The 225268-nt window shown below is 72.0% G+C and carries 215 protein-coding genes, 3 tRNA genes, 1 pseudogene and 1 riboswitch (2 of these 220 cut by a window edge); of the genes and pseudogenes, 132 read left to right on the top strand and 87 right to left on the bottom strand.

Features of this window, described 5'->3' with window-relative positions:
- The 4 genes in view from ACVW2K_RS03415 to ACVW2K_RS03400 are tightly spaced (at most 48 nt apart) and all read right to left on the bottom strand, a layout consistent with a single transcriptional unit that may run on beyond the window.
- Positions 1-446, bottom strand: the 5' portion of a protein-coding gene (locus ACVW2K_RS03415) for a TIGR03086 family metal-binding protein (protein WP_028637794.1). It extends 118 nt beyond the left edge of the window; 446 of the gene's 564 nt are visible here — the first part of the coding sequence; it begins with the start codon at positions 444-446; its stop codon lies beyond the left edge, outside the window.
- Positions 443-1417, bottom strand: a complete 975-nt coding sequence (locus tag ACVW2K_RS03410) for a sigma-70 family RNA polymerase sigma factor (protein WP_051549289.1) — start codon at positions 1415-1417, stop codon at positions 443-445. The genes ACVW2K_RS03415 and ACVW2K_RS03410 overlap by 4 nt, the downstream gene beginning before the upstream one ends.
- Positions 1418-1465: 48 nt before the next feature.
- Complete coding sequence (locus ACVW2K_RS03405; RefSeq protein ID WP_457201541.1) at positions 1466-3022, bottom strand: glycerol-3-phosphate dehydrogenase/oxidase; 1557 nt, start codon at positions 3020-3022, stop codon at positions 1466-1468.
- Positions 3019-3609 (bottom strand): TetR/AcrR family transcriptional regulator, encoded by a 591-nt coding sequence (locus ACVW2K_RS03400; RefSeq protein WP_457201540.1) that lies wholly within the window; start codon positions 3607-3609, stop codon positions 3019-3021. Before ACVW2K_RS03400 ends, ACVW2K_RS03405 begins: the two co-directional genes overlap by 4 nt.
- 17 nt (positions 3610-3626) lie before the next feature.
- On the opposite strand from ACVW2K_RS03400, the gene ACVW2K_RS03395 reads away from it, so the two are divergent.
- Both ACVW2K_RS03395 and ACVW2K_RS03390 read left to right on the top strand, forming a co-directional pair.
- Positions 3627-5198: an FAD-binding oxidoreductase gene (locus ACVW2K_RS03395; RefSeq protein WP_457201539.1), complete on the top strand. Its 1572-nt coding sequence runs from the start codon at positions 3627-3629 to the stop codon at positions 5196-5198.
- Positions 5195-6115: a diacylglycerol/lipid kinase family protein gene (locus ACVW2K_RS03390; RefSeq protein WP_028637791.1), complete on the top strand. Its 921-nt coding sequence runs from the start codon at positions 5195-5197 to the stop codon at positions 6113-6115. Before ACVW2K_RS03395 ends, ACVW2K_RS03390 begins: the two co-directional genes overlap by 4 nt.
- Here ACVW2K_RS03390 and ACVW2K_RS03385 read toward each other — a convergent pair.
- Together ACVW2K_RS03385 and ACVW2K_RS03380 are read right to left on the bottom strand one after the other, a co-directional pair.
- Positions 6105-6626, bottom strand: coding sequence for a hypothetical protein (locus ACVW2K_RS03385; RefSeq protein WP_457201538.1), 522 nt, complete (start codon positions 6624-6626; stop codon positions 6105-6107). The two genes, ACVW2K_RS03390 and ACVW2K_RS03385, sit on opposite strands and share 11 nt — an antisense overlap.
- Positions 6623-7288, bottom strand: a complete 666-nt coding sequence (locus tag ACVW2K_RS03380; protein WP_457201537.1) for a pirin family protein — start codon at positions 7286-7288, stop codon at positions 6623-6625. The genes ACVW2K_RS03385 and ACVW2K_RS03380 overlap by 4 nt, the downstream gene beginning before the upstream one ends.
- Positions 7289-7304: 16 nt before the next feature.
- Here ACVW2K_RS03380 and ACVW2K_RS03375 point away from each other — a divergent pair, with 16 nt between their 5' ends.
- The 3 genes from ACVW2K_RS03375 to ACVW2K_RS03365 all read left to right on the top strand — a co-directional run bounded on the left by ACVW2K_RS03375 (position 7305) and on the right by ACVW2K_RS03365 (position 10890).
- The gene (locus tag ACVW2K_RS03375; RefSeq protein WP_457201536.1) at positions 7305-8666 is read left to right on the top strand and encodes a GH1 family beta-glucosidase; all 1362 of its coding nucleotides are present in this window, start codon (positions 7305-7307) and stop codon (positions 8664-8666) included.
- Between the two features lie 248 nt (positions 8667-8914).
- Positions 8915-9973, top strand: a complete 1059-nt coding sequence (locus ACVW2K_RS03370) for a sulfotransferase family protein (protein WP_457201535.1) — start codon at positions 8915-8917, stop codon at positions 9971-9973.
- Between the two features lie 2 nt (positions 9974-9975).
- On the top strand, positions 9976-10890 hold the full coding sequence (locus ACVW2K_RS03365) for a glycosyltransferase family protein (RefSeq protein ID WP_231496221.1): 915 nt from the start codon (positions 9976-9978) through the stop codon (positions 10888-10890).
- Positions 10891-10974: 84 nt separating this feature from the next.
- Here the strand turns inward: ACVW2K_RS03365 and ACVW2K_RS03360 are convergent, their stop codons facing one another.
- Entirely contained in the window at positions 10975-12108 is a 1134-nt protein-coding gene (locus tag ACVW2K_RS03360) for a MalY/PatB family protein (RefSeq protein WP_457201534.1), read from the bottom strand.
- Between the two features lie 71 nt (positions 12109-12179).
- On the opposite strand from ACVW2K_RS03360, the gene ACVW2K_RS03355 reads away from it, so the two are divergent.
- From ACVW2K_RS03355 to ACVW2K_RS03345, 3 genes are read left to right on the top strand one after another with little or no spacing between them, the layout of a single operon-like run.
- Positions 12180-13058, top strand: coding sequence for an ABC transporter substrate-binding protein (locus tag ACVW2K_RS03355; RefSeq protein ID WP_457201533.1), 879 nt, complete (start codon positions 12180-12182; stop codon positions 13056-13058).
- On the top strand, positions 13055-13903 hold the full coding sequence (locus ACVW2K_RS03350) for an amino acid ABC transporter permease (RefSeq protein WP_028637784.1): 849 nt from the start codon (positions 13055-13057) through the stop codon (positions 13901-13903). The genes ACVW2K_RS03355 and ACVW2K_RS03350 overlap by 4 nt, the downstream gene beginning before the upstream one ends.
- The gene (locus tag ACVW2K_RS03345) at positions 13900-14628 is read left to right on the top strand and encodes an amino acid ABC transporter ATP-binding protein (protein WP_028637783.1); all 729 of its coding nucleotides are present in this window, start codon (positions 13900-13902) and stop codon (positions 14626-14628) included. The genes ACVW2K_RS03350 and ACVW2K_RS03345 overlap by 4 nt, the downstream gene beginning before the upstream one ends.
- 265 nt (positions 14629-14893) lie before the next feature.
- Here the strand turns inward: ACVW2K_RS03345 and ACVW2K_RS03340 are convergent, their stop codons facing one another.
- Positions 14894-15856, bottom strand: a complete 963-nt coding sequence (locus ACVW2K_RS03340) for a hypothetical protein (protein ID WP_457201532.1) — start codon at positions 15854-15856, stop codon at positions 14894-14896.
- Positions 15857-15939: 83 nt separating this feature from the next.
- Here ACVW2K_RS03340 and ACVW2K_RS03335 point away from each other — a divergent pair, with 83 nt between their 5' ends.
- From ACVW2K_RS03335 to ACVW2K_RS03310, 6 genes are all read left to right on the top strand, one after another.
- Positions 15940-17109: a CaiB/BaiF CoA transferase family protein gene (locus ACVW2K_RS03335; protein ID WP_457201531.1), complete on the top strand. Its 1170-nt coding sequence runs from the start codon at positions 15940-15942 to the stop codon at positions 17107-17109.
- Positions 17106-17840, top strand: coding sequence for a glutamine amidotransferase (locus ACVW2K_RS03330; protein WP_457201530.1), 735 nt, complete (start codon positions 17106-17108; stop codon positions 17838-17840). Before ACVW2K_RS03335 ends, ACVW2K_RS03330 begins: the two co-directional genes overlap by 4 nt.
- A gap of 24 nt (positions 17841-17864) precedes the next feature.
- A complete protein-coding gene (locus ACVW2K_RS03325) occupies positions 17865-19304 on the top strand; it encodes a flavin-containing monooxygenase (protein WP_457201529.1) in 1440 nt (479 codons plus the stop codon).
- A 189-nt stretch (positions 19305-19493) separates the two neighbouring features.
- Complete coding sequence (locus tag ACVW2K_RS03320) at positions 19494-20765, top strand: DEAD/DEAH box helicase (protein WP_457201528.1); 1272 nt, start codon at positions 19494-19496, stop codon at positions 20763-20765.
- A 36-nt stretch (positions 20766-20801) separates the two neighbouring features.
- Positions 20802-20996, top strand: a complete 195-nt coding sequence (locus ACVW2K_RS03315) for a CsbD family protein (RefSeq protein ID WP_028637779.1) — start codon at positions 20802-20804, stop codon at positions 20994-20996.
- A gap of 22 nt (positions 20997-21018) precedes the next feature.
- Positions 21019-21618, top strand: a complete 600-nt coding sequence (locus ACVW2K_RS03310; protein WP_051549287.1) for a CPBP family intramembrane glutamic endopeptidase — start codon at positions 21019-21021, stop codon at positions 21616-21618.
- On the opposite strand, the gene ACVW2K_RS03305 is transcribed toward ACVW2K_RS03310, so the two are convergent.
- Together ACVW2K_RS03305 and ACVW2K_RS03300 are read right to left on the bottom strand one after the other, a co-directional pair.
- Positions 21574-22479, bottom strand: coding sequence for an NAD(P)H-binding protein (locus tag ACVW2K_RS03305; RefSeq protein WP_457201527.1), 906 nt, complete (start codon positions 22477-22479; stop codon positions 21574-21576). The two genes, ACVW2K_RS03310 and ACVW2K_RS03305, sit on opposite strands and share 45 nt — an antisense overlap.
- 55 nt (positions 22480-22534) lie before the next feature.
- Complete coding sequence (locus ACVW2K_RS03300) at positions 22535-23239, bottom strand: MerR family transcriptional regulator (protein ID WP_457201526.1); 705 nt, start codon at positions 23237-23239, stop codon at positions 22535-22537.
- A 71-nt stretch (positions 23240-23310) separates the two neighbouring features.
- Between ACVW2K_RS03300 and ACVW2K_RS03295 the strand changes: the two genes are divergently transcribed.
- Complete coding sequence (locus ACVW2K_RS03295; RefSeq protein ID WP_028637776.1) at positions 23311-24522, top strand: acetyl-CoA C-acetyltransferase; 1212 nt, start codon at positions 23311-23313, stop codon at positions 24520-24522.
- Between the two features lie 160 nt (positions 24523-24682).
- Positions 24683-26884: a 3-hydroxyacyl-CoA dehydrogenase NAD-binding domain-containing protein gene (locus ACVW2K_RS03290; RefSeq protein ID WP_457201525.1), complete on the top strand. Its 2202-nt coding sequence runs from the start codon at positions 24683-24685 to the stop codon at positions 26882-26884.
- A 57-nt stretch (positions 26885-26941) separates the two neighbouring features.
- On the opposite strand, the gene ACVW2K_RS03285 is transcribed toward ACVW2K_RS03290, so the two are convergent.
- A complete protein-coding gene (locus ACVW2K_RS03285; RefSeq protein ID WP_457201524.1) occupies positions 26942-27535 on the bottom strand; it encodes a hypothetical protein in 594 nt (197 codons plus the stop codon).
- A 70-nt stretch (positions 27536-27605) separates the two neighbouring features.
- Between ACVW2K_RS03285 and ACVW2K_RS03280 the strand changes: the two genes are divergently transcribed.
- Together ACVW2K_RS03280 and ACVW2K_RS03275 are read left to right on the top strand one after the other, a co-directional pair.
- The gene (locus ACVW2K_RS03280; protein ID WP_457201523.1) at positions 27606-28259 is read left to right on the top strand and encodes a histidine phosphatase family protein; all 654 of its coding nucleotides are present in this window, start codon (positions 27606-27608) and stop codon (positions 28257-28259) included.
- A 38-nt stretch (positions 28260-28297) separates the two neighbouring features.
- Entirely contained in the window at positions 28298-28855 is a 558-nt protein-coding gene (locus ACVW2K_RS03275) for a DUF6529 family protein (protein ID WP_457201522.1), read from the top strand.
- On the opposite strand, the gene ACVW2K_RS03270 is transcribed toward ACVW2K_RS03275, so the two are convergent.
- Positions 28846-30117, bottom strand: coding sequence for an alpha/beta fold hydrolase (locus tag ACVW2K_RS03270; RefSeq protein ID WP_457201521.1), 1272 nt, complete (start codon positions 30115-30117; stop codon positions 28846-28848). The two genes, ACVW2K_RS03275 and ACVW2K_RS03270, sit on opposite strands and share 10 nt — an antisense overlap.
- Before the next feature lie 66 nt (positions 30118-30183).
- On the opposite strand from ACVW2K_RS03270, the gene ACVW2K_RS03265 reads away from it, so the two are divergent.
- The 17 genes from ACVW2K_RS03265 to ACVW2K_RS03185 all read left to right on the top strand — a co-directional run bounded on the left by ACVW2K_RS03265 (position 30184) and on the right by ACVW2K_RS03185 (position 49018).
- The gene (locus ACVW2K_RS03265) at positions 30184-30744 is read left to right on the top strand and encodes a PadR family transcriptional regulator (protein WP_028637770.1); all 561 of its coding nucleotides are present in this window, start codon (positions 30184-30186) and stop codon (positions 30742-30744) included.
- Positions 30741-31463 (top strand): ABC transporter ATP-binding protein, encoded by a 723-nt coding sequence (locus tag ACVW2K_RS03260; protein WP_028637769.1) that lies wholly within the window; start codon positions 30741-30743, stop codon positions 31461-31463. Before ACVW2K_RS03265 ends, ACVW2K_RS03260 begins: the two co-directional genes overlap by 4 nt.
- Positions 31460-33427, top strand: a complete 1968-nt coding sequence (locus ACVW2K_RS03255; protein ID WP_457201520.1) for an FtsX-like permease family protein — start codon at positions 31460-31462, stop codon at positions 33425-33427. The genes ACVW2K_RS03260 and ACVW2K_RS03255 overlap by 4 nt, the downstream gene beginning before the upstream one ends.
- On the top strand, positions 33361-34053 hold the full coding sequence (locus ACVW2K_RS03250; protein ID WP_457201519.1) for an FtsX-like permease family protein: 693 nt from the start codon (positions 33361-33363) through the stop codon (positions 34051-34053). The genes ACVW2K_RS03255 and ACVW2K_RS03250 overlap by 67 nt, the downstream gene beginning before the upstream one ends.
- A 49-nt stretch (positions 34054-34102) precedes the next feature.
- Positions 34103-34708, top strand: coding sequence for a TetR/AcrR family transcriptional regulator (locus ACVW2K_RS03245; protein WP_028637767.1), 606 nt, complete (start codon positions 34103-34105; stop codon positions 34706-34708).
- Positions 34705-35487 carry a TIGR03084 family metal-binding protein gene (locus tag ACVW2K_RS03240; protein ID WP_457201518.1) on the top strand — a complete coding sequence of 261 codons (783 nt, stop codon included), beginning with the start codon at positions 34705-34707 and terminating at the stop codon, positions 35485-35487. Before ACVW2K_RS03245 ends, ACVW2K_RS03240 begins: the two co-directional genes overlap by 4 nt.
- Positions 35484-37202 carry an acyclic terpene utilization AtuA family protein gene (locus ACVW2K_RS03235; RefSeq protein WP_457201517.1) on the top strand — a complete coding sequence of 573 codons (1719 nt, stop codon included), beginning with the start codon at positions 35484-35486 and terminating at the stop codon, positions 37200-37202. Before ACVW2K_RS03240 ends, ACVW2K_RS03235 begins: the two co-directional genes overlap by 4 nt.
- Positions 37199-38314 carry an acyl-CoA dehydrogenase family protein gene (locus ACVW2K_RS03230; RefSeq protein WP_457201516.1) on the top strand — a complete coding sequence of 372 codons (1116 nt, stop codon included), beginning with the start codon at positions 37199-37201 and terminating at the stop codon, positions 38312-38314. The genes ACVW2K_RS03235 and ACVW2K_RS03230 overlap by 4 nt, the downstream gene beginning before the upstream one ends.
- A 67-nt stretch (positions 38315-38381) precedes the next feature.
- Positions 38382-38846, top strand: coding sequence for an SRPBCC family protein (locus ACVW2K_RS03225; RefSeq protein ID WP_197025345.1), 465 nt, complete (start codon positions 38382-38384; stop codon positions 38844-38846).
- The gene (locus ACVW2K_RS03220) at positions 38843-40429 is read left to right on the top strand and encodes an acyl-CoA carboxylase subunit beta (protein WP_457201515.1); all 1587 of its coding nucleotides are present in this window, start codon (positions 38843-38845) and stop codon (positions 40427-40429) included. The genes ACVW2K_RS03225 and ACVW2K_RS03220 overlap by 4 nt, the downstream gene beginning before the upstream one ends.
- A 121-nt stretch (positions 40430-40550) precedes the next feature.
- On the top strand, positions 40551-42425 hold the full coding sequence (locus tag ACVW2K_RS03215) for an ATP-binding protein (protein WP_457201514.1): 1875 nt from the start codon (positions 40551-40553) through the stop codon (positions 42423-42425).
- Complete coding sequence (locus ACVW2K_RS03210) at positions 42422-43582, top strand: acyl-CoA dehydrogenase family protein (protein WP_028637760.1); 1161 nt, start codon at positions 42422-42424, stop codon at positions 43580-43582. The genes ACVW2K_RS03215 and ACVW2K_RS03210 overlap by 4 nt, the downstream gene beginning before the upstream one ends.
- Before the next feature lie 19 nt (positions 43583-43601).
- Complete coding sequence (locus ACVW2K_RS03205; protein ID WP_028637759.1) at positions 43602-44207, top strand: hypothetical protein; 606 nt, start codon at positions 43602-43604, stop codon at positions 44205-44207.
- Positions 44208-44267: 60 nt separating this feature from the next.
- Positions 44268-45479 (top strand): DNA polymerase IV, encoded by a 1212-nt coding sequence (dinB, locus tag ACVW2K_RS03200; protein ID WP_457201513.1) that lies wholly within the window; start codon positions 44268-44270, stop codon positions 45477-45479.
- 4 nt (positions 45480-45483) lie between these two features.
- Positions 45484-46224 (top strand): carboxymuconolactone decarboxylase family protein, encoded by a 741-nt coding sequence (locus ACVW2K_RS03195; RefSeq protein ID WP_457201512.1) that lies wholly within the window; start codon positions 45484-45486, stop codon positions 46222-46224.
- Between the two features lie 9 nt (positions 46225-46233).
- Entirely contained in the window at positions 46234-47256 is a 1023-nt protein-coding gene (locus tag ACVW2K_RS03190; RefSeq protein ID WP_028637757.1) for a YihY/virulence factor BrkB family protein, read from the top strand.
- 31 nt (positions 47257-47287) lie between these two features.
- The gene (locus ACVW2K_RS03185) at positions 47288-49018 is read left to right on the top strand and encodes an MOSC domain-containing protein (protein WP_457201511.1); all 1731 of its coding nucleotides are present in this window, start codon (positions 47288-47290) and stop codon (positions 49016-49018) included.
- A 7-nt stretch (positions 49019-49025) separates the two neighbouring features.
- Here the strand turns inward: ACVW2K_RS03185 and ACVW2K_RS03180 are convergent, their stop codons facing one another.
- Positions 49026-50486: a glycosyltransferase family 39 protein gene (locus tag ACVW2K_RS03180; RefSeq protein ID WP_457201510.1), complete on the bottom strand. Its 1461-nt coding sequence runs from the start codon at positions 50484-50486 to the stop codon at positions 49026-49028.
- Entirely contained in the window at positions 50483-51250 is a 768-nt protein-coding gene (locus ACVW2K_RS03175) for a tyrosine-protein phosphatase (RefSeq protein WP_457201509.1), read from the bottom strand. The genes ACVW2K_RS03180 and ACVW2K_RS03175 overlap by 4 nt, the downstream gene beginning before the upstream one ends.
- Positions 51251-51398: 148 nt before the next feature.
- Here ACVW2K_RS03175 and ACVW2K_RS03170 point away from each other — a divergent pair, with 148 nt between their 5' ends.
- Both ACVW2K_RS03170 and ACVW2K_RS03165 read left to right on the top strand, forming a co-directional pair.
- Positions 51399-51788 carry a hypothetical protein gene (locus ACVW2K_RS03170; RefSeq protein ID WP_457201508.1) on the top strand — a complete coding sequence of 130 codons (390 nt, stop codon included), beginning with the start codon at positions 51399-51401 and terminating at the stop codon, positions 51786-51788.
- Positions 51788-52471, top strand: coding sequence for a hypothetical protein (locus tag ACVW2K_RS03165; RefSeq protein WP_457201507.1), 684 nt, complete (start codon positions 51788-51790; stop codon positions 52469-52471). The genes ACVW2K_RS03170 and ACVW2K_RS03165 overlap by 1 nt, the downstream gene beginning before the upstream one ends.
- A 3-nt stretch (positions 52472-52474) precedes the next feature.
- Here the strand turns inward: ACVW2K_RS03165 and ACVW2K_RS03160 are convergent, their stop codons facing one another.
- Positions 52475-53038, bottom strand: a complete 564-nt coding sequence (locus ACVW2K_RS03160) for a protein-L-isoaspartate O-methyltransferase family protein (RefSeq protein ID WP_028637753.1) — start codon at positions 53036-53038, stop codon at positions 52475-52477.
- Positions 53039-53100: 62 nt separating this feature from the next.
- On the opposite strand from ACVW2K_RS03160, the gene ACVW2K_RS03155 reads away from it, so the two are divergent.
- A complete protein-coding gene (locus ACVW2K_RS03155) occupies positions 53101-53496 on the top strand; it encodes a PLD nuclease N-terminal domain-containing protein (protein WP_457201506.1) in 396 nt (131 codons plus the stop codon).
- A gap of 101 nt (positions 53497-53597) precedes the next feature.
- Positions 53598-53827 (top strand): annotated as a pseudogene (locus ACVW2K_RS03150) (IS481 family transposase); the annotation flags it as partial.
- 111 nt (positions 53828-53938) lie between these two features.
- Here the strand turns inward: ACVW2K_RS03150 and ACVW2K_RS03145 are convergent.
- The 8 genes from ACVW2K_RS03145 to ACVW2K_RS03110 form a co-directional block, all read right to left on the bottom strand.
- Positions 53939-55126, bottom strand: coding sequence for an HNH endonuclease signature motif containing protein (locus ACVW2K_RS03145; RefSeq protein WP_457201505.1), 1188 nt, complete (start codon positions 55124-55126; stop codon positions 53939-53941).
- Positions 55127-55669: 543 nt separating this feature from the next.
- Positions 55670-56464, bottom strand: coding sequence for a DUF1295 domain-containing protein (locus ACVW2K_RS03140; RefSeq protein ID WP_457201504.1), 795 nt, complete (start codon positions 56462-56464; stop codon positions 55670-55672).
- Between the two features lie 12 nt (positions 56465-56476).
- A complete protein-coding gene (locus ACVW2K_RS03135) occupies positions 56477-57661 on the bottom strand; it encodes a class I SAM-dependent methyltransferase (protein ID WP_457201503.1) in 1185 nt (394 codons plus the stop codon).
- Positions 57658-59598: a DUF1365 family protein gene (locus tag ACVW2K_RS03130; protein ID WP_457201502.1), complete on the bottom strand. Its 1941-nt coding sequence runs from the start codon at positions 59596-59598 to the stop codon at positions 57658-57660. The genes ACVW2K_RS03135 and ACVW2K_RS03130 overlap by 4 nt, the downstream gene beginning before the upstream one ends.
- The gene (locus ACVW2K_RS03125; RefSeq protein ID WP_457201501.1) at positions 59591-60307 is read right to left on the bottom strand and encodes an anti-sigma factor; all 717 of its coding nucleotides are present in this window, start codon (positions 60305-60307) and stop codon (positions 59591-59593) included. The genes ACVW2K_RS03130 and ACVW2K_RS03125 overlap by 8 nt, the downstream gene beginning before the upstream one ends.
- Before the next feature lie 76 nt (positions 60308-60383).
- A complete protein-coding gene (sigK, locus tag ACVW2K_RS03120) occupies positions 60384-60986 on the bottom strand; it encodes an ECF RNA polymerase sigma factor SigK (protein ID WP_028638469.1) in 603 nt (200 codons plus the stop codon).
- Between the two features lie 19 nt (positions 60987-61005).
- On the bottom strand, positions 61006-61653 hold the full coding sequence (locus tag ACVW2K_RS03115; protein ID WP_457201500.1) for a fasciclin domain-containing protein: 648 nt from the start codon (positions 61651-61653) through the stop codon (positions 61006-61008).
- A 73-nt stretch (positions 61654-61726) separates the two neighbouring features.
- Positions 61727-63223 (bottom strand): molybdopterin-dependent oxidoreductase, encoded by a 1497-nt coding sequence (locus ACVW2K_RS03110; RefSeq protein WP_457201499.1) that lies wholly within the window; start codon positions 63221-63223, stop codon positions 61727-61729.
- A gap of 231 nt (positions 63224-63454) precedes the next feature.
- On the opposite strand from ACVW2K_RS03110, the gene ACVW2K_RS03105 reads away from it, so the two are divergent.
- From ACVW2K_RS03105 to zwf, 8 genes are all read left to right on the top strand, one after another.
- On the top strand, positions 63455-68860 hold the full coding sequence (locus ACVW2K_RS03105; RefSeq protein WP_457201498.1) for a DUF7507 domain-containing protein: 5406 nt from the start codon (positions 63455-63457) through the stop codon (positions 68858-68860).
- 61 nt (positions 68861-68921) lie between these two features.
- Positions 68922-69668 carry an enoyl-CoA hydratase-related protein gene (locus ACVW2K_RS03100; protein WP_457201497.1) on the top strand — a complete coding sequence of 249 codons (747 nt, stop codon included), beginning with the start codon at positions 68922-68924 and terminating at the stop codon, positions 69666-69668.
- Positions 69669-69726: 58 nt separating this feature from the next.
- A complete protein-coding gene (locus tag ACVW2K_RS03095; RefSeq protein ID WP_457201496.1) occupies positions 69727-71916 on the top strand; it encodes a HelD family protein in 2190 nt (729 codons plus the stop codon).
- Between the two features lie 28 nt (positions 71917-71944).
- Positions 71945-73429, top strand: coding sequence for a glycoside hydrolase family 5 protein (locus ACVW2K_RS03090; RefSeq protein WP_457201495.1), 1485 nt, complete (start codon positions 71945-71947; stop codon positions 73427-73429).
- 16 nt (positions 73430-73445) lie between these two features.
- Positions 73446-75368: an anthranilate synthase family protein gene (locus ACVW2K_RS03085; RefSeq protein WP_457201494.1), complete on the top strand. Its 1923-nt coding sequence runs from the start codon at positions 73446-73448 to the stop codon at positions 75366-75368.
- A gap of 270 nt (positions 75369-75638) precedes the next feature.
- Positions 75639-76202, top strand: coding sequence for an anthranilate synthase component II (locus ACVW2K_RS03080; protein WP_457201493.1), 564 nt, complete (start codon positions 75639-75641; stop codon positions 76200-76202).
- On the top strand, positions 76199-77512 hold the full coding sequence (locus ACVW2K_RS03075; protein ID WP_457201492.1) for an anthranilate synthase component I family protein: 1314 nt from the start codon (positions 76199-76201) through the stop codon (positions 77510-77512). Before ACVW2K_RS03080 ends, ACVW2K_RS03075 begins: the two co-directional genes overlap by 4 nt.
- A gap of 57 nt (positions 77513-77569) precedes the next feature.
- A complete protein-coding gene (gene zwf, locus ACVW2K_RS03070; RefSeq protein ID WP_457201491.1) occupies positions 77570-79012 on the top strand; it encodes a glucose-6-phosphate dehydrogenase in 1443 nt (480 codons plus the stop codon).
- Here zwf and ACVW2K_RS03065 read toward each other — a convergent pair.
- Genes ACVW2K_RS03065 through ACVW2K_RS03030 form a run of 8 tightly spaced genes read right to left on the bottom strand, consistent with a single transcriptional unit; the run spans position 79009 to position 85026 of the window.
- Entirely contained in the window at positions 79009-79860 is an 852-nt protein-coding gene (locus tag ACVW2K_RS03065; RefSeq protein ID WP_051549424.1) for an acyl-CoA thioesterase domain-containing protein, read from the bottom strand. The genes zwf and ACVW2K_RS03065 overlap by 4 nt on opposite strands.
- 4 nt (positions 79861-79864) lie before the next feature.
- On the bottom strand, positions 79865-80401 hold the full coding sequence (locus tag ACVW2K_RS03060) for a hypothetical protein (RefSeq protein ID WP_457201490.1): 537 nt from the start codon (positions 80399-80401) through the stop codon (positions 79865-79867).
- On the bottom strand, positions 80398-81831 hold the full coding sequence (locus ACVW2K_RS03055; RefSeq protein ID WP_457201489.1) for a sensor histidine kinase: 1434 nt from the start codon (positions 81829-81831) through the stop codon (positions 80398-80400). The genes ACVW2K_RS03060 and ACVW2K_RS03055 overlap by 4 nt, the downstream gene beginning before the upstream one ends.
- Positions 81828-82535 carry a response regulator transcription factor gene (locus tag ACVW2K_RS03050; protein WP_028638480.1) on the bottom strand — a complete coding sequence of 236 codons (708 nt, stop codon included), beginning with the start codon at positions 82533-82535 and terminating at the stop codon, positions 81828-81830. The genes ACVW2K_RS03055 and ACVW2K_RS03050 overlap by 4 nt, the downstream gene beginning before the upstream one ends.
- Positions 82536-82581: 46 nt before the next feature.
- Positions 82582-83460, bottom strand: a complete 879-nt coding sequence (locus ACVW2K_RS03045; protein WP_457201488.1) for a fructosamine kinase family protein — start codon at positions 83458-83460, stop codon at positions 82582-82584.
- Positions 83457-83954, bottom strand: a complete 498-nt coding sequence (locus tag ACVW2K_RS03040; protein WP_457201487.1) for a low molecular weight protein-tyrosine-phosphatase — start codon at positions 83952-83954, stop codon at positions 83457-83459. The genes ACVW2K_RS03045 and ACVW2K_RS03040 overlap by 4 nt, the downstream gene beginning before the upstream one ends.
- Positions 83935-84336, bottom strand: coding sequence for a phage holin family protein (locus ACVW2K_RS03035; protein ID WP_028638483.1), 402 nt, complete (start codon positions 84334-84336; stop codon positions 83935-83937). The genes ACVW2K_RS03040 and ACVW2K_RS03035 overlap by 20 nt, the downstream gene beginning before the upstream one ends.
- A 9-nt stretch (positions 84337-84345) precedes the next feature.
- Positions 84346-85026, bottom strand: coding sequence for a GntR family transcriptional regulator (locus tag ACVW2K_RS03030; protein WP_457201486.1), 681 nt, complete (start codon positions 85024-85026; stop codon positions 84346-84348).
- Between the two features lie 88 nt (positions 85027-85114).
- Between ACVW2K_RS03030 and ACVW2K_RS03025 the strand changes: the two genes are divergently transcribed.
- The 3 genes from ACVW2K_RS03025 to hisC all read left to right on the top strand — a co-directional run bounded on the left by ACVW2K_RS03025 (position 85115) and on the right by hisC (position 87824).
- Positions 85115-85999 (top strand): dimethylarginine dimethylaminohydrolase family protein, encoded by an 885-nt coding sequence (locus ACVW2K_RS03025; RefSeq protein ID WP_457201485.1) that lies wholly within the window; start codon positions 85115-85117, stop codon positions 85997-85999.
- A 192-nt stretch (positions 86000-86191) separates the two neighbouring features.
- Complete coding sequence (locus ACVW2K_RS03020; protein WP_457201484.1) at positions 86192-86743, top strand: VanZ family protein; 552 nt, start codon at positions 86192-86194, stop codon at positions 86741-86743.
- 10 nt (positions 86744-86753) lie between these two features.
- Positions 86754-87824, top strand: coding sequence for a histidinol-phosphate transaminase (gene hisC / locus ACVW2K_RS03015; RefSeq protein WP_028638487.1), 1071 nt, complete (start codon positions 86754-86756; stop codon positions 87822-87824).
- Between the two features lie 14 nt (positions 87825-87838).
- On the opposite strand, the gene ACVW2K_RS03010 is transcribed toward hisC, so the two are convergent.
- Both ACVW2K_RS03010 and ACVW2K_RS03005 read right to left on the bottom strand, forming a co-directional pair.
- Entirely contained in the window at positions 87839-89098 is a 1260-nt protein-coding gene (locus tag ACVW2K_RS03010) for an MFS transporter (RefSeq protein WP_457201483.1), read from the bottom strand.
- A complete protein-coding gene (locus tag ACVW2K_RS03005; protein ID WP_051549426.1) occupies positions 89095-89670 on the bottom strand; it encodes a winged helix-turn-helix domain-containing protein in 576 nt (191 codons plus the stop codon). Before ACVW2K_RS03005 ends, ACVW2K_RS03010 begins: the two co-directional genes overlap by 4 nt.
- 72 nt (positions 89671-89742) lie before the next feature.
- Here ACVW2K_RS03005 and ACVW2K_RS03000 point away from each other — a divergent pair, with 72 nt between their 5' ends.
- Both ACVW2K_RS03000 and ACVW2K_RS02995 read left to right on the top strand, forming a co-directional pair.
- Positions 89743-90864, top strand: coding sequence for a glycoside hydrolase family 3 N-terminal domain-containing protein (locus tag ACVW2K_RS03000; RefSeq protein WP_457201482.1), 1122 nt, complete (start codon positions 89743-89745; stop codon positions 90862-90864).
- Positions 90861-91802, top strand: coding sequence for a glutathione S-transferase family protein (locus ACVW2K_RS02995; RefSeq protein ID WP_457201481.1), 942 nt, complete (start codon positions 90861-90863; stop codon positions 91800-91802). Before ACVW2K_RS03000 ends, ACVW2K_RS02995 begins: the two co-directional genes overlap by 4 nt.
- A gap of 640 nt (positions 91803-92442) precedes the next feature.
- Here ACVW2K_RS02995 and ACVW2K_RS02990 read toward each other — a convergent pair.
- Both ACVW2K_RS02990 and ACVW2K_RS02985 read right to left on the bottom strand, forming a co-directional pair.
- Positions 92443-92730, bottom strand: coding sequence for a DUF1905 domain-containing protein (locus ACVW2K_RS02990; protein ID WP_457201480.1), 288 nt, complete (start codon positions 92728-92730; stop codon positions 92443-92445).
- Positions 92731-92759: 29 nt separating this feature from the next.
- Positions 92760-93704 (bottom strand): family 43 glycosylhydrolase, encoded by a 945-nt coding sequence (locus tag ACVW2K_RS02985; protein WP_231496291.1) that lies wholly within the window; start codon positions 93702-93704, stop codon positions 92760-92762.
- Between the two features lie 141 nt (positions 93705-93845).
- Here ACVW2K_RS02985 and ACVW2K_RS02980 point away from each other — a divergent pair, with 141 nt between their 5' ends.
- The 4 genes from ACVW2K_RS02980 to ACVW2K_RS02965 all read left to right on the top strand — a co-directional run bounded on the left by ACVW2K_RS02980 (position 93846) and on the right by ACVW2K_RS02965 (position 98481).
- Positions 93846-94766 carry a cation diffusion facilitator family transporter gene (locus ACVW2K_RS02980; protein ID WP_457201479.1) on the top strand — a complete coding sequence of 307 codons (921 nt, stop codon included), beginning with the start codon at positions 93846-93848 and terminating at the stop codon, positions 94764-94766.
- Positions 94767-94929: 163 nt separating this feature from the next.
- Positions 94930-96099, top strand: a complete 1170-nt coding sequence (pdhA, locus tag ACVW2K_RS02975) for a pyruvate dehydrogenase (acetyl-transferring) E1 component subunit alpha (RefSeq protein ID WP_457201478.1) — start codon at positions 94930-94932, stop codon at positions 96097-96099.
- Complete coding sequence (locus ACVW2K_RS02970) at positions 96099-97091, top strand: alpha-ketoacid dehydrogenase subunit beta (protein WP_457201477.1); 993 nt, start codon at positions 96099-96101, stop codon at positions 97089-97091. The genes pdhA and ACVW2K_RS02970 overlap by 1 nt, the downstream gene beginning before the upstream one ends.
- Positions 97092-97107: 16 nt before the next feature.
- Positions 97108-98481 carry a dihydrolipoamide acetyltransferase family protein gene (locus tag ACVW2K_RS02965; RefSeq protein ID WP_028638496.1) on the top strand — a complete coding sequence of 458 codons (1374 nt, stop codon included), beginning with the start codon at positions 97108-97110 and terminating at the stop codon, positions 98479-98481.
- Here ACVW2K_RS02965 and ACVW2K_RS02960 read toward each other — a convergent pair.
- Both ACVW2K_RS02960 and ACVW2K_RS02955 read right to left on the bottom strand, forming a co-directional pair.
- A complete protein-coding gene (locus ACVW2K_RS02960) occupies positions 98478-99026 on the bottom strand; it encodes an AAA family ATPase (RefSeq protein ID WP_457201476.1) in 549 nt (182 codons plus the stop codon). The genes ACVW2K_RS02965 and ACVW2K_RS02960 overlap by 4 nt on opposite strands.
- Positions 99026-99910, bottom strand: coding sequence for a patatin-like phospholipase family protein (locus ACVW2K_RS02955; RefSeq protein WP_036571269.1), 885 nt, complete (start codon positions 99908-99910; stop codon positions 99026-99028). The genes ACVW2K_RS02960 and ACVW2K_RS02955 overlap by 1 nt, the downstream gene beginning before the upstream one ends.
- A 36-nt stretch (positions 99911-99946) precedes the next feature.
- Here ACVW2K_RS02955 and ACVW2K_RS02950 point away from each other — a divergent pair, with 36 nt between their 5' ends.
- Entirely contained in the window at positions 99947-101050 is a 1104-nt protein-coding gene (locus ACVW2K_RS02950) for a serine/threonine-protein kinase (protein WP_457201475.1), read from the top strand.
- 4 nt (positions 101051-101054) lie between these two features.
- Here the strand turns inward: ACVW2K_RS02950 and ACVW2K_RS02945 are convergent, their stop codons facing one another.
- The 7 genes from ACVW2K_RS02945 to ACVW2K_RS02915 all read right to left on the bottom strand — a co-directional run bounded on the left by ACVW2K_RS02945 (position 101055) and on the right by ACVW2K_RS02915 (position 108296).
- Positions 101055-101876 carry an SDR family oxidoreductase gene (locus tag ACVW2K_RS02945; protein ID WP_457201474.1) on the bottom strand — a complete coding sequence of 274 codons (822 nt, stop codon included), beginning with the start codon at positions 101874-101876 and terminating at the stop codon, positions 101055-101057.
- Positions 101877-101915: 39 nt separating this feature from the next.
- Positions 101916-103391, bottom strand: a complete 1476-nt coding sequence (locus ACVW2K_RS02940) for a carboxyl transferase domain-containing protein (protein ID WP_028638499.1) — start codon at positions 103389-103391, stop codon at positions 101916-101918.
- Positions 103388-104374 (bottom strand): NAD-dependent epimerase/dehydratase family protein, encoded by a 987-nt coding sequence (locus tag ACVW2K_RS02935; protein WP_457201473.1) that lies wholly within the window; start codon positions 104372-104374, stop codon positions 103388-103390. The genes ACVW2K_RS02940 and ACVW2K_RS02935 overlap by 4 nt, the downstream gene beginning before the upstream one ends.
- Positions 104375-104542: 168 nt before the next feature.
- Positions 104543-105721, bottom strand: coding sequence for a M1 family metallopeptidase (locus ACVW2K_RS02930; RefSeq protein ID WP_457204040.1), 1179 nt, complete (start codon positions 105719-105721; stop codon positions 104543-104545).
- A gap of 240 nt (positions 105722-105961) precedes the next feature.
- The gene (locus ACVW2K_RS02925; RefSeq protein WP_028638501.1) at positions 105962-106522 is read right to left on the bottom strand and encodes an RNA polymerase sigma factor; all 561 of its coding nucleotides are present in this window, start codon (positions 106520-106522) and stop codon (positions 105962-105964) included.
- Positions 106523-106587: 65 nt separating this feature from the next.
- Positions 106588-107403, bottom strand: a complete 816-nt coding sequence (locus ACVW2K_RS02920) for an ABC transporter permease (RefSeq protein ID WP_457201472.1) — start codon at positions 107401-107403, stop codon at positions 106588-106590.
- Positions 107400-108296 (bottom strand): ABC transporter ATP-binding protein, encoded by an 897-nt coding sequence (locus ACVW2K_RS02915; RefSeq protein WP_457201471.1) that lies wholly within the window; start codon positions 108294-108296, stop codon positions 107400-107402. The genes ACVW2K_RS02920 and ACVW2K_RS02915 overlap by 4 nt, the downstream gene beginning before the upstream one ends.
- A gap of 135 nt (positions 108297-108431) precedes the next feature.
- On the opposite strand from ACVW2K_RS02915, the gene ACVW2K_RS02910 reads away from it, so the two are divergent.
- Positions 108432-109901, top strand: a complete 1470-nt coding sequence (locus ACVW2K_RS02910) for a serine/threonine-protein kinase (RefSeq protein WP_457204039.1) — start codon at positions 108432-108434, stop codon at positions 109899-109901.
- A 10-nt stretch (positions 109902-109911) separates the two neighbouring features.
- Here ACVW2K_RS02910 and ACVW2K_RS02905 read toward each other — a convergent pair whose 3' ends face one another.
- On the bottom strand, positions 109912-110556 hold the full coding sequence (locus ACVW2K_RS02905) for a hypothetical protein (RefSeq protein WP_155992228.1): 645 nt from the start codon (positions 110554-110556) through the stop codon (positions 109912-109914).
- 82 nt (positions 110557-110638) lie between these two features.
- Here ACVW2K_RS02905 and paaN point away from each other — a divergent pair, with 82 nt between their 5' ends.
- Both paaN and ACVW2K_RS02895 read left to right on the top strand, forming a co-directional pair.
- Entirely contained in the window at positions 110639-112300 is a 1662-nt protein-coding gene (gene paaN / locus ACVW2K_RS02900) for a phenylacetic acid degradation protein PaaN (protein ID WP_457201470.1), read from the top strand.
- 102 nt (positions 112301-112402) lie between these two features.
- Positions 112403-113824, top strand: a complete 1422-nt coding sequence (locus ACVW2K_RS02895) for a DHA2 family efflux MFS transporter permease subunit (RefSeq protein ID WP_457201469.1) — start codon at positions 112403-112405, stop codon at positions 113822-113824.
- A 71-nt stretch (positions 113825-113895) separates the two neighbouring features.
- Here the strand turns inward: ACVW2K_RS02895 and ACVW2K_RS02890 are convergent, their stop codons facing one another.
- Genes ACVW2K_RS02890 through larB form a run of 4 tightly spaced genes read right to left on the bottom strand, consistent with a single transcriptional unit; the run spans position 113896 to position 117551 of the window.
- Positions 113896-115116 carry an arginine deiminase gene (locus ACVW2K_RS02890; RefSeq protein ID WP_028638507.1) on the bottom strand — a complete coding sequence of 407 codons (1221 nt, stop codon included), beginning with the start codon at positions 115114-115116 and terminating at the stop codon, positions 113896-113898.
- Positions 115117-115137: 21 nt separating this feature from the next.
- The gene (locus ACVW2K_RS02885) at positions 115138-115722 is read right to left on the bottom strand and encodes a TMEM165/GDT1 family protein (RefSeq protein WP_457201468.1); all 585 of its coding nucleotides are present in this window, start codon (positions 115720-115722) and stop codon (positions 115138-115140) included.
- Complete coding sequence (gene larC, locus ACVW2K_RS02880) at positions 115723-116868, bottom strand: nickel pincer cofactor biosynthesis protein LarC (protein WP_457201467.1); 1146 nt, start codon at positions 116866-116868, stop codon at positions 115723-115725.
- Positions 116865-117551, bottom strand: coding sequence for a nickel pincer cofactor biosynthesis protein LarB (gene larB, locus ACVW2K_RS02875; RefSeq protein WP_457201466.1), 687 nt, complete (start codon positions 117549-117551; stop codon positions 116865-116867). Before larB ends, larC begins: the two co-directional genes overlap by 4 nt.
- 122 nt (positions 117552-117673) lie before the next feature.
- Here larB and ACVW2K_RS02870 point away from each other — a divergent pair, with 122 nt between their 5' ends.
- The gene (locus ACVW2K_RS02870) at positions 117674-118447 is read left to right on the top strand and encodes a VOC family protein (RefSeq protein ID WP_457201465.1); all 774 of its coding nucleotides are present in this window, start codon (positions 117674-117676) and stop codon (positions 118445-118447) included.
- On the opposite strand, the gene ACVW2K_RS02865 is transcribed toward ACVW2K_RS02870, so the two are convergent.
- The gene (locus ACVW2K_RS02865) at positions 118444-119289 is read right to left on the bottom strand and encodes a prephenate dehydratase (protein WP_457201464.1); all 846 of its coding nucleotides are present in this window, start codon (positions 119287-119289) and stop codon (positions 118444-118446) included. The genes ACVW2K_RS02870 and ACVW2K_RS02865 overlap by 4 nt on opposite strands.
- 70 nt (positions 119290-119359) lie before the next feature.
- On the opposite strand from ACVW2K_RS02865, the gene ACVW2K_RS02860 reads away from it, so the two are divergent.
- Positions 119360-119749, top strand: coding sequence for a DUF4446 family protein (locus ACVW2K_RS02860; RefSeq protein ID WP_457201463.1), 390 nt, complete (start codon positions 119360-119362; stop codon positions 119747-119749).
- Positions 119750-119765: 16 nt separating this feature from the next.
- On the top strand, positions 119766-120233 hold the full coding sequence (locus tag ACVW2K_RS02855) for a nitroreductase family deazaflavin-dependent oxidoreductase (RefSeq protein ID WP_028638514.1): 468 nt from the start codon (positions 119766-119768) through the stop codon (positions 120231-120233).
- Between the two features lie 3 nt (positions 120234-120236).
- Here ACVW2K_RS02855 and ACVW2K_RS02850 read toward each other — a convergent pair whose 3' ends face one another.
- The gene (locus tag ACVW2K_RS02850; RefSeq protein WP_457201462.1) at positions 120237-121811 is read right to left on the bottom strand and encodes a diacylglycerol kinase family protein; all 1575 of its coding nucleotides are present in this window, start codon (positions 121809-121811) and stop codon (positions 120237-120239) included.
- A gap of 66 nt (positions 121812-121877) precedes the next feature.
- Between ACVW2K_RS02850 and serS the strand changes: the two genes are divergently transcribed.
- From serS to ACVW2K_RS02825, 5 genes are read left to right on the top strand one after another with little or no spacing between them, the layout of a single operon-like run.
- Positions 121878-123155 (top strand): serine--tRNA ligase, encoded by a 1278-nt coding sequence (gene serS / locus ACVW2K_RS02845; RefSeq protein WP_457201461.1) that lies wholly within the window; start codon positions 121878-121880, stop codon positions 123153-123155.
- Positions 123152-123988 carry an HAD family hydrolase gene (locus ACVW2K_RS02840; RefSeq protein ID WP_457201460.1) on the top strand — a complete coding sequence of 279 codons (837 nt, stop codon included), beginning with the start codon at positions 123152-123154 and terminating at the stop codon, positions 123986-123988. The genes serS and ACVW2K_RS02840 overlap by 4 nt, the downstream gene beginning before the upstream one ends.
- Positions 123985-124473 carry a GNAT family N-acetyltransferase gene (locus tag ACVW2K_RS02835; RefSeq protein ID WP_457201459.1) on the top strand — a complete coding sequence of 163 codons (489 nt, stop codon included), beginning with the start codon at positions 123985-123987 and terminating at the stop codon, positions 124471-124473. The genes ACVW2K_RS02840 and ACVW2K_RS02835 overlap by 4 nt, the downstream gene beginning before the upstream one ends.
- Entirely contained in the window at positions 124470-125264 is a 795-nt protein-coding gene (locus ACVW2K_RS02830) for a Cof-type HAD-IIB family hydrolase (protein WP_457201458.1), read from the top strand. The genes ACVW2K_RS02835 and ACVW2K_RS02830 overlap by 4 nt, the downstream gene beginning before the upstream one ends.
- A 9-nt stretch (positions 125265-125273) precedes the next feature.
- Positions 125274-125843 carry a hypothetical protein gene (locus tag ACVW2K_RS02825; protein WP_028638520.1) on the top strand — a complete coding sequence of 190 codons (570 nt, stop codon included), beginning with the start codon at positions 125274-125276 and terminating at the stop codon, positions 125841-125843.
- On the opposite strand, the gene ACVW2K_RS02820 is transcribed toward ACVW2K_RS02825, so the two are convergent.
- From ACVW2K_RS02820 to mobA, 4 genes are read right to left on the bottom strand one after another with little or no spacing between them, the layout of a single operon-like run.
- The gene (locus ACVW2K_RS02820) at positions 125840-126367 is read right to left on the bottom strand and encodes a bacterial proteasome activator family protein (RefSeq protein WP_457201457.1); all 528 of its coding nucleotides are present in this window, start codon (positions 126365-126367) and stop codon (positions 125840-125842) included. The genes ACVW2K_RS02825 and ACVW2K_RS02820 overlap by 4 nt on opposite strands.
- Before the next feature lie 27 nt (positions 126368-126394).
- The gene (locus ACVW2K_RS02815; protein ID WP_028638522.1) at positions 126395-127372 is read right to left on the bottom strand and encodes an NAD(P)H-quinone oxidoreductase; all 978 of its coding nucleotides are present in this window, start codon (positions 127370-127372) and stop codon (positions 126395-126397) included.
- A gap of 16 nt (positions 127373-127388) precedes the next feature.
- The gene (locus tag ACVW2K_RS02810; protein ID WP_028638523.1) at positions 127389-127715 is read right to left on the bottom strand and encodes a DUF6457 domain-containing protein; all 327 of its coding nucleotides are present in this window, start codon (positions 127713-127715) and stop codon (positions 127389-127391) included.
- A gap of 41 nt (positions 127716-127756) precedes the next feature.
- Positions 127757-128305 carry a molybdenum cofactor guanylyltransferase gene (gene mobA / locus ACVW2K_RS02805; RefSeq protein WP_457201456.1) on the bottom strand — a complete coding sequence of 183 codons (549 nt, stop codon included), beginning with the start codon at positions 128303-128305 and terminating at the stop codon, positions 127757-127759.
- Positions 128306-128323: 18 nt separating this feature from the next.
- On the opposite strand from mobA, the gene ACVW2K_RS02800 reads away from it, so the two are divergent.
- The 4 genes from ACVW2K_RS02800 to ACVW2K_RS02785 all read left to right on the top strand — a co-directional run bounded on the left by ACVW2K_RS02800 (position 128324) and on the right by ACVW2K_RS02785 (position 130640).
- Positions 128324-129088 (top strand): carbon-nitrogen hydrolase family protein, encoded by a 765-nt coding sequence (locus tag ACVW2K_RS02800; protein ID WP_457201455.1) that lies wholly within the window; start codon positions 128324-128326, stop codon positions 129086-129088.
- Positions 129089-129099: 11 nt separating this feature from the next.
- Positions 129100-130161 carry a hypothetical protein gene (locus ACVW2K_RS02795; RefSeq protein WP_457201454.1) on the top strand — a complete coding sequence of 354 codons (1062 nt, stop codon included), beginning with the start codon at positions 129100-129102 and terminating at the stop codon, positions 130159-130161.
- 29 nt (positions 130162-130190) lie between these two features.
- Complete coding sequence (locus ACVW2K_RS02790; RefSeq protein WP_028638527.1) at positions 130191-130424, top strand: biotin/lipoyl-binding carrier protein; 234 nt, start codon at positions 130191-130193, stop codon at positions 130422-130424.
- Between the two features lie 131 nt (positions 130425-130555).
- A tRNA-Ser gene (locus ACVW2K_RS02785) sits at positions 130556-130640 on the top strand.
- A 14-nt stretch (positions 130641-130654) separates the two neighbouring features.
- Here the strand turns inward: ACVW2K_RS02785 and ACVW2K_RS02780 are convergent.
- Positions 130655-131038, bottom strand: coding sequence for a hypothetical protein (locus ACVW2K_RS02780; protein WP_457201453.1), 384 nt, complete (start codon positions 131036-131038; stop codon positions 130655-130657).
- Between the two features lie 110 nt (positions 131039-131148).
- On the opposite strand from ACVW2K_RS02780, the gene ACVW2K_RS02775 reads away from it, so the two are divergent.
- The 3 genes from ACVW2K_RS02775 (at position 131149) to ACVW2K_RS02765 (ending at position 132084) form a co-directional block, all read left to right on the top strand.
- On the top strand, positions 131149-131601 hold the full coding sequence (locus ACVW2K_RS02775; protein ID WP_457201452.1) for a hypothetical protein: 453 nt from the start codon (positions 131149-131151) through the stop codon (positions 131599-131601).
- 54 nt (positions 131602-131655) lie between these two features.
- A tRNA-Ser gene (locus ACVW2K_RS02770) sits at positions 131656-131749 on the top strand.
- Positions 131750-131931: 182 nt separating this feature from the next.
- Complete coding sequence (locus ACVW2K_RS02765) at positions 131932-132084, top strand: hypothetical protein (RefSeq protein ID WP_155992230.1); 153 nt, start codon at positions 131932-131934, stop codon at positions 132082-132084.
- A 149-nt stretch (positions 132085-132233) separates the two neighbouring features.
- Here ACVW2K_RS02765 and ACVW2K_RS02760 read toward each other — a convergent pair whose 3' ends face one another.
- Together ACVW2K_RS02760 and ACVW2K_RS02755 are read right to left on the bottom strand one after the other, a co-directional pair.
- The gene (locus tag ACVW2K_RS02760) at positions 132234-133247 is read right to left on the bottom strand and encodes a helix-turn-helix domain-containing protein (protein WP_028638530.1); all 1014 of its coding nucleotides are present in this window, start codon (positions 133245-133247) and stop codon (positions 132234-132236) included.
- 132 nt (positions 133248-133379) lie between these two features.
- On the bottom strand, positions 133380-135188 hold the full coding sequence (locus ACVW2K_RS02755; protein WP_457201451.1) for a phosphoenolpyruvate carboxykinase (GTP): 1809 nt from the start codon (positions 135186-135188) through the stop codon (positions 133380-133382).
- A gap of 371 nt (positions 135189-135559) precedes the next feature.
- Here ACVW2K_RS02755 and ACVW2K_RS02750 point away from each other — a divergent pair.
- The 3 genes from ACVW2K_RS02750 (at position 135560) to ACVW2K_RS02740 (ending at position 141787) form a co-directional block, all read left to right on the top strand.
- Positions 135560-135632 (top strand) — tRNA-Arg (locus ACVW2K_RS02750).
- Between the two features lie 128 nt (positions 135633-135760).
- On the top strand, positions 135761-136807 hold the full coding sequence (locus tag ACVW2K_RS02745) for a helix-turn-helix transcriptional regulator (protein WP_457201450.1): 1047 nt from the start codon (positions 135761-135763) through the stop codon (positions 136805-136807).
- A gap of 135 nt (positions 136808-136942) precedes the next feature.
- Entirely contained in the window at positions 136943-141787 is a 4845-nt protein-coding gene (locus ACVW2K_RS02740; protein WP_457201449.1) for a S8 family serine peptidase, read from the top strand.
- A gap of 187 nt (positions 141788-141974) precedes the next feature.
- Here ACVW2K_RS02740 and ACVW2K_RS02735 read toward each other — a convergent pair whose 3' ends face one another.
- Positions 141975-142619: a TetR/AcrR family transcriptional regulator gene (locus ACVW2K_RS02735; RefSeq protein ID WP_457201448.1), complete on the bottom strand. Its 645-nt coding sequence runs from the start codon at positions 142617-142619 to the stop codon at positions 141975-141977.
- A gap of 110 nt (positions 142620-142729) precedes the next feature.
- Between ACVW2K_RS02735 and ACVW2K_RS02730 the strand changes: the two genes are divergently transcribed.
- On the top strand, positions 142730-143947 hold the full coding sequence (locus tag ACVW2K_RS02730) for an MFS transporter (protein WP_457201447.1): 1218 nt from the start codon (positions 142730-142732) through the stop codon (positions 143945-143947).
- Positions 143948-144074: 127 nt separating this feature from the next.
- Here ACVW2K_RS02730 and ACVW2K_RS02725 read toward each other — a convergent pair whose 3' ends face one another.
- Together ACVW2K_RS02725 and ACVW2K_RS02720 are read right to left on the bottom strand one after the other, a co-directional pair.
- Complete coding sequence (locus ACVW2K_RS02725) at positions 144075-144932, bottom strand: alpha/beta fold hydrolase (RefSeq protein ID WP_457201446.1); 858 nt, start codon at positions 144930-144932, stop codon at positions 144075-144077.
- A gap of 276 nt (positions 144933-145208) precedes the next feature.
- Positions 145209-146255 (bottom strand): LysR family transcriptional regulator, encoded by a 1047-nt coding sequence (locus ACVW2K_RS02720; RefSeq protein WP_457201445.1) that lies wholly within the window; start codon positions 146253-146255, stop codon positions 145209-145211.
- A gap of 419 nt (positions 146256-146674) precedes the next feature.
- Here ACVW2K_RS02720 and ACVW2K_RS02715 point away from each other — a divergent pair, with 419 nt between their 5' ends.
- On the top strand, positions 146675-147679 hold the full coding sequence (locus tag ACVW2K_RS02715; RefSeq protein ID WP_457201444.1) for an MBL fold metallo-hydrolase: 1005 nt from the start codon (positions 146675-146677) through the stop codon (positions 147677-147679).
- A 125-nt stretch (positions 147680-147804) separates the two neighbouring features.
- Positions 147805-148020 (top strand): hypothetical protein, encoded by a 216-nt coding sequence (locus ACVW2K_RS02710; protein WP_457201443.1) that lies wholly within the window; start codon positions 147805-147807, stop codon positions 148018-148020.
- Between the two features lie 96 nt (positions 148021-148116).
- Here ACVW2K_RS02710 and ACVW2K_RS02705 read toward each other — a convergent pair whose 3' ends face one another.
- From ACVW2K_RS02705 to ACVW2K_RS02685, 5 genes are all read right to left on the bottom strand, one after another.
- Positions 148117-150885: an AAA family ATPase gene (locus tag ACVW2K_RS02705; RefSeq protein WP_457201442.1), complete on the bottom strand. Its 2769-nt coding sequence runs from the start codon at positions 150883-150885 to the stop codon at positions 148117-148119.
- 495 nt (positions 150886-151380) lie between these two features.
- Entirely contained in the window at positions 151381-152196 is an 816-nt protein-coding gene (locus ACVW2K_RS02700) for an alpha/beta fold hydrolase (RefSeq protein ID WP_457201441.1), read from the bottom strand.
- 157 nt (positions 152197-152353) lie between these two features.
- Positions 152354-152947 carry a peroxiredoxin family protein gene (locus tag ACVW2K_RS02695; protein WP_457201440.1) on the bottom strand — a complete coding sequence of 198 codons (594 nt, stop codon included), beginning with the start codon at positions 152945-152947 and terminating at the stop codon, positions 152354-152356.
- Between the two features lie 251 nt (positions 152948-153198).
- Positions 153199-153774, bottom strand: a complete 576-nt coding sequence (locus ACVW2K_RS02690) for an NADPH-dependent F420 reductase (protein ID WP_457201439.1) — start codon at positions 153772-153774, stop codon at positions 153199-153201.
- A gap of 168 nt (positions 153775-153942) precedes the next feature.
- The gene (locus ACVW2K_RS02685; RefSeq protein WP_457201438.1) at positions 153943-154350 is read right to left on the bottom strand and encodes a hypothetical protein; all 408 of its coding nucleotides are present in this window, start codon (positions 154348-154350) and stop codon (positions 153943-153945) included.
- Between the two features lie 752 nt (positions 154351-155102).
- Here ACVW2K_RS02685 and ACVW2K_RS02680 point away from each other — a divergent pair.
- From ACVW2K_RS02680 to ACVW2K_RS02650, 7 genes are all read left to right on the top strand, one after another.
- The gene (locus tag ACVW2K_RS02680; RefSeq protein WP_457201437.1) at positions 155103-155774 is read left to right on the top strand and encodes a hypothetical protein; all 672 of its coding nucleotides are present in this window, start codon (positions 155103-155105) and stop codon (positions 155772-155774) included.
- A gap of 221 nt (positions 155775-155995) precedes the next feature.
- Positions 155996-156409 carry a VOC family protein gene (locus tag ACVW2K_RS02675; protein ID WP_457201436.1) on the top strand — a complete coding sequence of 138 codons (414 nt, stop codon included), beginning with the start codon at positions 155996-155998 and terminating at the stop codon, positions 156407-156409.
- A 379-nt stretch (positions 156410-156788) separates the two neighbouring features.
- Positions 156789-159554: an ATP-binding protein gene (locus ACVW2K_RS02670; RefSeq protein ID WP_457201435.1), complete on the top strand. Its 2766-nt coding sequence runs from the start codon at positions 156789-156791 to the stop codon at positions 159552-159554.
- A gap of 273 nt (positions 159555-159827) precedes the next feature.
- Positions 159828-160748, top strand: coding sequence for a DUF3068 domain-containing protein (locus ACVW2K_RS02665; protein WP_457201434.1), 921 nt, complete (start codon positions 159828-159830; stop codon positions 160746-160748).
- 147 nt (positions 160749-160895) lie between these two features.
- Positions 160896-161050, top strand: a riboswitch (cyclic di-AMP (ydaO/yuaA leader).
- Between the two features lie 2 nt (positions 161051-161052).
- A complete protein-coding gene (locus ACVW2K_RS02660) occupies positions 161053-161391 on the top strand; it encodes a transglycosylase family protein (protein WP_028638534.1) in 339 nt (112 codons plus the stop codon).
- Between the two features lie 192 nt (positions 161392-161583).
- The gene (locus ACVW2K_RS02655) at positions 161584-163425 is read left to right on the top strand and encodes a phosphoenolpyruvate carboxykinase (GTP) (RefSeq protein ID WP_457201433.1); all 1842 of its coding nucleotides are present in this window, start codon (positions 161584-161586) and stop codon (positions 163423-163425) included.
- Between the two features lie 21 nt (positions 163426-163446).
- Positions 163447-163593, top strand: coding sequence for a DUF1059 domain-containing protein (locus tag ACVW2K_RS02650; RefSeq protein WP_081790576.1), 147 nt, complete (start codon positions 163447-163449; stop codon positions 163591-163593).
- 1 nt (position 163594) lies between these two features.
- Here ACVW2K_RS02650 and ACVW2K_RS02645 read toward each other — a convergent pair whose 3' ends face one another.
- Positions 163595-164605, bottom strand: coding sequence for a LacI family DNA-binding transcriptional regulator (locus ACVW2K_RS02645; protein ID WP_457201432.1), 1011 nt, complete (start codon positions 164603-164605; stop codon positions 163595-163597).
- 23 nt (positions 164606-164628) lie between these two features.
- A complete protein-coding gene (locus ACVW2K_RS02640; protein WP_028638537.1) occupies positions 164629-164835 on the bottom strand; it encodes a hypothetical protein in 207 nt (68 codons plus the stop codon).
- A 151-nt stretch (positions 164836-164986) separates the two neighbouring features.
- Here ACVW2K_RS02640 and ACVW2K_RS02635 point away from each other — a divergent pair, with 151 nt between their 5' ends.
- Together ACVW2K_RS02635 and ACVW2K_RS02630 are read left to right on the top strand one after the other, a co-directional pair.
- A complete protein-coding gene (locus ACVW2K_RS02635; RefSeq protein ID WP_457201431.1) occupies positions 164987-165259 on the top strand; it encodes a hypothetical protein in 273 nt (90 codons plus the stop codon).
- A 162-nt stretch (positions 165260-165421) separates the two neighbouring features.
- Entirely contained in the window at positions 165422-166057 is a 636-nt protein-coding gene (locus ACVW2K_RS02630; protein WP_457201430.1) for a cation transporter, read from the top strand.
- Here the strand turns inward: ACVW2K_RS02630 and ACVW2K_RS02625 are convergent.
- Positions 166023-166625, bottom strand: coding sequence for a TetR family transcriptional regulator (locus ACVW2K_RS02625; protein ID WP_457201429.1), 603 nt, complete (start codon positions 166623-166625; stop codon positions 166023-166025). The two genes, ACVW2K_RS02630 and ACVW2K_RS02625, sit on opposite strands and share 35 nt — an antisense overlap.
- Positions 166626-166705: 80 nt before the next feature.
- Between ACVW2K_RS02625 and ACVW2K_RS02620 the strand changes: the two genes are divergently transcribed.
- A complete protein-coding gene (locus ACVW2K_RS02620) occupies positions 166706-168100 on the top strand; it encodes a serine hydrolase domain-containing protein (RefSeq protein ID WP_457201428.1) in 1395 nt (464 codons plus the stop codon).
- A gap of 10 nt (positions 168101-168110) precedes the next feature.
- On the opposite strand, the gene mftR is transcribed toward ACVW2K_RS02620, so the two are convergent.
- Positions 168111-168698 (bottom strand): mycofactocin system transcriptional regulator, encoded by a 588-nt coding sequence (mftR, locus tag ACVW2K_RS02615; RefSeq protein ID WP_457201427.1) that lies wholly within the window; start codon positions 168696-168698, stop codon positions 168111-168113.
- Between the two features lie 74 nt (positions 168699-168772).
- Between mftR and mftA the strand changes: the two genes are divergently transcribed.
- Genes mftA through mftF form a run of 7 tightly spaced genes read left to right on the top strand, consistent with a single transcriptional unit; the run spans position 168773 to position 174268 of the window.
- Entirely contained in the window at positions 168773-168865 is a 93-nt protein-coding gene (mftA, locus tag ACVW2K_RS02610) for a mycofactocin precursor MftA (RefSeq protein WP_081790577.1), read from the top strand.
- Complete coding sequence (gene mftB / locus ACVW2K_RS02605) at positions 168850-169140, top strand: mycofactocin biosynthesis chaperone MftB (RefSeq protein ID WP_457201426.1); 291 nt, start codon at positions 168850-168852, stop codon at positions 169138-169140. Before mftA ends, mftB begins: the two co-directional genes overlap by 16 nt.
- A complete protein-coding gene (mftC, locus tag ACVW2K_RS02600; protein ID WP_457201425.1) occupies positions 169140-170321 on the top strand; it encodes a mycofactocin radical SAM maturase in 1182 nt (393 codons plus the stop codon). The genes mftB and mftC overlap by 1 nt, the downstream gene beginning before the upstream one ends.
- Positions 170318-171526: a pre-mycofactocin synthase MftD gene (mftD, locus tag ACVW2K_RS02595; protein WP_457201424.1), complete on the top strand. Its 1209-nt coding sequence runs from the start codon at positions 170318-170320 to the stop codon at positions 171524-171526. Before mftC ends, mftD begins: the two co-directional genes overlap by 4 nt.
- Complete coding sequence (gene mftE / locus ACVW2K_RS02590) at positions 171523-172155, top strand: mycofactocin biosynthesis peptidyl-dipeptidase MftE (RefSeq protein WP_051549435.1); 633 nt, start codon at positions 171523-171525, stop codon at positions 172153-172155. The genes mftD and mftE overlap by 4 nt, the downstream gene beginning before the upstream one ends.
- Positions 172152-172886: a mycofactocin-coupled SDR family oxidoreductase gene (locus ACVW2K_RS02585; protein ID WP_457201423.1), complete on the top strand. Its 735-nt coding sequence runs from the start codon at positions 172152-172154 to the stop codon at positions 172884-172886. The genes mftE and ACVW2K_RS02585 overlap by 4 nt, the downstream gene beginning before the upstream one ends.
- The gene (gene mftF / locus ACVW2K_RS02580; RefSeq protein WP_457201422.1) at positions 172883-174268 is read left to right on the top strand and encodes a mycofactocin biosynthesis glycosyltransferase MftF; all 1386 of its coding nucleotides are present in this window, start codon (positions 172883-172885) and stop codon (positions 174266-174268) included. The genes ACVW2K_RS02585 and mftF overlap by 4 nt, the downstream gene beginning before the upstream one ends.
- Here the strand turns inward: mftF and ACVW2K_RS02575 are convergent.
- Positions 174153-175322 carry an acyl-CoA dehydrogenase family protein gene (locus tag ACVW2K_RS02575; protein WP_028638546.1) on the bottom strand — a complete coding sequence of 390 codons (1170 nt, stop codon included), beginning with the start codon at positions 175320-175322 and terminating at the stop codon, positions 174153-174155. The two genes, mftF and ACVW2K_RS02575, sit on opposite strands and share 116 nt — an antisense overlap.
- Before the next feature lie 42 nt (positions 175323-175364).
- Between ACVW2K_RS02575 and ACVW2K_RS02570 the strand changes: the two genes are divergently transcribed.
- From ACVW2K_RS02570 to ACVW2K_RS02555, 4 genes are all read left to right on the top strand, one after another.
- The gene (locus tag ACVW2K_RS02570) at positions 175365-175931 is read left to right on the top strand and encodes a TetR/AcrR family transcriptional regulator (protein WP_457201421.1); all 567 of its coding nucleotides are present in this window, start codon (positions 175365-175367) and stop codon (positions 175929-175931) included.
- Positions 175932-175973: 42 nt separating this feature from the next.
- A complete protein-coding gene (npdG, locus tag ACVW2K_RS02565; RefSeq protein ID WP_457201420.1) occupies positions 175974-176651 on the top strand; it encodes an NADPH-dependent F420 reductase in 678 nt (225 codons plus the stop codon).
- Positions 176652-176843: 192 nt separating this feature from the next.
- Positions 176844-177506, top strand: coding sequence for a hypothetical protein (locus tag ACVW2K_RS02560; RefSeq protein ID WP_457201419.1), 663 nt, complete (start codon positions 176844-176846; stop codon positions 177504-177506).
- Between the two features lie 253 nt (positions 177507-177759).
- Positions 177760-178212 carry a PGPGW domain-containing protein gene (locus tag ACVW2K_RS02555; protein ID WP_457201418.1) on the top strand — a complete coding sequence of 151 codons (453 nt, stop codon included), beginning with the start codon at positions 177760-177762 and terminating at the stop codon, positions 178210-178212.
- Positions 178213-178282: 70 nt separating this feature from the next.
- Here ACVW2K_RS02555 and ACVW2K_RS02550 read toward each other — a convergent pair whose 3' ends face one another.
- Entirely contained in the window at positions 178283-178978 is a 696-nt protein-coding gene (locus ACVW2K_RS02550) for a hypothetical protein (RefSeq protein WP_457201417.1), read from the bottom strand.
- A gap of 168 nt (positions 178979-179146) precedes the next feature.
- Between ACVW2K_RS02550 and ACVW2K_RS02545 the strand changes: the two genes are divergently transcribed.
- Positions 179147-180658: a metallophosphoesterase family protein gene (locus ACVW2K_RS02545; RefSeq protein WP_457201416.1), complete on the top strand. Its 1512-nt coding sequence runs from the start codon at positions 179147-179149 to the stop codon at positions 180656-180658.
- 15 nt (positions 180659-180673) lie between these two features.
- On the opposite strand, the gene ACVW2K_RS02540 is transcribed toward ACVW2K_RS02545, so the two are convergent.
- Both ACVW2K_RS02540 and ACVW2K_RS02535 read right to left on the bottom strand, forming a co-directional pair.
- Complete coding sequence (locus ACVW2K_RS02540; protein ID WP_457201415.1) at positions 180674-181846, bottom strand: 4-hydroxybenzoate 3-monooxygenase; 1173 nt, start codon at positions 181844-181846, stop codon at positions 180674-180676.
- Positions 181847-181882: 36 nt separating this feature from the next.
- Entirely contained in the window at positions 181883-182641 is a 759-nt protein-coding gene (locus ACVW2K_RS02535) for an IclR family transcriptional regulator (RefSeq protein ID WP_457201414.1), read from the bottom strand.
- Between the two features lie 69 nt (positions 182642-182710).
- Between ACVW2K_RS02535 and pcaH the strand changes: the two genes are divergently transcribed.
- From pcaH to ACVW2K_RS02505, 6 genes are all read left to right on the top strand, one after another.
- Positions 182711-183481 (top strand): protocatechuate 3,4-dioxygenase subunit beta, encoded by a 771-nt coding sequence (pcaH, locus tag ACVW2K_RS02530; protein ID WP_457201413.1) that lies wholly within the window; start codon positions 182711-182713, stop codon positions 183479-183481.
- On the top strand, positions 183478-183978 hold the full coding sequence (gene pcaG, locus ACVW2K_RS02525; protein WP_457201412.1) for a protocatechuate 3,4-dioxygenase subunit alpha: 501 nt from the start codon (positions 183478-183480) through the stop codon (positions 183976-183978). Before pcaH ends, pcaG begins: the two co-directional genes overlap by 4 nt.
- A gap of 4 nt (positions 183979-183982) precedes the next feature.
- Positions 183983-185056: a lyase family protein gene (locus ACVW2K_RS02520; RefSeq protein ID WP_457201411.1), complete on the top strand. Its 1074-nt coding sequence runs from the start codon at positions 183983-183985 to the stop codon at positions 185054-185056.
- Positions 185053-185781, top strand: coding sequence for an alpha/beta fold hydrolase (locus ACVW2K_RS02515; RefSeq protein ID WP_457201410.1), 729 nt, complete (start codon positions 185053-185055; stop codon positions 185779-185781). Before ACVW2K_RS02520 ends, ACVW2K_RS02515 begins: the two co-directional genes overlap by 4 nt.
- Positions 185778-186149: a 4-carboxymuconolactone decarboxylase gene (gene pcaC / locus ACVW2K_RS02510; protein ID WP_457201409.1), complete on the top strand. Its 372-nt coding sequence runs from the start codon at positions 185778-185780 to the stop codon at positions 186147-186149. The genes ACVW2K_RS02515 and pcaC overlap by 4 nt, the downstream gene beginning before the upstream one ends.
- A gap of 70 nt (positions 186150-186219) precedes the next feature.
- A complete protein-coding gene (locus ACVW2K_RS02505) occupies positions 186220-186417 on the top strand; it encodes a hypothetical protein (RefSeq protein ID WP_028638558.1) in 198 nt (65 codons plus the stop codon).
- Here the strand turns inward: ACVW2K_RS02505 and ACVW2K_RS02500 are convergent.
- Entirely contained in the window at positions 186414-187283 is an 870-nt protein-coding gene (locus ACVW2K_RS02500; protein WP_457201408.1) for a LysR substrate-binding domain-containing protein, read from the bottom strand. The genes ACVW2K_RS02505 and ACVW2K_RS02500 overlap by 4 nt on opposite strands.
- Positions 187284-187353: 70 nt before the next feature.
- On the opposite strand from ACVW2K_RS02500, the gene ACVW2K_RS02495 reads away from it, so the two are divergent.
- The 5 genes from ACVW2K_RS02495 (at position 187354) to ACVW2K_RS02475 (ending at position 190523) form a co-directional block, all read left to right on the top strand.
- On the top strand, positions 187354-188535 hold the full coding sequence (locus ACVW2K_RS02495; protein ID WP_457201407.1) for a thiolase family protein: 1182 nt from the start codon (positions 187354-187356) through the stop codon (positions 188533-188535).
- The gene (locus ACVW2K_RS02490; protein ID WP_457201406.1) at positions 188532-189200 is read left to right on the top strand and encodes a 3-oxoacid CoA-transferase subunit A; all 669 of its coding nucleotides are present in this window, start codon (positions 188532-188534) and stop codon (positions 189198-189200) included. The genes ACVW2K_RS02495 and ACVW2K_RS02490 overlap by 4 nt, the downstream gene beginning before the upstream one ends.
- On the top strand, positions 189197-189835 hold the full coding sequence (locus ACVW2K_RS02485) for a 3-oxoacid CoA-transferase subunit B (RefSeq protein WP_457201405.1): 639 nt from the start codon (positions 189197-189199) through the stop codon (positions 189833-189835). The genes ACVW2K_RS02490 and ACVW2K_RS02485 overlap by 4 nt, the downstream gene beginning before the upstream one ends.
- Before the next feature lie 158 nt (positions 189836-189993).
- A complete protein-coding gene (locus ACVW2K_RS02480) occupies positions 189994-190164 on the top strand; it encodes a hypothetical protein (RefSeq protein WP_457201404.1) in 171 nt (56 codons plus the stop codon).
- Positions 190165-190196: 32 nt separating this feature from the next.
- Entirely contained in the window at positions 190197-190523 is a 327-nt protein-coding gene (locus tag ACVW2K_RS02475) for a hypothetical protein (RefSeq protein ID WP_457201403.1), read from the top strand.
- 43 nt (positions 190524-190566) lie between these two features.
- Here ACVW2K_RS02475 and ACVW2K_RS02470 read toward each other — a convergent pair whose 3' ends face one another.
- A complete protein-coding gene (locus ACVW2K_RS02470) occupies positions 190567-191574 on the bottom strand; it encodes a GlxA family transcriptional regulator (RefSeq protein ID WP_457201402.1) in 1008 nt (335 codons plus the stop codon).
- 108 nt (positions 191575-191682) lie between these two features.
- Here ACVW2K_RS02470 and ACVW2K_RS02465 point away from each other — a divergent pair, with 108 nt between their 5' ends.
- The 3 genes from ACVW2K_RS02465 to ACVW2K_RS02455 all read left to right on the top strand — a co-directional run bounded on the left by ACVW2K_RS02465 (position 191683) and on the right by ACVW2K_RS02455 (position 194367).
- Positions 191683-192312 (top strand): HD domain-containing protein, encoded by a 630-nt coding sequence (locus tag ACVW2K_RS02465; protein ID WP_457201401.1) that lies wholly within the window; start codon positions 191683-191685, stop codon positions 192310-192312.
- Positions 192313-192317: 5 nt separating this feature from the next.
- On the top strand, positions 192318-192746 hold the full coding sequence (locus ACVW2K_RS02460) for a carboxymuconolactone decarboxylase family protein (RefSeq protein ID WP_457201400.1): 429 nt from the start codon (positions 192318-192320) through the stop codon (positions 192744-192746).
- A gap of 376 nt (positions 192747-193122) precedes the next feature.
- A complete protein-coding gene (locus tag ACVW2K_RS02455; protein WP_457201399.1) occupies positions 193123-194367 on the top strand; it encodes a DUF222 domain-containing protein in 1245 nt (414 codons plus the stop codon).
- A 109-nt stretch (positions 194368-194476) separates the two neighbouring features.
- Here the strand turns inward: ACVW2K_RS02455 and ACVW2K_RS02450 are convergent, their stop codons facing one another.
- The 3 genes from ACVW2K_RS02450 to ACVW2K_RS02440 form a co-directional block, all read right to left on the bottom strand.
- Positions 194477-194860 (bottom strand): VOC family protein, encoded by a 384-nt coding sequence (locus ACVW2K_RS02450; RefSeq protein ID WP_457201398.1) that lies wholly within the window; start codon positions 194858-194860, stop codon positions 194477-194479.
- Between the two features lie 285 nt (positions 194861-195145).
- Positions 195146-196030, bottom strand: coding sequence for a hypothetical protein (locus ACVW2K_RS02445; protein WP_457201397.1), 885 nt, complete (start codon positions 196028-196030; stop codon positions 195146-195148).
- Positions 196031-196463: 433 nt separating this feature from the next.
- A complete protein-coding gene (locus ACVW2K_RS02440) occupies positions 196464-196760 on the bottom strand; it encodes an antibiotic biosynthesis monooxygenase family protein (protein ID WP_028638585.1) in 297 nt (98 codons plus the stop codon).
- A 236-nt stretch (positions 196761-196996) separates the two neighbouring features.
- Between ACVW2K_RS02440 and ACVW2K_RS02435 the strand changes: the two genes are divergently transcribed.
- The 3 genes from ACVW2K_RS02435 (at position 196997) to ACVW2K_RS02425 (ending at position 199107) form a co-directional block, all read left to right on the top strand.
- Positions 196997-197221, top strand: coding sequence for a matrixin family metalloprotease (locus tag ACVW2K_RS02435; protein ID WP_457204038.1), 225 nt, complete (start codon positions 196997-196999; stop codon positions 197219-197221).
- A gap of 301 nt (positions 197222-197522) precedes the next feature.
- Positions 197523-198443 carry a slipin family protein gene (locus tag ACVW2K_RS02430; RefSeq protein WP_081790581.1) on the top strand — a complete coding sequence of 307 codons (921 nt, stop codon included), beginning with the start codon at positions 197523-197525 and terminating at the stop codon, positions 198441-198443.
- Between the two features lie 439 nt (positions 198444-198882).
- Positions 198883-199107: a hypothetical protein gene (locus ACVW2K_RS02425; RefSeq protein WP_457201396.1), complete on the top strand. Its 225-nt coding sequence runs from the start codon at positions 198883-198885 to the stop codon at positions 199105-199107.
- A gap of 543 nt (positions 199108-199650) precedes the next feature.
- Here ACVW2K_RS02425 and ACVW2K_RS02420 read toward each other — a convergent pair.
- Positions 199651-200469: a GNAT family N-acetyltransferase gene (locus ACVW2K_RS02420; protein WP_457201395.1), complete on the bottom strand. Its 819-nt coding sequence runs from the start codon at positions 200467-200469 to the stop codon at positions 199651-199653.
- Between the two features lie 94 nt (positions 200470-200563).
- The gene (locus ACVW2K_RS02415) at positions 200564-201340 is read right to left on the bottom strand and encodes a hypothetical protein (RefSeq protein WP_457201394.1); all 777 of its coding nucleotides are present in this window, start codon (positions 201338-201340) and stop codon (positions 200564-200566) included.
- Between the two features lie 621 nt (positions 201341-201961).
- Between ACVW2K_RS02415 and ACVW2K_RS02410 the strand changes: the two genes are divergently transcribed.
- The 7 genes from ACVW2K_RS02410 to fabG all read left to right on the top strand — a co-directional run bounded on the left by ACVW2K_RS02410 (position 201962) and on the right by fabG (position 209327).
- Positions 201962-203884 (top strand): AAA family ATPase, encoded by a 1923-nt coding sequence (locus ACVW2K_RS02410; protein ID WP_457201393.1) that lies wholly within the window; start codon positions 201962-201964, stop codon positions 203882-203884.
- A 271-nt stretch (positions 203885-204155) separates the two neighbouring features.
- Positions 204156-204356 (top strand): PH domain-containing protein, encoded by a 201-nt coding sequence (locus tag ACVW2K_RS02405; RefSeq protein ID WP_457204037.1) that lies wholly within the window; start codon positions 204156-204158, stop codon positions 204354-204356.
- A gap of 134 nt (positions 204357-204490) precedes the next feature.
- Complete coding sequence (locus ACVW2K_RS02400; RefSeq protein ID WP_051549439.1) at positions 204491-204829, top strand: hypothetical protein; 339 nt, start codon at positions 204491-204493, stop codon at positions 204827-204829.
- A gap of 552 nt (positions 204830-205381) precedes the next feature.
- Positions 205382-205846, top strand: coding sequence for a pyridoxamine 5'-phosphate oxidase family protein (locus tag ACVW2K_RS02395; protein WP_028638589.1), 465 nt, complete (start codon positions 205382-205384; stop codon positions 205844-205846).
- Between the two features lie 575 nt (positions 205847-206421).
- A complete protein-coding gene (locus ACVW2K_RS02390) occupies positions 206422-207987 on the top strand; it encodes a peptide chain release factor 3 (RefSeq protein WP_457201392.1) in 1566 nt (521 codons plus the stop codon).
- Positions 207988-208263: 276 nt separating this feature from the next.
- Positions 208264-208596, top strand: a complete 333-nt coding sequence (locus tag ACVW2K_RS02385) for a hypothetical protein (RefSeq protein ID WP_457201391.1) — start codon at positions 208264-208266, stop codon at positions 208594-208596.
- Positions 208593-209327 carry a 3-oxoacyl-ACP reductase FabG gene (gene fabG, locus ACVW2K_RS02380; protein ID WP_457201390.1) on the top strand — a complete coding sequence of 245 codons (735 nt, stop codon included), beginning with the start codon at positions 208593-208595 and terminating at the stop codon, positions 209325-209327. Before ACVW2K_RS02385 ends, fabG begins: the two co-directional genes overlap by 4 nt.
- A gap of 39 nt (positions 209328-209366) precedes the next feature.
- On the opposite strand, the gene ACVW2K_RS02375 is transcribed toward fabG, so the two are convergent.
- Positions 209367-209669 (bottom strand): lipopolysaccharide assembly protein LapA domain-containing protein, encoded by a 303-nt coding sequence (locus ACVW2K_RS02375; protein ID WP_457201389.1) that lies wholly within the window; start codon positions 209667-209669, stop codon positions 209367-209369.
- 210 nt (positions 209670-209879) lie between these two features.
- On the opposite strand from ACVW2K_RS02375, the gene ACVW2K_RS02370 reads away from it, so the two are divergent.
- Positions 209880-211250: an FAD-binding oxidoreductase gene (locus ACVW2K_RS02370; RefSeq protein WP_028638600.1), complete on the top strand. Its 1371-nt coding sequence runs from the start codon at positions 209880-209882 to the stop codon at positions 211248-211250.
- Here the strand turns inward: ACVW2K_RS02370 and ACVW2K_RS02365 are convergent.
- Together ACVW2K_RS02365 and ACVW2K_RS02360 are read right to left on the bottom strand one after the other, a co-directional pair.
- Positions 211247-212614 carry an NAD(P)-binding protein gene (locus ACVW2K_RS02365; protein WP_457201388.1) on the bottom strand — a complete coding sequence of 456 codons (1368 nt, stop codon included), beginning with the start codon at positions 212612-212614 and terminating at the stop codon, positions 211247-211249. The two genes, ACVW2K_RS02370 and ACVW2K_RS02365, sit on opposite strands and share 4 nt — an antisense overlap.
- 75 nt (positions 212615-212689) lie before the next feature.
- Entirely contained in the window at positions 212690-213181 is a 492-nt protein-coding gene (locus tag ACVW2K_RS02360; protein ID WP_036571303.1) for a cupin domain-containing protein, read from the bottom strand.
- Positions 213182-213240: 59 nt separating this feature from the next.
- Here ACVW2K_RS02360 and recC point away from each other — a divergent pair, with 59 nt between their 5' ends.
- Genes recC through ACVW2K_RS02340 form a run of 4 tightly spaced genes read left to right on the top strand, consistent with a single transcriptional unit; the run spans position 213241 to position 222289 of the window.
- Positions 213241-216519 (top strand): exodeoxyribonuclease V subunit gamma, encoded by a 3279-nt coding sequence (recC, locus tag ACVW2K_RS02355; protein ID WP_457201387.1) that lies wholly within the window; start codon positions 213241-213243, stop codon positions 216517-216519.
- On the top strand, positions 216516-219860 hold the full coding sequence (locus tag ACVW2K_RS02350) for a UvrD-helicase domain-containing protein (RefSeq protein WP_457201386.1): 3345 nt from the start codon (positions 216516-216518) through the stop codon (positions 219858-219860). The genes recC and ACVW2K_RS02350 overlap by 4 nt, the downstream gene beginning before the upstream one ends.
- The gene (gene recD, locus ACVW2K_RS02345) at positions 219857-221617 is read left to right on the top strand and encodes an exodeoxyribonuclease V subunit alpha (protein WP_457201385.1); all 1761 of its coding nucleotides are present in this window, start codon (positions 219857-219859) and stop codon (positions 221615-221617) included. Before ACVW2K_RS02350 ends, recD begins: the two co-directional genes overlap by 4 nt.
- Before the next feature lie 45 nt (positions 221618-221662).
- Positions 221663-222289 carry an ACT domain-containing protein gene (locus tag ACVW2K_RS02340; RefSeq protein ID WP_036571307.1) on the top strand — a complete coding sequence of 209 codons (627 nt, stop codon included), beginning with the start codon at positions 221663-221665 and terminating at the stop codon, positions 222287-222289.
- Here ACVW2K_RS02340 and ACVW2K_RS02335 read toward each other — a convergent pair.
- The 3 genes from ACVW2K_RS02335 to ACVW2K_RS02325 form a co-directional block, all read right to left on the bottom strand.
- Positions 222264-223568, bottom strand: a complete 1305-nt coding sequence (locus tag ACVW2K_RS02335) for an MFS transporter (RefSeq protein WP_457201384.1) — start codon at positions 223566-223568, stop codon at positions 222264-222266. The two genes, ACVW2K_RS02340 and ACVW2K_RS02335, sit on opposite strands and share 26 nt — an antisense overlap.
- Before the next feature lie 92 nt (positions 223569-223660).
- Positions 223661-225034, bottom strand: coding sequence for an alpha/beta hydrolase (locus ACVW2K_RS02330; protein WP_457201383.1), 1374 nt, complete (start codon positions 225032-225034; stop codon positions 223661-223663).
- Positions 225035-225064: 30 nt separating this feature from the next.
- Positions 225065-225268: the end of a nitroreductase family deazaflavin-dependent oxidoreductase gene (locus ACVW2K_RS02325; protein ID WP_457201382.1), read on the bottom strand. The gene runs 240 nt beyond the window's last position; 204 of the gene's 444 nt are visible here — the last part of the coding sequence; its start codon lies off the right edge, out of view — the gene reads right to left on this strand; the stop codon is at positions 225065-225067.

The raw sequence follows: 225268 nt of genomic DNA, 5'->3' as shown, positions 1-225268 counted from the left end.
GGCAGCAGCTCCCGCGCCAGCTCCGCGGGGATCGCCACGCACTCGCCGGTCGCTCGGCCGACGTCCCAGCCGTGCACGGTGACCTCGAGAGCGGCGGTGGCGACGAGCAGGGTGCTCATCAGGTCGAGCCCACCGGCGGACGTCGCGATCACCACGTCCCCCGGAGCGGGCCGGCCCCACGCGCCGAGCAGCGCACACGCCTTGTCCTGGATCGCGGCGATCCGGCCGGCCGCGCGGCTGCCACCGCGCACGACGACCTCACCTCCGGCGGCCTCGGTGAACGCGTCGAGCGCATCCTCCATGTGCGCGAGCAGGTCGCCCAGCGTCCAGCCCTCGCAGGGCGTGGGCCGGTCGAGCAGGTCGTCGTGGACGCGGCCGAGCCGGGCGCGGGTGTAGCCGAGTGCCCGTTCCAGCAGCTCGACGGAACCGCCGAGCGTGGCCGTCACCGCGGGCTCGGCGCCGGAAGGTGGTCGGCGGGCAGCCGCATGGGCAGCCCGAAGGTCTCGAAGAGGCGATGGTCGAAGAACGCGGTGACGTGCCGCACGTGGTCACCGTCGAGCTCGAGCACCTGGAGCTGGAACGGGATGAAGTCGCCGCTCGGCGTACGCATGTAGAGGCCGTACGCCGGCTGGCCGTTCGCCTGCGTCGGCAGCATCGGCATGTCGTGCGCGCCGCCGGGACACTCGTTGGCGATCAGCCAGTGGATGCTCTCGGTGCCCTTGAACCAGCTGGTGAAGGGCGGCATGTCCCAGGTCGCCTCGGCGGTGAGCATGCCGACGATCGAGTCGACGTCCTTGCGCCAGAACGCGTCGACGTAGCGCTCCAGCATCCGCTGCTGCTCGGGCGTCAGGTCGGGCTCGACCGTGTCCTCGGTGAGGCCGCGCTCGGCGAGCTGGGCGTGGGCGCGCTGGAGGGCGGAGTTCACGGCCGCACTCGTGGTGTCGAGGGCCTCGGCCACCTCGGCGGCCGACCAGCGCAGCACGTCGCGCAGGATCAGCACCGCACGTTGACGTGCGGGAAGGTGCTGGAGCGCCGCGACGAACGCGAGCCGGATCGAGTCCCGCTCGGCGACCACGACGGCGGCGTCGGGCACCGGCTCGAGCCAGGCGATCTCGTGGTCGGCCTCGAGGGCGTCGCCGGCCATCGCGTCGGGCGTGCCGAGCCCGGCGGGCAGCGGACGGCGCGGGCGGCCCTCCAGGTTGGTCAGGCACACGTTCGTGGCGATCCGGTACAGCCAGGTCCGCACCGACGATCGTCCCTCGAAGTCAGCCGAGGCCTTCCAGGCGCGCAGGAACGTCTCCTGCACCAGGTCCTCCGCCTCGTGGACGGATCCGGACATCCGGTAGCAGTGCGCGAGCAGCTCCCGCTGGTAGCGCTGCGTCAGCGTGGGAAAGTCGTCGAGCTCGGTGGTCGTCATCGGTCCTCCAGTCTGCCTGCAGGTACCGACCGGCGTCGACGCACAAAATCATCGCTCTGGGGCATCGCCCTGGATCATCGCGATGCGCAGTGCGCGTTCCGCGGCGGGCACGGCGAGCTCCCGGTCGGCGGGCACCAGACCAACGCGGGTACGCCGGTCCAGGAGGTCGGCCACGTCCAGGGCGCCCTCGTGGGTCACGCCGAAGATCAGCTCGGCCAGCGTCACGGGGACACCGTCCGCGACCGGGGCGAGCAGCTCCTCGTCCGGCAGCCCGCTCACCGTCCGGGCGTTCTCGAGGACGAGCGCGGCGTCGGTACCGAACCTGCGCACCAGCCGCGGCGGCAGCTCGAGCCGGGCGAGCTCCGCCCGCGACGCGGCGCCGAGCAGGGGCAGGGTCCTGGTCCGGCACGCGCCCGCGTCCAAGCGGCCCTGGGTGACCGCCGCGTCGACGGCGTCCTCGGCCATCCGGCGGTACGTCGTCAGCTTGCCGCCCACGATCGTGACGACGCCGTCGGGGCTGGTGAGCACCGCGTGCCGCCGGGACAGGTCGGCCGTCGAGCCGTCGGCGCTGTCGAGCAGCGGGCGGAGCCCGGCGTACGCCCCGACGACATCGGTGCGGTGCAGCTGCCGGGAGAACGCCGCGGAGACGACGTCGAGGAGGAAGCCGATCTCCGGCTCCGAGGGCTCCGGCACGTCGGGGATCTCGCCGTCGACCGGCTCGTCGGTGAGGCCGACGTACACGGTGCCGTCGGGTTGGGGCAGGACCATCACGAACCGGTTCGTCTCGCCGGGCACGGGGCAGAACACCGACACGGTGAGCCCGGGCAGGGTCTCCTGGCGCAGCACCAGGTGGGTGCCGCGGCTGGGGCGCAGCGTGATGCCGTCGACCAGGGTGTCGGCCCAGACGCCGGTCGCGTTGACGACGGCTCTCGCGGTGACGGTGGCGGTCGCGCCGGCCCCCGATGACAGGGTCTCGTCGCGGAGCTCGACGCTGGTGCCCGTGGCCTGCAGCACCCGGGCGCGGGTGCGGACGTGGGCGCCGTACGCCGCGGCCGTCCGGGCGACCGTGGTGACCAGCCGGGCATCGTCCTCGAGCTGCCCGTCCCAGCCCAGCATGGCGCCGCGCAGCCCGTCAGGCCGCAGTGCGGGGACCAGCCGGAGCGCCTCGGTCACGGAGAGGTGCCGCGGGCGGGGGAGGGTCGCGGCGTCGGTCCGGGCGCCGCGCCGCAGCAGGTCGCCGGCCCAGAGCCCGCCGCGGGTGAACGCGGTCTGGAGGCGGCTCACACTGGCGGACAGCGGGACGAGCATCGGCATCGGCCGGGTCAGGTGGGGCGCGGTGACCTCCATCAGGATGCCGCGCTCGACGGCGCTCTCGTGGGCGACGCCGATCTGCCCCTTGGCGAGGTAGCGCAGGCCGCCGTGCACCATCTTCGAGGACCAGCGCGACGTGCCGAACGCGAGGTCGTGGGCGTCCACCGCGAGCACCGACAGACCGCGGGTCACCGCGTCGAGGGCCACACCGGCGCCGGTGATGCCCAGGCCGATCACCACGACGTCGACGTCCGTCGGGACGTCCGTCAGGCCTCCGGAGATGCGGGCGGTCATGGCCGGAGGCTCCGGCTCAGGGTGAGCACGAGCTCGGCGTCGAGCTCCTCCTCGGTGACGTCGTCGTCCACCATCGTGTGGGAGGAGAGCACGTGGCCGTGGGCGGCGAGCAGCAGCCCACGGGCGATGGCGAGCGGGTTGCCGGCGCGGATCGTGCCCTCCGCCTGGCCGTCTGCGATCGCCCGGGCGGTGAGGTCGAGGATCGCGTCCTGCGACCGGCCGCGGCGCGAGAGCAGGTAGGGGAGCAGCAGCTCGGGGTCGAGCTCGACGATGCGGAGGAACAGCTCGTTCTCCCGGAGCCGCTGCACGGTGCCGACGATGTCGCCGACGAGCCGGTCGACCGTCGGGGCCGCCGGGTCCTCCGCGGCGAGCGACTCGGCGACCACGCCGCCCCACTCCCGGGTCATCAGGTCCGCGAGCAGCTGGGGCATGTCGGCCCAGGTGCGGTAGATGGTCATCCGGGAGACGCCGGCCCGCCGGGCGACCTCGGTCAGGGTCGTACGCCGCCAGCCGACGTCGAGGATGCAGTCCCGGGCGGCGTCGAGATAGGCGTCGCGCGGCTCCTGCTTGTGACGAAGTGACGTCATATGTCACAGTGTAACGCATGGACCAGAGCGAGATGCACCCGTCCCGCTGGGGAGACCCGGCCCGAGCGCGGGCGCTGCCCGAGGACGCCCGCGGGATGGTCGAGCTGGTCTTCGGGACCGACGACCGGCCCGCCGTCGAGCCGGTGCCGCTCGCGCCACCGGCGCTCGACGCCGCGGTGCTGGCCGAGCTGGAGAAGGTGGTCGGCGCCGGCCACGTCCGCACCGACGACGAGACCCGCCGGCTGCGCACCCGCGGCAAGTCCACGCCCGACCTCCTGCGCGCCCGCTCCGGTGACCTGTCCGACGCGCCCGACGCCGTCGTACGCCCGGCCGACCACGACGAGGTCGCCGCCGTCCTCGCGCTCGCGGTCGAGCACCACCTGGCGGTGGTGCCGTTCGGAGGGGGTACGTCGGTGACCGGTGGCCTGGTCGCCCGCCGGGAGGGCTTCGCGGGCGTGCTCAGCCTCGACCTGGTGCGGATGAAGCGGCTGATCTCGGTCGACCACACCTCGATGACGGCGGTGCTCGAGCCCGGCCTTCGCGGCCCGGAGGCCGAGGAGCTGCTGGCGGCCGAGGGCGTGACCATCGGGCACTACCCGCAGTCGTGGGAGTACGCCTCCATCGGCGGCTTCGCCGCCACCCGCTCCAGCGGCCAGTCCAGCGCGGGCTACGGCCGGTTCGACGCGCTGGTCGTCGGCCTCACCGTCGCGACCCCTCGGGGCCGGCTCGACCTCGGGACCGCCCCGGCCAACGCCGCCGGCCCCGACCTGCGCCAGCTGTTCCTCGGCTCCGAGGGCGCCTTCGGCGTGATCACCGCCGTGACCGTCCGGGTGCGGAGGCGGCCCGAGGTCACGGCGTACGAGGGGTGGCGCTGGCCGTCCTTCGCGGACGGCGCGGCCGCCTTGCGCACCCTCGCCCAGTCCGGGCTGATGCCGACCGTCCTGCGCCTCTCCGACGAGGCCGAGACCGCGCTCAACCTCGCCGACCCGGGCGCGATCGGCGGCGCGGCCGCCACCGGCTGCCTGATGATCACCGGCTACGAGGGCGAGCCGGCCGCGGTCGAGGCGAAGCGCGCCGCGGTCACCGCGGTGCTGTCCGGGCTGGGCGGCACCGCTGCGGGGACCGCCCCGGGCGAGAAGTGGTCGAGCGGTCGCTTCGACGCGCCGTACCTCCGCGACTCGATGCTGGACGCCGGGGTGCTGGTCGAGACGCTGGAGACGGCGACGTTCTGGTCGAACGTCGAGCGGCTGTATGCCGACGTGAAGGCGGCGCTGACCGGCGCACTCGGCGACCCCGCGATCGTGCTCTGCCACATCTCGCACGTCTACGAGACCGGCTGCTCGCTGTACTTCACGGTCGCCGCGAAGGAGGCGGACGACCCGCTCGCGCAGTGGCAGGTCGCGAAGGCGGCCGCGAGCGACGCGATGATCGCCGCCGGTGCGACGATCACCCACCACCACGCGGTCGGCACCGACCACAAGCCGTGGTTCGCGCGCGAGATCGGGCCGCTCGGCGTCTCGGTGCTGCGCGCGGTCAAGGCCGACCTCGACCCGACGGGCATCCTCAACCCGGGGGTGCTGGTCCCGTGAGCTTGCCGAGGAACGGCAGGGCGTTCACCTTCCTGGTCAACCCGACGTCGGGCGGCGGCGCCGCACCCGGCGCCGTCGTACCGGTCGCGCGGCTGCTGCGCGAGGCGGGCGCGACCGTCGACGTCACGTACTCGCCGGGCCCGCACGCGATGGTCGAGCTCGTCGACCAGGCGGTCGGCCGCGGCGACGTGGTGGTGTCCGTGGGGGGCGACGGCATGCTCTCCTCGCTCGCCGGCCTGGTCTCCGCCCGTGGCGGCACCCTCGGCGTGCTGCCGGCCGGTCGCGGCAACGACTTCGCCCGGATGCTCGGGGTGCCCGAGGAGCCGGACGCGCAGGCCACGCTGCTGCTCTCCGGTGAGGTGCGGCAGGTCGACCTGCTCGCGGCGACGCTCGGCGGGCAGCGCCGGGTCGTGGCCGGGTCCGTCTACGCCGGCGTCGACGCCCGCGCCGCCGAGATCGTGGACCGGGCGAGGTGGCTGCCCCGCGCGCTGCAGTACCCGTACGCCGCGCTGCGCGCGCTCGCGACGTACCAGCCCGGGCGCTACCGGGTCGCGGTCGACGGGATCGAGCACGAGTACGCCGCCGCCACGGTGGTGGTCGCGAACTCGGCGTACTACGGCAAGGGCATGCGGATCGCGCCGCCCGCGTCGGTCGAGGACGGCGTCCTGGATGTCGTCGTGATCGAGGCCGCCGGCCGGATCGCGCTGATGCGCTCGCTGCCGAAGGTGTACGACGGCGCACACGTCGACCTCGCCGAGGTCACCGTGCTGTCGGGCAAGCGGGTCGAGATCCGCGGCACCGCGCGCGCCCCGATCCCGGTCGGCGCGGACGGCGAGCCGCTCGGCCCGCTGCCGACCCTCGGCTCCCCACCCGCCACCGTCGAGATCGTCCCGGGCGCCCTCCCCGTCATCTGCTGACGGTCGAGTCCCGACTCAATGTGGTGAGGAAGGAGTCCACGGCGGTGGCGACCTGGTCGTGCAGGCCCAGCATCGCGTGGTCGGCGCCCTCGACCTCGACGACGTCCGCACCGGTCGCGGCCGACGCGGCAGACGACCAGAACGGGTCGGCCGTGCCGCCGACGAGCAGGACCGGACGTCCGTCCCGCACGAGGGACGCGATCGCCGAGGTGGCGGCCGGGTCGGCCGTCAGCGGGGTGAGCAGCACGTAGGCCGCGGCCCGGACGGGCGACTGGGTGACGCGGGTGCCGAGCGACTTCGCGGCGAACAGCCACGGTCCGGGGTCCTCGCCCATCGCGGCTGCCGCCTGCTGGCCGACCCAGGCGCCGTCGGTCGGCACCGGTTCGGGTGCCGCCCAGCTGACGGGGTGCACCGCCCAGCCGTGCCGAGACAGTACGGCGCCGGTGGCGGCGAGCAGCGGCATCGAGACCGGGTAGGCCCGGCCGGGCAGCAGCAGTGCCCGGCGGGTCATCGGTCGAAGGCCCAGACCATCAGCTCGGTCGGGACCGCCGCGGTCACCGTCAGCCCCGGGGTGTCGGTGATGCGGAACGCGTCGCCGTCGGCGAGCGGCTCGGCCAGCGAGGAGCGGATGAGTGCGCCGCCGGCGACGAAGACGTGCTGCAGCCGCTCGTCGGGGAGCGTGACCGTCTGCCCGGCGGCCAGCCGGGCGACGAGCAGGCGGGACGACCCGATCGCCGTCACCGGGCTCAGCTCGCCGGGGGTCAGCTCCACCGGCGTGAGCGAGTACGACGGCGGCGTACCGGCCTCGTCCGGCGTCAGCCATGCCTGGACGAACCGCACCTGGCCCTCAGGCCCGGCGATCTCGGAGTGGGTCACGCCGGAACCGGCCGAGAGCACCTGCACCTGACCCGGGCGCACGACCGCGTCGTTCCCCGAGGAGTCGGTGTGCAGGAGCGACCCGGAGAGCACCCAGGTGACGATCTCGACGTCGCGGTGCTCGTGCTCGGGGAAGCCGGCCCCCGCCTTCAGCCGGTGGTCGTCGTGGCAGACGAGCGGGCCGAAGGAGACGTTGTCCGGGTCGTAGTGGGACCCGAAGGAGAATGAGTGCCGGGTGAAATGTCCCTCACTCCGGGTGAGGAAGCGCTCGGTTCCCCGGCGGATCTCGACAGTCATCTGCATCATTGTGCCCGTGCCCGACCATGCGCCCCCAGCGCCCCTTCCCCAGCTCCCACCCGGCTTCCGCTTCGGCACGAGCACGGCGTCGTACCAGATCGAGGGGGCGGCGACCGAGGACGGCAAGGGCCCGAGCATCTGGGACACCTTCACCGCGCAGGAGGGTCGGATCGTCGACGGGTCGAGCGGGGCGGTCGCGTGCGACCACTACCACCGGTACGCCGAGGACGTCGCGCTGATGGAGCGCCTCGGGGTCGGCGGCTACCGGCTGTCGGTCTCCTGGCCGCGGATCCAGCCGACCGGCTCCGGGCCGGCGAACGCTGCCGGGCTCGCGTTCTACGACCGGCTGATCGACGAGCTCCTCACCAACGACGTGCAGCCGATGGTGACGCTCTACCACTGGGACCTGCCGCAGGCGCTCGAGGACGACGGTGGCTGGCTCAACCGGGACACCGTCGAGCGGTTCGCCGACTACGCCGCGATCCTCGGCGAGAGGTTCGCCGACCGGGTCGAGCACTGGATCCCGGTGAACGAGCCGAACGTCGTGATGATGATGGGCTACGCGATCGGCAGGCATGCGCCGGGCAAGACGCTGATGTTCGACGCGATGCCGGTGGCGCACCACCTGCTGCTCGGCCACGGCCGCGCGGCCATCGCGCTGCGCGCCGCGGGCGCCACGAGCGTCGGCTGCGCGAACAACCACGCGCCGATGTGGCCGGCCTCCGACGACGTGGCCGACGTGGGTGCGTCCAAGCTGTTCGACGCGCTCTGGAACGGCATGTTCACCGAGCCGATGCTGCTGGGCCGCTACCCGCAGGACCTCCAGCCGCTGCTGGAGGGGATCCTGCAGGACGGCGACCTGGCCGTGATCCGGCAGCCGCTCGACTTCTACGGGGTCAACTACTACAACCCGTTCAAGATCGGCGCCGCCCGCGAGGACGCGGAGCTGCCGTTCGAGTTCCGCGAGCTGGTCGGCTACCCCACCACCGACTTCGGGTGGCCGGTCGTGCCGGACGCGCTCCGCGAGTGGCTGATCATCCTGCGCGCCCGGTACCGCGCCGCGCTCCCGCCGATCTTCGTCACGGAGTCCGGTTGCGCCTACAACATGGGACCCGACGAGAACGGCGTCGTCGACGACCAGCCGCGCATCGACTACCTCGACGCGCACCTGCGCGCGGTCGCGACCGCCGTGCAGCGCGGCGTCGACGTACGCGGCTACTACACGTGGTCGCTCATGGACAACTTCGAGTGGTCCGAAGGCTTCACGCAGCGGTTCGGGCTCGTGCACGTCGACTACGACACGCTGGTGCGGACGCCGAAGCGGTCGTTCCAGTGGTACGCCGACGTCATCGCCGCGCAGACGAAGTCGCTCGGTTGAGGCCGAGTCGGCGCCATCTCAGCTGAGACTGCGCCGACTCGGCGCCATCTCAGCTGAGACTGCGCCGAGTCGGCGTCAGATGACGCGCGGCTCCGCGGGCGCCGCCCGGGACCTGGCCGACCCCTGGCGGGAGCTCGGGAGGACAGCGGCGCCGCGGCCGGAGCGGAGGCAGCCTCCGGCGGAGCAGCCCGCGAAGCGCCGCGCGATCGGTTCGCTCCTGCGCCGCCGCGGTCAATAGAGTGCAGGCCATGTCGACGCCGACCCCGCTGTCCGAGGCCGTCCCGGTCAAGCACCGGGTGGTGTTCGTCGTCGGTTCGGGTCGCAGCGGCACCAGCACCATGGCGGGGGCGCTGCAGACGCTCGGGATGCGCGTGCCGCAGCCCGAGGTCGTCGCCGACGAGACCAACCCGAAGGGCTTCGGCGAGCCGCAGTGGGTGGTCGACCTCCACGAGGAGCTGCTCAACCGCTGCAACGTGCACGTCTCCGACGCGCGCCCGTCGGCGTGGTTCGAGGCCGGGAAGCTCGCGGCGTTCGAGCCGCTGCGCGGGCGCCTGCACGACTGGCTGGCGCAGCAGTTCTCCGAGGCCGGCCCCGAGCTCGTCGTCAAGGACCCGCGGCTCGCGTGGTTCCTCGGCCTCTGGCGCTCCGCCGCGCTGCGCTGCGACGCGGCGCCGGCGTACGTGACGATGCTCCGGCCGGTCACCGAGGTGGTCGGCAGCAAGCAGAAGGACTACGCGCCCGAGGCGGGGGACGTGCAGCGCACCGCGGCCTGGGTGAACATGATGCTGCACACGGAGCGCTCCACGCGCGGGTCCGCGCGCCGGTTCGTGCGCTACCAGGACATGCTCCGGGACTGGACGGTCCCGGTGTTCGCGATCGGGCAGGCCTTCGACATCGACGCGGTGAAGTCCGCGACCGCGAACGACGTGCGCCGGGTGCACCAGTTCATCGACCCGACCCTGCGCCGGGTCCAGCTGACGTGGGAGGACGTCGCGGTCCCCGCGCGGCTGCGGGAGATCGCGGAGGAGAGCTGGCAGCACCTCGACCGGCTCGCCGAGGAGGACGGTGACACCCCCGAGGTGCACGAGGTGCTCGACCAGCTGCGCACGGCGTACGCCGACCTCTACGACGAGGCCGAGGCGATCGCCCAGTCGACCGCGCTGGCCGCGCGCCGCGAGGGCCTCGCCCAGCAGCCGGCACCCGCCATCGTCCGACGCGGCGCCGACAGGCTCCCGCACGGCGTGCGTGCGCTGGTGCCGCCGACGATGCGCCGCGGGCTGCGCAAGGCGTTCGGCCGGGAGCGCTGACCGTGGTCGACATCGCCAACCTCGAGGGCGAGACGGCGTACGACGTCACCTGGCCGTGGACGCGGGGGCCGCTGGCGCCCGGGCTCACCTGCGTGTTCCGGGTGAAGAACGAGGCGCGCAACCTGCCCTGGGTGCTGCCGCCGATGTTCGAGGCGGTGCAGCACGTGGTGCTGGTCGACAACGGCTCGGACGACGGCACGCCCGAGGTCGCGCAGCGGGTGGCCGAGGAGTGCGGGGCGACCGGGCGCTTCACGCTGACGTCGTACCCGTTCAGGGTCAGCCGCGCGGGTCACGAGCACCTCGCGACCCCGCCGGACTCCGTGCACTCGCTGACCCACTTCTACAACTGGTCGTTCGCGCACGTGCGCACGTCGTACTCGATGAAGTGGGACGGCGACATGGTGCTGACCCGCGAGGGCGTGGCCGCACTGTCGGACCTGTCGTGGCAGCTCGAGGGCTCGGATGCCGTCGTGCTGGTGCCGCGGCACCCGGTCTCGATCGAGAGCGAGTCGGTGGCGTGGATCGACCTCGGGTTCCGGTTCCTGGAGCCGTGGATCTACCCGATGGGGCCGGAGTTCACGTTCGTGAAGGCGTTCGAGTGGGAGGTGCGCGAGTTCCCGAGCACGTCGGAGCGGCTGATCATGCCCGAGGGGCTGTGCGTCGAGCTGAAGTGGCTGGACGCCGACGAGTTCGCGCACTGGAGCCACACCTCGTTCGACGAGTCGTCCCGCGCACCGCGCAAGCGCCGCGAGTGGGAGGTCTACAGCGCGCTGATGGAGGGCCGCGGGGAGCAGGTCGAGGGGCTCCAGCGGGTCGAGGCACCGGCCGGCGTGCACGTCGTCGACCACATCACCCGTACCTGGCTGCCGCAGGCGCCGCGGCCGCTCGTCCAGCGTCGCGGCCGGCTGGATGTCTGAGCGCTTCGCGAGGTCGGCGGCTTCCGGTCGGTGCGGAAGCACGTCGACGCCACACCCGATGACGGTGAGTCCAGGCGCGTCACCCTAGGTGTCGGTCCCCGTCCCCGCCGTGGTGAGCCCGGTGACCAGCCGGTGAAGGATCTCCGCCAGCCGGTCGGGACTGGTCGCGAGGTTGAGCCGGACGTGGCCCGGCAGGCCGGGCTGGTAGTCGCCACCGGGCGCGAGTCGAACGCCGTGCCGCAGCGCGACCGCGCAGGGGTCGGCGGCGTAGGCGCGCAGGTCGAGCCATGCGAGGTACGTCGCCTCCAGCGGCCGCATCCGTGCCTTCGGTGGCAGCTCGTCGGCGAGCAGCGCCCGGTTCCGGTCCAGGCGCTCGACCAGCGCGGCCAGCCACTCGTCGCAGTCCCGCCACGCGACCTCGCCGGCGACGACGCCGAGCGAGGACCAGGTGTTCTGCGCCGGGACCGGGAGCGCGCGGACGCGCTCGCGGTCGGCCGGGTCGAGCAGCACGAGCTGGGCGCCGTGCACGGCCGGCATGTTGAACGACTTCGAGGCACTGGTGACCATGACGGCTGACTCGTCCACGGTGGGGTACGGCGTGAACGTCGCGTCCGGCAGCACCAGCGGCGCGTGGATCTCGTCGGAGACCACGCGTACGCCGTACCGCCCGGTCAGCTCCGCGAGCGCCTCCAGCTCGGACCGGGTCCAGGCTCGGCCGAGCGGGTTGTGCGGGTTGCAGAGGAGGAAGGTGCGGCCGCCCGCGGCGAACGCCGCCTCGATCGCGGCCAGGTCCAGGGTCGCGACGTCGGCGTCCGGGTCGAGGTCGACGGTCACCAGCTCGCGACCGGTGACCGCCACGACATCGCGGAACGGCGGGTAGCAGGGCTGGGGCACCACGACGGGTCCCGGCGGGCAGAGCGCCTCGAGGGCGAGCCGGATGCCGCTCATCACCCCGCCGGTCGCGATCGAGGCGTCGTCGGGAACGCGCCAGGACCAGTGCCGCTGCGCGAACCCCGCGAACGCCGTACCGAGCCCGTCCGCGGGCGGCGGGTAGCCGAGGGCGCTGCCGCGGATGGCGCGCACGAGTGCGTCCTCGATCGGCTCCGCCAGCCGGAAGTCCATCTCGGCGACCCAGGCCGGCAGCACCCCGGGCTCGGTCGCGCCCCACTTCAACGGGAGCGCGGTCCGGGCCTGGTCGTCGGTGAGGTCGCGGAGCACCGGTCCATCTCACCACGTCCACAAATCTGCGGAATGCGTCGTCGCGGGCCCCGTGGTCCTACGCTTTCGCCATGCGCCTGCGTGGATCCCTGGCGGTTGCCGCCGTACCCCTGCTTCTCGCCGCCGTCGCGTGCGCGCCCGAGTCCGACGGGGGTGCCACCGCGACCGACACCGGGAACCCGTCGGCCACCGCGAACCAGTGTGCGACCGACTCGCTGCCGCTGCGGACCCCCGGCCAGCTGATGGTCGGCACCGACTCCCCGGCGTACGACCCGTGGTTCGTCGACAACGACCCGAGCAACGGCAAGGGCTTCGAGTCCGCGGTGGCGTACGCCGTCGCGGAGCAGCTCGGCTTCAGCAAGGACCAGGTCACGTGGGTCAAGGTGCCGTTCAACAAGTCCTACGCCCCGGGTGAGAAGGACTTCGACTTCGACATCAACCAGATCTCGATCACCCCGCAGCGTGCCGAGGTCGTGGACTTCTCCGACGGCTACTACCAGGCCGCGCAGGCGGTCATCGCGCTGAACGGCACGCCGGGTGCCGCGGCCACCAGCATCGCGGACCTCAAGGACCTCAAGCTCGGTGCCCAGACCGGCACCACGTCGCTCACCGCCATCCGGGACGTGATCCAGCCGACCGAGGACCCGGCGGTGTTCGACGACACCAACGCCGCGAAGCAGGCGCTGCAGAACGGCCAGGTCGACGCGATCCTCTCCGACCTCCCGACCGCGTTCTACATCAGTGCCGTCGAGATCCCGGACAGCACGATCGTGGGCCAGTTCCAACCGGAGACCGGACAGCAGGAGGAGTTCGGCATGCTGTTCCAGAAGGGCAACCTCCTGGTCCCGTGCGTGGACGCCGCTCTCGCGAAGCTCAAGGAGGACGGCACCCTCGCGCAGATCGAGAAGCAGTGGCTCTCCGACGTCGTGAACGTGCCCACGCTTCAGTGAGTGACTGGTCACCGAGCCGGCACGAGCTCGATCGTCGGGTCGTACGGCGGCGCCTGCGTACCCGCTCGATCCTGATCGCGACGGTGTCCACGGTCGTCGTGTTCGTGCTGATCGGCGTCGGCCTGGTCAGCTCCCCGGGCTGGGCGACCGTGAAGGAGACGTTCTTCAACGGCCACCACGCACGCGCCGTGCTGCCGGACGTCTGGGACGCGATCTGGCTGAACATCAAGATGTTCCTGGTCGCCGAGGTCTTCATCCTGGTCCTCGGCATGCTGATCGCGATCGCCCGGGTCAGCAGGTCGCCCTGGCTGATGCCGCTGCGGATCACGGCGATCGTCTACACGGACGTCGTCCGGGGGATCCCGACCATCCTGCTGGTGCTGCTGCTCGGCTTCGGCATGCCGAGCCTGCAGCTGCAGGGCCTGCCGATCAGCCCGTTCTTCTGGGCGACGGTCGCGCTGATCATCTCCTACAGCGCCTACGTCGCGGAGGTGTTCCGCTCGGGCATCGAGTCCGTCCACCCGTCGCAGTGGGCGAGTGCGCAGTCGCTGGGACTCTCGCGCGGTCAGGCGCTCCGGCACGTCGTCGTACCCCAAGCCGTGCGCCGGGTGATTCCGCCGCTGCTCAACGACTTCGTGTCGCTGCAGAAGGACACGGCGCTCGCCTCCGCGATCGGCGTCTTCGACGCGGTCTTCGTCGCTCGCGACTACGGGAACTACAACTTCAACTACACGCCGTACGTCGTGGTCGCCTGCTTCTTCATCGCGATGACCGTGCCGCTCGCCCGGCTGTGCGACTGGCTGACCGCTCGGATGCGGCGCCGCGAGCTCGCGGGGGCGCTGTGAGCCTGCTGACCGTGTCCGGGGTGCGGAAGTCGTACGGCGACCGCGTGGTGCTGGACGACGTCTCGATGACCGTGGAGCAGCACGACGTGATCTGCCTGATCGGGTCGTCCGGGTCGGGGAAGTCCACGCTGCTGCGCTGCCTGAACCTGCTCGAGGAGATCGACGACGGGGTGATCTCCTTCGACGGCGCCGAGATCTCCGACCCGCGCGTCGATGCCCGCTCGGTGCGGTCGCAGATCGGGCTGGTGTTCCAGGCGTACAACCTGTTCCCGCACCTGACCGTCCTGGACAACTGCACGCTCGCGCCGCGGCTCGTGCACGGCCTGTCGCGGGCCGAGGCCTCCCAACGAGCGATGTCCCTGCTGTCCCGCTTCGGACTCGAGGACCAGGCGGCCAAGCACCCGGACCGCCTGTCCGGCGGCCAGCAGCAACGCGCCGCCCTGGTCCGCGCGCTCTGCACCTCGCCCCGGCTGCTGCTGCTCGACGAGATCACCGCAGCGCTGGACCCCGAGCTGGTCGGTGAGGTGCTCTCGATCGTCCGGGCCGAGGCCGAGGCCGGCATGACCATGGTGCTCGCCACCCACGAGATGGCGTTCGCCCGCGACATCGCCACGTCGGTGTGCTTCCTCGACGAGGGCCGGATCCTCGAGCAGGGACCGCCGTCCGAGATCTTCACCTCCCCCCGCGAGGAGCGGACCCGGCAGTTCCTGCGGCGGGTGCTCTGACTGGACGCCGTGGCGCTGGCGGGCGGCGCTGGCGGGTGCGGGCGGGCGGGTGCGGGCGTTGGCGGGCGGTGGGTTGGCCACCGAATCCGAGTCGAAAAGGGTGGCTGAGGCACCGCTGGCCCGGGCGGGCGCCGGTGAGCGGTGGGCTGGCCACCGAATCCGGGTCGAAAAGGGTGGCTGAGGCACCGCTGGCCCGGCCCGGGCCGAGAGGGTGAACGCCGGGCCGCCGGTGACCCAGCCACCGAATCCACCGCGCAGAAGGTGGCTAACCCACCGCTCGCCCGGTGATGCGGGCCCAGCGTGGCCCCACCGCCGTCGACAGCGGCAGGAAGAGCAACCGCCACCGATCGTCGAAGCGCGGGGCCGGCCCTGTGTAGCCGGCGGCCAGGAGACCGCGGTACACCTCGCCCACCAGCGTCTTCGGCCGCCCCAGCTTCTCGTTCGTGACCTGCACGTACGGCACGTTCGCGGTCCGCAGCAGGGCGTAGCGGTCGACGTCGCAGAGGTCCTGCGAGCGGTCGGTCTGGTGGTGGGCGCCTTCGTACTCCACGACGAGCCCGAGGTCCCGGTACACCAGGTCCCCGATGACCTCGACGTTCTCCCGGACGTCGACAGCGACGTTGGTCTCGGGAGGCGGGAGGCCGGCGAACGACAGGACCGCCCGGGTCTCGCTCTCCTTCAGCGACCTCGAGCCAGCGACCAGGTGGTCGAGGACCCACACCGCCTCGTGGGCTCCGTCGCGCCAGGGTGCTGACAGGGCGACGTCGCGGATCGCCTCCGGCGTCGTGTGCTGGTGGCGGAGCAGCCAGTCGCCGACCTTGATCGCGTCGATCACCCGGGCCCGCGCGCAGTAGGCGAGGTAGGCGCCGGCGGGGACGACTCCGTCCTCGTCGGTCGGCGGCAACCGCCTGGTCCGGTGCAGGAAGATCTCGTCGAGGGCGAGGTGGAGGTCGCGGTCGACGACGAACCGCATCGGCCGCCGGGGACCGAAGTCGAGCCCGAGCTGCTGGATCCGCGTGATCCCGGTCAGCTGGGCGTCGTCGGGCAGTGAGAGCCGGGCGGCATGCACCCAGTCGCTCTCGGTCATCGTGTGGTCCGACCACCGGTGCACCCGGGGGAAGACGCGGACGAAGCGCGCGCCCTCGAGCTGGCGGCTCGTCACCCCGAGCTCCGCCGCACGCGACCGCGTGAACGGTCCGCGCAGCAGCTCGGGCGGGATCGGACGCATGCCGCGATCCCAGCGCGGAGCGCCGACGAGCGCGACCGCCCATCCACAGGGACGCTGACAGCGCCTCTGTCATGATGCCGGGCATGAGCATCGAACTCGGCCGGGGCACCGGTCCGCTCAAGGGCGTGAAGGTGGTCGAGATCGCCGGGATCGGGCCCGGGCCGCACGCGTGCATGATCCTGGCCGACCTCGGTGCCGACGTGATCCGGATCGAGCGGCCCGGCGGGCAGGCGCTGGCGGGCGGCGGGCCGCACATGCTGCTCAACCGCGGCCGTCCCAGCGTGGCGCTCGACCTCAAGAACCCCGACGCCGTCGAGACCGTGCTGACACTGGTCGAGAACGCCGACGTGCTGGTCGAGGGCATGCGGCCGGGCGTGGCGGAGCGGCTGGGCTTCGGACCGGAGGCCTGCCACGAGCGCAACGAGCGCCTCGTCTACGGGCGGATGACCGGGTGGGGCCAGGACGGGCCTTTCGCGCAGGTGGCCGGCCACGACATGAACTACATCGCGATCACCGGCGCGCTGCACGGCCTCGGCCAGGACCGGAGCCGGCCGCACTTCCCGGGCAACCTGGTCGGCGACTTCGGCGGTGGATCGACGTACCTCGTGATCGGCATCCTCGCCGCGCTCATCGAAGCCCGGGTCAGCAACCGGGGCCAGGTGGTCGACGCCGCGATCGTCGACGGCACCACGCACCTCAACACCATGACCGCGGCGTTCCTCGCGTCCGGCGGCTTCAAGGAGGAGCGGGCCTCGAACCTCCTCGACGGCGGCGTGCCCTACTACGACCTCTACGAGACCGCCGACGGCAGGCACATGTCGGTCGGCGCGCTCGAGCCCCAGTTCTACGCCGAGTTCGTGCGCCTGCTCGGCATCGAGCACACGGCTCCGGACCGGTACGACGCCGACCGGGCCGACGCGCTGCGCACGCTGATCGCGGAGACGTTCCGGCAGCGGACCCAGGCCGAGTGGGTCGCGGTCTTCGAGGGCACGGACGCCTGCGTCGCCGGGATCATCCCGCTGACCGAGGCGGCGGAGCACCCGCACATCAGGGCCCGCGGCACCCTCGTCCACCACGACGGCTACCTTCAGCCCGCCCCTGCCCCGCGGTTCTCCCGCACGGGGGCGACGATCGGCCGCCTCGCCGAGTCCGCCGGCGACAGCACCCGGGAAGCGCTGGCCGCCTGGGGCGTCACGAACGCCGACGAGCTGATCGCGACCGGCGCCGCCGTCCAGGCACCCCCGGGTCAGTGAAGCCGTTCCTGTTCCTGGGCACCCGCGCCGAGGACGCCGCCGCGGACAGCGAGTACGCCGCCGTCCTCGCCTGCTCCGGGCTCGACGAGCGCGACGTACGCCGCATCCGCCTCGAGGCGCGCGAGCTCGGGCCGGTCGAGCTCGCGGACTGGTCCGGGATCATCCTCGGTGGCGGCCCGTACAACGCGAGCGACCCCGAGGAGGCCAAGAGCGCGGCGCAGCGGCGCGCGGAGGCCGAGCTCCGCGGCCTCGCCGAGCGGGTCCTCGAGCAGGACTTCCCGTTCCTCGGCGCCTGCTACGGCATCGGGGTGCTGGGCGGGCTGCGCGGCGGCCTGGTCGACCGGAGGTACGGCGAGCCGATCTCGGCCGTCCGCGTCACGCTGACCGACGCGGGCGCGGCCGACCCGCTGCTGGGGGAGATGCCGCGCGAGTTCGACGCGTTCCTCGGCCACAAGGAGGCCGTCAGCAGGCTCCCCGCGGGCGCGACCAGGCTCGCGGGGAGCGCCACCTGCCCGGTCCAGGCGTTCCGGATGGGCAGCAACGTCTACGCGACGCAGTTCCACCCCGAGCTCGACGTCGAGGGCATCTGCCTGCGCATCGACATCTACCGCCACCACGGCTACTTCGACCCGCCCGAGGAGGCCGAGCGGGTCCAGGCGCTGGCCCGGCGGAGCCACGTCGAGCACCCGCCGCGGCTGCTGGGCCGGTTCGTCGAGCTCTATGCCTGTTGACAGATATTCAGTAAGGTGGGTGCCATGAGCGAGCACGTCGACGTCCTCATCATCGGCGCCGGGCTGTCCGGCATCGGAGCCGCCTGCCGGCTGAGCACGGAGCACCCCGGGAAGTCCGTCGCGGTCCTCGAGGCGCGCGATGCCCTGGGCGGCACCTGGGACCTGTTCCGCTACCCGGGGATCCGCTCGGACTCGGACATGTTCACGTTCGGCTTCAAGTGGCGGCACTGGGAGGGCGACGTCGCGCTCGCCGACGGCCCGTCGATCCTGGAGTACCTCCGCACGGTCGCCCGGGAGTACGACGTCGAGCGGCTGATCCGCTACCGGCACCGGGTCGTCGGTGCCGCGTGGGACTCCGGGACGTCCCTGTGGACGGTCCAGGTCGAGCACGACGGCGAGACCCGCACGATCACGACCGGCTTCCTCTGGGCCTGCGGCGGCTACTACGACTACGACAAGGGCTTCACGCCCGACTTCCCCGGCCAGCAGGACTTCCGCGGCACGATCGTGCACCCGCAGCACTGGCCGGAGGACCTCGACTACACCGGCAAGAAGGTCGTGGTCATCGGGTCGGGTGCGACGGCGGTCACCCTGGTGCCCGCGATGGCGCAGGCCGGCGCCGCCCACGTCACCATGCTCCAGCGCTCCCCGACGTACGTCCTGTCGCTGCCCGGGCGCGACCCGATCGCCACCCGCCTGCACCGGCTGCCGTCGGCCCTCCGCTACCGGATCGTGCGCGCCAAGGCCATCCTCGCCTCGACGCTGTTCTTCCAGCTCTCCCGCCGCCGGCCGGAGATGGTGAAGGGGTTCATCCGCAAGGAGGCGGCCAAGCAGCTGCCGCCCGACGTCGACGTGGACGAGCACTTCAGGCCCGCCTACAACCCGTGGGACCAGCGGGTCTGCTTCGTGCCGGACGGCGACCTGTTCGAGGCGCTGCGCAGCGGCTCGGCGTCCGTCGTGACCGACCACATCGAGCGGTTCACCGAGCGCGGCATCCTGCTCCGCTCGGGCGAGGAGCTCGAGGCCGACGTCATCGTCAGCGCGACCGGGCTCACCCTCAAGGCGATGGGCGGCGTGGAGCTCACCGTGGACGGCGCCGAGGTCAAGATGCAGGACACGATGACCTACAAGGCGCTGATGCTCAGCGACGTGCCGAACTTCGTCTTCACGATCGGTTACACCAACGCCTCCTGGACGCTCAAGGCCGACCTGGTCGCCGACTTCGTCTGCCGGCTGCTCCGCCACCTGGACGAGCACGGCGTACGCCGCGTGGTGGCGCCCCGCGACCCGTCCGTCGGGGAGGAGCGCCTGATCGACTTCAGCTCCGGCTACATCCTCCGCGCCCTCGACGAGCTGCCGAAGCAGGGCGACCGGGAGCCCTGGAAGTTGCGGCAGAACTACCTCAAGGACGTCCGGTCCATCAACCGGGACCGGATCGACGACGGGGTGCTGACGTTCCGGTGAGCCGCTGAATCGTCGGATCCGGCACCTTCTGCGTAGACTTACGGACGGAGCCCGTTCTGTCTTGCCTCGGGCCCGCGCGAGCCCCGGCTCCTGCGCCATCTCGGAACCCATGCTGGCGAGACACCCCCAGCAGTGAGTGACTCTCTCTTGTCTTCTGCAGTTCACACTGCGGGCTTCGCCGATCTCGGCGTGCCCGCTGACCTTGCCGCCGTCCTCGCGACCCGCGGCATCACCTCCCCGACTCCCATCCAGGCCGCCACGCTCCCCGACTCGCTCGCGGGCCGCGACGTCCTGGGCCGGGGCCGCACCGGCTCCGGCAAGACCTACGCCTTCCTGCTGCCGCTGGTCGCGCGACTGTCGGCCTCCGGCCGCAAGGTCCGCTCCGGCCGGCCGCGCGCCCTGATCCTGGCCCCGACCCGCGAGCTGGTCGGCCAGATCAAGGAGGCGCTCGACCCGCTGGCGAGGGCCGCCGGCCTCACCACCCAGACCGTGTTCGGCGGTGTCGGCCAGGGCCCGCAGGTCCAGGGCCTGCGCCGGGGCGCGGACATCGTGCTCGCCTGCCCCGGTCGTCTCGAGGACCTGATCGGCCAGGGTCACTGCGACCTCGGCGCGGTCGAGATCACCGTGCTGGACGAGGCCGACCACATGGCCGACCTGGGCTTCCTGCCCGTCGTCCGCCGGATCCTCGACCGGACGCCGCGCGACGGGCAGCGGCTGCTGTTCTCGGCGACGCTGGACAAGGCGATCGACGTGATCGTGAAGCGCTTCCTGACCGACCCGGTCACCCACGAGGCCGACTCGGCGCAGTCTCCCGTCTCGACCATGGACCACCACGTCCTGCACCTGTCCCGGGAGCACCGCGTCTCGGTGCTGACCGACCTGACCAGCGCGCCCGGCCGGACCGTGGTGTTCACCCGCACCAAGCACGGCGCGAAGGCCCTCACCCGCCAGCTCAACCGCAACGGCGTCCCGACGGTCGAGCTGCACGGCAACCTCAGCCAGGGCGCGCGGACCCGCAACATGGACGCGTTCCACGCGGGCCGGGCGACCACGCTGGTCGCGACCGACATCGCGGCCCGCGGCATCCACGTCGACGACGTGGCGCTGGTCGTGCACGCCGACCCGCCGGTCGAGCACAAGGCCTACCTGCACCGTTCGGGCCGTACGGCGCGCGCCGGCGCCCGTGGCACCGTGGTGACGCTGATGACCGACGACCAGGTGCGCGACGTCCGTGCGCTCACCCGCGCCGCGGGCATCAAGCCGACGGTCACCAAGCTCACGGGTGCGAGCCACCCGATGCTGGCGCAACTGGCCCCGGGCGAGCGGAGCACCGTGCCCGGTGGCCTGGTCGTCGAGGCGCCTGCCGCCCGGCAGGCCAACCGGACCACGGGCAACCGCCCCGCCGGCAGCCGATCGCGGTCCCGCGGTGGCCGCGGTCGCCCGCGCCAGCGCGCCTCCTGACGTTTCGGCGTACCCCTGACCGGTCACTGGAGCCCTATGGGACTCAAGGACAAGGCAGAGAACAAGGCTGAAGAGCTCAAGGGCAAGGGCAAGGAGTCGGCAGGCAGCGCCACCGGTGACCGCGACCTGAAGTCCGAGGGCCAGGCGGACCAGACCTCCGGCAAGGTGAAGAACGCCGGCGAGCACGTCAAGGACGCCGCCAAGGACGTCAAGGACGGACTCTCCAAGTAGCCGGTACGACGCAGGGGGGCGTGTGCGCGATCGACGGCTGATCGCCGCCGCCTTCGTCGTTCTGGGTGGCGCGGTGCTCGGGGTCTCCCTGCGCATCCCGCCCGGAAGTGCGTGGTTCTACGCGGCGACGCTGGCCCTGGCCGGCGTGTGGGTCGTGGCCGCGTACGCCGTGGGCCCACCGCGCCTCGGCCCACCTCGCCCGGTGCTCGTGCCGGTCGCGGCGGGCGCGGCGCTGGTGGGCCTGTTCGTCGTGGGCTCGTTCGTCGTCAGGCAGGTCGCGTTCCTCGACGGGCAGGTGCGCGACGTCGCCGACCACGCGGCCCGCGGCTCGTGGCCGCTGCTCGTCCTCGTCACGGTCGTCACCGGCATCGCCGAGGAGCTGTTCTTCCGCGGCGCGGCCTACGACCTCGTCCCGCGCCACCCCGTCGCGGTGACGACCGCCGTCTACGGCCTCACGACGCTGGCGACCGGCAACCTGCTGCTCGCGTTCGCCGCCGTGGTGCTCGGCGTGATCGTCGCCCTGGAGCGACGGCGCTACGACGCCCTGCTGCCGCCGATCCTCACGCACTGCACGTGGTCACTCACCATGCTCTTCCTGCTGCCCGCTCTCTTCCAGCGCTAGCCGCACCGCCTCGGCGTAGGTCAGGGGCTCGCCCGGCACCAGGTCGCGGATCGCGTGGTCGGTGACGATCACCTCGGTGCCCATCGAGTCGATCAGGTTCCGCCCCGTCGTCGCGTCCACGTCGGTGACGAACGAGATCCAGTACGACGAGAGCCGGGGCGTGAGCACCGGCACGGTCACGATCGGCACCCGGCGCCCGTTGATCACCTCGGCCGCCTGCTGGAGCATGTCGACGTAGCTGAGCTGGTCGGGGCCGCCGATCTCGTACGCCCGGCCGTACGCCTCCTCCCGGCCGACGACGCCGGCGAGGTAGCGCACCACGTCCGCGAGCGCGATCGGCTGGGTGCGGGTCTCCGCCCACCTCGGCACCACCATCGCCGGCAGGTTCTTCACCAGCTGCCGGGTCATCTCCCAGGAGATGCCACCGGCGCCGACGACGATCGCCGCGCGCAGCACCGTGACCGGGACGCCCGACCCACCGAGCAGCCGCTCGACCTCGCGCCGCGAGCGCAGGTGCGGCGAGAGCCGGCCGTCGTCCTTGCCGAGGCCGCCGAGGTAGACGATCTGGCGCACCCCGCTCGCCGCGGCGGCCAGCCCGAACGCCCGCGCCGCCTCGGCGTCCCGCTGCTCGAAGTCGTCCTCGTCGAGCGAGTGCACGAGGTACACCGCGACGTCCACGCCCTCGAGCGGAGCGGCCAGGCTGCCCGCGTCCGAGACGTCGCCGGCCACCGGCTCCCCCGGGGCGTCGTACTCCTCCGGGCGTCGGGTCATCGCGCGGACGTCGAAGCCGCGCTCGAGGAGCGCGGGGACCAGGTGGCGGCCGACGAAGCCGGTCGCGCCGGTGACGAGGACGGTGCTCACGGGTCCTGCCGTACCCACCCGGCGGCCCCGGTAGTGGTCGTGGAGCCGGTCGCGCTCAGCGGGCCCGCTTGGCGATGTTCTCGCGGCGGGTCTCGTCCATCGCGGCCTCGTACGCCGACACCAGGCTCGCCACCGACAGCGGCTTGAGCCGCTCGACGACCTCGCGCAGCCGGTCGGGCGGGGCGCCGGACTCCCGGTAGACCGGCCAGACCATGGTGCGGAACAGCTCGTTCAGCTCCTTGGCGATCTGCCGGCCGTGCTCGGCGTACACGTCGGCGGCGGCGAGTGCAGCCTCGGTCGGGAAGCCGAGCTCGAGCAGCCCGAGGCCGACCGAGAGCTGGGAGACCGCGACCTCGTAGCGGCCGCGCTTGGTGCGGAACACGATGCCCAGGGCGGCCAGCGTGGTCAGGTCGTCGTCGCTGAGCGGGCGGCCGGTGCGCTTCTCGAGCTCGGTCCTCGACATCTCGACCGGCAGGTCCGCCTGCCAGGGCGCGAGCATGGTCCGGTGCAGTGCGATGTCCTCGGGAGAGGCGTCGGCCGGGATCCGTGCGACGTACTTCTCGATCGCCGAGAGGGTGAAGCCGTGTGCCTGGAGCTCCTGGACCAGCTCGAGCCGGGCCACGTGGTCGCTGCTGTAGTACCCGGAGCGGCCGCGCCGGATCGGCGGCGGGACCAGGCCCTTGGTCGTGTAGAAGCGGATGTTCCGCACGCTCATGCCGACCCGCGTCGTCAGCTCCTCGAGCGTCAGCAGCTCGTCCATCCCACTCCTCGTGACCCGCACCACACGATCCATCCTGTTGACGGTGACAGTAATAGTGTCACAATCGCTGCATGGCAGAGGCATTCGTGTACGACCACATTCGCACGCCGCGCGGCAAGGGCAAGAAGGTCGGCTCCCTCCACGAGGTGAAGCCCGTCGACCTGATGGTCGGGCTCCTCGACGAGATCAAGGTGCGCAACCCCACGCTCGACCCGGAGCGCGTCGACGACGTCGTCCTCGGCGTCGTGTCGCCGATCGGCGAGCAGGGCGGCGACATCGCCAAGACCGCGGCGCTCAAGGCCGGGTACCCGGAGACGGTCGCGGGCGTGCAGCTGAACCGCTTCTGCGCGTCCGGCCTGGAGGCCGTCAACCAGGCCGCGTCCCGCGTCCGCGGCGGCTTCGAGGACCTGATCCTCGCCGGCGGCGTGGAGTCGATGAGCCGGGTGCCGATGGGCTCCGACGGCGGCGCGTGGGCGTCCGACCCCGCCACCGCGCTCACGACCGGCTTCGTGCCGCAGGGCATCGGCGCCGACCTGATCGCGACGATCGAGGGCTGGAGCCGGGAGGACGTCGACGCGTACGCCGCCGAGTCCCACCACCGCGCGGCCAAGGCCTGGGCCAACGGCTACTTCGCGAACGCCGTCGTCCCGGTGAAGGACCTCAACGGCCTCACGGTGCTCGACCACGACGAGACGATCCGTCCGGACACGAGCCCCGAGGGCCTGGCCGGGCTGAAGCCCAGCTTCGCCGACATCGGCGCACAGGCGGGCTTCGACGACGTAGCGCTCGAGAAGTACCACTGGGTCGAGCGGATCGACCACGTCCACCACGCCGGCAACTCCTCGGGCATCGTCGACGGCGCGGCCCTGATGGCGATCGGCACCGAGGAGGTCGGCTCCGCACTGGGCCTGACCCCGCGGGCCCGCGTGCTGGCGACCGCCGTGTCGGGCGCGGACCCGACGATCATGCTGACCGGGCCCGCACCGGCCGCACGCAAGGCGCTCGCCAGGGCCGGTCTCGAGGTCGAGGACATCGACCTCTTCGAGATCAACGAGGCGTTCGCCGCCGTCGCCATGCGGTTCATGCGGGACCTCGGCATCAGCCACGAGATCACCAACGTCAACGGCGGCGCGATCGCGATGGGCCACCCGCTCGGTGCCACCGGCGCGATGATCCTCGGCACCCTCATCGACGAGCTCCAGCGCCGGGACCTGCGCCGCGGCCTCGCCACGCTCTGCGTCGGCGGCGGCATGGGGATCGCCACGATCGTCGAGGTGGTCTGAGCGGCGGAGCCGCCAGACCACCGTTGACGAGCCGGAGCGACCCGTCGGTGGTCGAGTAGCCCCGCGACCGAGGAACGAGGTCGCGGACCAGGGCGTATCGAGACCCAGTCGCTCTCCCTGAGCACCATCACCTCACCTGGCACCCAGAACAGGAATCCCGATGAGCACCAGCAGCACTGACCAGCAGACCGCCGTCCGCTACGACCGCGACGCCGACGGCATCGTCACCCTCACGCTCGACGACCCGACCGCGAGCGCGAACACCATGAACGAGGTCTACCAGGAGTCGATGTCGGCCGCCGTGCAGCGGCTGTACGACGAGGTCGACAGCGTGACGGGCGTCGTGATCGCGAGCGCCAAGAAGACGTTCTTCGCGGGCGGCAACCTCAAGAACATGGTCCAGGCGACCAAGGCGGACGCCGCCCCGGTGTTCGCGATGGGCGAGGCGGTGAAGGCCGGCCTGCGCAAGCTCGAGCTGTACCCGAGGCCGGTGGTCGCCGCGATCAACGGTGCCGCCCTCGGGGGTGGCTTCGAGATCTGCCTGGCGTGCAACCACCGCATCGTGGTCGACGACGACAGCGTCAAGCTCGGACTGCCCGAGTCGACGCTCGGCCTGCTCCCGGGCGGGGGCGGCGTGACCCGCGTCGTCCGCCTCCTCGGCCTGCAGTCCGGCCTGATGGACGTGCTGCTCCCCGGCACCCAGTTCAAGCCGAGCGCCGCGAAGGAGAAGGGCCTGGTCGACGAGCTGGTCGCCACCCGCGAGGAGCTGGTCCCGGCCGCCAAGGCGTGGATCAGGGCCAACCCGGACGAGCACCAGAACCCGTGGGACAGGCCCGGCTACAAGATGCCCGGCGGATCGCCGACGTCGCCCGCGCTGGCGGGCTTCCTGCCGGCGTTCCCCGCGCTGCTGCGCAAGCAGACCAAGGGCGCGGTCTACCCGGCGCCGCGCGCGATCCTGTCCGCCGCGGTCGAGGGCGCGCTGACCGACTTCGACACGGCGTCGCGGATCGAGTCGCGCTACCTGACGAACCTGATCGTCAACCAGGGCTCGAAGAACATGATCCAGGCGTTCTTCTTCGACCTGCAGGCGATCAACGCCGGCAAGCTGCGACCGCAGGGCATCGAGCCCTACACGGCGAAGAAGGTGGGTGTCCTCGGCGCCGGCATGATGGGCGCCGGCATCGCCTACTCGTGCGCCCGGGCGGGCATGCAGGTGGTGCTCAAGGACGTCTCGCAGGAGGGCGCGGACAAGGGCAAGGCGTACTCCGAGAAGCTCAACGCCAAGGCGATCTCGCGCGGGAAGCTCACCGAGGAGAAGTCGGAGGAGCTGCTGGGGAGGATCACCCCGACCGCCGACCCGGCCGACCTCGCGGGGTGCGACCTCGTCATCGAGGCCGTCTTCGAGGACCCGGCGCTGAAGCAGCAGGTGTTCGCGGAGATCGCGCCGTACGTCGACCCCGACGCGCTGCTCTGCTCCAACACCTCGACGCTGCCGATCACCGAGCTCGCGACCGGCGTGGACCGGCCCTCCGACTTCATCGGCCTGCACTTCTTCTCGCCCGTCGACAAGATGCCGCTGGTCGAGATCATCAGGGGCAAGGAGACCTCGGACGTCGCGCTGGCCAAGGCGTACGACGTGGTGCAGCAGATCCGGAAGACGCCGATCGTCGTCAACGACAGCCGCGGCTTCTACACCTCGCGGGTGATCGGCACCATGGTCAACGAGGGCCTCGCGATGCTCGCCGAGGGCGTGCACCCCGTCAGCATCGAGCGGGCCGCGACCCAGGACGGCTACCCGGTCGGCCCGCTGCAGCTCAGCGACGAGCTCAACATGGAGCTGATGGCCAAGATCGGCAAGGCGACCGCCGACGCCGCCGCGCGCGACGGGATCGACTACGCCCCGCACCCGGGCACCGCGGTCGTCGAGAGGATGCTCGAGCTCGGCCGCCCGTCGCGGCTCAAGGGCGCCGGCTTCTACGAGTACGACGAGTCCGGGTCCCGCGTCGGGATCTGGCCGGGACTCGCCGAGGCGTTCCCGGTCGCCGACCAGCCGGTCCCGTTCCAGGACGTCAAGGACCGACTGCTGTTCGTCGAGGCGATCGAGACCGCGAAGTGCTTCGAGGAGGGCGTCATCGAGTCCGCGGCCGCCGCGAACATCGGCTCGATCATGGGCATCGGCTTCCCGGCGATGACCGGCGGCGCCGCGCAGTTCATGACGGGCTACGAGAACGCCGAGGGCCAGATCGGCCTCGGGGCGTTCGTGAAGCGCGCCGACGAGCTCGCCGAGAGGTACGGCGACCGGTTCCGCGCCTCGGCGTGGCTGCGTGACCTCGCCGCGTCGCACGGCTCCTTCCCGGCCTGACCCGCGCCGGGACGTCGTCCGAGTCGGTCGCTCCCGCGACCACCTCGGACGACGTCCCTACGGCGAGGCGAACCAGGGATGGCGCAGGTCGTAGAACCGCGCGCCGGCCATCGCGTACTCGAGCTCGGCGCGGACGTCGGCGGGCGGCTCCTGCCCCTCGGCGCGGCGGGCGCTCGCCTCGTCGGTGAACGCAACGGTCTCGGTGAAGGACCCGTCCGGCTCCATCGCCAACGTCGCGCCGATGATGTCGGGACGCATCCGGCGCAGCTCCGAGGGCTCCGAGGCGATCAGCCGCCGCAACCGCCCCGGGTCGTCGACCCGGCCCTGGATCACCTGCACGAAGCCCGCCTCGTCGGAGCCGCCGTCGAAGAGCAGCGTCACGTCGTCCGCGTCGTGGAACTCCACGGGCCCGTCGAACGCCGCCATCAGCCGCTCGGCCCACGCACCCTGCTCGGGGCGCCGGGAGTTCGCCTCCGCGGCGGCGCGGTCCTCGAACCGCACCGCGGCGACGAAGTAGTCGTCGTCGGTGAACCCGTAGGTCCCACCGAGCCAGCCGTCGGCGCCCGGCCCGAGCTCGACGGGCCAGCGGTCGAGGACCGCCTTCAGCTCGTCGTGCCGGGTGCAGACACCCTGGAACACCTGGATGAACATGGTCCGACGGTAGGTCCCGCGACCCGGGACCGGGAATGGCACGGACGGGCCCTCCTCTAGCCTGCCGGGCATGGGTGTGGTGATCCTGGTCCGTCACGGGCAGGCGTCGTTCGGGGCCGACGACTACGACGTGCTGTCCGAGACCGGCTGGCAGCAGGGCCGCCTGCTGGGCGAGTGGCTGCGCGAGAAGGCCGACCGGCCGACCGCGGTCGTCCGCGGCTCGATGCGCCGGCACCGCGAGACGGCCGAGGCGGCCGGCTGGGCCGGCGCGGTGGTGGATCCCGGGTGGGACGAGTTCGACCACCTCGGCGTGGTGGCGGCGTACCCCGACGTACCGCCGGGCGAGCTCGACAACCGCGAGTTCCAGCGGGTCTTCGAGCTCGCGACCGCGCGCTGGACCGCCGGCGAGCACGACGGCGAGTACCACGAGCCGTGGTCGGCGTTCCGCGCCCGCGTGACCGCGTCGCTGGACGACGTCTGCGCCCAGGCCGGGCCGGGCGGCACGGCCGTCGTCGTCACGTCCGGCGGCCCGATCGCTGCGGCCTGCGCCGCGCTGGTCGACCCCGGCGCCGACGACGCGACGTTCGGCCGGCTCTGGAGCCGCTTCAACACCACGATCGTGAACTCGTCGTTCACCCGCGTCGTGGTCGGCTCGACCGGCGCCCGGATCCTCACGTTCAACGAGCACCCGCACCTCGAGGGCGAGCACCTGACCTACCGCTGAGCACCCGCCGGGAGCATGCTGTGCCCATGGGCAGGGGCATGACGGTCCCCCTCACGGCGTTCGCGGCGGGCGCCGTCGTCGCGTTGCTCGTCGGCGTCTTCGGCACCCTCCACGACCCGACCCTGAGTGGTACGACGACGCTCGGGTTCGACACCGTGCTCGCGATGAAGGTCGCGGTCACCTGCGTGATCGGCGTGCTCGCGGTGCTCCAGCTCCTCGGCGCCCTGTGGCTCTACGGGAAGCTCGGGCTCGCGGTGCCGTCCTGGCTGGGCACCGCGCACCGCGCCACCGGCGCGGTCGCCCTGCTGCTGAGCGTGTTCGTGGCCTACCACTGCATCTGGGCGCTCGGCCTGGAGAGCGGTCACCTGCCGGACGGCGAGAAGGTGCCGCTGCGCACGGTCGTGCACGGCGTCCTCGGCTGCGCGGTGTTCGGTGCGGTCGTGGTGAAGGTGACGGCCGTCCGCTCGAAGCGGGCGCCGGGCTGGTTCCTGCCGGTCGCCGGCGGGTTGCTGTTCGCGCTGCTGATCCTCGTCGTGCTGACCTCGGCAGTCTGGTACCTCGACGCCAACGGCTGGCCCTCGAACAGCTACACCTGACCGGCGCGCATCGCCATCAGCCGTCCCAGCACCCGCGGCGCGTCCGCCCGCAGGCCGTCGTGCTCGAACTCGTCGGTGACCCAGGTGCGGACGTTGCCGACCCGTCGCGCGGTCTCGAGCTGGAGCTCGGCGTCGACGTACATGTCGTCGAAGTAGACCGCCGCGAGCACCGGCACCTCGTTGCCGGCGAGCCGGTCGAGGTCGTACAGCGGCGGCCAGTCGTCGTACGCCGCCAGCAGGTCCGCCGCTCCCGCGAACGGCTCGAGCGCCCGGATGTCGGAGAACATCCAGCGGTAGAACATCTCGCCGGTGAGCAGCAGCGGGTCCTGGTGCTCGGCGAACTCCGGGTGCCGCGCCATCTCGCGCTCGGCAGCCCACGCGGTCGGGCCGGCGCCGGGCCGGCCGTACGTGTACTCCTGCAGCGCGAACAGCGGCCCCTCGGCGTACGACGTCAGCGCCGTCACCCCGGACAGGAAGACGTCGGAGAGCTGGTGGCCGTGGAACGCCTCGTCCAGCAGCCAGTGCACCCGCTCGTAGCCGTCGCTCATCCCGAACGCGCTGCCGACCAGCCGGAACCGGCGCGTGGTCAGCCGGTCGCCGTCGGGCAGCACGACGACGTGCGCGTCCAGGTGGTTCGCGATCCGGCGCACCAGCTCACGGTCACCGGGGTGGCGCGCGTAGAACTCCGCGTTCTTGCGGGCCACCCGCGGGTAGGTGCGCCGGTAGACCTCGTCGGCGGTCGCGGTCAGCCCGGGCAGCCCGCCGGTGACGTAGCAGGCGTCGAGCGCCTCGGGGGCGCGCGAGAGGTAGGCCATCGTGACGAAGCCGCCGTAGCTCTGGCCGAGGGTCTCCCAGGTCCGGCCGCCGGCGACCCGGGCGCGCAGCACCTCGGCGTCGGCGACGATGCTGTCCGCGCGCATCAGCCGGAGGTACGCCGCGATCTCGGCGTCGGACCTGCCCGCGACCGACAGGCGGGTCAGCGGCGTGCTCCGGCCGGTCCCGCGCTGGTCGAGCAGCAGCACCCGGTGCGTGCGGGTGGCGAACCGGACCCAGGCGTCGGCGCCGCCGCCCGGGCGCGGCGACTTCCCGCCCGGTCCGCCCTGGAGGAAGAGCAGCCACGGCAGGTCGTCGTGCTCACGGCCGGCGGCGACCGCCTCGCGCGCGAAGACCTCGATCGTGGGCCCGTCCGGCCGGGCGTGGTCGAGCGGCACCTCGACCGTGTGGTCGGTGAGGACGAGACCGGGGATCCGCGTGGTGGTCACCGGACCGATTCTGCCCTGCCAGCACCATCTTGCCAGCGCGGTGCATACCGGGTATACATACTCGGTATGTCGGTGAAACAGGCACTCCTGGCCCTCCTCGAGCAGGGCCCGCGATACGGCTACCAGCTGCGCGCGGAGTTCGAGCAGCGCACCGGGTCGACGTGGCCCCTCAACGTCGGGCAGGTCTACACGACCCTGACCCGGCTCGAGCGCGACGGCCTCGTCGAGGCCGACGGCGCGGACGGCGAGGGCCACGTCATCTACCGGGTCACCGCAGCCGGGCGTGAGGAGGTCGCGGCCTGGTTCACCACGCCGGTGCCGCGCACCCAGCCGCCCCGCGACGAGCTGGCGATCAAGCTCGCCCTCGCCGTCACGATGCCCGGCGTCGACGTCGGCAGCGTGATCCAGCAGCAGCGCTCCGCGACCATGGCCGCCCTGCAGGACTACACCCGGCTCAAGCGCGACGGGGGCAACGACCTGGCGTGGGGGCTGGTGCTCGACTCGCTCGTGTTCGCGGCCGAGGCGGAGATCCGCTGGCTCGATCACTGCGAGGCCCGGCTGCGGCGCGCCGCGCTCGAGAAGCCGGCCGTCCCGGCTCCCGTCGACGCACCGGAGGTGGCCCGATGAGCTCGGTGCTGCACCTCAACGTCGTCACCCGCGTGCACGGCGAGGGCGCCACCGAGGTGCGCGCCCTGCGCGACGTCTCCTTCCGCGCGTCCGCCGGCGAGCTGGTCGCGGTCATGGGCCCGTCCGGGTCCGGCAAGTCGACGCTGCTCACGCTGGCCGGCGGCCTGGACGCACCGACCTCCGGCACGGTCTCCGTCGAGGGTGTCGACCTGGCCACCCTGGGGAACGGCGGCCGCGCCCGGATGCGGCGTACCTCCATCGGCTACGTCTTCCAGGACTTCAACCTGATCCCCGCGCTGACGGCGGTGGAGAACGTCGCGCTCCCGCTGGAACTCGACGGCGTCCGCACCCGCACGGCTCGCGCGGCGGCGCGGACGGCCCTCGACGAGGTCGGCATCGGCGACCTCGCCGACCGGTTCCCCGACCACATGTCCGGTGGCCAGCAGCAGCGCGTCGCGATCGCCCGGGCGGTCGTGGGGGACCGCCGCCTGATCCTCGCGGACGAGCCCACGGGGGCGCTCGACAGCGAGACCGGCGAGGACATCCTGCGCCTGCTCCGGGTGCGCTGCGACGCGGGCGCCGCCGGCGTCCTCGTCACGCACGAGGCGCGGCACGCCGCTTGGGCCGACCGGGTGGTGTTCCTGCGCGACGGAGTGGTGATCGACGAGACCGGCACCGACGCTGCCGAGGGGCTGCTCGAGTCGGGCGTCACCCGATGAGCCGACCGGGAGCCGGCCGGGTCACCTCCTGGCGACTCGCGCTGCGGATCGCGGCACGGGAGGCGCTGCGCGCCCGCGGCCGGTCGGTCCTGGTACTGGTGATGATCGCGCTGCCCGTGCTCGCGGTGACGGCGGCCGACGTGCTGATCCAGACCCAGTCGGTCAGCAGTGTCGAGGGGCTCGACCGCCGGCTCGGGTCGGCGGCTGCTCAGGTCGTCGTGCCCGCGGAGGGACGGCCGATGATCCAGGCCTTCGACCCGTACGACGGCAACACCTCCGACGGCCGGAAGCAGGAGCCGCCCGCCGCGGCGGACATCTCGGCCGCGCTCGGCGGCGCACGGCTGGTCGTGGAGCGCACCGGCGGCGTCGACGTCCGCACCGACAAGGGCTACGCGTCGGCGGACTCGGTCGAGGTCGACCTGCGCGACCCGGTCGCCGCCGGCCTGGTCGACCTCACCTCCGGCCGGCTCCCGCAGGACGCCGGCGAGGTGGTGGTGAACCGGGCCCTCCTGGACAAGGGGTACGCCGTCGGGGACCGGCTCGACATCCGCGGCAAGGGCGCGCCGTCGCCGGTGATCGTGGGCGTTGCAGAGTCGCCCGAACTGCGCACCTACCCCTACGTCGCCGGCCCGGTCGGCAGCCTCGGCGTCTCGGCCGCGTATGCCGGCGGTCCGACCTGGCTGGCCGCTGGTGGACCGGTCTCCTGGGAGACGGTCAAGGACCTCAACGCGATGGGGGCGACCGTGCTGTCCCGTGCGGTCATCGAGGATCCTCCGCCCGCCTCGGAGGTCCCCGCGGAGATCCGGTCGTGGAGCTCCGGGAGCGACAACGCGGTCATCGCGGCCGTCGCGCTCGTCGTGGTGATGGCGCTGCTCGAGGTGGTGCTGCTCGCCGGTCCGGCGTTCGCGGTCAGCGCCCGGCGCCAGTCGCGGAGCCTGGCGCTGATGGCCGCCTCCGGCGGCACCCCGGCCCAGGCCCGGCGGGTCGTGCTCGCGGGCGGGGTCGTCCTGGGGGGCGCCGCCGCGGTGCTGGGCGTGATCCTCGGGATCGGTGCCGGGTGGCTGCTCGTGCCCGTCGTGCAGCGGTGGTCGAGCACCTGGTTCGGCCCGTTCGACGTGCCGTGGCCGCACCTGCTCGGCGTCGCCGCGTTCGGCCTGGCCAGTGCGGTGCTGGCGGCCGTCGTCCCAGCCGTCATCGCCTCGCGCCAGGACGTCGTGGCGGTGCTCGCCGGCCGGCGAGCCGATCGGCCCCCGTCGGCGCGCTCGCCGATCGCGGGCGTCCTCCTCATCGGCGGCGCCGTCGCGATGGCGGTGTTCGGCACGACCTCGGGCGACACCGGGGCGTTCCTCATCGCCGGCGCCGCGATCCTGGCCGTGCTGGGGATGCTCTTCATCGTGCCCGTCGTCGTGATCGGCGTGGCGCGGCTGGCCGGCCGGCTGCCGCTGTCGCCGCGGTACGCCGCGCGGGACGCCGCCCGGCACCGGACGCGCACCGTGCCCGCGGTCGCCGCGGTCGCGGCCACCGTCGCGGGCGTGGTCGCGCTCGGCATCGCGGTCACCAGCGACGAGGCGGAGAACCGCGGCACGTACACGCCGACGCTCGCGATGGGGCAGGCCGCGGTGACGGGGTACGGCCTGAAGCCCGCGAAGTGGGACGAGATCGAGGATGCGGTGCGGCGCGAGGTCCCGGACGCGGACGTCGAGCCCGTGCTCGCCGCGGCCGGGCGGGGCAGCTCGGTCCAGATCACGGCGCCGCACCACCGCGGTCCGCTCCTGGAGACCATGACGGAGAACTTCGGCTCCTCGATCCTCGTGGCCGGGGCGGTCCCGTCGGTGGTCCCCGGGGTACTGCTGAGGACCGCGCGAGAGCCGACGAGGTTCTCGCGCGCGGCGGTGTCGTGGCCTTCACCGACGACCGGGTCGACGACGAGACGGCGGTGGTGCGGCGGGGGCACGAGCGGGTGACCGTGCCGGCCGCCTACGTCCGCTTCACCGCGGGCTCCTACCCGCCGCTCGCCGCGATCGTGCCGCCCGCGGTCGCCGAGCGCCTCGGCGCGGAGACGTCCACCGGGGCCCTCGCCGTCACCGGGACCGACATCTCGGCGACCCAGCAGGAGAACCTCTCCGAGGCGATCTCGGCGGTCAGCCGGAACGCCGGGTTCTACGTCGAGCGCGGCTACCAGGCCGACCAGGGCACGAAGATCGTGCAGCTGGTGCTCGCGGGGCTCGGCGCGGTGCTGATGCTCGGCGGCACGCTGACGGCGACGTTCCTCGCCCTCTCGGACGCCCGGCCGGACCTCGCGACGCTCTCCGCAGTCGGCGCCTCCCCGCGCCGCCGGCGCGGGGTCGCGGCGTCGTACGCGCTGGTGGTCGGCTTCGTCGGCGCCGTGCTCGGTGCGGTGGTGGGGTTCATCCCCGGCCTCGCGATCACGGTGCCGCTGACGGCGCCGGCGTACTCCGACACCGGCCCGTTCCTCGACGTCCCGTGGCTGATGATCCTCGGCCTGGTCGTCGGGCTGCCGCTGGTGACCGCGCTGATCGTCGGGCTGAGCACGCGGTCGCGGCTGCCGATGGTCGCGCGGCTGGAATGACAAACAGTCAGTCTTGACTGTTTGTTGGTGATCGCGCCATGCTGGCCGCGTGACCACCGCCGGGACGACGCGCGTCCCCCAGGAGGAGCGCACCCGGGTGATGCGGGCGCGGCTGCTCGAGGCGACCGTGGACTGCCTGGTCGAGCGCGGCTTCGCCGGCACGTCGACGACGCTGGTCTCCGAGCGGGCCGGCGTCAGCAGGGGCGCGCAGCTGCACCACTTCCCGACCAAGAACGACCTGGTCGTGGCGGCCGTCGAGCACCTCACCGAGAAGCGCGGTCTGGAGCTCGCCGCGGCGGCCGCGGCCGTGCCGGAGGGACCGCGCCACACCCGCGCGGTCCTGCAGGTGCTCGCGGACCACTTCACCTCACCGGTCTTCACCGCCGCGCTCGAGCTCTGGGTCGCCGCCCGCACCGACGAGGCCCTGCTCGCCGCCGTCGCTCCGCTCGAGCAGCGGGTCGGCCGGGAGACGCACCGGCTCACCGTCGAGCTGCTCGGGGCCGACGAGTCCGTGGCCGGCACCCGCGAGCTGGTGCAGGCGACCCTCGACCTGGTCCGCGGCCTCGGCCTCGCGAACACCATCACCGACGACGCACGACGCCGCGGCCGGATCCTCGACCGCTGGGCCGACGTCCTGGAGCAGGAGCTGCGATGACCCTTCTGGACGAGCTGCTCGACGACCTCGAGGCGGAGCGCGACCGGCTCTGGAACGTCGTGGTCGGTCTCGACGACGACGGCTGGGACACGCCGACGCCGGCCACGGGCTGGTCGGTCGCCACCCAGGTCGCCCACCTCCTGTGGACCGACGAGGTCGCGGTGATCGCGGCGACCGACCAGGACGCGTGGGACGCGCTGGTGCTGCGTGCGCTGGAGGACCCGACGGGGTTCGTGGACCAGCAGGCGCACGAGGTCGCGCGCCTGCGGCCCGAGGCGCTGCTCGGCCGCTGGGGCGCGGCCCGGGAGGCGCTACCGCGGGCCCTGCGCGAGTTCCCCGTCGGCCAGAAGATGCCGTGGTTCGGCCCACCGATGTCCCCGGCCTCGATGGCCACGGCGCGGTTCATGGAGACGTGGGCGCACGCGCTGGACGTGTACGACGCCCTCGAGGTCGTCCCCGAGCTCACCGACCGGATCCGCCACGTCACCCACCTCGGCGTACGCACGCGGGACTTCGCCTTCTCGGTGCACGGACTGGAGGCGCCGGCCGAGGAGTTCCGCGTCGAGCTGACCGCGCCCTCAGGCGAGCTGTGGGCCTGGGGGCCGGAGGGCGCGGCACAGTCGGTGCGCGGCCCCGCCTACGACTTCTGCCTGCTGGTCACCCAGCGCGTGCACCGCGACGACACCGACCTGGTCGCCGTCGGGGCGGACGCGGAGCAGTGGCTGGCGATCGCCCAGGCGTTCGCCGGTCCCGCGGGTGACGGGCGACAGAGGCGATGAGGATCGGCAACTGCTCGGGCTTCTACGGTGACCGGCTCTCCGCGATGCGGGAGATGCTGGAGGGCCGCCAGGAGGACGGGCAGGGCCTGGACTACCTGACCGGCGACTACCTCGCCGAGCTGACCATGCTGATCCTCGGCCGGGACACCATGAAGGACCCGGCGCTCGGGTACGCGAAGACCTTCGCCCGGCAGCTCGAGGACTGCCTCGGGCTCGCGCTGGAGCAGGGAGTGAAGATCGTCAGCAACGCCGGCGGCCTCAACTCCGCGGGTCTCGCGGAGCGGATCCGCGAGGTCGCCCGCGGGCTGGGGCTCGACCCGCAGGTCGCCCACGTCGAGGGCGACGACGTCCGCGGACTCGCCGAGGTCGGGATCGGCGAGGGCGCCCTCACCGCGAACGCCTACCTCGGCGGCTTCGGCATCGCGGCCGCGCTCTCGGCGGGCGCCGACGTGGTCGTCACCGGACGCGTCACCGACGCCTCGCTGGTGGTGGGGCCGGCGGTCGCGCACCACGGCTGGACACCCAAGTCGTACGACGAGCTCGCCGGCGCCGTCGTCGCCGGGCACGTCCTCGAGTGCGGCACCCAGGCGACCGGCGGCAACTTCTCGGGCTTCCGGTCCCTCCCGGACCACACCAGACCGCTCGGCTTCCCCCTCGCCGAGATCGCCGCGGACGGGTCGAGCGTGATCACCAAGCACGCCGGCACCGGCGGGGCGGTCACGATCGACACCGTCACCGCGCAGCTGCTGTACGAGATCCAGACGACCCGTTACCTCAACCCGGACGTCACCACGCACCTCGACTCGGTGCGGCTGCGCGAGGTCGGGCCGGACCGGGTCGAGATCAGCGGGGTGCGCGGCGAGGCGCCGCCCGAGCGGCTCAAGGTCTGCGTGAACGAGCTGGGCGGCTTCCGCAACACCGTGGAGTTCGTGCTGACCGGCCTCGACATCGAGGCCAAGGCCGACTGGGTGCGCGAGCAGCTCAGCCCGTCCCTGACCGCCGCCGACGTGACCTGGACGCTCGGCGCCCTGCCCGCGCCGGACGCGGACACCGAGGAGGGCGCGTCCTGCCTCCTGCGCTGCACGGTGCGCGACGCCGCGCCCGACCCGGTCGGCCGGGCCTTCACCGGCCCGGCCGTCGAGCTCGCGCTGGCGTCGTACCCCGGCTTCACGATGACCGGCCCGCCGGCGCAGCCAGCGCCGTACGGCGTCTACCGGCCCGCGTACGTCGACCGGTCGGCCGTCACGCACACGGTCGTGCACGCCGACGGCCGGCGCGAGGTGATCGCCGACCCGACGGAGTTCGCCGCCGTGGACGACGCCGAGGGCCGGCGGCCCTCGCCGTACCCGGCGCCCACGGACTCCCTCACCCGCCGGATGCCGCTGGGCACGTTCGTGCACGCGCGATCGGGTGACAAGGGCGGCGACGCGAACCTCGGCCTCTGGGTGGCGCACGACGGCTCGGACAAGTACGCCGACCGCGTGACCTGGCTGCAGAAGCTCGTCACCCCGCGCAAGGTGCGCGAGCTGGTGCCCGAGGCGGCCGACCTGGACGTCGAGGTCTACCTGCTGCCGAACCTGGGTGCGGTGAACGTGCTGGTCCGCGGGCTGCTCGGCGACGGCGTCGCCGCGTCGACGCGGTTCGACCCGCAGGCCAAGGGGCTCGGCGAGTGGGTCCGCTCGCGGATGGTGCACGTCCAGGAGGACCTGGCATGAACCTGCGCGAGGTCGCCGCGGAGTTCACCCGCCGCGAGGTCGTCGACCACCTCCAGGAGTGGGAGGACGCCGGGTCCGTCCCGCGCGAGCTGCACGCCGCTGCCGCGAAGCAGGGCCTCCTCGGCGTCTCGTTCCCGGAGTCGGTCGGTGGCGAGGGCGGCGACCTGCTCGACACGGTCGACCTCCAGGAGGGGATGTTCGAGGCCGGTGCCAGCAGCGGGCTGATGGCCGCGCTGTTCACCGGCGGCATCGCCCTCCCGCACATCGCCGCATCCGGCAACGCCGACCTCGTCGACCGGTTCGTCCGCCCGGCGCTGGCCGGCGAGAGGATCGGCGCGCTCGCGATCACCGAGCCCGGCGGCGGCTCCGACGTGGGCGGCATCCGCACCACCGCCGTACGCGACGGTGACGAGTACGTCGTCAACGGGTCCAAGACGTTCATCACCAGCGGCGTGCGCGCCGACTTCGTGACGACCGCCGTGCGGACCGGTGGTCCGGGGGCGGGGGGCGTCAGCCTCCTCGTCGTCGAGAAGGGCACGTCCGGCTTCACCGTGGACCGCTCGCTGCAGAAGATGGGCTGGCACTGCTCCGACACCGCCGAGCTGTCGTACGTCGACGCGCGGGTGCCGGTCACGAACCTGGTCGGCGAGGAGGACACCGGGTTCCTCCAGATCGCCGAGCAGTTCGTCGTCGAGCGGCTCGCGCTGGCGGTGCACGCCTACGGCATCGCCGGACGCTCGCTCGAGCTCACGGCGACCTACTGCCGCGACCGGGAGACCTTCGGCAAGCCGTTGCTCAGCCGGCAGGTGGTGCGGCACCGGCTCGTGGAGATGCGGAGGCAGGTCGAGGTCGCGCGCACCTACACGCGCGAGGTCGCCCGCCGCCACGTCGCGGGAGAGAACGTGGTCGCCGAGGCCTGCCTGGCGAAGCAGACCGCGGTCGACTGCGCGACCTACGTCTGTGACCAGGCCGTCCAGCTGCACGGCGGGACGGGATACATGCACGGGACCGAGGTGGAGCGGCACTACCGCGACGCCCGGATCCTGCCGATCGGAGGAGGGGCCAGCGACGTGCTGACCGATCTCGCAGCCAAGCTGCTGGGCTACGCATGATCACCCCACGAAATCGCGGGATTCCCCCGCTTCGCTCCTCCATCCCACGATTCCGAGGGGACCCCGAATGACCGCATCGATGAGGGGAGAGGTGACGCTCCGGATGGACGCCCCGCCCGAGAAGGTGTGGGCGCTGGTCAGCGACGTCACCCGGATCGGCGAGTTCTCGCCGGAGACCTTCGAGGCGGAGTGGACCCGTGGCTCGACCGGGCCCGAGGAGGGCGCGTACTTCAAGGGCCACGTGAAGCGCAACGGCGTCGGGCCGACCTACTGGACTCCCTGCAAGGTCACGGCGTGCGTGCCGAACGAGCTGTTCGAGTTCTCCGTCGGCACCGACGACGTGACGGTCAACAACTGGGGCTACCGGATCGAGCCGGACGGCGACGGCGCGCTGGTGACCGAGTACTACCGGCTGGAGCCCGTCTTCTACCTGCGTGCCTACTGGCTGGTGATGGGCAGGCTCCGCGGCCGCACCAACGAGAAGGGCATGCGCACGACCCTCGAGCGGATGAAGGCGGTGGTCGAGCAATGAGCGACAACCGGACCGCGATGCTCGAGAAGATCGCCGACCTCGACGCCGAGCACGCCAGGGCCGTCGAGGGCGGGGGACAGAAGTACGTCGACCGCCACCACGCGCGGGGCAAGCTGCTGCCCCGCGAGCGGATCGAGCTGCTCGTCGACGAGGGCTCGGCGTTCCTCGAGCTGTCGCCGCTGGCCGGGTGGGGCTCCGACTTCGCGGTGGGTGCGTCGGTGGTGACGGGCATCGGCGTCGTGGAGGGCGTCGAGTGCATGATCACCGCGAACGACCCGACCGTGAAGGGCGGCGCCTCGAACCCGTGGACGGTCAAGAAGATCTTCCGGGCCTCGCAGATCGCCGAGGAGAACGGGCTGCCCTCGGTCGCCCTGGTCGAGTCGGGAGGCGCGGACCTGCCCACGCAGAAGGAGATCTTCATCCCGGGCGGCAAGCTCTTCCGCGACATCACCCGCTCCAGCGCGCGCAAGGAGCCGACCATCGCGCTGGTGTTCGGCAACTCGACCGCCGGCGGTGCCTACGTGCCCGGCATGTCCGACTACACCGTGATGGTCCGCGACCAGGCCAAGGTGTTCCTCGGCGGCCCGCCGCTGGTGAAGATGGCCACCGGCGAGGAGTCCGACGACGAGTCCCTGGGCGGCGCCGAGATGCACGCCCGGACCAGCGGCCTGGCCGACTACCTCGCCGAGGACGAGCTCGACGCGATCCGGATCGGCCGGCGCATCGTGGCGCGGCTGAACCGGCGCAAGGCGACGGCGCCGCCCGCCGCCTGGGCCGAGCCGGACGAGGACCCGGAGGGACTGCTCGACCTGATCCCGACCGACCTCAAGGAGCCGTTCGACCCGCGCGAGGTGATCCGCCGGATCTGTGACGGCGTCTCCGCCCCGGGATCCGGGGGAGCGAACGGCGCGGTCTTCGACGAGTTCAAGCCGCTCTACGGCACCTCCCTGGTCACCGGCTGGGCCAAGCTGCACGGCCGCCCGATCGGGATCCTCGCCAACGCGCAGGGTGTGCTGTTCTCCGAGGAGGCGCAGAAGGCCACCCAGTTCATCCAGCTCGCGAACCAGGTCGACACCCCGCTGCTCTTCCTGCACAACACCACCGGCTACATGGTCGGCAAGGAGTACGAGCAGGGCGGCATCATCAAGCACGGCGCGATGATGATCAACGCGGTCAGCAACTCGAGGGTCCCGCACCTGTCGGTGATCATGGGCGCGTCGTACGGCGCCGGCAACTACGGCATGAACGGCCGCGCCTTCGACCCGCGGTTCCTCTTCACCTGGCCGTCCGCGAAGTCCGCCGTGATGGGCCCGGCCCAGCTCGCCGGCGTGCTCGAGATCGTGGCCCAGCAATCCGCCGAGGCGAAGGGGCAGGTGTTCGACGCCGAGGGCTTCAAGGGCGTGAAGGAGATCGTCGAGGCCCAGATCGAGGAGCAGTCGATGCCCTACTTCCTGTCCGGGATGCTGTACGACGACGGCGTCATCGACCCGCGCGACACCCGAACCGTCCTCGGCATCTGCCTGTCGGTCATCGAGAACAAGCCGGTCGTCGGCGCCGACCGGTTCGGGGTGTTCCGCCCGTGATCAAGCGAGCAGCGGCGTGCGAGGAACGAGCACGGCGCGTGGGCGAGACGAGGTCGAGCAAGCCCCGCGACCGAGGAACGAGGTCGCGAGGGGCGCGTCGAGACCCAGTGAGGTGCGCAGGATGATCACCCGACTTCTGGTGGCGAACCGGGCCGAGATCGCCTCGCGGGTCTTCCGCACCTGCCGCAAGCTCGGCATCGAGACGGTCGCGATCCACTCGGACGCCGACGCCGGCCTGCCCTACGTGCGCGAGGCGGACACCGCCGTACGCCTGCCCGGCAACGCACCGGCCGAGACCTACCTGCGCATCGACCTGGTGCTCGACGCCGCCCGGTGCTCCGGTGCCGACGCGATCCACCCCGGCTACGGCTTCCTGTCCGAGAACGCCGACTTCGCCCGGGCCGTGGTCGACGCGGGGCTGACGTGGGTCGGGCCCGCGCCCGAGTCGATCGAGGCGATGGGCTCCAAGATCCGCGCCAAGGAGATCATGAAGGCCGCCGGCGTGCCGGTGCTCCAGGCGCCGGACGAGCCGACCGAGGCCGACCTGCCGCTGCTCGTGAAGGCGTCCGCCGGAGGCGGCGGCCGCGGCATGCGCGTCGTCCGACGCCTCGAGGACCTCCCCGGCGAGATCGAGAAGGCCGAGTCGGAGGCGGCCTCCGCCTTCGGTGACGGCACCGTCTTCGTCGAGCCGTACGTCGAGCACGGCCGGCACGTCGAGGTGCAGGTCGTCGGCACCAGCGTCTACGGCGAGCGCGACTGCTCGCTCCAGCGGCGGCACCAGAAGGTCGTCGAGGAGGCACCCGCGCCGAACCTCCCGGACGAGACGCGGTCCGCGCTGCACGACGCCGCCCGCAAGGCCGCCGAGGCCGTCGACTACCGGGGCGCCGGCACGGTCGAGTTCCTCTACGACCCGGCGACCGAGCGGTTCTTCTTCCTGGAGATGAACACCCGGCTCCAGGTCGAGCACCCGGTCACCGAGCTCGTGCACGACGTCGACCTCGTCGAGCTGCAGATCATCTCGGCGGAGTCGGACTGGTACATGGGGTGGACGGACCCGCCGCGGGGCCACGCCATCGAGGTGCGGCTCTACGCCGAGGACCCCGCTGCCGGCTACCAGCCGCAGAGCGGCGTGCTCACGACGTTCGAGATCCCGGTGGAGGACGGCGTCCGCGTGGACGCCGGCTTCGAGTCCGGCAGCGAGGTGTCGACGCACTACGACGCCATGCTCGCCAAGGTGATCGCGCACGCGCCGAGCCGGGAGCAGGCGGCCCGCAAGCTCGCCGGCGTCCTGTCCCGGGCGCGGATCCACGGACTGGTCACCAACCGCGACCAGCTCGTCGCGATCCTGCGCGACCCGCGGTTCCTCTCCGGTCAGGTGTCGACCGACTTCCTGGATCGGATGCCCGACAACGACCCGGAGACACGCCCCGGGCACACGACCCGCTCGGCGGTCGCCGCGGCGATCGCGCTGGCGGAGCGGGCGAAGGAGGTGCGGACCGTCCAGCGTGGCATCCCGGTCGCCTGGCGCAACGTGGTGTCCCAGCCGCAGCGGACGGTCTTCGAGGAGGCCACGGTCGAGTGGCTCGGTGCCTACGCCGTCGACGGCCACGAGGTCATCGACGCCGGTCCCGGCAGCGTCACGCTCGAGACCGACGGCGTGCGCACGACCTACCGGATCAGTGTCGACGGAGCAGCTGTCGACGTCGACGGCCCGCACGGGCACGTCCGGCTGACCCGGGTGCCGAGGTTCGTCGACCCGGCCGAGCAGGTCGCGAGCGGCAGCCTGCTCGCCCCGATGCCCGGCACCGTCGTCAGCGTCGCGGTCGAGGCGGGCCAGCAGGTCGAGGCGGGCCAGCAGGTGCTGGTGCTCGAGGCGATGAAGATGCAGCACCCGGTGACCGCGCCGCACGCCGGCGTCCTCGCCCAGATCGACGTCAAGGTCGGCACGCAGGTCGCGGCCGGCGAGGTTCTCGCAGTGGTGGAGGAAGCAGAGTGAGCACGTTCAGCGAGTCCGAGGAGCGCCAGGAGCTGCGCAAGGCCGTCGCCCGGCTGGCCGGCAAGTACGGCCGCGAGTGGTTCACCGCGAAGGCGCGCAGCGGCGAGAAGACCACCGAGCTCTGGCTGGAGATCGGGAAGAACGGCTACCTCGGCATCAACATCCCCGAGGAGTACGGCGGCGGTGGCGGCGGCATCGGCGACATCGCGGCCGTCTGCGAGGAGCTGTCCGCGCAGGGCTGCCCGCTGCTGCTCATGGTCGTGAGCCCCGCGATCTGCGGCACCATCATCAGCCGCTACGGCACCGAGGAGCAGAAGCAGCGCTGGCTGCCCGGCATCTGCGACGGCACCTCGACGATGGCGTTCGCCATCACCGAGCCGGATGCCGGCACCAACACGCACAACATCACGACGACCGCCCGCAAGGACGGCGACGAGTGGGTGCTGAACGGCCGCAAGATCTACATCTCCGGCGTGGACGAGGCCGACAACGTGCTCGTCGTCGCGCGCGCCGAGGACGCCAGGACCGGCAAGGTGAAGCCGGTGCTCTTCGTGGTGCCGACCGACGCCCCGGGCCTGGAGTACCGGGCGATCCCCATGGAGATCGTCAGCCCGGAGCTGCAGTTCCAGGTGTTCATCGACGACGTCCGGCTGCCGGCCGACGCGATCGTGGGCGACGAGAACGGTGGGCTGGTCCAGCTGTTCGCCGGGCTCAACCCGGAGCGGATCATGGCGGCGTCGTTCTCCACCGGACTCGCGCGCTACGCCCTCGACAAGGCGGCGTCCTACGCCCGCGAGCGCACGGTGTTCAAGGACCCGATCGGCTCCCACCAGGCGATCGCGCACCCGCTCGCCCAGTGCCACATCGAGACCGAGATGGCGCGGCTGATGACGCAGAAGGCCGCGGCGCTGTACGACGCCGGCGACGACATGGGCGCGGGCGAGGCCGCGAACATGGCCAAGTACGCCGCGGCCGAGGCCGCCTGCCACGCCGCCGACGCGGCCGTGCAGACCCACGGCGGCAACGGCATCACGCAGGAGTACGGCGTGGCGGGGCTGCTGGTGGCGACCCGGGCCGGCCGGATCGCGCCCGTCAGCCGGGAGATGATCCTCAATTTCGTGGCGATGCACTCCCTGGGACTGCCCAAGTCGTACTGAACGTGCCACAGTCAGGGGAGTGACCCACGACGACTGGACCGGGGGCGGCGCGACCGCTCTGGGGACCCACGCGCCCGCCACCCTCGCGTCCTACACGGTCCTGGTCTCGGTGCGGCCGTCCGGAGTGCACGACGAGATGCTGGAGGCGCCGGAGGTCGTGGCCTTCGCCGACCAGTTCGGCCGGGACGCGACCGCCATCGACGGTCGCGTGCGCGACGCCTTCGTCCGCGCGACCGCGGGCCACACCGCAGCCGTGGCCAACATGATCTGGATCGCCGACGTGGCGCCCCGCGTCCGGGTCGCGCTCGACGCCCTCTTCGGGCCCTCGGAGACGTGGCCGGGTCGGCGCCGCTACCCGGTCGCGGACACCGGCGACGCGATCTCGAGCTTCCTCGAGTCGATCTCGATGCAGGTCGACGCCCACCACGACGCGTCGAACGAGCGGCCGGACGCCGCGCGCGCAGCACTGGCCATCGCCGAAGCCATGATCCGGACCCCGGCCGCGATGCCCGACTCCGTCGTCGCGGCCGCGCACGAGCTGCTCACCCCCGCCGAGGCCGTTGAGGCCGTGCTCGACGGTGCGCGCCGTTCCGCCGGGAAGATCGAGACCGCCCTCGCCGCCTGACCCGGCGCCCGGCGCCGGTGCGCTCCCGACACTTGCCCATGATCGAACATGTGTTCGATCATGGGTCCCGTGATCCTGCACGCCGACCTCGACTCGTTCTACGCCTCGGTCGAGCAGCGCGACGACCCGCGGCTGCGCGGCCGGCCCGTGATCGTGGGCGGTGGTGTCGTGCTGGCCGCGAGCTACGAGGCCAAGGCGTACGGCGTCCGCTCCGCCATGGGCGGGCGCCAGGCGGCGCGGCTGTGCCCGGACGCGCTGGTCGTGCCGGCGCGCTTCTCGGCGTACGTCGAGGCCAGCAAGCAGGTCTTCGCGATCTTCGACGACACCACCCCGCTGGTAGAGGGCATCTCGATCGACGAGGCGTTCCTCGACGTCGGCGGGCTGCGCCGGCTGGTCGGTGAGCCCGAGGCCATCGCGGTCGACCTCCGGCGCCGGGTGCGCGAGGAGGTCGGGCTCCCGATCTCGGTCGGCATCGCGCGGACGAAGTACCTCGCCAAGGTGGCCAGCGCGGTCAGCAAGCCCGACGGCCTGCTCGCGGTGGCCCCGGACGGCGAGGAGGAGTTCCTGCACCCGCTGCCGGTCGAGCGGCTCTGGGGAGTCGGTGCGATCACCGCCGGGAAGCTGCACGCGGACGGGATCCGCACGATCGGCCAGCTCGCCCGGCGGGAGGAGGTCGAGCTGAGCGCGACGGTCGGCCGGGCCGCCAGCCGGCACCTGTGGGCACTGGCCAACCTGATGGACCCGCGCGCGGTCGAGGTCGGCCGCCGGCGGCGCTCGATCGGGTCGCAGTGCGCCATGGGGCGAGCCGGCAAGCCGAAGTCGCGCGAGGAGCTCGACGCGTTGCTCGCCGGCCTCGTCGACCGGGTCGCCCGGCGGCTGCGGGCCGGCGAGCGGATCGGTCAGACCTTCACGCTCCGGCTGCGCTTCGACGACTTCACCCGGGCCACCCGCTCCGCGACGCTGAAGTACTCCACGGCGACCACCGCCACCTGGCTCGAGACCGGCCGGCGGCTGCTCGCCGACAACTGGGCGCTCATCGAGGAGCGGGGGTGCACGCTGCTCGGCATCACGATCTCCGGCCTGGTCGACGGGCGGTCCCGGCAGCTGGAGCTGCCGCTGTTCCCGGACGTCGTGCACGAGAACGGCCTGGACGCGGCGCTGGACCGGGTTCGTGACCGGTTCGGCTCGGCGTCGGTCACCCGGGCGGCCCTGGTCGGCAGGCGCACCGGCCTCGAGATGCCGACGCTCCCCGATCCCGGGCCCCTACGCTGACCTCGTGCCGCCGTCGACCCTGCCGCCGTCGTACGGCGCCGTCCTCGGTGCGCGGCGTGCCCTCGACGTCGATCTCACGGACCCGCGGGTGGTGGCGTTCGCGGAGCAGTTCGCGGTCGACGTGTCGGTGATCGACGACGAGCTCCGGGGTGGCTTCCTGGCGGCGACCGGACCGGCGGCCTTCGTCGCCGTGCAGGCGATCTTCGTCGACGACTTCTGGCCGCGGGTGCCGGCGTTGCTCGGTCCCGTCGGCAGTCCGGTCGAGGACGGCGGTGAGCTGTGGCCGGCGCTGGAGGAGTTCATGCGCGAGGTGGCGCGGCTCGACGCGCTGGACCCGGTGACGACCGAGCTGGTCCGGCTCCGCGGCGCGCGCCAGCACGACTGCCGGGTCTGCCGGTCCCGGCGTTCCGTCGCGGCGATCGAGCAGGGCGCCGACGAGGCGACGTTCGAGGCCGTGGACTGGTACGCCGACAGCGACCTGCCGGTCCACGCCAAGGCAGCGCTCGCCCTGACGGACGCGGTGATCTGGACGCCGTACGCCGTCCCCGCGGACGTCGCCGCGGCCGCCCGGAGCCACCTGCCGGAGGACCAGGTCGTCGAGGTGGTGCTCGACGTGACCCGCAACGCCGCCAACAAGATCGCGGTCGCCCTGGGCGCCGACGCGCCCACGGTGACCGACGGCGTCGAGCTGTTCACGACCGACCGGGGCGGCAACCTGACCGTTCTGGGACCGCGACCTCGGTAGCGTGGCGGGGTGGGACGGGTCATCGACGGCGCCGATCGCGCCCAGCGGCGCTGGTCCGTGCTCGGATACCCGCTCGCGGTCATCTACAAGTACTTCGACGACCAGGGCAACTACCTGGCCTCGATCATCACCTACTACGCCTTCATCGCGATCTTCCCGCTACTGCTCCTCGGCTCCTCGATCCTCGGCTTCCTCCTCCAGGGCAACCCCGACCTCCAGGGGGACCTGATCGACTCGGCGCTCGCGCAGTTCCCGGTCATCGGCGACCAGCTCGGCCGTCCCGAGGGGCTGACGGGCTCGAGCACCGCGATCATCGTCGGCGGCCTGGTGGCGCTGTACGGCGCGCTCGGCCTCGGCCAGGCGCTGCAGAACGCGCTCAACGTGGCGTGGTCCGTTCCGCGCAACAGCCGGCCGAACCCGATCCTGCTGCGGCTCAAGAGCCTGTTCCTGCTGCTGACCGCGGGCATCGCCGTCCTGACGATCTCGGTGCTGTCGACGCTCGCGGCGAACACCGAGGTCCTCGGCGAGACGGTCTCGTCGTACCGGTGGCCGATCACGGTCCTCACGGTCCTGGTGAACACGGTCGTGCTCACGGCCCTGTTCCGCGTCGGCGCCGCCCGCAGCCATAGCATCTGGACCGGCTCGGTGCCCGGCGCGGTGACCGCGTCGCTGGGGTGGATCGGGCTCCAGACCATCGGCACGGCCTACGTCACCAACGTCCTCACCGAGACCAGCGCGATGAACCAGACCTTCGGCCTGGTCCTCGGCCTGATGGGGCTCCTCTGGCTCACCGCGGTCATCGGCGTCCTGGGCATCGAGGTCAACGTGGTGCTCGAGCGACGGCTGTGGCCACGAGCCCTCCTGACGCCGTTCACCGACCGGGTCGACCTCACCGACGCCGACCGGCGCGCGTACGTCGGCTACGCGAGAGCCCAGCGTCACAAGGGATTCGAGACCGTCGAGGTGCGGTTCGCCGAGCAGCGGATCACGATGCGCGAAGAGGAGGACGACGGCGCCGACCACGTGTCGTGACAGACGCGGTCGGATCGGCGAGGCTGGGGCCATGGCCCGCCTGCTGTCGGTCAACGTCGGGATGCCGAAGGACGTGTCCTGGCGCGGACGGACCGTGCACACGGGGGTGTGGAAGAGCCCGGTGCGGGGTCCCCGGCTGGTACGACGCCTCAACATCGACGGCGACGGCCAGGGCGACCTGGCGGGACACGGCGGGGAGCAGCGCGCCGTGCTCGTCTACCAGGTCGAGTCCTACCGGTACTGGGCGGAGGTCCTCCAGCGCGAGGACCTCGAGCCCGGCGCCTTCGGCGAGAACTTCACGGTCGAGGGTCTCGCCGACGAGGAGGTCTGCATCGGTGACCGCTACCGGATCGGCGAGGCCGAGCTCGAGGTCAGCCAGCCACGCGTGACCTGCTTCCGGGTGGGGATGCGGCTGGGCGAGCCACGACTGCCGTCGCTGCTGGTCGCGCACCACCGTCCCGGCTTCTACCTCCGGGTGCTGACCGAGGGCCACGTGCGTGCTGGGGACCCGATCGAGCGGACCCGCCGAGGCCCGCACGAGCTCAGCGTGGCCGCCGCGGACGCGCTCCTCTACCTGCCGGGACACGACCCGGAGCGGCTGGCGGACGCGCTCGACATCCCGGCCCTGAGCCCGGGCTGGCAGGGGTCGTTCCGGAGCATGCTGGAGAGCGGCGGGACCGGCCAGCCGGCCGGCGTCGCCGTCGCCCCGCCACCGGCCTGGCCGGGCTTCCGGACCCTCACGGTCACCGACGTCGTCGCGGAGACCTCGTCGGTGACGTCGTACCGACTGGCCTCGGACGACCCGCTGCCGCCGTACCGTCCCGGCCAGTTCCTGACCCTCCGCGTCCCCGGCTCGGGCGACCCGGTCCCGGTGCGGACCTACTCGCTGTCGGGAGGTCCCGACGGCGAGTACCGGATCAGCGTGAAGCGCGAGACGCAGGGCCGGGTGAGCTCCTACCTGCAGGCCCACCTGCGGCCGGGGGACACCGTGGAGGTGGCGGCGCCGCGCGGGGACTTCGTGCTGGACGACGACGGTGCGCCGGTCCTCCTCGTCTCGGCGGGCATCGGCCTGACTCCCGTGCTGGCGATGCTGCACCGGCTGGCGAGCGAGGACAGCACCCGCGAGGTGTGGTGGGTCCACACGACCCACGATGCCGACAGCCACGCGTTCGCCGGCGAGGTGACGGGGCTGCTCGGGCGGCTTCCGGCGTCGCACTCGGTCGTGTACTACACGACCCCGGCGCAACCGCCCGCGGCCGGCTGCGGCGTACGGACGGGACGCCTGACCGCGGAGGCCGTCGCCGCGCTCGGCGTCCCGGCGACGGCGAGCGCGTACGTGTGTGGCCCCGACTCCTTCATGGCCGACGTCGGTGCGGCGCTCGCGGCCGCCGGCCTGGACCCGACCCGGATCCACACCGAGCGGTTCGGGTCCCGGTCCCCGATCAACCCCGGCGTGGTCGGTGCCCCGACCCCGCCGCCGCACCAGCCACCGGGACCGCCGGGCACCGGGCCGGCCGTGACCTTCGGGCGGTCGGGGATCACAGCCGCCTGGGCCGACGGCTACGGCTCCGTGCTGGAGCTCGCGGAGGCGTGCGACGTCCCGACCCAGTGGTCGTGCCGGACCGGTGTGTGCCACACGTGCGTGACCGCGGTGCTGTCCGGTTCGGTGGCGTATGCGACCCCGCCGCTCGAGGCGCCCGGCGCGGACGAGGTGCTGATCTGCTCCGCGACCCCGGCCGGGGACCTCGTCGTCGATCTCTGACCGGCCGCTACGCGTTGTAGTGCACGAGCCTCGGCCAGGCCGCGCGCCAGCCGCCGACCGGGCCGTCGCAGACCCAGACGCCCGCGCCGACCTCCTCGTTGTCGGTGCTCGTGTCGTTGCGCAGCCGGTCCCGGAGCTCGCAGCCCCGGAAGTCGTCGGGCGGGGTCTCGAGGACGAGCACGACGGGCGAGGCGTCCTCGGGTGGCGGCCCCCAGTTGCGGTAGCCGTTGTGGCCGCTGTACGCCGGCAGCCCGACGTCGTACCAGCTCATCGCCCCGGCCTCGCCGTAGTTGGTCGTGAAGACGACGGCGTGCTCGCGCTCCTCGGGGGAGAGCGAGTCGACGACGGCGCGGACCTGGTCGGCGTACCCCGGCCAGCCGATGGTGTCGCCCTGGACGTCGCTGACGTCGGCCCAGAACGAGCCGGAGAACGTCGAGGTCGGCAGCACCGGGACGACCGCCGGGTACGCCACGGCCGACGTCGCGACGAGGACGGCCCCGACCCCGACGACGCGGCGGGAGGGTCGGCTCGCCGCGAGGTGGGTGCAGCCGGCCGCGATCAGCGGCGGCACCAGGCCGCCGAGGTAGTACCCCTTGCCGCCGGTGACCAGGTAGACGAGCAGCACGACCAGGAACGCCCAGGCGACCGGCCGGGCGCGCTCCCAGTCCGGACGGCGCAGGAGCTGCACGAGGCCCGCGATCCAGACGACCCCGATCACGGGGCTGTACATGACGAATGCCTCGAGGACCAGGGTGATCCGCCCGCCGACCCCGCCGTACTCGTCGGCGATGTCGGCGGACAGGGCGAAGACCGGCCAACCGTGCTGTGCCTGCCAGACGAGGTTCGGCACCCACATCGCCAGCGCGACGAGTCCGCCCAGCCACGGCCATCGGGTCCGGAGCATCGGCCGGGTCCCGGGCGTGAGTGCGACGCCGACCAGGAGGCCGAGCAGGAGGAACGCCACCGAGTGCTTGTTGTTGAGGCCGAGCCCGGCGAGCACACCGGCCACGAGCCAGAGACGTGGCCGGTCGTCGATCAGCGACTGGGCCACGACGACCAGGACGGCGGTGAGGAACAGCAGGTCGAAGGTCGAGGTCTCGAGCAGGTGCCCGAGCCCGGGCACGAGCGCCGAGAACGCGACGGCCACCGCGGTCAGCACCTGGCCGGCTCGCGCGGCACCGAGCAGCCGCGCCGCCTGTGCCGAGAGCAGCACGACGCCCGCCACCGCCAGCACGGCGGGCAGCCGCAGCACCAGCAGGTGCGACGGTGCGAGGGAGTCCATCAACGCCGCGACGAGCGGGGTGAACGACGGCTGGTCCGGGTAGCCCCACGCCGGGTGGTGCCCGGCGACGACGAAGTAGAGCTCGTCCCGGTGCGGGCCGTAGAACGGCGAGAGCGCGACCAGGGCCAGCGCCTGGATCGCGACCACGACGCCGACCTCCCGGACGGCGTACGGGTGGCGGGTCACGCGATCAGTCTGGCCCGCAACGCGTCGAGCAGGGACTGGTCCAGACCGAGACCGTCCCGCAAGTAGCCCTCGACGGAGCCGTAGTCGGCCTCGATCGCGTCGTACGCCGCCTGGAGGTAGCCCGGCTCCACGATCATCGTCGGCTCGTACACCGCGACCTTGTCCGGGCCGAGGTGCTCGGCGATCAGCGCGAGATACTTCTCCCGGGTCGCCGACGACACCTCGTTAGTGAGCAGGTAGTCCGCGAGGATCGTGCCGCGGTCGACCCCGGCGATCTCCAGCAGCAGTACGGCGGCCCAGCCGGTGCGGTCCTTCCCGGCGGTGCAGTGGAAGAGCTGGGGCAGCTCCCCGGTCGCGAGCGCGGTCAGCAGGCGGGCGTACGACGCCCGCGCCCCCGCCGAGCGGACGAACGCGTCGTACACCTCGCGCATGACGCGTTCCGCGGCGGCGGTGTCGTGGAGTCCGTCCACCATCGCCATCGGGATGCCGGCGACCTCGACGTGGTGCCAGGCGGCGCCCGGCACCACGACGTCCGGGTGCGCCTCGACCTCCGGCGTGCTGCGCAGGTCGTGGATGGCGGCGATGCCGAGGTCCGCGAGGGCCGTCGCGTCGGCGTCGGTCAGCTGGAGCTCGTTCGACCGGTAGAAGACCCCGCGGCGGACGCGCCCGCCGTCCCGGGTCGGGTGGCCGGACCCGGTGCCCGCGACGTCGCGGAAGTTGTCCGCGGAGGCGAGCCGCAGGAGCTCGGCGGGCGCATCGGTCACCCGCGCAGGATAGGGGCGGCCCGGGAACGGGCGGTGAACGGTCCCGACCCCAGCGGCGCCATGGCCCGGTCAGGCGATGGCTTCCGGGGGGTGGCCCACCTAGCGTGGCGAGGCCGGGGGGCACAGGGGACTCGAGGGGAGACACATCATGCTGCGCAGGATCGGCGCGACGTTCGCCGTACTACTCATGACCGCCGGGGTGGGGCTCGTCGTCACCGCTCCGGCGGACGCGGCGCACGCCGGGCTCGAGGCCCGGTCCGTGCTGCCGTACCACGGCCACTACCTCGGCCGCGACGGCCACGACCGGTCCGTGCGCTTCTACTTCGACGGGCACTCGCTCTCGAACGTCACGGTGAACGGCCACCTGATCGTGAGCAGCGCGCCGGTCAGTGGCGCCACCGTCCACCACAGGTGCGACTCGCACACCCGCAAGTGCGTGCGCGGCCACTGGGCGTCGGACACCGAGTTCTTCGGGATCTGGAACGACCCGAACCAGGGCCACGAGTCCCACTTCACCGCCTACGTGTACGCCCACTGATGCGCGCGCCGAGCATCCCGCGCCGGATCGGCGCACTCACCATCGCACTCACCGCCGTCGTCGCCTGCCTGATCGGCTCCACCGCCGACGCCCACGGCGGCAAGCACGCCGCGGCCGCCGGCTCGCCGGCCCACGAGCGCAGCACGATCCCGAAGCGGGGCGACTACACCGGGGCCGACCACCAGAACCTCCCGGTGACCCTGAAGTTCGACGGCACGGAGGTGAAGAGCTTCTACGTCGGGCAGCTGAGCTTCGGCAACGCGCACGTCGGCGGCAACGACTTCTGGGACGAGCGGTGCAACAACGGGGTCTGCTTCTCCGGCCGGTGGGTCAGCCCCACCGACGTGGTGGGGAAGTGGCGGCGCGGCGGGGACCGCACCTACCACGTGTGGAGCGCTCGCACCCCGTCCGGACCGAGCTACTTCCAGGGCACCTGGCGCGGCTTCGACCACCACGGGAACAACATGCACCTGAGGTGGAACGGCACCCACGTCTCCGGGTTCACGGTGAACGGGTTCGGTGACTTCCCGAGCACCACCGTGGACAACACCGGCCACTGGAACGAGGTCTGCTCGCGCGACTGGTGCTACAAGGGACACTTCATCAGCGACGACGAGGTCGTCGGGGAGTGGCGGACGCCCGGCAGCACTTGGTACGCGTGGGAGGTCTATCCCTCCTCGTAGCACTCACCGCAGCGGCACGAACCGGTAGTAGCCGTGCCGGCTGACGACCGGTTGCCCGTCATCGTTCTCGACCAGCAGCATCTCGCCGTTCACCGGGATCACCATCCGGCCCGACGGTCCGAGCTGGTCGACGAGGGTGGCGGGCAGCTCCCGTGCCCCGGCCGAGACCAGGATCCGGTCGTACGGCGCGCCGGCCGGGTCGCCGAGCACGTCCGGGTCCGCCGCCTCGATCCGCGCCCGCGGCCAGGTGCCGCGGGCGAGGTTCCCACGGCCGAACTCCACCAGCTCCGGCTCGAGCTCGAGGCCGAGCACCTCGCCCTCCGGTCCGGTCAGGTGCGCGAGCAGGGCGGTCGTCCACCCGGAGCCGGAGCCGACGTCGAGCACCCGGTCGCCCGGCCGCACCTCGAGCAGGCGCAGCATGTTCTCGACCGTGCGCGGCTGCGAGCTCGTCTGGCCGTGGCCGATGTCGATCGGGCCGTCGTACGCCGCCCGCCCGCGTTGCGACCGCGGGAGGAACCACGCCCGCGGGACCGCCGCGAACGCCTCGCCGACCCGATCGGCGTCCATGCCCGCGAGTCAACCACGCGATTCTCCTGACGTCGGGAGCGGAGGGGGTCCAGACTGCCGCCGTGATCAAGATCGAGGGTCTTTTCGGGGTGGTGGCGTTCGCGCTCTGGGTCTTCTGCCTGGTCGACGCGATCGGCAGCCCGGCGGACCGGGTCCGCAACCTGCCCAAGGCGGCCTGGATCATCATCGTCCTGTTGTTCCCGTTCGTGGGCTCGATCGCCTGGCTGGTCGCCGGCCGCCCCGACGACGGCGCCGCGCGCCGGTCGGCGTACGAGCGCCAGCAGCCGTCGTTCCCCGAGTACGACCGCCCCGGCCGTGCCGCCGCCGTCGACCCGGAGAAGGACGAGGAGTTCCTCCGCCAGGTGCGCGAGCGCGCGGAGGCCCAGCGCAAGGCGTACGACGAGCAGCGGAAGCGCGAGCAGGGCGACGGGGAGACGGGTGACCGCACGGAGCCGTGAGTCTCGTTGGCATGTCCGCGGGTTTGCGGCTGGTCGGTGGTGGCGGCCGCTAGGCAGCGAGCGGGGATGGCGGGTGGGTGGTTGCGGTTGCCTCCCGGCTCTGGAGGTCGGCCGGATCCACCGCGGCGAAGAAGCGCGCGAAGATCGGGTTCGACCACGTCCACTAACTCATCGACGACCACCTCCGGCTGGCCTACTCCGAGGTCCTGCCGGACGAGGAGGCGCGACCTGCGCCGGCTTCCTGGTCCGCGCCGCGGCGTACTTCGCTACCCGCGGCATCACCCGCATCGAACGGGTGAGGACCGACAACCACTTCAGCTACCAGCTCTCCGCGAGCCGACTGTCATGAACCTGTCTGCCGGGTACAGCTGGACCGCCGGGGCGCTTTTCGCGGGAACGGACACGACTGAGGCCCCGCCGGCCGTGGTCGGCGGGGTGGGGGTCAGCCGGTATGTCGGTGGCCGAGGGGGCTGGTCCAGATGAACCCGGTGCCGGGGGCGTGGTGGTAGGTCCAGTCGGTGAAGGTCTTGAGCCGGTGGTGTCCTCGGCACAGGGGTGCGAGGTTCGAGGTGGTGGTCGCGCCGAGCGGCCATTCGATGGTGTGGTCGGTGTCGGCGTGCTGGCCTTGGCGCCAGGAAGGCCGGTGGCAGAACGGGAACGGGCACTCGGGGTGCCGGAGCCGGACCTGTTCCTTCATCACCGGGGTGGCCTGGTAGGTCTCGGTGGCCAGCTCCTCGTTGAGGTCGATGACCGGCCGCACGGTCACCTTCGTGCCGGCCTGCTGGCACCAGTGCTGGAGGTGTTCGGGGGTGATCACCGAGCGGGTGTTGTCCAGGTCGACCATGGTCTGGCCGGGGCGGGTGTGGGCGTAGATCACCACCTCCCGCCGCGGCTGCCCGGCCGGTGGGTCGCCGAGGAGGCCGGCCGCGATCGCGCGGCGCACCTCGAGGGGCAGCGCGGGGTCCAGGGTGTCGGCCTTCGCCGCGACCACGGCGTCCAGGGCGACCGCGTCGGCGACGTCGAGCATCCCGGAGATCGGCACCAGGCCCTCGGCGGTCATGTACTTCAGGTGCACCTTGAAGTGCCGCTGCTCGGCCGCGGCCAGGCGGCGGCGCTCGGTCTCGGCGGGGTCGTGCTCGGCGCGGGCCTTCTCGACCTGCCGGTCGAGCTCGGCGAACGTGCACTTGTGGGCCACGAAGTACAGCGCCCGGTCCACGAACCCCGCTCCCGCGGGAGGGAGGGAGTGGGTGGCCCGGGCGATCTTGCGGGCCTTCCACACCGGCAGCCGGCCGTCCAGGACGCGGTGCCAGATCCGCGGTAGCCGGTGCGCGAGCTCGACCGCGTCGCCGAGGTAGTCCCGGCCGGCGTCGGTGGACAGCCCGACCGCGAGCGCGAACTCCGCGACCGCGCCCTCGTCGATCGTGGGCGCCCCCGCCCCGGCGATCTGCAGGTCCCGCATCGACCAGTCCACGCCCTCCGCGGACTCGTCGTCGACCTCGTCGCCGGGGTGCAGCTCGACCCACTGGACCGCGAGCTGGAGCTTGCGGATCGCGGCGGCGTTCTCGATCTGGTGCTGCTCGCGGGCAGCGTCGATCACCTGTGCTGCGCGGGTGATCGTGGTGGCTGCCATGACACCTACTCAAGCATCGACCACCGACACTGAGAGGCCTGAAAGGCCTTATTTCACAGGGGTCTGGGTAACGAACCGGTCACGGTTTTCGGCCTGTTTCCACAGTTGGTGGTGGCCGGCTGCCGGCAAAGCCGGGAGGCGACCGCCACCACCCAGCCGCCGTCCCCGCTCGCTGCCTGTCGGTCGTCACCACCGACCAGCCCGCAACCCACGGACATGCCGACGCGTCGCGGCCGGCAAGCCGGGAGGCGACCGCCACCACCCGCCCGCCGTCCCCGTTCGCTGCCATGTCGGTCGTCACCACCGATCAGCCCGCAACCCGCAGACATGCCGACGCGTCGCGGACCGCAAGCCGGGAGGCGACCGCAACCACCCACCCGCCGCCCCCTAGCTGCTATGTCGGTCGCCACCAGCCGCGGACCGCAAGCCGGGGAACGACCGCCACCACCCACCCGCCGTCCCGGTCCGCTGCCATGTCGGTCGCCACCACCCACGGTCCGCAAGCCACAGGCCGGCGGCCGGCAACGTCCCTGCCGGGTACACCTAGCCCCGGCGCGCGCCCCGGCGCGGCGGGAGCGGCACGAACATCGAGGTGCGCGCGGCGTACGCCGGATAGCCCGCGCGCTTCATCATCGTCCTCTCCAGCAGCCGGGCGCCGGTGATCCACACCAGCCAGACGGTCATGGCGGCCGGCGAGAGGACAGTGACGGCCGCCGCCAGCCAGCCGGAGGCGACCCCGCCGACGAGCCAGATGCCCCACCAGACGCAGGCGTCGCCGAAGTAGTTGGGGTGCCGCGTCCAGGACCAGAGCCCGCGGTCCATCACCGGGCCGCGGTCCGGGTCGCGCTTGTACGCCGAGAGCTGGGCGTCGCCGACGGACTCGAACACCACGCCCACGACCCAGACGAGCAGCCCCAGCCAGACCGCCCACGTCCACGAGGTGGACGAGAGGGCCGCGGCCTGCAGCGGCAGCGAGACCAGCCAGACCGCCGCGCCCTGCACCAGGAAGACCCGGCGTACGGCGACGCCGACGCCGACCTCCGGAAGCGATCCGCCGAGCAGCTCGCGGTAGCGCGGGTCCTCACCGTGGCCGCGGGCACGGGTGAAGATGTGCGACGACAGGCGGCCGCCCCACACCGCGACCAGGCCGACCAGCAGCCACGACTGCCAGTCACCCGAGACGACCGCGCAGACGAGCGCGACCCCGACCAGGGCCAGTCCCCAGGCGACGTCGACGACCGACACGCGGCCGAGGCGTACGGCGGCCAGCGCGGTCAGCGTCATCACGACGAGCGCGACCGCGAGCGACAGGCCGGCCACGATCAGGAAGTCAGGCACGGGCACACTCCATCAGTCCTCCCGGGCGAGGGTCAGCTGCTGCACGTCGAGGTACCCGGACGCGAACCCGGCCCGCGAGTAGCAGAGGTAGAAGTGCCACATCCGCAGGAAGGTCTCGTCGAACCCGAGGGCGAGCACCTCGTCCCGGCGGGCGAGGAACGCCTCGTCCCACCGGCGCAGCGTCTCGGCGTAGTCGGCGCCGAACGCCAGCCGGTCCACGACCCGCAGCGTCGTCTCCCGGCAGGTGATCTCGTCGATCGCCCGGGCCGACGGCAGGAAGCCACCGGGGAAGACGTACTTGTTGATCCACGTGTAGCTGCCGCGCGTCGCCAGCATCCGGTGGTGCGGCATCAGGATCGCCTGCAGCCCGACGCGACCGCCGGGCGCCAGCACCCGGTCCAGCGTGCGGAAGTAGGTCGGCCAGTACTCGTACCCGACCGCCTCGACCATCTCGACCGAGAGGACGGCGTCGTACGACCCGGTCGCGTCGCGGTAGTCGCAGAGGTCGACCTGCACGCGGTCGGCGTACCCGGCAGCCGCGATCCGCTCGCGGGCCAGCGCCTGCTGCTCGACCGACAGCGTGAGGGAGCGGACCGTAGCTCCCCGGGCAGCGGCGCGGATCGCGAGCTCGCCCCACCCCGTGCCGATCTCGAGCACCCGGGCGCCGGGGCCGACGGCGGCCGCGTCGAGGAGCCGGTCGATCTTGCGGAGCTGCGCCTCGTGCAGGTCGGTGGTCCCGTCGAAGAGCGCCGAGGAGTACGTCAGCGACTCGTCGAGGAACAGCCGGAACAGGTCGTTGGAGAGGTCGTAGTGGTGGGCGATCAGCTCGCGGGTGTGGTCCTTCGTCGTGCGGTGGGCGCGCGGGGTCCCGGGCAGCACCAGTCGGCGCATCCGCTGCAGGGGCCGCGGGACCAGGTCCGCGACGTTCGACGCGAGGACGGTGAGGAACCCGGTCAGGTCCTCGGCGTCCCAGGCACCGGTCAGGTAGGACTCACCGAACCCGATGAGCCCGTCGCGGCCGAGCCGCGCGTACACCTCGTCGGGCCGGTGGAGGGTGATCGCGTAGGGCTCCAACGGCAGCCGGCTCATCGCCGAACGGAAGAGCCCGCGGGCAACGCGGGCCGAGACCGCGGTGCGTGCGCCGCCCGGGACGTCCTCGAGGGAGGGCCAGGCAGCCCGGGTCGGGGTGATGGTCATCGGACAGCTTCCTGGTGGTGGTCGGGGCGCGGGCGGACCGGGAGCCGCCGCAGCCAGAGAGCGAGGCCGTGGGCGCGGATCAGCAGCGCGCCGCGCAGGGCGGCGGGCGCCGCGCGCAGCGGCCCGTGGGTCGAGCGGCGACCGGTCAGCGAGGCGCTGAACCGGGCGCCGTCGTCGCTGGTCAGCGTGACCGCCACGAGGAGGTCGTCGCCCGGCACCGGCACCCGAAGGTCGTACCGGCCGTCGGTGCCGTGGAACGGCGACACGTACATCGCCTTCGGGGTGGAGGCCCGGCCGTGCGCGTCCGGGTGCACGAGGTAGGCGTGCCGGTCGCCGTAGGTGTTGTGCACCTCGACGACCACGCACGGCGGCTGCTGCTCCGGGAAGACCCAGAACACGCTGATCGGGTTGAAGCAGTAGCCGAGCGCGCGGGGGTGGGCGGCCATCCACAAGCGGCCGGCGCCGAGCTCGACGCCGTGGCGCAGCAGGAACGCCGCCACGTTGTCGCGGATCGTCAGCGTCGGGTCCCCGAGGTGGTCCCGGGCTTCGAACCGGCCGAGGACGCCGTGGTCGGGAAGTCGGTCCAGGTCGACCACCCAGGTGTGCGACCGGTGCGTGAACGTGCGCCGGAACGGCGCCCGGCGGGTGTGCCGGATCGTCGTCGCGTAGACGCCGGGCGACGGCTCGGGCTCACCCCAGTCGAACCCGAGCCGCGCCGCGGCGGCGGCGCCGGAGCGCGCGCCGTCCTCGTGGAAGCCCCACCCGTGGTACGCGCCGGCGAACGCGAGCCGGTCGGTGTCGAGCTCGGGCAGCCGGGCCTGGGCGGCGACCGACGTGGGCGTGTAGAGCGGGTGCTCGTACTCCATCCGGCCGAGGACCAGCGCCGGGTCGACGAGGTCCTCGCCTCCGAGCGTGACGAGGTAGCGCGTGGTGGTGGGCAGCCGCTGCAGCCGGGTCAGGTCGTAGGTGACGGTGACGTGGCCGCGGGCCTCGGCCGGCCGGTGGAAGTTCCACGACGCGCGGGCGCCCTCGGCGCGCGGCAGCACCGAGGTGTCGGTGTGCAGCAGCGCGACGTTGTGCGAGTAGTCGATCGCACCCATGACCTCGCGCTGCGCGGCCGTCGGCGCGGCCAGCATCGCCAGCGCCTGGCCCGGATGCGTCGCGAGGACGACGGCGTCGTACCGCTCGACGGAGCCGTTGCCGTCCGTGACGTCCACCCCGTCCGCGGTCTCGAGGACCGAGGTGACCTTGGTGCCGAGCCGCACGTCCGGCAGCACGTCCGCGACCCGGCGCACGTACTCGTGCGAGCCGCCGGTGACCGTGCGCCACTGCGGCGAGTCCGACACGGACAGCATCCCGTGGTGCTCGAGGAACGCGAACAGGTAGCGCGCCGGGTACTCCAGCGCCACCGCCGGGTCGCACGACCAGACCGCGGCGACCAGCGGCTCCATGAAGTGCCGGCGGAAGTACGGCGGGAAGCGGTGCCGGTCGAGGAACTCGCGGAGCGTCACGTCGTCGCGGAGCCGCCGAGCCAGCCGGTGGAACCGTGGGATGTCGACGAGCATCCGCAGGTACGCCGGGCTGGCGAGGTTGCGGCCGCCCGGGAAGAGCCCCCGCGCGCCGAGCGCCCCGGCGTACTCGACCCCGGAGACGTCGTCGCGCACGGACATCGACATCTCCGACTCCTGCGTCGCGACCCCGAGCTCACGGAACAGCCGCAGCAGCGTGGGATAGGTCCGCTCGTTGTGCACGATGAAGCCGGTGTCGATCGCGTGCCCGTCGGGGCCTTCCTCGACCTGATGCGTGTCGGCGTGGCCGCCGAGCCGGTCGTCCGCCTCGTAGAGCGTCACCCGTGCGGTGCGGGAGGCGACGTACGCCGCGGTCAGCCCGGCGACCCCGGAGCCGACGACGGCGACGCGCTGTCGTGGGTCAGGCACTGGTCCTCCCGAAGTCGAACAGCGCGATCGGCTTGGTCGTGGGCGATGTGGAGCCACCTGCCGGCTCGACGGTGATGCCCGCAGCGAGTGCCGTGGCGGCGTCGCCGCTGAGGATGACGGTCTGGTCGGCGGCGACCGGCATCACGCCGGCGGAGACCATGCCGCGCCCGGGCTGGTCCAGCCACAGCTGGTAGACCTTCCCGTCCGGCGGGGCCGGCATGTCCTTCGTGACGATGACCGCCTTGTCGAGCCCGTCGGAGTGGGTCACCGTCGCCTTCGCGCCGCCGGGGAAGTCCAGCGACGTGCTCTTGGCGTCCGACGCGTGCAGCACCTGGTCGGCGATCGGGACGCTGCCCTGGCTCGTGTCCGACCACGGCTGCTGCCAGGCGACGGCACCTCCGCCGGCCAGCAGGACGGCGGCCGCGGCGGCGACCAGCCACCGGGCGGTACGCCGCGGGCGCGGCCGGGCCACCGGCACCTCGGGGGGCAGTGGACGGATCGAGCCGATGCCGGCGAGCACCGCGGCGCGGAGCTCGGCGGGCGGCTCGACGGGCGTCGTCTCGGCGAGCAGGCCGGCGGCCTCACGGAGGCCGGCCACCTCGGCGCGGCACTCCGGGCACTCGGCGAGGTGGCGCTCGAACGCCGCGCGCTCGAGGCCGTCGAGCGCGTCGACGGCGTACGCGCCGGAGAGAGCGTGGATGTCACTCATGCGCGTACTCGCTTCGCTCCGTGCGCGCATGAGGCACATGGCACGCTGTCTTGGATGACGAGTTCGCTTCGCTCACTCATGAGCCCACCCCCAGGGCGTCGCGCAGCCGGATCAGTCCGTCCCGGATGCGGGTCTTGGCAGTGCCGACCGGCAGGTCGAGCATGGTCGCCACCTCCGTGTGTGTGTAGCCGCCGAGATAGGCGAGGCTGACGGCCTCGCGCTGCACCTCGGTCAGGTGCGCCAGCGCCCCCCTGACCCGGCGCGCCTCGAGCGAGGCCTGCGCGGCCTCGGCGGTCGAGTCGTGATCGACGGGCTGGTTGTGGTGCTGGTACGTGGTGTCGCGTCGCGATGCCGACTCCGCTGACCGGACCCGGTCCACCGACTTGCGGTGCGTGATCGTCAGCAGCCACGAGAGCGGACTGCCCCGGTCGGGGTCGTAGCGCCCGGCGGTGCGCCAGATCTCCAGGAACGACTCCTGGGTCACCTCCTCGGCCTGGGCCCGGTCACGCACGACGCGGAGCGCGAGGCCGAACACCCGCGACGCCGTGGCGTCGTACAGGAGGGCGAACGCGCGCTCGTCGCCGCGACCGGACGACCGGAGCAGGTCGACCAGGTCGGGAGCCGGCGGCCCGTCCTCGGGGGACGGGCCGCCGGACTCGACAGGCCGGATGTGGTCCACGTGTCGCTCCTCCTGCCCGTCAGGGCATCAGCACGGAGTCGATGACGTACACAGTGGCATTCGCGGTCGGGATGTTGCCGCACAGGACGTGCGCGTCGCCCGACCCCACGGTGAAGTCCTCGCCCGAGCCCTGCACCGTCAGGTCGTCGCCCTCGAGGGTCTGGTGCGTGCCGGCGAGCTGGTCGGGCGTGAGCTGGCCCGGCACCACGTGGTACGTCAGGACCTTGGTCAGCGTCTGCTTGTCGGCCAGGACGGCGTTCAGGGCCTTCTTCGGGATCTTCGCGAACGCGTCGTCGGTCGGTGCGAACACCGTGATGCCGTCGGCCGAGTTCAGCGTGTCCCCGAGGCCGGCCTCGCCGACGGCGGCGACGAGCGTCTTCAGCAACGGGTTCGCGCTCGCCGCGGTCGCGACCGGCTCGGTCGCCATCCCGTTGAACGAGCCGCCGCCGGAGCTGGGAACGGCGGCGCAGCCGGCGCCGAACGTCTGGGCGCCGGCGTCGACGGCGGCGTCCGACCCCATGTCGTCGGAGGGGCTGCTCATCGAGCTCGGGGTGTCGCTCGCGGTGGAGTCACCGGAGGAGTCGCTGCTGCTGCACGCGGCCAGCCCCATGCTGGCGGTGAGTGCGAGTGCGGCGATGCCACTGGTACGGCGGAGGGAGCGGTTCATGGTGTTGCCTTCCCGTTCGGGTCTGGTCGGTGAGTGGTTCGGAGCCGCTCGCCGACCGGATGGGTGACGTCGGTCACCTGACGTTGACGACGATCTGCTGCACGCCGCTGGACCCGGCCGGGAACGGCGTCGCGCGCGCCATCGTCTGCACCTCGCCGTCGCCGTCGGTCGCGCGTACGGCGAGGGTGTGCTGGCCGGGCTCGGCCGTCCACGGCAGGTACCACTGGCGCCAGTAGTCGCTGCCCGCGCTCGGGCCGAGCCGGGCGGGCAGCCACGCGCCGCCGTCGACGCGCACGTCGACCTTCTGCACGCCACCGCTGTGCTGCGCCCACGCGATGCCGCCGATCACGGTGCGCCCGGCGTCGACGGTCGAGAGCGGCTTCGGGGTGTCGATCCGGCTCGAGAGCTTGATCGGCGCGTCGGTCGCCCACTTCCGATGGGTCCAGTAGGCGTCCTGCTCGGCGTACGTCGTCAGCGTCATCCGGGTGATCCACTTGCAGGCGCCGACGAAGCCGTACAGGCCGGGCACCACCATCCGCGCCGGGAAGCCGTGCTCGCGTGGCAGCGACGCCCCGTTCATCCCGACCGCGATCATGGCGTCCCGGCCGTCGGTGGCGACGTCGAGCGGGGTGCTGATCGTCATGCCGTCGACGTCGGTGCTGAGGATCTGGTCGGCCTTCGTGCGGTCGATGCCCGCCTTGTCGAGCAGGTCGGTCAGGGGGACGCCGAGCCAGCGCGCGGCTCCGACGTACGTGCCGCCGACCTCGTTGGAGACGCAGGTGAGCGTGATGTCGCGCTCGACCAGCGGCATGGCGAGGAGGTCGTCGAGGGTGAGCGTCACCTCGTCGTCCACGTCCCCGTCGATGGTCAGCGTCCAGCCGTCCGGGTCGACGATCGGCAGCGTCAGCCGGGTGTCGACGCGGTAGAAGTCGGACCGCGGCGTGCGGAACGGCGTGATCCCGGGCACCCGCTGGTCCAGGCCGGCCGGGAACGGCCCGGCCGGGTCGGCGGCGGCCGGCAGGTCGATGCTGACCGGGCGGGTCCGGTACGAGGTGAGCCACTGCCCGGCCGCCCCGAGGCCGACCGCGGCGCCGACGAGGACCCCGCCGGCGAGCAGCACGCCGCGTCGCCCGCCGGCCTCCGGTGGCGTACTGGTACGGACCAGCCAGGCCAGCGCCGCAACCCCCGTGACCGCCGCCACGAGGCTCGGCAGCACGTCGCTCGGAGCGGCTCCGGGACGGCGCAGCGCGGCCACCGCGGGGATCGCCACGAGGACGAGGAGCAGGGCTGCGCCGTACCGGAAACGGCGTCGCGCGAGCAGCCCCGCGACCGCCGCGAGCAGCAGCACGCCCACCATCACCGAGCCCACCAGCACCGTCTTGTCGTGCGTGCCGAAGCGCTGGATGGCCCATTCCTTCAGGGGTGTGGGCGTCAGGTCGATCACCGTCGACCCGACCACCAGCACCGGTGACGACGCGGGCTCGAGAGCGGCGGCCACGACATGCCCGGCCGCGACCCCGACGAGGGCGGCGAGGACTCCGAAGCCGGCGTACAGCAGACGAGTGCGCATACAGCGCATTCGGAGCCGACCGGTTCTCAGGATTTCCTCAAGATGCCGCGGGCGACCCGCGGAGCCCCTACCGTTTCGCCGATCGCACCGTACTGCCCGGAGACGGGCTGAGGCTGGGGGGCCACCGCGATGAAGCCGCTGACGCGCGCACTCATTTCTGCGTATCCGCACGACCACGCTCGTCGAGCGGGCGTCGTCGTGCTCACCATGGCACTAGCTGCCCTGGCTCTCGTGCTGGTGCCTGCCGCACCCGCGCGTGCGGCCGGAGGTGGCTCGTCGTCCTCGCCGAGCTTCGTGTGCACCACCGACGTCGTGTACAGCGTCGACGGCAACACGCACGTGCTCAGCAAGGTCAACCCGACCGCCGGCACGTCCACGCCCAACGGGACGATCCCGGCCGACGGCAGCGACGACATCAACGCACTCGCGCTGCCGAGCGGCGGCGGTCGGTACATCTACGCCTTCAACCGGGCCGACAACTCGATCATCCGGTTCGACGCGACGACCAACGACGCCGACACCTGGAGCGCCCCGTCGAACTCCAGCGCCAGCAGCGTGATCGCGGGTGCGATCAACCCCGCGAACGGGATCTACTACTACGCCTCCGGCGGCTCGACCTGGAAGCTGTTCGCGTTCAACACCAACACGAACACCTCGATCGGCCAGGTCGGCACGTTCGGCGGCCTCTCGAGCAACGGCGACATGGCGTTCGACGCGACCGGCAACCTGTACGTCGTCAGCAACGCCAGCACCACCGCGGCCGGCACGCTGGCCCGCGTCAACGGTCCGCTGCCCACCACCGCAGGTACGACGGCGCTGACCGCGAACCTCCTGACCACCCTGCCGGACAACTCCGGCCAGTACGCCTCGATGGCGTTCAACGGCGACGGCTACCTGGTCGTCGGCACCGGCTCCGGCAAGGTGCTGAAGATCAATCCCTCCAGCGGTGTGCTCGTGCAGACCAAGACCGTCTCGCTGAGCCTGTCCGACATGGCCTCGTGCACGGCGCCGAGCGTCGCCTCGGCGCGTGTGGACCTGCCGCAGGGCCGCCACGACAGCGCCGACCAGTTCAAGGTCGCGATCACGGGCGGCGGCGTGACCACCGGCAACACCGGCACCACCACCGGCACGGACACCGGGCTGCAGGACGCCTCCGGCGAGGTCGCGGGCCCGGTCGTCGTGCTGCCGAGCACGACCTACACGATCACCCAGACCGCCTCGGGCGGCACGGACCTCAACGACTACACGACGACGTGGAAGTGCGTGAAGGCCGGCGACGGCTCGACGCTCTCCGAGGGCACCGGCAACAGCGGCACGTTCACGATGCCGAGCACCTCCGGCACGACCGCCGTCTGCACGTTCACCAACCTGCCGCTGCTCCCGGCGATCGAGATCGACAAGACCGCTGGCGCGATCAGCGACCTCGACGGCAACGGGCCGGACGCCGGCGACACGGTCACCTATTCGTTCAAGGTGACCGACACCGGCAACACCGCCCTCAGCAACATCGCCGTGACCGACGCCAAGGTCGGCGCGGTGACCTGCCCGCAGACGACGCTGGCGGTGGGCGCGAGCATGACCTGCACGCCCAAGAGCTACACGCTGCTCGCTGCCGACGTCACCGCCGGCAAGGTCGACAACACCGCCTCGGTCACCGGCAAGGGCCCCAACGGCGTGATCGTCACCGACGACGACACCGTCTCGACCATCGTGCCGGCCAACCCGAGGGTCGCGCTGGACAAGGTCGCCGGCGCGATCGTCGACCAGGACAGCAACGGCGCGGACGCCGGCGACAAGATCACCTACACGTTCAAGGTGACCAACACCGGCAACGTGCCGCTGACCTCGGTCGGCGTCACCGACGCGAAGGTCGGCACGGTGACCTGCGCGCCGACGACGCTCGCTCCGGGGGACTCCGTCACCTGCACGGCAGCGCCGTACGTCCTCACCCAGGCCGACGTGAACGCCGGCGTGGTGAACAACAGCGCGACCGCGAAGGGCACGCCGCCGACCGGCTCGGCGGTCACCGCGACCGACACCGCGACCGTCCCGGTCCCGTCGCTGCCGGCGATCGAGGTCGACAAGTCCGCGAGCACGCTCAAGGATCTCGACAGCAACGGCCCGGACGTCGGTGACGTGATCACCTACTCCTTCGTCGTGACCAACCGCGGCAACGTCGGGCTCACCCTCGTCGCGGTCAGCGACCCGAAGCTCGGCGGCACCATCCCGTGCCCGACGAGCTCGCTCGACCCGGGCCAGTCGATGACCTGCCCGAACAAGGACTACACGCTGACGCAGGCCGACGTGAACAACGGCCGCGTGGACAACACCGCGACCGCGACGGGCAAGCCGCCGACGGGCAGCAACGTCACCGACGAGGACTCGACGACGACGATCCTGACCGGCACCACGGCGCTCGTCGACCTCGACAAGGTCGCCGGCGCGATCGTCGACCTCGACGGCAACGGGCCGGACGCGGGCGACCGGATCACCTACACGTTCAAGGTCACCAACATCGGCACGGTGACGCTGAACCCCGTCTCCGTGACCGACCCGAAGGTCGGCACCGTGACCTGCTCGCCGAACCAGCTCGCGCCGGGCGCGTCCGTCACGTGCACCGCGCCGGCGTACGTCCTCACCCAGGCCGACGTCGACCTCGGCAGGGTCCAGAACACCGCGACCGCGCACGGCACGCCGCCGACCGGTCCCGAGGTCACCGACCAGGACACGACGAACAGCCCGGTGCCGGCGGCTCCGGCGCTGGAGCTCGACAAGTCGGCCGGGCCGATCGTCGACGGTGACAGCAACGGTCCGGACGCCGGTGACACCGTCACCTACTCGTTCACGGTGAAGAACACCGGCAACGTGACGCTGATCCCGGTGACCGTGAGCGACCCGAAGCTCGGCGCGATCACCTGCCCGGGCACCGCGCTGGCGCCCGGTGCGACGGTCGCCTGCACGAACAAGGCGTACGCACTGACGCAGGCCGACGTGGACGGCGGCACGGTGGCGAACACCGCGACCGCCCACGGCACGCCGCCGACCGGCTCCGAGGTCACCGACACCGACTCGACGACGACGCCGGTCCCGGCCGGGCCGTCGCTCTTCCTGGACAAGGTCGCGGGCTCGATCAACGACACCGACGGCAACGGTCCCGACGCCGGCGACACCATCGTCTACTCGTTCACGGTGAAGAACACCGGCAACGTGACGCTGAACCCGGTCACGGTCAGCGACCCGAAGCTCGGTGGCGCGATCAGCTGCCCGTCGGGTCCGCTCGCACCCGGTGCGACCGTCGCGTGCACCGACAGGACGTACGCACTGACGCAGGCCGACGTGAACGCCGGCACGGTGGCGAACACCGCGACCGCCCACGGCACCCCGCCGACCGGCTCCGAGGTCACCGACACCCACTCGACGACCACCCCGGTGGCGCCGAGCGCATCGATCAACCTGGTGAAGACCGCCAGCGCGGTACACGACCTCAACGGCAACGGCATCGACGACGGTGACACCGTGACCTACACGTTCAAGGTCACCAACGCCGGCAACGTCACGCTCACCAACATCACCGTCGCCGACCCGAAGGTCGGTCCGGTGTCCTGCCCGAGCAGCCCGCTGGCGCCGGGTGCGTCGGTCGACTGCGACCCGCGCACCTACACGCTGACCCAGGCCGACGTCGACAACGGCTCGGTCGACAACACCGCGACCGTCACCGGCAGCACGCCGACCGGCGGCACCGTGACGGACGACGACTCGCGGACCGTGGACCTGCCCGCCACCGGCTCGATCCAGCTGTCCAAGACCGCCAGTGCGGTCGACGACCTGGACGGCAACGGCCCGGACGCCGGCGACACCGTCAGCTACTCGTTCCAGGTGACCAACACCGGCAACGTGAAGCTCGACCCGGTGACGGTGAGCGACCCGAAGGTCGGTCCCGTGACGTGCCCATCGGGCGGTCTCGACCCGGACGAGTCCTTCGAGTGCACGGACGTCGTCTACACCGTCACCGCGGCCGACGTGACCAGCGGCGGCGTCGACAACACCGCGACGGCGACCGGCAGGACGCCGGACGGCGGCACGGTGCAGGACACCGACTCCACCCACACCCCGGTCCAGCCGACGGTGACCAACGTCAAGGTCGTCAAGACCGTCGACGACGCCACTCCGCGGGTCGGGGACGTGATCACCTACACGCTGACCGTCACCAACACCGGCGCGGCCAACGCCCACGACGTGGTGGTGACCGACGCCCTGCCGAGCGGCGTGACCTTCGTGTCCGCGGACGCCGCGTGCGACCGCTCCGGCTCGACGGTCCGCTGCGAGCTGGGCACGGTCCCGGCCGGGGGCACCCGGAGCGTCGACGTCCAGGTCAGGATCGACCCGCTGCCGGAGCTCGGTGCGGACCACCAGCACCTTTTCGACGTGCAGAAGGCCGAGGTCCAGGTCGACGTCGAGCCGGGCGACGAGGCCACCGGCACCGTCGTCTGCCCGACCGGGTACGTCGTGACCGACGGCTCGGGCCGCATCGACCACGTCGACCAGGGGACCGGAACGCTCGCCGACCTGCACATGACCGAGAACCACGCGGTCGGCAACGACAGCTGGCGAGCGCACTTCGTGAACGAGGCGACGGGACGAGCGCAGGCGAAGGTGTTCTCGGTGTGCGTGAAGACCGAGAGCGAGGTCGTCAACGGCCACAGCCACCACATCGTGGTCGGTGACCTGATGAGCCACACCGAGCCGCTGCCGCACGGCCGGACCGACGTCACGCTGAACTGTGGCCCGGGCCAGACCCCGATCCAGCCCGGCTACGTGCTCGACGGCATCGCGCCGGTCCTGACGACGTACCCGTCGGGCACCAACGGCTGGACGTGGGGGGTCGTCAACGACGGCGGCGCGACCACGGGCACGTTCACCATGCGCTGCCTGGACGACCTGGTCAGCGTCGCGGACGGGCACACCCACCACCTCGGGCTCGACGAGGTGCGTCAGCACATCACCGTCCAGCCTGGCCAGGAGGCGGAGTTCACGCTCAGCTGCGCGGACGACGCCAAGGGCATCGTGGCGGGCTACGACATCGACGCGGGCCTGGTCGTGCTCGGCAACGACCCACGGCCGATCATCCGGGTGTTCAAGTTCTACAACCCGACCAGCCAGCCGCTGAGCGGTGACCTGTACCTGCTCTGCCTGAAGAACCGCACCGAGAAGGGCGCCGACCAGGGCGGCCACGTCGTGAACACCGCGACCGTGACCACCTCGACCCCGGAGACGACCAGCGTCGACAACAGCGACAGCGTCAGCATCCAGGTCGACGACTCGCCGGTCGTCACGCCGCTGGCACCGCTCGCGGTGTCCGGTGCGACGGTGTCCGCGGCCGTCCGCTGCGGCAGCGGCGGGGGCACCTGCAAGGGCCGGGCCACGCTGGTCACGGCGTCGACGATCAAGGTCGGCGGCCGGACCATCAAGGCCGGGACGGTGCTCGCGAAGGGCGCGTACAAGATCCGGTCCGGCAAGAAGGGCATGCTGCGGCTGCACACGACCGCCGCCGGCAAGAGGGCCCTCGGGTCCAAGGCGCTCAAGAAGGCCACGCTGAGGATCGGCGGGGACACGCGGACGGTGCGCCTCCGGCACTGACACCAGGACCCCAGGGGGCGAGCTCGGGCCTGCGGCAGGCTCTCCTGTCAGGATGGGCCGCATGCCCGAGCTCGTTCACTACACCAGGTCCGGGGCGGTCGCGACGATCACCCTGGACTCGCCCCACAACCGCAACGCACTGTCGCGCCAGCTCGTGACGGAGCTCTTCGAGGGGGTCGAGCGGGCCGCCGCCGACGACGGCGTCCGGGTGGTGCTGATCACCGCGGAGGGCCGGGTGTTCTGCTCCGGCGCCGACCTCTCCGAGGCGTCGACCGGCGGGATGGACGAGGGTGCGCGCCGGATCGTGGAGCTGCAGCGACTGATCGCGACCCTGGACAAGCCGGTGGTGACGCGGGTGTACGGCGCGGTGCGCGCGGGCGGTATCGGCATCGTGGCGGCCTCGGACGTCGTGGTGGCCGCGGAGGACGCGACGTTCGCGCTCACCGAGGTCAAGCTCGGGCTGGCCGCCGCGATCATCTCGCTCACCGTGCACGCACGGATGAACCCCCGCGCGGCCGCGCTCACCACCCTCGGCGGCGAGGTGTTCAGCGGCGCCGACGCGGCGGCGTACGGCCTGGTCACCACCGCGGTAGCCGCCGACGCGCTCGACGACGAGGTCGCCCGGGTCTGCGCGTCGCTGGCCGGCGGCGCCCCGCAGGGCCTGCGTGAGTCCAAGCGGATCCTCAACCGCGAGCTGGTCGCCCGCATCGACGCACACGGCGCCGAGATGGCCGAGCTGTCCGCCCGGCTGTTCGCCTCCGACGAGGCGAAGTCCGCGATGACGGCGTTCCTGACACGGAAGAAGTAGCCGACGGGTACGCTTGTCGACTTGCCGGAATCGGTCCGGTACGAGGGGAAGACAGGCGTTGTCGGAAGAGCTGGTCGATCGGGAGATCGCCAACGAGCAGGCGTTCGTTGACCGGGTGTACGTGCAGCTGGCGGAGTCCGCCAGGGCCGCAGCCGAGATCGCGAAGGAGGGCCACAGTCGTGGCCGGCTCGGCCACGAGGGTGGTCTGGTGGAGCGGGACGCGATGGTGTTCCAGGCCGCGCGCCGGATCGCGCAGCTGGACGCCGCGCACGAGGGGCTGGTCTTCGGACGCCTCGACCTGCGCGGCGAGGTCGACCCCGAGCCGCGCTACATCGGCCGGATCGGCCTGCGGGACGCCAACCGGGACTCGCTGCTGATCGACTGGCGCGCTCCCGCCGCCGCCGTGTTCTACCAGGCCACCGCCGCGGAGCCGCAGGACGTCATCCGGCGCCGGGTTCTCCGCGCCGCGGGGAACGTCGTGGTCGGCGTGGAGGACGAGCTCCTGGACGCCGACGCGCTCGAGCAGTCTGGAGCGGACCTGCCGATCATCGGCGAGGGCGCGCTGATGGCCCAGCTCTCGCGGGCACGCGACCGCTCGATGCACTCGATCGTCGCGACCATCCAGGCCGAGCAGGACCAGGCGATCCGCGCCCCGGGCAAGGGCGTCGTCACGATCTCCGGCGGGCCGGGCACCGGCAAGACCGTGGTGGCGCTCCACCGCGCGGCGTACCTCCTCTACACCGACCGGCGGCGCTACGAGAGCGGCGGCGTGCTGATCGTCGGCCCGAGCGGCGTCTTCATGCGCTACATCGAGCGGGTGCTCCCGAGCCTCGGGGAGACGGCGGTCGCGCTGCGCTCGCTCGGCGAGGTCGTGGACGGCCTGCGCGCCACCCGGCACGACGAGCCGGCCGTCGCCGACGTGAAGGGCTCGGCACGGATGGCCGAGGTGATGCGGCGCACCGCGCGGCAGCAGGCGCCCGGCAGCCCCGCCGAGTTCCGGATCTTCTGGCGGGACGACACGATCGTGCTGGGCCGCGGCGACCTCGGCCGGCTGCGTCGCCAGCTGATGTCGCAGGGCCGGCGCAACCGGCAGCTCCCGCGCGTCGTGCCCACGCTGCTCGACGCGATGTGGCGGCAGGTGCGCGGCGAGCGCGGTCGCGACCGGGGCCGGGAGGCGTTCGACGACGACATGATGTCGACGCCGGCGTTCGTCGACTTCGCAGCCGCCTGGTGGCCGCCGCTCGACGCCACCGAGGTGTTCGGCTGGCTGCGGGAGCCGGAGTTCCTGGCCCGGGTCGCCGACGGCGTCCTCGGGCACGAGGAGCAGCGGTTGCTCGCGAAGTCGTGGACGGCCGGCGCCCCGTCGATCGAGGACGTGCCGCTCCTCGACGAGCTGCGGTACGCCATCGGGGACGTCCCGGCCCGCACCGACGACGAGCGCGACCTCGACGAGACCGGCCTGCTCGAGGGCGGTGTCGACGTCCAGGAGCTGTTCACGGCGGCGGACCGCGAGTTCGCGCCGAGCGGGCGGGCGTGGGCACCGCCCACCCACCGGATCGAGGACGACCCGTACGCCCACGTGCTCGTCGACGAGGCCCAGGACCTCACGCCGATGCAGTGGCGGATGGTCGGGCGCCGGGGCCGCACGGCGTCCTGGACGATCGTGGGCGACCCGGCGCAGTCCTCGTGGCCGGTGCCGGCCGAGGCGGCCGAGGCTCGGGCCGCGGCGCTCGAGGGCAAGGAGATCCACGAGTTCCACCTGTCCACCAACTACCGGAACTCCTCGGAGATCTACGCCTTCGCCGCGGCGTACGCCCAGCGGGTCGGCCTGGACGCCGACCTGCCGACCGCGGTCCGGTCGACCGGCGTCGAGCCGCAGGTCGTCGGAGGAGCGGCGGACCTCGAGTCCGCCACCCGCGCTGCGGTCGCCGAGGTCGCGGCGCAGGTCCAGGGCACGGTCGGCATCGTGGTCCCCGTCGCCCGGCGCTCGGAGGTCAACGCCTGGCTGGCGTCCTGGCCGGAGCTCGCCGACGACGCACCGGGCGCCCGGGCGGCCATCGACTCCTCGGTCACGCCGTCCGGGGAGGACCGGGTCGTCGTGCTCACCGGCCTGGACACCAAGGGCCTGGAGTTCGACGGGATCGTCGTCGTCCGCCCCCAGGAGATCGAGGACGAGTCGGCCACCGGCCGGGCGACGCTGTACGTCGTGCTCACCCGCGCCACGCAGCTGCTGACCTGCCTGAGCTGACGGCGAGAACAGGTTCTAGGATGCGCGCGTGCTCCGTGCCCTCGCCCTCGCCCTCGCCGCCGTCCTCCTGAGCCCGGCGGTCGCCTCCGCCGACCCGCTCCCGCGGCTGCACGCGACCCACGGGGCGAAGGCTGCGATCCGCACCGAGCACGGCGCGCAGGTCCTGCTCCGCGGGGTCAACGTGAACCAGGTCGGCGAGTACTTCCAGGCCAGCCCCGACCTCGCGCCGACGGTGCCGCTGACCGCGGACGACTTCCACGACATCGCGCGGCTCGGCTTCAACAGCGTGCGGCTGATCGTCAGCTGGTCGGCGCTGGAGCCGACCCCGGGCGCCTACGACACGGCGTACGTCGCCCGGATCCGGCAGGCGGTGCGGTGGGCGGCGTCGTACGGCCTGTACGTCGTGCTCGACATGCACCAGGACGCCTACGGCATTGCGGTCGACACCCCGCAGGACGTGACCTGCCCGAAGGGCACCGTGCCCAACAACGGCTGGGACGGGGCCCCGGAGTGGGCGACGATCACCGACGGCGCCTCGACCTGCCGGCCGGGCGAGCGTGAGCTCGCGCCCGCGGTGATCCACGCGTGGCAGCACTTCTGGGACGACACGGACGGCATCCAGGCCCACCTCGTCGAGACGTGGGGACGCCTCGCCCAGGACTTCGCGCGCACCCGTGCCGTGGCCGGGTTCGACCTGCTGAACGAGCCGGGCTTCGGCCTGGACCCGACCGCCAACGGCACCACCGACCTCGGCGCCTTCTACGGCCGCGCGATCCGCGCGATCCGGGCGGGGGAGCGGGCGGGCGGGGGCTTCCACCACATCGTGTTCTGGGAGCCGAGCGTGCTGTGGTCGGCCTTCGGCAGCAACCCGGTGCCGGCCCCGGGGTTCACCCGGGACCGCAACCTCGTGTTCGCGCCGCACATCTACGCCGAGTCGCTGTCGCCGAACAGCATCCCGGGCGGCTTCGCGAGCGCCCGGGCCGTCGCCCGGCAGCACGGCGTGACGGTGTGGGGCGGCGAGTGGGGCTTCTGGCCGGAGCACCCGGCCGACGCCTCGGACAAGATCGAGCGGTACGCCGCGGCCGAGGACTCCGCCGGGTACGGCGGCGCATGGTGGGACTGGAAGCAGGCCTGCGGCGACCCGCACGTGGTGAACCAGCCCGGTGGCGAGCCGGCGGCGGTCTCACCCAGCCTGATCCGGTACTCCTGCCCCGAGCAGGTCGCCTCGCCCGTCGACCCGGCGTTCGGCGACGTGCTGGGCCGGCCGGTGCCGCGGGCGGTGCCGGGCACGATCACGGCGCTCACCTCCGACGGCCGCACCGGCGAGCTGGACCTGCGCGGCAGGGTCGGGAACGGCGCGGGCCGATGCGGGCTGCGGGTGTTCGTGCCGCACCGGTTCGCGGGCGAGGAGGTACGCGTCAGCGGCATCGACCACCTGCGCCGCAGCCGCGAGCTCGGCAACGTGGTGCTGAGCGGCTGCGTCGCGGACAGCTTCCGGCTGCGCCTGGGCTGATCACTACAGTCGTCCCATGACGACGACCCCCTCTGCCCGGGAAGCCATTGCGGCCGTCCAGGGGCACGAGGCGTGGGCGATCATCCGGCGCTCGACGCGGGCGGGTGACCGCGACACGGTCGGCGTCGTGGGGGGCCGCCGTCACGTGGTCGAGTCGATCCTCGACGTACCGCTCGAGGAGGGCGTGCCCGAGGCCGGGCACATCGCGGACCGGCTGCTCGCCGTACCGTTCCGGCAGGTGCGCGAGCGAGGCTTCGAGGCCCACGACGACGGGACTCCGCTGGTGGTGGTCGACGTCGAGACCGAGCTGGAGTTCACCGTCGCCGAGGTCGTCGACGCGATCGACGAGGTGGCGGTGGAGTTCTCCGACCGCGGGGGGTTCGACACCGACGACGACGCCTACGGCAAGCTCGTCGCGGCGATCATCACCGACGAGATCGGGCAGGGCGAGGGCGCCAACGTGGTCATCGGGCGGCACTACCGGGCGACCGTCGCGGACTGGGGCGCCGACAAGGCGCTGGAGGTCTTCCGCCGGCTGCTCGAGCGTGAGCGCGGCGCGTACTGGACGTTCGTCTTCTTCACCGGCGACCGGTACCTGATCGGCGCGAGCCCCGAGCGGCACGTGACCATCCACGGCGGCGACGTGCGGATGAACCCGATCAGCGGCACCTTCCGGCTGCCCCGCGAGGAGACGGACCTGCGCGGCGGGCTGCTGGACTTCCTGCGCGACGAGAAGGAGATCTACGAGCTCTTCATGGTCGTCGACGAGGAGCTCAAGATGATGTGCGACATCTGCCACGAGGGCGGGCAGGTGCTCGGCCCGTTCCTCAAGCCGATGAGCCGCCTCATCCACACCGAGTACCTCCTGGCCGGGCGCACCCGGCGCGACCCGCGCGAGGTGCTGCGCGACACGATGTACGCCGCGACCGTGACCGGCTCACCGGTCGAGAACGCGTGCCGGCTGATCAAGCAGTACGAGACCGAGGGGCGCGGCTACTACGGCGCCGCGCTGGCGATCCTCGGCCGCGATGCCCAGGGGGGACCGGTGGTGGACAGTCCGATCGTCATCCGCACCGCCGCCGTCGACCTCGAGGGCCGGCTCACCGTCACAGCCGGCGCGACCCTGGTCCGCGACTCGGACCCGGCGTACGAGGTCGCGGAGACGCACGCCAAGGCCGGCGGCATCCTCAGCGCCTTCGGCCTGGTCGAGCCGGCGCCGGTCCCGAGCGTGAACGTCGCCGAGCTGGTGAACGACGAGGACGTGCTGCTCGAGCTGAACTCCCGCAACCGGCGGCTCTCCCGCTTCTGGCTCACCGACCAGGGCGGCTCGCCGCCGGACCCGCGCCTGGCGGGGCTCAGCGTCGTGATCCTCGACGGCGAGGACGACTTCGTGAACATGCTCCGGCACGTCCTCGGCGTGCTCGGCATGACGAGCACCGTCGTACGCCACAAGGACTACGCACCCGGCGTCCTCGACGGCTTCGACCTGGTGATCGTCGGCCCCGGCCCGGGCGACCCGCGCGACGGGGACGACCCGAAGATGGCGAGCCTGCGGGCCGCGGTCGCGGACCTGATGGCGGCCCGGCGGCCGTTCCTCGCGGTGTGCCTCGGGCACCAGACGCTGTGCCACCACCTCGGGATCCCGCTCGCCTACAAGGACATCGTGTTCCAGGGGACGCAGTCACCGGTGGGCATCGCCGGCCGCACCGAGCGTGTCGGGTTCTACAACACCTTCGTCGGCCGGGTCGGCTCCGCGACCCTCCCCGACGGCGTCGCGGTCGAGACGGACGTCCAGACCGGTGACATCCACCTCGTCACCGGTCCGCACTTCCGGGGCATCCAGTTCCACGCCGAGTCGATCCTCACCGAGCACGGGTACGACCTGCTGCACGAAATCGTCGGCGACCTTCTCCTCGAACGCGGTACATCGAGTTCCTGATTCGCTACGCTCTTGCCTGTGACACGGCGGGAATCCGCTCGTGGGCCCGGTGAAGACTGCCCCCCAGCTTCATCGGGCCCTTCCGCATTTCCGGGGCGTTCGTGGTCGGCCCGGTTGGCGTCCCCAGGGGTGGGCTGGTGGCCCGGTTCGCGTCCCCAGGTCCGCGGTTGGTGACCAAACCGCACGGATTTCGGGCCGGAACCTGCGGTTGGTGACCAATCCGCAACGCCCGACACGCCGAGGACCTGACGCCGCGACTAGGTTGTGCCCGTGGCTCCGGACGTGGTCGTGGTCGACCACCACGACTCCTACACGTGGAACCTGGTCCACCTCATCGCGGCGGTGACCGGGGCGCTGCCGTCGGTCGTCCAGCACGACGAGGTGTCCGCGGCCCAGGTGCTCGCGCACTCCCACGTCGTGCTGTCGCCCGGCCCGGGCCACCCCGGCGTCCCCGCGGACTTCGCGGTCGGCCGCGAGGTGCTCGCCGCCGGCGCCCGGCCGGTGCTCGGCGTGTGCCTCGGCCTGCAGGGCCTGGTGACGGCGTACGGCGGCTCCGTCGACCGGGTCGAGCCCGCCCACGGCGAGGTCGCCGCGGTCACCCATGACGGCCGCGGGGTGTTCGCGGGCCTGCCGTCACCGTTCGCGGCGGTGCGCTACCACTCGCTCGCCGCGGTCGCCGTGCCCGACAGCCTCGAGGTGTCCGCCTGGGCGGACGGCGTGGTGATGGGGGTGCGGCACCGGTCGCTGCCGCTCGAGGGCGTGCAGTTCCACCCCGAGTCGATCCTCTCCGAGCACGGTGCCCGGCTGGTCGCCAACTTCCTGGGCGTCGCGTGACCGACCCCGTCGCCTTCTTCCGGGAGACCGCCGCGGCCCACCCGCGCTGCTTCTGGCTGGACGGCGGCGGCGCCCGCGAGTGGTCCGGTCGCCGATCGATGGTCGGCTGGCTCGACGAGGACGACCTCTCGCTGACGTACGACGCCGCGACGCGGACCGTCACCCGGCACGCCGCCGGCCGCGCGGACGTCGTCGGCGACGACGTGTTCGCCGCCCTGGAGGCCGAGCTCGCCGACGGCTCGCCCGAGGACCACTGGATCGGCTACCTCGGCTACGCCTGCCGGCCCGACCTGCCGGCCACCGTCGGCGGCCTGCTCCCGGACGCGGTCTGGATGCGGCCCCGCGAGATCAGGTTCTTCGAGCACGAGGTCGTCGGGCGTCCCCTGACGTCGTCGAGCGCCGCCGCGGCCGATGACGGCAGGGATCCGCGTCCGACCGGTGGTCCCGGCACGCAGTACGCCACCGCGTTCGCCGAGGTCCAGGAGCAGCTGCACGCGGGCAACACCTACGAGGTCAACCTGACCTACCGGCTCGAGGCCGAGAGCGACCTCGACCCGGTGACGGCGTACCTGCGGCTCCGCGAGCTCAACCCCGCGCCGTACGCCGGGTTCCTCCAGCACGACCTGCCCGGGGCCCGCGCCTGGCTGCTGAGCAGCAGTCCCGAGCGGTATGCCCTGGTCGGGGCCGACCGCACCCTGGAGACCAAGCCGATCAAGGGCACCACGCCGCGAGGCGCGACCCCCGAGGAGGACGAGCGGACCCGCCGGCACCTCGCCACCGATCCCAGGTTCCGCGCCGAGAACCTAATGATCGTCGACCTGCTCCGCAACGACCTCGCGACCGTCTGCCTACCGGGGTCGGTCACGGTGCCGACGCTGATGGACGTCGAGTCCTACGAGACCGTGCACCAGCTGGTCAGCACGGTCCGGGGCACGCTCCGGCCGGAGGTGACGACCGTCCAGGCGCTGCGGGCGCTCTTCCCGGCCGGGTCCATGACCGGTGCACCGAAGCTGCGCACCATGCAGGTCATCGAGGCTGTCGAGGACACGCCCCGGGGCGTCTACTCGGGCGCCTTCGGCTGGGTGTCGGCCGACGGCCGCGCCGACCTGGGCGTCGTGATCCGGAGCCTCACGACCGCCGGCGACGGCCGGTACCGGCTCGGCACCGGAGGAGGGATCACCGTGCGCTCCGGGCTGGAGGACGAGTACGCCGAGTCGCGCTGGAAGGCCGAGCGGCTCCTGGGCGCGCTGGCCTCGCGAGAACGCACCACCCAGGAACCGGCCGAGCGACGTGGGACGACCCCGCGATGACCCGGAACGGGCGTCGCGCCGAACGCCCGCATCGACCGGTGATCTACCGTGGAGGGCATGGAGAACGCGCACGTCATCGTGCTGTTCGGCGCGACCGGTGACCTCTCCCGGCGCAAGCTGCTGCCCGGCCTCATGCACCTGTGGCAGGCCGGACTCATCGACGACTCGCGCATCGTCGGCACGTCGCTGGAGGAGATCGACACCGAGACCTTCGTGAAGCTCGCGCGCGAGGCCTGCGACGAGTTCTGCAAGAAGCCGATGAGCCCGGAGGAGTGGGCGCGGTTCTCGCAGCTGCTCAGCTACGTCCCACAGACGGCCGGGCCGGCGGCCCTCGCCGAGACGGTGCGCGCCGCGGAGACCGATCTCGAGCACGGCGGCCGTGCGGTGGACTTCCTGCACTACCTGAGCGTGCCGCCGAAGGCGGCGCTCGACGTGGTGCACCAGCTCGACCAGGCCGGGCTGGTCAAGCAGTCGCGGATCGTGATGGAGAAGCCGTTCGGCACCGACCTGGAGTCCGCGCGCAGGCTGAACGCCCGGCTGCACGAGGTGTTCGACGAGAGCCAGATCTTCCGGATCGACCACTTCCTCGGCAAGGAGGCGGCCCAGAACATCCTGGCGTTCCGCTTCGCCAACGGCCTCTTCGAGCCGATCTGGAACCGCAACTTCATCGACCACGTGCAGATCGACGTCCCGGAGACCCTGGGCCTGGAGATGCGCACGAAGTTCTACGAGAGCACCGGCGCCTACCGCGACATGGTCGTCACGCACCTGATGCAGGTGCTTGCGTTCATGGCGATGGAGCCGCCGACCTCGCTCGCGCCGGACCCCATCGGCGAGGAGAAGCTCAAGGTGTTCCGCTCGATGCGGGCGATCGAGCCGCACAACGTCGTGCGCGGCCAGTACGCCGGCTACACGGATCACGCCGAGGTCGCCGAGGAGTCCGACACCGAGACCTTCGTGGCGCTCAAGGTGGAGATCGACAACTGGCGCTGGGCGGGCGTGCCGTTCTACCTGCGCACGGGCAAGAAGATGGCCGAGGGGGCGCGGATCATCTCCATCGCGTTCAAGGAGCCTCCGCTGGCGATGTTCCCGCGTGGCTCGAACGCCGGGACGCAGGGGCCTGACCACCTGACCTTCGACCTCGCCGACCAGTCCCGGATGTCGCTGTCGTTCTACGGGAAGCGCCCGGGGCCCGGGATGAAGCTCGAGAAGCTCTCCATGCAGTTCGCGACCCACGAGACGTCGTCCTCGCTCGCGGTCCTGGAGGCGTACGAGCGGCTCATCCACGACGCGCTGCGCGGCGACCACACCCTGTTCACGACGGCCGACGGCATCGAGACGCTCTGGGCGAAGTCCATTCCGCTGCTGGCCAGCCCGCCCCCGGTCCGCACGTACCCGGTCGGCAGCTGGGGCCCCAACGCCATCCACCAGCTGGTCGCGCCGAACGCCTGGCGCCTGCCGTTCGAGCGCTCCTGGCGCGACCCGAACGTCTACGGCTAGACCCCCGGCGCCTTCCGGCGCTCGCCGTTGTCGGAGTACTCGACGCCGCTGAGGTCGACGGCGCGCCGGCTGTTCGCGAGCGCCGCGACGGTGACGGTCCCGAGCGGGCCGCTGCGGTCGAACATCGCGCACGTCCCGGACGCGATGCCGTCGTGCTCGACGCGGTCGGTCGCGAGCAGCCCGATCTCGAGGCCCGCGGGCTGCCTGGCCAACGTCAAGGCGATGTCGGTGTTGATGTACTCGACCCCGCGGGTGCCCCAGTTGGTGACCATGCTGGCGCTGTCGGCGGCGGCGGCCGCGGTCTGGAAGCCGGTCAGCGGCTCGTCCGGGACGACGGGGATCGCGCTGGTCCAGTACGCCTTCCGGTCCGCGTTCTGGTGCTGGGTGAAGTCCTGCGACCAAGTGCCGCCGGAGAGCAGGAACGGCACCCGCGGCTCGTCGCTCGGCGGCGCCACGTCGAGCGGAGGAGGGGACGGGCGCCCGGCCGGCTCCCACACCTCGCCGTCCGTGCTCGCCGACGGCTTGAGGAACGTCGCGCTGGCCCGGGCCACCCGCTCGCCACCCTGGCTCATCGTCACGTCGACCAGGCAGATCCGCGACCCTTCGCGCACCACCTCGGTCGTGAACGCGCACGGCTGCATCCGCGCCTGCCGGAACAGGTCCACGGACCACCGCGCGGGCCGCAGGTCGGTGCGCCCGGCCCCCGCGAGACCCTCCTCGGCGGCGCGGGCGAGCGCGCCGCTGACGGCCACGCCGTGCATCTGGTCGTCGCTCCACATGCTGCACGCCAGCGGGGTCGGGACGAGGTCGGCGCCGGCGCGGGTGAAGAACGAGATCGGGTCGGTCACCGGCCTATTCTCGCGGAGCCTTCCGGGCCAGCACCGCGAGCAGGTCGGTGGCGCTCGTCACGAACTCGTCCTCGTCGTACGGCCTCAGGTGCACGGCGTTGACGCTCTGGACGAGGCCCTTGGTCTGGACGAACCCGGTCACCAGGATCCCGGACCTCCGCTCACGGACGGCGATCCGGGCGGCGTCGGCGCCGGGCACCGTCACCGGGTGCAGCTGGGTCGCGATGGCGCCCATCGAGTCGAGGGCCGCGTCGAGGCCGCCGTCGAAGTAGAGGTAGGAGACGTCGTACGCCGGCCCGCCCTTCTCCTTCGGCACGAACGTGCAGCGTGGCTGGTCGGTGGTCCCGGTCTGCTCGGTCACCTGCTCCCCGGCGATCCGGCTGACCGCCGCGGCCGTCAGCCCGTCGCAGGGGCTCCACGCGACGTGGGCCGCCAGGGTCTCCTGCGCGGAGGGGGCCGGGGAGCCGGACGGGTCGGACGACGAACAGCCGGCCAGCAGCGCCGCCGCGGCCAGCGCGACGGGGACGGCGCGTCCCCTCACGACGCGGGAGTCCAGTCCGGGACCGGGGCGATCGAGCCGGGCAGCCAGAGGGTCATCCGGGCGCCGCCGGACGGCGACGTGCTGGCCTCGACGGTCCCGGAGTGCCGGGACGCGACCTGGCGCACGATCGACAGGCCGAGCCCCGACCCGGGCATCGAGCGGGACTCCTCCGAGCGGTAGAACCGGTCGAACACGTGCGGCAGGTCCTCGGGACCGATGCCCGGCCCTTCGTCGTCGACGACCAGCGTCCCGTCGGCCATCCGGACGGTCACGGTGCCGCCCGTCGGGCTCCACTTCGCCGCGTTGTCCAGCAGGTTGGTGACGGCACGCTCGATGCCGGCCTGCTCGCCGACGACGAACCACGGCTCGAGGTCGACGTCGAAGGTCGTGCCCGGCGCGCGCCGGCGCACCCGGCCCACGGTGCGGTCGACGAGGTCGGCGAGGTCGACCTCCTCCACCACGTGGGTGAGCGGCTCGTCGCGGGAGAGCTCGACCAGGTCGCCGATCAGCGTGGTCATCTCCTCGATCTGGGCGCGCACGTCGTCGAGAAGCTCCTCCTTGGCCCCGGGCGGGAGCCCGCCGGAGCTGTCGGCCTGGCTGAGCAGGTCCAGGTTGGTGCGCAGCGAGGTCAGCGGCGTGCGGAGCTCGTGCCCGGCGTCGGCGACCAGCTGTCGCTGCCGGTCCCGGGACGCCGCGAGGGCGGCCAGCATCTGGTTGAACGCCGCGGTGAGGCGGGCGATCTCGTCGTCGCCCTCGACCGGCATCGGGCGGAGGTCCTCGGTGCGCGCGACCTCCTCGACCGACGCCGTCAGCCGGCGGACCGGGCGCAGGCCGTTGCGGGCCACCGCCCACCCGGCCATGCCGGAGGCGATCACACCGGCCAGCCCGAAGAGGAACATCACGATGCCGAGCTTGCGCAGCACCTTCTCCTGCGACTCGAGCGACTGCGCCACGACGAGCGCCTGGCCGGGCTGCTGGGTCGGCACGGTGACCACCCGGAACGCCTGCCCGGCGGCATAGATGGTGCGGATGCTCTCGTGGGCATCGCCGGTCGCCACGTCGACCTCCTGCTGACCGAGCTCGAGCTGGTCGTCGGAGCTCTTCGTGGTGGAGCACGTACGGACCGCCGGGGTCGCGCCGACCTGGATGAAGGCGATGCGGACGTCGGCGGCTCCCAGGGCCCAGGTCGGGATCTCGCACTCGCTGGTGATCTCGGCGAGGGCCTGCGACTTCGCGGCCTGGGTCGCCCGTTGCACCAGCGAGTCGTCGAGCGTCGCCTGCAGCTGCATCCGCACGGTCAGGTAGGCGCCGAAGGCGACCAGCAGGACCGTCGCGCCGGCCGCGATGGTGGTGAGGACGGTGACCCGGGAGGCCAGCGAGCGGCGGTAGTGCCACCGCCCGTCCGGGCCGGCGGGTGGGAAGACGGTCACGATTCCTTCAGCACGTAGCCCACGCCGCGGACGGTGTGGATCAGGCGGGGCTCCTCCTCGGCCTCGGTCTTGCGGCGCAGGTAGCCGACGTAGACCTCGAGCGAGTTGGCGGTCGTGGGGAAGTCGTAGCCCCACACCTCCTCGAGGATGAAGGAGCGCTCGAGCACGCGGCGGGGCCGGCGCAGGAACATCTCCAGGAGGGTGAACTCGGTGCGGGTCAGCTCGATCGGCCGCTCCCCGCGCCGGACCTCACGGGTCGCGATGTCCATCGAGAGGTCGGAGAACGAGAGCACCTCGTCCTCGGCGTCCTCGTCCCGAGGGGCGGCCCGGCGGAGCAGCGCCCGGAGCCGGGCGAGCAGCTCTTGCAGGGCGAACGGCTTGGTGAGGTAGTCGTCGGCGCCGGCGTCGAGCCCCTCGACCCGGTCGCCGACGGCGTCGCGCGCGGTGAGGACGAGGATCGGCAGGTCGTTGCCCGCGGTGCGCAGCGCGCGGGTCGCCTCGATGCCGTCGAGCCGGGGCATCATCACGTCCATCACGACCACGTCCGGGGCGGAGGCGGCGATGCCGGCGAGCGCCTCGGCGCCGTCGCTGGCGAGGGTGACGGCGTACCCGTTGAACTCCAGGGACCGCCGCAGCGACTCACGGACCGCCTTGTCGTCGTCGACGACGAGGACGCGCGGCTTCGGTCCGGGAGCGGTGATCACGTCCCTACTGTGCCAGCCATGCCTGAGTCCGCACTGAGAGCGGCGCTCACGTGTAGCGGGCCGCGATGTCGGCCGCGCGACCGGCGTACCCACCCCCGAAGTGGCAGGCGTGCACGAGCAGCGGGAACAGCTGGTGCAGGGCGAGCCGGTCCTCCCAACCGTCGGCGAGCGGGTTCGTGCCGGCGCACGCCTCGGCGTACGCGTCGAGCATCCGCGGCAGGTGCGGCAGGCCGAACAGCGCCAGCATCGCGAGGTCGATCTCCCGGTGGCCGCCGTACGCCGCCGGGTCGATCAGCCACGCGTGGCCGTCCAGGCCCCAGAGCACGTTGCCGTTCCAGAGGTCGCCGTGCAGCCGCGCCGGTCCTTCCTCGGGGACCAGCGCGGCCAGTCGCGGCACGACCGCCTCGATCGCGGCCGCCTGCTCCGGGGTCGCCGAGCCGCGGTCCCGGGCGAGCTTGACGTAAGGGAGCAGCCGACGGACCGCGTAGAACTCGGCCCAGCTGTCGCAGGGCTTGTTGGGCATCGGCAGCTTCCCGATGAAGCCGTCCCGATCGCGGCCGTACGACGGCGCGCCCGCCGCGTGGGTGGTGGCCAGCTCGCGGCCGAGCGCGGCCGCGGCATCCACCGAGCTCTTGCCGGGCTCGACCCAGCGGATGATCAGGCACTCGTGGTCGACGGCGAGCACCTCGGGGACGTGCGCCGCCCCGTCGGGCGCCGGCTCTGCCAGCCACCGCAGGCCGGCCGCCTCGGCGGTGAAGAAGTCCTCGGGCGCGTGCGGCAGGGTCTTCATCAGCGCCGTGGTCCCGTCGCTGAGCCGCAGCCGGGTGGACGTGGCGATGTCGCCGCCGGCGATCGGCGCCGTGGCCACCACCGACGAGCCGAGGAGCTCCTCGGCCCTGCGGGCGACCAGCGGCTGGCGCGTCACGCCGCGCGCTCCTCCAGTGCGGCGACCAGCGCCGCCGTCGTTCGCTCGACCATGGCGAGGACCTCCTCGAAACCGGAGTCCCCACCGTAGTACGGGTCCGGCACGTCTCCGCCCGGTTCGAGCGGGTCGAAGTCGCGGAACAGCCGCACCCGGTCGCTGCGGCCGCCCAGGTCCGCGAGGTTCTGGGCGTCCATCGCGAGCACCAGGTCCTGGGCGTCGAGGTCGTCGGTCCCGGCCCACTGCTGCGCCCGGTGGTGCGTGGGGTCGTACCCGGCGGCTGCCAGCGTCGCCGCGGCGCGCCGGTCCATCGGATTGCCGACGTGCCAGCCGCCGGTCCCCGCGCTGGTCACCTCGACACGGTCGTCGAGCCCGGCGTCGGCGAGCTTCGCCGCCAGGACGACGTGCGCCATGGGCGAGCGGCAGATGTTCCCGAGGCAGACCAGGGCGACCCGGTAGCTCCCGGGCCGCCGCGGCTCAGGCGTCCCGGGCGTCACCGAAGAGCAGGCCGACGACCCAGGTCACGACCGTGATCACGATGGCCCCGCCGACGGCGTTCCAGAACCCGTTGACGTAGAAGTCGATGTCGAACAGCCCGGCCAGCCACTCGGTGAAGAGCAGCATCAGCGCGTTGATCACCAGCAGGAAGATCCCGAGCGTGATGATGATGAACGGGATCGACAGGAACTTGATGATCGGGCTGACGAACGAGTTGACGATGCCGAGGATCAGCGCCACGAACAGCAGCGCCCAGACGTTGTCGGCGACCTCGCCCCAGCCGGACGAACCCGTGAAGCCGATGCCGTCGAAGATCAGGACGGCCGCGGCCAGCGCCACGGCATTGGTGGCGAGCCACCCGACGAACTTCGCGAAACCCACGACGCCACCCTAGGGGGTGACCAGGCCCAGGGCGCTGAGGATCGACGTCTCGGCGTCGTCGAGGTGCTTCTGGAGGAACGCCGAGGCCCCGTCGACGTCGCCCCTCTCCAGGAGCATCACCAGCTGTGTGTGGGTGTCGGCCTGGTCGTGGGCGTTGCGGCGGATCCGGTCCACCTGGGCCAGGGCCAGCTTGAGCTCGCGGACCAGGCTCTCGGCCATCGCCACCAGCCGCGGCGACCCCGTGAGGCCGACCAGCGAGATGTGGAACGCGAGGTGCCGCTCGTTCAGCTCCTGGTACGTCGCCGCGTTGCGGACCGCCCCCGTGTAGCTGACCAGCGAGGTGCGGACGGCGTCCCGCAGCCGCTCGTCGGCCTGCCGCCAGCAGCGGACGCCGGCGCCCTCGAGGACCCAGCGGGCGCGGCAGATGTCGTGCACCGTGGTCGCCTCCGTCGTCGCCACCGAGACCCCGCGGTTCGGCTCCCGGGTGGCCAGCCCCTCCGCGACCAGCAGCCCGAGCGCCTCGCGGACGGTCGGGCGGGAGACGCCGAGGGACTCGGCCAGGGCCACCTCCCGCAACGGCGTCCCGCTCTCGAGCTCGCCGTCGAACAGGGCCCGGCGCAGTTCGTCGGCGACGCGGTCCACGGTCGAGGAGAGCTCGAGGTGGAGCGTGCTGAACGGCGGTTCGGCCATGGGGGCCATTCTGCTCTACACTCGAGTCTGTCAGGTTGTCTGACAATCTGGCAATACCGAGCACCTGCGCGTGAACTGAGGAGGGACCATGGACCTGCACTGGGGCCGCCGCTACGTGATGGTCGAGCCGACCCACTTCCGGGTCGAATACCGGATCAACCCGTTCATGGACCTCGCCGACCAGCCCGACCCCGCGCGTGCGCTCGCCCAGTGGCGCGAGCTGGTCGCCACCATCGAGCGGTTCGGCGGCACCGTCGACGTGGTCCCGCAGCGCGCGGACGCGCCGGACATGGTCTACGCGATGAACCTCGGCCTCGCCCTGGTCCGCGAGGACGGCGTCCCCCACGTCGTGATGTCGCACATGCGCTACCCCGAGCGCCGGATGGAGACGCTCTCGGCGCAGCCCTGGTTCGCCTCGCGGGGCTTCGCGACGTCGTACGTCGGCCGCGATGCCGTCGGCCCGCACCTCGAGGCCGGTGACGCGTTCGCGTTCGGAGATGCGCTGGTCGTCGGCTACGGCCCGCGCACCGAGGAGCTCGCGCTCAAGCACCTCGCCACCGAACTCGACGTCCGGGTCCGCGGCCTCCGCATCACCCACCCGGGGATGTACCACCTCGACCTGGCCTTCTGCCCCCTCGACGACCGCCGTGCGCTGGTCTGCCCCGCAGCCCTGGACGACGAGTCCGCGGCCGCGCTCCTCGACCTGGTGCCCGAGCCGCTGGTGCTCACCGAGGAGGAGGCGCTGACGACGTTCTGCGCCAACTCGATCGTGCTCGGCCGGACCGTGGTGATGCCCGCCTGCCCCGACCGGGTGCGCGCCCGGCTCGAGGAGTGGGGCTTCGAGGTCGTGCTCGCGGACGTCTCCGAGTTCCACAAGGGCGGCGGCTCGATCCGCTGCCTGACCAACCCCGTCGACGTCACCATCGGGCGCGACCTGCCGTCGGTGCCGGGCGGCGAGGTGCTGCTGCCGTAGTGGGCGGGCCCGGGCGGGTTTCTCCGGCTGACCGGAGAAACCCGACGACACGCCGGGCGAGGTGCGGCGTGTCCGCGGGTTTCCCCGGCTGACCGGAGAAACCCGACGACACGCCGGGACACCAGCGGCGTGTCGGGCGGGTTTCCCCCGACAACCCCGAGCGCGCCGCCGGAGCCCCGCTACGGTCGAGGCGTGTTTCCGGTCGGCGGCGTGGGGGTGATGCTCGCCCTCGTCGTCGTCTTTGGCCTCGGCTGCGCGCTGCTCGCGGTGGGGCTGAGCCGATGGCTCGGCTGGCTGACTGCCGTGTCGGTGGCCGGGCTGGTCTGGTCGGTATTGGTCATCGGCTCGATCACCCTCATCCCCGCGAACGGCGCTCCGGGCATCGTGTCCGCGGAGGGCCGGCTGGCCACGTGCTCCTGGGACATCGGTGGCCCGGCGCCGGAGGGCTTCTGGATCTTCGGCGGCGGCCAGCGGACGCTCAACGCCGTGGTGTTCGTGCCCGCGGGGGCGCTGCTGGTCCTGGCCCTCGCCCGCTGGCCGCGGTTCGCGTGGGTGGGCGTGCCGGTCGGGCTGGTGCTGCTGGCGGCGTACTCGATCGGGATCGAGGCGACGCAGCTCGCGCTGGCGCGGATCGACCGGGCGTGCGACGTGACCGACGTGATCGACAACGTCACCGGCGCGGTCGTCGGGGTGGCCGTCGGCATCCTGCTGGCGCTCGCGCTCCGCCCGTGGCGCCGTGGCTAGGGTGCTGCCCATGACCAGCCCCCAGCCCCGGTCGAACGTCGCGGAGATCCCGCCGTACGTCGCCGGGAAGCCGCCGACGGTGCGCCCCGGGATGACCTCCTACAAGTTGTCGTCGAACGAGAACCCGTACCCGCCGCTCCCCGGTGTCGTCGAGGCCGTGCAGGCCGGCGTCGGCGCCATGAACCGCTACCCGGACATGGGCGCCTCGGCGCTCTACGAGGCGCTGTCGCGGAAGTTCGGCGTGCCCGCCGGGCACCTCTCGGTCGCCACCGGCTCCGTCGGGCTGATCTACCAGCTCGTGCAGGCGTTCTGCGACCCCGGCGACGAGGTCGTGTTCGCGTGGCGGTCCTTCGAGGCCTACCCGATCGCGGTCACCGCCGCGGCCGCGACCGGCGTCAAGGTGCCGGTGCTGGCCGACGGCCGGCACGACCTGGACGCGATGGCGGCCGCCGTCACCGACCGCACCAAGGTGGTGCTGGTCTGCACCCCGAACAACCCGACCGGCCCCGCGGTCACCCAGGCCGAGCTGGACGCCTTCCTGGCGAGGGTCCCCTCGGACGTCCTGGTCGTGGTCGACGAGGCGTACGTCGAGTTCGTGCGGATGCCCGACGCCGTGGACGGCATCGCAACCTACCGCCGCCACGAGAACGTCGTGGTCACCCGGACCTTCTCCAAGGCCTACGGGCTCGCGGGCTTCCGGGTGGGGTACGCCGTGGCGCCCGCTCCGATCGCGGCGGCGTTGCGCGCGGTGTCGCTGCCGTTCGGCGTCTCGACGGTCGCGCAGGCGGCGGCGATCGCGTCCCTGGAGCGGCAGGACGAGCTGTTCGAGCGCGTCGACGCGCTGGTGACGGAGCGCACCCGCGTCGTGACCGGCCTGCGTGAGGCCGGCTGGCACGTGCCGGAGGCGCAGGGCAACTTCGTCTGGTTCGACCTCGGGGAGCGGACGCTCGACTTCGCTGCCGCGGCCGACGAGGCCGGGATCGTCGTGCGCCCGTTCGCGGGCGAGGGCTGCCGGGTGTCGATCGGCGAGACCGAGGCCAACGACCGGCTGCTCGCGGTCGCCGCGGCCTTCCCGCGCTAGGCCGGGGCGCGGCGTCAGCGAGGCGCCACCTCGACCTCCGCATGCGCACTCGCGTCGGGCCGCCGATCCATCTCGCGCCAGCGGGGGTCGACCGCCGGCAGCATCGTGACCGCGAAGTAGGCGAGGCCGACGACCAGCATGGCCGGCTCGAGGCCGACGCCGGTGACGAGCACGCCGCCGAGCAGGCCGCCGAACGGGATCAGCGCGAAGCACATCGCCGTCGTCAGGGAGGACACCCGGCCGACCAACGGCTGCGGGATGCGCTCGAAGATCACCGCGCCGAGCACCGGGTTGATGAACCCCGCGGCGAAGCCGCAGGCCACGGTCGCGGCGACGATCAGCCAGAGCGGGCTGTCGAACGCGAACACGGCGTACCGCGGCAGGCCGCAGACCAGGAACGCGAGCAGGTAGGTCCGGTAGCGCGGCAGCCGTGGCGCCCACGCCGCGGCGCAGACGGCGCCCAGCGCGGAGCACCCGCCGAAGACGGCGAACACGAGACCGATCGCGCCCGCGCCGCGTCCGGAGTCGACCGCCCAGACCGGCACCAGGACGCTGACGTACGCCGCGTCCAGGAGGTTCGTGAGCGCGACCATCACCGCGATGCCGAGCAGCACCCGGTCGCCGCGCAGGAAGTCCCAGCCCTCGCGCAGCTGGCGCCGGTAGGACGCCTCGTCGTCCTCGACCACCGGCGGGGGTGCCGGCAGCGAGCGGGTCGTGAGGATCAGCACGACAGCCGAGATGCCGAAGCTGGCGGCGTCGACGACGAGCGCGTTGGTCGCTCCGACGACAGCCACGAGACCGCCGGCGAGCGCCGCGCCGAGCATCGACGAGGTGCGCTCGACCGTGCCGGCCAGGCCGGTGACCCGCTCCATCGGCACGTTCGCGTGCTCGGCGATCGCCGGGACCAGCGCGTGCTTGGCCGAGTCGCCGGGTCCGCGCAGGGCACCCGCGACCGCGACCAGGGCCAGCAGCAGCGGGAAGGACAGCAGGTCCAGCAGGTGCAGCGCCGGGATCGAGCCGACGACGACCAGGCTGCCGAGGTCGCAGGCGATGCTGACCCGGCGCGCACCGGCCCGGTCGATCATCGGGCCGCCGAGCACCTTCAGCACGACCATGGGGAGGGTCTCGAACAGCGCGACCAGGCCGGTCTGGGTGGCCGAACCGGTCGTCGTGAGGACCAGGAACGGCAGCGCGATCATCGACACTCGGGTGCCGGTGAGCGAGACCGCCTCCGCGGTCAGCCAGCCGTAGAGGGGCGTACGGCGCAGGGTCACTCCTCGGCCCCGCCGACCCGGCCCGGGTACGGGAACCCGTTGAGCTGCACGACGTACTGGACCGCCTCGTCGTCGTCCTCCTGCTCGGGCTCGGCGTGCAGGACCTCGGCCAGCCTCTCGACGAGCGCCTTGGCCCGGGCGGGGGTCAGCTTGATCACCCAGTCGCTGTAGGTCGTCGCGTCGGACCAGGCGGGCGGCAGCAGCCCGAGCTCCTCGACGGAGCGCTGGAGAGTCTGGGTCATCACGACCGCGACGGACTGGAGGTAGGCCTCCAGCGTCTCGGCGTCCGCGGGGTCGGCCGGCCGGGCCGTGTCGGTCGTCGTCGACTGGTGCGCGGCCCGCCACCAGCGGTCCCGGGCGTTGCCACGCGCGGTGTCCTCGGCCACGAAGCCGTGCCGCTCCAGCTGGCGCAGGTGGTACGACGTCGCGCCGGTGTTCAGGCCGAGCCGGGTCGCCAGCGTGGTCGCCGTGGCCGGCCCGTCGATGCGGAGCAGGCCGAGCATCCGCAGCCGGAGCGGGTGGGTCAGCGCCTTGAGGGCCTCGGGGCTCGGGGTGATGGAGGTGACGTCCATGGCAGCACCGTACGACTGCAAAGAACCATTTGCAAACAGTTCTTTGCAGTCACGTCTTGTAGCGTCGCCGCTGTGCTCCCTCAGCTGCTCGTCCCGTTCGTCGCCACCCTCGCGATGGCCCTCCCGCACGCGGCCCCGGACCGGCCTGCGGACGTCCTCGCGGACATGTCGCTGGCGCAGCGGGTCGGGCAGCTGTTCATGGTCGGGACGCCTGCCGCCGAGGTGGACCAGCGGACCCGAGCCCAGATCGGGCGCTACCACGTGGGCAACGTGATGCTGACCGGCCGCAGCTACGGCGGCGTCCGCGCGCCGAAGCACGTCTCGAAGGTGATGCGTGCCGAGGTGGACGCGGCCTCGACCGACCGCGTGCGACTGCTGGTCGCCACCGACCAGGAGGGCGGCCTGGTGCAGGTGCTCCAGGGGGGCGCCTTCTCCGACATGCCTTCTGCCCTGACCCAGGGGAGCTGGGGGCTGCCGAAGCTGCGCGGCGCCGCGCGGGCATGGGCCGGGCAGCTGCAGAGCGCCGGCGTGAACATGAACCTCGCGCCGGTCATGGACACCGTCCCGAGCCCGCAGGCCGCCCAGCACAACCCGCCGATCGGCGGGTACCAGCGGGAGTTCGGGTTCACCACGCGCGTGGTCGCCCACCACGGGGTCGCGTTCCTGCGGGGGATGACCGACGGCCACGTCGTACCGACCGTGAAGCACTTCCCCGGCCTGGGCCGGGTGCGCGCCAACACCGACACGCACGCGAACGTGACCGACCGCGTGACCCGGCGGCACGACCCCTACTTCCGGCCGTTCCGGGCGGCGGTCACCGCCGGCGCCGCGGTGATGATGTCGACGGCGTACTACACGCGGCTCGACCCGAGGCACCCGGCGGCGTTCTCCCCGTTCGTGATCGGGACCGTGCTGCGCGGCGACCTGGGCTTCACGGGCGTCGTGATCTCCGACGACCTGGCGCGCGCGAAGCAGGTGGCCTCGTTCAGCCCCGCCGGGCGGGCGCTGCGGTTCATCGGCGCCGGCGGCGACATCGTGCTCACGGTCGACCCCGACCCGCTGCCGGCGATGTACGACGCGGTGCTGGCCCGGGCGCGCACGAGCGAGAAGTTCCGGGACAAGGTGGACGCCGCGGCGCTGCGGGTGCTGAGGGCGAAGGACCGTCAGGGCCTGCTGCCTACAGTGAGGCCATGAGCGACTCGGGCGAGTACCAGCGCGACGCCAACTACATCCCCGACCGGATCACCCGGGGCGCCCGGAAGCCCGAGCACGGGCCCGTGGAGGGCGAGTTGTGGCCGGTCGAGCCGGGCCGGTACAGACTCGTCGCGGCAAGAGCGTGCCCCTGGGCGAACCGCTCGATCATCGTCCGCAGCCTGCTCGGGCTCGAGGACGTGATCTCGATGGGCCTGTGCGGACCCACCCACGACGAGCGCAGCTGGACCTTCGATCTCGATCCCGGCGGCCGCGACCCGGTGCTCGGCTACGAGCGTCTGCAGGAGGCCTACTTCAGGCGGTTCCCCGACTACCCGCGCGGCATCACGGTGCCGGCGGTCGTCGACATCGAGTCGGGCGGCGTGGTCACCAACGACTACCCGTGGATCACCCACGACCTCTTCCACGAGTGGCGCGACTTCCACCGGCCCGACGCACCCGACCTGTGGCCCGATGACCTCCGCGAGGAGATGGACGAGGTCATGGAGCGGATCTACACGGAGGTGAACAACGGCGTCTATCGCGCGGGGTTCTCCACGTCGCAGGAGGCGTACGAGGCGGCGTACGACCGGTTGTTCGCGACCCTCGACTGGCTCGAGGACCGGTTGACCGACCGGCGCTACCTGATGGGTCCGTCCATCACCGAGGCGGACATCCGGCTGTTCACGACGCTGGCCCGCTTCGACGCGGTCTACCACGGGCACTTCAAGTGCAACCGCAACAAGCTCACCGAGATGCCGGCGCTGTGGGGCTACGCGCGCGACCTGTTCCAGACGCCCGGCTTCGGCGACTCCATCGACTTCTTCCAGATCAAGAAGCACTACTACGTAGTGCACTCCGACATCAACCCGAGCGGCATCGTGCCGAAGGGTCCCGACAACTCGGTCTGGCTGACGCCGCACGGGCGGGACGGGCTCTGACCGGGATCGGCGCTCTGACGGGATCCCCGGCTCGCCGGGGATCCCCTCGCTTCTCGGGCGTTGCAACGGCCGAAAAGCGACAGGAGTGCCCGACCGGTGTGACGGGAGGGGCTACTGGTGGTCGTCGAACGTGGCCGGTGAGCGGCGACCGGTACGCCGCGATCGGCTCGGTGATCACGATGCGGCCCCGACCGGCGCGGCCCGGCTGGCGGCCCGGCTGGCGGGTCGGGATCCGGAGGTGTCCGCGGGCGCTCACACGTCCACCTGCAGCCGCACGTCGACGACCATGCCCGGCTCTGGCGGGACAGCTGTGACGGGATCCCCGGCTCGCCGGGGATCCCCTCGCTTCTCGGGCGTTGCAACGGCCGAAAAGCGGCAGAAGTGCCCGACCGGTGTGGCGGGAGGGGCTACTGGTGGTCGCCGAACGTGGCGGTGAGCGGCGACCGGTACGCCGCGATCGGCTCGGTGATCACGCTGCGGGCGGCGACCGCCGCGGCCCCAGCCCGCCGCGGCCCCAGCCCGCCGCGGCCCCAGCCCGCGCGGCCCCAGCCCGCGCGGCCCCAGCCCGCGCGGCCCCAGCCCGCGCGGCCCCAGCCCGCGCGGCGCCGGCGCGCCGGGATCCGGACGTGTCCGCGGGCGGTCAGACGTCCACCTGCAGCCGCACGTCAACGACCGTGCCGAGCTCGATGCCCTCGGCCCTGCGGACCCGGTCCTTGAGCGGCACCACGTAGCTGCCGTCCCTGGGCCACAGCGACGTCGTCCACTCGGTGGCACCGATGGTCACCGTCACCGGGATCATGCCCCAGCCGTAGGTCACCGCCGCGGCGGTCTCCTGGAGCTGCTCGGCCTCGTCCTCGGGCACCCACACGAAGTGGTACGGCGCGGGGCCGCGCCACTCCCAGACCTCGCCGCTGAACTCCAGCTCCACGGCGACAGCCTAGGCGGGCCGAGCCGGGGTCAGCGGCGGACGAACCCGTGCACGTGCGGTGTGGCGTGCCGCCAGTGCAGGTACGCGGCGTACAGCACCCGGCGCGCCCACGGACGGGCCGCCCGCCCGAGCTCGAACCGGTGCGGGCAGGGGCGCCGGCCGTGGCCGCACGTCCAGCCGTGGAAGTAGATGATCGGCTGCTTGCGCCCGGCCGTCAGGACGTCGGCGCCGCCGGGACCGCAGATGCGGGTGTTGTCGCGGCGCAGGAGGGAGTGGGCGCGGGCGTGCCGCCACCCGAAGAGGTGCCGCGACGTCCGCCAGGTGGTGCGGTAGTCGCAGCTGCCGAAGTAGCCCTCGGAGGTGAACAGCACCAGGTGCTTGCGGTGCCGGACGAGGACCGGGTTCTCGACCGTGTGCCCGCTGCGCAGCAGCACCCGGGCCCTCGCGCGGTCGCCGCGGTGGAGGCCGTCGCGGGTGAGCCGGATCATCCGGATCGACGTCGGGTTGCCCTGCGTCTTGAACAGCAGCGTCCGGCCACCGTTCGCCCGCCGGAACCCGGACGGGTCGATGGCGCCCTGCGGAGGGCACACCAGGGGGTGCTTGCCGACCGGGTGGAACGTGTCGAGCACGTGACGAGCCGCAGCGACACCGATGCAGCGCCGCCGGCCGTGCGCCACCGCCGAGTAGTACAGGAGCCAGCCGCGCTTCGCCTGCACCAGGTCCGGCGCCCAGACCTGGTCCGACCTGACCCACCGCGGAAGGTCCACCAGGGCTCGGCGCACGGGGCGCCACGGCCCACGCGGCGAGCGGGACACCGCCCGGGGCGCGAGGTAGCCGGTCGCGACCGCGACGTACCCCCGCGAGAAGGACGCCACCGAGGGATCGGCGAACCGGTCCTGGTGGATCAGCGGCGTCGCCCGCTGCAGCGGCGCCAGTGACGCGTCCGCGCCGCCGCCCAGTGAGACCGTCATCATCACCACGAGGGCAGCCGACGCCGCCCGAATCCCCCACCGCACCTGTTGCCGCCCCACCACTCGCACCCGGTTGTGAGCGCACAGGATCACCCGCCGGGCGGCCGCGCGCAGGACAACACGCCGAATCGTCACAATGGACGCATGGGCCACGACCACGACCACGACCACGCCGCCGGTCGCGCGGCGGACCGCGGGCGGCTGCGCGTCGTGCTCGTCGTGACTCTCGTCGTGATGGCACTCGAGGTGGTCGGCGCGATCGTCACCGGGTCCCTCGCGCTGTTCGCGGACGCGGGCCACATGGCCACCGACGCCGCCGCCGTGGTGCTGGCGCTCGGGGCGTCGTACGTCGCGACGCTCCGCGGCGGACCGCGCTCGACCTTCGGGCTGCACCGGGCCGAGATCCTCGCCGCGCTCGTGAACGCGCTGGTGCTGCTCGTCGTGTGCGGCTACCTGGCCTGGGCGGGGATCTCGCGGCTCGCCGAACCGGTCGAGGTGGACGCCGGGCCGATGGTGCTGTTCGCGCTCGTCGGCCTGGTCGCCAACGGCGGGTCGCTGTACGTCCTCAACCGCTCCGACACCGGCTCGCTCAACCTGCGCGGTGCGCTGAACGAGGTGCTCGCGGACCTGCTGGGGTCGCTGCTGGCCGTCCTCGCCGGTCTCGCGATCCTGCTCTGGGGCTTCGACCGGGCCGACCCGATCGCCTCGCTGGCGATCGCCGCGCTGATCCTGCCGCGCTCGCTGGTGCTGCTGCGCGAGGCCTCGCTGGTGCTGCTCGAGGTCGCGCCGGCGGGGCTCGACCTCGACGACGTGCGCACACACCTCCTCGAGATGTCCGGTGTCGTGGACGTGCACGACCTGCACGCCTGGACGATCACCAGCGGCATGCCGAGCCTGTCCGCGCACGTCACCGTCACCCAGGAGGCGCTCGACGAGCACGGCGTCGGCGGCATCCTGGACCGGCTCTCCGAGTGCACCGCCGAGCACTTCGACGTACGCCACTCGACGTTCCAGGTCGAGCCGGAGACGCACCAGGAGCACGAGGACCTCGGTGAGGTGCACTAGGGCCGGCGAGGACGATTGGCGGGGGCGACGACGACGCAGGTAAGTTGAGTGTGCACGATTGTGTTCCGGGTCACAGGACGCACCACCCCCGCGTCCCGCGTCCGGAGCGACAGCCATCGGCACGCGGAGACCCCGTACCGCCGACGACATCGAAGGAGCGCACGTGAGCACGCAGTCATCGGGTGAGACACCCGGCTTCGGGCCCGACCTCGTGGAGGTCTTCGGGCCCTCGCAGCAGGACGGCGGCCCCGAGCTCGTCCAGTTGCTGACCCCCGAGGGGGAGCGGGTCGAGCACCCGGACTTCTCCTTCGACCTCGGCGACGACGCGATCCTCGGCTTCTACCGCGACATGGTCCTGACCCGTCGCATCGACACCGAGGCCACCGCCCTCCAGCGGCACGGCGAGCTCGGCATCTGGGCGCAGTTGCTCGGCCAGGAGGCCGCGCAGATCGGCGCCGGCCGCTCGCTGCGTCCCCAGGACTTCGTCTTCCCGACCTACCGCGAGCACGGCGTCGCGTGGTGCAAGGGCGTCGACCCGCTCGACCTGCTCGGGCTGTTCCGCGGCGTCGACCAGGGCTCCTGGGACCCCGCCGACAACAACTTCGGCCTGTACACGATCGTGATCGGCGCGCAGACGCTGCACGCGACCGGCTACGCGATGGGCCTGCAGCGCGACGGCGTCGTCGGCACCGGCGACCCGGACCGCGACGCCGCGGTCATCGCGCACTTCGGTGACGGCGCCTCCTCGCAGGGCGACGTCAACGAGTCGTTCATCTTCGCGGCGTCGTACAACGCCCCGGTCGTGTTCTTCTGCCAGAACAACCAGTGGGCCATCTCCGAGCCGATCGAGCGGCAGACCCGGATCCCGCTCTACCAGAGGGCTCTCGGCTTCGGCTTCCCCGGCGTCCGCGTCGACGGCAACGACGTCCTCGCGACGTACGCCGTCACCCAGGCCGCGCTGCAGCGAGCCCGCGACGGCCAGGGCCCCACGCTCGTCGAGGCCTACACGTACCGGATGGGTGCGCACACCACGACCGACGACCCGACGCGCTACCGGCTCAGCGACGACCTCGAGCGCTGGAAGCTCAAGGACCCGATCGCCCGCGTGAAGGCGTACCTGCGCCGCAACGGCGTCGCGGACGACGCGTTCTTCGCGGGCGTCCAGCAGGAGGCCGACGACCTCGGCCACCGGCTCCGCGAGGGCTGCAAGGCGTTGCCGGACCCGCAGCCGCTGAGCATGTTCGACCACGTCTACTCCGAGATGACCGAGGAGCTCGTCGCCCAGCGCGACGGGTTCGCGGCCTACCTGGAGAGCTTCGAGGGGGCGCACTGATGGCGACGCAGGGTACGCAGCGGATCACGCTCGCCAAGGGCCTCAACATGGGCCTGCGCAAGGCGATGGAGGACGACCCCAAGGTCCTGCTCATGGGGGAGGACGTCGGCAAGCTGGGCGGCGTCTTCCGGATCACCGACGGGCTGCAGAAGGACTTCGGCGAGGACCGCGTCATCGACTCGCCGCTGGCCGAGTCCGGCATCGTCGGCACGGCGGTCGGCCTGGCGCTGCGCGGCTACCGCCCGGTGGTCGAGATCCAGTTCGACGGGTTCGTCTACCCGGCGTACGACCAGATCGTCTGCCAGGTCGCGAAGATCCAGTTCCGGTCGCAGGGCAAGCTGAAGATGCCGATGGTCATCCGGATCCCGTTCGGTGGCGGCATCGGCGCGGTCGAGCACCACAGCGAGTCGCCGGAGGCGCAGTTCGCGCACACGCCGGGCCTCAAGGTGGTCGCCTGCTCGAACCCGGTCGACGGCTACTGGATGATCCAGCAGGCCATCGCCAGCGACGACCCGGTGATCTTCCTGGAGCCGAAGCGGCAGTACCACGCCGACAAGGCCGACCTCGACGAGTCCGCCACGCCCGAGCCGTTGTTCACCTCGCGCGTGGTCCGGGCCGGCACCGACGCCACCGTGCTCGCCTACGGCCCGATGGTGAAGTCCGCGCTGGCCGCGGCCGAGGCCGCCGCCACCGAGGGCAAGTCCGTCGAGGTCATCGACCTGCGCACGCTGTCCCCGCTGGACATGGCCCCGGTCTACGAGTCGGTGCGCCGTACCGGTCACGCCGTCGTCGCGCACGAGGCGCACGTCAACCTCGGCATGGGCGCGGAGATCGCGTCGCGGATCACCGAGCAGTGCTTCTACTCGCTCGAGGCCCCGGTGCTGCGGGTCGGCGCGTTCGACACGCCGTACCCGCCGTCCCGCATCGAGGAGGACTACCTCCCCGACCTGGACCGGATCCTGGACGCCGTCGACCGCTCCCTCGAGTTCTGAACCGGAGTTCTGAGCCATGCCTGAGTACAAGCTGCCCGACGTCGGTGAAGGCCTGACCGAGGCGGAGATCGTCGCCTGGCACGTCAAGGTCGGCGACGTCGTCGAGATCAACCAGATCGTCGTCGAGATCGAGACCGCGAAGTCGATCGTCGAGCTGCCGTCGCCGTACGCCGGCGAGGTGACCGCGATCCTGGTCGAGGCCGGCGAGATGATCCCGGTCGGCACGCCGATCATCGCGATCGGTGAGCCCGCCGCGGCCACCGCCGATGCCCCCGTCGAGATCGACCTGTCCAACCCCGCCGCCTCCGGTGGCGGCGAGGGCGAGTCGCTGGTCGGCCGCAACAAGGCCGACCGCGGCCCGGTCCGACGGGCCCGCAAGGTCGCGTCCGGCGCCGCTGCGGCGCACATGCAGGCGCAGGCCGCGTTCGAGGCCGGCGAGTCTCCGATGGTTGAGGCGGACGAGACGCCGGTGCCGTCCACGCCCGCAACGACGGCGCCTGCCGCGTCCGTCCAGGTGCTGGCCAAGCCGCCGGTGCGCAAGCTGGCCAAGGACCTCGGCGTCGACCTGCGGTCGTTGACGCCGACCGGGCCGAACGGCACGGTGTCCCGCGAGGACGTCGAGTCGGCCGCCGGCGGGACGTCGTCCGAGGTGGCTGCTCCGGTGGCCAGGTCGTACGACACCCGGCCGGGTGAGCGGGAGACCCGGGAGCCGATCAAGGGTGTGCGCAAGATGATGGGCCAGGCCATGGTCCAGTCGGCGTTCACGGTGCCGCACGTGACCGAGTGGGTCACCGTCGACGTCACCAGGACCATGGAGCTCGTCGAGCGGCTGCGGTCGCGCCGCGAGTTCCGCGAGGTCAAGATCTCGCCGCTGCTGGTGCTGAGCCGCGCGGTGATGCTGGCGATGCGGCGTACGCCGGAGATCAACTCGTGGTGGGACGAGGCGGCCGGGGAGGTCGTGCTCAAGCGCTACGTGAACCTCGGCATCGCGGCGGCCACCCCGCGCGGGCTGGTCGTGCCGAACGTCAAGGACGCCGAGTCCATGTCGCTGCTCGAGCTCGCGCAGGCGCTGAACGCGCTGACCGCGACCGCGCGCGAGGGGAGGACGCAGCCGGCGGAGATGGCCGGCGGCACCTTCACGATCACGAACGTCGGGCCGTTCGGCGTCGACGGCGGCACCCCGATCATCAACCCGGGCGAGTCCGCGATCCTGTGCTTCGGCGCGGTCAAGAAGGCGCCGTGGGTCGTCGACGACGAGATCGTGGTGCGGCAGGTCTGCACGCTCGCGCTGTCCTTCGACCACCGGCACATCGACGGCGAGAAGGGCTCGCGCTTCCTGTCCGACGTCGCCGGGATGCTCGAGGACCCGGCCACGGCGCTGGTCTTCTAGGGGCCGTTCCACGGGCGGCCGGCCGCGGCCCAGCTGTCCGGTCGCACCGGCGGCGGTCCGCCGCGCAGCCAGGCGGCCACGGCCCGGGCGTGGTCGGCCGGTGCCGCCGCGGCCGACGTCAGCCGGAACGCCTGGTCGGAGTAGGGGAACGCCGCGGCCCGCTCGCGGACCGAGGCCTCGTCGAGGTCCGTCTCCTGGCGTCGGCCCCGGAAGCGGCGGACCGCCTCGTCGGGCGGGACGTGGATCTCGACGACCCAGAGCGGGGTGTCCGGCGCGGCCGCGACCAGGCTGGCCCGCTGCTCGCGCCGGGCGTAGGTGCACTCGAGGAGCACGTCCCGCCCGCGGTCGAGCGCCAGGCGGGCGAGGACGTGCGCGGCGTCGTACGCGAGCATCCGGTCCTCGCGGCCCCGGCCCGACCCCGGGAGCAGCACGTCGAAGAGCGCGTCGACCTCGAGGTGGACCCGGTCGGCGACGAGCAGCCGCCCGATCGAGGACTTCCCCGAGCACGGCGGCCCGGACAGGAGCAGCACGCCGGCGGGCGGCATCAGTGCCCGGCCGTGTCGAGCGCGTCGGCCGTGAGCCGGCGGCCCAGCTCGATCATCTCGTCCGCGCGGTGGAACTCCAGCGACCGGGCGGCGCTGACCGGCACGGTCACCAGGACGTCCGGCGGCATGCCGGCCATCCGGTACCGGCTGATCAGGCCCTGCATCGCGTCCATGGACATCCCCACCACGTCGGAGATGCGGAGCTCGTCGAGCAGGCTCGGGGCGACCGGCTCGACGGTCCGCCCGACGGTACGGCGGACCCGGTCCACCAGCTCCTCGCGCCACGACGGCTCGGCCGCTTCCCGCGCGGGCGCTGACGGTTCCTGCGGCAGCCGGGCGCCGGACAGCGAGATCGCGATGGTGAGGTCCGCCGCCGCGGCCGCGGTCGGCTCGATCGGCACCGGGTTCATCAAGCCACCGTCGGCGAGCAGGCGGCCGTTCATCTCGACCGGCGTGATCACGCCCGGGATCGCGATCGAGGCCCGGATCGCCGACAGGAGCGGACCGCGCTGGAACCACACCTCGCGGCGGGCGTGCAGGTCGGTGGCGACCGCGGTGAACGGGACCGCGAGGTCCTCGATCAGCCGGTCACCGACCAGCTCCTCGACCTGCTCGAAGATCCGCTGGGCCCGGATCGCGCCGGGCGCGGACCACTTCGGGTCGAGGAGGCGCAGCACGTCTCGCTGGGTGAGCGAGCGCGCCCACTCGGCGTACGGCTCCATCCGGTCGGCCGCCGCGAGGCCGCCGACCAGCGCGCCCATCGAGGTGCCGGCGATCGCGACGATCTCGTGCCCGCGGTCCCGGATCTCCTCGATGGCGCCGATGTGGGCGTACCCGCGGGCACCGCCGGAGCCCAGGGCCAAGGCCACGCGGTGGGAGCTCATGTTGGCACCCTAGGGAACCGGGGTAGGAGTCGCAGCGTGGAGACGCTCGGGCCCTACCGCCTCGTCCGCCGCCTCGGCAGCGGCGGGATGGGTGTCGTCCACGAGGCGTGGGACACCGGGCTCGAGCGCTCGGTCGCGCTGAAGGTGATCTCGCCGCAGCTGGCCGACGACCCCGGCTTCCGCGAGCGCTTCGTCCGGGAGGCCCGGACCCAGGCGGCGCTGACGTCCGAGCACGTCGTGCCCGTCTACGCGCACGGTGAGGACGCCGGCCGGCTCTGGATCGCCAGCCAGCTGATCCCCGACGGCGACCTCGGTCGGCTGCTGCGGGAGTACGGCGCGCCGCCGGTCCCGGTCGCCCTCGACCTGATCGGCCAGGTGGCGTCCGGCCTCGCGGACGCGCACGCCGTCGGGCTCGAGCACCGCGACATCAAGCCCGCCAACGTGCTGCTGCGCCGCGGCCCGCGGATTCGCGCGTACCTCTGCGACTTCGGGATCGCCGGCCCGGTCGGGAGCGCGCCGGACGACGCCGGCACCCCGGCGTACATGTCGCCCGAGGGCGTCGCCTCGGACGTCTACGCGCTCGGCTGCCTGCTGTGGGCGACGCTGGAGGGCCGCCCGCCGCGCGCGGACGGCCCGGTCCCGCAGTTGCCCGGCACCGACGCCCGGACCGTCGCGGTCAACCGGGTCCTGGCCAGGGCGCTGGCGAAGGACCCGGCGGAGCGCTATCCGTCCGCCGCGGCGTTCCGCGACGGCCTGGCGGCCGCGGCCCGGCTGGCGGGCGAGCCGCCGGCCGCATCGGCGCGTCGGCGCGGGTGGCTCGTGGCCGTCCCGGTCGTGGTCCTGGTCGCCGTCGCCGGCGCGGTGTGGGCCCTCACCCGCTCCGACGACGGGCCGCCACCGGCCGCGCCGGTGGAGGTCGAGCACCGGGCGACCAGCGAGCTCGCCGACTCGCTCGACGGTGCCATGAACGACGTGCGGGCCGAGTGCGTCGCCCAGCACGTGGTCGACGACCTCGGCTTCGACGCCCTCGTCGACGCGGGGCTCTTCGACGAGGAGGGGCACTTCCTGAACCCGGACCTCGCCCACGAGCCCGAGGTCAAGGACTCGCTGACGCTGGCCGCGCAGTCCTGCGTGGGCTGACCGGTCAGGCCTCGATCGGCCCGACCTCCCAGCCGGGCGGCGCGATCGGGTGCAGCATCGCGTCGGTCCCGCCGTCGATGAAGAGCACCGCGCCGACGATGTTCGCCGCGGGCTCGGAGAGCAGGAAGCCGATCGCGGCCGCGACCTCCTCGGGCCGGCCGAGCCGGCCGATCGCGTTGGGGTACGCGTCGATCGCGGCCCCGAGCAGCGGATCGGCCCGCATCTGGTCGACCATCGGCGTCTCGGTGGCGCCCGGCGCGACGGAGTTGAGCCGGATGCCGGCGCCCGCCCACTCCGGCTTCACGCCCTCGCGGCGAGCCCACCAGGCGAGCGCCGCCTTGCTGGACGGGTAGACCATCACCGAGTCGACCTGCGCGGCCTCCTCCCGGGCGAGCGGCTCGTCGTCGCGGAGGCAGGCCTGCGCGACGGGGGCGTTCCAGCCGGGCATGCCGGTGATCGAGTTCGACGCGAGGAACACCACGCCCGCGCCGCCCGCTGCCGCGAGCTCGGCGTGCAGCCCGCGCACCAGCGCGACGGCGCCGAAGAAGTTCACCGACACCAGCAGGTCGGACGGGACCCCGGTGCGGCCGGCGATGCCGGCTGCCGGCACGACGCCGTGGACGACGTCGGCGAGGCTCCGGACACCGGCGACCGCGTGCGCCCGCCCCTCCGGCGTCGCGAGGTCCGCCAGCACGTCGATCCCGCCGCCCTCGCGGCCCACCTCGACCCGGTCGACCGTGATCACCCGGTGACCCTGCTCGTGCAGCAGCGCCGCCGTGGCGGCCCCGATGCCGGACGCGGCCCCGCTCACGACGTACGTCTTCATGGGCCGGAACTGTAACCTGTTCTACAGGCCCGGTGACTGCTACAGGTACCGGCGGGCGCGATCGGCGGGACTGCCCGGCCCCGCGTCGAGGAGCGCGGCGAGCTCGTGCTCGAGGACCGCGCCGACCCGCTCGCAGAACGCCTCGGGCTCGTCGGCGGCGTCCGGGAGCTCGGCGACGATCCGGTCCACGATGCCGGCCTCGCGCAGGTCGAGCGCCCGCACCTTCTGGGCGCGCGCCATCTCGGGAGCGTGGTCGAGGTCGCGGTGCACGATCGCGCTGGCGCCCTCCGGCGGCAGCGGCGAGAGCCAGGCGTGCTGGGCGGCGATCACCCGGTCCGCCGGCAGCAACGCCAACGCCCCGCCGCCGTTCCCCTCGCCGAGCATCAGGCACAGGGTGGGCGCCCGGACGGTGACCAGCTCGGCGAGGCAGCGCGCGATCTCGCCGGCCATGCCGCCGTTCTCGGCCTCCGGGGAGAGGGCCGCGCCCTGGGTGTCGATGACCGTGACGAGGGGCAGGCCGAGATCGGACGCGAGCCGCATCCCGCGCTGGGCCTCGCGGAGTGCCTCCGGGCCCATCGGGTGCTCGGCGGTCTGGCCGCGGCGGTCCTGGCCGAGGAACACGCACGGCGCCTGGCCGAAGCTGACCAGGGCGAGCAGCAGCCCGGGGTCCCGCTCCCCCTGGCCGGTGCCGTTGAGCGGGATCACGTCGCTGGCGGCGTACTTCAGCAGGCGGCGGACCCCGGGCCGGTCGGGACGCCGCGACCGGGTCACCGCGTCCCACGTGTCGACGTCGGGCAGCGGGGTCAGCCGGACCGGCGCGGGCACCGGCTTAATGCCGTGGCGGGGCGCGAGCAGGATCGCGAGCGCGCGGTCGAGGATGCCGGCGATCTCCTCGGGCGGCAGGACGGCGTCCAGGATGCCGTGGGCGTAGAGGTTCTCCGCGGTCTGCACGCCCTCCGGGAACGGCCTGCCGTACAACGCCTCGTACACCCGTGGGCCCAGGAAGCCGATCAGTGCGCCCGGCTCGGCGACGGTCATGTGCCCGAGCGAGCCCCACGACGCCATCACTCCGCCGGTGGTGGGATTGCGGAGGTAGACGAGGTACGGCAGGCCGGCGGACTTGTGCGCCGCGACCGCCTCGGTGATCCGGACCATCTGCACGAACGCCGGCGTGCCCTCCTGCATCCGGGTGCCGCCGCTCACGGGCCCGGCCAGCAGCGGCAGCCCCTCGCGGGTGGCGCGCTCGATCGCGGCCACGAGCCGGTCGGCCGCGGCGCGACCGATCGACCCGGCGAGGAACCGGAACTCGCCCATCACGACCGCCACCCGGCGGCCGTGCATGAGGCCCTCGCCGCTCAGCACCGACTCGTCGACCCCGCTCTTCTCGCGGGCGGCGGCCAGCTCGGCGGCGTACTCCTCGCTGAGGTCGCCGTACGACGGCGGGGTGTCCCACGAGGTCCAGGAGCCCTCGTCGAGGACCAGGTCGATGAGCTCGGCGGCCGACAGGCGGGTCACTCCCGGAGGCTATGCCACGCGGCGAGGACCGCGGCCTCGCGGTCGCGTGACATTCCGCTCACGGGCGCGTCCGGGGTGGCCCGCACCCAGGCCAGCGTGTCCCGCGCGGTGTCGGCGACCGGCCGGAGCACCAGGCCCGCGGCGTACGACGGCGCCGGGTCGTGGGTGCCGAGGCCGTCGTACTCGGGACGCGGGAGCCAGAGCGGCAGCGCCTCCGGCCCCATCCACGGCTCGACGCCCTGCTCGGCGAGGAACTCCTGCGGGACCCAGGTGAACGTGGCGTCCGAGCCGACTCCCGCGGCTGTCTCGGCGAGCATCCGCGAGAGCGGCATGACCTCGCCGACGCCGTCGAGGTCGCCGCCCGTCCGCTGCTCGGCGCAGGTGACGATCCACGCCGCGAGGTCACGGACGTCGATCACCTGCATCCGGTCCCCGGGGCGGCCGCCGGCGAGCGCCTCACCGCCGTCGGCGAGCCGGACCGGCCAGTACGTGAAGCGGCCGGTCGGGTCGCCGGGGCCGACGATCAGCCCGGGGCGGATCACCGTCCAGGACGCCGCGCCCTCCCGCACCAGCTGCTCGCACGCGACCTTCATCGGTCCGTACGCCTCCGGGTCCGTGCCGAGGTCGGCGTCCTCGTGCCGGGGCTCCCGCAGCTCGAGCGTGCCGGGCGTCCCGTCGGGGACGGAGTCGTCGGCGTACACGTTGACGGTCGAGACGAAGACCCAGTGCGCGGACGGGAAGGCCGCCACGCCCTTGCGGACCCAGGAGGGGATCCGGGCGACGTCGACCACGGCGTCGTACGACTCGCCGGCCAGCTCGCCGGGGACCTCCTGGGTGCGGTCCCACGCCACGAAGGCGGCACCGTCCGGCACGGGGCCGGACGTGCCGCGGGTCGCGCAGGTCACCTCGTGGCCGCGCTCGAGCGCGTCCGTCGCAACCGCCTTGGACAGGAACACCGAACCGCCGAGCACCAGGATCTTCACGAGCGGCACGCTTCCCGGTCCGGCGTACGTCCGCAAGGGATTCCGCCCATGGCAGACGGGCCGGGAGCGGGGACTTGTCGGGGGAAACCCGACGGACACGCCGATCCCGCCCGGCGTGTCCGTCGGGTTTCACCGGCCGACCGGAGAAACCCGCCCGGGTTTGCACGCTCAGCCGCGCTGCGGCGTCTCCGGCCCGAGCAGCCAGGCGTTGAAGAAGTTCCGGAGGTCCTGGCCGCTCTTCTCCGACCACCACGAGGTGATCTCCTGGTAGTCCGCGTTGCCGTCCTCGTGGCTGGCGGGCCAGGCCCGCACCAGCTTCCAGAACTCGTCGTCGCCGAGCTTCTTGCGCAGCTCGTCCCACATCACCGCGGGGATGTAGTAGACGTTGCCCGCGCCGAACGAGTCCTTCCGGTAGTTCGCGGGCGGGCCGGCGTCCTGCCGCAGCTGGGTGTCGAGCGTGGCCCAGTAGTCCATCCGGTCCTCGAGCGGCGTGCCCTCGTCCTCGCTCTGCCAGACGCCCTGGAGGTACGTGGCCATGCCCTCGTTCATCCAGACGTCTCGCCAGTCGAGCGGCGTCACCTCGTCGCCGTACCAGTGGTGCGCCATCTCGTGCACGAGCACCTCGGGCGAGGTCGCGTAGCGGGTGTCGCCGAGGGTGATCATCGTCTGCGTCTCCATGCCGCTCCTGGAGTCGACGACGAGGAAGCCGAGCTGGTCGAACGGGAACGGTCCGAGCCGGTCCTCGAGCCAGGCCATCGCGGCCGGTGCCCGGCGGAGCCGCTGGAGCAGGTCCGGGCGGTCCACCGGCGTCCAGTACGTGATGGGCACCCCGGACGGCGAGCGGTCCTCGGTCATCGTGAAGTGGCCGATCGCGACCGTCACGAGGTACGACGAGGCCGGCTCGTCGAGCCGCCAGTGGGTGACGGTGTCGCCGTCCTCCCGGCGGCGGGACAGGAGCGCGCCGTTGGAGACTCCGACCATGCCGGCGGGCGCCGAGATCGTCACGTCGTACAGCGCCTTGTCCGACGGCTGGTCGTTGACGGCGTACCAGCTGTAGGCGCCGTACGGCTCCTGCATGGTCCACGCGCCGCCGTCCCGGGTCACCGTCCAGCCGGTGCTGCTGAAGTCGCTGCGCTGGACGGGTGCGGGAACCGGCGCGGGCTTGCCGGAGTACCGGATCACCAGCGTGTACTCGGCGTTCGCCTCGACCGGACGGTCGACGACGAGGTCCTTGCCGTCGTGGTCGTACGTCGCCTTCTCGCCGTCGACCGTGACCGAGCTCGGGTCGAGCGGCGCGGCGAAGTCGAGGCGGAAGTCGTCGGCGCTGGCGGTCGAGCGGAAGTGCAGCCGCTCCGTCGCGTCCAGCGTGGAGGTGCGGGGGTCCCAGGCGAGCGCCAGCCCGTAGTGGAGGGCGTCGACGCCGGGATCGCCGACCTCGGGGTAGACCGAGTCCTCGACGGTCCTGCTGAACCCGTCGGCGACGTCGCCGGTGGGGGACGCGGCGGGCTGCGGTGAGGTCCGGCCGGCGTCGGAGGTGCAGCCGGTGAGCAGGAGGGGCGAGGGCCGCGAGGGCGGCCGCGCCGTCCTTCATCCGTCACCCCGGAGCAGGGGCCGGGCGAGCTTGCGGCCGTGGTGGATCTGGGCCTTGATGGTGCCGAGCGGCGCCCCGACCTGCTCGGCGATCTCCTCGTAGGAGAGCCCGTAGACGTCGCGGAGCAGCAGTGGCTCCACGAACTGCGGGTGGTCCTTCTCGATCGTCTCCATCGCCTCGAGCAGGTCGAGGCGGGTGCCGGCGATGACGCTGGTGGTGCGCGGGTCCGGCTTGTCGAGCGGGCCGACCTCCTGGGGGTCGGCGGCGATGGCCTGGTTCTTCATCCGGCGGTACGTCGTGCGCGCGCTGTTCACGGCCACGACGTGCATCCAGGTGGTGAACCGGCCACGGCCGCCCCAGGATCCGATCTTGTTGGCGACGTTGATCAGCGCCTCCTGGCAGGCGTCCTCGGCGTCCGGCAGGTGCGGCAGCACGCCCCGACACACGTTCAGCGCGCGCGGCCGGACCGCCGTGAGCAGCGCCTCCAGCGCGTCCCGGTCTCCCTGTTGAGCACGCCGGGCGAGATCGTCGATCTCGTCCGGCGTCAGTGCCTCCATCACGCAGTTCACCCTTCCCCGTCGTACCGACCCTAGTCGGACGACGGGGAAGGGTGACCAAACGGTTACTTGACCTCGGAGCGCAGCACGCTCCAGAGCCCGATCGTCATCGGGATGATCAACCAGAAGAGGCTGGTGACCCCGATCTGCGCCCAGTGCTGGCCCGACATGTCGCCGTTGAACAGGTAGCCCTGGGCGAAGTTGAAGTCGACCCACGGCTGGGCCTTCTCGAACCAGGCCTGGCTCTGCGCGAGCAGCATGGACAGCGGCACCAGCACGAAGCTGATGACGAAGTAGCCCACGATGGCGGCCGCGGAGTTGCGCAGCAGGACGCCCAGCATGAATCCGATGAGCATGCCGAGCACGTTGGCGAGCACGATGTAGGCGAGTTCGAGGGCGCTGACGTCCCAGACCGTGTCGGTCCCGGCGATCGTTGAGCCCAGGAGGTTGCCGAGAGCTCCGATCGCCGCGGCGACCAGCATCGACGCGACGCCGACTCCGACCGTGACTGCCAGCTTGGCGCCGATCACGCGACCGCGGTGCGGCACCAGCGTGAACGAGGTGAGTCCGGTGCGCTGGCTCCACTCGCTGGTCACCGACAGGACCGCGATCACCGGCAGGACCACGGCCATGGGGAAGCCGATCGCGGCGGCGAAGCTGTCGTAGGTGAGCTGGTCGTCCGGCGCGAACAGGATGGTCGCCCCCGTCGCGATCACCGCGAGGATGCCGATGCTGGCCATCAGCCAGAAGCCGGACCGGGTGTCGAACGACTTGCGCAGCTCCACGGTCACGATCCGGGAGAACGGGATCCGGGCGGGCGCGGGTCGCGGCGCGCGGACGACCTCGGTCTGCACCGCGCCTTCGACGGTCGTGGCGGTCATGCTGCTACTCCTTCTCGCTGGGTGTCTGCGGTGAGCTCGAGGAACATCTCCTCGAGGCCGGCGCCGTCGGCGGCGCGCAGCTCGGTGAGGGCCACGCCGGCCCGCAGGGCGACCTGTCCGACGACGTCGGGGTCGGCCTCGACGCGGAGGGCGTCGGTCATGGGGGAGAACTCGACATCGGCGTCGACCAGGGCTCGGGACAGCGTCGGCACGTCCCGGGTCCGGACCAGGGTGCCCGCGGAGGCGAGCAGCTCGGCCTTCGTGCCCTGGGCGACGATCCGGCCGTTGCCGATCACCACGAGGTCGTCGGCGATGACCTCGATCTCGTGCAGCAGGTGGCTGCTGAGCAGCACGGTGCCGCCCTGGTCGGCGTAACCACGCAGCAGGTCGCGCATCCAGCGGATGCCGGCCGGGTCCAGGCCGTTCGCGGGCTCGTCGAGGATCAGGACCTCGGGATCGCCGAGCAGCGCGGTCGCGATGCCGAGGCGCTGGCGCATGCCGAGGGAGTAGTTGCGCACCCGGCGGCCCGACTCGGTGGGCGTCAGGCTGACGCGCTCGAGCATCTCGTCGACCCGGCCGGCCGGCAGGCCCATGGTGCGCTGGGCGATGGTGAGGATCTCGCGGCCGGTGCGTCCGGCGTGCTGGGCGGAGGCGTCGAGCAGGACGCCGACCTCCAGGCCGGGGTTCGGCAGGTCGGCGAACCGCCGGCCGCTGACCTCGGCGTAGCCGGAGGTGGCCGGGGTGAGCCCGACCATGACCCGCATGCTCGTGGACTTCCCGGCGCCGTTCGGGCCGAGGAAGCCGGTGACCCGGCCCGGCCGGGCGGTGAAGCTGACGTCGTCGACGGCGGTGAAGGCGCCGTACCTCTTGGTGAGTGAATCGACCTTGATCATGGCCACGAGCCTGTCGCCTGGAGCGTGGTGCCCACATCAGGGAAGTGGGGCGCCTCGTCCCTGAGCCGACCCCGGCCCCTCCCGGGGTGGAGGCTCGGGGTCGGGCCCCGGGTCCCTGATAATGGCCGGGTGTCCATGCCCTCCCGCCTCGGCCGGTACGCCGTGCGCCGCCGGATCGGGTCCGGCGGGTTCGCGACCGTGTGGCTCGCCTACGACGAGCAGCTGGACTCGCCCGTGGCGGTCAAGGTGCTGGCGGACAACTGGACCGAGGACACGGCCGTGCGGCAGCGCTTCCTCGAGGAGGGGCGGTTCCTGCGCAAGGTGGAGTCGCCGTACGTCGTGAGCGTGTACGACGCCGGCGAGCTCGAGGACGGCCGGCCCTACCTGGTGATGTCCTTCGCCGACCAGGGCACGCTCGCCGACCGGCTCGAGCTCGAGGGCGTGACGCCCGCGCAGGCGATGGAGGTCGTGCGCCAGGTGGGCTCTGGACTCCAGGCGCTGCACGAGCGCGGGGTGCTGCACCGCGACGTGAAGCCGGCGAACGTGCTGTTCCGCACCGTCGAGGACTCCGGCAACGGCACCGTGCGGGCGATGGTCGCGGACCTCGGGCTCGGCAAGGCCCTCGACGTCTCGTCGCGGCTGACGATGATCGCCGGGACGCCGACGTTCGTGGCACCCGAGCAGGCGCAGGGCGAGCCGCTGGACCCCCGCGCCGACCAGTACTCCCTCGCGGCCATCACCTACCTGCTGCTCAGTGGCCGGGCGCCGTACGCCCACGCGTCGCTGTCCGCCGCGGCCTCGCCGGCGGCGCCCGCGCCGCTGTCGACCCCGGACCGGCCGTTCGCGACGCCGGTGGAGGCCGTCGTGCGCCGGGGGCTCTCGGTCAACCGCGCGGACCGGTGGCCCGACGTCATGTCGTACGTCGACGCGCTCGAGGACGCTCTCGGAGCGGCCGCGGCCGGCGACCGGTCGGCTGCCTGGCTGCCGGTCGACCCGCACCTGACCCAGCCCGGAGCCCGGCCCTCGCAGCGGCCGTCCGACGAGCCACTGCCGGCACCGGTGCCGCCGCGCCGGCGGCGCACCCGCCGGGCGATCGGCGCGCTCGCCGGTCTCCTGGCACTCGCGGTCGGCGTGGGTGCCGGGTACTGGGCCGAGCAGCGCGGGGAGGGCGAGGCGACCGTCGGTGACGACACCGGCACGCTGTTCGTGACCGTGCCCGGCGACTGGGAGCGGGCGGTCGCGCCGAGCGGCTGGGAGGCGCCCACCGACGGCGGCGAGTTCCCGGCCCTGTCGGTCGGCACTGTGACGGACTGGACCGACGTCAGCTCGCGCGCGCAGGGCGTCTTCCTCGGCATCCTGCCCGGCACCGAGCTGCCCGCGCGGATGCCGCGGCACCCCGAGTGCGCCAGCGCGCAGGAGCCGGTCCCCGGCACCTTCGGCGGACACCCCTCCCGGACCGTGCTCTACACCGACTGCCCCGGCGGCGTCACCGTCGAGCGGGTGGTCCGGCTGGCCGCGAACCGGCTGCTCTGGGTGCAGATCCGCAGCGCCAGCCGCGCCACCGCGAACAACGTCCTCGACGACGTGCAGGCGCGCGGCTTCTGAGCTGAGGGAGCTAGGGGAGCTTCTCGATGCTCGCCGCGACGTGGTCGCGGAGGCTGTCGAGGCCGGGGACGTCGACCGCGCGGCCGACCACGCTCATCTCGAACTCCGCGAGGGTGCCGCCCGGGACCGTGAACCAGGTGAACGTGTTGAACCGCTCGGTGTTGTGGTCGGGGTCCCGGTAGCGGAAGGAGAGCATGTCGTCGGTCCGGGCGAGCACGTGCACGTCGTCGTAGATCGCCTGCACCGCGGCCAGCTTCGCGGCGACCATCTCCTCGTTGGTGCGGTGCTCGTTGACCAGCTTCACGCGGAGGCTGTAGCCCCCGATGGTCGGCTCGTCGGCCGGTCGCCAGCGGACCTCGAACAGCGGCGAGACCTCCTCCGGCGCCCAGCCCTTCGGCACGTCGTACCGCCACTGGTAGGTCGGGTCGCCCAGCTTGTGCGCCTTGTAGTCGAGGTCGGTCTCGAGCGGCGGGTAGTCGATGTCCGGGGAGTAGCCCCGCGTCGGGAGCACCGGGATCGAGGGCGACTGCGCCGGCACGGGAGCGGCGACCGCGACGGTGGTGGGCTCCTCCTGCCGGAGCACGCCGATGCCGTACCCGGCAGCGGCGCCCAGCAGCACGAGCGCGAGCGTCACCCCGACCCACCGCACCCTCATGTGGGAGGAGGGTAGTCGGGGTGCCGACTTGTGACACTTCTGTGCAAGAGTTGCTCGACACCGTCACAAGGGAGAATGTGCCATGACCGACGCCCTGCTCGACCGCCACCGCCAGCGCCTCGACGACGCGGTCGCGGCCAGTGCGAGCCGCACCTACTACTCGGCGTTCGACGAGTCGCCCTCGCCGCGGGTGTACGGCGAGGACGCGGCCGGTGCCGGCAAGGCGGCGTTCGAGGCGTGGCTCGGCGGCACCTTCCCGCTCAGCACCCCCGGCGCGTCCGGAACCGTGTCGACCGAGCGGTCGCCCTTCGGCTTCGACCTCGGGGTCTCGTACCCACGGGCCGTGGACGTCGACGCCCTGCTGTCGGCGTCGCGTGCCGGCATGAAGCAGTGGCGCGACGCCGGTCCCGAGGGACGGACGGGGGTGTGCCTGGAGATCCTGTCGCGGCTCCACACACGCATCTTCGAGCTCGCCAACGCCGTGCAGCACACCAGCGGCCAGGCGTTCGTGATGGCCTTCCAGGCCGGTGGGGCGCACGCGCTGGACCGGGCCCTGGAGGCCATCGCCTACGCGTGGACCGAGATGACCCGGACGCCGGCGACCGCGGTCTGGGAGAAGCCCGGGCGCGGCGAACCGCTTCGGATGGAGAAGACGTTCACCGTGGTGCCGCGCGGCGTCGCGCTCGTGATCGGGTGCAACACGTTCCCGACCTGGAACTCCTGGCCGGGCCTGTTCGCCTCGCTCGTGACCGGCAACCCGGTCGTGGTGAAGCCGCACCCGGCGGCGGTGCTGCCGCTCGCGATCACCGTGCAGGCGTGCCAGCAGGTGCTGGCCGAGGCCGGCTTCGACCCGAACCTGGTCACCCTGGCCGCGGAGGAGCCCGACGACCACCTGGCCGCGACCCTCGCCGTACGCCCCGAGGTGCGGCTCATCGACTTCACCGGCGGCAACGCGTTCGGTGACTGGCTGGAGGAGCACGCCCGGCAGGCCGTGGTGTTCACCGAGAAGGCCGGCGTCAACACGGTCGTCGTCGACTCCACCTCGGACTTCGCGGCGATGTGCCAGAACCTCGCGTTCTCGTTCTCGCTCTACTCCGGCCAGATGTGCACGGCGCCCCAGAACGTCTACCTGCCCGCGTCCGGTGTCGCGACCGAGGACGGCGTGAAGACGCCTGCCGAGGTGGCCGACGGCATCGGTGCGGCGCTGGAGCGGCTGCTCGGCGACGATGCCCGCGCGGTCGAGCTGCTCGGCGGCATCGTCAACGACGGTGTGCTCTCCCGCCTCGACGCGGCCGCCGACGGCGACGTCCTGGTCGCGTCGCGCACCGTCACCCACCCCGCGTTCGACGCGGCGACCGTGCGCACGCCCACGCTGCTGCGGCTCACCGCGAAGGACGCCGACGTCTACGAGTCCGAGTGCTTCGGCCCGGTGGCGTACCTGATCGAGACCGGCGGCACCGACGAGTCGATCGCGCTGTTCCGCGACACCGTGCAGCGGCACGGCGCGATGACCGCCGCCGTCTACTCGACCTCCGACGAGGTGATCGCCGACATGCGCGACGCCGCGCTCGACGCCGGCGTGGCGCTGTCGGAGAACCTCCTGGGCGGGGTCTTCGTCAACCAGTCCGCGGCGTTCTCCGACTTCCACGGGACCGGCGCCAACCCGGCCGCGAACGCGTCGTACACCGACGGCGCGTACGTCGCGTCGCGCTTCCGGGTGATCCAGTCGCGCCGGCACGTCTGAGCGTCCGGGACCGATGAATCGGAAAGTCTCGGCAGGTCTGTCGAAATCGTAGGAGCTGGTTCGTGGAGTAGGTGAAGGCACCTGCCACCCGAGGAGACGACGATGACCGACCTGAAGAGCCGCTGGCTGGCGCTGTACGTGCTGTGCCTCGGCGACCTGATGATCGTGCTGGACTCGAGCATCGTGAACGTCGCGCTGCCGTCGATCCAGACGGACCTGGGGTTCTCCCAGTCGGCGCTGGCGTGGGTGGTGAACGCGTACCTGCTGACCTTCGGCGGGTTCCTGCTGCTCTCCGGCCGGCTCGGCGACCTGCTCGGCAACCGCCGGGTCTTCCTCGGCGGCGTCGTCTCGTTCACCGTCGCGTCGATCGCCTGCGGGCTGGCCCCGTCCGCCGGCCTGCTGGTCGTCGGCCGGGCCATCCAGGGTCTCGGCGGCGCCGCGGTGTCCGCGGTCGCCCTGTCCCTGATCATGGGGCTGTTCTCCGACCCGGCCGAGCGGGCCAAGGCCATGGGCTTCTTCGGGTTCGTGATGTCCGGCGGCGGCGCCGTGGGCGTGCTGCTCGGCGGCGTTCTGACCGGGCTGTTCTCGTGGCACTGGATCTTCCTGGTGAACGTCCCGATCGGCGTCGGCGTCTGGATCGCCGCGCGCCGCGTGCTCCCGGCCGACGAGGCCGCGACGGAGCGTGCCCGGATCGACGTCCTCGGTGCGGTGCTCGTGACCGCGGCGCTGATGCTCTCCGTCTACGGGATCGTCAGCAGCCACTGGGTCCTGCTCGGCGGCAGCGCGGTCCTGCTCGGGGCGTTCGTCCTCTGGGAGTCGCGCACCGCCGCGCCGCTGGTGCCGCTCCGGCTGTTCCGCCTCCGCAACGTCGTGGTCTCGCAGGTGGTCGGCGTGCTGTGGGCGGCCGCGATGTTCGCATGGTTCTTCCTGGCCGCGCTCTACCTCCAGCAGGTGCTGGGCTACACCGCCCTCGAGGTCGGTCTCGCCTTCGTCCCGACCAGCGTCGTGATGGCCTTCTGCTCGCTGCGGGTGTCCGACAAGCTGATCATGCGGTTCGGCATCCGCCCGCCGCTGGTCGCCGGCCTCTCCCTGGCCGCCGTCAGCCTGGCGCTGTTCTCCCGCGCTCCCGTCGGGGGCGACTTCGCGCTTGACGTACTGCCCTCGATGCTGCTGCTCGGGGCCGGTGCCGGCATCGCGTTCAACCCGGTGCTGCTGGCCGCGATGGGCGACGTCGAGCCGCACGAGTCCGGCCTCGCCTCCGGCGTCGTGAACACCTCGTTCATGATGGGCGGCGCCCTCGGCCTCGCGGTGCTCGTCAGCGTCGCGGCGTCCCGCACCGAGTCCCTCACCGCGTCCGGCTCGGCCCCGCTCGAGGCCCTGAACGGCGGCTTCCAGCTCGCCTTCGCGGTCGGTGCGGTCGCCGCCCTCGCCGCCGCGGTCGTCGGCGGGGTCTTCCTCCGCCCCAGGCCGATGGCGATGTCCGAGGCCGACCCGGACCTGGACTCCGAGCCCTGGGCCGCCTGAGCGGTAGTCCCTGACGAAAATGTCCTGTGGGAACGTTCCCACAGGACATTTCGGGCAGGGACTACCCGAGATCAGCCGACGGTGAGGGGCTCCCTCGTCACCGGGCAGCTCATGCACCGAGGGCCGCCGCGGCCGGAGCCGAGCTCGGACCCGGAGATCCGGACCACCTCGATGCCGGCCTCCTCGAGGCGGTCGTTGGTCTCGACGTTCCGCTCGTAGGCGACCGCCACGCGGGGGGCGATGGCGAGGGTGTTGTTGCCGTCGTCCCACTGCTCGCGCTCGGCGGTGACCGGGTCGAGGCCGGTGTCGATCTGGTGGAGCGTGTCGATCTCCATCGCCTTCGCCGCGGCGACGAGGAACGGCTCGGCGCGGGCCACCGCCAGCACCAGGTCGCGGTCGTCCTCGGCGCCGTCGGCCAGCGTGACGGCGTGGGCCTGGAGGGAGTCGGCGACGTTCGGGTACATCACGATCTTGTCGGCGTCGACCATCGTGCACACCGTGTCGAGGTGCATCGTCGCCCGCTCCTGCGCGATGGGTACGGCGAGCACGGTGTGGGCCAGTCCCGCGTGGAACGCCTGGCGGGCGAACCGCTCCACGCCGGCCGGCGTGGTCCGCTCCCCGACGCCGACCGCGATGACGCCGGGCGCGAGCAGCAGTACGTCGCCGCCCTCGACGTGCTCGTGGTGCCAGCCATGGATCTTCCGGGTCCCCCGGAAGCGCGGATGCTCGGTGTAGATGAGCTCGGTGAGCTGGGTCTCGCGGGTGCGTGCCGGCATCGCGAGCGACGTGATGGCGACGCGGTCCCGGACCCAGACGCTCGAGTCGCGGGTGAAGAGGAGGTTCGGCAGCGGGTCGATCAGGAAGTCGTCGCTGGCCAGCAGCGAGGTCACCAGGCCCAAGCCGCCGCGCACCTCGTCGTTCCGGATGCCGGCGGTGAGGTAGTCGGTGAGCTCCGCCGGCGAGGCCTCGCGGAGGAACCGGGCGAGGTACCCGCGGAGCGTGTCGCCGAGGTGCAGCCCCGCCAGCGCCGTGGTGATCGCGTGGTTCCGGGCGTCGTCGTTCTCCAGGGTCTCGGTCAGCAGGTCGGTCAGGTAGAGCACCTCGACGCCGCGGTCGCGCAGCTGCTGCGCGAACCCGTCGTGCTCCTCCTGCGCCCGGGCGACCCAGGGGATCCCGTCGAACAGGAGACGGTCGTTGTTCCGCGGCGTGAGCCGCTTGAGCTCGTTCCCCGGTCGGTGGAGCATGACGGTCTGGAGCGTGCCGACCTCGCTGTCGGCGCCGTGCGTGGACATGCCGGACAGCCTAGGAGACGACTACGAGAGCAGGTCGTACGCCGTGATCGCGGCGAGCACCAGGCAGACGCCGGCGCCCACGTAGTGCAGGACGTGCAGCTTCACGAACTTCTGCAGCTGACGGCCGGCCACCACCGCGAGCCCGCTGACGACGAGCAGCGCGCCGAGCGCGCCGATGAAGACCTCGACCGGCGCCTCGTACTTCGCGACCAGCGAGATCGTGAGCAGCTGGGACAGGTCGCCCCACTCGGCGGCGAACAGCACCAGGAAGCTGGCGATCACCGCCTGCAGCCCGTGCACGTCCTTCGTCTCGACGTCCTCGCCCTCGGCCGCCTGGTGGCTGCGGCCCTCCCGGATCAGGATGATCGCGCCGAGCAGGAACATCACGCCGGCAGCCAGGCGCACGACGTCCTCGGGCAGGAACGACACGGCGTGCCCGAGGAGCACCGCCACGATCGTCTGCACCGTGAACGCCAGGCCGACGCCGATCCAGACCAGGATCGGGCGGTACTTCGTCGCGAGCACGAGCGTCGCGAGGAACGTCTTGTCGGGCAGCTCGACCACGAAGATGGCCAGGAAGCTCAGGCCGATGACGACAGGATCCACTTACCGGAACTTTCGGGAGAGGGCGGTGGCCTCGGCGAGCACGTCGACCACCGGTCGGCCCAGGTCGGTGGCGGCCCGGACGACGTCGTCGTACTCCGGCTGCGCGTTGACCACGACACCGCGGTGGCGGGCGAGCTTGACGGCCACCTCACGGCCGTCGACCTCCACCGCGACCATCTCACGGTCCAGGGCGTGCTTGCGCAGCGGCTGCTCCCGGAGCCCGATGGTGCTGGTCTGCCGGAAGATCGCGGTCCGCACCTCCTCGGCGCGGGCGCCGTCGACGAGCGCGTGCAGCGTGTGGGCCGGGCGGCCCTTCTTCATCAGGATCGGCGTCAGCCACGCGTCGGAGGCGCCGGCCTCGAGCAGTGCCGCGATCACCGCCGGCCAGACCCGCGGGTCGAGGTCGTCGACGTTGCACTCGAGGAGCAGCGGCTCACCTCCTCCGGAGCCCGTCGCGGCGCCGGCGAAGAGGCGCAGCACGTTCGCATGACCCTCCGGGTCGCGCCCGCCGGCCCCGACGCCGATGGTCTCGACCGTCATCGCCGGCTGCGGACCGTACGCCGTCGCGAGCGTCGTCAGCAGCGCCGCGCCGGTCGGCGTGCAGAGCTCCATCGCGACGGCGCCGGCATGCGTCGGCACGCCACGGAGCAGCTCGGCGACGGCAGGCGGCGGCACCGGGAGGGTGCCGTGCGCGGTCTGCACGGTGCCCGAGCCGACCGCGACTGGCGAGACCGTGACGGTCCGGGCGCCGAGGTGCTCGAACCCGGCGCAGACCCCGACGATGTCGGCGATCGCGTCGAGTGCGCCGACCTCGTGGAAGTGCACCTCGTCGGGAGTGGTGCCGTGCACCGCCGCCTCGGCGACCGCGAGCCGCTCGAAGACCGACAGCGCCAGGTCGCGCCCGGCCAGCATGCTCCGGACGTCGCGCCAGGTGCGGTGGTGGTGGGACTCGGCGGCGTCGACGTGCACGCGGGTGGCGGCCAGCCCACCCCGGCGTACCTCCTCGACGCGGAGGGCGACGGGCTCGGGGGCGACCTCATCGACCGCCTCCTGGAGTACGGCGGGCGGCACGCCGGCGCCGACGAGAGCGCCCAGCAGCATGTCGCCGCTGGCGCCCGCGGAGGCGTCGACCCAGACGTCGCTCATCGCCGGACGCTCTGGCGCGCGACGCGCGCCGCGTGCACGCCCGCGCCGTAGCCGTTGTCGATGTTGACGACCGTCACGCCGGGCGCGCACGAGTTCAGCATCGCGAGCAGTGCGGCGACGCCGCCGAGCGAGGCGCCGTACCCGACGCTGGTCGGCACGGCCACGAGCGGCACGCCGGTCAGCCCGCCGACCACCGAGGGCAGCGCGCCCTCCATGCCGGCGACCACGACCAGGCAGTCGGCGGCGTGGAGCCGGTCGCGTACGCCGAGGAGCCGGTGCAGGCCCGCCACGCCCACGTCGTCGATCCGGTCGACCCCGGCGCCGTGGACGGCGACGGTGAGCGCGGCCTCGGCCGCCACCGGAGCGTCGGAGGTGCCCGCGCTGACGATCGCGACGGTCCCGGTAGGAGTGGGAAGCGGACCGAGCGTGACCGCCCGGGCGACCAGGTCGATCTCGGCGTCCGGCAGCACCCGGCTCACCGTGTCCAGCGCCTCGGGGGCGAGCCGGGTCGCGAGCACGGCGCGCTCGGGATGCTTCTCGTGCAGCGCGCGGAGGATCGCGACCACCTGGTCGGGAGTCTTGCCGGCGCCGTACACGACCTCGGGGTCGCCCGTGCGCGCGGCGCGGTCGACGTCGACGCGCGCGAAGCCGAGGTCGGCGATCCGGGGGTCCTGCTCGTCCACGTGAGGAACCTACTCGTCCGGTCCCACAACGTTCACGTCGTCGTCCCGAGATCGGCATTGCCACTGTCGGCGGCCGGGTGTTGGCTGGCCGGTGGGGTCGCACCGAGTGAGGAGCAGGAGCAATGCCGAAGATCGAGAAGTACGCGCAGGGCACGCCGAGCTACGTCGAGCTGGTGACGACCGACCAGGCGGCGGCCAAGGAGTTCTACGGCCCGCTGTTCGGGTGGGAGCTCGAGGACGTCCCGCTGGGGGATGCCGGCTACTACGTGGCGGTCGGCAAGGAGGGCGACTCGGTCGCGGGGATCAGCGGGCAGATGCCCGGCATGGAGGGGCACCCGGCGTTCTGGGGCGTCTACCTGACGGTGGACGACGTGGACGCGGTCGTCGCGAAGGTCGCCGCGGCCGGCGGCACGGTCGAGGCCGAGCCGTTCGACGTGATGGACCTCGGCCGGATGGCGGCGATCAAGGACCCGAGCGAGGCCCGGGTGAACCTCTGGCAGGCGGGCGCGACGATCGGCACGGTGCGCGCCAACGAGCCGGGCACGCCGATCTGGAACGAGCTGATCAGCCCGGACCTGCCGGCGGCCACGAAGTTCTACAGCGACGTCCTCGGTGTCTCCTGGGAGGCGGCGCCCATGGAGGGGGGCATGGACTACACCTGCCTGGTCGTCGACGGCCGCCAGGTCGGCGGCGCGATGCCCCCGATGATGGAGGGCGTGCCGCCGCACTGGAACGTCTACTTCAACGTCGAGAGCGTCGATGACACCGTCGCGAAGGCGACCGGCCTCGGCGGCTCGGTGGTCGCGCCGGCGTTCGACGTGCCCGGCGTCGGCCGGATGGCGGTCCTCGCCGACCCGCAGGGCGGCATGTTCAACCTGATGCAGAACCCGAGCTAGCGGCTGACCTCGGCGCGGAACGGGTCCGCGGGGTAGACGCCGAGGACCTTGATGTCGGTGGTGAAGAACGCCAGCTCCTCGAGCGCGTTCTTCACGCCGACGTCGTCGGGGTGCCCGTCCACCTCGGCCAGGAACTGGGTCGCGGTGAACTCGCCGCCGACCATGTAGCTCTCGAGCTTGGTCATGTTCACGCCGTTGGTGGCGAAGCCCCCGAGCGCCTTGTAGAGGGCGGCCGGCAGGTTGCGCACGTTGAAGATGAAGCTGGTGACGACCGGGCCGTTGCCCGACGGCGCCTCGACCAGCTCCGGGGAGAGGACGACGAAGCGCGTGGTGTTGTGGTCCTCGTCCTCGACGTCCTCGGCGAGGACCTCCAGCCCGTAGATCTCCGCGGCCAGCGGCGGCGAGATCGCGGCCTGGGTGACGTCGGCGAACTCCGCGACCTCGCGCGCGGCGCCCGCGGTGTCGCCGGCGATCACCGGCTTGAAGCCGTGCTCGCGGATGATCCGGCGGCACTGGCCCAGGGCGTGCACGTGGCTGTGCACGGTCTTGATGGTGTCCATCGTGGTGCCCGGGACACCCATCAGGCAGAACCGGATCCGCAGGAAGTGCTCGGCGACGATGTGCAGCCCGGAGTCCGGCAGGAAGTGGTGGATGTCGGCGACCCGGCCCGCGATCGAGTTGTCGATCGGGATCATCGCCAGGTCGGCGCCCCCGGACTCCACGGCCGCGAAGACGTCCTCGAAGGACGCGCAGGGCACCGCCTCCCAGTCGGGGTAGTGCTCCATGCACACCTGGTGGGAGTTGGCGCCGGGTTCGCCCTGGTAGGCGATGCGTCGGGTCACGCCCGTCATGGTCCCACGCGGGCGCGCGCCGCTCCGGCTCCTGTCCGCCCGCCAGACCTACCCTCGGGGGGTGGACCTCGTCGCACTCGTCATCGCTGTCGTCGCCCTGCTGCTCGTGGCGGTGACGCTGAGACGGACCGCGCCCAGGAAGGGCGACGGCGTCGAGGCGGTGCCCGAGGACGTGCACGGCCTGCGCCAGGAGGTCGCCGCACTCCGGGCCGAGGCGAAGGACGCGCTGCGGCACCTCGCCGTGGTCCGGTACGACGCGTTCGGCGACATGGGCGGTCATCTCTCCTGGTCGGTCGCGCTGCTCGACGACGGGGGCAACGGCGTCGTGCTGACCTCCATCCACGGCCGCAGCGACGCGCGCAGCTACGCCAAGAGCGTCGGCGGGTGGACCTGCGAGCAGCAGCTGTCCCCGGAGGAGCTCGAGGCGATCGAGCACGCGCGGCCGTCCTGACTCCTATGCTCCGGCCATGAACCCGATGCGGTGGATGGCGCTGAAGCTCGGCGCCCAGCCCTGGCTGCACCGCTTCGCCGGTGCCATCGTCGGCCTCGACAAGCTGCTGCAACGGGTGACGCGGGGTCGCGTCGACCTGCTGACCTTTGCCGGCCTGCCCGAGATCCTGCTCCAGGTGCCCGGCCGGAAGACCGGCATCCTCCGCTCGACGCCGCTGCTCTGCGTCCCGCACGGCGACGGCTGGCTGGTCGCCGGCTCCAACTGGGGCGCGCCCGAACGGCCCGCCTGGGTCGGCAACCTCGAGGCGGCCGACGAGCCGCTGGTGACGTTCAAGGGCCGGACGGTCGCCGCCGACGCCCGCCTGCTCGAGGGCCCGGAGCGCGACGAGAAGTGGCCGATCATGCTCGAGACGTGGCCGAACTACGCCCGGTACGCCGAGCGCACCAACCGCGAGCTCCCGGTCTTCTGGCTCACCCCGCGCTGAGGCTCAGCGCGGGACGCGGACCAGCAGCCGGCCGTGCACGCAGGTCATCCGCAGCTCCTTGCCCGGGCCGATCGAGTCGCCGTCGAGCTGGCGCGGGGTGTCGACCGCGGCCCGGATCGCGACCGTGTGACCGGTCATCCGGTTGACGAGGTCGTCGGTGCGCGGCCGGCGGGCGAGCACCCGGTAGGCCAGCGGGATCCAGGAGAGGAACTTCCGGGGGTGCAGCAGCACCACGTCGAGCACGCCGTCGTCGATCGCGGCGTCCGGCAGCAGCGGCATGCCGGCCTGGAGGAAGCCGACGTTGCCGACCACGACGGTGCGGGCGCGGTGCTTGGTGAACTCGGCGCCGTCCACCGAGACCTCGACGCGGACGGCGGGGAACATCAATGACTTCAGCGCCGACAGCACGTAGGCCAGCCAGCCGACGCGCTTCTTGATGTCCTCGTTGACGCCCTCCATGATCGCCGCGTCGAAGCCCATACCGGCCATCACCATGAAGTGGGTGTCCTCGATCCCGTCGCCGGACACCTCGACCAGGTCGATCGCCCGGTCCTGGCCGGTGAGTGCGACGTCGATGGCGGCGCGGAGGTAGAGCGGGATGTCCAGGTTCCGCGCCAGCAGGTTGCCGGTCCCGGCGGGGATGATGCCGACCGGGATGCCGGTGCCGGCGAGCTCCGCGCACACCTCGCGGACGGTGCCGTCGCCACCGCACACGAGCACCAGGTCCGCGCCCGCGACCGAGGCGGCCTCGGCCATGCCGGTGCCGGGGTCCTCGATGGTCGTGTAGTGCCAGGTCGGCGCCGACCAGCCCGCCTCGGCAGCCATCGCGGTCACGATCGCCTCGAACTGGCCGACGTCCTCGACCTTGATCGGGTTGAGCACCACCGCGAGCCGCCGGTCGGAGACGTACACCTCGGGCAGGGGCTCGCTGCTCGCGGCGTGACTGCGCGGCAGCGGGTTGTAGAGCGCGATGCCCAGCAGCACCATGCCGATGCCGAGCAGGTAGCCGCCCACGACGTCGCTCGGGTAGTGCCGCCCCAGCAGCACCCGGTCCGCGCCCACCAGCAGCACGACCAGCACGAGCCCGACGTATGCCGCCCGGCGCAGGTTCGCGCGGCGCACGAACATCGACACGAGCACGGCGAGGACCCCGCCCAGCGCCGCGATCGACGACGCGTGCCCGGACGGGTAGGACATGCTGTGCAGGAACTCGTCGGGGTTCTGCCACCCGGGTCTGCCGCGGCCGACCAGGAGCTTGAGCGCCGTGGTCGCCAACGAGGCCACGATCATCACCCCGGCGGTGAAGAACGCCGCGCGGCGATGGCCGCGGACCAGCAGGAACACCACGATCACCACGGTCAGGATCGTCATGCCGACGGTCCCGAAGGCGTCCTCGACCACGTTCAGCGGGTTCCGCAGCCACGCCGAGTCGACCGCCCAGGTCTCCGCGCGCTCGCCGCGATCGTCCAGCGACGTCAACGAGCCCCACCCGCCGATCACCCCAGCGGTCAGCAGTGCGAACGCCGCGAAGCAGACCGCGGCCCACGTCAGGAACGCGGCGCGGGGTCGATCGAGCATGAGGGGAAGTATGCCTGCCGGTATCTGGCGAGCGTCCGTGCCGCCGCCCCGGATAGCCTTGCCGGCATGATCGACCCGCGCATCCTCCGAGACGACCCCGACCGCGTGCGCGCCGCCCAGGCCAAGCGCGGGCTGTCCGACGAGGTCGTGGATCGTGCGCTGTCCGCCGACTCGGCCCGGAGGGCCGCCATCGCGGCGTTCGAGGCCAAGCGCGCCGAGCAGAAGCTGCTCGGCAAGCAGGTCGCCCAGGCACAGGGCGAGGCGAAGCAGGAGCTCCTGACCCGCACCAGGGCGCTCGCCGCAGAGGTGAAGGAGCTGGAGGCCGCGCAGGTCGAGGCCGAGGCGGCCTGGCACGACGCCGTGATGGGCATCCCCAACCTCGCTGCCGAGGAGGCGCCGGCCGGCGGCGAGGACGACTTCGTCGTGCTGGAGACGATCGGCACGCCCCGCGACTTCACGGCCGAGGGCTTCGAGCCCCGCGACCACGTCGAGCTCGGCCGGATCCTCGGTGCCATCGACCTCGACCGCGGCGCGAAGGTCTCGGGCTCCCGCTTCTACTTCCTCACCGGCGTCGGCGCCGAGCTCGAGTTCGCGCTCGTGAACCTCGCCAACGAGACCGCGCGCGAGTACGGGTTCACCCAGGTGGTCGCGCCCTCGATGGTCAAGCCCCGCGCGATGGAGGGCACCGGATTCCTGGGCCAGGCCGCCGACGACGTGTACCGGATCGAGGGGCAGGACATGTATCTCGTCGGCACCTCGGAGGTGCCGATGGCGGCGTACCACTCCGACGAGATCCTCGACGGCGACTCGCTGCCGCTGCGGTACGCCGCGTTCAGCCCCTGCTTCCGTAAGGAGGCCGGCTCGCACGGCAAGGACACCAAGGGCATCATCCGGGTCCACTGGTTCGACAAGGTCGAGATGTTCGTCTACACGACGACCGAGGAGTCCTTCGCCGAGCACCAGCGACTGCTCGGCATCGAGAAGTCGTTCCTGGACAAGCTCGAGCTGGCCTACCAGGTCATCGACACCGCCGCCGGGGATCTGGGGCTGTCGGCGCAGCGGAAGTTCGACTGCGAGGCGTGGATCCCGACGCAGGGCAAGTACCGCGAGCTGACCTCGACCTCGAACTGCACCGAGTTCCAGACCCGCCGCCTCGACACCCGGGGCCGGTTCGGCCAGGACATCAGGCCGGTCGCGACCCTCAACGGCACGCTCTGCGCGATCCCGCGCGCGATCGTGGCCATCCTGGAGACCCACCAGCAGGCCGACGGGTCGGTGCGGGTCCCCAAGGCGCTGCAGCCCTGGCTCGGTGGCCGCGAGGTGCTGGAACCGGTCGCTCGGTGAGCGACGGGGTGACCGGCTGGCGGCCGAAGCTCGTCGCGCTCGACATCGACGGCACGCTCCTGAAGTGGGTGGAGGGCTCCGGAACGACCCGCGAGGAGATCTCGCAGGCGGTGAAGGACGCGGTCCAGCGCGCGGTCGAGGCCGGCGCGCACGTCGTGCTCGCCAGCGGCCGCTCTCCGCACGGCATGACGAACGTCGCGGACATGCTCGAGCTCCACGGCGAGGGTCGCGAGCGGCTCTGGGGCGTCGCGTCGAACGGCGCGGTCGTGTTCCGCTACCCACCGCTCGAGGTCGTGCACGAGGAGAAGTTCGACGCCCGGCCCGCGGTCGAGGCGATCCTGGCGCGGCACCCCAACGCGCTGGTCGCGGTCGAGGAGCGCGGCGTCGGCTACCGGGTGAACTCGCACTTCCCCGACGGCGAGCTCTCCGGGGACATGATCGTGACGGACGTCGCCGACCTGGTCGCCGCCGAGGTCAGCCGGGTGATCATCCGCGATCCGGAGTCGACGGCCGACGAGTTCGTCGCGCTCGCCGGCGAGCTGGGTCTGCACGGTACCAACTACGTCGTCGGCTGGACCGCCTGGCTCGACCTCGCGCCGGTCGGCGTCTCGAAGGCCTCGGGACTCGCCCACGTCGCCGACCGGCTCGGCCTCACGGGTGCGGACGCCCTCGCGGTCGGCGACGGCCGCAACGACGTCGAGATGTTCGAGTGGGCGCACCGCGGGGTCGCGATGGGACAGGCGATCGAGGACGTCATCGCCGCGGCTGACGCCGTGACCGACAGCGTCTACGAGGACGGCCTCGCCACCGAGCTGGACACGTGGTTCGGATGACGCTGCCCGACGAGATCGCCAGCAACCGGCTCCGGCTCCCGCTCTGGACGCCGGGCGAGGCCGCCGACATCCTGGCCGGGCGGCACCGCGACGGCTGGCACACCGACTACCCGCGCCAGGACGACCGCGACGCCGCCACGATGTACCACGCCGGCGACCCCTGGGCGCCTCGCCACGTCATCCGCGGTACGACCGCGCTCGGGTCGCTGGGCTTCTTCGGGCCGCCCGAGGACGCGGCCGACGGCGTGCCCGAGGTCGAGGTGGGCTACGGCCTCGTCGAGGAGGCGCGCGGGTGGGGCTTCGCGACCGAGGCGCTCGCGGCGGTGCTCGTGGAGACGGACCGCGCGGGCGTCCGGGTGCGGGCCAGCGTGGAGCCCGAGAACCAGGCCAGCATCAGGGTGCTCGCCAAGTGCGGGTTCACCGACCTCCGCGGCAGCGACGAGGACGGCCACCTGGTGATGGCCAGGCCGCTGCCCGCCCCATGACCCGCCCCGGGCTGGTCGCCACCGACCTGGACGGCACCCTGGTCCGCAGCGACGGCAGCGTGTCGCCGTACACGGCCGACGTCCTCGCCCGGGTCGAGGCGCTCGGCGTCCCGGTGGTGTTCGTGACCGGACGGCCGCTGCGCTGGACCGAGGAGGTCTTCGAGCACGTCGGCGAGCACGGCCTGGCCGTCGTCTCGAACGGCGCCCTCGTCTGGGACGTGGCCCGGCACCGGCCGCACCTCGAGCGGCTGATCGACCCGGCGCTCGGGCTGGAGGTCTGCGCGCTGATCCGCCAGGCGATCCCCGGCTCGACCTTCGCGGTGGAGACGCTCGACGGGATCGGCCTGGAGGAGGACTTCCTCGAGCGGCACGCCATCCCCGACGGTGCCCGTCGCGCGCCGGTCGCGGAGCTGTTCGACCGTCCGGCCCTCAAGCTGCTGGCCCGCCATGAGGAGCTCTCGGCGCAGGAGTTCTGGGACGCCGCCGAGGCCGTCGTCCAGGGCCGGATGGTGATCACCTGGTCGTCGGCGACGGCGCTGCTCGAGATCAGCGCGCCCGGCGTCACCAAGGCCTCGACGCTCGCGCTGCTGTGCGCCGACCTCGGCGTCGACGCGACGGACGTGGTCGCGTTCGGCGACATGCCCAACGACCTGCCGATGCTCGCCTGGGCGGGCACGTCGTACGCGATGGCGAACGCCCACGCGACCGTTCTCGAGGCGGCCACGCACACCGCGCCCGCCAACGACGAGGACGGGGTCGCGCGGGTGCTGGCTGGTCTCCTCGACCTGTGATCTGTTGAGATGGACGTCGTGATCCCCCGACTGCTGGCCGTCCTGCTGCTCGTGTGCGGCGGCGTTCTCGCCCTCGGCGCACCGGCCTCGGCGTGCCCGCGGGTCGACAGCTCGCCGGCCTCGCTGGTCAGGAACGCGGACGCCGTGTTCACCGGGACCGTCGCCGACCGGACCCGCCGGGGCCCGGGGATCCACTACTCGGTCGACGTGCAGAAGGTCTACAAGGGCGGCGTCGGCGAGCGGGCGAGGCTCAGCACCCCCCGGAGCGCACGCGCTTGCGGCGAGCCTGACCTCCAGGTGGGCCGGGACTACGTGTTCTTCGCGAGCGGCCACGGCACCGAGCCGCGGATCGGGACGCACGGTGCGGCCCCGGTCACCGACGCCCGGGTGCAGCGGGTCGAGCGACTGCTCGGGGCCGGCACGTCGCCGGCCCAGCCCGAGCCCGTGCAGGCGACGTTCACGATGGTCGCCGGCGAGCGCACCAGCCTGGCCCGGCTGGCCGCGCCCGGCGTGGCGATGGTGATCGTCGGGCTGCTGGGCCTGCTGCTCGTGGCGAGCCTCGGCCGCCGCCGCAGCTAGAGGTACATGCCGCCGGAGCCGCCCGGCTGCTGCGGCTGCTGCGGGTCCTCGACCTGGCCCTGCGGCGGCGCCATCCCGCCCGGCAGCGCCTTGCGGATCTGCTCGAACTGCGCCCGGGCGGCCATCTGCTGGGCGTAGATCGCGGTCTGGATGCCGTGGAAGAGACCCTCCAGCCACCCGACCAGCTGAGCTTGCGCGATCCGCAGCTCGGCGTCCGACGGCGTCGCATCCTCGGTGAACGGCAGGGAGAGCCGCTCGAGCTCCTCGACCAGCTCCGGGGCAAGGCCCTCCTCCAGCTCCTTGATCGAGGCCTGGTGGATCTCCTTGAGGCGGTTGCGACTGGCATCGTCCAGCGGCGCGGACTTCACCTCCTCCAGGAGCTGGCGGATCATGCTGCCGATCCGCATCACCTTCGCCGGCTGCTCGACGAGCTCGGTCACCGAGCGCTCCTCGTCGCCCTCGGGGGCGCCGATCGGCCGCCCGTCGGGTCCGATCACCACGACCTTCTGCTGCTCCTCGCTCATGGGCCCAACCTATCCGGCGGTCCCTTGTCAGAAGGTCAGCAGGATCTTCCCGCTGTGCTCGCCGGACTCCATCAGCTCGTGGGCGGCCGCCACCTCCGCGACCGGCAGGGCGCCGTGCACCACCGGCGCCACCAGCCCCTCGGCGACCAGCGGCCAGACGTGCTCCACGACCGAGGCGCAGATCGCGGACTTCTCGGCGACCGGCCGCGAGCGCAGCGTCGTCCCGATGATCGCGGCGCGCTTGCGCATCAGCTTGTTGATGTCGAGCTCGGCCTTCGAGCCGCCCTGCAGGCCGATGACGACCAGCCGTCCTTCGGTGCCGAGGGCGTCGAGGTTGCGGTCGAGGTACTTCGCACCCATGTTGTCGAGCACCACGTCCACGCCGCGGCCGTCGGTCGCCTCCCGCGCCTTCTCGACGAAGTCCTCCTCGCGGTAGTCGATCGCCACGTCGGCGCCGAGCGCGAGGCAGGCGGCCCGCTTCTCCGGCGTACCGGCCGTGGTCAGCACGCGGGACCCGAGCTGGTGCGCGAGCTGGATCGCGAACGTGCCGATGCCGCCGGCGCCGCCGTGCACGAGCAGCGTCTCGCGGGGCTGGAGCCCGGCAACCATGAACACGTTCGACCACACCGTCGCCGCCACCTCGGGCAGCGCGGCCGCGGTCACGAGGTCCACGCCCGCGGGCACCGGCATCAGCTGCCCAGCGGGTACGGCGACCTGCGCGGCGTACCCGCCGCCGGCGAGCAGCGCGCACGCCTCGTCCCCCACCGACCAGCCCTCGACGCCCTCCCCGAGGGCGGCGACGGTGCCGCTGCACTCCATCCCGATCACCTCGGAAGCCCCCGGCGGCGGCGGGTAGAAGCCCTGCCGCTGCAGGAGGTCGGCGCGGTTCAGACCCGCCGCGACGACGTCCAGTACCACCTCGCCCGGCCCGGGCTCGGGATCGGGCAGCTCGCCCACCGAGAGGACCTCGGGACCACCGGCTCCGTTCGCTACGACCGCACGCATGACGCCAACCTAGCGATCACTCCTCCTCGAAGGCGTCGCCGGTGTGGTCGACCCAGCTGTCGTCCGGGACGACGTCGTCGACGTCGTCGGGATCGGGCGCGCCGGCGGGCCGGTCCCAGCCGTCCGCGAGCAGCTGCACGCGAGCGGCCAGCGCCTCCAGCCGCTCGGGGTCGGCGTCCTGTGACCCCGCGGCGAACCCGAGGAGGTACGTCGTGATCGGCGCCGCCGGGCGAGCGACGTTGTGCGCGGCCACGCGGGCCAGGTCGAGCACCAGACCTTCGTCGAGATCGGTGTCGACGTCGAGGACGTCACTCAGCTCGTCGATCCAGTCGTGGAGGTTCACGAGCCCCAGATTCGCGTCAACCGCCGCGGGTCCGCAACCCCCTACAGGTCCCGCAGGTCGGCCCAGCTGTCGACGTCGCGGCCCTCGTCCCCCTCGGGGGCGACGTCGGCGAGGTCGAGCCCCCCGAGCAGCCGGTGCATCGGCATCCCGTGCTGTCCCTCGTGGTCCGGCCGGACGCCCGCGAGGCGCGCGGCGTCCAGGACCCCGGCGAGCTGTCGGCGCCCGTCCGCGTCCGTCAGGAACGCGCCGTCCCGGCCCGCGGCGGCCTCCCGCAGCCGGCGGAACGTCCAGGGAGTCACCCGCGGCATGTCGACCGCCAGCACGCCGACCGTGCTGGGGCGGTCGACCAGTGCGTCGTACCCGGTCAGGAGCGCCGCGACCGGTCCGCCGTACCGCGGGCTCTCGCGGCAGAACGTGACCGGACGCGTGGTCGGCACCGGGTCGCCCACGACCACCACCTCGTCGGCATCGAGCAGCGCCTCGATCGCGTGCTCGAGCAGGGACCGCCCGTCGTGCTCGACCGACGCCTTGTCCGCGCCGTCCATCCGCACGGCCCGACCGCCCGCAAGCACGATCGCGGCGAAGCTCATGTGTGGCAGTCTCGCAGGGTGGCCAGCCTGCGAGTCGCCCTCGTCCAGCACGCGTCCGGCCTCGAGCCGGGCGCGAACCGCGAGCTCCTCGCCGCGCTGACGCCCGGCGACGTGGACCTCGTGGTGTTCCCGGAGGCGTTCGCCCGCGACTTCGGCGAGGCCGGGTCGGACGTGGGGCCGTACGCCGAGCCGCTGGACGGGCCGTTCGCGACCGAGGTCGGCAGGGTGGCGCGCGAGCGCGGCACGACCGTCGTCGCCGGCATGTTCGAGCGCGGTGACGACCCGCGGCGCCCGTTCAACACCCTCGTGATGCGCGGCGCGGCCGAGGCGTCGTACCGGAAGATCCACCTGTACGACTCCTTCGGCTACCGCGAGTCCGACCGGCTCACGGCCGGGCCGGTCCGGCCGGTGCTGACGGACCTCGGCGGGTTCCGACTCGGGCTGATGACCTGCTACGACCTGCGGTTCCCGGAGCTGGCCAGGCGCCTGGTCGACGAGGGCGCCGAGGTGCTGGTCGTGCCCGCCGCCTGGGTGGCGGGGCCGCGCAAGGTCGAGCACTGGCGCACGCTGGCCCTCGCACGCGCCGTCGAGAACACCGTGTTCGTCGTCGCCGCCGCGCAGCCCGGCCCGCGGTACAGCGGCCACTCGCTGGTCGTGGACCCGCTCGGGGACGTGCTCGCGGAGGCGGGCGAGGGGCCCGAGGTGGTCTCCGCCGTGCTCGACCGGGAGAGCCTCGCCACCGCCCGGAAGACCAACCCCTCGCTCGACAACCGGCGAATGTAACCTTCCCTGCCGTGCCCAGGTCCGCCCCGCGTCGTCGTGCCGAGCGGCCGCCGTCCCGGAGGGCCCGGATGGCGGCGGGCGCGCGGACCCGTGCGGAGCGGGTCGCGAGCTCGCGGCTCCCCGTCGCGGTGTGGGTGGTGATCGTGCTGGCCGGCGTAACCGCGCTGGGCAGCTGCGTCGCCGACGTCGGCCTGCCCTGGGTCTGCGGCGCCGGATCGGTCGCGATCGCGACGGCGTACTCGTGGGCGCTCGCGGCGCGCACCGGCGGCCGCCCGGTGGTGGTCGGGCTGCTCGCCCTGGTCCTCGGCGTCCTGGTCGTGCTCAGCGACGACGACCGGCTGCGCACCGGCGCCGCGGTGCTCACCTGCGTGGTCGCGGCCGTCCTCGCGGTGATGGTCACCGTCCCGGCGGTGCGCTACGCGCAGGCCGTCCGCGAGGTCGTGGTCGCGATCGCGGTGGCCGCGATCGGCGCGTTCGCGGTCGTGGGCTTCGAGCCGGTGGTGACGATCGCGCGCTTCGAGTACGTCACGCTCGGCCTGGCCCTGCTCGGGGCCTTCGCGGTCGTCTTCCGGCTCGGCGCGGGCCTGCACGGCCTCGGCCGGCGGGGCGCGCTGACGGTGCTGATCGGGACGGCGGTCCTCGCGCTCACGCTGGCGTACGCCGAGCTGCTGCGCCGCTACGGCACCCCCGGTCTGGTCGGCAGCCTCCTGGACGGTGTCGCCTGGAGCCGGGAGAACCTCGGCGCCTTCCCGCGCCCGCTCGAGACGGTGCTCGGCGTCCCCGCGCTCGCCTGGGGCACGCACATGCGGGCCCGCCGGCGCCAGGGCTGGTGGGTGTGCGCGTTCGGGGTCGCCGCGACCACCCCCGTGGCGAACGCGCTGGTCAACCCGTCGATCTCGCTCGAGGAGACGGCTCTCTCGGTGGCGTACGGCGTGGTGGTGGGCCTGGTCATCGGCCTGGTCGTGATCCGCCTGGACCTGGCGTTCACCGGCTCGGCCGGCCGGCGCGGCCGGCGGGCCGAGGAGGCCAATGCGCTGCGACCCGAGCCCGCCCGGACCCGCTCGTTGCTCTGATACCTCCCGGTAACGGCTAGGTTCGCAGCATGGCGCGCGAGCAGGTGGTCGAGGTCGTGGCGGAGATGGTGGCCAACGTGCTGAGCGTGGCCGTCTCGCCCGGCGAGGCCGTGGCCGCCGGTGACACGGTCGTGCTGCTGGAGTCGATGAAGATGGAGATCCCCGTCCTCGTCGAGGCGCCCGGCACCGTGCGGGCGATCAAGGTCGCACCCGGCGACGTCGTCCAGGAGGGCGACGTGCTCGTCGAGGTCCTGGTCGGCTGACAGGTCGCTCTGGACCGGGTCGGCGATCGCGCGGAGGGCGGCGACGTGGCCGTCGAACGCCGTCCGCCGTCGTGGACGGCCAGGCGCCGCGGACCCGCCCGGCTAGACTCCACCGGTGCCCGCGGGCACACGGAGGGGTGCCGGAGTGGCCGATCGGAACCGCCTTGAAAGCGGTCGTGGGGAGACCCACCGCGGGTTCGAATCCCGCCCCCTCTGCCGTACTCGGTGCTCTACTCGGAGCCGCCGAGCTCCAGCTCGACCTCGTCGTACGCCAGGTCGTGGAGGCGCTGGACGTGGTGGGAGACGTCGACGAGCAGCCGGTGCAGCTCCGCGCGGACCTCGTCGACATCCTGGTTCTCCAGCACCTGGCGTCCGAGCGCACTGAGCCGTCCGAGCAGCGCGTTGCGCTCGCGGAGCAGCCCCACCTCGCGGGCGGCGAGCCAGCCCTCGCCACCCTGGCCCGTCTCGGCGACCAGCGCGTCACGGACCGCACCCATGCGCTGCCGGACGCCCCATCGCCAGTTCCCGAGCTGGACTCCGGGCCGGCGGAAGGCCTCCAGGGCCTGCTGAAGGCCTTGGATCGCGCTCGTCATCCCGATGGAGGTGACGGTCATGAGAACCTCCCGGAGGCCCGGAGCGGTGGGGGGACTTCGAGTGTCACTCCCGACGGCACCGCCCACAACCCGGTAGCAAGGCAAATTCCGGTGTCTTGTTCAATCAACCCGTGCAGACGTCCGACTATCGGCTCGCGACCGCCTTCGGCGCCCGGTTCGCCGGGGCACTGCTCGTCGCGCTCGCGCTGCTGCTGGCGCTCGCGACGCTGGTCGTCGCGCTCCTGGACCTCTCGCTGGGCCCGGTGGTCGCGATCGGCGTGCTCGGACTGGTCGCGGTGGCGGTCGCGGCGTACGCCGTCCTCCGCCGGGTGCCCGTCGTGCGTCTCGGGACCGAGGGCTACCGGGTGCGGATGGTCCGCAACGTCGGCGCCGACCGGGCGGCCTGGGTCGAGGTGGTCGAGGCCGTGACGGCGACACCGGGCGGCACGCCGGTGGTCGTGCTCAGGCTCCGCGACGGCCGGTCGACGACGATCCCGGTGCAGCTGCTGGCCGCGGACCGGGAGGAGTTCGTGCGCGACCTCCAGGGGCACCTGCAGCACGGCCAGGGCCTGCGCCCGCTCTGAACCCGCCCGATTGGCCGTCGCCCGCGGGGTCCTTGTAGCCTGTGCGGGCTGTCGGGAGGCGTCGCCTAGTCCGGTCTATGGCGCCCGCCTGCTAAGCGGGTTTGGGGCTACAACCCCATCGAGGGTTCAAATCCCTCCGCCTCCGCCAGTCCGCGGCCCCCGGTGCGCCTCGCGCCCGGGGGCCGCGGCCAAATGCTGTATCCGGTCCTGCGCTGCAGAAACCTGCAACGTTGCAGAAATGTGCAATGCACATTTCTGAGGCATCGTTCCATTCGTGCTCAGGGGTGTACCTCGCCCACACTGGTGACACCGGGTCTTCCGTGGGACCCGATGAGCATGAAGGTGGAGAGGGAAATGAACGTTACGCGAAAGGTCGCAATCGCGGTCGTCACCGCGACGCTGAGCTTCGGTCTGCTGGGTATCTCGGCCCCGGCGCACGCCGACAGCAGTTGGAATGGCCGGCCCCCCGCCGGCGGCCGCTGATCAGCTGAAGAACTCGGTCGAGTCGGGGACCCAACTCACCCCCCACTTGTTCGGTCCCAGTGCCACCCCCCCCGGCCCGGCTCGACCACCATGACGAAGGGCAGTGACCTCAGGTCACTGCCCTTCGTCATGTCTGCGCCGGGCGCCGCTCACCCCTCGGCCGCGTCGTCCTCCTCGTCACGACCCGTGATCCCTCGCCGGCCGATCGTGTAGCCCAGCTGGAATCGGGTCTCCGCCTCGAACTCCTCCTTGAGGTCCGAGATGTAGCCGGCGTAGGTGCGAGGGCTGACCCCGAGCCGTTTCGCCGACACCGGATCGGAGTGGCCCTCGATCAGCATCCGCAGCGTCATCGACCGCTGCTCGGCGGCGATGTCCTTCATCACCGACGCCTCGCGGCTGGTGAACGGCCGACCCCGCTCCCAGGCCCGCTCGAACACGTCGACCAGGTAGGCCACCACCGACAACTCACGGACCACCAGGGCGACCCGCACGGTCTCCTTGCTGGGGATGATCGCGACCCGCCGGTCGACGACGATCATCCGGTTGAAGAACTCGTCGACGGTGCGCACCTCGCCGCCGCGCTCCGTCACCTGCGCGACGTACTCCCGCGTGACGCCGTTCCGCCGTGCGCTGTGCTGGTAGAGGGTGCGGATCCTGGCGCCCCGCTCGAGGAGGGCGGTGTCGCGCAGCACGACGTGCGGCATGGTCTTGGTGTCCCGGAGCGCCTGCGGCTGCGCGGTGAGCATCTCTTCCTCGCACTCAGCCATCAGGTTGGCGATGAACGGGTCGATCTCCTCCAGCGGCAGATAGGTGAAAGGTCCGCCAGAGATCTCCTGCGGAGCCTTGCGCCAGGCCTGAGTGAGTGGACCGAAGGCGTGCGCCCAGTGCGACGACTCGCTCAGCAGCCGGGCACCCTCCTGGCCCAGCGGAGACACCACGCGGGACTGGACGGCCGACGGGTCCAACGCATCCCATTGCTCGCCGTCGACACTGAGCTTGGCCAGACCCATGTGGCGGAGCAGATCGAGTGCCTCCGCGAACTCACCGCCCGGGAGGACCCGGGGATCATCGGCCCGAAGTCCGGCCGAGGCCACCATCTCCTCGAACAGGGCGGCGCCGGCTCGCTCGAAGAGCGCGCGCTCCTCAGGCCCGTAGCTCTCCACCCTGCTCGTCCCCTCTCGACCATCCCCCGTAAGTCGAACTCTTGGGGCAGATGATTCCACAGGTGAGACGGGATCGGCCCGTGTCCGGCGCGGACGGGGACGATCGCGGTACGCCGGGGAGCACGTCGGTGGTCAGCCGCCGAGGCGCGCCCGGAGGCCGTCGAGCTCGGTCCACAGCACCGCCGGGAGGTCGTCGCCGAACTTCTCGAACCACTCCTGGATCTGGGGGAGCTCGGCCTTCCACTCCTCGGGGTCGACGTGGAGCGCCGCAGCGAGCGCCTCGGGGGTCATGTCCAGGCCGTCGGTGTCGAGGGCGTCCGGGGTCGGGACGTGGCCGATCGGGGTCTCGACCGCCTCGGCCCGACCGTCGATCCGCTCGACGACCCACTTGAGCACCCGGCTGTTCTCGCCGAAGCCCGGCCAGAGGAACCCGCCGTCGTCGTCGCGGCGGAACCAGTTGACGTAGAAGATCCGCGGCAGCTTCGCAGCGTCGTTGTCCTTGCCGACCGTGATCCAGTGGTTGAAGTAGTCGCCGGCGTTGTAGCCGATGAAGGGGAGCATCGCCATCGGGTCGCGCCGCACCACGCCCACCGCGCCGACGGCGGCGGCGGTGGTCTCCGAGGAGAGCGTCGCACCGAGGAACGTGCCGTGCGTCCAGTCGCGGGCCTCGAAGACCAGCGGGACCGTGGTCTTGCGGCGACCGCCGAACAGGATCGCGTCGATCGGGACACCGCGCGGGTCGTCGTACTCGGCCGCGAGGATGTCGCACTGCTTGATCGGCGTGCAGTAGCGGGAGTTCGGGTGGCTGGAGAGCTCCTCGGACTGCGGGCCCCACGGCTCGCCCTTCCACGAGGTCGCGCTGGCGGGCGGGTTCTCGAGGCCCTCCCACCAGATGTCGCCGTCGTCGGTGAGCGCGACGTTGGTGAAGACCGAGTTGCCCTTGTTGATGGTCTTCATGGCGTTCGGGTTGGTGTGCTCGTTGGTGCCGGGAGCGACGCCGAAGAAGCCGTACTCCGGGTTGACCGCCCACAGCCGGCCGTCCTCGCCGATCCGCATCCAGGCGATGTCGTCGCCGAGCGTCTCGACCTTCCAGCCCGGGATGGTCGGCTGCAGCATCGCGAGGTTGGTCTTGCCGCAGGCGCTCGGGAACGCGGCGGCGACGTACTTGACCGTGCCCTCGGGCGAGGTGAGCTTGAGGATCAGCATGTGCTCGGCGAGCCAGCCCTCGTCGCGTGCCATCACGGAGGCGATCCGCAGCGCGTAGCACTTCTTGCCGAGGAGCGCGTTGCCGCCGTAGCCGGAGCCGTAGGACCAGATCGCCCGCTCCTCGGGGAACTGGACGATGTACTTGGTGTCGTTGCACGGCCACGCCACGTCCTGCTGTCCCGGCTCGAGGGGGTGGCCGACGGAGTGGATGCACGGCACGAACTCGGCGTCGAGCTCCTCCATCCGCTGCAGCACGTGGCTGCCCATCCGGGCCATCACGCGCATCGAGGCGGTGACGTACGCCGAGTCGGTCAGCTCGATCCCGAACATCGGCTTCTCGGCCTCGAGGTGCCCCATCACGAACGGGATCACGTACATGGTCCGGCCCCGCATCGAGCCCTGGTAGAGCCCGCGCATGAGCTCCTTCATCTGCTCGGGGTCCATCCAGTTGTTCGTGGGTCCGGCGTCGCGCTCGTCGACCGAGCAGATGAAGGTCCGGTCCTCCACGCGGGCGACGTCGATGGGGTCGCTGGCGGCGTGGAAGGAGTTCGGCTTGATGGCCGGGTTCAGCCGGGTGAAGGTCCCGGTCGACACGAGCGCGTCGGTGATCCGGGTCCATTCGTCGTCGGAGCCGGTGCACCAGTGGATGTGGTCGGGCTGGGTCATCGCTGCGACCTCGTTGACGAAGTCGAGGATGCCCTGGTGGGTCGTCGGGGCGGTCGTCGTGGCGGTCATGGCGGTTCCTTCTCGCACGTTCGCGGTGGCTCGCTCGGCGTCGTTGTCGGCGACTCTGGTGGGCCCCCGTGGTGCGGCGGCGGACCGTGCCCGACCCCGTGGGTGGGCCGACAGTACCCCCGCACTCGATCGCACTCACATTGGATCGATCAATGCCTCGTGGGGTGCGTCACATCCCTTGTTTTGAGCGGGAAAGTCCCTTCTCCAAGAGCCGGGCTTCGGCCTTTTCCAGACCTAAGAAGGGCGCTTCGTCGGCGCTCGGGCCCCTGACCGGTGCCGCGACCGTGGGCCGGTCGCTGACGGGACCGGATTTCGGCAACCCCGACGGGGTCGGCTATCCTCGACCAGTCGTTCACCCCGGGTGGCGACGGGCGCCTGTAGCTCAACGGATAGAGCATCTGACTACGGATCAGAAGGTTTGGGGTTCGAATCCCTACAGGCGCGCAAGACAACGGGCCCGTGACCTGCGCACTGCAGATCACGGGCCCGTCGTTCCTCGACCGGAGTGCTGGCTCTCCGGCGCCTTGCTGACGGAGGGTGGTCTGGCCGGGCCGGGCGCGAAGGGGATCGGGATGGCTGAGACGGACAAGAGTCTGCTGAGCGCGTTGGGGCTGTCGCGCACCAGCGAGCAGGTGTACCTGTTCGTCGTGCAACGTGGCCGGACCTCGGCGGATGACGTCGCAGAGGCGTTCGGGCTGTCCGCCGAGACGGCTGTCGAGGTTCTCGACGGGCTACGCGACGTCGGCCTGGTGGCGCTTCCCGAGGTTCCTGGCGGCGCCTACGCCGCCGTTGATCCACAGATCGCGCTCGGAGCTGCGGTCGACCAGCTCAACGAGCGGGCGGCAGCTCTTCGCGACCGCATTCCGGCGTTGGTCGAGCAGTTCAGGAGCGGTGTGGCCGGCGAGCACGTGGCGCCGATGACGTTGGTGCTCACAGATCCCGTCGAGGTGGCGTCGTGGTACGCACGACTCCAGCATCAGGTCCGTAGCGAGATGCTCACGTTCGACCGGCCGCCCTACATCTCCCTGGGCATGGAGCCACTGCAGGTGAGCACCATCGCCCGCGGCGTCAGCTGGAGGGTCGTCTACGCCGCGGAGAGCTTCTCCCGCGACGACGCGTGGGACGAGACGGTGCGGATGAGCGAGCAGGGGGAGCAGGCCCGGGTTGCGCCGTCGGTGCCGTTCAAGGTCGTGGTGGTCGACCGCAGCTGTGCGCTGCTGGGGCTCCGGCTCGACGGCATCAGCGTCGAGTCGATGGTGACCGAGTCTCCACCCCTGGTGAAGCTCCTGGTCGACACCTTCGAGGCCTACTGGGAGCGTGCGCTGCCGCTCGGCCCCGGTGGCGCGACGACGTCCGCCGAGATCCGCGAAGCACTAGAACAGCGCGAGCTGGAGCACCCGCCGGCCCCGGGAGGGACGCGCGCGGCGGTGCCACCGACGCGTGAGCAGCAGGCGATCCTCGCGCTGATCGGTGCCGGACTGACCGACGAGGTGATCGCGGCTCGGCTCGGGCTCTCCGTCCGGTCGCTACGCCGTCGGAGCCAGCAGCTGATGCACGACCTGAATGCCGACAACAGGTTCCAGCTCGGGGTGGAGGCCGCCCGCAGGGGCTGGGTCTGACCGGGCGTTCGCGGGAGCTCTCGCAGTGGGGGCGTGGCCTGCTGCGGTCATTGGCAGCGCGATGCCAACGGGTTCGCATAGCGTCCCGGCTCGCGGCCCATCCCGGGTGCCGACCGAACCCTCGAAGGAACGTCTGTGACCAGCCCCCACCCGACCTGGCGACGCCGCGTGTGGCGAACCAGGGCGCTCGGACTTCCCGTCCTCCTCTCCGCAGCTCTCACCGCGTTCGCGGTCCCGGCCACCGCCGCTGACACCAGCACGACGTTGAGGCCCGCCGGCACGCACGGCACCCCGTCGGCCTCGAAGCCCCTCACTCCGACGGCCGGCCGGTCCGGCTACCGGGCCGGCACGTACGTCGTGGTGCTCCGGGACCCGGCCGCAGCCAGCTACCGCGGCGGGATCTCCGGTCTGAAGGCAGCCGTTCCCGCCCGCGGGTCGTTCTCGGCGCGATCCCCGCGGACCCGCAGCTACGTGTCACACCTGGCACGCAGCCAGCGCCAGGTGGCGTCCTCGGTGGGGGTGACCCCACGCGTGTCCTACTCGCTCACGACCAACGGGTTCGGCGCGCACCTGACCGCCAAGCAGGCTGCACAGCTGTCCACGGACCCGAGGGTCAAGCAGGTCGTCAGGAGCGAGCTGCTCCACCTCCAGGACGCCACCACCTCCACCGGCTATCTCGGCCTCGAGGGCGACGACGGCGTCTGGCAGGACCTCGGCGGCCCGGCACAAGCGGGCAAGGGCGTCGTCGTCGGGGTCGTCGACACCGGCATCGCGCCAGAGAACCCGTCGTTCGCGGGCGACCCGCTGGGCACCGACGACGGTCCCGAGCCCTACCGCGACGGGGACTCGATCGTGTTCCACAAGAGCGACGGCACCGACTTCCACGGCATCTGCGAGACCGGAGAGCAGTTCACCGCCGACGACTGCACGCAGAAGATCATCGGCGCCCGTTACTTCATCGACGGGTTCGGTGCCGGCAACATCGGCGACGCGTCGACCGGCGAGTACGTCTCGCCCCGGGACGGCACCTCTCACGGCTCGCACACCGCGAGCACTGCCGCCGGTGACCACGACGTCACGACCTCCAAGGGAACTCACATCTCCGGCGTCACCCCCGCCGCGAAGATCGCCGTCTACAAGGCGTGCTGGTCGGGCAGGAACCCGGCCGGCGAGGACGACGACGGCTGCTCCACCCTCGACCTGCTCTCCGCCATCGACGCGGCCGTCGCCGACGGCGTCGACGTCATCAACTACTCGATCGGCGGAGGCCCCGCCCAGACGACCGACTCCCTGACGGACCAGGCGTTCATGGCGGCCGCGACCGCGGGCATCTTCGTCGCCGCAGCGGGTGGCAACTCCGGCCCGGACGCTTCCACCCTCGACAACGCCGCCCCCTGGGAGACGACGGTCGCCGCCTCGACGTTCCCCGCTCCCGAAGCGACGGTCCGCCTCGGCGATGGCACCACTGCGCTCGGCGCCTCCATCACCGTGCCCAGCGCGGGTGTCGCCGGCAGCTTCGTCTACGGCGCTGATGCGGCGCAGCCGGGCGCGCAGCACCCGGAGCTGTGCGGCACGGGCACCCTCGACCCCACGAAGGTCGACGGCGGCATCGTGCTGTGCGACCGCGGCGTCGTCGCCCGGGTCGAGAAGTCGGCCGAGGTCAAGCGCGCCGGCGGCGTCGGCATGGTCCTGGTCAACACCTCGCCGGACTCCACCGACGTCGACGAGCACTCCGTGCCGACCATCCACGTCGACGCCCGGTACGCCGACCAGCTGCACGCCTATGCCGAGACCCCTGGCGCGACGGTGACCCTGGTGGCCGGCAACGCCGGCGCGGACCCCTCGGCGCCCACCCCTCAGATCGCGGGCTTCTCCTCTCGCGGGCCGGTCGAGGCCGACGGCTCCGACATCATCAAGCCGGACGTCGCCGCCCCCGGCGTCAACGTCCTCGCGGCCGTTGCGAACCCCCAGGACGGGGGCCCTCGTTGGGGCTACATGTCCGGCACCTCCATGGCGTCCCCGCACGTGGCGGGCCTGGCTGCCCTCTACCTCGGCTCGAACCCGGGCGCGTCCCCGGCTGAGATCAAGTCGGCGCTGATGACCTCGGCGACCGACACCGTCGACGCCGAAGGCCGGCCCGACCCGGAGCCCTTCGCCCAGGGCAACGGCCAGGTCGTGCCCCGCCACTACCTCGACCCCGGACTGGTCTACCTCAACGATGCCGACGACTGGAGCTCCTACCTGGCCGGCCTCGGTGAGGCCACGCCGTCCGGTGTCTCACCCATCGACGGGTCGGACCTGAACCTCGCCTCCATCGGCATCGGCAGCCTGCCCGGTCGGCAGACCGTGACCCGCACGGTCACCGCGACGCGCCCGGGCACCTTCACGGCCACGGTCACCGGCCTCGACGGAGTGCAGGCAGACGTCCAGCCCTCGACCCTGACGTTCGGCGAGGCCGGTGAACAGCACACCTTCACCGTCACGTTCCTGCGCGACGATGCGCCGCTCGGCGAGTTCACGACCGGGTACCTGACCTGGTCCGACGGCAGGACCGACGTGCGCAGCGCGCTCGCGGTCCGACCGGTCGCGTTCGACGCACCCGCCGAGGTCGCCGCCGGCGGCACCAGCGGTTCGGCCGACGTCACGGTCAGCGTCGGCGACACCTCCGACGTCCCGCTGACGGTCGAGGGCCTCGCCCACGGCTCACGGGTCGAGGGCACGGGAACCGTGGGCGGTCCGACCCACCGGTACGCCGTCACCGTCCCCGACGGAGCGACGTTCGCCCGGTTCGATCTCGACGCGGCCGACCAGACCGGCGACGTCGATCTGCTCGTCTACCGGGTCGACGAGTCCAGCGGCAACGTGTGGTTCGTCGACGCGTCGGCGACCGACAGTCCCGACGAGGAGCTGGACCTGGAGCAACCGGTCCCCGGCACCTACATCGCGGAGGTGAGCTTCTACCGCGCAGGCCAGCAGCAGGGCGACGACCTCGACTACGCCCTGACCAGCTACGTCGTCGATCCGTCGACCACGGCAGGCGGCTTCCACGTCAGCCCGGACACCATCCACGCCGACGTGGGCGACACGCCCACGCTGACCGCGTCTTGGAACGACCTGGCGCCCGGCCCGTACCTCGGGGTGGTCCGGTTCGGTGACACCGGCATCAGCACGGTCGTGACCGTCGACGCCGGCACCGACACCCCTGCTGAGCCCGGGACCCCGACCCTGACCGTCTCCCCTGACGCGAGCGGTTGGGTCGCGCGCACCAACGACCTGCGCGTGACTGCGTCCGGCCTGACACCAGGGGTGACGTACGCCGCAACAGTCGGAGACGGCACCGTCCTGCGCACCGGCAAGGCGTCGGCGAACGGCGCCATCGACTGGATGATCACCATCACCGCCGACGTGCCGACAGGTCCGAACACGCTGACGCTGACGGGGGCGGGCACGACCCTGCACGCGCCCTTCCGCGTCACACCGGTCAAGATCGCCGACGCCGCCCCCTTCCCGTGGACGGCGTTCAACGGCAAGGCGTTCGCACGACTCGACGTCGAGTACGCCGGCTACGGCGACATCCAGTACCGGATCCAGTCCGTGGGTGGTGGCCACGTGTACGCGGAGAAGACCGTGCACGTCAACGCGTTCGAGGGTGCGACGACCTGGTCGTACAGCAGCGACTGGTCCGCGATCGGAGACGAGGATGTCGAGGGAGTCATCACCCCGGTGATGCCGGACGGCAGCGATGGGCCCAGCTTCACGACGGCACCAGCGCCGGTGGACCACTTCGACGCCGGCACGACCACGTTCACGCCGACGAACAGCGACCCGAACGTCGTCGATGTCAGCACGGTGAACAACTCCTTCACGCAGTACTCCACGATGGTCCGCTACCACGGCTGCGACGGCCGCTACGTCGTCGCCTTCGGATTCGTCCCGGTGGGCACCGGAACCCAGCGGTGGAACCTGACCGGGATGGAGGACGTCGACGTCGTCGACCAGTTCGGGCAGGTGATCGCCACCTACCGGAACCCGGCGGCTACCGGCACCTGCGACCCGTCGAAGATGTCGATCTCGCAGAACTACTGGGCGACCATGACCGCCACACCGCACGGCGACCCGTCGTACGACCCCGCGAAGCCGATCACGATGGAGGTCAGCAACCGGTACGCCCCGCACAGCGGCGGTTTCAACCTCGCTGTCGGTGAGGGCACCCAGCGGTTCCAGCAGCAGCCGTTCTACACCGACGAAATCCCCACGGATGTCATCCAGGAGCGCGGGCCCGTCCTCAGCCGGTCGGTCCCGGTGCCCGAGGGCTCTCCGCTCTGGGCGTCCTCGGACTGGGAGGAGTACGTCGACCCGCCCGGCATCCTGTTCCTGCGGACCGCGTGGGTGCTCGTCCCGGCGCTGACCGTCCACGACCTCACCCCGGAGGTCGGCACACCGCCGGTCACGCCGATCAGCGGCGTGACCCCGACCGTCGAAGGTGAACCCGTCGTCGGGTCGACACTCCGCGCCGTGCCGAACACGTGGAGCCCGGCAGGAGTGCGGCTGGCCTATCAGTGGCTGCGCGACGGTAGCCCCATCGCTCAGGCAGCCAGCCCGAGGTACCACCTCGTCGCGGCGGACGCCCTGCACCAGGTCACCGTTCGTGTCACCGGCACCCTGGACGGCACGGAGCCGGTCAGCCGCACCAGCCGGCCCGTCAGCGTTCGCCTCGGGGCGTTCACCACGGCCCCGAAGCCGACGATCACCGGCACGGCGGCTCCAGGGCACCGACTCACGGTCCGTACCGGTGCCTGGGAGCCGGCCGCCGCAGAGCTGGGCGTGGTCTGGTACCGCGACGGCCACCGGATCGGGCACGGGATCCACTACCAGGTGAGGCGAGCCAACAGACACCACCGGATCACGGTGGTCGTGACCGGACGGCTCGCCGGCTATCAGCCGGTCTCCCGGACCAGCGCGCCGGTCCGCGTCCGCTGACCGTCGAGGTCGACCGACGCTGCTGCTCCAGCAGGCGACTCCCGTCACCTGTACCTCGAACTCCCTCGGCCGGGCGACCCCCGCGCCCGGCCGAGGGGCGACCCGGCAGCTGCCCCAAGGTCGACCCAGGCGCCGACACCCAGACGGCGCCGGCCGGCAACCGCGCCTCTGACTGAGGAGCGCGGTCTCACCGAAGCGCGTCGACCGTCTCGGGCCCCCCCGCCGCGCTCGTCGGAGGCTGGTGCCGCGGTGAGCGTGCCGAGCTCTCGAGCAGGCGAGCAGCGAGGTCTCGCGCCACGGCAACCGGAGCCGCTCCGTGGTCGAGGTGTGACGTCGACACCGCGCCGTCGTAGAGGACTTGAAGCTGGGTGGCCACTGCCGCCGGATCGGCGAAGCCTGCCTGGTCGGCGAGGTCCACGAAGAGACCGTGGAGCCAGCCTCGGAACTCGCGTAGCGCCTGGGCCTCGACGCCCTCCGCAGCTGCTTCGGCGTTGGCGTTGACGAACGGGCAGCCGTTGTACGTCGGAGACGCAGCCGCCTCGGCGAGGGCATCGAAGACGGCCAGCAGCTTCTCGAGCGGGTCGTCCATGCCTTCCTGGTGTGCTGCGATGCGTTCACGACGCTGGTCGGCGCGGCCCTTGAGGTAGGCGGCCACGAGCTCGTCCTTGCCGGCGAAGTTGTAGAACAGCGAGCCCTTGGCCACGCCGGCTTCCTCGATGAGTCGGTCGATTCCGACGGTGTGCACGCCCTCGGCGTAGAACAACCGGTCGGCAGTCCGCAGCAAGCGCTCGCGGGCACTGGTCCGCGTCGTCGAAGGCCGGGAGTCGGTCATGTGACCAGCGTATCAGACAGATCTGTCTAACACGCCTTGACTTTCTTAGACCGATCTGTCTAACTAGGCGCACAACCACCGTTTAGACAGATCAGTCCAAGGAGTCGCACGTGTCATCCACCGTCCGTCCCGTGACCGCCTTCGCCGGCATCGCCTCGATCTTCGCCCTCTTCTTCCTCGCCGCGGGCGCCCCGACCCCTCTCCTGGCGTTGCGCCAGGCCCAGTGGGGCTTCTCCGCCGGGCTGCTCACGATCGCCTTCTCCGTCTACGCCGTCGCTCTGCTCGTGGCTCTGCTGGTCGGGGGGTCGCTGTCCGACCACCTGGGTAGGCGCCCCGTGCTGCTGGCGGCGCTGGCCGCCGAGACCGTCTCCATGGTCGGCTTCCTGCTGGCCCCCTCCATCGGCTGGGTCATCGCGGCCCGCGCCGTTCAGGGCCTGGCCACCGGGTTGGGCACGAGCGCCTTCAGCGCAGCGGTTGCCGAACACGCACCATTGCACCTGAAGAAGCTGGCTGGCGGCCTGGCCGCGGCGTCCGTCGCGGGGGGGCTCGGTCTCGGGGCGCTGCTCACCGGCGCGGCCATCCAGCTGTCCGCGGACGCCAACACGGTCGTCTTCGCCACCCTGACCGTGCTCATGCTCCTGGCCTTCGCGTTCGTCCTCAGAACCCCGGAGACCGGTATCCGCCGTCCCGGCGCAGCTCGCTCCCTGGCGCCGACCGTGTCGGTCCCCACAACTGCCCGCGGGGAGTTCCTCGCCAGCATCCCGGTGCACGTGGCCGGCTGGATGTTTCCCGCGTTCTTCCTCGGCCTGTCCCCGGCCGTCCTGCGGCTGCACTTCGGCCTGACCGGCGGCCTGGTCATCGGGTTCACCGCCTTCGTGGGGCCGTTCTCGGCCGCGCTGGCCGGCTTCCTGTTCGCTCGCCACGACCCGCGCCGGGGGACTCTGGCCGGCCTGGCCCTGGTCCTGCTCGGGATGGTCGTGGTTCTCACGGGAGTCACCGCCACCGTGCTGCCGTTGGTGTGGCTCGGCGCGCTGCTCGGCGGGGCGGGATTCGGAGGCACCTTCGGTGGGCAGATCCGCCTCTTGGCTCCCCACGCCAGCGCCCACGACCGCGCAAGCCTGTTCTCCGCCGTCTACACCGTGGCCTACCTCGCCTTCGGGGTCCCGGTGGTCGTGGCGGGCCAGCTCGCTCCCCGGTGGGGACTGATCCCGACCTTCGAGTCCTACGCCGCTTCCGTCATCGCCCTCGCCCTGCTGGGTCTGGTCGTTCAGAGCGTCCGAGCGGCGCGAGAGCAGCAGCTGAACGAGGCCGTATCGGCCACTTCCTGACCCGAGAGCACCGCCCGCCGCAGCGTGCGCATGTGGTGGGCAATCGACCAGCCCACGACCTGGAGAGCGAACGTGCGGCTTTCGCCCGAGGGCGTCCGCTCGCCTGCAACACGGTCAGCTCGATGAATCAGTCAGCGGTAGCTCGGGCTGCTTCGAGGATGACAGCTGTCACGGCCCTGGGTCGAGACACCAGGCTGAGGTGACCGGCGCGGACGCGAACCACCGTGGATCCGGCACGCTCAGCCATGGCGCGCTGGGTGGCCGGGGGGATGATCTTGTCGCGCTCGCCGAGTGCATACCAGGACGGCAGCGACTTCCAGGCGGGGGCGGAGGCGGGCTCGTTCAAGGCGCTGCCCGTCACCGGCCGTTGGCTGGCCCACAGCGCGTCAGCTCGACGGGTCGGAAGGTCGCTTGCGAACGCGGTCCGGAAGAAGTCTTGTTTGAGATAGATCTCCACGTCACCTTCAGGGCCGCCCGCGTAGGGAAGGAAGTCGAAGATCGACGTGGGATCGGACACCGCCAGCGCTGAATCGGGTCCGGCAAGACCTCCCAGGGCCTCGCCCTCTGCGGGAGCGAAGGCGTCGACGAACACAAGTGCTCGTACGTCGGGGTCGAGGGGCATGTCACTGATGACGCCGCCGCCATAGGAGTGGCCGACCAGGACGATGGGACCGTCGATCGCGGCGACGAAGTTCGCCAGGTTGCTCGCGTCGTCGGCCAGGCTGCGCAGTGTGACAGCAGGTACCCGTACCGGATAGCCAAGGCGCTGCAGCCGCTGGGCGACTCCACTCCAACTCGAGCCGTCCGCCCACGCCCCGTGCACGAGAACCACGGTCGGCTTGTGGCCGACTGCCGCCCCTGAGCCGGCCGGGGTGGTTGCGACCGCCATCGTCGTCGGACCGGCGAACACGAGTGTCCCAACTAGAAGAACCACGAGGATGCCTAGCCGACGGCGCAGCTGGCCGAACTGGATGAGGATTGACATGGCGTGGCCTTCCTAGACGGGATCCCAGGTGCGTGCGGCGCTGTGCCGGAGGATGGGACACATACCGATGTCACGACTCTGGCCTCGACGCGCTTTCCTCGCACCCGTGTTAACCCCGGTCCGTGCTCACCGGCAGGCCGCGATGTCTCGCTGGCTCCGCGAGTGAGTGGGCACTGGTGCCGGCTCACGAGATCGCCGGCCGCCAGGAAGTTGTTCAAGGAGAGGGTTCGCGCTGCAGCCCGCCGTGCAGGCTGGCGGCCGAACGGAGTCGAGCCGTCAATGTTCCGGTCCAGTCGTGCTGAACGACGGACCAAGGCGAGCAGTGTGATTCACCCCGCTGCGGCGCGGTGCCTCGGGATCTCGGGGCCGAGGTACCGCGAGTCGTATCCGGCTCACGGCCGACGCCGCGGCGACGAAGTTCATGAGGGCACTGGACATATCGCCATTGCGCCAGACCACCCGACCCTCGAGGAACCAGGGTGGGTCGAACGGCCGGATCTCGCAGGTGCCTCGGAAGAGATCGGCGACGGGTTGGCTCAACGCTGTGAGCCCACCCTCCACACCGATCTGACGCGCCATCGTCTCCTGGGCTCGTACGTTGACGTTGACTTCCCGGACCGGGGGGTCGACATACCCAGATCCGTACAGCTCCTCGATGGTGTAGTCGAAACTGGCGGGTGAGTACCCCCGTTCGAACAGGGTCACCGAGGTCCCACGCAACGCCTGCCCTCGTGTGACGCTGGCGTGGGCTGCGAGTGGATGTTGTGGAGCAAGGGCGGCGAAGACCTCGGTTGCCGCGACCCCGATCGAGCGCAGCCCGTCGCTGTCAGTGGATCGGTCCAACAGGTACGACCACGTGAGCACGGCGTCGACTCGTCGCTCGAAGAGTGACGCGATCAGGTCGGCGTGGCGCATCGCGGCAATCTGTACCTGCAGGTCGGGAAATGTGGCGCGACACTCGGTGAGGAACGGCTCGAAGGCCGATTCCGCGTCGAGCAGGGCAGCCAGCACCAGATGTCCGGGGTTGGAGCCGGCCGCGTCGCGCGCCTCGTCCACCGCGGACGCTGCCTGGTGCAGCAGTTGACGGCTGGATACCGCAAAGACCTCGCCGGCTGCAGTGAGGCGCACGCGGCGCGTGTCCCGTATCAGCAGTTCAGCCCCGACGAAACGCTCCAGCGCTTTGATCTGTTGGGAGAGCGACGGCGGAGAGATGTGGAGCCGCTCTGCGGCACGGCTGAAGTTCAGCTCCTCCGTCACGGCGAGGAAGTAGTGGACCTGGCGCAGGTCGACCGGGTTGCTTCCTCCGTGCCCGGGAGATTCCACTACCGCTTCGTCTCCTCCGCACTGGTCGAATGACCCACCGCCCCCGGCTCCATCACGGTATGCCGGGCGGCGAGTTCTTGGGAAGGCAATCGAGTCGATCGTCTTACTGGTCGGACGGCCTCCTCGGCAACGTCGTGCAGGCGAGGGAGGTCGAGCGTGTCCGTCACGCGTGTCCGCTGCCCCGGAAGCCGAAGGCGACCGGCGCGCGACGGACTTCGGTCTGGAACCAGGTGCCCGGACCGGGGAGTGCCCGGGCGCGAACGTCGACTCTGCGGGGAAGGATCTCCCGCATCGGTACCGAACGGTGCACACCGGCAGGAGTGCGGAAGGTCTGCCGCCGGTCTCCGCCCGCTGAGCGCTCAGTTCGCTTGTCCGCGCGGCCCGATCCTTTGGTCTCAGGCCAGGAGCCAGGAGGAAACATGTCAACGACCACAGACAACCCTCGTCACGCGTCTGGCATAGCGTGCTTCTCCGAGGACGCCACGAGGCTGCGAGAGCGGCCCACTGCCCTCGTTCCGGAGGCCGCGAAGGGCCCGGCTGTCCCGGCTGAGGGGTACGTGCTGGAGGAGATCGCAGATGGCATCTTCTGGCTCGGCGACGGCACCTATCAAACGATGTTCGTGGTCACGGGCGAAGGCGTGATCGCCGTCGACGCGCCGCCGACCCTCGGGCACAACATCCTGCGGGCGATCGACCGGGTCACGCAGAAGCCCATCACCCATGTGGTGTACAGCCACCACCACTCGGACCACGTAGGAGCCATGTCGATATACCCGCCCGGGGTGCCCCGCTACGCCCAGAGGGCCACCGCCGAGCGGCTCAGGCTGTTGGACGACCCCGACCGACCGTTGGCCACCGAGGTTTTCGACGAGACCGTGACCATCGACGCCGGCGACCACACCCTGCGGCTCGACTACCCGGGTCCGAACCACAGCGAGGGCAACAGCTTCATCTACGCGCCGGAGCAGCGGGTGCTGATGCTGGTCGATGTGATCTTCCCCGGGTGGGTGCCGTTCTCGAACTTGGCCCTCTCCGCATTCGTGCCGGGATATGTACGCGCACACGAGCAGGCGCTGGACTACGAGTTCGATCGTCTGGTCAGCGGCCACGTAACCCGTACGGGCACTCCTGAGGACGTCCGCGTCCAGCTGGAGTACATGCACGACCTGGGCGCCACGGCAGAAGCCGCGCTCTCGAGCGTCGACCTCGCCAGCATGATGGCGTCGATCGACACCGGCAACAAGTGGGCGGTCTTCCGGGCCTATCTCGATGCTGTCGCTGCGCAGACTGCCGACGACCTGGTGCCTCGCTGGAAGGACCGCCTCGGCGGCGCTGACGTTTTCACCCTGCCCAATGCCTGGGCGATGGCCGAAACCCTTCGACTGGATCTCAACTCCCTCGGCCCCTTCGGCACCACACCTTGACTGGCTCGCTGTCGTACCTCGGCCCGCATCTCAGCTGTGGCACGACGTCGTCCCGCGAGGGTCCGAGTCGTGAGGAAAGAACCCCGAACTGCCGGCGCAGGGCCGGCACACAGGAGACAACTGACATGAGCACTACCGACGAGGTGGCATCGTTAGCGGCACTGTTGCATGAGACAGCCGAGCACCACGACATCTTCGAGAAGGCCTCCCCACCACACGACTGGTGGGACTGGTACGCGGCGTACGCGCACGCGCGCCAGACCGGCAGCACGGCCGATCAGGCTGCTCAGATCGCCCGCCGCTACATGGCCGAAGTCAAGCATGTCGTGGCGCCGGAGTGACCGTGCAGACAGGAGCAATCTCTGGGGCGGGCCGGCGCGATCGGGCGCCCCACCTCGATCATCTTCGTCGTCGTCTATCGACAGCCGGAGACCGCCTCAGGAGACGGTGGTGGGTAGGGCCTTGAGCAACCGCGAGCGACCGGTGATCTCGAGCTTCGTGAACACTCTTCCCAGATGCCATTCGACAGTGCGAGGGCTGATGAACAGTTCCGCGCCGATCTCGGCGTTGGTGAGGCCGTCCGCTGCCAAGCGGGCGATTTGAAGCTCCTGCGCAGTGAGGTCCCGTCGAGAGTCATCCGTCCGCTTGCGCACGGTCGCCCCGGTCGCCGCGAGCTCACGGCGTGCGCGCTCGGCGAATGCGTCCATGCCCATAGCCGTCAGCGCAGCGTGGGCCGTCCGCAACTGCTCACGTGCCTCGACCCGGCGACCGGCACGACGCAGCCACTCGCCGAACACGAGTTCGGCGCGGGCAAGTTCGACGGCCACCGGGGTCTTCTGGAGTCGCTCGACCGCCTCTCGGTACAGGGGCTCGGCCTGGTCCCCGACACGAAGCAGTGCCTCTGAGCGTGCCTGGACTCCAAGCGCCCAGTCCGTGCCGGCGGATCGGGTCATCGCGGACAATTCCTCGAGAGCGGCGTCCCCTGCCGCAGATTGCCCGGAGCGCGCCGCCGCTTCGACGAGCTCGATCAGTCCCCAGTTCGACACACCGACTTCCTGCGGGCAGGCGGCAGCGACACGGGCAGCCTCGAAGGCAGACGAGTAGCGGCCGACCGCGTTGCACAACAACGCCTGCGCCCAGTGCGTGAGCGCCACGCCGATGCCCTCGTCGCGCGCAGCTATGTTCTCCATGGCGATCGCGATCAATGGTGCTGCTTCATCCACGTGCCCCCTGAAGGCGGCCAGGCCGATGGCGCCGTAGCTTGTGACTGCAGTCCCCGACACCTCGGTAACCGTTCGGATCTCCTCGACCAAGGCCGACGCGGCGTCCAGATCACCGGCGAACAGGTCGACGAACACGCGGGTATCTAGAGCAAGCGGTAGCGAGTTGAGTGCGCCGTAGTCCCGCGCGAGCTTCACGTGCCGACTTCCTAGCTTCTCCCAACCTCGGTGGTCCCACAGAACCGACGCCGCGAGCGTGGCCAACCACAACGACCTCAGCCCCTCTTCCGTCGACCCCGCATCGGTGTCGTACGCATGGACAGCCTCCTTGAGCGACGGCACTGCGGCGGGATAACCGTCGGTGACCAGGAGGGCCAACCCTCGGAGGAGCACGTCCCCACGTCGTGGCGGGGTGGGGACCGGCGCGCTGAGGGTCGCCTCGGCGACAGCGACCGCCGGAGGCCCGGATGTCAGGCGGCCCGCGAACACCGCAGCGGTCATCGCGTCCACATAACCGTCCAGTGCCAGTCCCACGTCGAGCGGTTCCAACCGGCGCGCGGCGGTGAGGAGCACAGGCAGGGCTTCGTTGCCGCCGTTCGCCGCGAAGCCGATCCGGGCGCGGAGCAGATCTGCCCGCGCACGTTGGAGTGCGCTGAGTGGAGCCAGGTCCGCCGCGGCCAGCATGCGCAGCGCGCCGCCGAACGCGCCAGCGTGCAGCATCGTTTCCGCGGCACTGAGCTCGCGCCGGCCACGCTGCGCCGCGTCTGGCGTCAATTGCACCGCCCACTCCATCAAGGCGGCTGCGGCGACGAACCCGCCTAGTGCGAGCGCTCGGTGCGCGGAGGCCTCCAAGGCGGTTGCAACCTCCTCGTCGGGTCCGGCAGCCGCGTGGGCGCGATGCCACGCCTGTCGGTCTGGGTCCACCTCTGGATCCGTGACATCCGCGAGAGCGCTGTGCACCGCCTGACGCTCCCGCGGCGGCGAGGATCGGTAGACGACCGAGCGCAGCATCGGGTGCTTGAAGCGCACCCGTTCACGCAGCTCGATCAGACCAGTCGCTTCGGCCGTTCTGGCCGCGTCCATGCCGACGCCGAGCCTTTCGCACGCGAGCCACAGGAGCCCGATGTCGCCGAGGGGTTCAGCGGCCGCAGCGAGCAGCAGGCGACCAGCCTGCTCATGCAGGGGTTCGAGCTGGTGCAGAAAGCTCTTCTCGAGGGGGCTCGTCATCGTCATCGTGCCCGTGTCGTTCGCACCGAACATCAGCTCCGTCGCCGACAGAGACCGCGGCAGGTCGAGCAGCGTCAGTGGGTTCCCACGCGCCTCGGCCAAGATCCGAGTACGCACGCGCAGGTCCAGGGGACCTGGCAGAGCCGACGCGAGGATCGCTTGCGCCTCGGTCTCGTCGACGCCCTGGAGCGTCAATTGCGGCAAACCCGCCCATCTCGTGTCGTCGGTCGTTCTGGCTGCAAAGATCAGAACGACCGCCTCGGCCGCCAACCGGCGGGCCACGAAGACCAGGGCCTCTGCTGAGGGCTCGTCCAGCCACTGTGCGTCATCGATCAAGCAGAGCATGGGCTGCTTGGTGGCGCCGTCCGTCAGCAGGTTGAGCAGACCAAGACCGACGAGAAATGCATCAGGGGAGGCGCCTGCGCGCAACCCGAGTGCGGTTCCGATCGCGTCGGACTGCGGTCTCGGTAGCCCCGATAGCCCGTCCAAGAGGGGACCGCACAACTGCTGTAATCCAGCGAACGGCAGATCCATCTCGGACTGGACGCCTGCGATTCGCAGGGCTCGCCATCCCGAGGCGGCGTCGGCCAGGTAGTCCATCAGGGCTGACTTGCCGATCCCGCGCTCTCCGCGAACCATCAGCACCCCGCCGCGTCCGGCGTGGGCGGCGTAGATCAGCTGGCACAAGATCTCGCATTCCCTGCGCCGCCCGCGCAGCGGACGCTGGCTGGTCGATAGGTGATTCGTGGTGCCGTTCACGTCCGCCTCCAGGCGTGCGTGCGGAAGTCTGGCGAGGATGGCCGAAAGGAAGCGACCCGAAGCGCTGCGCGTTCCTCGTTCCCGAGGCCGGCGCGGTGCTTGTGGTCCTTGTGTTGTACGTGGCTTGTCGAGCTTTGCTTGTCACCGTTCGATCATCTTGAGCCCGGCCTGACGTTGGCGTCTCCACGCGCACGCGCACCGCATCGCCTGGAAACCGAGCGAATCCCGAGCCCCGCTATCCCACCTGTTCGAAGTTGCTTGGCGATGACCAACACGTTTCCACGTGCGTTCCCGTCGGTCTACGACTCTCTGGCTCACGCACATGACGCTCATCCTCATGATGCGGTCGTCTGGACTGAGCACCGTGGTCGTCGGCCGCACGTCCTCCGGGCGCCGACACATGAGATAGGTCAGATGTCACCTGTCCGAGCAGCGCGCTCGATGAATGCCGGCGTCCGTGGTCGGAGGACGCGGAGGTTGATGCGTCGATCGTCTTTACAGTGATAGGAAGTCGTTCACGTCGTCCGCGAACTCCGTGTGATGGTGGAAGAGGAACCCGTGGGCGGCGTCGGGGTAGATCTTGATCCGAGCGTCCGGGAGCAGTCCAGCCAGCAGGTAGGAGTACCGAGCCGGGATCATCGTGTCGCTGTCACCGTTGGCTACGAAGACGGGGTGTCGGATCCCCTGCAGCCGCTCGAGCATGGCGTGGTTCGGAACGCCCCATTCGGTGACGGCGTCGTACTGGGCCTGGCGCGTCTGCCAACCCGTGGGATCGTCACGTCCCTCGCGTCGCTCCCCGTAGATCCGACCCAGGAGAGCCCGACCCGCCTCGAGTCCTGCCGGGGTCCCGGGAAAGAACGTTTGCAGGTAGCCCTCGGGAGAGGGCTCCCGCCCGCCCACGGCATCGATGACGTCTGCACGCCACCCGTGGATGCCTGGAGCGCCGCGCGGTGCGCCGGACGCGAGCACGAGCCGGTTGACCATGTCCGGCCGATGCAGCGCAACCTCCTGGGCGACGAAGCTGCCGATGGAGAAACCCAGCAGGTTGACCTGGTCGAGTCCGAGTGCGTCGACGAACTCGATGGCGTCCTCGGCCATGGCGGCGATCGTGCTGGGCGTGCGACCGCTGGTCGCTCCGACGCCGGTGTTGTCGAACGCGATCACCGGACGACCGGTTGCCAGCGCATCGATGAGCGCCGGGTCCCAGTTGTCCAGGTTGCCGCGGAAGTGTTGCAGCAGGACCAGCGGCATCGCCGCGCGATGAACGTCCAGAGTCCGATACGCGTAGCGGACGTCATTCTCGGCGGTCACGACCTGCGTCTCAACCCTCGAATACCTACCCATCTGAACGTCCTTCGCCCTTACCTGACCTCCAGCCTTCAGGACACGTTGGCGGGGGTCTCAGGTCGCCCGACCGTGGGACACGTCCTTGGTCCAGGTGTTGCGACTGTGCGCGAGATGAGGGTGTTCATTCGGCGGACGCGAGCGATCGCTCGCGCTTGTCCCAACCGTGAAATGGTGCAGCGTCGCCTGAGTCCCATGCCTCGCGTAGGCCAGGCGCGGCCAGATCCCAATCCGGGCGGACCTCCATTGTCGCGGCCCGCAGGTCGCGCCAGAGGTCGGCAAGTGACGGCCGCCCCCAGAACCAGTAGCCGTTGTAGATGCTGTGGACGATCAGCCCCGGTTTCAGAACCAGGGTGTGCGGGATCATCGGGTCGTTCTTCGGGTCGGTGTACTCCTGGATGTCGAGATCCTTCTGGACGATGCGACCCGGATCGGACAGAAATGTCCACTGGGCCCCGACAGAGGCGCGGAACTCCAGGAGCGAGTAGTGCTCGTCTGTGGAGATCGTGACGATCCCCGTGTAGGCGACTGCGAGCTTTGATTGGAAGGCGGCCAGTTCAAGGTGCTGCTGGTGCTCTTTTGGGCAGTAATGACCACGCGCGAGTGTCAGGATCAGGGGATCGGATCCCTGCAGCTCACTCAGCGTGCGGACGGTGCTGGTGTGGTCGGGCAGAGCGAAATCAGGGAAGGTGCTGCCGGGATGAACGTCGGAACGCATGGGCGTCCTCCTCCTGATCGGTTGCCGCCGAAGGTTTGGATGGATGGGGTGGCCGCCGACACCACCATGGCGTCGACGGCATTCGCTCGCGCCCGTAGTTTCCCTGGTGTGGGCTGATCCGCGACGTCGCATCGTTGCCGCGCCGTAGCCGCTGGCGCCAGGTCAGCGACAACTCGGCGCGGCTCCGCGGCTTCGGCGAACACGAACCGGACCCCACTCGCCAGCGCTGGCGCGAAGGACGGATGCGGGTGTCAGGGAACGAAGGCGAACCCACCGCTCCACGAAATCCTGTCGGCCGCGGCCAGGGTGATCTGGAGGAGGCCCAGTGCCTCGAGATCTCGGACGCGCGCAAGGGACCCGGCATCGACCGCTGGCAGTCCGGCGTCCGCGACGATCGCAGCGACCAACGACTTGGCCTGCACGTCGTCGCCGGCGATCAGCACAGTGGTCGGGTGCGAGCCGACCGTTCCGGCGGTCAGCGTGGCTGAGAAGTTGGTATTGAATGCCTTGACCACGCGCGATTCGGGAAGTTCGCGGGCGATCTCCGCGGTCGCCGAGGTGTCGGGGGCAACGGTGAGCCGGTCGAGAGTTGTGAAGTCCAGTGGGTTGGTGATGTCGACGACCACCTTGCCGGCCAGCTCGCGGCGGCGTTCGATGATGATCTCTGCAACCGCGGAGTGGGGTACAGCCAGGACGACGATGTCGCCTGTGACCGGCGTCCCGGCGTTGCTGCGGTCGAAGAGCTCGACGGTGTTGCCCCCTCGGGTTACGAGGCCCGCGATGGCCTGCCCCATGCTGCCGGTTCCGATAACGCTGACGTGTGTCACGTGAATCCGCTCCTACCAAGGTCTGTCCCAGCGTTCGTTCGGCCCACCGAGCGAGGGGTGGCGTCGAGGTGCAGCGCGGTCTCAATGGTCCGCGAGTAGGGGCCAGCAAACGTTCACGTGGGCTGCCCTCCGAGCGCGAGTGGGTGCGGAGCAGAGAAGCGAGGTCTCCTAGGAATCTGCAGTGGTCGCCACGGGCGGTGCGGGTTCGCTGGCGAAGTACGGGGCGAGCTCGGTGCCCGCGTACTTCTCTCCCATCAGCGTGGCGAAGAGCAACACCGAGCTGCGGGGTCGGTGGTTCACCACGAGGTGCTGCGCCTGCCCCTTGACATTGCGTGCCACCGTGACGACGACGCGGGTGGGTTCGCCGTGGATGCGGCACGTGTACTCCTCGATGAACCCGTTGTCGCCGTAGTCGCCCACATAGCTGAAGGTCTGGTTCTCATAGAGCTGGCGAGCGTCGAGCACGAGGGTGCGGACCGAGTCGGCGCCTTCGAGGGTGCCCTGGATGGCGGCCCCTTCCCCGGTGACGTCATCGGCCAGGTTGTCGAGCCACCACGGGTAGTAGGACTCTCCCATGTACGTCATCCATTGCCTCCTTCTGAACCCGGCACAAGACAGGGCTCGGTGGATGTGTGTGCGTGTGCGCCTGTGCGGCAACCGGCCCGACGGCGTCGAGGATGAAGGAGTGCCCCGCCCCCGGCCACGCTGAGCGCCAGGGAGCTTCCGCCCGTCCCGTTGTCCCACCACCACCCACCGCTGTCGCGATGACCAGTCGTCCAGCCGACCAACCCTTGGCGTGCTTGCTGGGTGACGAGCGGCCACTCCCACGCTGTCCACGTTTGCCACTTGCCGTCGGTTGTCTTCTCGGTCACTCAAGTCTCCTGGCCGTTGGTGGCTTGTCGCGCCCGGGTATCCCCTGGGTTTCTGTCGAGCTCAGCTCCCACGACGCGGTGGGAGAGCAGCGCAGCCGCACCTCCTCTGATGGCGCGGCACGACCTTCCCCCACGCCTGCTAGCGGCTACCCCTATGGCGGAGGAAGCGGTTTGACAGCACGTGGGAAGTCACCGGCGCCGCCGGCTCGAGGCCTGTCCACGAGTTGTACGCCGACCATCGGGTGGCGACGGCCGCTGGCTGAACCCCCCGTTGATCCGGGTGCGCACGGCGTCGGCGTCTCGTCACCCGCGCGACTCGGTCATGTCCCTAGGACCCGGGCTCAGACCCGGGTATGCCCGGGGTCGAGCAAGAGGGTTCTCGCAGATGATCGAGGGAAGCCCTGCTTCTCGCAGATTTCAGACCCGGAGGGATCTGGTATGTGGACCACAACTGGCATGTCGACGAAGAACAAGCTGACGTTGGGGGCGATGGGAGGAGTCCTCTGCGCTGCAGGCGCACTGGCAGCGGTCCCAGCGAACGCCGCGACGCCCGGGTGCGCGCCGCACTGCATCCAGGTCTTCAGCGCCAGGTACGGCTCCCCGACCGACCCTCGATTCGTCGAGACCGTGTATCGCGGCACCGCGGCCGTGGGTACCCCAGCGATCCTGGCGCCGCCGAGCACGACCGACCCCGCCGGCGACATCATTGTGAGTGCCGCCGGGACCGTGACGTCCTTCTACGAGATCGGCATGGTCTCCGCCGCCATCAATGAGCACTACGGCCCCTTGGACGCGGTCCAGCTGGAGTACGCGCCCAACGGTGTACCCACTGGTCTTTGCTCAGGCCTGCCGGGGAAGCCCCACCAGAACTCGGGCCTCACCTTGCAGCCGTGCGACACCCCAGGATCGACGGTCTTCATCCTCGACGTCACCGACTCGCCGTCCACCGCTCCGCTGTACTTCCCCATCGTCATGGGCAACACGACCAACTTCAGACACCCGTTCGCGATGACGCTGGTCGGTAACCCGGCGCACAAGAGGGTGCCGCAGATCAAGATCAAGCGTCTGAGGGGGAACCCGGACCACGTCTGCCGCAACCAGCTCTGGAGCGCGAACGTCTTGAACTGACGCTCACGGCCGGCAGGAGCCGTCCGATCGCCGCCGATCTGGCGGCACAGCTGTCGGGTCGTCCACCCAGCCCGCCGGGTCAACGCCCTGGAGAGGCCCACCCTCGCGACACGAGCGCGACATCTCGACATCCTCACAACCATCAGTACGCAGAAGGAGCCGTCATGACCGTCACCAGCATTCCTTCGCCGCCCCAAGGGCAGGACCTGGCGCGAGTGCCCATGAAGTTCGAAGTGACCCGCATCCCGATCACCGACTTCGACCGGGCGAAGGACTTCTACCAGCGCCTGGGGTGGCAGCTCGACATCGATCTCCAGTTCACCGAGCAGGTGCGCGGTGTGCAGTTCACTCCGCCCGGCTCCCCGGCCTCGGTCCAGTTCGGCCCGCCCGCGGGTCCTCCGCTGGAGGGTCTGCTGTTGATCGTCGACGACATCGAGGCCGCCCACGCCGAGATCGGGAGTCGCGGCATCGAGATCAGCGACGTCTTCCACGCTGCACCGGGTGGACAGCCCGAGCCCGGGCGCGATCCGGAGGGTCGCTCGTACGTCAGCCAGGCGGCGTTCTCCGACCCGGACGGCAACACGTGGGTCCTCCAGGAGGTCACCGAGCGCATTCCCGGCAGGATCACTCTCTGAAGCCGGCAGTCGCGTCGCCCACCGCAAGCATCGGGAGCATCGACCCGACACCCTGAGCGAACCTTTCGAGCAAAGCCGGGCCCCAGCCGACCTGCCGTACTGGTGGTCGGACAGCACGGTCATGGAGGCGACCATCCCGGGCGGGGCACGGTCGCCCTGTCAAGGGACGGGAGTTCGCCGTAGCATCGGGTGCAACCTGCTCACGGAGCCGCCGGGTCGCCGGCCACCCTGTGATGACCTCGCAAGGGAGAGGGCGGAAGGCCGTGGACGCAGACGTGCACGAGGCAGCCTCTCCAGGGTCGGGGCTGCTCGACCGGGGGAGCGAACGCGCCGGGCTCGACGCCCCCCGACGGCAACGAGGGCCTCGCCTGGGGCCGATGTGACCTCCGTGCTCCTCGGCCGCGAGCAGGAACGGTCGGCGCTGGGCGCCCTGCTGTCCGCCGTGCACCAGGGCGAGAGCCGGGTCCTCGTCGTCCGAGGTGACGCCGGGGTCGGCAAGACGGCGCTGCTCGAGCACGTGGTGGAGTCGTCCACCGGCACCCGCCAGCTGCGGGCACAGGGGGTCGAGTCCGAGATGGAGCTGGCCTTCGCCGCGCTGCACCAGCTCTGCGCCCCGCTGCTGGACGGGCTGCCGGACCTGCCGACACCGCAACGGACGGCACTGGAGACGATCTTCGGCCACCGCGCCGGGCCGGCGCCCGACCAGTTCCTCGTCGGGTTGGCGGTGTTGAGCCTCCTCGCCGACGCCGCCTCCGAACGACCGTGCATCTGCCTCGTCGAGGACGCCCAGTGGCTCGACCGGGCCTCGGCTCAGGTGCTCGGCTTCGTCGCGCGGAGGCTGCGCGCCGAGTCGATCCTGATGGTCTTCGTGACACGGGCGCCCGGTGCCGAGCTGCCGGTGCTGGAGGGGCTCCCGCAGATGGAGGTCGCCGGGTTGGGCGACTCCGATGCCAGGGTGCTGCTCGGCTCGATCACCCCGGCGCCGTTGGACCGACGCGTCGTGGACCGGATCGTGGCCGAGGCTCGGGGCAACCCGCTCGCGCTGCTCGAGCTCCCTCGCGGGCCCGCGGCCGAGCAGCTGGTCGGACGGGCCGCGCGGACCACGGCTCGGGCGAGGGAGCCGCTGTCGAGGCGCCTCGAGGAGACCTTTCTCGCGCGCGCGGCGGAGCTGCCGGATCAGGCGCGCCTGCTGATGCTGGTGGCGGCCGCCGAGCCCATGGGGGACGCCGCGCTGCTCTGGCAGGCCGCGAACGAGCTCGACATCGACGGCGGTGCCGGATCGGCCGACGAGTTCAGGGCGCTTCTGACGATCGACGACCGAGTGACCTTCCGGCATCCGCTCGTGCGCTCAGCCGTCTATCAAGGGGCGACGATGGCGGACAGACGTCGCGTCCATCGCGCTATCGCTGAGGTCACCGACCCGCTCGTCGACCCGGATCGCCGGGCGTGGCACCGGGCGTCAGCTGCGACGGGGCCGGACGAGGCCGTGGCCGAGGAGCTCGAGCTCTCGGCGCAGCGTGCGCAGGCCCGCGGTGGCCTCGTGGCCGCTGCCGCCTTCCTCCAACGTTCCGTCGCTCTGACGGAGCAGCCGTCGCTCCGCGTTCGCCGCGCGCGGGCAGCCGCACGGGTCAGCGTGCACGCGGGGGAGTTCGACCTGGCGGCCCGGATGATGACCATCGTCGAGACAGCGGCAACCGACGACGACCAGGTCGCTCATGCGCTGTTGCTGCGTGGGCAGCTGGCCTTTGCCTCCGGCCGGCCCCGTGACTCGATCCGACTCTTCATGTCCGCCGCCGAACAGCTGAAGGAGCTCGACCCGACGGTGGCGCGTGAGACCTACCTGGAGGCCTGGGCTGCCGCCGTCTTCGCCGGAGAGCCGGGCGGGGACACCAGCCTGCTCGCCGTCTCGACGGCGGCGGCTCGACTGCCACAGGTGGCGGATCCCGGACCAGCCGGGATCCTCCTGGAGGGTCTGTCGACCTCGATCACCGAGGGGCGCGTCGCCGCGGCGCCGCTGCTGCGACGAGCCATGAACATCTTCGCCTCGCCCGACCTCTCGGTCGAGGACAGCCTGCGGTGGGGCTGGATGATGGGCAACCCGCCGTCCCTGCTCTGGGACGAGGAGGCCCTGCAGCGGATCCTGCAGCGCCAGGTCGATCTCATGCGGGCCGCCGGTGCGCTGGCCCGGCTCCCTCTCCTGGTGTCGACCATGGCCATCGTGGCTGCCTGGCGAGGTGACTTCGCCGGTGCCGCCGCGGCCAAGGCGGAGGTGGACGCGGTGGTCGAGGCGACCGGGACCCGGATCGCGCCGTACGGCGCCATGCTGGTCGAAGCTCTCCGCGGTCGCACGGAGGAGGCGACGGCGCTCATCGACACCGTCAACGAGCACGGGAGCGCGGTCGGCCATGGCTTTGAGCTGCAGTTCACCCGATGGACAAGGGCTGTCCTCCTCAACGGCGTGGGCAGCTACGAACTGGCGTTCGTCGCCGCGGAGGAGGCAAGCGCGGAGCAGCCGGAGTTGTTCCTCTCCGCCTGGGCGCTCCCGGAGCTGGTGGAGGCGGGAGTGCGATCGGGCCACGACGACGCCGCGAGACAGGCGCTCGCCCGGCTGACCGACGCCGCAACCGCGGCGGAGACGGCTTGGGCGTGGGGGGTCGAAGCGCGGTCCCGGGCCCTGCTCAGCGAGGGTGACGAGGCGGAGAGCTGCTACCGGACGGCGGTCGAGCAGCTGGCGCGGACCCAGCTGCGGCCCGAGCTGGCCCGCGCCCATCTCCTCTACGGCGAGTGGCTGCGTCGGGAGGGCCGGCGGTCGGACGCTCGCGATGCGGTCCGGTCCGCGTACACCATGTTCGACACGATCGGGATGGTGGCGTTCGCCGAGCGTGCCAGGCGCGAGCTGCTGGCCACGGGGGAGAGGGTGCGCCGTCGTACGGAGGAGTCCAGGACCGACCTCACCGCCCAGGAGCAGCAGATCGCCACGCTGGCCGCCGAAGGGCTCACGAACCAGGAGATCGGTGAGCGGCTGTACCTCAGCACGCGCACGATCGAGTGGCACCTGGGAAAGATCTTCACCAAGCTCGGGATCAGGTCGCGCCGCGCCCTGCGTGGGGTCGCGGCGAGTCTGGCGCCACCGGCGCAGGCGTAGCTGCTGGGCCTGCCGGCTTCCGCCGGAGGGGCGCGGAAGCTGCGCACCGGCGACAGGTCACGGTGCGGCCCGAGGGCCGGCTGCGGTCCGCCGACGTGGAGGTGGCCACGAGCGAGCCCGACGGTGACGACCTGCGCCCGGCGCGGCTCGGCGGCGCGCGGGCGATCCTGTTCAGGCGGCTCGGACGCCGGCCCGATGTGCCGGCGCGGGTCCGGCTGTGGTGGACTTGCCCGCTCTCGGACCGCCCCCGTCCGGATACACGGAAGAAGAAGCATGCGCAAGATCGTCGCCCTGGTCCTGGTCGGGCTCGGAGTGTTCCTCGTGGTCGCCGGCATCGTGGCCCGGGCGTGGGCGCCCGGCCAGATCGAGCGGACCCCGCTGGACACCGACAACACGACGTACCTCTCCGGTACCGCGGAGGTGCCGAACGCCGACCTCCAGCTCGAGAAGACCCCGGTCCTGGCGTGGAGCACGAACAAGGCCGACGCCGACGCCTCCGACGAGGACGTCGTCGCGTTCGCGACCTCGCTCTGCCTGGTCCGGGACGCCGACGGCATCGACGGCTGCGTGGACGGCGACGACCCGCGGCTGATCTCCGCCGAGACCGACGTGTTCGCGGCGGACCGGCACACCGGCCTCACGGTCGACGACCCGGAGTACCTGCCGGCGGACGCGCTGCACGAGGAGGGCCTGCAGAACAAGTGGCCGTTCGGTGCCGAGAAGAAGACCTACCCGGTCTGGGACGGCGTGGTCGGCGCCGCCGTCGACGCGACGTACGAGGGCACCGAGGAGATCGACGGCCTCGAGACCTACGTCTACCGTGCGGTCGCGAACGCCGACGGCGTGGACGTCGTCGCGGACCTCCCGGGCAGCTACGCCAGCTCGACCGAGTACTACATCGAGCCGCGCACCGGCGCGATCATCAACCAGGTCATCCACCAGCAGCGCGTCGCCGACGGCGTGGGCACGGTCCTGGACCTGGACCTCGCGTTCACCGCCGGCCAGGTGCAGACCAACGTCGACGACGCCCGCGACAACCTCTCGCTGCTGACCCTGATCGAGACCACCGTCCCGGTCGTCGGTCTCGCTGTCGGCATCCCGCTGGTGCTGGTCGGACTGGGCCTGCTGCTCCTCGGCCGCAGGCGGATCGAGCAGCTCGACCCCGAGCGCGCCCAGGAGCTGAGCGGCGTCTGAGCCGACCGCCTGCTGGCGTGCAGGTGCGGTGAGTCACACCGGCGCGGAGTTGGTCCGCGGCCGGCCGCCTGCCTACCGTCGAGGAGCCCTGCCACCGCGGGGTGACCCTCCGAGCGCGCCGAGTCCTGTCCGGCCGGAGGGTGGTCATCGATGAACACGCTCGGACAGGAGCGGGGGACCCACAGGTTCCACGGGCCGCACCGCGGCCCTCGGGGTGAAGCCACGTGCCGGACGACGGCCGTGACCGGGCAACTCCAGCCCGAACCCGACAGCTCACCTCGCAGGCGCACGGAGGAGCTGTTCCATGCGCATGCGCACCCTCGTGTCGGCCCTTGCCCTCACGGCCACGACCCTCGTCCCCGTCCTTGCCCTCGACGCCCCCGCCCACGCCGCGAGCGGCAGGACCTGGGACCGGCTCGCCCGCTGCGAGTCGGGCGGCAACTGGCACATCAACACCCACAACGGTTACTACGGCGGCCTGCAGATCAGCATCGGCACCTGGCGCGGGTACGGCGGCGGCAAGCTCGCCTCGCTGCCCAGCCGGGCCAGCCGGGCCGAGCAGATCCGGGTCGCCGAGCGGATCAAGCACCACCAGGGGTGGGGCGCCTGGCCCACCTGCTCGCACCGCATCGGCCTGCGCTGAGCCCGGACCGTGGTGGCTCGACCGGGTGACGCTCGTCATGGACCCGGGCCGGCGGCGTGACCCGCACCGTGGGAGCGCCGTTGCAGACGGTGTCAGCGATCGGGACTTCCGTCCCTACCCCGGAGGCGCACCGGTGCGCGATGTTGGGTACGGTGCGAGCACCGGGCGAGCGGACCGAAGGGTGTGCAGTTCATGGTCGACGTGGAGACTGTCCTCGACGAGGCGGGCTTGAAGAATCCGAGGGTGCGCGAGTACGTCGCGCACTGGGCCGAGATCACCGGCGCGGAGCGGGTCGAGGTCGTCAGCGCTGACGACGACGCCCGTCTCGTGCAGGAGGCGCTGGACGTCGGCGAGCTGCAGCCGGCCGGCGAGGGCCTGTACTACTCGCGCAGCTACTTCAAGGACACCGCGCGCTCCGAGGAGCGCACGATCGTCGCGACGAGCAACCCCGCGGACAAGGGCGTCTACAACAACTGGCGGCCCTCCTCGGAGATGAAGCCGATGCTGATCGAGCGGATGCGCGGCGCATCCCGGGGCAAGACGATGTACGTCGTGCCCTACCTGATGGCACCGCCCGGCTCGCCGCTCGAGGCGTACGCCGCCGGCGTCGAGCTCACCGACACGCGGACCGTCGCGCTGCACATGATCCGGATGGCGCGTGTGGGCGCGGAGTACGTCGACAGCCTGGCCGACCCCGACAGCTTCGTGCGCGCGGTGCACGTCACCGGCGACCTGGAGAACCTCGGCCAGGGCACGCCCGACGACCAGCGCTACTTCGTGACGGTCGCCGACGAGCGGACGATCCTGCACTACGGCTCGTCGTACGGCGGCAACGCGCTGCTCGGCAAGATCGCGCACGGCCTGCGGCAGGCCTGCTACGACGGCTGGGCGTCGCGGGAGTTCCTCGCGGAGCAGTTCATGCTGCTCGGCATCGTGGACAACGAGACCGGCAAGAAGTACCACGTCTGCGGGGGGTTCCCGAGCGCCTCGGGCAAGACCAACCTCGCGATGACGCTGGCGCCGGACGCGCTCGGTGACCGCTACACCGTCGAGTTCTACGGCGACGACATCACCTGGCTGTGGGTCAACCCCGAGGACGGCCGGCTCTACGGGATGAACCCGGAGAACGGCGTCTTCGGTGTCGCCAAGGACACCAACGAGAGGACGAACCCGACCGCGCTCGACTCGATCCGGCCGGGCTCCGGCGCGATCTTCACCAACGTCGCGTACAACGCCGACACCCACGAGGTCTGGTGGGAGGGCAAGACCAAGCAGCCGCCGTCCGAGGTCGCCGGCTGGCGCGACTGGAAGGGCCAGCTGATCTCCGAGCGCGAGCCCGGCGACGACTCCCCCTGGGCGCACCCGAACAGCCGCTTCACCACGACGCTCGCGAACGTCCCCAACGTCGCCCGCGACTTCGAGGACCCCGCGGGCGTGCCGATCGACGCGATCATCTTCGGCGGCCGCACCAGCGACCGCGAGCCGCTCGTCCGCGCGATCCACGACCTGGCCGAGGGCGTGTACGACGGCCTCACGCTCGGCGCCGAGGCGACGTTCGCAGCGGAGGGCGTGGACGGCCAGCTGCGCTACGACCCGATGTCGATGCGCCCGTTCATGGCGTACGGCGAGGGCGACTACGCGGCGCACTGGCTGCGGATCCTCGGGCAGGTGTCCGACCTGCCGATCTTCGCGCACGTCAACTGGTTCCAGCGCGATCCCGACGACGGCCACTTCCGCTGGCCCGGCTACCGCGAGAACCTGCGCGCGCTGCTCTGGCTCGTCCAGCTCAAGGCCGGCGAGGTCACCGGTCGCCAGACGCCGGTCGGCGTGCTGCCGACGCCGGAGGAACTGCGCCTCGACGGCATGGAGATCAGCCAGGAGGACCTCGACGTCATCCTGACCATCGACGTCGAGCGCTGGTGCCAGGAGATGGGCTTCCGCGAGGCGCACCTCAAGCAGTTCGACAACCTCCCCGAGGAGATCTGGGAGGCACACCGCCGGGTCGCGGCCGCGCTCGACGCCGAGCGGGGCTAGAACACGTCCTAGTCTGAGTCCATGAAGACCAGGCTGACCTGCCCCTGCGGTGAGGTGATCAGGGCCCAGGACGAGGACGAGCTCGTCGAGCTGACCCAGCAGCACCTCGCCGCCGCGCATCCCGGCATGGAGTACGGCCGCGACGAGATCCTCTTCATCGCGACGTAGCTCACGCGCCGGGTGGTGCGGTGCTCTCCCGGACCACGAGTCCGGTCGGGAGCACGACCGGCTCCGGGTGACCGCCGGCCATCACCGCGGCGATCGCCGCGACGGCGGCGGCGCCCTTGGCCGGGACCTCCTGGCGCACGGTCGTCAGCGGCGGCCGGCTCGCGGCCGCGAGCACGCTGTCGTCGAAGCCGACCACCGAGAGGTCCTCGGGCACGCGCAGCCCCAGGGACTCCGCGGCCCGCACGGTCGCCAGGGCGAACGCGTCGGAGAAGCAGACCACGCCGGTCGGCCGGTCCGGCCGGTCCAGCAGCGCCCGCGCCGCGTCGTACGCCTGCGTCGGCGGGTGGTACGGCGTCGCGACGACCGCCGGGTCGACACCGGCCGCGTCGAGCGCGTCGCGCCAGCCGAGCATCCGCTCGCGGGCCGGGTGGTTGAGCTCGTCCTGCTCGGTGGCCAGCGTCACGATGCCGACCCGGCGGTGGCCGAGGTCGACCAGGTGCTGGGCGGCGAGCCGGGCGCCGCCGCGGTCGTCGACGTTCACCGACGCGATCCCCTCGCGCACGTTGTGGTCGACGACGACCAGCGGCACGTTGCGCCGCTCCAGCCAGGCGATGTCGGGCGAGGTCGGGTCGCAGATGTAGACGAGGACACCGTCCACGGCCACGTCGCGCGCGGGCACGAACTGCTGGTCCGACGACGCGGGCAGCAGCGTCAGTGCCAGGCCGCGCGCGGACAGCTCGTCGGACACCGAGGCGAGGAACGCCGCCGACACGGCGTCCTCGAACGCCTCGCTCAGGCTGCCGTTGATGAGCAGGCCCACCGAGCCGGTGCGGCCACGGGCCAGCGCCCGCGCGGCCGGGTCCGGCCCGACGTACCCGAGCTCGTCGGCCGCGGCCAGGATCTTCGCGCGCAGGTCGGCGGAGAGCTGGTCGGGCCGGGAGAAGGCGTTGGAGACCGTCATCCGGCTGACGCCGACGCGGTCCGCGATCGACTGGAGGGTCACCTTGGCCATGGCAGGGCCAAGGATAGGCACGCTCATGCGCGGCGCGGGCTCCCCGCGGGCTGGGGCTCCACCCACCGGGCGACCGCGTGCAGGACGGCGGCCGACCTGGTCCGGGTGGTGCGCAGGCGGGGCGGGCGCGGCGCCCGGTCGGGGACGACGGGTGCGTCGGGGCGGGCGCTGCCCGCGGTGGCGCGAGCCGCCCGGACGGCCAGGTCGGCGGCGATGGGATCGAATGTCATGGCTCCTCCTCCGGGACTCTCTTGACCGGTACAGTACGCCTTGACTTCTGTACCGGTCAAGTAATCCGGTGGTGACCCGAGGTAACGCTGGGTCGTGCTCGCGACAGGTGGGGGTCGACGGGGGAGCCACACGACAGGGAGGAAAACACCTATGAGCAAGATCCGCCTGACCGCTGCCGCGCTGACCTCGGTCCTCGCCCTCGGCACCACCGCCGCTCCGGCGGTCGCCGACGACGCGGCCGGCTCCTGCGACCAGCAGCAGGCCCAGGTCGACCGCGCGCAGGCGAAGTACGACGCGCTCCAGCAGAAGTTCGCCGAGCACCCGACCCACAAGAACCAGAAGGCCAAGAAGGCTCAGGCCCAGCGGGTCGCCCGTGCGCAGGCGCGCCTCGACAAGTGCGAGGCGGGCTCGACCGAGAGCTGACGGCAGCCGCAGCCACGCGGCGACCGGGCGTCGGCGTCCGCACCCCACCCGGAGGTCGCGGGCGTCGACGCCTTCGTGAGTACGCGCCGACGTACCCAGCGTGTGGTCGGCCGACGCGGGACGCACGGGGCCGCGCGGGCGACCGGTGGCTACGGTGCAGGCGTGAGCGAACCAGCCGACGGCGCAGTCGTGGCAGCGAGCGTCCTGCTACGCCGGGGCCGACTGCTGGAGGGTGCGACCCTCGCCTGGAACGTCATCGGTGTCGTCGTGCTCGCGGTGGCCGCCGTCGAGGCCCGGTCCGTCGCGCTCGCCGGCTTCGGGCTCGACTCGCTGGTGGAGATCGGGGCCAGCGCGGTCGTCCTCTGGGAGCTGTCGGGGACGGGGGAGCAGCGGCAGCGGCGGGCCCTCGGCCTGATCAGGGCGGCGTTCGTCGCGCTGGCGGCCTACCTGGCGGTGCAGAGCCTGGTCGTCCTGCTGTCCGGCTCGCGCCCGGAGCACAGCCCGGCCGGCATCGCGTGGACCGCCCTCACCGGACTGGCGATGTTCGCGCTCGCGGCCGGGAAGCGCCGGGCCGGTCTCGCCCTTCGGAACCCGGTCCTCACCCACGAGGCATCGGTGACGAGCGTGGACGGGCTGCTGGCCGTCGCGGTGCTCGTCGGCCTCGTGCTGAATGCTGCTCTCGGCTGGTGGTGGGCCGACCCCCTCGCCGCCCTGGTGATCGTCTCCTACGCGATCCGGGAGGCGCGCAGCATCACCGCCGACCTCACGCCGGCAGCTGAGCGCGAAGTCCCGCGATGAGGGTCTCCACCCCGAACGCCCAGACGTACTCGTAGTCGGTCACGTCGCTGGCGACCGAGCGCACGAGCGGGAACGACGCAGCCGGGAGCTCGTCGAGCTGGGTCTCGAGGAGCTCGCCCCGCGCGACCATGCTGCGCTCCATCCCGATCATCAGCGCCAGGTACGACGCGGCCTTGATCGCCGCGAAGCCGTTCGCGGCACTGAAGCCGGCCTCGGCGAACGCCGCGAGCCCGATCTCGAAGGACGCGGTCGCCCGCGCACCCTGCACCGGGCGCTGCCGCAGCGCGTGGAAGGCGCCGGGGTGGGTCGCCGCGATGCCGACGACCCCGTCGACGAACCGCCGTACCCACTCGTCCCACGTCACCGGGCCGGTCGGCAGCTTGGCCTCGTCGAGCAGCAGCTCGACGATCCCGTCCGTCACCGCGTCGCGGGTGGGGACGTGGTTGTAGAGGGACGTCACGTGGACCCCCAGCTCGCCCGCGATCTTGCGGAGCGTCACCGCGTCGGGGCCGTCGCGATCGGCGAGCCGGACCGCGGTCCGGAGGATCCGCTCCCGCGTCAGTGCCATCTCCACCCTCGCTGCCTCTTGACAAACCTACGGCGTAGGTTAACGCTTACCTACACCGTAGGTCACCCCCAGGAGGAACCGTGTCGTTCACGCAGGCCGAGCTCGAGAAGAAGCTGGCAGAGCTCATCGACAGTCACCACGTCCCCGGCGCCCAGCTCGCGGTGCTCGACGGCGACGAGATCACCGAGGTGACGGCGGGCGTCCTCAGCATCCGCACCGGCAGCCCGGTCACCACCGACGCGCTGTTCCTGCCGGGGTCCATCGGCAAGCTCTACACGGCCACCCTGGTGCTGATGCTCGTCGACGAGGGGCTGATCGATCTCGACCGTCCGGTGAAGACCTACCTCCCCGACTTCGAGGTCCGCGACGAGCACGCCCGCGACACCGTGACCGTGCGCGACCTGCTGCGGCACGCCAGCGGCTTCGACGGTGACGTCTTCATCGACACCGGCCGCGGCGACGACGCGCTCCCGCGCTACATGAAGGAGATCGTCGACCTGCCGCAGATCTGTGAGCCCGGCAAGATCTGGAGCTACAGCAACAGCGGCTTCTCGATCCTCGGCCGCCTGGTCGAGGTCGTCGCGGATACGGTCTTCGAGACGGCCCTGCGCGACCGGCTGCTCGGCCCGCTCGGCCTGAAGCACTCCGTGGTCTTCCCCGAGGACGCGATCCCGCACCCCCTCTCCGTCGGCCACGAGCCCGACCCGGAGAACCCCGAGGCCCTGCGGGTCAGCGACCCGTGGGGGCTCTACCGGTCGTGCGGGCCGATGGGCGCCTCCCTGGTGGCCAGCGCCGGCGACGTGCTCCGGTTCGCGCTGCTCCACCTGGACGGCGGCGTGGCCGCGGACGGCACCCGCCTGCTCTCCGCCGACATCGTGGCCGCCGCCCAGGAGCCGCAGATCAGGCTGGTCGACGACACCGTGCTCGGCGAGGCCTGGGGGCTGGGCTGGATCCTGGACCGCTTCGGTGACGTGCAGGTGATCGGGCACGACGGCAACTCGCTCGGCCAGAACGCGTTCATGCGGGTCGCCCCCGAGCAGCGGTTCGGCTTCTGCCTGCAGACCAACGTGGAGAGCGCGCTGTCGATGTACCGCGAGCTGGCCGGCTGGCTGTTCCAGGAGCGGCTCGGCGTCGAGCCGCGCCAGGACCCCGAGCGCCTCGCGTCGACCGTCGTCCCCGACCCGTGCCGCTACGTCGGCACCTACCAGCGCTCCGGCCTGGTCTTCGACATCGTCGCGGCCGCGGACGGCTCCCTGGTCGCGAGCATCAAGGCCTCGCACGCCGCCGCCGAGATGCAGAACCTCCCGCCGATGGAGGAGCTGCCGCTCGTCCCGGTGGCGGTGGACGACTCCTTCCTGCTCAAGCTGCCGATCGCCGACAGCGAGCTGCTCGCTGTCTTCTTCAACCCCGACGACGGGTCGGCCGCTCCGTCGTACCTGCACTTCGGCGGTCGGGCCCACAAGCGGGTCGGCTGAGGGTACGGCCTCAGGCTCGCGGGTCGGCGACGTAGTCGCGCAACCCGGACATCGCGTCGTCGAGCAGGACGGCGAGGTCGGCGTCCGGGTCCGCGAGCCAGCCCTCGTAGGCCGAGAGGGCCAGCGCGAGGGACACGTTGCCGACCGTGCGCGGCAGCAGGTCGTCCGGGGAGCGGCCGAGGCTGGCCGCGACGTGCTCGGCGATCACGGCCCGCCACGCGGCGTACCGGAGCACGGAGTGGGCCTGGAGGGCGGGGGTCTCCAGGATCAGCCGCATCCGCTCCCGATGGCTCGGTCGCGCGTCGGGCGGGAACTCGTTGAACCGCTGCACGGCGCGGTGCACCGCCACGTGCAGGGGGAGCTCCCGGGGCATCTCCGCGAGGATCGCCCGGAAGCCGTCCAGGGTGCGGTCGAACTGGCCCCACGGGATGTCGTTCTTCGAGTCGAAGTAGCGGAACAGGGTGCGCCGGCCGACGCCGACCCCGGCCGCGATGTCGGCCATCGTCACGTCGTCGAAACCGCGCTCGGCGAACAGCCGGAAGGCCACCCGCTCGATCTCCGCGTGGCTGGTCGCGACCGGGCGACCGCGACTGCTCATGCCTCGACCCTATCTTTGTGGCGCTGGGTGCCATTAGTGTGGCCGGCACCACATCCGATGTCGAGGAGGCTGCCATGGACCCGGACCGGGAGAACCAGAACGACGAGCTCGTCGCCGAGGACCTGATCGAGGAGGTCTCGATCGACGGCATGTGCGGCGTCTACTGAGATGGACCTCGACGAGCCCTGGGCGCTGTCGCCGTCGGTGGCGCTGCGCCCGGAGCCGTTCGGGGGCGCTGGCCTACCACTTCGGGAACCGGAAGCTGATCTTCCTCAAGCGCCCCGAGCTGGTCGCCGTCGTCCGCGGGCTCGGGGCCGTCGGCGGTGATGGATCGGTCCGGTCGGCCCTGGTGGCCGCGGGTGTCCCGGAGGCCGGGTGGCCGGCGTACCTCGCCGCGCTCGAGGGCCTCGCCGCCTCCGACATGATCGCCAGGGTGGCCTGATGAAGCTGGTCGAGCACTTCGAGTCGGGGCTGGACGCACCCATCTGCCTGACCTGGGAGCTGACCTATGCGTGCAACCTCGAGTGCGCGCACTGCCTCTCCTCGTCGGGCCGGCGTGACCCGCGCGAGCTGACCACCGAGCAGTGCGAGGCGGTCATCGACGAGCTCCAGCGGATGCAGGTGTTCTACGTGAACATCGGCGGCGGCGAGCCGACGATCCGGCCGGACTTCTGGCACCTGCTCGAGTACGCCGTCGACCACCAGGTCGGCGTGAAGTTCTCGACCAACGGCGTGCGGATCACCCCCGAGCGCGCCGCGTTCCTGGCCTCTCCCGCGTGCGGGGGCTACGTCGACGTGCAGATCTCGCTCGACGGCGCGACGGCCGAGGTCAACGACTACGTGCGCGGTCCGGGGTCCTACGACACCGCGATCACGGCGCTGCGGAACCTGCGCGACGCGGGCTTCACGGACGCGAAGATCAGCGTGGTCTGCACGCGCCAGAACATCGGCCAGCTGGACGAGTTCCAGGCGCTCGCGGACGAGTACGGCGCCATCCTGCGCCTGACCCGGCTCCGCCCGTCGGGTCGTGGCGCCGACGTGTGGGACGAGCTGCACCCGCTCCCGGAGCAGCAGCGCGAGCTCTACGACTGGCTGAGAGGTCGGGGCGAGGGCGTACTGACCGGCGACTCGTTCTTCCACCTGGCAGGGTTCGGTGAGTCGCTGCCGGGGCTCAACCTCTGCGGCGCGGGCCGCGTGGTCTGCCTGATCGACCCGGTGGGCGACGTGTACGCCTGCCCGTTCGCGATCCACGACAACTTCCTCGCCGGCAACCTGCTGACCGGCGGTGGGTTCCAGCAGGTCTGGCAGCACTCGCCGCTGTTCGAGGACCTCCGCTCGCCGCAGACCGGCGGTGCCTGCACGCAGTGCGCGCACTACGACGCCTGCCGGGGTGGCTGCATGGCCGCGAAGTTCTTCACGGGCCTGCCGCTCGACGGCCCGGATCCCGAGTGCGTCCAGGGGTACGGCGAGGCTGCTCTCGCCGGGAGCAGGACGATCCCGGCCGCGTCGCAGGACCACTCCAAGGCCGCGCCGACGCGCAACCAGCCGGTGATGCTGAAGCTGATGACCCGTCCGCCGGTCAGCGACTGCGCCGAGAGCCCCCTCGCCGGATGGACGCCGTGACCCGGCCGTCCTGGGCAGAGAACCCCTGGCGGCAGAACCCCTGGTTCGAGTCGGTCGCGGTCGCGCAGCGCCGGGCGCAGAAGCGGCTGCCGTCCCCGGTGTACGCCGCGCTGCTTGCCGGCTCCGAGCGCGGCCAGACCGTCCGCGACAACCAGGCTGCGTTCACGGAGCTCGGGCTGCTCCCGCACGTCGCCGGCCAGCACGCCGAGCGGTCGATGACGCGGACGGTGCTCGGCCAGGAGGTCGCGCTGCCGGTGCTGATCTCGCCCACCGGCGTCCAGGCGGTGCACCCGGACGGCGAGGTCGCCGTGGCGCGCGCGGCAAACAACCGCGGGACGCTGATGTGCCTGTCGAACTTCGCGTCCAAGCCGGTCGAGGAGGTCGTCGAGGCCTGCCCGCGCACGCTGTTCCAGATGTACTGGACCGGCGACCGGGACGTGATGGTCCAGCGGATGCAGCGGGCCCAGAAGGCCGGCGCGGTCGGTCTGATCGCCACGTTGGACTGGTCGTTCTCGATGGGCCGCGACTGGGGCAGCCCCGAGATCCCCGAGAAGGTCGACCTCAAGACGATGGTGCGGATGGCGCCCAAGGTCGCCACGAAGCCGCGCTGGCTCTACGAGTTCGGCCGCACCGGGCACATCCCGGACCTGACCGCGCCCAACCTCGCGCCGCCCAACGGTCCCGCGCCGACGTTCTTCGGTGCGTACTACGAGTGGATGACCACGCCGCCGCCGTCGTGGGCGGACGTGGCCTGGATGCGGGAGCAGTGGGGCCGGATCAGCGGGACGCCGTTCCAGCTCAAGGGTGTCGCCCGGGTCGACGACGCCAAGCGGGCGGTCGACGCGGGAGTGGACGCGATCTCGGTGTCCAACCACGGCGGCAACAACCTGGACGGCACCCCGGCCGCGATCCGGCTGCTGCACCCGATCGCGACCGCGGTCGGTGACCAGGTCGAGGTGCTCCTCGACGGCGGCGTACGCCGCGGCTCGGACGTCGTGAAGGCGCTCGCGCTGGGCGCCCGGGCGGTGCTCATCGGACGGGCCTACCTGTGGGGGCTGGCCGCGAACGGCCAGGCGGGCGTGGAGAACGTGCTCGACATCCTCCACGGCGGCATCGACTCCGCGCTGCTCGGTCTGGGCATCTCCTCGATCGACGAGCTGTCGCCCGAGTCGCTGCTGGTGCCCGACGGCTTCCACGTCCCATGAGCTCGCTCGCCCGGGCCATCTCGGCCGAGACCGCCGGCGCCGGGCTGGTCCTGGTGCCGCTCGGCTCGACCGAGCAGCACGGCCCCCACCTGCCGCTGGACACCGACACCGTGATCGCCACCGCGGTCGCCCACGAGGTCGGCGCCGCGCTCGACGCGTGGGTGGCGCCGCCGGTCGCCTACGGCTCCAGCGGCGAGCACCAGTCCTTCCCCGGCACGGCGTCGGTCGGCACCGAGGCGCTCACCCACGTGCTCGTCGAGCTCGTCCGCTCGCTGCGCACCTGGGCGTCCCGGGTCGTTATCGTCAACGCCCACGGGGGCAACGTCGCCGCGCTCACCGCCTCGGACGAGATCGAGTGGGTGGCCTGCGCGACCGAGGCGCATGACCTCCACGCCGGCATCACCGAGACCTCGCTGATGCTCCACCTGCGTCCGGAGTCCGTGCGGCTCGACGCCGCCGAGCCCGGGAACACCCAGCCGTTGAGCGAGATTCTCCCCGCGATGCTGGCCGGCGGCGTGGCCGCGGTGTCCCCGAACGGGGTGCTCGGCGACCCGGCCGGCGCGACGCCCGAGGAAGGTGCACGCGTGCTGCGGCACATGGTCGCGGAGATCGTGGAGCGGCTGACATGACCCGTCCGAGCAGGGTCGCGCTCGTCACAGGGGCCGCCGGCGGCATCGGGTCGGCGACCGTCAGAGCCCTTGCTGCACAGGGGTACGGCGTCGTCGGCCTCGACCTCCGCGAGGCTCCGGAAGCGGAGAACGCCGTGCACGTCGTCGGCGACGTCCGCGACCGCGAGGCCCAGCAGCACGCGGTGGACCTCGCCCTCGAGCGGTGGGGCCGCCTCGACGCCGCGGTCGCGGCGGCCGCGGTCATCGCCGGCGGCCACCCGCTCTGGGAGGCGCCCGACGGTGAGCTCACCGACCTGCTCGAGGTCGACGTCCGTGGGGTCTGGAACACCGCGGCCACCGCCGTACCCGCCATGCTCGACGGCCCGGACCCGAGCGGCTGCCGGTTCGTCGCCGTGGCCTCGGCTGCGGGCAGCTACGGGCTCTACCACCTTGCGGCCTACTCCACCGCCAAGCACGCGGTCGTCGGTCTCGCGAAGGGGCTGGCTGCCGACCTGACCGCCACCGGCGTCACCGCGGTCGCGGTCTCGCCCGGCTCGACGCGCACCGACATGCTCGACGCCACCGCCGAGCTCTACGGCATCCCCGACCCGGTCGTCTTCACCTCGCACCAGCTGCTCCGCCGGCTGCTGGACCCCGAGGAGGTCGCGGCCACGATCGCCTTCTGCTGCTCGGTCGAGGGCGGGGTGCTCAACGGCAGCGTGGTGCACGCGGACGGCGGCTTCCGCCCGTGAGGGCCCGGCTCAAGCCCGGCGTCCGCCGCGGCGACGTGCTGGTCGGCGGGTCGCCGATGCGGGTGGTGCGGCTCCGTCCCGGCGCCCTCTCCGACGGCATCGCCGATGGTGCCCTCGCGCGGCGGCTGCTCGACGGCAACCTCGCCGACCCGGTGCTCGACGACGTCCCGCCGCTCGACCCGGCCGAGCTCACCGTCGTCCTGCCGGTGCACGGCCGCGCCGACGAGCTGGACCGCGCGCTCGCGGCGCTGGAGCCCCTGAGCTGCCTAGTGGTCGACGATGCGTCACCAGTTCCGCTGGCGCCCGGCGCCCCTCATGTCGAGGTCATCCGGCTGGAGGACAACGTGGGGCCGGCGGGCGCCCGGAACGCGGGGCTGGCCAAGGTGAGCACGCCGTACGTCGCGTTCGTCGACTGCGACGTCACCGTCTCCCCGGACACGCTGCTGCGGCTCGGCCGGCACTTCGCCGACGAGCGGGTCGCGCTCGTGGCGCCACGGATCGAGGGCCGCGCCCGCTCCGCGCACCCGCGCTGGTTCGAGCGGTACGAGGAACGGGCCGCGTCGCTCGACCTGGGCGGCGTCGCGTGCTCGGTGCGCCCGGGCGCCGCGGTCGGCTGGCTGCCGAGCGCCTGCCTGGTCGGGCGGACCGACCTGCTCGGCGCCGGGTTCGACGAGACCATGCGGGTCGGCGAGGACGTCGACCTGGTCTGGCGGCTCGTCGACGAGGGCCTGGTCGTCCGCTACGAGCCGAGCGAGGTCGCCCACCACGACGTGCGACGGACCCTGCGTGCGTGGCTGGGCCGCAAGTACGTCTACGGCACCGGCGGCGCCCCGCTGGCCGAGCGGCACGGCGACAAGGGCGCGGTCGCCGTGCTGTCGCCCGCCATGGGCCTCGGCGCGGCCGCCCTGCTGGCGCGGCGCCGGTGGTCGGTCCCGGTCGCGCTGCTCTGCGCCGGCCGAGGGGTGCAGGTGCTGCGCCGCACGCTGCCCGACGTGCCCGACCGGGACCGGATCGCCGTGGGCCTGTCGGCGCGCGGGCTCTGGTGGTCGCTGCGCCAGGAGTCCGCCCTGCTGCTGCGGCACTGGTGGCCGCCGGTCGCGGTGGCCGCGGTGCTCTCGAGGCCGGTACGCCGCGCCGTCGTCAGCGCGCTGCTGGTCGACGTCGTCGTGAGCAGCGGCTCGGGCGTCGCCGGTCGCCGACTGGACGACCTCGCCTACGGGGCCGGGCTGTGGTCGGGCGTGCTCCGCAGCCGGTCGCTCCGAGCCGTCAGCGTGCGAGGTGCAGGGGCGCGCCGCTCGCGCGGTCCAGCGAGCGGCCGATCACGAGCCGCTGGATCTGGTTGGTCCCCTCGAAGATCTGCATCACCTTCGCCTCGCGCATGAACCGCTCGACGGGGAAGTCGCGCGTGTAGCCGTAGCCGCCGAGCACCTGGACGGCGTCGGTCGTGACCTTCATGGCGTTGTCGGTGGCGACCAGCTTCGCGATCGACGCCTCGCGGCCGTACGGCAGGCCCTGGTCCTTGAGACGCGCGGCGTGCAGCAGCATCGCGCGGGCGGACTGGATCGCGGCCTCCATGTCGGCCAGCACGAACGCCAGGCCCTGGTGGTCGATGATCCGCTCGCCGAACGTCTCCCGCTCCCGGGCGTAGGCGACCGCGTGGTCGAGGGCGCCCTGCGCGAGCCCGGTGGCCACGGCGGCAATCCCGAGCCGCCCGGCGTCGAGGCCGGCGAGCGCGATCTTCAGGCCCTGGCCCTCCTCGCCGAGCATCCGGTCGGCCGCGACCCGGACGCCGTCGAAGCGCATCGTCGCGGTCGCCGAGCCGGTCAGGCCCATCTTGTGCTCGGGCGGGTCCGCGACCAGGCCCTCCGCGTCGGCCGGGACGAGGAAGCAGGAGATGTCGTTGCGGCCGTCACCGGTGCGGGCCATCACCTTGTAGAAGTCGGCGTGCCCGCCGTGCGTCGTCCACGCCTTCGCGCCGGAGATCACCCACTCGTCGCCGTCGCGGCGGCCGCGGGTGCGCATCGCGGCCGGGTCCGAGCCGGCGTGCGGCTCGGAGAGGCAGTACGCGCCGAGCAGCTCGCCGCCCAGCATCTCGGGGAGCCAGCGCTGTCGCTGCTCCTCCGTGCCGGCGGTCGCCAGGCCGAAGCAGGAGAGCGCGTGCACGGAGACACCGACGCCGACCGACGCCCACACGGCGCCGATCTCCTCCAGCACCTGGAGGTAGACCTCGTACGGCTGGCCGCCGCCGCCGTACTCCTCGGCGTAGGGGAGGCTGAGCAGGCCCGCTCGGCCCAGGGTGCGGAACACCTCGCGCGGGAACGTCTCGGTGCGCTCGGCATCGGCGACGAGCGGCGCGAGCTCGCGGGTGGCGAGGTCGCGGACCAGGCCGATCAGGTCGACGGCCTCGTCGGTGGGCAGCAGGCGGGACGCGGGCATGAGTACCACAGTACGCCGATCTGGTACTGATAGCGTCATCGCGTGCCGCCGCCCCGCCACCAGCTCCTCGACGAGCTGATCGAGCTGTTCCTCGCCGAGGGGTTCCTGGAGCTCGGCGTCGGTGACCTGGCGGCGCGGCTGCGCTGCTCGCGCACGACGATCTACCAGGTCGCGCCGAGCAAGGAGGAGATCGTGCTGACCGCGGTCCGTGGCTTCTTCCGCCGCGCGACCGAGCGGATCGAGGCGCAGGTGGAGGGCGAGCCCGACCCGGGCGCGCGGCTGTCGGTCTACCTGGTCGCGGTGGCTGCCGAGCTGGCGCCGGCCTCCGAGCGGTTCTACGCCGACCTCCAGGCGTACGCGCCGGCGGCCGGCATCTACGAGGCCAACACCCGGCTGGCCGCGCGCCGGGTCCAGGACCTGGTCACCGCCGGGGTCGCCGCCGGGGCGCTGCGGCCGGTCGACGCGACCTTCGTGGGTGCCGCGGTCGCGCAGGTGATGACCGCGATCCAGGGCGGCGCGATCGCGTCGGCGTCCGGTCTGGCCGATGCGGCGGCGTACCGCGCCCTCGCCGACCTGGTCGTCCACGGTGTGGGCGGGACCACTGCCTGAGCACCTCCCGGGGGCCGGTCGCCGGCTGAGAGAGTGACGGCCATGACGAACCTCCCCGAGTCCCTCGCTGGCAAGACCGTCGCCGTCCTCGGCGGCACCGGACCGCAGGGTCGTGGGCTCGCGCGCCGCTTCGCCGCCGCCGGTGTGCCCGTGGTGATCGGCAGCCGGAGCGCGGAGCGGGCGGCGGACGCCGCGACCCGCCTCGCGGCGGACCTCTCCGGTGAGGTCAGCGGCGCCGACAACGCGGGCGCCGCGGCGGCCGGCGACATCGTCGTGGTCGCGGTCCCGTGGGACGGGCACGGCGAGCTGCTGGCGTCGCTGACGGCGGAGCTGGCGGGCAAGGTCGTGGTCGACTGCGTCAACCCGCTCGGCTTCGACAAGCAGGGCGCGTACGCGCTTGCCGTCGAGGAGGGCTCCGCGGCCCAGCAGGCGCAGTCGATCCTCCCGGACTCGACCGTCGTCGGTGCCTTCCACAACGTCAGCGCGGTCAAGCTCGAGGACCCCGAGGTCGAGACCGTCGACACCGACGTGCTGGTGCTCGGTGACGTCCGCGAGGCGACCGACCTGGTGCAGGACCTGGCCGACGTGATCCCGGGCGTGCGCGGGGTGTACGGCGGACGCCTGCGCAACGCCCACCAGGTGGAGGCCCTGACCGCCAACCTGATCTCGGTGAACCGTCGGTACAAGGCGCACGCGGGCATCCGGATCACCGACATCTGAGCCGGTGTGCCGGACATCACCCGGCTGGACAGTCATGAGACCGCAATATTGTTCGAGTCCGGCGTGTTGAGAGGGTAATCTTTTCGGTCGGAGCCCGTCGGCCCCGCCACCCCCACATCGTTCGACCACGACACGGTCGCCGCACCTGGTGCGGCGGCCGTGTCGCACGTCCACACCCCGGAAGGAAGTGCCATGAGCCTCGATCTCGCCACCCTCGTCGGAGTCGCCGGCACTCTCCTGGCGGCCGCCTACACGGTCCCGCAGTTCCGCAAGCTGCGCCGGATGACCACCGCGGCCGGCGTCAGCGTCGCCGCGCTGGCCAGCTCGACGATCAGCGGCGTGGCGTGGACCGTGTTCGGCGTGCTCGAGCACCAGGTCTGGGTCGCGTTGCCGGCGGCGGTCGCGGTGCCCGCGACCGCCGGCGCCGTCACCCTGGCGTGGCTCCGCGGCGGGTCACGGGCGCGGCTCTGGCTGCCGGTCACGTGGCTGTTCGTGGTCTCCGCCGCCGGCCTCGCCGCGATCTGGGTGGGCTCCGGCCCGGCGACGGTCGTGCTCGGCGGCTCGGTCGCGCTGCTGGTCGTCCCGGCCGCGCTCACCGCGTGGCGCAGCCACGACGTCTCGGCGATCGCCGCCTCGGCCTGGTCGCTGATGATCGTCGACGCCCTGCTCGCCGGTGCGTACGGCCTGCTGGCCGACGTCGACGCGAACCTGATCTACGCCGCCGTCGCGACCATCGGGTCGCTGGCGATCCTGCTGCGGGTCGGCATCCCCGCCCACGTGCACGCCCGCCTGGTCCGCCTCCCCGACGGCATCGACCCCGACGTCACCTGCGACGAGCTCTCGCTGGCCGCCTGATCTGGGTAGTCCCTGGCGAAAATGTCGTGGAACCGGTCTGGGGAGAGCATTTCGGGCAGGGACTAGGCCGCCGGGTTGCGGGTAGTCCCTGGCGAAAATGTCGTGGAACCGGTCTGGGGAGAGCATTTCGGGCAGGGACTAGGCCGCCGGGTTGCGGGTAGTCCCTGGCGAAAATGTCGTGGAACCGGTCTGGGGAGAGCATTTCGGGCAGGGACTAGGCAGCCGGGTTGCCCGCGTCTGAGAGGGTGCAGGCATGAGGTTCCCCGGGGGCCGAGCCGCGAAGAGGGTCGTGCTGGAGACCGTCGGATGGGCGCTCGTGGTGGCCGGCGTCGCCGCGCTGGTGCTGCCCGGGCCCGGGCTGCTGATGATCGCGGCCGGCATGGTGATCCTGTCCCAGGAGTACGAGTGGGCGGAGCGCCGGGTCGAGCCGATCAAGCGCAAGGCCCTGCGGGGCGCTGCCGAGGGTGTCGAGACGAACCTCCGGGTCGCGATGTCGACGCTGTTCGCGCTCGTGCTGCTCGCGTGCGGCCTGCTGTGGATCTGGAGCCCGCCCGTGCCGGGCTGGTGGCCGTTCCCCAGCTGGCTCTGGTTGCCCGGGAGCATCTGGACCGGGGTGACGCAGGTGCTGTCGGCGTTCATCGCCCTCGGCCTGATCGCCTGGAGCTTCCGGCGCTACCGGATCCGGGGCGAGCTGCCCCCCGAGTAGATCCCCGAGCAGAGCCAGAAACACCCCGAGGTACGCCGCCGCCCCCCGGCGACGGCCTACCCCCAGGGACCTAGGCGACCCGCGGGCGCAGGCCGATCCCGCCCAGAGCGTCGCAGATCGGCAGCGGCAGGCCGAGCTGGCACACGGGGTCGAGGATGGTGCCCGGATCCGGCGGCAGCGGGACGTCGCCGTTGGCCGCGTCGCAGATCTCCTGCGTCAGCCCGGCGTCGCACAGCGCCTGGATCGGGCTCTCGCCACCCGGGCCGGGCGGGTTGGTCGCCGCGTCGCAGATCGGCTGCGGCAGCCCGGCGTCGCACAGCGGCTGGATCGGGCTGTCACCACCGGGAGCCGGCGTCGGCAACGTGGAGAACGCGTCGCAGATCTCCTGTGGCAGCCCGGCGTCGCACGCCGGCTGCAGCGGGGAGTCCGTCCCGCCGTCGCCGCCGCCACCGCCCTGGTTGCGCTGGCACCTCTTGAGCCTGGACTTCGCCTTGCCCAGGGCCTTCTTCTTGGCCTTGAGGTGCTTCTTCGCCTTCTGGACCCGCTGGTCGGCGGCGTGCTTCTGCTTCTTGCTGCCGGCGTGCTGCTTGGCCTTCTTCGCCTTCTTGACCTTCTTCTGCGCCTGGTGCACGGCCTTCTTGGCCTTGGCGACCTTGGCCTTCTGCTTCGCGCACGGCGCCGCGACGCGGGCGCCGCTGTCGCTGCCGGGGGCGGAGGCCTGGGCGGTCGTGACAGCGCCGGAGCCGAGGCTCAGCGCCAGCGTCACGCATCCCGCCAGGACCAGCCTCGCTGCGTTCCTGATCAATGTCCCTCCCTGGGTCGGTAGGGGTGGCGTTCCCATCCGGCGCGTCCGCGAACCCGCGGTCCAGACCTGTGCCGCCGGTCTGCCGGGTACCGTCTGCGCATCGGCACCGGGGCATGGAACATCGCGCGAGTGGGGCGGGCCGTCGCCGTCGCCCTGCTCCTGACCCTGCCGTTCGCGGCCGCCCTCACGGCGGTCGGGCACGCTCCACCCGCCCGGATCGAGGTGGCCGGCCAGCCGGTGTCGGTGCGGCCGGTGCTCGGCCAGGACACCAGCCTCCTCTTCGACGGCGCCCTCGTCAGCCCCCGGCACCGGGAGCTCGCGGGGATCGACGTGGGCGTGGACGTGGACGCGAACTGGATCCAGATCGTGCCCAGCGACAAGGACACCCGGAGCTACCTGGTCAGCCTGTGGGCGAACCCCCAGCCCGCGATGCAGCTCATCCAGGACGCGGCGCGGCGCCAGGTCGTCACGTGGGGCGCGGGCGGGTTCGCGGCGGGGACCGCCGTCCTCGTCGGGGTGCTGCTCGTGCTCCGGTCCCGCCGGCGCCGCCTCGCCGGCTACACCGCCCAGCAGGCGGCCCTGGTCCGGGGGCACAACCGCCGCCTACGGCGGGTGCTCGCGGCGGGCGGTGTCGTCGTCGTGCTGGTCGTGGACGTGCTCGGGGCCCGGGTCCTGCTGCACCGCGACCACCGTGTGGTCACCCCCACCGCCTCGTTCGACGGCACCGCGCTCGAGGGCACCGAGGTGCGGGGGCTGCTCGCCGACGTGCTGCCCTTCCTCTCGGTGCTCCGGCCGCGCTCGGAGTTCTACGACGACGTCGCGGCGAACCTCGAGGACGCCGTCCGCGCCGAGTCGACCCTGGCCCCCGCCGACGGCGAGGTCCGGTTCGTGATGGCCGAGGACTTCGAGGACGTCAACGGGATGGCCCGGCAGGTCGGCCTGACCGCCCGCCTCGTGGACGCGGACTTCGTCGCGCTCAGCGGCGACCTGACCTTCGCGGGCAAGGACATCGAGACCTACGTGATGGACACCGTCGACTACTACGCGGAGGGCCGGCCGGTCTACTTCGCCCCCGGGCTGCACGACACGCGCACGATCGTCGACGCGGCGCACGCCCGAGGCTGGGTGGTTGCCGACGGCACCACGCGGACCATCGGCGGGCTCGACCTGCTCGCCGTACCCGACCCGCGCATCTCGACGGTCGGGGACTTCGGCTCGGGGACCGTGCTGCGCGACCCCGACGTCGACACCGACGCCTTCGTGGCCGACACGGTACGGCGGGCCTGCGAGGACGAGCCGGACTTCGTGCTGCTCCACGACCACCTGCTGGGCAGCACGATCGCCGAGGCGGGCTGCCAGCGGGTCGCGGTGCTGGACGGCCGGTCCTACGAGTTCCTGGGCCCCCGGCCGGTCGAGACCAGCGACGGGTCGGAGACGACCGAGTTCACCGTCGGCAGCGCGGGCGGCCACGTCTCGACCGAGCCGGACCCGGGCGTCATCCGGCACCCCGCTCGCTTCGCCGTGCTGTCCTACCGGCCGGCGACCGGCGCGACGACGTACTCCGTGGTCACCGTGAACCCCGACGCCAGCGTCAGCATCACGCCGCGCCTGCCGCTGTCGGTGCCGTACGACGCCGGCTGACTCCCGCCGCCGCCGTCAGAAGCCGATCGGCAGGCCGGCGTAGTTCTCGGCCAGCCCGGCCGCGCCCGCCTCGCTGGACACGACCCAGCGCAGCTGCGCGAGCTGGAGCTCGCGGTCGAACGGGTCGTCGCCCGCGTGCAGCATCGTGGTCATCCACCAGGAGAAGTGCGTGCACCGCCAGACCCGGCGCAGGGCGGTCGCGGAGTAGGCATCGGCGAGGGCGTGGTCGCCCGCCAGCAGCGCCACCAGCGCCGGCGCGAGGAGCGCGACGTCGGCGACGGCGAGGTTGAGGCCCTTGGCGCCGGTGGGCGGGACGATGTGGGCCGCGTCGCCGGCGAGGAAGAGCCGGCCGTGCCGCATCGGCTGCTGCACGAACGACCGCATCGGCAGCACGCTCCGGTCGGTGATCGCCCCGGTCGCGAGCTGCCACCCGTCCTGCCCGTGGCCGAGCCGGGTCGCGAGCCCGTCCCAGATCCGGTCGTCGGGCCAGTCGGCGAGGTCGGTGCCGTTCGGCACCTGGAGGTAGAAGCGGGAGACGGTCGACGAGCGCATCGAGTGCAGCGCGAACCCGTCCGGGTGCCAGGCGTAGATCAGCTCGTCGGTCGACGGCGCGACGTCGGCGAGGATGCCGAGCCACGAGTACGGGTAGGTCCGCGCCCAGGTACGCCGTACGCCCTCCGGCACCGCCCCGCGCGACGGGCCGAACGAGCCGTCGCAGCCGGCGACCACGTCGGCCTCGAGCCGCTGCGGCACGCCGTCCGCGTCGGTGAAGGTCACCGACGGCCGGTCGGTCGCGAGGTCGTGCAGGGCGGTGTCGCTGACCTCGTGCACGAGCTGCTGGCCGCGCGCGTGCGCGGCGTCGACCAGGTCCTTCTGCACCTCGGTCTGGCCGTAGACCCACACGGACCGGCCCACCAGGTCGACGAAGTCGAGGTGGTGCCGCTCGCCCGGCCACTGCAGGTGGATGCCGCGGTGCCGGTCACCCTCGCGCCCGAGCCGCTCGCCGAGGCCGACGTCGCGCAGCAGGTCCACCGTCGACTGCTCGAGGATGCCGGCGCGGATCCGGCTCGCGACGTACTCCTCCGACCGGGTGTCGAGGACGACGGAGTCGACACCCTCGGCCGCGAGGAGGTGCGAGAGCAGCACACCGGCCGGGCCCGCGCCGATGATGGCCACCTGCGTCCGCATGGCGCGAGTCTCGCGGCGCTCACGCGGGCCGGGCCATCAGCTCGTTCCGCTGGCCGAAAGTGCCCGGCCGACGCCGCGGGCCGCGACGTGCAGCGCCCCAGCGAGCCGGGACCGGTCCCGGAGCGTCGGCACCACGATGCCGAGCGCGGCGACCACCTCCTCGCCGCGCCGGATCGGCACCGCGATCGAGCACGCGCCCAGGCTCATCTCCTCGGTCGTGGTGGCGTCGTCGTCGCGCAGCACCCGGGCGAGCTGCCGGCGCAGCAGCCCCGGCTGGGTGACGGTGTACGGCGTCACGCGGGTGAGGTTCGCGAGCACCTCCTGCTGGACCGCGGCCGGCGCGTGCGCGAGCAGCACCTTGCCGACGCCGGTCGCGTGCATCGGCAGTCGCGAGCCGACGCTGCTCACCACCGGGACCGACGCGTGCCCCGCCAGCCGGTCCAGGTAGAGCACCTCGCTGCCGTCGCGCACCGCGAGGTGCACGGTCGCCAGGGTGGCGCCGTACAGGTCGTGGAGGTACGGCGAGGCCAGCTCGCGCAGCCCGGTGTGCACGGGCGCCAGCAGTCCGAGGTCCCACATCCGGCGACCGACCGCGTAGTCGCCGGCCGGGGTCCGCACCAGCGCCCCCCAGGCGAGCAGCTCGCCGACCAGCCGGTGGGCGGTCGGGACCGGGAGCCCGGCCCGGCCCGCGAGCTCGGTGAGGGAGAGGCCGCGGTGGTGCTCGTCGAAGGCGCCGAGCAGGGCCAGCACCCGCGACGCGACCGTCGCGCCCGGGGTCGAGGTGTTGCCGGCCATGGGGCGATTCTTCCACTGGCCGGAAAGGCGGCCTCGTCCCGACCGCACGCCGGTCCCTACGGTCGGCGGGTGACGAGCTCCGATGCCGCGACCGCGACCCAGGCGGGGATCAGCGCCGAGATCGCGGCGGTCGCCCACGAGTACGACGGCGCAGGGGTCGTCGAGACCGCGACCCGGCTCGACTACCCGCCGTACCGCTCCAGCATCCTGCGGCACCCGACCAAGGCGGCGTTCCAGCTCGACCCCGAGGAGCTCGAGCTGTGCTCCCCGGTCTTCGGGCAGCGCGACGTCGACCCGCTCGAGGCCGACCTCACGATCCAGCACCGCGGAGAGCCGATCGGCGAGCGGATGACCGTCAGCGGCCGCGTCACCGACGGCGACGGCCGGCCGGTCCGCCACCAGCTCGTCGAGATCTGGCAGGCGAACGCCGGCGGCCGCTACGTCCACCAGCGCGACCAGCACCCCGCGCCGCTGGATCCGAACTTCACCGGGATGGGCCGCTGCCTCACCGACGGCGACGGGACCTACCGGTTCACCACGATCAAGCCGGGCGCGTACCCCTGGCGCAACCACCACAACGCCTGGCGGCCGGCGCACCTCCACTTCTCGCTGTTCGGCACGGAGTTCACGCAGCGGCTGGTCACCCAGATGTACTTCCCGGGCGATCCTCTCTTCGCGCTCGACCCGATCTTCCAGGCGATCACCGACCGGGACGCGCGGGACCGGCTCGTGGCGACCTACGACCACGACGAGACCCGGCCCGAGTGGAGCCTCGGCTACCGCTGGGACATCGTGCTCTCCGGATCCCACCGGACCCCCCTCGAAGGAGACGTCGAGTGACCGCACCGACCCCCGGTCAGACCGTCGGCCCGTTCTTCGGGTTCGCGCTGCCGTACGACGGCGACCACCAGCTCGTCCCGCCCACCCGGCCGGACGCGATCCGGCTGCACGGCCGGGTGCTGGACGGGGCGGGCGACCCGGTGCCGGACGCGATCCTCGAGCTCTGGCAGGCGGCGCCCGACGGGACGGTCCCGCAGGTCGAAGGCTCGCTGCACCGCGACGGCTACACGTTCACGGGCTGGGGCCGGGCAGCGACCGACCGCACCGGCCGCTACCAGTTCACGACGCTGCGACCCGGTGGCGCGGCGCCGTACTTCGCGATCGCGGTGTTCGCGCGGGGCCTGCTCGACCGGCTGTTCACGCGCGCCTACCTCCCGGGTGCGGCGCCGGCGGCGCTGCGCGGCCTGGAGGCGGTCGCCGACGACCGGGGCTTCGGCTTCGACATCCGGCTGCAGGGCGAGGACGAGACCGTCTTCCTCTCCTTCGCGCGAGACTGAGCGCATGACGGACCTGTTCTGGCCCGGGGACGAGCGCGCGGGCGGCCACTTCACCGCGACGGAGTTCGTCCGGGCGATGGTCGAGGTGGAGTCGCAGTGGCTCGGCGACGTGCTCGAGGTGCCCGACGACGTGGACGACATCGCGCGCGAGGCCGCCGCCGGCGGCAGCCCCGTCGTCGCGCTGGTGCGGCGGCTCCGCGAGCAGGACCGCGACGTCCATCGCGGCCTGACCAGCCAGGACGTCGTCGACTCGGCCCTGATGCTGATGGCCGAGGCCGCCTGCGCCGACCTGCGCCGCGACCTGGCCGCGCTCGGCAGCGGCCTGGCGCGGCTCGCCGGCGACCACCGGGACACCCCGATGGTCGCGCGGACCCTGACCCAGCACGCCGTCCCGACGACGTTCGGCTTCCGGGTGGCCGCCTGGCTGACCGCCGTCCTGGACGCGTACGACGACGTCGCGCGCCTGGAGTTCCCGCGGCAGGTGGGCGGCGCTGCCGGCACCCGGGCCGCGATCGTCGAGCTCGGGCGCGAGCTGCCGGCCGGCGTACCGCGCTGGCACACGACCCGCGCGCCCGTCACCCGGCTGGGCGACGCGCTCGTGGGGTGCACGGACGCGTGCGCGCGGATCGCGAACGACGTCGTGGTGATGTCGCGACCCGAGATCGGCGAGCTCGCGGAGGGCGCGGGCGGCGGCTCGTCGACGATGCCGGGCAAGGCGAACCCGGTGCTGTCGGTGCTGGTCCGGCGGGCCGCGCTCACGACGCCGCAGCTCGCCGCGACGCTCCACCTCGCGGCGGCCCAGCAGGTGGACGACCGCGCCGACGGCGGCTGGCACGCGGAGTGGGCGACGTTGCGGGACCTGATCCGGCGCACGCTCGTCGCCGCGTCCCAGACCGCCGAGCTGGTGGCCGGCCTGCGGGTCGACACCGGGCGGATGGCCGCGACGCTGGCGGCCGCCGGTGACGCCGTACTCGCCGAGCAGCGCACCATGACCGACCACCCCGCGCCGACGTACCTCGGCGACGCCGCGGCGTACGTCGACGGGGTCGCCGCCCGCGCGCGGGAGACCTTGCGATGACCCGGCCGCTGCTGGTGCTCGGGCCGTCCCTCGGCACGTCCGCGACCGCCCTCTGGGGCGCCTGCGCCGAGCTGCTCGCGCGGGACTTCGAGGTGCTGGCCTGGGACCTGCCCGGCCACGGCTCCGCGCGCGAGGTGCCCGGGCCGGTGACGATGGCCGGCCTCGCGACCGCGGTGCTCGACCGCGTCGACGGGCCGTTCTTCCACGCCGGTGACTCGGTCGGCGGGGCCGTCGGGCTGCAGCTCGCGCTCGACGCGCCCGACCGGGTCCGCGGGGTGGTGGCGATCTGCACGGGCGCGCGGATCGGCACCGAGGAGTCGTGGGCCGAGCGGATCGCGCAGGTCCGCGCCTCCGGGACCCCCGGCCTGGTGAGCGCGTCCGCCGGTCGATGGTTCGGCACCGGGTTCCTGGAGCGCGAGCCCGCGCGGGCCTCCGCGCTGCTGCACGCGCTGAGCGACGCCGACGACGAGGGGTACGTCGCGGTCTGCCGCGCGCTCGCCACCTTCGACGTTCGCGACCGGCTCGGCGAGATCGGCGTACCGGTGCTGGCCGTCGCCGGTGAGCAGGACACCGTCTGCCCGCCGGACCTGCTGCGCGAGGTCGCCGACGGCGTACTCCGCGGGCAGTACGCCGAGCTGCGGGGCGTCGCCCACCTCGCGCCGGCCGAGGCGCCCGAAGCGGTCGCCGACCTGATCCGCGAGCACTGCCTGGAAGGAGCACGATGACCTACGACGAGGGCATGCGGGTCCGGCGGGAGGTGCTCGGCGACGAGCACGTCGACCGGGCGACCGCGAACGCCACCGATCTCACCCGCGACTTCCAGGAGCTGATCACCGCCTACGCCTGGGGCGAGGTCTGGACGCGACCCGGCCTCGACCGGCGCAGCCGCTCGATGATCACCCTCACCGCCCTGGTCGCCCGCGGCCACCACGAGGAGCTCGCGCTGCACCTGCGGGCCGCGCGGCGCAACGGCCTCACGGTCGACGAGATCAGGGAGGTGCTCCTGCAGAGCGCGGTCTACTGCGGCGTGCCCGACGCGAACACCGCCTTCCGGATCGCCCAGCAGGTGCTGTCCGAGGAGGGCGCGCTGTAGGGCCTCGTCCATCGTGAAAACGGGCCGGGGGACGTACGCTCAGGTCCTCGGACCGGACGGGGGAACGCTCATGTTCACGTACTTCTTGATCGCCGCGGCGGTCGTGCTGGTCCTCGCGGGGGTGTGGCAGCAGGTCCGCACGTGGGACAAGCCGGGTCGTCACATCACGCAGAACGCGCCGATGGACGACGCGATGAACAGCCGCGCGAGGTTCCAGCACGACCTCAACTCCAGCAGCCAGTCGTACGGCGGCGGGGCAGGCAGCTAGACGCACCGCTCGACGATCGCGGCGACCTGCCGGGCGGCCGGCGAGGCGTCGGCGCGTGCGGCGAGCGCCAGGTCGATCGTCGGGGCGTCGGTGAGCGCGACGTACGCGACGCCCTCGAGCCCCAGGCTGCGCACCGGCTCGGGCACCAGCGCGACGCCGAGGCCCGCGGCGACGAACACCACCAGCGTGGCGGTCTCGGACACCTCGAGCAGCGAGGAGGGCTCGAAGCCCACGGCCGCGCAGGCCGCCAGCACCTGCGCGTGCATCGAGGACCGGCGTCCGGACGGGTGGATCACGAACGGCTCGTCCTTCAGTCGGGCCAGCCCGATCCGACGGCGTCCGGCGAGCGGGTGGTGGGCCGGGAGCACCGCGACGAGCCGCTCGGAGCGCAGCGTCCGCGCGTCGAGCCCGGGCTCACCGGGTCGCAGCAGCACCAGGTCGTAGGTGCGGTCGGCCAGACCGGCGACCAGCTGGGGTGACAGCAGCTCGCCGTGCAGCTCGAGCTCGACGTCGGGCAGCTCCCGGCGAACCTCCCGGGCGACCCGGGGCAGGACGTCGTACGTCGCCGTGCCGACGAACCCGATCGACACCCGGCCCGCGTGTCCGCTCGCGAGCGACGTCATGTCGTCGCGCGCGCGGTCGACGTCGGCGAGCACGTCGCGGGCGTGGCCGACGAACCGTTCCCCGGCCTCGGTGAGCTCGACGCGACGCGTGGTGCGGGTGAAGAGGGCGACGCCGAGCTCGCGCTCGAGCTGCTTGATCTGCTGCGAGAGCGCGGGCTGGGCCAGGTGCAGCCGCTCCGCCGCGCGCCCGAAGTGCCGCTCCTCGGCGAGGACGGCGAACGACCGGAGGTGCCGCAGTTCCATGTCTACAACTTATCAATCCAGCATGATTCAGTATTGGAGTCGATCACTGGTCCCGACCTAGGCTCGTCCCATGAGTTCCGCCTTCCTGTACGCCGTCGCCCGCACGCCCTTCGGCCGCTTCGGCGGCGCCCTGGCGGAGGAGCGCCCCGACGACCTGGCTGCACTCGCGATCCGGGGCGTGCTCGCCAAGGCACCCGACCTCGACCCGGCCGCGATCGGCGACGTCGCCTGGGGCTGTGCGAACCAGGCCGGGGAGGACAACCGGAACGTCGGCCGGATGGCGGTGCTGCTCGCCGGCCTGCCCGTCTCGGTCCCGGCCACGACCGTGAACCGGCTCTGCGGCTCCTCCCTCGACGCCGCGATCATCGGGTCGCGGGCGATCGAGTCCGGCGACGCCGAGGTCGTGCTCACCGGCGGCGTCGAGTCGATGACCCGCGCGCCGTGGGTGCTGCCGAAGCCGTCGCGCGCGTTCCCGGCCCACAACGTCACCGCGGTCTCCACGACCCTCGGCTGGCGGCTGGTCAACGCGAACATGCCGGAGGAGTGGACGGTCTCGCTCGGCGAGGCCAACGAGCTGCTCGGGGAGAAGTTCTCGGTCTCGCGCGAGCGGCAGGACGAGTTCGCCGCCCGCTCGCACCAGCTCGCCGACGCCGCCTGGAACGCCGGGTTCTACGACGACCTCGTCGTCGCGGTCGGCGAGCTGACCCGCGACGAGGGCATCCGGCCGGGCTCGACCGCCCAGAAGCTGGCCGGTCTCAAGCCGTCGTTCCGCATGGACGGCACCATCACCGCCGGCAACGCGTCCCCGCTCAACGACGGGGCTTCCGCCGTACTGCTCGGGTCGGAGAGCGCGCCGATCGGCGTCGACCCGATCGCCCGGATCGCCGGCCGCGGGGTGTCTGCCGTCGAGCCGCCGATGTTCGGCTACGCGCCCGTCGAGGCCGCCGACCGCGCGCTCGCCCGCGCCGGGATCACCTGGCGGGACGTGAGCGCGGTGGAGCTGAACGAGGCGTTCGCGGTGCAGTCGCTCGCCTGCGTCGATGCCTGGCTCAGTCAAGGTTTGGTCGACCCGGAGATCGTGAACGCCAAGGGCGGCGCGATCGCCATCGGCCACCCGCTCGGCGCGTCCGGCGGCCGGATCCTCGGCACCCTCGCCGCGCGGCTGCAGGAGTCCGGCGGCCGGTACGGCGTCGCCGCGATCTGCATCGGCGTCGGCCAGGCCCTGGCCGTGGTCCTCGAGAACGTCTCGTGAAGGTCTGCGCCACCGCAGGGGAGGCCGTCGCCGGGATCGCGGACGGATCGACCGTGCTGGTCGGCGGGTTCGGCATGGCCGGCATGCCGGTGCACCTCATCGACGCGCTCATCGAGCAGGGCGCAGCCGACCTGACGATCGTGTCCAACAACGCGGGCAACGGCGACACGGGTCTGGCCGCACTGCTGGCGCGGGGCCGGGTGCGCAAGGTGATCTGCTCGTTCCCGCGCCAGCACGACTCGTGGGTGTTCGACGGGCTCTACCGGAGCGGGAGGATCGAGCTGGAGCTGGTGCCGCAGGGCAACCTGGCCGAGCGGATGCGCGCGGCGGGCGCCGGGATCGGCGCCTTCTTCAGCCCGACCGGCGCGGGCACTCCGCTCGCCGAGGGCAAGGAGACTCGCGAGATCGACGGCCGGATCTACGTGCTCGAGTACCCGATCAAGGGCGACGTCGCGCTCGTCGGCGCGCACCGCGCGGACCGGATGGGCAACCTGGTCTACCGGAAGACCGCCCGGAACTTCGGCCCCGTGATGGCGACCGCGGCCGCGACGGTGATCGCGCAGGTCTCGGAGGTCGTGGAGACCGGCGACCTCGACCCCGAGGCGATCGTGACGCCGTCCATCTACGTGGACCGCGTCGTGAGCGTGGGGACTGTCGCCGGATGAGTCTCTCCAAGCAGGAGATGGCGGCGACCGTCGCGCGGGACATCCCGCCGGGCGCCTTCGTCAACCTCGGCATCGGCCAGCCCACGCTCGTCGCCGACCACCTCTTCCCGGACGCGGGCGTGGTGCTGCACACCGAGAACGGCATGCTCAACATGGGCCGCGCCGCGACCGGCGGGCCCGAGGACCCGGTCGACGGCGACCTGACGAATGCCGGCAAGCAGCCGGTGACCGAGCTGCCCGGCTCGTCGTACTTCGACTCGGCGGCGTCGTTCGCGATGATGCGCGGCGGCCACCTCGACGTCTGCGTGCTGGGCGCGTTCCAGGTCTCCGCGGCCGGCGACCTCGCCAACTGGCACACGGGTGAGCCGGACGCGATCCCTGCCGTCGGCGGTGCGATGGACCTCGCGATCGGCGCGAAGAGCGTGTTCGTGATGATGACGCTCTTCGCCAGGGACGGCGCCCCGAAGCTGGTGCCGCACTGCACCTACCCGCTCACCGGCGTCGGCTGCGTCGACCGGGTCTACACCGACCTCGCGACGTTCGAGCTCACGGCGGCCGGCGTCGTCGTCCGCGAGACCTTCGGGATCACGTACGACGAGCTCGCCGGCCGCCTCGAGGTCCCGCTCCGCCGCTGAGCTCCCGCCGTCCCAGATCGGGACAGCCGCACGAGCCGGCGCGGTGTGCTGTAGGAGAGCGGGCTGGTGGCGGTCGATGAGGTGATGCTGCGCGGCACTACCGCAATTGGATGATGTCCGTCGGCGGCGGCCCCTGACCGTCTACTTCGCTGGATACCTTGGCGCGCACCGGGCCGGTCTGGGGCTCGTACGTCACGCCGGAGCCGCAAGCGGATCGGCAGCGCGAGCTCGACTGGGCGAACACCGCCTACGCCCACCACCAGATGGACACCGAGACCTGGATCCGCACCATCAACGAGATCGAGGCGAAGTACCGCGCCCACGTGTGAGCCCCGATCACCGAGCACCCCTGGGAGGCCCCATGCCTGAGCCGGACGTGTCAGTCACGTACCGCGATCTCCACGCGATCCACGACCACATGAGCAAGACGCTCCGGGTCGACGGCACCGCGGTGATCAGAGGAGGGGGCGTCGCCGTGTCGGTCCTCCCGTCCGAGGTGGGGTTCAACCCGCAGATGCTGATGTTGACGCTGCGGTTCACCGTGACCGGCGAGTCACCCAGCGAGCAGCGGCTGCACCACGTCCAGCCCTGGCTCGACGACGGCATCCAGTACACCGAGGTGGGCTTCGTCGGCGAGGGCGTCCCGGCGGAGCTGCCGGACCAGCTGCGGATCGAGGACGTGCATTGACCGGTCGAGGTCTGGGCGGTCGGGGTCCCGTCCCGCCGTGACGTCAGGCGTGGGGCCGGGTGGTCGCGAAGCGGCGTTGGTACGCCGTCGGCGACAGGGACAGCTCGCGCACGAACACCCTGCGCATGCTCTCGTAGCTGGGGAACCCGGCGAGCTCGGCCGTGTGCGTGGCGTTGTGGCCCTGGTCGAGCAACGACTTCGCCAGGTCGAACCGGACCATCTCGACGTACCGTGCGGGCGTCGTCGACATCTCCGTGCGGAAGAGCCGCGTCAGGTGGCGCGGACTGACGTTGAGGTGCCTCGCGAGAGTCGGCAGGGCGTGGTCGCCGGCCGGGTCGGCGGTCACCCGGTCCACGATGCTGCGCAGGGCCGGGGTGCGCGGCGCCGGCGCCTCCATGGGGACCGAGAACTGGGACTGCCCGCCGGGCCGCTGCAGGTACACGACGAGCCGCCGGGCGACCTCCCGGGTCAGGTCGGGCCCGTGGTCCTCCTCGACCAGGGCCAGCGCGAGGTCGATGCCGGCGCTGACGCCGGCTGACGTGTAGACGTTGCCGTCCCGCACGAAGATCGAGTCCGGCTCGACCCGCGTCGTGGGATGTTGCCGGGCCAGCTTGTGCGCGACCTTCCAGTGGGTCGTCGCGCGGCGACCGTCGAGAAGTCCCGAGGCGCCCAGGATGAACGCGCCGGTGCAGATCGACCCGATCCGTCCCGCGCCCGCCGCCAGCTCCCGGGTCGCGGCGACGAGCTCCGGCTCGATGGCGGCCGTGGGGTAGGCATCGCCGCCGGACACGAGGAACGTGTCCGACGGGGACCCGTCCCGGGCCGCCCCGCCGACGGAGAGCCGGATGCCGAGCGACGAGACCACGTCCGCCCCGTCGGGGGAGACGAGCACGACGTCGTACGACGCTCCCAGCCGGTTGGCCTCGCCGAAGACCTCCGCGGGGCCGGCGACGTCGAGCAGCTTGACCTGGTCGTAGACCAGGATCGCGACCCGGTGGGAGCCCGGCGACCCGGCCGTCGCCTCATGCGTGTCCGGATTCGAGTGGCTCATGGCCGGACGTGCGCAGCGCCGGAGGCGGTCGCTCCGGCACTGTGGTGACCACGGGCCGTGACGGCCCCGCACCCACATCGAAGGGAAAGCACACCCACCATGTCCACCATGATCGCAGGCGTCGAGATACCGGACAGCGCAGCGGCAGCCGCCGCGAGCGCGTTCGCCCGCCAGCACACCGGCCCGCTGTTGTTCCACCACTCGAGCCGCGTCTACCTGTTCGGCCGGCTGCGCGCGACCGAGATGGGCCTGGAGCCGGACCCGGAGCTGCTCTACATCGCGTCGATGATGCACGACTCCGGGCTGTTCACGCCGTTCTCCGATGCGGAGCAGCGGTTCGAGCTGGACGGGGCCGACCACGCCCGGCGGCTGCTCCAGGACCACGGCTTCGGAGCCGCCGAGGCGGAGCTCGTGTGGGAGGCGGTCGCGCTGCACACCACGCCGGGCGTCCCGACCCGGATGGCTCCCGAGATCGCCGTCACCCACCTCGGCGTCCTCGTCGACGCCATCGGCCTCGGACTGGACTCGATGGACGCCGATGCCGTGGCCGAGGTGGTCGCTGCCCACCCCCGGGGGGACTTCAAGAACGGGTTCCTCCAGGCCTTCGTCGAGGGGCTGGCGCACCGGCCCGACACGACGTACGGCACGGTCAATTCCGACGTCCTGGCTCACTTCGTGCCGGGATTCCAGCGTGGAAGCATGGTCGACCGAGTCCTCGGTTCGCCGTGGAAGGAGTGATGGTGATGGACATCGGCAAGCTGCACCCGGCCGTGTACCGGCAGATGATGACCCTCGACGAGGGAGTGACGGCGGCGCTCGAGGAGGCCTCGGTGCCTGCCCTCACCGCGGAGCTCGTCAGGATCCGCATCTCCCAGATCAACGGCTGCGCGTTCTGCCTCCGCATGCACACCCGCTCGGCGATGGACAAGGGGGAGAGCGCCGACCGGATCGCCGTGCTCGCCGCCTGGTGGGAGTCGCAGTACTTCTCCGCACAGGAGCGCGCCGCCCTGGCGCTCGCCGAGCAGGTGACGCGCCTCGCCGTCCCGGAGGTCCGGACCTGGGACGACGGATCGCTGACCGACGAGCAGGCGTCGGCCGTGGCCTGGCTGGCGACCGCGATGAACGCCTGGAACCGGATCGCCATCACCAGCCACTACCCCGTCGGGCCCTGAGTCTCCCCACGGTGGCGGCCATCCCTGGCTCCGGCCGTGGCCGCCATCTGGGCGTCGGTGCGCGTCGGCCGTGGGACGCTTCGGCTTGCGACCGACAGGCAGCGAAGCGGGTACGGCGGGCTCGGGTCGTCGTGACTTCCCGGCCTGCGGTCCGCTTCGGTGAGACCGGGCTGCGGGTCCGTGGGTGGTGCCGACCGACAGGCACCGACGCGGACGAGGCGGGCGCGTGGTTCCGGCTGCTTCCCGGCTTGCGGTCGCGAGGGGTCGCGAGGGGCCGCGAAATTTCTGCTGAAGAATCTTCCGGAATTGTCCGAATGCTGGTCAAAACAAGGGTTCTGAGCATCTGACTGTCGGTGGCCGGTGCTGTGATGGATCCATGACAGCGATCGCGACTCCCCGGCACCGGGTCAGTGTCGCGACCGCGCACGTGCACGCCGAGCTGGACGCGGTCGCCGATGCGTCGGTGTGGTCGATGGACCCGGTCGAGACCGGCCAGACGCTGGTCGCGCTGCAGCGCGCCGAAGCCCGGCTGGTCGAGCTCAAGGCCCGGGTCGCCGCGCACGCCGAGGACGCCGGGGTGGGCCGGGAGGTCGGGGCCTCGTCGGCGGCGAACTGGCTGGCCCACGAGACGAAGGCCACCCGGGCCGCGGCGTACGCGGCGGTGCGGCTGGGCCGTGACCTCGAGGCGCATCGCCCGACTCGGGACGCGCTGGCCGCCGGGCGGGTGCTGGCCGACCAGGCGCGGGTGGTGATCCGCTGGGTCGAGGACCTCCCGGACACGGTCCCGGCCGGGAAGGTCGCCGCGGCCGAGGCGCACCTGCTGGCCCTGGCCCGGCACCACGACGCGAAAGCCCTGAACCGGCTCGGGAAGCACCTGTTCGAGGTGGTCGCCCCCGAGGAGGCCGACGCCCGCGAAGCCGCGCTGCTGGCCAAGGAGGAGGCCGCCGCCGCCAAGGCCTGCCGGCTCACCGGCTACGACGACGGCCACGGCAGGGCGCACTTCCGGGGCACCCTGCCCAGCTACCACTGGGCCGTCCTGCGCAAGATCCTCGGCGCCCTGGCCGCACCCCGACACGTGGCCGCCACCCAGGGTCCCGGGGTGGAGCGGCCGGAGACCCCCGAGGCGTGGGGACGGGCGTTCTGCGAGCTGATCGAGCGGTACCCCGCCGACCAGCTCCCCACCACCGGCGGCGTCTCCGCGACCGCGGTGGTGCTGATCGACCTCGACGTACTGCTCGGCCGCCTCGAGAAGGCCGGGGTGCTGGACACCGGGGAGAAGATCTCCCCGAGCATGGCCCGCCGGCTGGCCTGCCAGGCCGGGATCATCCCCGTCGTCCTGGACGGCGACTCCCAGCCCCTCGACGTGGGCCGCAAACGCCGGTACTTCAGCGAGGCCCAACGGGTCGCGATGCTGGTCCGCGACCGCGGCTGCCGCGCCCAGGGCTGCGACCGCGCCACCGGCCTGCACGCCCACCACCAGACCCGCTGGACCGACGGCGGCCACACCAACCTCGCCGACGGCATCTCCCTGTGCCCCTGGCACCACGCCCGCGCCCACGACACCTGCTACCAGACCACCCACCACCCCAACGGCGACGTCACCTTCCACCGACGAACGTGACGAGCAGCCAAATGTGGCGCTCCGGTCGGCTGTGCGTCGTCGCGGCGGTAAGACGCAGGTCTTCCAGATCCCGGAACTGCATCCGGTGGCGCCGCGAGTGATCGGGGGATCAGGCACCGCTCCCATATGGACGGGTGATGATCTCCAACCAGTGCCCGTCCGGGCCTTCCCAGTAAAGGCCGCGGCCACCGTCCTCGTGGTTGATCTCGTGCGGTTGGCGCTGGAAGGGGTCAGCCCACCACTGGCGGCCGTTGTCCCGCAGGCGATCCAGGATGAGGTCAAACTCCCCCTCGCTGACCAGGAACGCGTAGTGCTGACCGTGAATCTCACCCTTGGTGTCCATGAAGTCCAGGCTCGCGGCGTTGTCCAACTTCAGTTCGGCGAACGGACCGTATGCCGTCGCCTCAGGCAGACCCAGCACCTCGCCGACATCGCGAGCAGCAGCCCAACGATCCCTCACGCGCACGATCGTGTGATTCAGCTCGATACTCATGGGCTCTCCTAGGGATGTCGATTCTCGGTGGCGCGTGCCCAACATTCTGCGTATCCGAGGTTTCGACCCGTGAAGACCTCCATGTCGTCCGCGCCGCAGCAGTGCGGTGGAACGTTCTGCGCCAGGTCACGCCGATGCGCTGATGCGGCGAATTGACGCAGGTCGCAGCGCAACTGAACTCAGTTCGCAGCCGGCTCCGTCGTTCTGAGTCTCCATTGCGTCGATGTGTCTGATGGCAGTCGTGTGGGGCGCGTCGGTGGTCGTGTGCCGCAGCCCTCTGGCCGTTCACACGTCCTCGTCGAGCTCGGGAGCGATCGAAGGGCGCTGGTCGGCGACGAGTTTGCTCGGGGCCTTGTCGACGAGCTTCCCGGCAGTGCTCGAGACGTCGCTGGCGTCCGCTCCGGTCGCCCCGAGCCGGGCCGCGACGGCGACAAGCACGGGGTCGGAGAGGACCGTGATCCCGAGGATGCCAAGAACCCATCCGGCGTATGCGCAGACTAGGACGAGCCGGCGGGCCTGAGCGCGGGTGATCGAGGGATGGTCGGCGCCGATCTGGTCGGCCGCGTCGTCGAGCAGCACATCGAGGGCTGCGATGTCGGAGATCTCGGCCTCGAACTGCTGGATCGCCTCCTCGGGGACGTCGGCCGCATCCGCGATCTGTTGGAGGTCCTCGAGAGTCTCGATCGGCACGAAGGCGGGCTGCGGGTCGGTGGTATCCCAGGTCTGAGCCGGGGCACTGTGCTTCAGTTTCGGGTGCACGCCCCGTTCCCAGGGAGAGAACCGGGCGTCGAGCGGTGGCTGTAGCGCGGCTACGACCTTCTGGATGCGGCGGCTCCACGCACTTTGCCCTGCGTCGGCGGCCGCCTGATCCGCGACGCGAGCGACTTCGACGGCCAGATCAATCGTGCTCTGGTCGATCGAACGGAGAAAAACTCCAGTCTGCTCCTCTGTTCGCCGTACCTCGACGAGCTGCTGCTGGAGACGCGTGTAGTTCTCCATGAAGCGCCGCAGCGCAGGTGAGCTCGCCGCTTCCGCCACCTGGGCCTGCACCTGCTCGAGCTCCGCGGGCCGCGCCGCGACCCCGGCTTCGCTGCCTAGGGCCTCACGCACCTGCGACGAGTTGAGGATGCGGCGGAGCGTCTGTGCAGCATGCACGTAGTCCTCGGTCACGGCAGCCTCCTCCCCACCCGAAGGCTATCTCGCCGGAGAGTTCCCTTGCCCGCAGTCTTCGACAAAGCCAGGCGGCCGTAGAGAGTGCGCGCTTGTCTCAGAGCCTTGCGGAGTTGGCACCACATCGGGCAGCGCAGCCATAAGTTCAGAGGAACGTCGAGCGCTGCCTTGCAATAGTCGAGAAGGACTGGACGCCGACCTGACGTTGTCGATCATTCATGCAAGCGTCGACCGCCTTGGACGTCCATGGCCGCCGCGGAACGGCGCGGGACGCCGCGGAGCGGCGCGGGACGTTGATCGCGGCGGAGCGTCGCGCCTTGGACGTCCATGGCGTGTGACGACGACGCAGGAATCTAGCGGCGCTGCCAGTCGCCGAGCTCAGGCGGTCTCTTCGGTGGGCACACGGGTAAGGGTGGCATCACCGGATCAATCCTCAGGCCTGTTCTTCTACCACGTCGTACCAGACGGTAGTGGACGGTCCATCCTCCAGGCCGGCCAGTTCAGCTCGGGTGGCCTTGAATGCTTCGTCGTCGTGCCAGCGGGCCCAGTGCTCCCGTGACTGCCACGTGCCGATGATCGCACGCCGCTGCGGGTCGTCGGCCTCTCGGAGCAGCTGAACGGCGACCCATCCGTCCATGTCCGAAGCGGCCCGGACGCGCTCGTGCATCGCCCGGTCCCACTGATTTCTTGCCTCTTCCCTCAGGGTCACGCTCGTAACGACGGTCATCATGGCTTGGCTCCTCGCTGTCGGACAATCTTTGCCGTAGGTGTGCCCCACGTACGACATAAGCATCCGCCCGATGCTCGGGGAAGCCCGACGCTGACCGGCATGGACTTCCTGTGACGCAGGCATGCCTCTGCCCGAGTCCCCGAGGATGGTCCATCATGTTGCCGGTTCTCCGGGACTGCGGAGCGCGCGTTGATCCAAGGCGCAAGACCTGCGCGCATGCGGCGAAGTGACTCGCTCTGCCCCGGAAGCTGGAGGCTCCTTCGGTCGCGCGGCAGAGCGCCGAGCACAACACGGCCGTCGAACAGGCCGTCGTCATGCACGAGCTCGGCCACGTCCTGGGCCTCGGGCATGTCGAGGACCCGGCCCAGTTGATGTATTCCTCTAACGCCGGCCAGCTGACCTACGGCGCTGGCGACCTCAATGAGCTTGCCAAGCTCGGCTCAGGGAGCTGCGGCGCCTGAGGCTGGCCCGTTCAGTGATCACGCCTACTACCGACCCGCATGCATCGGCTCATCGGGCACGAGGGAGCACCTTGGGCACGCTCCGGTACGAGCCGCCCACACATCGACAGACACCAGATAAGTCGCGGGGATAGGCGGCGAAGTGACGTATTTCGGGCCGTACGGATTGTCCTGACTTCTCATTCGGGTCTTGGCCCGTCCCTGGGTCGCTGGCAGCCCGGGCCTGCGAGCGACGCGGATCATGCCGGTCTTGGCCGACGTAGGCTGGAGGACGAGGCGGTACTCATCCCCGGAGGTCGTCATGGACGTCCTGCTCTTCGTACTCGCGACACTGCTCGTGCTCATCGTCGTGGGCCTGTCGGCCAGTGTTCGGGTGGTCAAGCAGATCGAGCGTGGTGTGGTGTTCCGGCTGGGGCGCGCCCAGCGAGAGGTACGGCGGCCCGGCCCCACCATGCTGATCCCGTTCGTGGACCGGATGAGGCGGGTCAACATGCAGGTCGTGACCATGCCGGTCCCCGCCCAGGACGGCATCACCCGCGACAACGTGACCGTGCGGGTCGACGCGGTCGTCTACTTCCGAGTGATGGACCCCATGCGTGCGGTCGTCGAGGTGCAGGACTATCAGTACGCGATCTCGCAGGTGGCGCAGACCTCGCTGCGGTCCATCATCGGCAAGAGCGAGCTCGACGACCTGCTGTCCGACCGCGAGCGTCTCAATCAGGGCCTCGAGGTGATGCTGGACAGTCCGGCCGTCCCGTGGGGTATCGAGATCGATCGCGTGGAGATCAAGGACGTAGCGCTACCCGAGGCGATGAAGCGGTCGATGTCGCGGCAGGCGGAGGCCGAGCGGGAGCGCCGCTCCCGGGTCATCACCGCGGACGGTGAGTACCAGGCGTCCAAGAAGCTCTCGCAAGCCGCGGCGGCGATGACGGCGACGCCGGGTGCCCTGCAGTTGCGGTTGATGCAGACGATGGTCGAGGTGGCGGCTGAGAGAAACTCGACGCTCGTGCTGCCGTTCCCGGTGGAGCTGCTGCGCTACTTCGAGGCGGCCGCCCACGCCGCCGACCCCGCCGTGCCTCGGGCAGGCATCCCGGATCGGGAACCCGCCTCAGACGAGTCCGTCCCAGATCCGGCGTCCGCCGCAGACGGGCCGATCCTCGACATGGCGCCGGATGCGGTGCGCCCTTCGCGTGACCAACTCGGCATGTTCCCCGTGGAGTGAGCACTCTTCACGGCTCGACGCACCGCTCCTGTCCCGGTGGAGCGAGCGCGCGTCTGTCGCCCGGGCGTGTCATGGCCGATCTCGCGAGGTCGGGCTAGGACGCCTGCTGTCGGGGCGACGTGACGCAGCTTGAGAGCGCAGGATTCGGGCCGGATGCGATCTGCATGGTCGCGGTCGCCATAGCATCGAACTTGGCGACTTTCCGCAGATTCCTCCCGCTGACGTTGATGCTGTGGCGCTGCTGGTCTCGCTGACTGGGTCACCAAGCATGAGCTGCTCCTCACCGCTCACTGAGGCCAGCGGGGGCAGCAAGAGGTCGGCCACGCTGATCGGCTCCGGGTGTGACCGGAGGCGGACCCCGGGTCAGCGAGTGTGGCGGCGCAGCGATCGTGATGCTGCTTGCGTGGCACGTGAGCACCGGCGCGGCTAGCGTGCCTTCATGGCAGACGTCGTGCTTCGCGTCCGGTTCACCAGCGGCGATCACACCGACGTCAAGTATGAGGATCCAGATGGAACCGATCAGGGCCAGGTCCTCGAACAAGCTGTTGCAGCGCTGAGATCCGATGACGGTGTCCTTCGTTGCCAGCACGGTGATCGGCTGCTCGTGCTGTTCGCGCGCGGCGTTGCCTCTATCGAGCTGGCGCCCCGCGGCGCGATCCTCTGACCGGGGCCTGATTTCATGAGCGACTCGATCAGTAGCGGCTATTAGACGATCCCCGGTATGACGCGCCGGCCTGATCGAGGAGGATCACGTGCATGACCCGGTCGCGGTTCGGGTGGGAGGGAACCGTTGTCGGCGCCGCGCCTCAAGAGAATTGTCGGCATGCACCTCTAGAGTTCGTCTGGTGAATCGACGATGAGCAAGGAAGCAGCAGTGCGGGCGATGCGAGAGGCTCGATACAGCGCGGCATCAACCAGGCCGATGGCCGCCTCGACTCCGACCAGACGAGCGGTTCGACCCGCGACGGTTCAGGAAGCCAGCCCGGCTTCTTCAGCTTCTCCCACCGACGCACTGTGCGGGCACCGTTCGATGAACGGCGGCACGTGCACACGCGAGCAGGGTCACGCGGCAAAGAGCCACCGCTACTCCTGACGGTCCGCTGTCTTGCTGCGTAGCGTTCGATAGGCCCGACCGATCGGAAGGCGGGCTGCGCGCCTTCGCGGCGGAATGATGCACCTGTCGGCGCGCTTGCGGTGTTCGGTGGGGTCAGCGCCGCCAGAGGTAGGGCGTCGTGGTGGAGACCTTGAGGAAGCCGTACCGTTCCAGGATGGGACGGGAGTACTCGGTGGAGTCGCTGTTGATGAGGGTCTTGCCCCTCCGCAGTGCCGACCTCGCCCGCGCTGCGGTCAGGGCGCGATAGATCCCGCGACCACGCCATTCCTCCAGTGTCGAGCCGCCCCAGATCCCGGCGAAGTCCGTCCCGGGAACGGGTTCGAGCCGACCGGCGGAAACGATCTGCCCGTTGTGCTCCGCGACCCACAGCTCCATTCCGTCATCGAGGGAGAGCCGGCGCAGCAACGCGTCAGCCATCGCCTCTCCCTCGGCGGGTTGGTCGCCGAAGGCCCGCGCACCCATCGCGCTCATCGCGCGGACATCGCTCTCCTCGCTGACCTGCCGCAGCATCACGCCTTCGGGCAACGGCACTTCGACCGCGAGCCGCTGCGCCTGGCCGATCATGATCGACTCCGCTTCCTCTGCGACGAACCCGTGGGCCAGGAGGCTCTGATGCAGTCCTGGCGCGTAGTCGTGCCCCCGTGTCTTCCACTCCACCCGAGTGATCTCGGGATCTGCCCCGTAGTGCGCGAGCGCCGCCTCGACCAGTCGAGAGATCGCGTCCGCGTCGGCTCCACCCAGGTCTTGGTAGGTGACGAAACCGCGACCACCCGAGAACGTCACCAGCCGCAACGGACGAAGGGCAGCCACCGAGACTGCACTCGGTGTCTCTGCGTCGGTCCGCAACTGCTCGTCGTAGGCGGCGAGAAACCGAGATCGATCATCCATGCTGATCATGATCGGGGAATCCATGAGCGCACTACCAGCGGATTCCGCAGGCCTGCCCCGCGACGCAGAGCCTCGCTCCACCCCTGGTGCTTGCGCCGTGGACGCGGCACCGAACGGATCAGCCGAGGATGGTCGCGACGTCGTCGACAAGCGCCCAGGTGCCGAGTGCAGCGATCGTGACCAGCACACCCTGCCCGAGTCGTTTGGCCTTGGCTGGCAGCGCCGGCTCGGACGGGTCCCGGGTGCTGGCGCCCGCGGACACCCACGCCGCGACGAAGATCGGCACGAGGAGGACCAAGCCGATGCCGGCGGCGATCCAGGTGGCCAGCAGTGGGCTGACACGGGAGCGGGACGCGCTCATGAACCACGACTCGTCACGCAGCCAGTGCTCGGCGAGGGCAGCGAAGATGGCAACCACGCCGACCGGGAGCGCAACGAACAAGGCGATCGCGAGCCACCGGGGCTCGAGCCGGGTGAAGTCGACGCCGCCGGGGTGGATGATCGCGACCGCTGCCACCGGCACGCCGAAGCCGACCGCGGAGGTGACGACGCGTACTGCGCCGGTACCGACGAGGAACGGCCGCAGGAGCAGGTAGAACGCGGCGCCGATCGACGTCAGTTGCAGGCACGCGCCGGTCAGCTGTGCAGTCCCGCCGAAGGTGACCTGGCCGATCACGAACCCGTCGTCGGAGATGGCGCCGGCAACGTCGGCGTTGAGCGAGGCGAGCAGGCTCATTGCCAGCCGGGCTGCGACGGCCGCGACGAGACCCGCGATCAGCGCGGCCCAGCCGCCCGCCGCCGCCTTGCGGACAACGAGGTCTTGAGTCAGCGGGCCTCCCAGACCCTTGCTGCCGCGCGCGCTCTTACTACTGCCCACCGAGGAGGTTTCGGCCATGGGTCAACGGTCCGCGAGAAGCGCGCCGGCGGTCAATGGTCCACACGGGCCATGCCCATCGACGCGCTGCTTGTGGCAGCCCCCGTCATAGACCAGTTGCGGCCCGGCTCAGCTCAGCGTGCCGTCGCGGGCGACCGCGTGGACGAGTCCTCCCTCGAAGGACGACGGACCGACGCCGCCATCCGGCTCGTAGCCCATTGGGGCGCCGTGTCGCGGCGGATAGACGCACCTCGGCGGGGACCCGGATCGCGGAACGCTTCATCCGCCCTCGCGTTCCGCGACCTGCGGCACCTCTGCTGTGCCCTAATCCGCCCATCATCCTTCACTTCTCGGCAAGGAGGACCGTCAGCCGAGATCACGTTCCGTCAGGATCGATGGAATTTGCCGACTGTGACCAGATGACGATTTTCCCGCGGGAGACGTCCCTGCCTTACGGGCCAGCTCGTCAGCGCTGCCATGCGGTCCACGCGAACGCCTGGACTGAAAGTGACCGCCCTGGGGTCCGAGTGGTCCCCAGAGTTGGGGACTGAACGCGCGATTGCCGGCCGACGCTTCCTCCCTCATCGACGATGTCGACGGCGGAACCTGAGGGCCAAAGGCATGTCTGGCGGAGGTGGACGGGTGACGAAGAGGCTCAAGCATGGACCATCACTGCTGACGGATGCAGGGGTAGGGCGCCTGGTCGCCTCCGCCGCCGACGTCGGCGCTGCCCGCGAGCGACGTAGGCAACTCGCCCTCCGCCGACTCGCGCTCGTTCTGGCCCTGCTGTTGGTGTGGCTGTGGTGGCGCCTGGTCCGCGGCGACCCGATGGACATCCGCTCGTGGCGGCTCCCGACGTTCGACCCGTTCCTGGTCATGGCCTCGTTGCTCCTGTTCACGATGGTGGGCACGCTGCTCGGCGCGACAATCGGGGCGGGCCGCTCGCCCCACATCATGTTCAAGCCGGAACAGATCGAGGTCACCCTGGACGACGTCAAGGGGGTCGACGCCGTCAAGGAGGACGTAGTCCGCTCCCTCAACCTGTTCCTCGCCCATCGCGCCTTCACTGAGGAGATGGGAGGAACGCCGCGGCGAGGACTGCTCTTCGAAGGGCTACCAGGAACCGGGAAGACACACATGGCCAAGGCGATGGCCCGCGAGGCCGGCGTGCCGTTCCTGTTCGTGTCCGCGACCTCGTTCCAGTCGATGTACTACGGCGCTACAGCACGCAAGATCCGCTCCTACTTCCGCGCGCTGCGCAAGGCCGCCCGACGCGACGGCGGCGCGATCGGCTTCATCGAGGAGATCGACGCCATCGCGATGACCAGGGGAGGCATGGCCGCCGGGTCCGCTCCGAGTCACGCCGAGCCTGTGCTGCCGTTCGACTCGTCCCTCCTCGGATCCACCTCATGCGGCTGGAACGCGCCAGCCACAGCGCTCACCGTCAACCTGACCGCAGCGACCAACCGCTCGACCATCAGTGAGGGCACCGGCGGCGTGGTCAACGAACTCCTCGTCCAGATGCAGTCGTTCGACGAGCCGAGCGGTCCCCAGCGCATCCACGCCTGGCTGGCCGAGCAGCTCAACGCGCTGCTGCCGGCCCATCGACAGCTGCCCCGGCCCCTGCCCGCGCCGACGAACGTGCTGGTCATCGCGGCGACGAACCGAGCCGACAACCTCGACCCCGCACTGCTCCGCCCAGGCCGCTTCGACCGCCGGCTGACGTTTGACTCGCCCGGGCGGGTGGCCCGCCGCGAGCTCGTCGACCACTTTCTGACCCGCAAGGCACACGTATCCGAGCTGGACGACGACGACGTCCGGGAGCATGTGGCCGCCCTGACCCAGGCCTACACGCCCGTCATGATCGAGCACCTGCTCGACGAGGCCCTGGTCAATGCGCTGCGGCGCGGGGACCGCGCGATGACCATCCGAGACATCGAACGCGCCCGGCTGACCGAGGAGATCGGCCTAGGCCAGCCTGTGCAGTACACCGACCAGGAGCAAACCCTGATCGCCACCCACGAGGCTGGGCACGCCACCACGGCCTGGCTGGTCGCACCCGAGCGACGCCTGGAGGCCCTCACCATCATCAAGCGCCGCGACGCACTGGGGCTGCTGGCACACGGCGACCGGGACGAGGTCTTCACCCGATCGCGGACCGAGATGCTCAACCTGATCCGGATCGCACTTGGCGGCATGGTTGCCGAAGAGCTGTTCGTATCTGACGTATCGACAGGTCCCAGCGGGGACCTGATCACAGCCACCACGGTGGCGGCGCAGATGGTCGGGGTGTGCGGCATGGACGACAGCCTGGTCTCGTTCCAGGCCGTCCAGGGTGCGGCACTGTCGGACACCAACATCGTCGGGCGGGTCATCGGTGATCCCCAAGGTCGGGCGGCGGTGGAACGTCTGCTGCACCAGCAGAAGCAGCATGTCCATGACCTGCTAGCTGAGAACAGGCACCTGGTCGCGGCCCTGCGGGATGCGCTGGTGAGCCGCCACGAGTTGATCGGCGCCGAGATCACCGCCGTGCTCGAGGCCGCAGTCACCCGACATGAGAACTGAGTGATCCTCGTTGAGTGTTCGGGTCTCTGAAGCACCGGTCCCAGTGACCACGCTCAGGGTCTAGCCCCCAGGTCCTATCGCTCCGACGGCTCCCTCCTCGTGAGGCTGGTGGCACCTGTTCGTCGACATGGAGGAGGAAGTGACAACCATGTCGCAGCACGGCCCGATCCGAGCTCTGATCGGGTCCGGAGCGCTCGCGATCGTCTTCACGTCCCTGGTCCGCGCGGTCGGCCGTCGTCGGCGGCGAGCCTGACGCCGTGATGCGCAGGGCATCACGGGCAAGAAGGTAGAGATCTACTCCTTGCCCTACAGCGCTATCAACATGTGGTCCTCAGAGAACGCTGGCGGGATGCTGGATACGAACGCGGAGCTCGAGATGTGGACGCGGGCCGGACACATCAAGATCAAGGTCGGAAAGGGCGCAGACATCCGGCGTTTGGACTCGTTGATTGCGTGGGCTGTCCTCAAGTAGGGCTGTGCCGAGGTGGATCGTCGGCAGTCGGTCCCCGCGCCTTCGATGGCGGGGAAGTGACGCGGTGGCCCGTCTCGCCAACAGTTGCAGCCAGCCACGGGACTGACATCGACGGACAGTGTCAAGATGGCCGGGTGGCATCGGACTCCCGCATGGTGGCTTTGGGCTTCGGCAAGTTCGCGCGTGCGGACCGCATCTTCGCGCTCGAGCGAATCATCGGCGAGGAACGGGGCGACGGCCGGCGCACCCGAGTCTGGATCGACGGAGTCGCCGATCCGTTGATCGCCTCGCGAACCGAGGTCACAATTCTTCGCCACATGGGCCAGGATTCCGCGATCGCAGGACCCGATCTGGACGAGGCACTGGACCTGGCCGCGCGCCTGGCAGCTGCGGCCGAGGCGGGGCGGGTGGACCTGAGCGACCTTGGCCGGCGGGCGCGGCACCTTCTGGCCTCGACGACTGAATCCGCATAGGGCTCGCGGTTACTCCCCGGCAGTCGCGGTGGAATGGGCTACGCCGGGCTGACACCGATTCACGCAGCAGAACCGGACCTGGCGCAGGGGGTCCTCTGCCTCACGGTGGGTGCAGCGGTCGTTCCGCTGCTGCTTCTACTGTCGCAACAAGGAATGGTCATTTCACTCGACGTCCGTTTCCTGTCGGCAGCGGCGCTAGCCAGCGGCGCGGGCGATTGCGGCCTGCTGGCGGTCCCGTCGTCGGTAAACTTCATCGCCCCGGCACGTGGACCCAAACGACGCCCGTCGGCGATCGACGAGGGACGCTGGCGCCGAAGATGGAGCTCCGATCGAGTCGCTGTAGTGCGACTCACCCACAACCTGTCGCGACGTTGTGACGCACCGCGCGCAGCGCGCAGTCACACTCGCGCCGTTACTCGATGAGGAACGCCAGCGGTGCCGCAGGAGCCCATGACGTTCAGTGCTTGCCGTCGCACGAGGCATAGGCGTTCACTTGTAGGCCCAGCACCGCGCAGAACCGCCGGCGCGCCATGTAGTGAGAGGGGGCTCGCAATGACCGGATCGCAAGGGGACCTGCATCTGCTCGAGGACCCGGTAGCACAGGAGCTGCTCGGCTCGAAAGAGTTGGCCCGTCTCGCCTACTCCTGGCTTGATGGCACCCCACGGGTGGTCCCGATCTGGTTTCACTGGACCGGGGAGGCGCTGACGTTCGGAAGCCCACCGAAGGCGCCGAAGCTCCGTGCACTACAGCGAGAGCCGCGGGTGGCCGTCACGATCGACGCGGGAGGCGGATGGCCGTACCACGCGCTGATGGTTCGTGGTGACGCTGCGGTGGAGATGCTGGAAGACGTCTCCGATGAGTATGCCGCCGCCGCGCGCCGCTACTTCGGCGATGACCAGGGCAATGCCTGGGTCCAGCAGCTGAGCGGTCAGCCGATGGCCAGAATCACGGTGACGCCGTCGTGGGTGGGCGTGCTCGACTTCGAGACCAGGTTTCCGAGTGCGCTGTCCATGTGAACCATCCTGACTCTCGCTGGATGTGAGGATGTCTGAGCCCACGAGCGTGGCGAACGTCCCGGGTCTACCTTGCGCCAACGCGGCGGTAAGACACGGCTACGAGCTTGGCGACGAATGAGAGTCGAGCCTTGCTGGTCTGACCAGGGACCCTCCCGACGTGTCATGGCGCTTGGCGGCTCGCGGGTGCACCATCGGTGGATGGTGCGGTGGCGATGGTGGCCTGCGGTTCCTGAGTCGAGGACGTGCAATTGCGGTGAGCCGCTGGAGGTCCGCGTCGTAGGTGCCGCGCAGCGCTGGGGCGGGGAGCCGGTTAGCAGCATGTGGTGCTGGCACTGCCGGCGGTGTGGCGACGTTCGGGTTAGCCGACAGCGGTAAGTGCTCGAGTCGTGTCCGGGCGGGCCTCTCCAGTCATACGATCGGACATACGCCCTTCGGCGGCGAAATGACACGGACGTGTGCTGCGGGGCCCTGCCGGTGATTGTCGTCGCGTTGACCACCAGCGTTCTCGCCCGCGGTGGAGCGAAGGGGCCACGCAGGAGTCGAGGTAGTGACCGGTCGGCGGTTAGGTTCTTCCGGTGCCCGACTCTCGCCCCCGCCGTACGTTCGCCGTGATCAGCCACCCTGACGCGGGCAAGTCGACCCTGACGGAGGCGCTCGCTTTGCATGCCCGGGCTATCAACGAGGCCGGAGCCGTCCACGGCAAGGGCGACCGTCGCGGCACGGTGTCCGACTGGATGGCGATGGAGAAGGCCCGTGGGATCTCGATCACCTCGGCCGCGCTCCAGTTCACCTACCGCGACCACGTGGTCAACCTGGTCGATACCCCCGGCCACAGCGACTTCTCCGAGGACACCTACCGGGTGCTCTCCGCCGTTGACTCGGCGGTGATGCTGGTCGACGCGGGCAAGGGCCTCGAACCTCAGACGCTCAAGCTGTTCCGGGTCTGCGCGCTGCGCGGCATCCCGGTGATCACCGTGATCAACAAGTGGGACCGTCCGGGCCTCTCGGCGCTGGAGCTGATGGACTTGATCCACGAGAAGATCGGGCTCCGCCCGACACCGCTGACCTGGCCGGTCGGGGAGGCGGGAGACTTCCGCGGGGTGCTGGACCGTCGCACGGGCGAGTTCGTGAAGTACACCCGCACTGCCGGCGGCGCCACGCGCGCCCCCGAGCGAAGGATGGGGCCCGGCGAGGTGGAGGAGCCCGACGCCCGGGCCTGGGCGGCCGCGGTCGAGGAGCACGAGCTGCTCGAGCTCGACGAGGCCGACCACGACCAGGAACGCTTCCTGGCCGGGGCGACCACGCCGGTCATGTTCGCCTCGGCGCTGCAGAACTTCGGCGTGGCCCAGCTCCTCGACCTGCTGCTCGAACTCGCCCCAGCGCCCAGCGAGACCAGCGGCGTCGACGGCGCGATCCGCCAGGTCACTGACGACTTCAGCGCCTTTGTCTTCAAGGTGCAGTCCGGGATGAACGCTGCCCACCGCGACCGCCTCGCCTACGCGCGGGTGGTGTCCGGCTCCTTCGAGCGCGGGATGGTCGTCACTCACGCTGTCACCGGCCGGCCCTTCGCCACGAAGTTCGCCCAAGCAGTCTTCGGTCGCGAGACGACGTCGGTCGAGACCGCCGAGGCCGGCGACATCATCGGCTTGGTGAACGCGAATGCGCTGCGGGTAGGCGACACCGTGTACGTCGGTCCGTCGATCCAGTACCCGCCCGTGCCGACCTTCGCCCCCGAGCACTTCATGACCGCCAGCGCCGGCGACATCGGCCGCTACAAGCAGTTCCGTCGCGGTATCGAACAGCTCGACCAGGAGGGCGTCGTCCAGGTGCTGCGCTCGGACCTTCGCGGCGACCAGAACCCGGTCCTCGCGGCGGTCGGGCCGATGCAGTTCGAGGTGGTCGAGGACCGGATGACCAACGAGTTCAACGCCCCCATCCGCTTCTCGCGGCTCGACTACCAGGTAGCCCGGCGTACCGATGCCGACGGCGCCGCCGCGCTGGCCGGGATCCGGGGTGTCGAGGTCCTGCAGCGCAGCGACGGCACCCACCTGGCGCTCTTCGTCGACCAGTGGCGGGCCAAAACGACCGCGCGCGACCACCCCGACGTCATGCTCGAGGCACTGCCGGCCGGAGGGAGCTAACCAGTACCGGGCGACCAGCAGGCCAGCCTCACCAGTCGAAGACGGCGCCCAGTGCCAGAACCGGCACGTCAGCTGCGGCCGCCTGGCGACGAAATGTCGCACACCATCCGTTTACCGCAAGGCGGGAACCCGGGCCATAGCTTCCAGGTGGTGCTCAAGACCCGCGCGGTCTTGACCGTTAGTGCGCGTCCGTTGCCAGCCTCCGACCGCTGATCGTCCGGGCCTCGATCCGCAGGACGAGCCATCGCGATCCACCGACCCATGATCTACGGCCCGATGGGACCGTTCACCAACCAGCCGCCCGCGCACGAGGCGCAGGTCGAGTGGGTCGCGCGCGCCATCGAGTTCGTCCGCGACCGGGGCGCCGGCTCGATCGAGGCCAGCCAGCAGGCCGAGGACGCCTGGATCGCCGAGTGCGACGAGATCGCGAACCAGACGCTGTTCTCCGTCGTCGACTCCTGGATCAACGGGTCGAACATCCCCGGCAAGCCGGTGACCAACATGTTCTACATGGCCGGGATGGCGGCGTACATGGACAAGATGCAGGCCGAGGAAAACTCGGAGTACGCCGAGAACTTCGTGCTCGGCAACGCCACCGTCCCCGCGTGACCGGCCTGCTGAGCGGGCGCACCGCCGTCGTCACCGGCGGTGCGCAGGGGCTCGGCCGGGCGATCGCGGAGCGGTTCGTCGCCGAGGGCGCCCAGGTGGTCGTCGGCGACGTCGACGTGGCGGCGGCGGAGTCGTGCGCTGCCGCTCTGGGCTCGGCGCTCGCCGTCCGCTGCGACGTGACGTCCGAGGACGACGTGGCGGCGCTCGTCGACGCCGCGGTCACGACGTACGGCGGGCTCGACGTGATGGTCAACAACGCGGGCGTGCTGCGGGACGCGACGATGCGCAAGATGTCGCTCGACGACTTCCGGCTGGTGCTGGACACCCACGTGCAGGGCACCTGGCTCGGCACCCGGGCGGCCGCCGCGGTGATGCGGGAGGCCGGCACGGGCTCGATCGTGAACATGTCGTCGATCTCCGGGAAGGTCGGCAACGTCGGCCAGACCAACTACAGCGCCGCGAAGGCGGCCGTCGTGGGCCTCACCAAGGCCGCCGCGAAGGAGGTCGCCCACGCCGGAGTCCGTGTCAACGCGATCCAGCCGGGCCTGATCCGCACTCCGATGACCGAGGCGATGCGGGAGGACATCTGGCAGCAGCGGCTCCGCGAGATCCCGATGCAGCGCTTCGGCGAGCCGTCGGAGGTGGCGGCGGTGGCGCTCTTCCTCGCCAGCGACCTCGCGAGCTACCTGACGGGAACGGTGCTGGAGGTCACCGGCGGCCGGCACATGTGACGACCACCCGGGAGCCGCCGGCCCGCCCGGCTGAGCGGATCACGGCTGCCGGTCGCGGCGTACCCGCCGGCGCAGCTGCAGGATCCGCAGCGTGCCGACCACCGCGGTCAGGGCGATCCCGATGACGGCGGCGACCAGCAGCGCCACGGACAGCGGGGCGCTGCCGTCCCACCACAGGAACGACAGGTGCGCGTCCTGGGTGTTCTGCGCGATGAAGACCACCAGGAGGAGCAGCAGCAGCGCGGCGGCGACCACCCCGATCCAGGCCCCGCTGGTGCGGGACCGGCGGAGCGGGTCCTTGCCGTTGGTCAGGGTCTCGGAGGTCGTCGGCTGGTCGGTCATGCCGACCGGTACCCGAGCGGGATCCCGTTCAGTCCGGTGCCGTCCGAACGGCACGCGAAATGGCCCACCTGAGCGATGCGGCCCGGCAGGTCCCGGGCCTAACGTCGATGGGGACAAGTCCTGCCGCGCCCTGCTGCGCCTCGTGACGCCCTGACTCTCCTCGACGCCCCTGTCGCTCCGGACGCGACCACACCTGCCCGAGGAGGGCGCATGAGCATCAATCTGGACACGTTGCGGGAGTCGATCAGAGGCACCGTCACCGGACCGGACGACGACGGGTACGACGCTGCGCGGGCGGTGCGGAACGGCATGATCGACAAGAGACCCGCGGTGATCGTGCGGGTGGCCAGTGCAGGCGACGTGATGACCGCGGTGCGGTTCGCGGCCGACAGCGACCTGAGCGTCGCCGTACGCGGCGGCGCCCACAGCGTCCCGGGCTTCGGCACCGCGGACGACGCCCTCGTCGTCGACCTGTCCGCCATGCGCGGGGTGCGGGTCGACCCGATGACCCACACGGCGCGCGTCGAGGGCGGCGCGACGTGGGGCGACATGAACGCGGCGACGTACCCGTTCGGCCTCGCGACCACCGGCGGCATCATCTCGACCACCGGCGTCGGGGGCCTCACCCTCGGTGGCGGCATCGGCTACCTGGCACGCGGGCACGGGCTGTCCCTGGACAACGTGGTGGCCGCCGACGTGGTCACGGCCGACGGCAGCTTCCACGTCGCGAGTGAGAAGAACGACCCGGACCTGTTCTGGGCGATCCGCGGTGGTGGCGGCAACTTCGGCGTGGTGACGTCCTTCGAGTTCCGGCTCCACCCGGTCAAGGACATCTACGGCGGCCCGATGTTCTTCGAGCTCGACAAGGCCGGAGACGTTCTGCGGTTCTACCGGGAGTTCATCCAGGACGCACCCGAGCAGCTCGGCGTGTTCCCGGCGTACCAGATCGCCCCGCCGCTGCCGTTCATCCCGGAGGACCGCCACGGAGAGCCGTTCATCGCCATGGTGGCCTGCTGGGCCGGCGACCTCGAGGCGGGGGAGAAGGCACTGAAGCCGATCCAGGACATTGCGCCGCGGGTAGCCGAGATGGTCGGCCCGATGCCCTATCCGGTGCTCAACAGTGCCTTCGACGCGCTGGTCCCGCCGGGGCTGCACCACTACTGGAAGGCCAACTTCGTCAAGGAGCTCACCGACGACGCGATCGCCGCGCACCTCGAGCACGGGCCGAAGCTGCCGGCGGTGAACTCCACCATGCACATCTACCCGATCAACGGCGCCTGCCACCGGGTCGCCCCGGACGCGACGGCGTTCGCCCACCGCGACGCCACCTTCGCGACCGTCATCGCCGGGATGTGGCCGCCCGACCAGGTGGACGACGCGACCGGCACGGCCTGGGTCCGCGACTACTACGACGCCACGGCGCCGTACTCCGAGGCCGGCGGCTACACCAACTTCGCCGCCGAGGACGACCAGGACCGGGTCCGCGCGAACTACGGGCCCAGCTACGACCGGCTGCGGGAGATCAAGATCAAGCTCGACCCCGGGAACCTGTTCCGGCACAACCAGAACATCGTGCCCTAGCCACTCAGCTCGACGAGGCGGGCCACGCCCGGCCGGGTGTGGGCCGCCAGCCGGGCGAGCGCGTCGTCGAGCCGGGCGGAGGGCGCCGTGTCCGGCGGGACGCGCGCCGGGTTCAGCGCGACCCGGTTCGACCACTCCTTGATGTCCGGCTCGGCCCCGAACGCCGCGGTCGCGCGGAAGCCGGTGACGTTCATCTGCGCCCAGTCGACCAGCGTGTTGCCGTACGACGACGGCGGGCACAGCCGGTTCTTCTCGGCGTCGTCGTCGCGGGTCGCCTCGACGTACCCGCTGACGGCCGCGCCGAAGCAGGGGAACCCTGCGCGCACCGGCTGCAGCGTGATCGCGCCGGGCTGCCAGATCGGGACGCGGCCCGGCAGCTTCAGCCCGTCCGCCGCGCAGTGGACGACGACCGCGTCGGGCTGGACGGGCACGTCGCCACCCTCGAGCTCGAGCCGGCCGCGGCTGACGGCTCGGACGTGGCCGAGGCGGACGACGTGCTCGATGCTGCGCAGCAGGTCGAGCTCCCACCGGCCGAGCGTCGGCGCCTTGGCCATCGTCGGGGTGACCGTGCGGTCGATGCGCAGCATGATCCCGAGCTCCTCGAGCCGCAGGAACAGCTCCGGCAGGGACGGCGCGGCCGCGGCTGCCTCCATCAGGTCGGCGACCATGGCGAGGTAGATGGAGGGATCGGGCTGGATCAGCGCGCGGTCGAGCATCCACGGGTCGCGGGGTCGCACCCAGACGATCGCGTCCGGGTCGACGCCGTGACCGAGCAGCCAGATGCAGGTGTCGGTCGCGGTCTTGCCCGACCCGACCACGACGTACTGAGACGGTGCCTCCTCGACGGCGACGACGCCGTTCGCCGGGATCACGCGCGCGCCGTCGCCGATCGCGAAGGGCGGGGGCGTCTCGGCGGGGATGTCGGGGGACAGGTAGCGGGCGTCGACGATCCGGCAGTCGTCCGGAACCACGAACTCCTGCCCGGACACCCGGGACACGAACGTGCGGTCGCCGCGGTAGTCGCAGCCGCTGAAGAGCTCGACCCGGCCGGTGTCGACCAGCCGCCGCAAGGCGCTGCTGTAGTAGGCGGCGATCGCCGGCTGGTCCGCGCGCTCGTGCAGGCCCGCCTCCGGGCCGTGCTCCTGGAGCCGCCCGCCGAGCACCGTCGAGGGGACGCCGTAGAACGTCGAGGACTGGTGCAGCCGGACGAACGGGTACGCCGAGAGCCAGTGCCCTCCCGCCGCGTGACGACGGTCGACCATCGCCACGCGTACGTCGGCGTGATCGACCAGGGCGTCGGTGAACGCCATGCCCATGGCGCCGGCACCGACGACGAGGTAGTCGGCCTCGACGGTTCGGGTCACGCCGTCACCAAAGCACCGCGTGCCCGCGCCCGTCCAGCATCGAGCGCGGTGGGCCAGAGCGGTCGCGCGGCCGGCTCAGTCCGGGATGGCGGCCGGTTCGCCCGTCTTCAGCAGCGTCGAGAGGTAGAGGATCACCGGGGTATCGCCGCCGTTGCGGGCGTGGTGGATCTCGCCCTGCTCCTCGACGAGCCACTGGCCGGGGCGCACCTTGACGGTCATGCCGGGCCTGATCACCTTGACGAGCGTCGGGTCGTCGCCGGAGCCCTTCATCAGCTTCGCCTGCTTGGTCTCGACGGTGTAGGTGAGCACGCCCTCGGCGACGTACCCGAGCTGGGATCCGGGGTGGTGGTGCGAGGCGAGCTGGGCGCCGGGCATGACGACGACCTTGCTGAGGCCCAGGGTCCGGCCGTGGCCGCCCGTCGGGTCCGGGACCTCGGCCAGCGACTGGCGGGTGACGGAGACGGGGGCGGCGGGGTCGTCCGCGGCGGTCGCGGACACGGCGATGCCGGCCCCGAAGCCCGCGGCGACCAGTGACAGCCCGGCGGCCGGGAGGAGGAGACGCTTCATGGCTCGCAGCCTAGGGACGCCGTGACCCCCTGTCCCCGCTTCGCCGTAAGGTGCGCGGCGTGACCCTTCAGCTCCACCGCGCCGCACGCACCGACGTGCTCGCGGACCGGCTGGGGGACCTGCTCGCGACGCCGCTCGACGACCCCTTCGCCGAGGAGGTCGTCGTGGTGCCCGCGCGCGGGGTGGAGCGGTGGCTGACCCAACGGCTGAGCCACCGGCTCGGCACCGGGCCACGGGGCGGTGACGGGGTCTGCGCGGGGGTCCGGTTCCTCACTCCGCCGTCGCTCGTGTCGCTGCTGCTCGGGCGCGAGCGCGACGACCCGTGGGACCCCGAGCGCCTCGTGTGGCCGCTGCTCGCCACCATCGACGACAGCCTCGACGAGCCCTGGTGCGCGCCGCTGGCCGCGCACCTCGGGCACGGCAAGGAGGGGGCCGACGGCGAGCTGCGGCGCAACCGGCGCTACTCGGTCGCGATCCGGCTGGCCGCCCTGTTCGCGTCGTACGCCAGGCAGCGGCCGTCGCTGATCGCCGGGTGGCGCGCCGGGCAGGACGGTGACCTCGCCGAGGACCTGCGCTGGCAGCCCGAGCTCTGGCGGCGGCTGCTCCCGCGCGTCGACGCGCCGCCGCCCGACGTCCGGCACGCCGCGACGATCGAGGCGCTGCGCGCGGGCGGGCGCGAGCTGCCCTTGCCCGGCCGGCTGTCGCTGTTCGGCCACACCCGCATCCCCCTCACCGAGGTCGAGCTGCTGATCGCGCTGGGCGAGCACCGCGACGTGCACCTCCACCTCCCGCAGCCCTCGCCCGCGCTGTGGGACGCCCTGGCCGGGCTCGGCGGCGTCGTCGCCCGCGAGGACGACACCTCCGCGGACCGGGTCGGGCATCCGCTGCTCGCCTCGCTCGGCCGCGACGCACGCGAGCTGCGCCGCACCCTCGACGGCATCGGCGCCGAGCTGGTGCCCGTGGACGTGCCGGCGCCCACCACCATGCTCGGCTGGCTCCAGCACGACCTGCGCGCCAACCACGCCCCGTCGTACGACGAGCGCGCCGACCGCCACCTCGCCGACGGCGACCGCACCCTCCAGGTGCACGCGTGCCACGGGCCGGCGCGGCAGATCGACGTGCTCCGTGAGGTCCTGGTCGGGATGCTCCAGGACGACCCGACGCTCGAGCCCCGCGACATCCTCGTGATGTGCCCGGACATCGAGACGTTCGCCCCGCTGATCTCGGCCGGCTTCGGGCTCGCCACGACCGCCGGCCACCCGGCGCACCTGCTCCGCGTGAAGCTCGCCGACCGCGCGCTCACGAGCACCAATCCGCTGCTAGCGGTGGCGGGCTCCCTCCTCGAGCTGTCCGGCGGGCGGGTCACCGCCTCCGACGTCCTGGACCTGGCGGCGACCGAGCCGTGCCGGCGGCGGTTCGGGTTCACCGGCGACGACCTGGACCGGGTCAGCCGCTGGGTGTCGCGCGCGGGCGTCCGGTGGGGGCTGGACGAGGAGCAGCGGGCGGCGTTCCAGATGGAGCGGTTCCCCCACAACACCTGGCGGATGGGACTCGACCGGATCCTGCTGGGCGTCGCGATGAGCGGCGACGACCACCGACATCTGGGTCGTGGGCTGCCGCTCGACGACGTCGGCAGCAACGAGATCGACCTGGCGGGCCGGCTCGCCGAGCTGGTCGACCGGCTCGACGCCTGCCTCACCGGGCTCGCCGAGGCCCGCACGGTCGCGGAGTGGACCGAGCGGCTGCGCGACGGCGTCCGCGGGCTCACCGACGTCGCCGCCGACGACGCCTGGCAGCTGCCGCAGTTCGAGCGCGAGCTGGCCCGCGCCGCGGCGTCCTCGCACGAGGGCGAGATCGAGCTGCGCCTCTCCGACGTGCGCGCGCTGCTCCAGTCGCGGCTGGCCGGCCGTCCCACCCGCGCGAACTTCCGCACCGGCACCCTCACCGTCTGCACGATGGTCCCGATGCGGTCCGTGCCGCACCGGGTCGTCTGCCTGGTCGGCCTGGACGACGGCGTCTTCCCGCGCGCCGCCGCGATCGACGGGGACGACGTCCTCGCGCGCCGGCCGCTGACCGGCGAGCGGGACGCCCGCAGCGAGGACCGGCAGCTGCTCCTCGACGCGGTGATGGCCGCGACCGAGCACCTCCTGATCACCTACACGGGCGCGAACGAGCAGTCGGGGGCGATTCGCCCACCGGCCGTACCCCTGGGCGAGATCCTGGACGCCGCGGACCGCACCACCGCCGAGCCGGTCCGCGACCGGGTGCTGACGCGGCACCCGCTGCAGCCCTACGACGCCCGCAACTTCGTGCCCGAGGCGCCGTTCAGCTTCGACGCGGCTGCGCTCGCCGGCGCCCGCTCCGCCTGGTCGGTACGCCGCGAGCCGCCCCCGCTGCTGACCGCGCCGCTGCCCCCGCGGCCGCGCGACGACGTGTCGCTGACGGATCTCAAGGCGTTCCTGGTGCACCCGGTCCGCGCGTTCCTGCGCGACCGCCTCGAGGTCTCGACGCCGTTCGAGCCCGACGACCTCGCCGACGCCATCCCCGTCACCCTCGACAGCCTGGAGAAGTGGCAGATCGGCGACCGCCTGCTGCGCGAGCTGCTCGCGGGCCAGGACGCGGTCGCGGTGATGACCGCCGAGCAGCTCAGCGGCACGCTGCCGCCGGGCGGGCTCGGCACCGTCGCGCTGAACGAGGTGGTCGAGGAGTGCCAGAAGCTGTGGGCCCGGACCGCCGAGCTCCGCGCCGGCGAGCGGCGCTCGGTCGACGTCGACGTCGACCTCGGGGACGGCCGCCGGCTCACCGGCACCGTGCCCGGGGTGTACGGCAACCGCGTGGTCTCGCTCGGCTACTCCCGGCTCGGCGCCCGGCAGCGCCTGCAGGCCTGGGTCGACCTCCTCGCGCTGACCGCCTCGCACCCCGACGAGCACTGGACGGCGCATGCCGTCGGCCGCGAGCGGGCCGGGCCCAAGCGGGCCCTGTCCGGGCCCCTCGACCACCGCGCGGTGGACTGGCTGCGCGACCTGGTCGAGCTGCGTGACCGCGGGCTGTGCGAGCCGCTGCCGGTGCCGGTGAAGGCCGGCGCCGCGTGGGCCGACGCGCACGTGCGCGAGCTGATGGGCCAGGACACCCCGCCGTACGCCGCCGCCCTGCGCGAGTGGGAGACCGACCCCTTCAACCAGTTCGGCATCCAGGGCGAGGACGCCGACGCCTACCACCAGCGGGTGTACGGCTCCCGGGCGCCGCTCGACGTGCTCGTCGACGCCGGCCTCGGCGAGCACGCGTGGCGGATCTGGGAGCCACTGCTCACCGGCGCGGAGAAGGTGGGCCCGCTGTGAGTCCGTTCCACATCCGCGACCCGCTGCCCACGGGCACCGTGCTGCTCGAGGCCAGCGCCGGCACCGGCAAGACCTGGACGATCGGCGCCCTGGTCACCCGGTACGTCGCCGAGGGGCGCGCCCGGCTCGAGCAGATGCTGATCGTGACGTTCGGGCGTGCGGCCAGCCAGGAGCTGCGGGAGCGGGTGCGCACCCAGCTGGTCGAGGCCGAGCGGGTCCTCTCCGACGACCCGGCCGCCGTCGCCGCCGGCGACTCCGAGCTGGTCGCGCTGCTGCGCGAGTGGGACCCCGAGCAGCGCCGCCTCGGACACCGGCGGGTCACCGAGGCGCTGGCCGGGTTCGACGCCGCGACGATCGCGACCACCCACCAGTTCTGCTCCATGGTCCTCGACTCGCTCGGGGTCGCCGGCGACACCGACTCGCGCGCCCGCCTCGTCGAGGACCTCGACGACCTGGTGAAGGAGACCGTCGACGACCTCTACCTCCGTGCGTTCGCGTTCGACCCCGGTGGCCCGGTCTTCAGCCACACCGAGGCGCTCGCGATCGCCCGCGCCGCGGTCGGCGACCCGCAGGCCCGGCTCGAGCCGGCCGGCGAGGACCGCACGACCCCGGCCGGTCGGCGGGTCAGCTTCGCCGATGCCGTGCGCACCGAGCTCGACCGGCGCAAGCGGCGGCTCGGCGTCCTGTCGTACGACGACCTCCTCAGCCAGCTCGCCGACGCCCTGGCCGACGACGAGGGACCCGCCGCGCAGCGGATGCGGCAGCGGTGGAGCATCGTGCTCGTCGACGAGTTCCAGGACACCGACCCGGTGCAGTGGGAGGTGCTCGACCGGGCCTTCTCCGGCCACGCGACGATGGTGCTGATCGGCGACCCGAAGCAGGCGATCTACGCGTTCCGCGGCGGTGACGTCACGACGTACCTCCAGGCGGCGGAGACCGCCGCGACCCGGCAGACGCTGTCGGTGAACTGGCGCAGCGACGCGCCGTTGCTCGACTCGTTCCAGGCGCTGCTCGCCGGTGCCGCCCTCGGCGACCAGCGGATCGTCGTGCGCGACGTCGAGGCCCACCACGGCGAGAGCCGGCTCGCCGGTGCGCCGAACCCCGCACCCTTCCGGGTGCGCGTGGTCCGCCGCGAGGACTTCCGCCGCGGCGGCAGCGCGATGCTCACGGTCGGCCAGGTCCGGCCCCACATCGCGAAGGACCTCGCGCTCGACGTACGCCGGCTGCTCGCCTCGGGCGCGACGTACTGCGGCGAGCGGCTCCGCCCGCGCGACATCGCGGTGATCAGCTACCGGCACGCCGATCTCGCCGACGTCCGTGAGGCACTGCTGGCCGAGGGCGTGCCAGCGGTGATCGCCGGTGGCGGCAGTGTGTTCGCGACACCGGCGGCCGTGGAGTGGCTGACGCTGCTGGAGGCGCTGGAGCAGCCGCACCGCAGCGCGCGGGTGCGGTCGGCGGCGCTCACCTGCTTCCTCGGCCACACCGCCGCCGAGCTCGACGCCCGTGGCGAGGACCTGACCGACGAGGTCGCCGACACCCTGCGCGGCTGGGTCGAGCTGTTCACCAACCGCGGCATCGCCGCGGTGCTGGAGGCCGCCAACGTCGCCGGCCTCCCCGAGCGCGTCCTCGCCGAGGTCGGCGGAGACCGCCGGCTCACCGACCTGCGGCACATCGGCGAGGCGCTGCACGAGGTCACGCTCACCGAGCGGCACGGCCTGGTCTCGCTGCTGACCTGGCTGCGCGACCAGGTCTCCGAGGGCCGCTCCGGCCGGGGGGTCGAGCGCACCCGCCGGCTCGACTCGGACGCGGCCGCCGTCCAGCTCGTCACGATCCACGCCAGCAAGGGCCTGGAGTACCCCGTCGTCTACCTGCCCGCGCTGTCGGACCGGTTCGTCCCGAAGCCGACCCGTCCGCTGTTCCACGACGACCAGGGCCGGCGCTGCCTGAACATCGGGGCGGGCGGCGCCGATTGGGCCGACCACTGCCGGCGGTGGGCCGACGAGGAGGCCGGCGAGTGGCTGCGGCTGCTGTACGTCGCGATGACCCGCGCGCAGTCGCAGGTCGTCGCCTGGTGGGCGCCGACCAAGAACGCCCTCGCGTCCCCCCTGCACCGGATGCTGATGCGCCACGCCGGCGGCTCGGTGGCCGCCGACGTCCCGGACACTCCGCCGGTCCCGGACGACGACGAGGTCGTCGCGCTGTTCGCCCGGTGGCGGGACCGGGGCGGCCCGACGCCGGAGCTCGCCAGGCACGCCGACCCCGGCGCCGACCCGCCGCACCCCGCGCCTCCGGGCCTCGCCGCCCGGGTCTTCACCCGCGAGGTGGACACCGAGTGGCGGCGAGCGTCGTACTCCTCCCTGAGCAAGCTCGAGGTCGCCACCGGCCCGACGGGCGCGGTCGTGAGCGAGCCCGAGGTGAGCGGCAAGGACGACGAGCCGGTGGCGCCGGAGGTCGAGGTCGCGGCCGCGCCGATCGCCGGCGATGTGCCGTCGCCGATGGCCGGGCTCCCGGTCGGAGCGACGTTCGGCTCGCTCGTGCACGCCGTGCTGGAGCACACCGACCCGGAGGCCCCCGACCTGCGAGCCGAGCTGCTCGGGCACATCGACGACCAGCTCGGCTGGTGGCCGGTCGAGCTCGACCGGGAGGAGCTCGCCGACGCGCTCGTGGCGGTCTGCGACTCGCCGCTCGGTCCCCTTGCCGACACCACGCTCCGGCAGGTCCCGCTCGCCGACCGGCTGCGGGAGATGGACTTCGAGCTGCCGCTCGGCGGCCGCACCCTCGGCGACCTCGCCCCGCTGCTGGAGCGGCACCTGCCGCCCGGCGACCCGGTCCGTGATTACGCCCGCACGCTGGCCGGGCCGCTGGGCGAGCAGTCCCTGCGCGGCTACCTCACCGGCTCGGTCGACGTGGTGCTGCGGATGCCCGGGCCGCGCTACCTCGTCGTCGACTACAAGACGAACTGGCTCGGTCCGGCCGACGAGCCGCTCACCGCGCACAGCTACCGCCCCGAGGCGCTGGACGCCGCGATGGGCCACTCCGACTACCCGCTCCAGGCGCTGCTGTACGCCGCCGTGCTGCACCGGTTCCTGCGCTGGCGCCAGCCCGGCTACGACCCCGAGCAGCACCTCGGCGGCGTGCTCTACCTCTACCTGCGCGGCATGTGCGGCCCGGAGACCCCGCTCGTCGACGGCGCCCCGTGCGGCGTCTTCGCGTGGCGGCCGCCCGTCGCGCTGGTCGACGATCTCTCCGACCTCCTGGACGGGGATTCACCCCACGAAATCGCACGCCTCCCCCGCTCCGCTCCTCCGTCGCACGATTCCGAGGGGACCCCGATTCCGTGACCGAGCTGTTCGAGCCCGTCGGTGAGCACGACTGGCGGATCGCCACCACCGCGACGGGTCTGCTCGCGTCCTTCAACGCCGCCGGGCTGCTCACCTCCTCCGACATCCACGTCGCGAGGCGCCTGGGCGCGCTGGGCGGCGAGGAGGACGAGCGCGTGCTGCTGGCCGTGGCCCTCGCGGTCCGCGCCGTACGCCGTGGCTCGGTGTGCCTCGACCTGGCCGCCGCCCGCGACGGCGCCCCCGAGCTCGACTGGCCCGACGAGTGGCCGCTCGCGGAGTCGCCGCTGGTGGCCGCCGGCGTGCTGCGGTGGGAGCTCGGGCTGCTCTACCTCGACCGTTACCACCGGCTCGAGACCCAGGTGCACGACGACCTCGCCGCCCGGCTCGCCCTGGCCACGCCCGCCGTCGACGAGGCCCGGCTGTCGGTGGCGCTCGCGCAGGTGCGCGCCGGGCACTTCAGCCCCGAGCAGGAGGCGGCGGTCGTGGCCGCCGTGCACCGGCGTACGACGATCCTCACCGGCGGCCCCGGCACCGGCAAGACCACGACCGTGGCCCGGCTGCTCGCGCTGCTCGCCGACCAGGCGGGTGGCGGCCTCTCGATCGCGCTGGCCGCGCCGACCGGCAAGGCCGCGACCCGGCTCCAGGAGGCGGTCACCGCGGAGCTCGACGCGGTGGCCGCGACGTGGCCGGAGGCGCCCGGCCTGGTCGGCCGCCTGACCGGCCTGACCCTGCACCGGCTGCTCGGGTGGCGCCCCGACAACGCGACCCGCTTCCGCCACGACCGCGCGAACCGGCTCAAGTACGACGTCGTGGTCGTCGACGAGTCGTCGATGGTCGAGCTCACGATGATGGGCCGGCTGCTGGAGGCACTGCGCCCCGAGAGCCGGCTGGTGCTGGTCGGCGACCCGCGGCAGCTCACGTCGGTCGGCGCCGGTGCGGTGCTCAGCGACCTGGTCGCCGGCTACGACGGCCGCCCCGACTCGCCGGTCGCGGCGCTGACCGAGAACTTCCGCTCCGAGGAGGACATCAAGGGGCTCGCGGAGGCACTGCGCGACGGCGACGCCGACCAGGTCCTCGCCGTGCTGCGCACACCCTCGGAGCAGGTCTCGTTCGTGGAGGCCGGCGACGAGGCCACGATCGAGGCGGCGCTCCGGCCCGACTCGACGGCTGCCGCCCGCGCGGTGTGGCGCGCCGCCGTGGACGAGGACCCGGCCCGGGCCCTCGCGGAGCTGGACCGCTACCGCCTCCTCTGCGCGCACCGCGAGGGACCGTACGGCGTCCGCCGCTGGAACCACCTCGTCGAGCGCTGGCTGGCCGAGGATCCCGAGGTCGACGCCCAGCAGATCGGCTACGCCGGGGAGTGGTACGTCGGCCGTCCGCTGCTCGTCACGAGCAACGACTACGCCCTCGACGTCTACAACGGCGAGACCGGGGTGGTCGTGCGCCGGGGCGGGCGGCCCCGGGCCTTCGTCGCCGGGTCCGAGCGGCTCAAGGAGTTCGCGCCCGGCCGCCTCGACGCGGTCGAGACCATGCACGCGATGACGATCCACAAGAGCCAGGGCAGCCAGGCGGACCGGGTCACGGTGCTGCTGCCCGACGAGGGCTCCCGGCTGCTCACCCGCGAGCTGTTCTACACGGCCGTGACGCGGGCCCGGCTGAACGTGCGCGTGGTCGGCACCGAGGCGGCCGTACGCGCCGCCGTCGGGACCCGCGCGCTGCGCGCCACGGGGCTCCGGCTGCGTCTGGCCGGGGAGTGAGAAGCCGAAATACCGGCGCAACAGGACCCGGCTAGGGTCGAGGGCATGCCGTACCTGCTGCGCGTGGAGCTCCCCGACATCCGCGGGTCGCTGGGTCGCGTCGCAACGGCGATCGGTATGGCGGGCGGCGACATCGAGGCGATCGAGATCGTCGAGAAGCGGGACGGCACCGCGGTCGACGACGTACTGCTCGAGACCGCGCCGCAGGTGATGCCCGACTCGATCGTCTCCGCGTGCAACGCGCTCGACGGGGTCCGGGTCGTCTGGATCAGCCGGTACGCCGCGGGTGGCAACCTGGTCCTCGACCTCGAGGCCGTCGAGGAGCTGAGCGCCCGCCCCGAGGGTGCGCTGGACCGCCTCATCGAGCTGCTGCCGGTGACGTTCCGCGCGGACTGGGCGGCCCGGGTGTCCAGGACCGACGGGCTCGGGTACGCGACCGAAGCGGCGCCGTCGACGCTGGACTGGACACCGATCGACCGCGCCGCGATGCTCGAAGCCGTCGACGAGAACACCCTCATGTGCGGCGCGAAGCTCAACAAGACCGAGATCGTCGTCATCGGCCGCCGCGGCGGGCCGGAGTTCCTCGACTCCGAGCTCGCGCGGCTCGGCCACCTGGTCGGCCTGGCCATGTCGATCTCGCGGCGGGCTACGGCACCGAGCGGATCCGCGTGACGAACACCGAGCCGAGGATCGCGGCCACGAACGCGCTGGCGTAGACCGCGCAGTAGCCGACCGAGAACCGGCCGCCGTTCGTCTCGGTCACCCCGCCGAACGCCTCGACCACGATGAGGATGAGCGCCGCGACCGGCGGCGCGACCACCTGCGGCAGCGCGTTGGCGATGTTGATGACGCCGAGGTCCTTCGCGCGGTCCTCGGCGCCGGGCAGCACCTGGGTGATCAGGGCGAAGTCGACCGAGGTGTAGATGCCGTACCCGATCCCCATCAGGACCGCGGCGACGACCGCGGCCGGCCAGGTCTGCACGAGGGCGAGCATCAGCGTCGCGCACGCGCCGACGATCCCGGACCAGATGACGAACACCTTGCGCTTGCCGCTGCGGTCGCTCCAGATCCCGAACGTCACGGCCGTGGCCATCAGCACGGCGGCGTACGTCGCGGTGAGCACGAACACCCGGTCGGCCGCCTGGTCGGAGGTGAACCCGATCGCGTCCTGCAGGTAGTAGAGGAGGTAGAGCAGGCCGAGCGCGTTGCCGAGGTTGACGAGGAACCGGGTGATCCAGGCCCAGGCGAAGTCGGGGTGCGAGCGGGGTGAGATCCAGAACGACCGCAGGAACGCGCCCCAGTCGAGCGCCGGCGGCCGCTCCTCCGGGGCGAGCGGGATGTCGCGGGACTGCAGGGCGTACGGCATGGTCAGCGCGAGCAGGACGACCGCGGTCACGGCGTACCCCGCCGCGATGCTGCCGGTCGCCGAGGCGATGCCCGTGCCGCCGACCACGCCGACGGTCTGGGCGATCGCGAGGATGCCGCCGATCCGGCCGCGGGTGCCGACCGGCACCTGGTCGGGGATGGTCGCGGTGACGGCGGCCAGCATCGCGTTGAGGGTCGCCTGGACGCCGCACCAGCCGAGCGCCATCACCACCACGTTGTCGGCGACCGCCAGCAGGAGCAGCGAGAGCGCCCCGCCGACGGCGCCGGCGACCACCCACGGCACCCGGCGGCCCATCCGCAGCGTGGTGCGGTCGGAGAACGCGCCGAAGACCGGGTTGCACACGACCGAGACGAACGCCCCGAGGCCCAGCACGACCGCGAGGATGACCTTCTTGTTGTCCTCGTCGATCGCCTCGGCCTGCTGGGCGAGCAGCACCTGGATCGGGCCGAAGAACCCGGCCCACAGCCCGACGCTGCACAGCGTCAGGCAGGCCACCCAGCGCGCGGGTGGGCTCTGGGTCGGCTCGGCCAGCGCCGAGCGGCGTACCGGTGTCGCGGCCGTCACCTGCGCATCGTGGCGCACCTGCACCGTCGAGTGACGCGAAATGGTCGTGAAACCGGGGTTTCCTCAGCCAGTACGCGTCACTCGACGGGAGATCAGCAGCCGACGCGGGCGATGTCGCCGCTGCTGACGAGGCCGCCGGCGGTGTGGAAGCCGTACGCCGAGCAGTAGTAGAAGCTCAGGTTGTCGTCGCGCCGGAGCCGGACCGGCTGCCAGGCGTCGGCGCCGACCGGCTCGAGGTAGCGGAACGACGTGTCCAGCAGCGGCCGCGCCGGCTCGTGCTTGAGGTAGTGGCCGAGCCACCGCTGGACGTAGACGCTGGTGAGGTCCTGGCCGTAGCGGCTCGCGGGCAGCGCCAGCGGGATGTCGGTGTACTCCAGGTGGGTCGATGACCTCGGTACGACGAGCATCGAGTCGACCCCGGCCCGGCGCCAGGCGTCGTACCCGGTCTCCCGCTCGCGCATCGGGTCCGGGCCGTCCGGGCTGGGCTGCGGACTGAGTGAGCTGCCGCCGGAGAGGAACCACGGCGAGACCGTGAAGCCGTACTCCGACTGCACCGCGAGCGCCGGGACGGTCGGCACGTTGCCCGTGCCGTCGAGCGCTCCGCTGGACCCGGGACCGGTGAGCTTGTCGAGGGCGACGACCGTCGCGACCCGGTCGTCGGTGCCCTGCACCTTCGACACGGCCGCCGCTCCCATCGAGTGCCCGACGATCGCGATCCGCGTCGTGCGCCCCGGCGTGAACGGGTCGGGGTCGGGGGAGCGGTCGAAGAACCGCAGGAACGGGTTGGCACGGGAGGTGAAGAAGTCGAGCGCGTCCTCGGTGCCGGTCGTGAAGTTGTCGAGCTGCTGCGACGGCACGCCCGGGCAGCACTCCCCGTGCGGCAGGGTCTCGCTGGTGCCCTGGCCCTGCACGTCGTAGGTCATGGTGACGTAGCCGCGCTCGGCGAGGTCCTCGGCCAGCCAGGCATACATCTGCTCCGAGCCCTGCACGGAGCCCTCGGTGATCACGACGCCCGGGAACGGCGGGCGCAGCGTGGCGCCGGTGTAGGGGTCGGTCGCGCCGGGCAGCGGCCGGTAGACGTGGCCACGGAGCTGGGCGCCGTACTGACTGGTGAAGGTGACCGCCCTCGCGATGCCGCGGGTGCCGCTCCAGCCGGCCCGCAGCGGGTTGCCGACGTTCCAGCCGGGCACCAGGTTGCCCGGCGTGATCGCCGGGTGGTCCGGGGACGCGGCCTGGGCCAGCAGCTGGTCGACGTACTCCGCGTTCGTCGCCTGCACCAGCGCGGGGAGGTACGCCGGGTTCTGGAGCTGGCCGCCCGGGCCGGTGATCCGGCCGTAGGCGTCGGCGACGTTCTGCGCGTCGCGCGCGGTGTACGCCGGGTCGCTCGGGCTCGGGTCTGCGCCGCTGGCCGGCGCCGCGAGGGCACCCGCGAGCAGGAGGGACAGGATGGCGGTCAGCGCACGCATGGCCGGTCAACGACCGACCCCGCGTGCGGGCTACACGCGCTCGAGCAGGAAGACCGGGATCTCGCGGTCGGTGTTCTCCTGGTACTCGGCGTACGGCGCGTACTGCGCCACCGCGCGCTCCCACCACTCCGCGCGCTCCTCGCCCCCGGCGACGCGCACCCGGTAGGTGTGCTTCTCCGCGCCGTCCTGGAGGTCGACCTCCGGGTGCGCGATGAAGTTGTGGTACCAGGTCGG

It is taken from the genome of Nocardioides sp. HB32 (assembly GCF_054058995.1).
Note: the sequence above shows the minus strand (reverse complement) of the source record. Positions and strands in the feature narration are given on the sequence as shown.

Excerpts from the sequence above, each read along its gene's own strand:
- ACVW2K_RS03410 (WP_051549289.1), bottom strand. The coding sequence starts at position 1,417 with ATGACGACCACCGAGCTCGACGACTTTCCCACGCTGACGCAGCGCTAC.
- ACVW2K_RS03405 (WP_457201541.1), bottom strand. The coding sequence starts at position 3,022 with ATGACCGCCCGCATCTCCGGAGGCCTGACGGACGTCCCGACGGACGTC.
- ACVW2K_RS03400 (WP_457201540.1), bottom strand. The coding sequence starts at position 3,609 with ATGACGTCACTTCGTCACAAGCAGGAGCCGCGCGACGCCTATCTCGAC.
- ACVW2K_RS03395 (WP_457201539.1), top strand. The coding sequence starts at position 3,627 with ATGGACCAGAGCGAGATGCACCCGTCCCGCTGGGGAGACCCGGCCCGA.
- ACVW2K_RS03385 (WP_457201538.1), bottom strand. The coding sequence starts at position 6,626 with ATGACCCGCCGGGCACTGCTGCTGCCCGGCCGGGCCTACCCGGTCTCG.
- ACVW2K_RS03380 (WP_457201537.1), bottom strand. The coding sequence starts at position 7,288 with ATGACTGTCGAGATCCGCCGGGGAACCGAGCGCTTCCTCACCCGGAGT.
- ACVW2K_RS03370 (WP_457201535.1), top strand. The coding sequence starts at position 8,915 with ATGTCGACGCCGACCCCGCTGTCCGAGGCCGTCCCGGTCAAGCACCGG.
- ACVW2K_RS03355 (WP_457201533.1), top strand. The coding sequence starts at position 12,180 with ATGCGCCTGCGTGGATCCCTGGCGGTTGCCGCCGTACCCCTGCTTCTC.
- ACVW2K_RS03340 (WP_457201532.1), bottom strand. The coding sequence starts at position 15,856 with ATGCGTCCGATCCCGCCCGAGCTGCTGCGCGGACCGTTCACGCGGTCG.
- ACVW2K_RS03335 (WP_457201531.1), top strand. The coding sequence starts at position 15,940 with ATGAGCATCGAACTCGGCCGGGGCACCGGTCCGCTCAAGGGCGTGAAG.
- ACVW2K_RS03325 (WP_457201529.1), top strand. The coding sequence starts at position 17,865 with ATGAGCGAGCACGTCGACGTCCTCATCATCGGCGCCGGGCTGTCCGGC.
- ACVW2K_RS03315 (WP_028637779.1), top strand. The coding sequence starts at position 20,802 with ATGGGACTCAAGGACAAGGCAGAGAACAAGGCTGAAGAGCTCAAGGGC.
- ACVW2K_RS03300 (WP_457201526.1), bottom strand. The coding sequence starts at position 23,239 with ATGGACGAGCTGCTGACGCTCGAGGAGCTGACGACGCGGGTCGGCATG.
- ACVW2K_RS03295 (WP_028637776.1), top strand. The coding sequence starts at position 23,311 with ATGGCAGAGGCATTCGTGTACGACCACATTCGCACGCCGCGCGGCAAG.
- ACVW2K_RS03290 (WP_457201525.1), top strand. The coding sequence starts at position 24,683 with ATGAGCACCAGCAGCACTGACCAGCAGACCGCCGTCCGCTACGACCGC.
- ACVW2K_RS03285 (WP_457201524.1), bottom strand. The coding sequence starts at position 27,535 with ATGTTCATCCAGGTGTTCCAGGGTGTCTGCACCCGGCACGACGAGCTG.
- ACVW2K_RS03280 (WP_457201523.1), top strand. The coding sequence starts at position 27,606 with ATGGGTGTGGTGATCCTGGTCCGTCACGGGCAGGCGTCGTTCGGGGCC.
- ACVW2K_RS03275 (WP_457201522.1), top strand. The coding sequence starts at position 28,298 with ATGACGGTCCCCCTCACGGCGTTCGCGGCGGGCGCCGTCGTCGCGTTG.
- ACVW2K_RS03265 (WP_028637770.1), top strand. The coding sequence starts at position 30,184 with ATGTCGGTGAAACAGGCACTCCTGGCCCTCCTCGAGCAGGGCCCGCGA.
- ACVW2K_RS03260 (WP_028637769.1), top strand. The coding sequence starts at position 30,741 with ATGAGCTCGGTGCTGCACCTCAACGTCGTCACCCGCGTGCACGGCGAG.
- ACVW2K_RS03255 (WP_457201520.1), top strand. The coding sequence starts at position 31,460 with ATGAGCCGACCGGGAGCCGGCCGGGTCACCTCCTGGCGACTCGCGCTG.
- ACVW2K_RS03240 (WP_457201518.1), top strand. The coding sequence starts at position 34,705 with ATGACCCTTCTGGACGAGCTGCTCGACGACCTCGAGGCGGAGCGCGAC.
- ACVW2K_RS03235 (WP_457201517.1), top strand. The coding sequence starts at position 35,484 with ATGAGGATCGGCAACTGCTCGGGCTTCTACGGTGACCGGCTCTCCGCG.
- ACVW2K_RS03230 (WP_457201516.1), top strand. The coding sequence starts at position 37,199 with ATGAACCTGCGCGAGGTCGCCGCGGAGTTCACCCGCCGCGAGGTCGTC.
- ACVW2K_RS03225 (WP_197025345.1), top strand. The coding sequence starts at position 38,382 with ATGACCGCATCGATGAGGGGAGAGGTGACGCTCCGGATGGACGCCCCG.
- ACVW2K_RS03220 (WP_457201515.1), top strand. The coding sequence starts at position 38,843 with ATGAGCGACAACCGGACCGCGATGCTCGAGAAGATCGCCGACCTCGAC.
- ACVW2K_RS03215 (WP_457201514.1), top strand. The coding sequence starts at position 40,551 with ATGATCACCCGACTTCTGGTGGCGAACCGGGCCGAGATCGCCTCGCGG.
- dinB (WP_457201513.1), top strand. The coding sequence starts at position 44,268 with ATGGGTCCCGTGATCCTGCACGCCGACCTCGACTCGTTCTACGCCTCG.
- ACVW2K_RS03185 (WP_457201511.1), top strand. The coding sequence starts at position 47,288 with ATGGCCCGCCTGCTGTCGGTCAACGTCGGGATGCCGAAGGACGTGTCC.
- ACVW2K_RS03170 (WP_457201508.1), top strand. The coding sequence starts at position 51,399 with ATGCTGCGCAGGATCGGCGCGACGTTCGCCGTACTACTCATGACCGCC.
- ACVW2K_RS03165 (WP_457201507.1), top strand. The coding sequence starts at position 51,788 with ATGCGCGCGCCGAGCATCCCGCGCCGGATCGGCGCACTCACCATCGCA.
- ACVW2K_RS03160 (WP_028637753.1), bottom strand. The coding sequence starts at position 53,038 with ATGGACGCCGATCGGGTCGGCGAGGCGTTCGCGGCGGTCCCGCGGGCG.
- ACVW2K_RS03145 (WP_457201505.1), bottom strand. The coding sequence starts at position 55,126 with ATGGCAGCCACCACGATCACCCGCGCAGCACAGGTGATCGACGCTGCC.
- ACVW2K_RS03135 (WP_457201503.1), bottom strand. The coding sequence starts at position 57,661 with ATGACCATCACCCCGACCCGGGCTGCCTGGCCCTCCCTCGAGGACGTC.
- ACVW2K_RS03125 (WP_457201501.1), bottom strand. The coding sequence starts at position 60,307 with ATGAGTGACATCCACGCTCTCTCCGGCGCGTACGCCGTCGACGCGCTC.
- ACVW2K_RS03115 (WP_457201500.1), bottom strand. The coding sequence starts at position 61,653 with ATGAACCGCTCCCTCCGCCGTACCAGTGGCATCGCCGCACTCGCACTC.
- ACVW2K_RS03110 (WP_457201499.1), bottom strand. The coding sequence starts at position 63,223 with ATGCGCACTCGTCTGCTGTACGCCGGCTTCGGAGTCCTCGCCGCCCTC.
- ACVW2K_RS03100 (WP_457201497.1), top strand. The coding sequence starts at position 68,922 with ATGCCCGAGCTCGTTCACTACACCAGGTCCGGGGCGGTCGCGACGATC.
- ACVW2K_RS03085 (WP_457201494.1), top strand. The coding sequence starts at position 73,446 with ATGACGACGACCCCCTCTGCCCGGGAAGCCATTGCGGCCGTCCAGGGG.
- zwf (WP_457201491.1), top strand. The coding sequence starts at position 77,570 with ATGGAGAACGCGCACGTCATCGTGCTGTTCGGCGCGACCGGTGACCTC.
- ACVW2K_RS03030 (WP_457201486.1), bottom strand. The coding sequence starts at position 85,026 with ATGGCCGAACCGCCGTTCAGCACGCTCCACCTCGAGCTCTCCTCGACC.
- ACVW2K_RS03025 (WP_457201485.1), top strand. The coding sequence starts at position 85,115 with ATGGACCTGCACTGGGGCCGCCGCTACGTGATGGTCGAGCCGACCCAC.
- hisC (WP_028638487.1), top strand. The coding sequence starts at position 86,754 with ATGACCAGCCCCCAGCCCCGGTCGAACGTCGCGGAGATCCCGCCGTAC.
- ACVW2K_RS03005 (WP_051549426.1), bottom strand. The coding sequence starts at position 89,670 with ATGGACGTCACCTCCATCACCCCGAGCCCCGAGGCCCTCAAGGCGCTG.
- ACVW2K_RS02995 (WP_457201481.1), top strand. The coding sequence starts at position 90,861 with ATGAGCGACTCGGGCGAGTACCAGCGCGACGCCAACTACATCCCCGAC.
- ACVW2K_RS02985 (WP_231496291.1), bottom strand. The coding sequence starts at position 93,704 with ATGATGACGGTCTCACTGGGCGGCGGCGCGGACGCGTCACTGGCGCCG.
- ACVW2K_RS02980 (WP_457201479.1), top strand. The coding sequence starts at position 93,846 with ATGGGCCACGACCACGACCACGACCACGCCGCCGGTCGCGCGGCGGAC.
- ACVW2K_RS02970 (WP_457201477.1), top strand. The coding sequence starts at position 96,099 with ATGGCGACGCAGGGTACGCAGCGGATCACGCTCGCCAAGGGCCTCAAC.
- ACVW2K_RS02965 (WP_028638496.1), top strand. The coding sequence starts at position 97,108 with ATGCCTGAGTACAAGCTGCCCGACGTCGGTGAAGGCCTGACCGAGGCG.
- ACVW2K_RS02960 (WP_457201476.1), bottom strand. The coding sequence starts at position 99,026 with ATGCCGCCCGCCGGCGTGCTGCTCCTGTCCGGGCCGCCGTGCTCGGGG.
- ACVW2K_RS02955 (WP_036571269.1), bottom strand. The coding sequence starts at position 99,910 with ATGAGCTCCCACCGCGTGGCCTTGGCCCTGGGCTCCGGCGGTGCCCGC.
- ACVW2K_RS02945 (WP_457201474.1), bottom strand. The coding sequence starts at position 101,876 with ATGAAGACGTACGTCGTGAGCGGGGCCGCGTCCGGCATCGGGGCCGCC.
- ACVW2K_RS02925 (WP_028638501.1), bottom strand. The coding sequence starts at position 106,522 with ATGGAGGCACTGACGCCGGACGAGATCGACGATCTCGCCCGGCGTGCT.
- ACVW2K_RS02920 (WP_457201472.1), bottom strand. The coding sequence starts at position 107,403 with ATGACCGCCACGACCGTCGAAGGCGCGGTGCAGACCGAGGTCGTCCGC.
- ACVW2K_RS02915 (WP_457201471.1), bottom strand. The coding sequence starts at position 108,296 with ATGATCAAGGTCGATTCACTCACCAAGAGGTACGGCGCCTTCACCGCC.
- ACVW2K_RS02910 (WP_457204039.1), top strand. The coding sequence starts at position 108,432 with ATGCCCTCCCGCCTCGGCCGGTACGCCGTGCGCCGCCGGATCGGGTCC.
- ACVW2K_RS02905 (WP_155992228.1), bottom strand. The coding sequence starts at position 110,556 with ATGAGGGTGCGGTGGGTCGGGGTGACGCTCGCGCTCGTGCTGCTGGGC.
- paaN (WP_457201470.1), top strand. The coding sequence starts at position 110,639 with ATGACCGACGCCCTGCTCGACCGCCACCGCCAGCGCCTCGACGACGCG.
- ACVW2K_RS02895 (WP_457201469.1), top strand. The coding sequence starts at position 112,403 with ATGACCGACCTGAAGAGCCGCTGGCTGGCGCTGTACGTGCTGTGCCTC.
- ACVW2K_RS02890 (WP_028638507.1), bottom strand. The coding sequence starts at position 115,116 with ATGTCCACGCACGGCGCCGACAGCGAGGTCGGCACGCTCCAGACCGTC.
- larC (WP_457201467.1), bottom strand. The coding sequence starts at position 116,868 with ATGAGCGACGTCTGGGTCGACGCCTCCGCGGGCGCCAGCGGCGACATG.
- ACVW2K_RS02870 (WP_457201465.1), top strand. The coding sequence starts at position 117,674 with ATGCCGAAGATCGAGAAGTACGCGCAGGGCACGCCGAGCTACGTCGAG.
- ACVW2K_RS02855 (WP_028638514.1), top strand. The coding sequence starts at position 119,766 with ATGAACCCGATGCGGTGGATGGCGCTGAAGCTCGGCGCCCAGCCCTGG.
- ACVW2K_RS02850 (WP_457201462.1), bottom strand. The coding sequence starts at position 121,811 with ATGCTCGATCGACCCCGCGCCGCGTTCCTGACGTGGGCCGCGGTCTGC.
- serS (WP_457201461.1), top strand. The coding sequence starts at position 121,878 with ATGATCGACCCGCGCATCCTCCGAGACGACCCCGACCGCGTGCGCGCC.
- ACVW2K_RS02835 (WP_457201459.1), top strand. The coding sequence starts at position 123,985 with ATGACGCTGCCCGACGAGATCGCCAGCAACCGGCTCCGGCTCCCGCTC.
- ACVW2K_RS02830 (WP_457201458.1), top strand. The coding sequence starts at position 124,470 with ATGACCCGCCCCGGGCTGGTCGCCACCGACCTGGACGGCACCCTGGTC.
- ACVW2K_RS02825 (WP_028638520.1), top strand. The coding sequence starts at position 125,274 with ATGGACGTCGTGATCCCCCGACTGCTGGCCGTCCTGCTGCTCGTGTGC.
- ACVW2K_RS02820 (WP_457201457.1), bottom strand. The coding sequence starts at position 126,367 with ATGAGCGAGGAGCAGCAGAAGGTCGTGGTGATCGGACCCGACGGGCGG.
- ACVW2K_RS02815 (WP_028638522.1), bottom strand. The coding sequence starts at position 127,372 with ATGCGTGCGGTCGTAGCGAACGGAGCCGGTGGTCCCGAGGTCCTCTCG.
- mobA (WP_457201456.1), bottom strand. The coding sequence starts at position 128,305 with ATGAGCTTCGCCGCGATCGTGCTTGCGGGCGGTCGGGCCGTGCGGATG.
- ACVW2K_RS02790 (WP_028638527.1), top strand. The coding sequence starts at position 130,191 with ATGGCGCGCGAGCAGGTGGTCGAGGTCGTGGCGGAGATGGTGGCCAAC.
- ACVW2K_RS02780 (WP_457201453.1), bottom strand. The coding sequence starts at position 131,038 with ATGACCGTCACCTCCATCGGGATGACGAGCGCGATCCAAGGCCTTCAG.
- ACVW2K_RS02765 (WP_155992230.1), top strand. The coding sequence starts at position 131,932 with ATGAGCATGAAGGTGGAGAGGGAAATGAACGTTACGCGAAAGGTCGCA.
- ACVW2K_RS02755 (WP_457201451.1), bottom strand. The coding sequence starts at position 135,188 with ATGACCGCCACGACGACCGCCCCGACGACCCACCAGGGCATCCTCGAC.
- ACVW2K_RS02745 (WP_457201450.1), top strand. The coding sequence starts at position 135,761 with ATGGCTGAGACGGACAAGAGTCTGCTGAGCGCGTTGGGGCTGTCGCGC.
- ACVW2K_RS02735 (WP_457201448.1), bottom strand. The coding sequence starts at position 142,619 with ATGACCGACTCCCGGCCTTCGACGACGCGGACCAGTGCCCGCGAGCGC.
- ACVW2K_RS02725 (WP_457201446.1), bottom strand. The coding sequence starts at position 144,932 with ATGTCAATCCTCATCCAGTTCGGCCAGCTGCGCCGTCGGCTAGGCATC.
- ACVW2K_RS02715 (WP_457201444.1), top strand. The coding sequence starts at position 146,675 with ATGTCAACGACCACAGACAACCCTCGTCACGCGTCTGGCATAGCGTGC.
- ACVW2K_RS02710 (WP_457201443.1), top strand. The coding sequence starts at position 147,805 with ATGAGCACTACCGACGAGGTGGCATCGTTAGCGGCACTGTTGCATGAG.
- ACVW2K_RS02695 (WP_457201440.1), bottom strand. The coding sequence starts at position 152,947 with ATGCGTTCCGACGTTCATCCCGGCAGCACCTTCCCTGATTTCGCTCTG.
- ACVW2K_RS02685 (WP_457201438.1), bottom strand. The coding sequence starts at position 154,350 with ATGGGAGAGTCCTACTACCCGTGGTGGCTCGACAACCTGGCCGATGAC.
- ACVW2K_RS02680 (WP_457201437.1), top strand. The coding sequence starts at position 155,103 with ATGTCGACGAAGAACAAGCTGACGTTGGGGGCGATGGGAGGAGTCCTC.
- ACVW2K_RS02675 (WP_457201436.1), top strand. The coding sequence starts at position 155,996 with ATGAAGTTCGAAGTGACCCGCATCCCGATCACCGACTTCGACCGGGCG.
- ACVW2K_RS02665 (WP_457201434.1), top strand. The coding sequence starts at position 159,828 with ATGCGCAAGATCGTCGCCCTGGTCCTGGTCGGGCTCGGAGTGTTCCTC.
- ACVW2K_RS02660 (WP_028638534.1), top strand. The coding sequence starts at position 161,053 with ATGCGCATGCGCACCCTCGTGTCGGCCCTTGCCCTCACGGCCACGACC.
- ACVW2K_RS02655 (WP_457201433.1), top strand. The coding sequence starts at position 161,584 with ATGGTCGACGTGGAGACTGTCCTCGACGAGGCGGGCTTGAAGAATCCG.
- ACVW2K_RS02650 (WP_081790576.1), top strand. The coding sequence starts at position 163,447 with ATGAAGACCAGGCTGACCTGCCCCTGCGGTGAGGTGATCAGGGCCCAG.
- ACVW2K_RS02645 (WP_457201432.1), bottom strand. The coding sequence starts at position 164,605 with ATGGCCAAGGTGACCCTCCAGTCGATCGCGGACCGCGTCGGCGTCAGC.
- ACVW2K_RS02640 (WP_028638537.1), bottom strand. The coding sequence starts at position 164,835 with ATGACATTCGATCCCATCGCCGCCGACCTGGCCGTCCGGGCGGCTCGC.
- ACVW2K_RS02635 (WP_457201431.1), top strand. The coding sequence starts at position 164,987 with ATGAGCAAGATCCGCCTGACCGCTGCCGCGCTGACCTCGGTCCTCGCC.
- ACVW2K_RS02625 (WP_457201429.1), bottom strand. The coding sequence starts at position 166,625 with ATGGCACTGACGCGGGAGCGGATCCTCCGGACCGCGGTCCGGCTCGCC.
- mftR (WP_457201427.1), bottom strand. The coding sequence starts at position 168,698 with ATGAGCAGTCGCGGTCGCCCGGTCGCGACCAGCCACGCGGAGATCGAG.
- mftA (WP_081790577.1), top strand. The coding sequence starts at position 168,773 with ATGGACCCGGACCGGGAGAACCAGAACGACGAGCTCGTCGCCGAGGAC.
- mftC (WP_457201425.1), top strand. The coding sequence starts at position 169,140 with ATGAAGCTGGTCGAGCACTTCGAGTCGGGGCTGGACGCACCCATCTGC.
- mftE (WP_051549435.1), top strand. The coding sequence starts at position 171,523 with ATGAGCTCGCTCGCCCGGGCCATCTCGGCCGAGACCGCCGGCGCCGGG.
- ACVW2K_RS02585 (WP_457201423.1), top strand. The coding sequence starts at position 172,152 with ATGACCCGTCCGAGCAGGGTCGCGCTCGTCACAGGGGCCGCCGGCGGC.
- ACVW2K_RS02575 (WP_028638546.1), bottom strand. The coding sequence starts at position 175,322 with ATGCCCGCGTCCCGCCTGCTGCCCACCGACGAGGCCGTCGACCTGATC.
- npdG (WP_457201420.1), top strand. The coding sequence starts at position 175,974 with ATGACGAACCTCCCCGAGTCCCTCGCTGGCAAGACCGTCGCCGTCCTC.
- ACVW2K_RS02560 (WP_457201419.1), top strand. The coding sequence starts at position 176,844 with ATGAGCCTCGATCTCGCCACCCTCGTCGGAGTCGCCGGCACTCTCCTG.
- ACVW2K_RS02555 (WP_457201418.1), top strand. The coding sequence starts at position 177,760 with ATGAGGTTCCCCGGGGGCCGAGCCGCGAAGAGGGTCGTGCTGGAGACC.
- ACVW2K_RS02540 (WP_457201415.1), bottom strand. The coding sequence starts at position 181,846 with ATGCGGACGCAGGTGGCCATCATCGGCGCGGGCCCGGCCGGTGTGCTG.
- ACVW2K_RS02535 (WP_457201414.1), bottom strand. The coding sequence starts at position 182,641 with ATGGCCGGCAACACCTCGACCCCGGGCGCGACGGTCGCGTCGCGGGTG.
- ACVW2K_RS02520 (WP_457201411.1), top strand. The coding sequence starts at position 183,983 with ATGACGGACCTGTTCTGGCCCGGGGACGAGCGCGCGGGCGGCCACTTC.
- ACVW2K_RS02515 (WP_457201410.1), top strand. The coding sequence starts at position 185,053 with ATGACCCGGCCGCTGCTGGTGCTCGGGCCGTCCCTCGGCACGTCCGCG.
- pcaC (WP_457201409.1), top strand. The coding sequence starts at position 185,778 with ATGACCTACGACGAGGGCATGCGGGTCCGGCGGGAGGTGCTCGGCGAC.
- ACVW2K_RS02505 (WP_028638558.1), top strand. The coding sequence starts at position 186,220 with ATGTTCACGTACTTCTTGATCGCCGCGGCGGTCGTGCTGGTCCTCGCG.
- ACVW2K_RS02500 (WP_457201408.1), bottom strand. The coding sequence starts at position 187,283 with ATGGAACTGCGGCACCTCCGGTCGTTCGCCGTCCTCGCCGAGGAGCGG.
- ACVW2K_RS02495 (WP_457201407.1), top strand. The coding sequence starts at position 187,354 with ATGAGTTCCGCCTTCCTGTACGCCGTCGCCCGCACGCCCTTCGGCCGC.
- ACVW2K_RS02485 (WP_457201405.1), top strand. The coding sequence starts at position 189,197 with ATGAGTCTCTCCAAGCAGGAGATGGCGGCGACCGTCGCGCGGGACATC.
- ACVW2K_RS02475 (WP_457201403.1), top strand. The coding sequence starts at position 190,197 with ATGCCTGAGCCGGACGTGTCAGTCACGTACCGCGATCTCCACGCGATC.
- ACVW2K_RS02470 (WP_457201402.1), bottom strand. The coding sequence starts at position 191,574 with ATGAGCCACTCGAATCCGGACACGCATGAGGCGACGGCCGGGTCGCCG.
- ACVW2K_RS02465 (WP_457201401.1), top strand. The coding sequence starts at position 191,683 with ATGATCGCAGGCGTCGAGATACCGGACAGCGCAGCGGCAGCCGCCGCG.
- ACVW2K_RS02460 (WP_457201400.1), top strand. The coding sequence starts at position 192,318 with ATGGACATCGGCAAGCTGCACCCGGCCGTGTACCGGCAGATGATGACC.
- ACVW2K_RS02455 (WP_457201399.1), top strand. The coding sequence starts at position 193,123 with ATGACAGCGATCGCGACTCCCCGGCACCGGGTCAGTGTCGCGACCGCG.
- ACVW2K_RS02450 (WP_457201398.1), bottom strand. The coding sequence starts at position 194,860 with ATGAGTATCGAGCTGAATCACACGATCGTGCGCGTGAGGGATCGTTGG.
- ACVW2K_RS02440 (WP_028638585.1), bottom strand. The coding sequence starts at position 196,760 with ATGATGACCGTCGTTACGAGCGTGACCCTGAGGGAAGAGGCAAGAAAT.
- ACVW2K_RS02430 (WP_081790581.1), top strand. The coding sequence starts at position 197,523 with ATGGACGTCCTGCTCTTCGTACTCGCGACACTGCTCGTGCTCATCGTC.
- ACVW2K_RS02425 (WP_457201396.1), top strand. The coding sequence starts at position 198,883 with ATGGCAGACGTCGTGCTTCGCGTCCGGTTCACCAGCGGCGATCACACC.
- ACVW2K_RS02420 (WP_457201395.1), bottom strand. The coding sequence starts at position 200,469 with ATGGATTCCCCGATCATGATCAGCATGGATGATCGATCTCGGTTTCTC.
- ACVW2K_RS02415 (WP_457201394.1), bottom strand. The coding sequence starts at position 201,340 with ATGGCCGAAACCTCCTCGGTGGGCAGTAGTAAGAGCGCGCGCGGCAGC.
- ACVW2K_RS02395 (WP_028638589.1), top strand. The coding sequence starts at position 205,382 with ATGACCGGATCGCAAGGGGACCTGCATCTGCTCGAGGACCCGGTAGCA.
- ACVW2K_RS02385 (WP_457201391.1), top strand. The coding sequence starts at position 208,264 with ATGGGACCGTTCACCAACCAGCCGCCCGCGCACGAGGCGCAGGTCGAG.
- ACVW2K_RS02375 (WP_457201389.1), bottom strand. The coding sequence starts at position 209,669 with ATGACCGACCAGCCGACGACCTCCGAGACCCTGACCAACGGCAAGGAC.
- ACVW2K_RS02370 (WP_028638600.1), top strand. The coding sequence starts at position 209,880 with ATGAGCATCAATCTGGACACGTTGCGGGAGTCGATCAGAGGCACCGTC.
- ACVW2K_RS02360 (WP_036571303.1), bottom strand. The coding sequence starts at position 213,181 with ATGAAGCGTCTCCTCCTCCCGGCCGCCGGGCTGTCACTGGTCGCCGCG.
- ACVW2K_RS02340 (WP_036571307.1), top strand. The coding sequence starts at position 221,663 with ATGCCGTACCTGCTGCGCGTGGAGCTCCCCGACATCCGCGGGTCGCTG.
- ACVW2K_RS02330 (WP_457201383.1), bottom strand. The coding sequence starts at position 225,034 with ATGCGTGCGCTGACCGCCATCCTGTCCCTCCTGCTCGCGGGTGCCCTC.